This is a genomic window from Lactobacillus taiwanensis (assembly GCF_017894345.1).
In the GTDB taxonomy this organism is placed as follows: domain Bacteria; phylum Bacillota; class Bacilli; order Lactobacillales; family Lactobacillaceae; genus Lactobacillus; species Lactobacillus taiwanensis.
Genome location: NZ_CP059276.1, coordinates 288357 through 519042, shown reverse-complemented (window position 1 = coordinate 519042; position 230686 = coordinate 288357). Strand labels below are relative to the sequence as shown.

The window sequence follows — 230686 nt, the reverse complement described above, 5'->3', positions numbered from 1 at the left end:
GAGATTTGAACTCATGTTACCGCCGTGAAAGGGCGGTGTCTTAACCACTTGACCAACGGGTCAGATCTCATAATTGAGCACATATATTACTATACCAGATATTTTTCAAAAAACAAGTACTTTTTTGAAAAAATTACTCAAAAAATGAAATACATATTATGGCGATAAATATTCACCAACGGAGTGTGAGAGATTCGAACTCTCGATACAGGTAAAGCCCGTATACATGATTTCCAATCATGCTCCTTCAGCCACTCGGACAACACTCCATTATTTTATTAATGCCATAAACTCCGGCTGTCAGACTCGAACTGACGACAACCTGATTAACAGTCAGGTGCTCTACCAACTGAGCTAAGCCGGAATATTAAAAAAGAGCACGGCGACTACCTACCCTCGCAGGCAGTTTCCCACCAACTACTCTCGGCGTTAAGAAGCTTAACTTCTGTGTTCGGCATGGGAACAGGTGTATCCTTCTTGCCATCGCCACCGTACTCTTTCTTGAGCTTTTACACTCAAAACTGAATATAATCTTCTGCTCTAAACCTTTGAGCTTTGGTCAAGTGCTCGACTGATTAGTACTAGTCCGCTCCACATATCACTATGCTTCCACTCCTAGCCTATCTACCTCATCGTCTTTAAGGTGTCTTACTGCTTACGCATCGGAAATCTCATCTTGAGGGGGGCTTCGCACTTAGATGCTTTCAGCGCTTATCCCTTCCATACATAGCTACCCAGCGATGCCTTTGGCAAGACAACTGGTACACCAGCGGTATGTCCATCCCGGTCCTCTCGTACTAAGGACAGCTCCTCTCAAATTTCCTACGCCCACGACGGATAGGGACCGAACTGTCTCACGACGTTCTGAACCCAGCTCGCGTGCCGCTTTAATGGGCGAACAGCCCAACCCTTGGGACCGACTTCAGCCCCAGGATGCGACGAGCCGACATCGAGGTGCCAAACCTCCCCGTCGATGTGAACTCTTGGGGGAGATAAGCCTGTTATCCCCAGGGTAGCTTTTATCCGTTGAGTGATGGCCTTTCCATGCAGTACCACCAGATCACTAAGCCCGACTTTCGTCCCTGCTCGAGGTGTACCTCTCGCAGTCAAGCTCCCTTATACCTTTACACTCTGCGAATGATTTCCAACCATTCTGAGGGAACCTTTGGGCGCCTCCGTTACATTTTAGGAGGCGACCGCCCCAGTCAAACTGCCCACCTGACACTGTCCTCCAGAACGCTCAGCTCTGTGAGTTAGAGGATCCATCAAACAAGGGTAGTATCCCAACATTGCCTCCGGTAAGACTAGCGTCCTACTTTCTCTGGCTCCTACCTATCCTGTACATGTTTAACAAATACTCAATATCAAGCTACAGTAAAGCTCCATGGGGTCTTTCCGTCCTGTCGCGGGTAACCCGCATCTTCACGGGTATTATAATTTCACCGAGTCTCTCGTTGAGACAGTGCCCAAATCATTACACCTTTCGTGCAGGTCGGAACTTACCTGACAAGGAATTTCGCTACCTTAGGACCGTTATAGTTACGGCCGCCGTTTACTGGGGCTTCAATTCAAACCTTCGCTTTCGCTAAGCTCTCCTCTTAACCTTCCAGCACCGGGCAGGTGTCAGCACCTATACGTCATCTTACGATTTTGCAGATACCTGTGTTTTTGATAAACAGTTGTTTGGGCCTATTCACTGCGGCTGATATTTTACTATCAGCACCCCTTCTCCCGAAGTTACGGGGTCATTTTGCCGAGTTCCTTAACGAGAGTTCTCTCGCTCACCTGAGTGTTCTCCACTCGACTACCTGTGTCGGTTTGCGGTACGGGTAAAATTGTTCTGGCTAGAAGCTTTTCTTGGCAGTGTGACATCATGACCTTCGCTACTTTTATTTCGCTCCGCGTCACAGCTTGAAATCTAAAGACAAGCATTTGACTCATCTTTTTTCTTACTGCTTGCACATGTATTTCCAGCAACATGCGTCATTAGCCTCCTGCGTCCCTCCTTTGCTCTTATCGAACAATTTCAGTACAGGAATCTCTACCTGTTGTCCATCGGCTACGCCTCTCGGCCTTACCTTAGGTCCCGACTTACCCTGGGCGGACGAGCCTGCCCCAGGAAACCTTAGTCTTTCGGCGGATAGGATTCTCACCTATCTTTCGCTACTCATACCGGCATTCTCACTTCTAAGCGCTCCATTAGTCCTCTCGATCTAACTTCGCCGCACTTAGAACGCTCTCCTACCACGCATATAATATATGCATCCACAGTTTCGGTACTATGCTTAGCCCCGGTACATTTTCGGCGCAGCGTCACTCGACTAGTGAGCTATTACGCACTCTTTAAATGGTGGCTGCTTCTAAGCCAACATCCTAGTTGTCTACGCAACTCCACATCCTTTTCCACTTAGCATAGATTTGGGGACCTTAACTGGTGATCTGGGCTGTTTCCCTTTCGACTACGGATCTTATCACTCGCAGTCTGACTCCCGTGCATTGATATCTGGCATTCGGAGTTTATCTGGATTCAGTAACCCCTGACGGGCCCCTAGTCCAAACAGCGCTCTACCTCCATTATCATTCACACGAGGCTAGCCCTAAAGCTATTTCGGAGAGAACCAGCTATCTCCAAGTTCGTTTGGAATTTCACCGCTACCCACAACTCATCCCCGCGATTTTTAACTCACGTGGGTTCGGTCCTCCAGCGTGTTTTACCACGCCTTCAACCTGGTCATGGGTAGGTCACTTGGTTTCGGGTCTACGTCATGATACTCTTTCGCCCTCTTCAGACTCGCTTTCGCTCCGGCTCCGTCTTTTCTGACTTAACCTTGCACCATAACGTAACTCGCCGGTTCATTCTACAAAAGGCACGCCATTACACTTTAATGTGCTCTGACTACTTGTAGGCACACGGTTTCAGGTTCTTTTTCACTCCCCTTCCGGGGTTCTTTTCACCTTTCCCTCACGGTACTGGTTCACTATCGGTCACTAGTTAGTATTTAGCCTTGCGAGATGGTCCTCGCGGTTTCAATCGGGATTCCTCGTGTCCCGACCTACTCAGGATCCTGCTAAGTCTCTCTGCAATTTCGCTTACGGGGCTTTCACCCTCTCTGGCTTATCTTTCCAGATAATTCTGCTATCACTTCAAGTACTATATCGCAGTCCTACTACCCCAACTGGCAAGCCAGCTGGTTTGGGCTCTTTCCTGTTCGCTCGCCGCTACTTGGGAAATCGATTTTTCTTTCTCTTCCTGCAGCTACTTAGATGTTTCAGTTCACTGCGTCTTCCTTCATTAGCCTTAACAGCTAATGATAATACCTCTCGGTATTGGGTTCCCCCATTCGGATATCTCCGGATCACTGCTTACTTACTGCTCCCCGAAGCCTTTCGTGGTTCGTCACGTCCTTCATCGGCTTCTAGTGCCTAGGCATTCACCATGCGCCCTTTTCTACTTGACCTATTTCAAGTTGAGTTTCTCTCTCTTCTCGGTCGCTCTTCAATCTGTTTTCTTCGATTGTCTCGGTTTTTTGCTTTAGATTATATTCAGTTTTCAATGTACTAACTCTTGAGGTATTACCCTCAAAACTAAACAAAGTTTCTCAGTGTGCTTCCGCTTGGCTTTCTCGATGACTTCTCTTAGTGCTCTCGCACTCTCCATCATCTTTCGCCTTCCTTAGAAAGGAGGTGATCCAGCCGCAGGTTCTCCTACGGCTACCTTGTTACGACTTCACCCTAATCATCTGTCCTACCTTAGACGGCTGACTCCTATAAAGGTTATCCCACCGGCTTTGGGTGTTACAGACTCTCATGGTGTGACGGGCGGTGTGTACAAGGCCCGGGAACGTATTCACCGCGGCGTGCTGATCCGCGATTACTAGCGATTCCAGCTTCGTGTAGGCGAGTTGCAGCCTACAGTCCGAACTGAGAACGGCTTTAAGAGATCCGCTTGCCTTCGCAGGTTCGCTTCTCGTTGTATCGTCCATTGTAGCACGTGTGTAGCCCAGGTCATAAGGGGCATGATGACTTGACGTCATCCCCACCTTCCTCCGGTTTGTCACCGGCAGTCTCATTAGAGTGCCCAACTTAATGATGGCAACTAATGACAAGGGTTGCGCTCGTTGCGGGACTTAACCCAACATCTCACGACACGAGCTGACGACAGCCATGCACCACCTGTCTCAGCGTCCCCGAAGGGAACACCTAATCTCTTAGGTTTGCACTGGATGTCAAGACCTGGTAAGGTTCTTCGCGTTGCTTCGAATTAAACCACATGCTCCACCGCTTGTGCGGGCCCCCGTCAATTCCTTTGAGTTTCAACCTTGCGGTCGTACTCCCCAGGCGGAGTGCTTAATGCGTTAGCTGCAGCACTGAGAGGCGGAAACCTCCCAACACTTAGCACTCATCGTTTACGGCATGGACTACCAGGGTATCTAATCCTGTTCGCTACCCATGCTTTCGAGCCTCAGCGTCAGTTGCAGACCAGAGAGCCGCCTTCGCCACTGGTGTTCTTCCATATATCTACGCATTCCACCGCTACACATGGAGTTCCACTCTCCTCTTCTGCACTCAAGTTCAACAGTTTCTGATGCAATTCTCCGGTTGAGCCGAAGGCTTTCACATCAGACTTATTGAACCGCCTGCACTCGCTTTACGCCCAATAAATCCGGACAACGCTTGCCACCTACGTATTACCGCGGCTGCTGGCACGTAGTTAGCCGTGACTTTCTAGGTAATTACCGTCAAATAAAGGCCAGTTACTACCTCTATCTTTCTTCACTACCAACAGAGCTTTACGAGCCGAAACCCTTCTTCACTCACGCGGCGTTGCTCCATCAGACTTGCGTCCATTGTGGAAGATTCCCTACTGCTGCCTCCCGTAGGAGTTTGGGCCGTGTCTCAGTCCCAATGTGGCCGATCAGTCTCTCAACTCGGCTATGCATCATTGCCTTGGTAAGCCGTTACCTTACCAACTAGCTAATGCACCGCAGGTCCATCCAAGAGTGATAGCAGAACCATCTTTTAAACTCTAGACATGCGTCTAGTGTTGTTATCCGGTATTAGCATCTGTTTCCAGGTGTTATCCCAGTCTCTTGGGCAGGTTACCCACGTGTTACTCACCCGTCCGCCGCTCGCTTGTATCTAGTTTCATTTAGTGCAAGCACTAAAATCATCTAGGCAAGCTCGCTCGACTTGCATGTATTAGGCACGCCGCCAGCGTTCGTCCTGAGCCAGGATCAAACTCTCATTTTCCTTTTTGAAAATGAGCTTTTTATCGTTTAGCTCTAAAACTTTCTTTGAGTTATCTCAAATTTATTGCTTGCGAATTGACTTCGCTTTTGTTTGGGATTTTTATATCCCGCACACTTTCAGCGAAACTTTGTTCAGTTTTCAAGGTACTACCGTTGTCTCGTGACAACTTTTATATTATATCATGTCTTTTGAGTTTTGACAAGAGCCTTTTTAATTTTCTCATCTCTCTCAAATGACAGCTTTATAATATTATCATCTTTCGCTCGCTTTGGCAAGCTTTTTTTGAACTTTTTTATTCGCTCTTTTCGCTTGCCTCAAACAGCATGTATTACTTTACAGGCTTTTTTACTTTTCGTCAACAAGTTTTTTAAGAAAAAATGCATTCTCGAATATTAATTATTTATTTATCTATTATTATCTGGTTTTATCCTTAATATTTTTTGTTTAAGCCTACTGTCTATAATGAAAATTCGGATATATATAAAACTGCGTTAAGCATATTTACTTAACACAGCCTTCATCTCTTTTTATTTTTTCTAAATTGAATATCTTTCTTTAGCTTCTTTAATCTGATTATTTAATACTTCTTTTAATGGAGAAAATCCATTTTTTACACGTTTAGAGGTCCAAAAATGTACTCTCTTTTTTCTTGCTTCCTTTACTTCTGGCAAAACTGCACGTCTAGATAAACTAATTTGATTAGAATACGGATCGATATCAAGCACTTGCACCTTTATAGTTTCTCCAACTTGATATTCTCTTCCTATATCTTTTACGTAACCTCCATGAATTTCAGAAATGTGTATTAAACCCTCTCTCTTACTATCTAATCTCACAAATATCCCATACTGCCGTATCCCACTAATCTTTCCTTCAACTATGTCACCAATTTTAACTTGCATACTATCTCATCCCTTACTAATATTAATTATAACCGTCTTTTTAATTAACGCTAAAGACATGACTTCTATGATTAATTTTGATGGAGGAGTTTTTAATGGAAAAATATGATCTAGCAATCATCGGAGCTGGTCCCATTGGACTTTTTGCTGCTTCCTTTGCTAATTTACATGGTTTAAAAACAATTTCTTTTGACGCTTTAGACGAAGTCGGTGGACAAATCAATATGCTTTATCCGCAAAAAGAAATTAAAGATGTACCTGCCTTTTCTTCTATTAAAGGGAAAAAACTGGTATCTAATCTACTTAAGCAAAATACTAAAACTAACTTTTTACTTTCTCACAAAGTAAAAAATATCTCATTTTCAGACGATAATAGTATCTTAATTGACAATGCATACCAGGTTAAGAGTTTACTAATTGCTACTGGTCTTGGTGCTTTTAAACCTAAGACTCTCCCTTTAGCTATAAATGCTAATGAAAAATCACATATTCATTATTCAATGCCACATCCCGAAGTTTTTGCTAATAAAAAAGTCGCAATTCTAGGCGGAGGCGATTCAGCACTTGACTGGGCCTTAGAATTATCAACTATGTCAGATGTATTTCTAATACATCGTAGAAATGAATTTCGTGGACTTGAAAGCTCAGTTACCAAACTTAAAAGTTTAAAAAATGTTGAACTTTTAACGCCTTACCTTCCAAAGGATCTTCACTTAATTGATAATAAAATGGAATTGGTTTTGCATAAAGTTGGTAATAGTGATGAATTTATTACTAAAGATATTGATGAAATTTTAGTTGCATATGGATTTAATAGTGATAATCGCCAGTTGCGTAAATGGGGTATTAAACTAGAAAATAATCTAATCTCTGTTTCACAGCAGATGCATACAAATCTTCCAAATGTTTACGCAGTTGGTGATGCAATCACGTATCCTGGAAGAGTACCAATGATTGCTTTAGGTTTTGGTGAAGCACAAATTGCAATTAGCAGCATTATGCAAAACCTATTTCCAGAGAAAACAATGACTTTTCATTCTACTAGTATCTAATTTTTGAAAGGAAAAAATTTATATTTATGGGACTTATTGATTTTATTCTACATATTGATGACCACTTAGTTACCATTGTAAATATGTTTGGCAACTGGACCTATTTAATCTTATTTGCAATTATCTTCATTGAAACAGGTTTAGTTATTTTTCCATTTTTACCGGGAGATTCACTTATCTTTGCTTGCTGTGCCATGGCCGCAACCCCAAAATATAATCTCCATTTCTGGGTCTGCTATCTAGTCTTTATTGCTGCTGCTGTTTTAGGCGACACAATTAACTATGAAATTGGTCATTGGTCACAAGCCGAAGGAGCAAAACACAGCTGGTTTAATAAATTGATTAATCAAGACAAGCGAAAAGCTGCAGAAAACTTCTTTGATCGACACGGCGGTATCACAATTGTAATTGGTAGATTCATTCCATTTATTCGTACATTTGTTCCATTCGTATCCGGTGCAAGTAAGATGCATTATAGAACCTTCATTATCTATAACTTCATCGGTGGTTTTCTCTGGGTAACCTTATTCTCTGCTCTTGGATTTTTCTTTGGAAATATCCCAGTTGTCCAAGAGCATTTTTCATTAATCGTAATCGCAATCATTTTAATTTCAGTACTGCCGGTCTTAATTATCTGGTTAAAGAAAAAGATGGTATTAAAAAAGGAGCTTCGTTAAAGCTCCTTTATTTTTTTGCCAAAATAAAACAAGAAAAATATAATTCATAGATTATTCCACCAATTGCAAAACAACCAGCAAAGAATTCTTCTGTTAAGACATTGATAATCGGATCAGTTGTTGGATTAAATAGCCAGTCACTATTATTAAATAATAAGTGATGAAATGAAATAAAGAATTCATCAAAATTCATTAAAGCAAAAGGTAAAACAATTACTGGTAAAATCATAAAAATCAAAGCAGTTGTTCTTGAAAGGTAAATATAATTAAATCGCTTTCTCATTTTTAAGAAAATAAGAATAACTAACCCAATTATAAAAACAATTATTGCTAATTCAAACAGTAATTTACATTCATAAAAATGACGTGCTGCACTGGCTGAAGTTGGAAAATCAGACATGCGGAGATTTTCTTTAAAAGGCGATAATAAGTAATCTAACAATTGAGTATAGTTTTTCATTACTGTTCCAATTGAAGTTTTTACTAACACATTTGTTTTTTGAACTTTCACAAAAACTGCTAAAAGTGGCCAGCTCAAAACTAATGCGCCTAAAGTAGCCGTAGCTAACGCCATCAAAAAGTTATAAATAATTGCAACGATTGGTTTTCTTTTCATAGTTCCCACTCATCTAGATTCTCAACTACATAAGTTGGTTGTTTATCTTTTTCATCAAGCTGCTCTTTAGTAGTAACTCCAGTCATTGTTAATAATGAATCAATCCCGCAATTAATCCCAGCCATTATATCAGTATCATAGTTATCTCCAACTAAAATAGCATCTTGGCTTTGAGCATTTAACATTTTTAGAGCACTCGATACAATAATTGAAGATGGTTTTCCAATATAAGTTGGTTTAACTCCTGTAGCAACTTCAATCATTGTACAAAGTGCGCCATTTCCAGGTAATAATTCATCCCCAGAAGGTAAATTCTTATCAGCATTTGTCCCAATAAAAGTTGCACCACCTCGAATTGAACGAGTTGCAACACGAATTTTATGATAGGTTAAGTCAGTATCCATTCCAACAATTACATATTTAGGATTACGATCATCATAATAAAAACGCTCATTTTTAAGTAATCCTTGAACTAGTCCAATCTGACCAATAATGTAAACTGGAATTTTAGCAGCACCAGGATTTTGTGCAAGCAAAAACGATTCAGTTGCCAAAACCGGCGTATAAATATGATAAATATCAGTATTAACTCCATGTCCACGAAGTTTATCAACTACCATTTGCGGTGTACGAGTTGAATTATTAGTTAAAAATAAATGTGGGATATTTTTCTCTTGCAAGCGGTGAATAAATCTAACACCACTTTCAATCGTATCGCTTCCGCGATAAATTGTTCCATCTAAATCTATTAAGTAACATTTATAATCTTTATGTTCCACAATTAGCCCTTTCTCTTCTTAATTACAAAGCCTTTATTTTTATGTTGTCCACTTCCACGTTGATATTTTACAGCTGTTTTATGACCACCAATTCTTGTCTTATGCACGCGACTTTCTTTAAAATATGGACGTTTGCTACGATAACGATTATTGGATATATTCTTTCTCTTATTTTGTCTACCAAAAGCGACTTTCTTTATTTTATTTTCTTGAGCCAATCGTAAAACAAAATACGCGCTGCCAGGATTACAATATTCTTCTAAATAATCAACAATTGCATTGGCTTTTTTATCTATTGCAACCCGATCATTTTCATCATAAAATCCTTTTAATCTTAAATGCTCACTTGATACGTCTCCAACCAAATAATCATATTGATCAAGGTACGGATCGTACTTTTCTTTTAGCATATCAATATCTAGCGCATCTTTTATATTAGCTATAATTTCATACTTTCGCCCGTTAATCATTACAAAATCTTCATTAATAATTACATGAGCTAAAGGATGATAAAGCGTTGATTCTTTATTTTCTTCTTTATACTCCATTATTTTTCTCTCTATTGCTTATTGGATATTTCCTTTTCAAATAATTTCCAATTACAGTCCTTAAATAATTAGGAAATAAAAATTTATTCTTCCCCATAATTGAAATTGTAGGGAAAAATGGAATCAAAACATAATGATCAAGTAAAGCTAAGGTATATTCTTTTTCAGGATCAATCTCTTTTCCGTTAATGTAAACAGTCCTACTCTCATGATCTACTTGAATCCCCTTATATACGAGATCACCAAATATTTTTCCTCTAAAACTCATCCCTTTAAGAGCAAATTTACTTAAAAAATGCCGATTCTTTTCCATTTCCATAACCATCCGCCAAACATCTTTTCCAAATAATTTAGTTTGAACTACATGCATTGGATGAGGTAAAGCTGCTTGTAAGTCTGCCTCAGTCAAAATTCCTTGGTAAAATGGTTTTAAAAATAAGCCACTATTTAAAACTGCGACATCAGTTCCAGCAAAATCACTAATTGCATCAAGTGAAACCTGAATGGCTGCCATTTTATCATTATTAAATTTAGCCGGTAAATCAGCAATTTGACGGGCATTTAGCATTTCCTCACCTTTTTGACGCCAAGCTAAGATTTGCTTTTTATCAGAAGCTAAAGTTGGTAAATCCTCTGTAGAAACAGTATTAGGCTTGATTGATACTACTTGATGATCATCATTTAATTCAATGCTAATATCGCCAATATGCTGTCCCCATTTACCTGTTTGTGTAATCCAAGTATGATTTACTTTTTCACCTTTTGGTAAATAATCATGACTATGTCCACCAACAATTAAATCTACTTCTGGATAATTATGTGCTATATATTTATCTACTCTTAACCCAATATGACTAACTACTATTAACATGTCATATTCACCTTTTATTTTAGGAAGCAAATCATCTAAAGTATTAGAAATCAATTTTATATGCCAATGGTTTGGGCCATAAGTCATTGGATAAGCAGCCGTTAGCCCTACAACTGCAATTCTAGTATTCTTTTTAGTTTTAAAAATTTTATATGGAGTACACCATTTAGGTATACTTTCGTCTTCTTCACGTAAATTTGCCAAAATAACTGGAAAATTCGCATTATCAAATAATTTTTCTAATACAGCATGCGAATTAGAAATTCCTTCATTATTTCCAATAGTAATTGCATCATAATTAAATTCATTCATTAATTCGATATTTGCTTCTCCCTCCGTTGCGTCTGACAAGGGATGGGAGCGATCCATAAAATCTCCAGCATCAAAAGTAAAAGTTTGATCGACACTTTTATCATTTTGTGCTTGGTATAAATACCTTTTTATTTTAGGAAATTGTTCGAAATGAGAATGTAGATCATTTGTATGAACAATACGTAGTTTTTCCATACTCTACCTTTTTCTTTCTAACCAATATGATTGGCTTTTAATACAGCTTTAAAAGCATCTAAAACTTTTCCTTTTGGCTTATCCCATTCTACCCATTGTGGATCCTTCCAGTCATCTTCATTAGTTAAGGTTTCTAGTTGATAAGTTTCATTAATATATTCTTCGTATAATTGAAGAGCCTTAGTTCTAGCCAAATTCAGCTGAAGTATCCGCACTTTCTTTATTAATCCTCGGTCTACGGCCAGTTCAGCAATTCCATTTTGATCAATATTTGAAATTTCATAGTATTTAGATCCATCATTTCGAGTAACTTCTTCGATTAAATCTAATTGCTCATAAGCCATCTTTAGCATCTACTTTCTTAAAATCATTATTAACTACTATATTAATTATAGAAAAAAGTACACATCCATGCTATTGTTAAAAAGAATAGAGGTGTACACATGAAAACAAGCAGGCTTTCTTTTTTAGCCCTTTTTTTTAGTTTGATTTTTATTTTTGAATCGGGATTTCTTGTTATTGGACATCGCGGCAATCCTAGCAAATATCCTGAAGAAACCATTCAAAGTGATGACTCAGCTTTTGACGATGGAGCGGACTATGTAGAACTAGACCTGCACGTTTCTAAAGATAATACTTTAGTTGTTTCTCATGATCGCGACTTAAGCCGAGTTGTTGGATCATCGGTTATTGTATCACAAAACAATTTCTCCTATTTAAACACCTTAAAACAAGCTAATGGTGAATCAATTATCTCCTTAGATCAGTTATTTGACTACTATAAAGATAAACCTAAGACTAAGTTTCTTATTGAAACAAAAAAGACCAAACATAACAGCCCTAAAAATATGGAAGAGCTCCTTGCCGCAAGTATCAAAAAATATCATATGCAAGATCGAGTTATGATTCACAGTTTTTCTGCTTCTAGTCTAAAAACTATGAATGAACTTTTACCAGATGTTCCAAGAATTTTTATTGTAGGATCATTAAAAAGAATTAACTTTGAGATATTGAGTTATGTCAACGGTATTAATATCTCCTCTGATCTAATTACTCAAAATCCTAAACTTATTAGTCAACTTCATGCCTTGCATCAAAAAGTTTTTGTCTGGGCAGAAATGAATGAATCACCCAAACTCTGGAATTGGCTAATTAATAATGACATTGATGCTGTTGTAACTAACTTCCCAGCCCTAGGATACAAGTATAAGCTAGCCAAAAGTGGTACTAAGAAATATGACGTCAACAAAGATGGGATGTACTTTGGTCGTCTTCCAATTACTATTAGTGAAAATCCATATCTAAGCGTCAAAACTTCAAAAGAGCTCAAATTCTTAGAACCAGTTCATGTTTCTTCAGCTGTTATTACTTCTGAGCAAACATTCTATCAAATTGGTGATAAAGAATTTGTACCTGCAGACTTAGTTAGTTTAGACTTACAACCTGAGTGGATTTTACCTTATTGGAATTTAAGTATTATTAATCCTACTCAAAATCCAATTTTCACCTATAATAAACCTGATAAGCAATCTGGTAAAAAAGGTCAGCTTTTACCACGAAAACACTATCGAATTTTGGGTGTAAGTGGGGGTGTTAAGGAATTATGGCTTTTGACTGATAATGGCTGGATTAAGTCATCAAAGATTCTGTACTATGGCTTATTTGACAAAAAATCATTTGCCCACAAGAACTATAAGCGACTTGATCCCGCCTATCGTCAAACAAATATCGCCCTGTTTCCTTACTTACCCGTAGAAAAAGTTCCGATTAAAAGTTTTTGGTCGACTTATTCTGATGTAAATGCTGTAATATTTAATCAGAGATAAAAATTAAAGGAGTACATTTATGGAAGAACTAGATTATAAGAAATTAGCTCAAGAAAAAAAGGATGCTATTTTAAACGATTTAAAAGAATTGATCGCAATTGATTCTTCTGAAGATTTAAACAATACTAGCAAAGAATATCCAGTTGGTCCTGGCCCAGTTAAAGCAATGAAGAAGTTTTTATCTTTTGCTAAACGTGATGGTTTCGACACTGAAAATTTTGATAACTATGCAGGTCGAATTAACATGGGTGCCGGTGACAAGCGTGTAGGTATTATTGGACATATGGATGTTGTTCCTGCTGGCGAAGGCTGGAAGACTGATCCATTTAAGATGACTATTAAAGATGGAAAAATTTATGGTCGTGGTAGTGCTGATGATAAAGGTCCATCATTAGCTGCTTATTACGGAATGCTTATCTTAAAGGAGCATGGATTTAAGCCTAAAAAGAAGATTGATTTTGTCCTTGGAACTAATGAAGAAACTAATTGGGTAGGAATTGATTACTACTTGAAGCATCAACCAGCTCCTGACATTGCCTTTTCACCTGATGCAGAATTTCCAATTATCAACGGTGAACAAGGTATTGTTACTTTGAAGCTTGACTTCAAATTTGATCCAAGCCAAGGTAACGTTAAGCTTTGGACATTCCAATCAGGTATTGCTACTAATGTTATCCCTCAAACTGCTCATGCTCAACTTGAAGGCGACATTGACGGTATTAAAGAAAAGTTCGACCTATTCCTTAAAGAACATAAACTTGAAGGAAAGGCAGAAATGCTTAGTGGTCGTCTATCATTAACTTTAACTGGTCATGGTGCTCACGCTTCAGCTCCAGAAACTGGTAGAAATGCTGCTACTTACCTTGCACTCTTCCTTGATAGCCTAAGTTTTGACGGTCAAGCAAAGAATTTCTTACATTTTCTTGCAACTGTTGAACACAAAGACTTTAATGGTAAGAAATTAGGTATCTTCCACCACGATGATTTAATGGGCGATTTAACTAGCTCACCAAGTATGTTTAACTTTGAAGGTCAAAATGCATACCTACTAAACAATGTTCGCTACCCACAAGGTATTGAACCAGAAGAAATGGTCAAAAACATTAACGAAAAATTTGGTGACATCTTAGACGCTAGAGTTGAAGGTTCAGCAGAAGCTCCTCACTACGTTCCTGAAGACGATCCAATCGTTAAGACCCTTCTTTCAGTTTATGAAAAGCAAACTGGGAAGAAAGGTCACGAAGTTATTATTGGCGGTGGTACATACGGCCGGTTATTTAAACATGGTGTAGCTTTTGGTGCTCAACCAGAAGGTGCCCCACTTGTTATGCACCAACCAAATGAATATATGAAAGTTGATGATTTGATCGATTCAATTGCTATTTACGCCGAAGCAATCTATGAATTAACTAAGTAATTAAAAATATTAATGAATTCGTAAAAAGGACAGCATCAAAGCTAGTCCTTTTTTTGCTATAATAGGTGGAAAGTAAAGTAATTAACAAAGGATCCTGATCTGTGAAAAATTTAAAAGAAAAAATCAGAAAATTCCTGACTGCAGGGCCGGAAATAAAAAAACTACAAAGCGAATCAGACGAAAGTCAATGGAAGTTCTATAGTGGGATAATTTATTTGACTTTGCGTCGCGTTTTCCACTATTTGATTTTAATTGCCTTTTTCGGCTTATTTTTACTAATTGGTTTTGGTGGAGGATATGCTCTTGGAATTGTCCGTAACCAATCTATTCCAACAGTTAGCGAATTAAATCATCAAATAAATCACGCTCAAAATTCAGCTACCCTTTATTACGCTGGCGGCAAGAAAATAGCTACAGTACAACCTGATACTGTTACTAAAAAAGCTAGTAAAAACGAAATAACTCCATTAGTTAAGAATGCTGTTACAGCAACTGAAGATGAGAACTTTTACATCCATAAAGGCGTATTACCTAAATCCTTAGTTAGGGCTGTTCTTTCTGAATTAACCGGCGTCGGGGTACAGACTGGTGGGTCAACTTTAACTCAGCAATTAGTTAAAATGCAATTTTTAACTAGTCAGACAACTTGGCACAGAAAAGTTACTGAAATGTTCTATGCACATAAGATCGAAAAATACTTCTCTAAAGAAGACATTTTACGTGCATACTTAAATGCTGCTCCTTATGGTAAAAATAATCGTGGTGAAAACATTGTAGGTATCAAGACTGCAGCTGAAGGTATCTTTGGCAAGTCCATTTCTGAACTTAACTTACCTCAAGCTGCCTTTATCGCCGGTTTACCGCAAAGTCCCTCTGTTTATACTCCCTATCGCTTAAACGGAAAAGTCAAAAAAGATCTCGACTTAGCTATGCGTAGAAAAGATATCGTGCTTTTCCGTATGTACAGAAATGGTGATATTAGTAAAAAAGCCTATCTTGCGGCTAAAAAATATGATCTACGAGCAGACTTCCTTAAACCTGAAAAGGCACCAAAACAAAAGAAACAAAGCGGTTATCTGTACAACCTCGTTATGAATAAGAGTACCAATCTTTTAGTAGAACAATTAATTGAGCAGGATGGTCTAAAAGTTTCTGACGTGAAACAAGACACTAATCGTTATAACCAGTACTTAACTAATGCTAGCGAATTATTGCATCAAAAGGGCTATCATATTAAAACTACAATTAGAAAGCCTCTTTACCAAACTATGCAACGTGTAGTTAAACAAAATAAATATGGTCAAGATAAAACTTCACGTGACTTTGATTCAGATACTAACAAGTGGGTTAATACAACGGAACATGTAGAAAATGGTAGTGTCGTAATTGATAACGCAACAGGCAAAGTTTTAGCCTTCAGCGGTGGCGTTGATTTCAAGAATTCTCAAATTAACCACGCCTTTGATACTTATCGCTCACCTGGTTCGTCCATCAAGCCATACCTAGTTTATGGTCCTGCAGTTGAACATAAACTTATTTCTAGTCAAACTGCACTTGCTGACTTCCCTACTCGCTTTGGAAACTATATTCCAACCGACTATAATTCTACTGTTGAAAATAGATTTATATCTGCTCAAGAAGCATTAAGTAAGTCCTACAACTTACCAGCTGTAAACCTATACAGTAAGCTTGTAAATGATAAGAATATTAATCTACGTCAAGATATGAAGAAGCTTGGCTTAAACCTTAGCAAAAGTGAATTTGAAAACTTAGGCCTAGCTCTTGGTGGTACAGACTATGGCTTCTCTGTAGCTGATAATGCAAGTGCCTTTTCTAACTTCTACAACAATGGCAAACGTGCAGATCCTTACTACATTGATGAAATTCAAGACCCATCTGGTAGAGTAATTTACAAACATAAGCAAAATTCACAAAAAGTATTCTCTACTGGTACTTCCTACATTATGCAGAAAATGCTTCACCAGGTAGTAACCAAGGGTACTGCTTCAAGTTTAACTGGTACTTTAAAGTTCAACTATAAAAACTTAATCGGTAAAACTGGAACTAGTAACGACTACCGCGATATTTGGTTTAATGGCTCTACTCCAGGAATTACGATTTCTAGTTGGATGGGATATGATAACTTCTATGGTCACTCCTACAACCTAGATTCTAATTCTAGTGAAACCAATCTAAACCTCTGGGCAAATATTGCAAATGCCTTATATAAAGAAGACCCTACAATCTTTAAGCTCTATGATGCTCCAAGTTCTCCAAGCTCTGTTTATAAGAATAGAGTTTTGAAACAAACTGGAACATTACCAGGAACAGTTAGTTTTGATGGCGATAACATCGACCTAACCGGTAAAAAGACAACTGCATTAAGTCTTTCTCCAGCTCCAGCTGCAACTGCTAAGTTTGGTATTGGTGGTTCAACTGCCGACTACAATCTCTTCTATGATCACTTAGAAGGAAAAGACAATGACTACGGTAAGGTCTTAATCTACACTGGTAAGACTATTTCTAAGAAGAAAAATATCAATAGTCTCTTTGCTGTAGCGAATGGCTCAACATCTGAAGATACACGTAACTATTATGGTAAGAACCATGAAGTCTACCGTGAATCAAATAACAACTCATCATCTTCAACTAATAGAAACGTTGGAGCAAATGATAGACAAGCTCGTAGTAGTAGCGGACAAGGAGGAAATAATAATTCTTCTTCATCGTCAACCAGACGGAATACAGGGACCGAATCTCCTTCTCAAAATACTAGTTCAGAAAACAGTAATTCAACTAATGAAATTAATTCAAATATTAGTTCCGATGAATCTGTCTCTATTAATGCAAACAGTAGTACTGAACCAACAGCAGGCGATGCTGCTGCCGTGGACAATGGTCCTACTACTCTATAGTTAAAATTATTATTTTAAAGTATCAAAACTGATAATCATTAATTTGATTATCAGTTTTTTATTTGTAAAGATTTTCATTTTATTAAAATTTTTATTGAAAATAGTTAATTAAAGTATTAATATTTAAATAAATTTTAATTGAAGGAGGAGGTATGGAATTACTGAAATATTTTAATCTGAATTTAGACTTTCTATTGCAAAATAAATATATCTTAACAGGAGATTCCGCAGCTGGAAAATCCACAATTTTAAATTTAATTGGTGGTTTACTAAGAGACTATCAAGGAGAAATTAATCTTGGTAATATGCGTTATGATCAAATTTCAGATCATGACCTACATCAGAAGATTTCTTATTTACAGCAAAATCCATATATTTTTTCAGCATCCCTAAAATGGAATTTAACCCTAGGAAAAGAGATATCAACTCAGAAAATTAATAAAGTAATCAAAGAGTGCGGTCTAGAAGATTTAATTGCTACACTACCTAAAGGAATTGATACAGTTTTAGATGATCAAGGAAAACAATTATCTGGAGGACAAAAACAACGTATCGCATTTGCTAGAGAAATATTACGTGACACTCCAATTTACCTATTAGACGAGGCAACGTCTGCATTAGATAAAGCTTCAAGTATACAGCTTGAGCGTTTGATCTTGACTAAACAAGATAAAACTGTGATTATGGTAACCCACCACTTAAGAAACGAAATTGAACAATTAGCTAACGGAGTGATCAACTTAAATAAAATAAAAAACACGACCAGTGAAAATATTTAAACTCACTACTACTAAAAAAGTACTATTAACATCGACGGTTTTTCAACCGAAGAGTAACAGTACTTTTTTATTTTTAATATTAACTTATCTACTTAGTAGAAGCAGACTTCTTCAAAGTATATGGCAAAATGACATGAGCATCATCTAGCTCTTCATCATTCATCAACTTAGTTAACATTCTCATTGCAACAGCACCGATATCATAAAGTGGTTGTTGAACAGTAGTTAATTGAGGACGAACAATTTTAGCAACATTAGTTGATGCAGCAGAAATAATTTCTAAATCTTCTGGAATCTTCACACCTGCATCAGAAGCAGCATTAACCATACCAGCAGCTACCACATCACGTGTTGCAATAATTCCATCTACTTTATCTGTCTTAATTTTATCAAATAGATTATAACCATCTTCATAGGTTCTAGCATCTTCGTAGATATGAACATTCTTTAACTTATGTTCTTCCATAAAGTCTTTATAAGCAACGAAACGGTTATCTTTGTTAACATAAGCTTTTCCGTCACCAACAACTAAAGCAAGGTTCTTCTTACCATTCTTCAATAACAAACCTAAAGCTTCTTTTTCAGCAGCCTTATAATCAATTGTTACACTTGGAAAGTCTTGGTTAGCATCAGCAGTGCCAGCTAAAACAACCGGTGTATTAGTACGCTCGAAGATTTCTTGCGCCTTTTCACCCATTAAGTTTGACATGTAAATTACACCATCAACTTGCTTATTAAGTAAGTTTTGGATTACTTGATCCTCATTTAACAAAGTATTACCAACACTGGAAAGTAAGATATTGTACTTGTACATTGTAGCAATATCGTCAATTCCTTTAGATAATTCTGCAAAGTGCATATTTGTCAAATCTGGCATAATTAAGCCAACTGTTGTAGTTCTCTTTGAAGCCAGTCCTTGAGCAACTGCATTAGGTTGATAATGCAGGCGATCAATGACAGCTAATACCTTTTCACGTGTTTCTTTACGTACATTATTATTTCCATTTACTACTCTTGAAACAGTAGCCATAGAAACTTTTGCTTCACGAGCAACATCATAAATAGTTACTTCTTGCTTTTGCATAAATTTCTCACACTCCTGTAAAAACACTCTTTTATAACTTATCAAGAATATCAACACATTGCAACCGTTTACGACTAAAAACTCATTACTTTACCATATTATATGGTATACTCCCAGTATATATTAAAAAAGGAGTTAAAATTATGAACTTAGACAAATTGCAAAATTGGTTAATTTCAACTAATAATGATGTTGCCTACATCTCTGACCCAATTAGTATTAACTACTTTACTGGCTACAGCATGGATCCTCACGAAAGAATCTTTGCTTTACTAGCTTTTAAAGATAAACCAGCCTTTATTTTTGCACCTGAATTAAATGTTGAAGAGGCTAAAAACTCTGCTTGGAACGGCGATGTTTATGGTTATCTCGACCATGAAGATCCCTGGGCAAAAATTGCTGATTTAGTAAATCAACGGATTAGCAATCTTAAAAATATCGCTATTGAAAAGACACACCTTTCAGTCGATCGCTTAGAAGCACTAAGAATCGCATTTCCTGATTCATCATTTACAAATAATGTTTCTCCTTTTGTTGCCGAAGCACGCTTACGCAAAACTCCTGAAGAAGTTGAACAATTAAAAGCGGCTGGTGCAGAAGCAGATTTTGCCTTTCAAATTGGTTTTGATGCTCTGAGAAATGGCGTAACTGAGCGTTATGTTGCTGGCCAAATTGACTACCAATTAAAGCTTCAAAAAGGCGTCATGCATACTAGTTTTGAAACAATTGTTCAAGCTGGTAAGAATGCTGCTAATCCTCATCTTGGTCCAACTATGAACAAGATTGAGCCAAATGAATTAGTTCTTTTTGACCTTGGAACTATGCACAATGGATACGCTTCTGATTCAAGTAGAACCGTAGCTTACGGCGAACCAACTGCTAAAGAAAAAGAAATCTACGAAGTTGATCGCGAAGCTCAACAAGCAGCTATTGAAGCCGCAAAGCCAGGTATTACTGCTAGCGAATTAGATGCTGTCGCTAGAGATATCATCACTAAAGCCGGCTATGGTGAATACTTTATTCACCGTCTTGGACATGGTATCGGAATGAATGTTCATGAATTTCCACAAATCATGGAGGGAAATGATATTGTTCTTGAAGAAGGTATGTGTTTCTCAATCGAGCCTGGTATTTATATCCCTAATGTAGCCGGCGTTAGAATCGAAGATTGTGGTGTTGTAACCAAGAATGGATTTGAAACCTTTACTAAGACCAGCAAAGACTTGAAATACATTCCGGTCAAAGATTAATCCTAAAAAATAGTATCTCTATTTTCCTGCTGATAATTAAATCAGCAGTTTTTTTTAACAAAAAAAGAACCAAGTATCAAAACTTGATTCCTTAAATAATAAAATTTAACTTTAGTTAGTTTCAGCATTGTTTAAATCACTAACAGTATCCTTATCAGCCTTTTCGTCTTCACCAAGGTCCTTGTTAGTGTCGTCAATTACGATATCATCAAAATCTTTTAATTCTGAATCATCTTCAACTGACTTAGGGAATGATGCTAATTGGTTCTTAATTGCTTCTGTTCCCTTATCATACTTTTCTTTTAAATGTTGCAATTTTTCATTTTCAGCAATTTTTTTCTTTACATCGTCAGTTACATCTTCTGGCAATAACAATGAGCCAGCAATCAAACCAACACCTAAACCAACAACGCTACCTAATAAAAATCCGCCAAGTTTACGCATAATTATTCTCCTTTAATAAATATCTAATAAATATTAGTCTTCACCGCGACGACGTTTACGTCTTGCAAACATTCGACTAACTAGAGATGAAAAGATGCCAATTCCAACTCCTCTAATACCCATATTAGAGAAACGCTCAACCATTCTTCTTGATGAAGAATTAATATCTGACACACTTTCACCTAAATCTGCAGCTGCCTTCACAACTGGTTCTAATTCTGTTACTTTACCGTTTACATCAGCTAAAAGAGCATTACTTTTTTCTAATAAATCTTCACTTTGTTTCATCAATACAGCAGTTTGCTTTGTTAAATCATCAACAGCTGTATTAACGCTATCCAGAGTTGAGTCAACTTTCTTCATTGTCTTAGTAGCTCTAACAATTAAAGGCAAAGTAAATAAGACCAAGATTAAAAAGGCAACCGCTGCAATTAAGCCAGCCAATGCACCATATGAAATTGACATAATCTATCCTCCATTAATTATTCCTCTCATAAGAAAGTCTAGCATTATTCCTCGCCTCAAGCAATAAAATAGTACCTAACTTTTTGATATACTATTAAAGAGAAAGCTAAGAAAGAAAGGAAATCTATGAACTGGTCTACCCTTCTAAAAGGAACTTCTACTACAACTAAAAAAACTAATGTCGATTCCTTAATTGATTGGAACGACGTATTTCATACCTTATTAAGTCGTAGTATTCAAATAATAATCACCACTGTCATTTTCTTTTTAATTTGGCATATTGGTAAAAAAGTACTAACCAAATACTTACTCAAAAATCCTAAATTTCAAGAAAAAATGACAGGTCGAAAAAGGACTTTGGCTCAACTTGGAGTCGCTCTTTTCCACTATACCATTCTTTTGTTCTATCTCTACAGCATTTTAACCCTGCTTGGTATACCTGTTGGCACACTTTTAGCCAGTGTGGGACTTGTTTCACTAGCTTTAGGGATGGGCGCCCAAGGGCTTGTTAGTGACGTCATAACTGGAATGAACATCTTAAGTGAAGGGGAATATAATATTGGCGATACAGTTAGGATTGGCAACTATACTGGAACCGTCCTTTCATTCACGCTACGCAATACTAGACTTAAGACAACCAATGGCGCGGTCATCTACATCCCTAACCGCAACATTACTGTAGTTGAAAATTTAAGTCACGGTTCACATTCAGGGTGGAGTATGAACATCGACTTAAACTTATCAGTTGAAAATGATCTTACTGATATTAATCATGCTGTCGATAAGGCTAATGGTGCTTTAAAAGATAAATTTAAGAAACAAATCAAAAAGGGACCGCAAATTATTGGAATTATTAATCAAACAGGTTCTAGTTTTATTTATCAAATTCATTTCCAAGTAATTGCTAATAGTCAAAGTATGATTAAAAATGCTTATCTAACTGCCTATATTAAGGAATTTAATCAGGCAGGAATTAAATTTAGTTCCCTTCCCACCAAGCAAGATAATAATCAATCTAATTCATAAAAGATTAAATAGCTAGACTTTCGTCTACAACTTAATCTTTTTTATTGCCTTACACGCACTATTTCACGTGCAATCATTAATTCCTCGTTAGTTGGTACAATTAATGCCTTTACTTTTGAATCAGGCTTAGAAATAAATTTTTCACCATCAGTTCGATTAGCTTTAAAATCTGGATCTAAACCTAAACCCTATAACCCCTGCTCGAATGTCAGGATCATGCTTACCTATTCCAGCAGTAAAGATAATTGCCTCTACCCTATTCAATTCAGCTGCATATGCACCAACATAGCAAACAACACGATTTATAAAAATTTTACGCGCTAGTTTTGCACGCTTATCTTTGCTTTCAATTAAATCACGCAGATCAGATGAAATCCCTGAAATTTCCAATAAACCTGATTTATAGTTTAAAATATCAATTGCTTCATCTATATTTATGCATTAATCTTTGCAAGGCAGCTGGATCAAAATCTCCACTTCTAGTCCCCATTGTTACACAAGTTAATGGACTAATTCCCATTGAGGTATCATAGGACTTTCCACATTTTACGGCCGTCACAGAAGCACCAGATCCTAAGTGACACACAATTAGATTAACCAAGTTAGGATTTTTTTTAATATTTTTGCTGTTCGTTGTGCCACATAAGAAACTGATATTCCATGCGCACCATATTTACGAATACCATAATCTTGGTAGTACTTATCAGGAATTGAATACAAATAATGAATTTGATCAAGAGTTTGATGATAAGAAGTATCAAACTCTGCAACTTGCGGTACATTCGGGACAATTCTCATGATGAACTTCCTGAGTTAATTGCTAAAACTCTTTTCATACGCTATAACCTCAAATTATATTTAAACTTACGTTTATTAAGAACTATACAGTTTAAGTATGGCGCTTTCATTAATAAAATTAAAAGTCACAACAAAAAAAGAACTTATTCCTTAATTAGAATAAGTTCTAAATTTCATTATTCATTTTCCATCTTTTTCCACCAACTAGGTAGTTCAGCCAATAACTTTCTTAAAGCTTGACCACGGTGAGAAATTGCATTCTTTTCATCAACTGTCATTTCAGCAAAAGTCTTTCCCTTATCTGGTACAAAGAAAAGTGGATCATAACCAAAATTGCCGTCTCCTCGCGGATAAGTCAAAATTTCTCCGCGAATCTCTCCTTCGGCTACTAAATCATCATCAAACTTACCAGGCCAAGATACAACCATCGTAGTATGAAAAGTAGCCTGTCTTTTTTCTTTCGGTACACCGCCCAATTCTGCCAATAACTTGGCATTATTTAAAGCATCATTATGAGCTTCTCCACCATAGCGTGCTGAATAAACACCAGGTGCTCCGTTTAATTTATCAACAGACAAACCTGAGTCATCGGCTAAAGTTGGTAAATTACTAAATTTAGCCATTTTATGTGCCTTTAATTTTGCATTAGCTAAAAAGGTAGTTCCAGTTTCTAAGACATGTGGTGGATCATTTAAATCATGATTAGTAATCACATGAATTGGAAAATTAATCTTACGTAAGGCTTCTTCTACTTCTTTAGCCTTATTTCTATTGTTAGTCGCAAATAATAAAGTATCCATTTTTATTCCTCAGCATTTACATGATATCCATTAATAGTGTCCTCATTCATCCATTGACGCGTAATCTCAGTAAACTTCTTTGCTTCACCCGTTGTGTAATACTCATGTTTAGTATCATGTCCTTCAGCAGCAAATAAACCATCGCGTCGTAAAACATTATAAGTATATTGTGCCACCTGGTCAGCTGGATCAACAATCTTTTTGTCTTGACCAACAACTTCTACAATCTCATCCCTTAATAAAGGATAATGCGTGCATCCTAAAACTAAAGTGTCGTAATCCGCATCCTTTAGCGCAGCCAAGCTTTCTTTCACTACTACTTTTTTTATGTCTTCACTAGGATCTTCTTCAGCTAAAGGAGCTAATTTTGGTTGTGCAAATTCACTAACTTGAATTTCAGGATCACGATATTGAATTTCTTTTAAATACGAATGACTATCTACAGTTGCATTTGTTCCAATTACGGCTACATTTTTAGTATCTGTAGTTCTAGCAGCCGCTAATGCACCTGATTGCACCACACCGATTATTTGCAAAGGAATTTCTTTTTGAATTGTAGACATAGCTACAGCAGTTGCAGTATTGCAACCAAAAATAATAATTTTTACATCTTTACTTAATAAGAAGTTTACACTATCGCGAGTTAGAGAAATAATTTCTTCTCTTGACCGATCCCCATACGGCATATTAGCCTGGTCGCCAATAAAAATTGTTGACTCATTAGGCATCTTTTCAATTACTTTTTTTAAAACGGTTAAGCCGCCTAATCCTGAATCTAAAACTCCAATTGGTCGATTATCCATTTAAAAAACTCCTTTAAACAAATGATGATTAAATTCTCTTTTCTACTTCACCTATTTTAAGTTAAAATGATATAGAAGACAAAAGGAAATGAAAGCATGGAACATACAAACGAACATCTTTATTTTTTAAATTCATTATATCGTGATTTTATCTTACCTACCATTTTAGGTAGCGAAGATAAAGAAATTCTTTACTGGGCCGGAAAACACGTCAGTAGAAAGTATGATCTATCAGACATTGATGATCTAATTGAGTTTTTTGATATGGCTCAATTTGGAACATTAAAAGTTCTCAAAGATAAAAAGCATACTGCAGTTTTTGAATTATCGGGGCAAGTTGTGACTGATAGACTTGATAGTCAAAGCGATGAATTTTCACTTGAAAGTGGCATTATCGCTGAGTGTCTAGAACGTCAAAATGGTACACCAACTGAAGCTTCAGCTACAATCACTAAAAAGCACGTCGTTCAAATTACTGCACAATCTGATTAGCTTAGCGATGTAAGTATTAACACTAAAAAACGGGTAATTCCTCAATACAGAGGTTTTACCCGTTTTTTATTTCTATAAATTAGTCAGTGTATTGATCTAAAATCTGTTCTAGCTTTTCTTTAGGAGTGTAACCAGTCAAACGGTCAACAATCTTACCATCCTTCTTAATTAATAAGGTTGGGATTGCCATAATTCCTAAATTACGTGCAGTTTCTTGGTTTTGATCAACATCCATCTTAGTGAACTTTACATCGTCCATTTCTTCAGAAAGTTGGTCAATTACCGGTGATTGCATCTTACATGGACCACACCAAGTTGCCCAAAAATCAGTTAAAACAACGCCTTCACTAGTTTCATCTTCAAAAGTTGCATCTGTAATTTCATCAACCATAGTTATTACCTCACAAAATCAATTAAATTCTTTATATTATAAGTATAGTTTAGTTGAATTGCTTACTTTTTGCAAGTATATTGCTTACTGTAAATGAACGATTGTTGCTCCAGTTCCGCCTTGATTAGCAGGTGCATAGCTATAACTTTTTACATGTCGATTTCTCTTTAAGTATTGCTGTACACCATTTCTAATCGCACCAGTTCCGATACCATGAATAATAGTTACGGTATTTAATCCCGCTAACAGCGACGTATCAAGATAACGATCTAAATTAGTTAAAGCTTCTTCATAACGTTGTCCTCTTAAATCAAGCTCACTACTTGCTCTACTTGAACGAAGACCGCGACTAGAACGAACAGTTTTTTCTGGTTTCTTTAGACTAGATTGAGTTGCAACTTTTTCAACATCACGATCAGTAACTTTAACTTTCAAGATACCAATTTGAACTTCAAATTCATGTTCTCCTAACTTCTTAGTAATCACACCTTGTTGCCCATATGACAATACTTTTACATTATCACCTACATTTACATCATGCCGACGCTTTTCACGTTGCAATACTTTATTATGAGCCAAATTTTGATTTTCACGTTCAAGTTTGTTTAACGCACCCTTAGCATCAATTACCTTATTAGTTCTAACCTGTCCACCGGCTCTTCTTTGTTGTTCCAAATCATTGATAATCTTATCAGCTTTTTGTCTCTTTTTAGCAAGCATTTCATCAGCTTTTTCTTGAGCTTTTTCAAGTTGTTTCTCCACTTGCTGATTATACCAGTCAAGACCATTTTGAAGTTGGCGTTTAAGCGTAATACTTTGATCAACATTCTGCTTCAAAGTTTCATGAAGCTGCTCAGCTGCCTTAGTTTGCTCAGTTAAACGCTCAATCATCTTATTGATATCACTATCTTCATCATTCATTAAGCTTTTAGCTTTATCAACAACAGCTTCATCCATCCCCAATTGATGTGCAATAGCAAAAGCATTACTTTGACCAGGGATACCAATTCTTAAACGATAAGTTGGTGCCAATTTTTTTAAGTCAAATTCCATTGAAGCATTTGTTGTTCTTTTGCGATTATAGCCATAGAGCTTTAATTCTGGATAGTGAGTAGTAATTGCAATTTTTGCTTTCGTTTGACGTAAATCATCTAGAATTGCAATTGCCAAGCTAGCACCTTCTTCAGGATCAGTACCAGCACCTAATTCATCAATTAAAACTAAATCGTCTTCAGTTACATCCTTCATAATGCGAATAATTTGATCCATATGGGATGAGAAAGTACTCAATGATTGCTCGATTGACTGCTCATCCCCAATATCGGCATAAATTTCATTAAAGACAGTTAGTTGACTACCATCCTCAGCCGTAATAAATAAACCAGCCTGAGCCATTAATTGCAACAAACCTAAAGTTTTTAGAGTAATTGTCTTTCCACCTGTATTTGGTCCAGTAATTAGCATCGTGTCAAAACTGGTTCCTAGTTCAATATTATTTGGAACCACCTTTTTAGGATCAATTAAAGGATGTCGAGCCTTTCTTAATTTAATTACATGATCTTGATTTAAAACTGGCTCAGTGGCTTTCATCACCTTAGCTAACTTACTTTTTGCACTTAAAAAATCTAGTTGCGTTAAAGCTGTAGCATTATTCTTAATTTCTTTTTGATAAATACCAGCAAGTTCTGATAATTCAACCAAAATGCGGTGAATTTCTTGTCGCTCTTGTGCCATTAAATTTTGCTGACGATTGTTAAGAACTAAAACTGCTTGTGGTTCAATAAATAAAGTTTGTCCACTAGCACTTTGATCATGAACGACTCCACCAAACTTATTTCGATATTCTTGTTTTACTGGCAAAACATAGCGTCCATCTCTAATAGTTACAATATTTTCTGATAGATATTGCGTGTGTTTACCGCTAATATAGTCATTCATATGATTCTTAATGTCAGTTTCATTACTTTCAATATCATGTCTTAACTGCATTAATTTAGATGAAGCTGCATCTTTAACCGTTCCATCATATTCAATTGATTGATATAGTTTCTTAAATAATTCTTCTGGAACTGCTAAGTTTTTAAGATATTTTTCAATTGGACGTGTCTCAATTTCTCGCTCTTCTAAATCTGATGCAAATTGTTCAACATCTTTAGCTAAACTTAAAACTAAAAAGATATTACCTAATTCTTCACCGTTTAGATTAGCTTTAACTTTTAATCTCTTTAAACTAGATCTAACATCCTTAAAATTAGTTATTGGCATTGGCCCTTTAACTCTAAGAATATTAGAAAGTACCCTAGTTTGATCGATTGACTTTTTTACTTCATCAAAATCACTACTTGGCATTAATTTCAACGCCTGCTTTTTTGCAGGGGCAGTAATTGCCAAGTCACTTAGTTGTTTAATTATTCGATTATATTCTAATTTTTCAATAATTTTAGAGTTCATATTTTCCACCTAGCAAAAAGGTCCCATCACTGGGACCTTTTTATATTGTTGTAATGAATAAATTTATAAAAATTTGGGAAATCCCTGGGGAAAAGTGCAAAATTCCGCTTGCCAGAATAGAATGTCCCAACATATTTTGCAAACTATTATTAGGAATCGTAGCCAAAATAAACAAAAGTAGATAGACACTAATTAAAGTCACAATAAAGGAAATTATTAAGCTCCCCCATAGATTTAATCTAGCATCTACAGTAACATATCTTAACTGACTAAAACCTAACATTACCAGGTGCCATAAACAGCATACAATTAATAAAATAAGCGAAAAAGCAAAAGCTGCATAAAATGACTTATCTAATGTTAATCCTGTCGTTTTATCAAAAAATGCGAAACTACTTCGATCATTTGCAGAAGGATATGGTACCCAAAGATTTAGAAAATTGCTAAAAGGTCGATACAAAAGAGTTGCAAAAATTAATCCTATTACATATCCACCAGCCGCTAACCCCTCATATACTATTCCACGCCGATAGCCTACATAACAACAATAGATAAAAATTAATAAAATGAAGAAAGAAATCATTGTTCATCCTTATTAAGCAAAAAAGACCAGCAACGCCAGTCTTTTTTGAAGATTATTCGCCGCTTAAGCGATCGTCTGACAAAAATGTATTTAAAACGCCTTGTACCATATTCCACTCATCATCATCAGTGATTTCATGCAAGTCAGAACTAGTTACATCGCCATCTGCATCTGCGTCATAGCTAAAAGCTTGTACTTCAACATCATCGCCGTCGCTAACAGCTGCAGGATATAGTAAAACATAAGATTTACCATAATCTTCAGACGTAAAAGTAAACAAAATTTCAAAAAGTTCCTCATTACCTTGTTCGTCAACTAAAGTAATTTGACGATCATTATCTTGGTTAGCGTTAATTTTTTCACTCATTTTAATTATCCTTTCTGGTTGCTTCTAAGTAGTTTTGCAAGATTAAAACAGCAGCCATTTGATCAATAACTTTTTTTCTTTCAATACGATCATGAACACCGGCTTCTTGAACCAAAATTCGGTCAGCCTGAACCGTTGTAAGACGCTCATCCATGTAGTAAACAGGAAGATCAAACTTCTCTTTCAAGCGTTCTCCATACTGCTTACTTCTTTCAACTGAATGACCGCTGCTACCGTCCATATTCTTAGGTAAGCCTAAAACAAAGCCTTCAACATCGTATTTTCGCACAATTTTCCTAAGTTGACGCATGCCAAAACTATACTTGCTTTCGTCAATTTTTATAGTTTCAAGCTCTTGAGCAGTAATCCCCAAAGGGTCACTGATTGCAACACCAACGGTTTTAGAGCCAACATCTAGTCCAAGTAATCGCATTATTTATTTTTACCTAAATAACTCTTAACCAATTCCTCAATAATTTCATCACGTTCATGTTTCAAGATTAAATTACGGGCATCATTATGCCGAGGAATATATGCAGGGTCGCCTGAGAGTAAGTAACCAACAATTTGATTAATTGGGCTGTAGCCCTTTTCCTCAAGTGCATTGTATACGTCTTGAAGAGTATCGTACACATTCTTACCCTTATTTTGGTTAAAGTCAAAATGCATTGTTTTATCTAGCGAACTCATAATAAAATTCCTCCTATTCTTCTTAATTTTACTTGAAATATCGAACGAACTCAATTAATTTTGTTTTTCTTCAACTTCTTGTAACACTTTAGCAATAGCGTCCTTTAAACCAGCTGGGTTCTTACCACCAGCTTGAGCCATATTTGGACGACCACCACCGCCACCACCAAAGATTGGAGCAGCAGTCTTAATTAAGTCGCCTGCCTTAAGACCTGCTTTAATTGCTTTATCATTCAAGCTAATTACCATGTTAGCCTTATCATTAACTTGGGCAGCTAAAACTAAGACATCGGACTTATCGCTACTCTTCCAGTTGTCGGCAAGCTCACGTAAATCGTTCATACCTTCAACATCAGCTTGAGCAGCAATTACAGTTAAGTCCTTAACTTGTTTAACATCGTTGAACAAGTCACCTGCTTTTGCCCTGTTAATTTGAGCCTTTAATTGTTCAGCTTCTTTTTGGCTTGTACGTAAATCTTCTTCAATTGAAGCAATCTTATTAGTTACATCTTCAACCTTGGTTGCCTTAACTTCTTCTTGAACTTCCTTCAAGATCTCATCACGGTCTGTTACATACTTGTATGCTTCTGGTCCAGTAACAGCAATAATTCTACGGGTACCAGCACCGACAGCAGATTCAGAAACAATCTTAAGCATACCGATTTGATCAGTATTTTCACAGTGAGTTCCACCACAGAATTCAGTTGAGAAATCATCAATTTGAACAACACGAACTGTATCACCGTATTTTTCACCAAATAAGGCTAAAGCTCCCATCTTCAAACCAGTATCTGGGTCAGTAACAGTCGTTTTTACTGGAATTTCTTCCCAAATCTTTTCATTAACTATCTTTTCAACGTTAGCAATTTCCTTCTTAGTCATTGGCTCTAAACTAGTAAAGTCAAAACGTAAGTAGTCAGGTTCAACTAAAGATCCAGCTTGGTGAGTATGAGTACCTAAAACCTCACGTAGAGCTGCATGCAATAAGTGGGTAGCAGTATGATTGTGCTTTAAGCCGCGACGACGCTTTTGATCAACCTTCAAGATGTATTCTTGTCCCTTTTCAAGTGGCAAAATAACATCTACAAAGTGCAAGTTTTGATCATTTGGTGCGTGTTGTACATCAGTTACACGAGCGACTAATTCACCATTTTGATTCAAAATTTCACCATGATCAGCAACTTGTCCACCACGTTCTGCGTAGAATGGAGTCTTATCAAAAATTAAAGTTGCATGTTCACTGTCAGCCTTGTCAACTAACTTATCATCTACAACAATATCAATCAACTTAGCATGCTTTTCTTCTAAGACACCATATTCGAATTCACTCTTATCTTTAATGTTCATTAAAGTAACATCTTGTGAACCCATTGATTGTAAGTTACCACGAGCTTTTCTCGCACGTTCCTTTTGGGCTTTCATTTCTTCATCAAAGCCCTTCTTATCAACTTTAAGGCCGGCATCTTGAGCAGCTTCAAAAGTTAATTCGTATGGGAAGCCATAAGTATCAAATAACTTGAAAGCATCCTTACCAGAAATAGTTTTATTATCGCTCTTCTTAGCTTCAGCAATAATATTATCAAGCAAGTTCAAACCAGATGAAAGAGTCACTTGGAATCGTTCTTCTTCGTTCTTAATTACCTTTTGAATAAATGCTTGTTGATCAACAACTTCTGGATAGTGACTCTTCATAATTTCGCCAACTACAGGTACCAACTTGTACAAAAATGCACCCTTAATACCTAAACGTTGCCCATTTAAGTCAGCACGTCTAACTAATCGACGCAAAACATATCCACGACCTGAGTTTGAAGGTAAAGCACCATCTGCAATCGCAAAGCTAACAGCACGAACGTGGTCAGCAATGATCTTAAATGAAACATCGTCTTCTTTGTTTACTGCATATTTCTTGCCATCACTTAACTTCTCAGTTTCCTTAATGATTGGCATAAATAAGTCAGTTTCAAAGTTAGTTGGAGCATCTTGAATAATTGAAACAACACGTTCTAATCCCATACCGGTATCAATGTTTTTATGTGGTTGATCAACATATTTACCATTAGGCAAGTGGTTAAATTGTGAAAATACGATGTTCCAAATTTCGAGGTAGCGAGCATTTTCTCCACCTGGGAAGTTTTCTGGATCGTCTTCTGCAACGTCATTATTTTCTTGACCACGGTCGTAGAAAATTTCTGAGTCAGGACCACATGGACCTTCACCAATATCCCAGAAGTTATCTTCTAACTTAACAATGTGGTCTTCTGGCAAACCAACAACATCGTGCCACATGTGGTATGCTTCAGTATCTTTTGGATAAACAGTTACATAAAGCTTGTCTGGATCAAGACCTAACCACTTTGGACTAGTTAAAAATTCCCAAGCCCAAGGAATAACTTCTTTCTTAAAGTAGTCCCCAACTGAGAAATTACCAAGCATTTCAAAGAAAGTTTGGTGACGTGCTGTTTTACCAACATTCTCAATATCGTTAGTTCTGATTGATTTTTGAGAAGAAGTAATTCTGTGATTCTTAGGTACAACAGAACCATCAAAATATTTCTTCATTGTAGCAACCCCAGAGTTAATCCATAACAAGGTTGGGTCGTCTTGTGGAATCAATGATGCACTTTGCATAACCATGTGGCCATGCTCTTTAAAAAAGTCCAAGAACATTTGACGTACTTGTGAACTAGTCAATTGTTTCATAAAAATCTCCTACAACAATATAAAAAACACTATTGCATTTAACAAGGACGCTCCCAGCGCGGTACCACCTTGATTGCAACAGTGTTTGTTACCTCTTAATTATTTATTATTTATCAATTTAAAATTAGGTAGCATTACTAAGTACCTCTAGATCTTCTCACCTAATAGATCCTCTCTTTGAAGAAAATACCTCAGTAATATGTCCTAAACGTGATTTATTTTACTACAAATTTTCTAGTTGTCAAAATTCCCACGTGCTTGTTCGCGTTCACGTTTACGTCTACGCTTAGCTTTTCTAATTTGATGGCGTTCTTCGATCTTCCTCTTTTGCTGACGATCTTTTTGAATAGCCTGTTTAATCTTCTTCTTGTAGCCCGGCTTAACCTTTTTCTTGGTCTTCTTAACCATTCCAATCATTCGGTTATCTAACTTGTGGCTACGAGCTTGACGATTGTCTCTACGATGATAGTGAGTTCTTTCAACTAGTTCGCCATTCTTTAATTCCTTAAAGTCAAAGTGAATACCTAATTTTTCTAGATCTTCAATTTGTGACATTTCATCATCATAAATTAAAGTAATTGCATGTCCTTCTAGTCCATTTCTTCCTGTTCTACCAATTCGGTGAATTACAAATTCAAGATCCTTAGGAATTTCATAGTTAATTACCGAACTTACACCAGGTATATCAATTCCTCTAGCAGCTAAATCACTGGCTACAACGTATTGATATTGACCTTCACGTACTTGACGAATAATTCTCTTTCTTTCGCGTTCAGTAATTCCACCATGGATTTTCGCTACCTTAAGTCCTTGCCCTTCAAGATAGTCGGTCAATTCATCAACTGTCTTTTTGGTATTAGCAAAAACTAAAGCCAAATATGGCTGTCCTATCGTCAAAAGTTTGTACAAGATTTCCTTTTTATCGCGAGAACCAACATCAATTAAGTCATTTTGAATTGTTGGAGCAATAATTGCTGGATTATCAATTACAATAAAGTCTGGCTTTGCCATATATTTTCTTAAAAAGTTTTCAAGTTTAACCGGAATTGTAGCTGAAAATGCACCTAAAACAGCCTTCTTGTCTAGTCTAGACATAATTTCATCCATCTGACCTAAAAAGCCCATGTCTAATGTCATATCTGCTTCATCAATGATAAATGCCTTGACATTCTCTAAATTAATGAACTTTTTAGAAACAAAATCATGTAAACGTCCAGGAGTTGCAATGATTAATTGCGGCGCCTTATTTTCAGCCTTCTCAATTTGTCGATTACGATCATTTCCACCACCTAAATATTCAATAGAAATATTTAAGCCACTAGCATCCCTTAATTGACGTGCAACCTTATATAATTGATTAGCTAATTCACGGCTAGGTGCAGTTACAACAGCTTGTGTTACTGGTGCATTTTCATCAATCATATTCAAAATTGGAATCAAATATGCATGGGTTTTTCCTGAACCAGTTGCAGCTTGTACAACAACATTTTTATTATCTAAAAGTGCTGGAATAACTGAAGATTGCACTTTAGTTGACTTTTTAAAATTAATTTTTTCTAGTCCAGCTTGTAATTCTGGACGAATTTTTTCATTTTGAAATATGCTACTTATTTGTGCCATGTTCCTCATTGTACTTCTTTGTTACTTCTACTACTTCGTCAAAGACTTGTTTAACTTCATCCATATCTTTGGCATTAGCACCAGATGCTAATGCGTGTCCACCACCATCGTGCTTTTCAGCCAAGTGATTAATTACAGGACCCTTTGAACGATAATGTACACGGAAAGAACCATCTGGTTTTTCAACGAATACGTTCCATGCTAAAACATCCTTAATTCGACCAGGGGTTGAAACAGCAACATTTGCTTGATCATCAGTAAGACCCATTTTCTTTAAGTCATCTTGCATTAAAATGGTGTAAGCTGCTCCAACAGGATTAATTTCCATTTTATCCATTGCTAAAGCTTGAAGCTTAGCTTCATCAAAGGTTACATCCGCAATTTCTCTAGCGATATCAGTAATATTAATTCCTGTCTTAGTTAATTCAGCTGCTACATCAAAAGTATGTGCAGAAGTTTCAGGATACATAAATCTTCCCGTATCCCCGACTATACCAGCATATAAAGCTTCAGCCACTTCTTTAGTAATTGGTAAATTTTCTTCCTTTAAAAAGTCAAAGACAATTTCTGAAGCTGCTGGTGCGTCTGGATCAACGTAGCTCATATCTGCATAAGGATCTACATCAGGGTGGTGATCAATCTTAATTAAAAGATCCCCTTTATCATAATTTTTATTAGAAATACGAGGTGTATTTGCAGTATCGGTTGTAATCACTAAAGCACCCTTATAGTCTTCAGGCTTAACTTCATCCATTTTGTTAATCCAGATTAGGTCGCCTTCATCATTTTCACCAGCACAAAGAATCTTCTTATCTGGGAAAGCTAATCTTAATGATCTAGCTAAACCAGCTTGTGATCCAATAGCATCTGGATCGGGACTAGTGTGTCGATGCAAGATAATTGTTGGATATTCTTTTATTTTTTCATAAATTTCATCAAAAGTTGCCATAATTTCTCCTTATTCTTTTTTATTCAACTTTATTATTTACTTATTTTCAAAAATATCTAAAGAAATATTTTCGACTGGGTGCTCTTCAAAATCAGTTACTGTTAATCCTAAAAGCCGGATTCCGGTTGCAAGCATTTCTTTTTCTGTTTCAAATAATGCACGCCCAGTATCGTAAATAACTATTTTATCATTCGTTCCTCTTTTTAGCTTTCTGCGTTTGGTAATTGTTTTAAAGTTAATGTCTCGAACCTTCAAGACAACACAATTAGCAAGAAAATGTCTTTCCCTTAGACTTTTCTCAAGCTCACCACTATAAGCACGCAATTTGGTTAAAGCTTCATTTTCATCAAATAAGCTTTGATTAAAAGTACGCTCAATTCCGATGGATTTCCGGTTTCTTTCTGAATCAGTTACTACAGGCCTTAGATCGATTCCATGAGCATGTTGAGCAATCACATACCCCATTCGGTTAAACTTCTTAATTAAAACGTCAGTGGGAACTTCTTTTAAATCTGCTCCAGTATAAACTCCCATTGCTTCAAGTCTTTCTTGTGTCTTTGGACCAATTCCAGGAAAATTACCAATTTTTTGTTTTGCTAGAAAATCAAGAGCAGTTTCTGATCTAATGATAGTCCTGCCAAAAGGCTTAGCATATTCTGAACCCATTTTAGCTAAAAATTTATTGTACGAGACGCCAAACGAACTAGTCAAACCTACTTTTCGATAAATCTGCTCCTGTAAGATTGATCCAAGTCTGATAGGATTCGCAATATGGAGTTTGTTTTTGGTTACGTCTAAGTAAGCTTCATCTAAGGCCACTGATTCAACTTTATCAGTTATAACATGCATCAAACGATGAATTTGAGCAGAAACCGCGCGATACTTTTCAAAATGAGGCTCTACAATTACTAGTTTGTCTGCTGGAATCAAGCGCATTGCTTTAGCTGTTGGCATAGCAGAATGGGCACCATATTGCCGAGCAATATAGTTAGCGGTCGCAACCACGCCGTGACCATTATTTTTCTTAGGATCTCCGCCAATTAAAACTGCCTTGTTTCTAATTGCGGGATTATCTCTCATCTCAACAGAAGCATAAAAGGCATCCATATCAATGTGGATTATTTTCCGACTGGTATTGTTTTTAGGCAGTAAATCCATTAACGGTAAATCCAGTGTTCGCTATCTTTTTCAAAAATGTGGTTGCTTGACTCGGTTCCAAATTGGCCACTTGGATATCGTTCAAGCTGCTTGAGGTCTTTGTTTTCTTCTTGCCAAGCATCTTCAACTGCATCAACAAACTTCCAATATTGCTTTAATTCTGACCAGTGCGTGAAATTAGTTCGATCAGCTACAAAAACATCATGTAGTAATCTTTCATAACCATCTGGAACTTGTGCCATTTCTTCCTTAGAAAACTTGTAAGTGAGGTTCTCTCTTCTTAAGCCTTCACTAGTGATCTTCTTACCATTAATTGTGAAGAAAATCTCACTAGTTGGATCGATAATAATAGAAATATTATTTGAATGCGCATTGCCATACAAATTATTCAGATGATGAAGAACAATATCAATTCTAGAAACCTTGTCCTTCATCTTCTTACCAGTTCTAAAATAAATTGGAACACCCGCAACTGGTCCCTTCTTGAAATTAACCTCACCAGCAACAAAAGTTTCCACCTTAGAATCAGGAGCAACTTGATCAGCCTTTAAGTACTCCACTTCATCATTGCTTGCTAGGTACTGACCACGTGAAAAGTGTTTTTTAACCATTTCTGGTGTTGGAATTACTAAACTATCTAATAATTCTTGCTTTGCTTGGTGAATATGATCAGAATCTAATCCCTCAGGTTCTGGCATTGCTAAAAGAGTGATGATTTGGAAAATATGATTTTGAACCATATCACGCAACGCACCTGACGTTTCATAATAACCCCCACGAGTTCCAACACCCAAACTTTCTGCAAGAGTAACCTGCATATTAGCAATGTAATTCTTGCACCAAATATTCTTAACGATTGGGTTAGTCATACGAAGTGGCATAATATTTTGAATCATTTCTTTGCCAAGATAATGGTCAATTCGATATACTGAATCTTCATCGAAACTTTCGCTAATTTCTTGATTTAATTTTTCAGCTGAAGCTAAATCATGACCAAACGGTTTTTCGATAACTAGACGGTTAAAACCAGTTCCAATTAGCTTTTGATCATTGATGTGGGTTGCAATTGTACCAAAAAATCTTGGAGCCATTGCCATGTAAAAGATACGGTTGCCTTCTGCATGATATTTTTCATCAAGTTTAGTAGCTAGCTCTTTTAAAGCAATATAGTGACCAACATCAGTTACATCATGGGATTGGTAATAAAAGTGAGAAGCAAATTCTCTAGCAGTTTTTTCATCAAAATTATCATTAGATTCTTTAACAGCTTCAATTACTTGTTCTTGTAAGTATTCATGGCTCCAAGGTCTTCTTGCTGTGCCAATTACGGCAAAATGATCATGGATTAGGCCTTTTTGGTATAGGTTATATAAGGCTGGATAAAGCTTACGGTGAGCTAAGTCGCCTGAACCACCAAAAATAATCATAATAACTGGAATATTTTTCATACTAACTACCTACCTAATAAAAAGTAACTTTACCAATTCATATTTTACAATACTAATCTTATCAGTGGAAAAATAAAAACGTCCTTTCGGACGTTTAACAGAATTTTTATTCAATTTATTTATTTTCTTCTGAATTAGAATCAGTTTTTTCTTCAGCTTTTGTACTTTCATCTGCTATTTTTTCTTCTGATTCAACTTTTTCTTCTTTTGCTTCGTTAGCTTCTACATCTTTTGCAGGAGTTGCAGCAGTTAGAAGCACACGACGGATTGCCATTCTTTCAAAGGTTAAGAAGATTCCATCTGCATCAATAACAACAGTCTTATCTGCATCATTGATTGAATCAACCTTTCCGTGAAGACCATCAACCATAATTACTTGATCGCCCTTCTTAAGCTCAGACATCATCTTCATACGTTCTTGTTGTTGCTTCTTTTGTGGCTTAATCATTGAAAAATAGAAAAAGACAAAAATTGCGATAAAAGCAATGATCATAAAAATATTATTCATACCAGCAGCACTTTGTGCTAAGAAAAATGTATTCAAAGTATTACACCTCATTATTTTTATTAATTAACTTTCAAGTAATAATTATACCGTATTTTTAGCTTAACTAAAAACTTACTTTTCATTTTTTGGTGGATAACCTAATTGCAGATATGCTTTTTGCGTAACACTTCTGCCCCTCGGAGTTCGAGTAATAAAACCTTTTTGCAGTAAGTACGGTTCATATACTTCTTCAATTGTATCTGTATCTTCCCCTACATTAGCTGCAATTGTCTTAATCCCAACTGGACCTCCGCCATAATTTTCAATCACCATTCTTAAAAGCTTCCGGTCCGTCTGGTCTAGTCCTTCATCGTCAACTTCTAATAAATGAAGTGAGTGCTTAGTTGTTACTAACGAAATAGCTTCTTCACCCTTTACTTCTGCAAAGTCACGTACTCGTTTAAGCAGACGGTTAGCCACACGCGGCGTACCACGGGAACGACGAGCCAATTCAATTGCAGCTTCAGGATCAATCTTAGTATTAAAGACCATACTTGATCGTTGAATAATCTTTTCTAAGTCTTCAACTGAATAATACTGCATATGTTCAATAATCCCAAACCGATCTCTTAAAGGCGCTGACAATTGCCCGGCTCTAGTCGTTGCTCCAATCAAGGTAAATGGTGGCAGCGGCACGTGAACTGCGTGCGTTGTTTGACCTTCTCCAACAACAATATCGATATAGAAATCTTCCATTGCTGAATAGAGAACTTCTTCCACAGGTTTAGCTAAACGGTGGATCTCATCAATGAATAAGACATCCCCCGGATTCAATTCTGAAAGTAGCGCTACTAAGTCTCCAGCCTTTTCAATTGCTGGACCTGACGTACTCTTTAAGTGGACGCCCATTTCATTTGCAATTACAAAAGCTAAAGTCGTTTTACCCAAGCCAGGAGGTCCATAAAGTAAAACATGATCTAAGGCTTCATCACGTTGTTTAGCTGCCTTAATATAGATCTTCATTTCACTTTTAACCTTGTCTTGACCAATGTATTGTGCCAGGTATTGCGGACGAAGGGATAACTCTACAGCTTCATCCTCGTCACTACTTTCAGCTCCTATAACTCGTTCTTCATCATTCACATTTTTCACTTCCCTATCTATAATTTAATTACTTATTTTTTCAATAATAAGGCAAGTGCCTCTTTCACATAACCATCAGCAGTATTTTCAGGTAACTTTGCTAGTTTTGGCGTAATCTTATCGACTTCTTTTTGGGTATAACCAAGGGCAACTAAGGCAAGCAGAGCATCTTGCAAACTTGGCGAAATATCAACAGTAGGAGTCGCCTTTTTAACGTAATTACCTAATTTTCCTTTTAGGTCCAAAACAATCTGTGATGCAGTCTTCTTTCCTACCCCTGGGAAGCGAGTTAAGTATTTTACTTCACCATTTTGAATTGCGCTGGCTAAAGAATCGGTATCTTCAGCTGCCATAATCGCTACAGCAGATTTAGGTCCAATTCCTGAAACACTCAAAAGTTTCAAGAATAGTTCCTTATCTTCTAATGATAGGAAGCCATACAAAGTAATTCCAGTATCACGCACAACTTGTTCTACATAAATAGTTGCAGGTTGATTCTCTTGGTAACTATAAGGAGTTGGGCAGAGAATCTTATATCCTACGCCATTTACATCTAGGACCACATACGCTGGATCAATTTTTGCTACTATTCCTTTGAGATATTCAAACATTTTACCTACTCATCTTTTTTAAACATTTTATTTAAGTCATTTTCGCCTAATTGAACAATAATAATTTTACCTTCAAAGTCTTGGTAAGGATCACTACTTGTACTCAACTTTTTCAATAAGTCCTGTGCTTCAGCTGGATTAAGTGTTCTACGCCTTATTTTTTGGTGTCTGGATATTTCACCAGCAACTTGCGCTTTAAGCTTAACCAAGTCATTAGCGCCTTGATTTAAGTAGAGATCTAAGATCATCCGAACATTTTTTTCCATATTAGGTTGAAGCCAAATCGGATAAGTTCTTAAAATCAAACTATTTTGTCCAAAATCTTCTAAAAATAGACCAAACTCTTTTAAATTTTCTAAACTTTCTTTCAATTTTAGATAGTCTACATTGCTAAAATCTAAAATTAAGGGACTAAGCAGGCCTTGTTGAGAAATATTTTCGCTAGTTAAATCCTGCAAAATCTTGTCATACGCCAGTCGCTTTTCAGCGGTAACTTGATCAACCAGATATAGATCTTCATCATGACGAGCAATTAGATATGATTTAGTTGCTCCTAAATAAGTTAATTGCGGCAAACTATTTGCTAGAATCTCATCTCCTGATGAAATTACGCTCTCGTCCTTCTGCTCTTCTTTTTCCTCATCAAATGGATCAAGTTGAACTTGTTTAGCTACATTTTCGTCCCAACTCGCAGTAATAACATACTTATCGTCATTTCTTACCTTATCAAGACTAACAAATTCAGCTGCTGTTTCATGAACTTCATTACTTTCATCAGCTTCAACCTGCGGTGTAAATTCAATCGGTCGAGCGGTGTTTACGACATCTTGATTTAGATTAAACTTCAATTGATCAATGTTAGTTGCCTTCTTTGGTGTCAATAAGTTATCAAGACCAGATTCAATTTGTGGAGTCTTTTCTAACGCTTCTGAAATACTCGTTGTTAACAAGCGTTCTAGTTCTTGTTCTTTTGATAAGCGCACTTCTTGCTTAGTTGGGTGCACATTTACATCAACTAACAAGGGATCAAGTTCAATCTTAACTACCGCAATCGGATAACGACGCGGTCTTAACTTGCTACCATAACCCGCAATAATTGCTTGGGTTAAACGATAATTTTTAATATAGCGTCCATTTAATAGCAATGATATAAAATTACGATTTGATCGAGTAGTATTTGGGTCCGAAATTAAACCCGTAATTTTAAAGTCTGGACTACTGTTCTTTAAGATGTCCATCTTTTCAGCAAGCTGACGACCATAGATATTAGCAATATCTTGTCTAAGATCGTTACGTCCGTTAGTTTTAAGCAAAATTTTTCCGTTATTCGTCAGGGTAAAAGCAACATCAGGATGACCTAATGCAAGGCGGTTAACAATATCGACAATTTTTAAAATTTCAGTTCGCTCAGACCTCAAATATTTAAGCCGAGCTGGAGTATTAAAGAAAAGGTCCGAAACCGAAATTTTTGTTCCTTTAGGAGAAGCAGCATCTTCTTGTAGTTTTTTTTCACTACCTGAAAAAACTGCACGGACTCCTCCTAAGTTATCGCTACTTGTTACTACTTCAACATGGGAAACAGCTGCAATTGAAGCTAAGGCTTCCCCGCGAAATCCAAGAGTTGAAATATTGAATAAATCGCGTTCAGTCGCAATCTTACTAGTTGCATGACGAGTAAAAGCTAGATCAATTTGATCTTTAGCAATTCCGCTTCCATTATCTTGGACTGTAACTTGCTTTAAGCCAGCGTCTATAAAATCAATTCGAATTCTAGTGCTACCAGCGTCAAGCGAATTTTCACATAGTTCTTTTACAACACTTGCCGGTCTTTCAATAACTTCACCAGCTGCAATCTGATTAGTTAATTCAGGCGAAAGTTCATGAATTTTACTCATGATTCTCAGTCCTTATCTTTCAATTCCTGCTGCCATTGCGCTACCAGTTCCATTACTTGAAGTGGAGTCTTATCAGCAAGATATACATTTTGAATATCATCTAAAACATCTTTTTCATCATCTGAAATTGCTGGAGCACCTTCACTTTCTTCAGGTACAAATAAATCAAGTTGTTCACTAGCTGGTTGAAGTTCTCCTGCACCTTGTTTTTCTAATCGTTTAAGCATTGTAGTTGCTTCACGCAAAACCTTGTGTGGCAATCCTGCTAATTGAGCAACATGAATACCATACGATTGATCAGCAGGTCCTGGAAGAATCTTGTGTAAGAAAATTAACTTTCCATTTTCTTCAGTAGCGCCAACATGAATGTTCTTTAGATGTTTTAAAGTCTGATCAAGATCAGTCAATTCATGGTAGTGAGTCGCAAAGAGAGTTTTAGCACCAACTTTATCATGCAGATACTTCACAATTGCGCCAGCTAACGCCATTCCATCATAAGTAGCTGTACCTCGTCCAATTTCATCAAATAATACTAAAGAACGCTTAGTTGCATGCTGCAAAGCATCGTTTGCTTCACTCATTTCTACCATAAAAGTACTCTGACCTGAAATTAAATCATCAGCCGCACCAATACGAGTGAAAATTTGATCAAAAATCGGCAAAGTCGCACTATCTGCTGGTACAAAACAACCAATCTGCGCCATAATTGCGATCAATGCCATTTGACGCATATAAGTAGACTTACCGGACATGTTTGGACCAGTAATCAAGAAAATATCAGTATCTTGATCCATCTTAATATCATTTGGAATATAACTACCAGCAGCCATGACTTGTTCAACTACAGGGTGGCGACCGTTAACCACATTAATTTCTTGTTTATCTGTCGCAAAGCTAGGACGCACGTAGTTATTTTGTTCACTTACAGTCGCAAAGTTAGTTAAAACGTCTAAACTTGCAATTTGCTTGGCTAACTTCTGCAAGGCTGGAATATACTTTTTAACATCTTCCCTTAGTTTTACAAATAAGTCGTACTCTAAACCAGTGGACTTAGCTTCAGCTTCTAAAATCAATGATTCATGTTCTTTTAAGTCAGGCGTGATATAACGTTCTGCATTAGTTAATGTTTGCTTTCTAGTATAGCGATCAGTTGGCACCTTATCTTTATTTGAATTTGTAACTTCAATATAGTAACCAAAGACCTTGTTATAGCCAACCTTTAAGTTATTAATTCCCGTCACTTCACGTTCATGGCTTTCCATTTCGGAAAGCCATTTTTTACCATTATTCATGGCATCACGATAGCGATCTAATTGATCCGAAACACCCTCTCTAATCAGACCACCTTCTGTAGTTGAAAGTGGTGGATTATCCACAATCGTGTTAACAATTAAATCATGGATTCCCTTTAGTGGATCAATTTGCTGAGCAAAATTTTGTAGATGTGGATTATCTGTTTCAAGTAAAGAATCCAAAATATTAGGAATCGCAGCTAAAGAATGTGCTAATTGCAGCATTTCACGTGCATTAACCGATCCAAAGGCAATTCGGCCTGTTAATCTTTCTAAGTCATACACACCTTTTAAGTTGTCGATAACTTTTTCACGGGTAAAATAGTCATCAAGTAGCGCTTGAACCATTTCCTGCCGGCGTGTAATTTCAGAAACTGATAAAAGTGGACGTTCAATCCAAGCCTTAAGAAGTCTACCTCCCATAGCTGTGCTAGTCTTATCTAAGAGCCAGAATAAAGACCCCATCTTCTTAGCGGTCTTAGCTGATTTGATTAATTCTAAGTTTGTTTGCACAGTATGAGACATTTGCAAATATTGCGTCGGCTCATAGCTTTGAGCTACCTGTAAGTGGGCTAAGCTGCGCTTTTGCGTTGAGAGCAAGTAGGCTACTAATTGCTTAGTTGCCTTAATTTCTGCGTCATCAGTTAAGTTTTGCGCTACATAAGAGATTTCTGCATGCTCACCTTCTACTTCAACTGGTTCAGAAACAGTAATGTTAGCCTTTTTTAAAAAGTCCTTGTTTGCCTCTGTTAAATGTCCGTTATATACAACTTCTCTTGTCTGAAGCGACAATAACTCGTTTGCTACTCCTTCAAAGTCAGTTAGATGAGTGGAAAAAGTTCCCCCAGTGGATAAGTCACTGTAGGCTAAACCAAAGCCAGAATTTGTAGAAATAACAGAAGTTAAATAGTTACTATCTTTTGCTTGGTCAGGCCGTTCCTGCATCATAGTACCTGGCGTAATTAACTGAATAATTCCCCGCTTGACCATTCCTTTAGCTTTTCTTGGATCTTCAAGTTGTTCGCAAAGTGCAACTTTATAACCCTTTTCTACCAAAGTATTTACATAAGTATCCACAGCTAAATGAGGCACGCCTGCCATTGGAATTGGATTTTTAGTTTTATTTGAACGATGAGTTAGGGTTAATTCCAGAATTTGTGCACCTTTGATTGCATCATCTTCAAATAATTCATAGAAATCACCCACACGATAAAACAAAAACGCATCGGGATATTGTTCCTTAATTTCGTAATATTGCTTCATCATTGGTGTCGTATCTTTTTTTGCCATTCGTTACCAAATATCCTTTCTTCCAAAAACCTATGTTCTATTATAACGTAAAAACTGATAAAAAATCTTAACTGCTAAAATGCAAAAAATTCTCCATGCTGCTTGCATGAAGAATTTAATTACTTATTTCAAAATTTAATCTTACAGATATGCATCTTTCTGTAAGTCGTACATTTCTTTATATTTTGGATTAGTATGCAACAAATTAGTATGCGTATCAAACCCGCTAATTTTTTCACTATCTAAAAATAATACTTTATCAGCAAATCTAACTGCTGACAAGCGGTGAGTAACAAAGAAAATTGTCTTTTTATCATTTTCTTTCAAAAAGCGTTGATAAATTTCTGATTCACTTTTTGCATCTAAGGCTGCCGTTGGTTCATCTAAAAATTCAATCTTACCATCAGCATATAAGTCTCGTGCCAAAGCTACTTTTTGCCATTGACCACCTGACAAATCAGTTCCATTTTCGAAATCCTTAGCCAGCATCGTATTCAGATTAAGATGATCATTAACTAATAAATCACCCAATCCAGCTGCTTTAAGAACATTATTTACCCTATCTTTATTGAATGAATATCCAGTAATCACGTTTTCTTTAAGAGTTAATTTAAAGCGAGAAAAGTCTTGAAAAGTAGCTGATAAATTTTTGTGTAAGTCAAAGATATTAATGTCTTTTAAATCATAGTTATCAACAGAAATTTTTCCATTAGTCGGATCATAAAAACGCATTAATAATTTTACCAAAGTAGACTTTCCCGACCCATTTTCTCCAACAACTGCAATCTTTTCTCCACTTTTAACTGAGAAACTAACATTGTGCAAAACCTCAGTATCAGAGAATGGATAAGTGAAGGATAAATTCTTAACGTTAAGATTCTCGAAATCATCGGGGAAATCTTGCGTGCCATTTTCAAAATTATCTTGATACTCAAGAAAATTAAAGTATTTTTCAATCCATAATAATGAATCGTATAACAAACTACTGTCTTCTACTACTCGAGCCATACTGGTAGAAATATAGCCAATTACTGAAACAAACATCAATAAGACGCCAACTTCTAATGCACCTGTTCTTACTGAATTAGTAAACCAATAAAAACCATAGCCAAACACTCCGACAGTTAATACAACAAACAGTGAACTAGTCGCAAGTTGCTTTCTACGAATTTGATTAACATCTTTTTTAGTTTGTTCAAATAAGCTTATATATTTTTCGATGATCTTTGGAAACATATTAAAAAGTCTAACTTCTTTAGCATCCCTGCGATCAAGCAATAGTCCACTGTAGTAGTGTAAATATCTAGCATTCTTGCTTCTTTCAACCATTGTTTCAAATGATTGCTGCTGAATACGGTAATAAGAAATACTCTGTGGCACCATTACAATTAACAAGAGCAATGCCAGCCACCAATTGTATCGTGCTAGATAGATTAGCATAAAAGCTAGCGTTAGAAACGATTGCAAAACTGATACACCAAAAACAATTAAATTAACTGGACGCCAGCTTGCATCATCTCTGAGCATTTGTAAATCGTCAAAATATTTGCTGTCATCAAAAATACTTATTGATTGCAAATCTTCAGATTTTTTCATCAAGCTAATATTGATGAAGCCTGTTAACTTATCTGTTAGAACTCCTTGAACCATCGTCGAAAGGGATGGTAAAAATTGTTGAAACGCAGTAGCTACAATCCATACAATGATCATTTCCATAAAAGGTGAATGATTAGTAACTTGATCAATTACCTTTTGCCCTGCTGCCACAGCAAGTAGAGGAATTACAGCTTGAAGTGGCGCAAGTAATAAGACACACGTGGCAACTAAAGGGGCCGATTTGAAGAACAGACGATAAGTTCTAGTTAATTCGTTGAAGTATTGGTTTAATTTTTTAATGTGTTTCATTTTGTCCTCCTTGATGAACGGATTCAACAAAATGAATTGTAACTATTCTCCGCTCATCTATTATTTATTGTCTTGTAAATTTTGATGAGCATTTAATACTACTGTCGGCATAATTCGATCCTCCTTATTTAAATATTTTGTTAAATTATACTATATAAAATGGGTATTTCATTAAAAATAGTTAATCAATCCAAAATTTCTTATTTGAAGAATTAGTTACTTTTTTTAGTATAATATTTTTTCCAATAGTAAATAGACAATACAGTAAAAATAACTACACCGATTAATAAGATGTATTCTCCTTGTATTACCAAATACAGACAAAATAGAGTTATATAAGTACATACTAACGCTTCGTATAAAATTGGAATTCTTGGTCGAATAATATAATAGAGAATAAAACTCACGGTTATTGATAGTATTATAAGATAAAATTGAAATTGGTTATTCATACGTAACTCATTCCATTATTGTAAAATATGAAAACTATATGTCATGTTCCAATTCAAATCCATATAAATCTGATTATGAAAATGATTATATTTACAGGCAATTATTTTTTATATTTATCATTTTACTCACATTTTTAGTGCAAAATAAAAAGTGTCTAAATTGACACCCTTAAAATTTCAGAAATTTTATTCACGCAAATTGCAATAATAAATTGAACACTTTTAGTTAAGCTGCTTGATAGATTAGATCTAATTCTCTTTCAAAGATTTCATCTGGTGTATGATAGGCCAGTATCTTTCTTGGCAAAGAATTGCACCAGGTTTCAATATTAATGATGTCTTGTAAAGAATAGTTAGCTATTGCTTCTCCCTTAGGAATGAATCTGCGAATAAGACCATTGTGTCTTTCAACTGTTCCCTTATCACAAGAAGTGTAAGGATGGGCATAGTAAACCAGTGTATTGGATACTTTTTCTAGGTTGGAAAGATCTGCAAACTCTGAGCCATTATCAGTGGTAATGGTTTTAAAAATATCATTCCAATGTTCGCTGTATTGCCTTTGGAGTTCTTTAAAGGCCTGCATGACACTGACAGAAGTCTTGTCAGGAATACGAAGAATTAAAAACTCACGACTCATACGCTCAGATAAGGTTAGCAGTACCTCATCATCTTTGCTCTTATGTCCGAGAACTAAATCGCATTCCCAATGACCGAATTCATTACGTTTATTGATCTCTTTAGGACGTTCTTCAATGCTTCTGCCAAGTTTTTTCTTATTTTTGCGAATACGATGAAGCTTAGTATTGCGTTTAAGCTTCTCTGGCAAGTCGTAATTATGTATATCTAATAGACCTTGGTCGACATAATTGTAAAGAGTCTTAGTACAGACAACATCTCTGCTGCTAAATGCGCCAACAGCAGTAGCACGATTACTGCACACATCAAGCGACCAGCCATCTTTAAAAAAATGCTTGTGGACATAGCGCATGAATTGAGTTTTCCTGAGAAAGTCTGATTTGCGCCCACAATTTTTACGATGAGCTTGATATGCATCATGCCCTTGAGTAGCCTTATATCTTTTGACTTTGCCATGATACAGTTCTACAGTACCACGCTTAACCTCATAGCTGATAGTAGAAGGAGAACAGTTTAATTCACGGGCGATGGCACGCAAAGAATAGCCATCTTTCAAACGCAATTGAATAATAACTCTTTCCTCGAATGATAAATGCTTGCCTTTAATGTGCTGATTCATGGTAGAATGTAAAGAGTCCATTTTGACCTCCAATAGAAAGTTTTTGTGGTTATTAACATTCTATCAAACAGGTCCGAATGGACTTTTTATTTTTTATCAAGTGTTCAATTTAATTTTACAATCAGCGGAAATTTTATTCATATTATTGTTAGTAAAAAAGTCTAGGATATCCTGTATTTTTTTCTCATCGCCTTGAAAATATGCTCGATAAAAATTTTTCATTATTTTTCCAAAGCAATTTAATGGTTTTACTGGTAAATTGTCTAATAAAATGAATATATCTTCTACTAAGTCTAAATTTTGTGATGATGATCGAATCAATAGGGACAGATAATTAACCATTATTGAAGAAACTAAAATTTGCATCTCTCGTGGAAAGTTTTCAATATTAATATATTTTTTCAAAAGAGATGTTACTATTGGTTTCATTTCTTGATCTGACCATAAAGGAAGACTGATTGAGAATAAACTAAGATTTTCTTTATTCCAATTTTCTGCTTTGAAAATTAGAGATTTAACATGTTTTTTTATTTCATTAGGTAAGGTATCTATACTTCCCTTTAAATTTGCCTTATTCAGAATAATCATCGATTTTAAAAGATCTTTAGTATAGTTATCTGTTTTAATATTTGGTATTTCTAATTCTAATTCTTTAACCTTATTCAAGTCTTGATCATAATATGCCTGGCTTAACTGCTCTCCCCAATATTCTTTGTCAATCCTATTTTCTTTAACCCCGCATTTTGTCAGAAATTCACTAATATCGATGTCATGCATCTCTAAAATCTTAATTAAATCACTGGCATTAATCTCATGAATTCCTCGTTCAATTTTAGAATAATATGATTTTGTCAGAATAGGATACGCCATCTCAGTTTGAGATAATTCTAGATTTTTTCTAGTTTCTTTTAAAGCTTCGCCAATGGTCATCCCTGTCATCTTCTTTCTTAATGAAAAATTACAGTTTAATTTTTTATTAAGATATTATACTCTACTATATAAAAACACTCCATGATCATTAAAAATCATGGAGTGTTTTATCAATCTATTAAATTAGTAAACGTAATTAGTTTCTAAATTACATTCCCATACCCATACCTGGGTTTGGAGCTACAGGAGCTTGGTTCTTGTCATCTTCTGGAGTGTCAGCAACAACAGCTTCAGTAGTTAATAACAAGGCAGCAATTGAAGCAGCATTTTGAAGTGCTGAACGAGTTACCTTAGTTGGGTCGATGATACCAGCCTTAACCATGTTTTCCCATTTGTTAGTTGCAGCATTGTAGCCAACTTCTGGGTCTTCATGTTCTAAGTGATCTAAGATAACAGCACCATCTTTACCAGCGTTTTCAGCAATTTGACGTACAGGAGCGCCTAAAGCTTTCATAACAATCTTAACACCAGTTTCTGCGTCTTCGCTGTCCCCCTTAACAGTGCCTTGGATGGACTTCATAACATCAACTAATGCAGTACCACCACCAGCAACGTAACCTTCTTCAACAGCGGCACGGGTTGCGTTCAAAGCGTCTTCGATTCTGTACTTTCTTTCCTTTAATTCAGTTTCAGTAGCAGCACCAACCTTGATGACAGCAACACCACCAGCAAGTTTAGCAAGACGTTCTTGTAACTTTTCACGGTCAAAGTCTGAAGTAGTGTCAGCAATTTGCTTCTTGATTTGATCTACACGTTCTGCAATAGCTTCCTTAGAACCAGCACCTTCAACAATAGTAGTTGAATCCTTGGTTACAGTAACCTTGCCAGCCTTACCTAATTGATCAATCTTAGTGTCCTTTAATTCAAGACCTAAGTCTGAAGAAATTACAGTACCACCAGTTAAGATAGCGATATCTTCAAGCATTGCCTTACGACGGTCACCAAAGCCAGGAGCCTTAACAGCAACAACGTTGAAAGTACCACGGATCTTGTTCAAAACAAGAGTTGGAAGAGCTTCACCATCAACATCATCAGCAATGATTAATAAGCTCTTACCTTGTTGAACGATTTCTTGTAATAATGGCAAGATATCTTGAATGTTAGAAATCTTCTTGTCAGTAATCAAAATGTAAGGGTTGTCTAAGTCTGCTTCCATCTTGTCGTTGTCAGTTACCATGTATTGTGATAAGTAACCACGATCGAATTGCATACCTTCAACTACTGAAAGTTCAGTATCAATACCCTTTGATTCTTCGATAGTAATAACACCATCGTGACCAACTTTTTCCATTGCATCAGCGATTAAGTTACCAACTTCAGTTGAAGCTGAAGAAACAGAAGCAACTTGAGCAATTTCGTCCTTAGTACTTACCTTGTGGCTAATCTTGTGTAATTCGTCAACAGCTGCCTTAGTAGCAGTTTCAATACCGCGACGAATACCAACAGGGTTTGCACCAGCAGTAACATTCTTCATACCTTCACGAACGATTGCTTGAGTTAAAACAGTAGCAGTAGTAGTACCGTCACCAGCAATGTCGTTAGTCTTTTGTGCAGCTTCAGAAACAAGCTTTGCACCCATGTTTTCAAAATGGTTTTCTAATTCAATACTCTTAGCGATAGTAACACCATCGTTAGTAATGTCAGGAGCACCATAGCTCTTTTCCAAAACAACATTTCTACCTTTAGGTCCTAAAGTTGTCTTAACAGTGTCTGCTAATTTATCAACACCTTTTAATAATGAGTGTCTTGCATTTTCAGAAAATTTAATCTCTTTAGCCATATTATATGCCACCTTTTATTTCAAATTTTATTACTTAACGACAGCTAATAAGTCGCTTTCACGAAGAACTAAGTACTTTTCGCCTTCGTACTTCAAGTTAGTGCCAGAGTATTTATCAAAAAATACAGTTTCACCTTTTGCAACTGACATAGGAATTAAGTCGCCATTTGCGTTGCGCTTACCATTTCCTACGGCAATAATTTCGCCCATTTGAGGCTTTTCTTTAGCGTTAGAAGCCAGGACAATGCCTCCAACTTTTTCTTCTTCTTCGTCTTTTACTTTAACGATCACGCGATCACCGATTGGTTGTAACACGTTAGTCCCTCCTGTACATAATTTAAATCTATAATTATATTACTTAGCACTCATATATCATAAGTGCTAACTTACAATTACGATAGTACATTGTTTATAAAAGAAAAGCAAGTATTTAGACACAAAAATTAGCACCTTTTTACCTAGAGTGCTAAAAAGTGCTAATTTACTTGGATATTTATTTAAAATTTCAATATGGATTGTCTTGTTCTAGTTCTAAACTCTCTTAATAGTAAGATCTCCCATGTTAGCACGACCTTGAAGTACTAATGTTGGCCCTTCTGCTGGTTGATCACCCTCAATAGTAAAATCACCAAATTTATGTTCAAGTTGATTATCAACTCGCCAAGAAGTTGGAATATAAATATTTATATCTCCCATCGACATATTGATATTAGCAACTACTTCATCCCCAGCAGGCTTAGCTGAATCAAGATATACATTAACATCTCCCATTGAAACATTCACAGTCACCGTTTCTAAGTGTTGCGAATGAACGTAACGCGAAGTAGAAGACATCTTTTCACTAATTACGATATTGTCACCATTGTCTGAACTAGATGTATCAGAGAATACGTGCTCAGCCTTAAATTTATGTGGAGCCTTCAAGTCTGACCAATTAGCATTAACTTTTTCACCATTAATAATCACAGTCGGTCTCCAGCTTTTCTTGAAAATTAATCTCAAACCTCCCCAGATTAAAAATGCTGCTAAAAGTACTGTCCAAGGAACTATACGCTCAATGTGAAGAGGTTTTGCATAAATAATTAATAGGAATGCAATTGAAAAAATACTGCCTCCTAAACTTTTATTAACTAATGATGTAATCAAAGTTGCTCCAAATACAATTGTCCAAAAAATTGCCCAAAAACCTAATTCTAGTGGCATCAAGTGGAGCTGATCTAAAACTAAAAATGCAGCTGCCGCAAGTAAACCTAGCCCCCAAAGAACTCTTCCAAAACTGGCCTTTCTCATGATAATGCCCTTCTCTCTTTTAATCTCTCATTTAAATCTCGGTAATATCTTCTTGAAACATAGACAGTTTTATATGAATCATGAAACTTAATCTGACAATTAGAGATCGATTTAGTAACAGCATAAATCTGATCTAAATTTAATATCGTCGATTTCGATACTCGCATGAACTGCCCATTTAATAAGTTTTCTAGTTCGTATAATTTATACTTAACAAAATATGCATTCCTAGTCGTATGCGCCATTACCTGCCTAGCGTCTGTTTCAAAAAAGAGAATATCGTTAATACTTAAATAATAGGAAGTATTGTCCATCATCCCTTCAATTTGATCAGGATGTTCTGAATCAGTTTGAAGTTGATGATAAATTCTTTCTACCTCAGGCGTTAAACTTTTAGCATGGATCGTTATTTCTGTCTCTTGCTGATCTGGATCAAGCTCAAGCTTAACTTTCACAATTCTCACTTCCTTGTTTCGTTCTTGATATTTATATTAAACATGGATATAAGATTAAAATCTAGTGAAATTGACTAAGCGGTTAATTTAAAGTTCCAAGCGGTCAAAAAAAGCATGAAACTAAAGATGTGGGGGAAAAATTAGTTCATACTTCTTTTAATTTTTAGCTTAATAAATTAATATTCTCGATAAGCTGGAGCCTGGTATTCTTTCATAAACTGCAAAATTTTATCAAAATCAGTTTCAAAATAAATTGCATCTAAATAAATATCTTCTAAAAAGTCGTCTTTATTCATCCGCTTGAGTAATTTATCTAAATTATCATAGAAACCATCATAATTATAGAAAGCCACCGGCTTAGCATTATCACCAATTGCTGTCCAAGAAATAGCTTGACTGATCTCTTCCAAAGTACCAATACTGCCCGGAAGAGCCACCATCCCATCAGCTAACTCCATCATGACGTCTTTTCTTTTATTCATATTTTCAACTACGCGAAAATCTTGTACTTTCTCATAAGCTGCTCCGCGGTCTTTTAATTCTTCAGTAATAATGCCATGGACAATGCCGCCATTTTCTAAAACACCGTCTGCAACTGCCCGCATTAAACCATATTTACCTCCGCCATAGACTAATTCGATCTGATGTTCTGCCATTTTCTTACCAAATTCATAAGCTGTCTTAGCATACTCTGATCGGTTGCCTGTTCGCGCTCCACAATAGACTGCAATCTTTTTAATCATTTTATCTACCTTATTTCTAAAAATTCTATGCGCATTTATCTTAAAATTATTTTCTCTCTGATTACAAATAAAAGTGCATAAAAAATGCACAAGCCTACATGAACTTGTGCAAAACTACTATAATATAGTAGATTATTTTTTGTTCTTATCTTTATCAGAGTCTAAAAAATAAATCAAAGTTTGAAGTTCAGTTGCTAAATCCACATTCTGAACTCTTACGCTAGATGGAGCAGATAAACGAAGCGGCGTAAAGTTCATAATTCCTTTAATTCCGGCATCAAACATTTCATTGGCAGTCTTTTGTGCTGCTGTTTGTGGTACACAAAGGATCGCAATCGTAATTTGTTGTTCACGAAGCTGTTTCTTCATTTCACTCATATCATAAACTGGCACACCTGACATAATTGTTCCAGTAATTTCAGGATTAATGTCAAAAGCAGCGCTAATTCTGATATTATTAGTACGCTTGAAGTTATAATTCAAAAGCGCATGTCCCATATTACCAACACCAACTAAGGCAACGTTAGTTAAAGTATCTTGGTTCAAAATCTTTTTAAAGAAATTAAGCAAGTTCTTAACATCATAGCCATAGCCACGCTTACCCAAAGCACCAAAGTAAGAAAAATCACGACGAATCGAAGCACTGTCAACTTGAACTGCTTCAGCAAGTTCAGTTGAAGAAACCTTTTCTTTTCCTTCATCATTTAAAAAGATCAAATAGCGATAATACAGCGGCAAGCGTCTGGCAGTAGCCTTAGGAATCTTAATTTCATCCATTAAGAGGCCTCTTTCTTTTATAAAATACGAATGTGAAATATTTACTAATCAAACTAATAATAGGCATTCTTTAAGGATAAATCAAGAAACAATTTTCACAAAGGTCATATTTTCATAAAATTTAAAAGATTCACTATGTTAAAATAAGCACTAGGAGAAAAATAATTATGATTATTGCACAAGCTCAAGGCCTCGAACAACGTTTTGGAGGCAATACTATCTTCAGTAACATTTCTTTCTCAGTTCCTGACAATGCCAGAATCGGTCTTGTCGGACCTAATGGAGCTGGGAAAACTACCTTATTAAAGATCATGACTGGTCAACAAGAACCAACTAGTGGTCAATTTACTATTAATAAGGGATTGAAAGTCGGCTACATCGCCCAGGAAAATGGTCTCGATGAAGAAAAAACAATCTGGGATGAAATGCTTACTGTTTTTAATGATTTAATTGAAAAAAATAAAAAGATCACCAAAATGCAGGAGCAAATTGCCGACCATCCCGAAGATGAAGAATTGCTCAAGCGTTATGATCAATTAGCCTACGACTTTGAACAAGAAGGCGGCTTTACCTACCAAGCTGAAATTAAAAGTATTCTTAACGGATTCAATTTCAAAGAAAATACTTGGAATAAAGTAATTGGCACCCTTTCTGGCGGTGAAAAGACGAGACTTGCTTTTGTTAAATTGCTTTTGCAAAAGCCACCAGTATTATTACTTGACGAGCCTACTAACTACCTTGACTTAGACACTTTAGATTGGTTAGAAGCATTCTTGAAAAACTATCAAGGCGCAATTATTACTGTTTCTCACGACCAGTACTTCTTAGATCACTTAGCTAATCAAATTTTTGAATTAAACTTTGGCAAGCTGACTACTTTCAAGGGTAATTACAGCCAATACGTTAAAGAACGCGAATTGATGGATAGCCAGCAAGAAGCTGCTTATGAAAAGCAACAAGAAAAGATCAAAAAAGAAGAAGAATTCATCCAAAAGAACTTAGTTCGTGCTTCAACTACTAAACGTGCTCAAAGTAGACGTAAGGTTTTAGACAAGATGGAGCGAATTAAGCCACCTAAGCATAAACAAAAAGTTCGTATTAACTTCACTAGCGAACGTCCTTCTGGAAAAGAAGTACTGATCGCTAAGGATCTGACTATCGGCTATCCTGATAAAGTAATGGTTTCTGATATCGACTTCCAAGTCAACAAAAATGACCGCGTTGCTATTATCGGCCCTAACGGAATTGGTAAGTCTACCTTGCTCAAGACCATTATGAAAAAACTTGAACCAAAAGATGGCTCAATTAAATATGGCGCAAGCTTAGATATTGGTTATTATGATCAGGAGCTCCAAAGCTTAGATCCTTCAAAGACTGTTCTTGATACGATTTGGGACCGTCACAAGACAATGCCTGAAAAAGATGTCCGCTCTATTTTGGCTTCTTTCTTATTCACTGCCGAAGACATTGATAAGACAGTTGGTCAATTATCTGGTGGTCAAAAGGCTCGACTTACTCTAACTGTTTTGTCTCTTGAAAAAGACAATTTCTTATTAATGGACGAACCTACCAACCACTTAGATATTGAAGCTAAAGAAGTGCTTGAAGAAGCTTTAGATAATTACGACGGTACCCTGCTCTTTGTTTCTCACGATCGTTACTTCATTAATGAATTAGCTAACAAGATTATTTCTGTTCGCAACGGTCATGCTAAGATCTATAATGGTAATTATTCTTACTATTTAGATGAAAAGGCTAAGCAAGCTGCAGCTGCTCAAGAAGCGGAAGCACAAAAAGCAGAAACTGAAACTACTTCATCGGCTAGTCAAAATAAAGGTAAACTATCTTACCAAGAACAAAAGGCACGCGATTCTCAAAAACGTAAGTTAGAACGCGCTGTTAGTGATGCAGAAGCTAGAATTGAAAAGCTGGAAACAGAAGAGCAAGAAATTCAAACTGAGATGGCCAACCCTGATATTGCGGCTTCATTTGAAAAACTCGGTCCGCTTCAAGAAAAATTATCTGCTGTTCAGGAACAACTAGAGCAAGCAAATAATGACTGGGAAAATGCCTTAGAAGCATTAGATGAATTTGAATAATTTTTGACCATCCGATGAGGGATGGTTTTTTATTATTTTAAAAATTTTCGGCTAATTTTAAATTCATGTTAAAATAGTACCTGTCAAAATGAATTGACGGGAGAAGAAAAATGAAATTTAGAAAAAAGATGTTAACTCTTGCCGCAATTGGAACGGCACTTTTAGCAGTTGGATGCTCTAAGACTCAAACTAAGGAGTCTAGTAGCAAAATTCCGACTAAGATTACCAAGAATACTACGGTAACTTTTTGGTATTCATTAACCGGTTCTTCTGAAAAAGCCCTCAAGAAGATGACTGCGGACTTTGAAAAAGGAAATCCAAAAATCAAGATCAAGCTTGAAAGCCAAGGCGGTAATTATGCGGATCTTCAGTCTAAGCTTTCCTCAACAATGCAATCACCTGATAATTTGCCGACTATCACCCAGGCTTATCCAGGATGGTTGTATAATGCCGCTAAGCAAAAAATGCTAGTTGACCTCACTCCTTATGTTAAAAATGATGACCTTGGCTGGGGTCCCTATGCTAAAAGTAATATTAAGCAAGCACTTTGGAACGGCGCAAAAATTAACAATACTCAATACGGAGTCCCATTCAATAAGTCAGTTGAAGTACTTTTCTATAATAAGACTTTACTAGATCAATATAATCTCAAAGTTCCGCAAACAATGGGCGAGCTTAAGTCTGCTTCTGAAAAGATCTATCAAAAGAGTGACCATCAAGTAACTGGGGCTGGTTTTGATGCTTTAAACAATTACTATATGTTGGGGATGAAGGAAAAAGGCATCAACTTTACTAAGAAGATTAACTTTTCTGGTAAAGATTCAAAAGAAGTAATTGACTACTACGCTGATGGGGTTCGTAAGGGCTACTTCATGCAAGCTGGTACTGAAAAATATATGTCTACCCCATTTAATTCTGGTAAGGTAGCAATGTTTATCGGTTCAACTGCTAATGAAGCATATCTAAAACAAGGCTTGAAGAAAGAATATCAATTTGGCATTGCCCCTCGTCCAAGCAAGGTTAATGCGCAACAAGGAACTGATATTTATATGTTTAACCAGGCTAGCGCTAGACAAAAGTCAGCTGCCTTCAAGTATCTAAAATTCTTGACCAGTAAGAAAGAACAATTCTACTGGACTAAAACTACCGGCTATATGCCAGTTAATACGCAAGTCCTAAACTCACAAGCTTACAAGTCACTTAATACAAGTAAAGTACCAGCAATCTTGGCTGAGACTACTAAAGACTTGTACTTCTTACCAGTAACTAAGAATGCCACACCTGCTTATGACCAAGTTCAAGCAAGTATGCAAGCAATCTTAGCTGATGCTAAAAAGAAGAAAAATATTAATCCAGCTATTCAGACTGCCAAGCAAAAATTTGATGCTAGCTGGAAACAATAATTAAACATAAAAAATATGCCTAATTAGATCTATCTTGGTCTAATCAGGCATATTTTTGTATACGGTTAATATTAATATCGCTAATGTCCATTTTTATTGTTTATTTTCCACCCCTTTAGGAACTAATTGCCAGTAAGTACCATCTTGACTTTGGTATGCTCCATTAGAAGCCTTTTTTAAATCAAAGGTTACTTTCCTTGTTTTAATTTTATAGCCATCTTTCAATCGCTCAGTTTTAACCCGTCCTAATTTCACTCATTCACCAGCTTGTGGTCGAGTATTTCCATTCTTCGAAAAGGCATTTAAAATATCTTTACTTAATTTTGATGGCTTGCTCTCTTCATTGCCACCTAAGCGTGTGGCAATATAAGCAGTATTTTTATCAAACATTAAATAAAAAGAATTACTTAACCGGTTATCTTCTTTTTCTAAAGTCATTAGACTTTGACCAACCCATTCCTCAGGAACCGTGGTCTGATTATGATAAAACCATGCTCCTCCACCAACGAAAAGCAATAATGCTACAAAAGTAGCCACAAATAGTTTTTTATTTTTCATAGCTCACTTTTCCTATCTAGAAATATTTACACAAATAATAAATTTATATTTATCATTTGTTGTTTATAATTATCACAGCTTTTTCAGTTTTTATTCATTATGTTGTGCTATACACAACTAAATTTGCCAATATTCCATACAATCTTTATATCCACATTTCATCAGCAATTTTTTTATTTGAGTTGCTTTTTCTGTATTCCCACTAAATAAATTAAAATATAACTCATGACAAATTCGATAAAGCAAAAAATGAGTAGTCGTTTCTAAGCTCGCTAAATAATCTAATGCAGCTTCAATATTATCTCCGTTTAATTTCTGCTTATAGCAATAACAAAGATAATTATTACAAATAATTGCTACTCTTTCCCTCATACTCTCAGAACAAGAATTCTTTTGATAATGTTTTAATAATTGACCAAGAAAATAGTCTACTTGCTCTAAAGAAAATATCTTCATACAATCAGAAAATAATTGTAATGCACCGATATTTTCCACCCAATTTTCATGTTCTGAAAATCTAGTAACTATTTTATTTTTAAAGGCTAGACTTAAGTCAGATAAGCTATTTTCTAAAGAAGCAATAGCAATTATTGTTCGATATTTAAAAAGTTGATGCTCTTTTAAATCTAGGATTTCATTTAAATAAATTCCTATTTTTTCCCTTTGATTGTTATTAAAAGCATGCAACATCTTTTGCTTCAATTCTTCAGCTTTTTTATCTTCAGACGTATAGTAATCATACTTAACTTTATTAAAAAAATCACTGATATCAATATGGTGTTTCAAAATAATTCTAAATAAAGTATCAATTGAAATACTTTCTAATCCACGCTCTATTTTTGAATAATGACCCTTGTTAATAATGCCCTTTATCATCTGTTTCTGAGTTAAGCCTAATTTTTGACGTTCTTCTTTTAACGCCTGTCCAATTTTCATAATCTCATCTCCTTATTTGCTTTTATTTATTTTTTATTAATTTTATAACAAAAAAAGAATTCAGAAAACTGAATTCTTTATCTAGATGATTAATTTGACTCGTGTTAATTAGTTACTTTTGGTTGTTAATTCCTCTATATCTCTGGTTTAAAACTAATCCTAAGTTTCTGTCTAATTTTTTCAAAAGTATGTTTCCTTCTATCCCTCACGACTCACCAAATAATCATTAGCCTTATACAAAATTGCTGACAAGTCTTCAGATCTAAACTCCTTTTCTAATTCTTTCTTGAGCAGCGTGATAATTTAACCATTCAGAAGAAGCACTAGATAATTACGATGGAACCTTGCTTTTTGTTTCTCATGACCGTTACTTTATTAATGAGTTAGCTAATAAGATTATTTCAGTTCGTGATGGTCACGCTAAGATTTACAATGGTAATTATTCCTACTACTTAGATGAAAAAGCTAAACAAGCTGCGGCTGTTCAAGAAGCAAAAGCTGAACAAACTGAAAGTGCTACTAGTGCTAATCAAAATAAAGGTAAACTTTCCTATCAAGAACAAAAGGCACGCGATTCTCAAAAGAGAAAACTAGAACGTGCAGTTAGCGATGCCGAGGCTAAGATTGAAAAATTAGAAGCAGAAGAACAAGAAATCCAAACTGAAATGGCAAATCCAGATATTGCCGCTTCATTTGAAAAGCTTGGACCATTGCAAGAAAAATTATCTGCTGTTCAAGAGCAATTAGATCAAGCAAACACTGACTGGGAAAATGCCTTAGAAGCCCTTGATGAATTTGAATAAAGTAAAAGATCGAGATTAACTATACTCACTTTCTCCAATACTTATAAATAAAAATATGCCTAATTAGATTTTGTTAATCTAACTAGGCATATTTTTTATATTGATTAATATTAATATCACTTATATCCATTTTGATTATTTGCTTTCTGTCACTCCTTCCGGAACAAATTGCCAATAAGTACCATCTTGACTTTGATAGGCACCTTTAGAAGTCTTTTTCAAAATAAAACTTATTTTACGCGTTTTAAACTTGTAACCATTTTTTAACTTTTCGGTTTTAACTCGGCCTAATTTTACCCACTGACCTGCTTGTGGACGTTCATTTTCTTTCAATGAAAAAGCATTCAAAATATCTTTACTTAATTTTGAAGGTTTACTTTCTTCATTACCCCCTAAGCGTGTAGCTAAATAAGCCGTATTTTTGTCAAACATCAAATAAAAAGAATTACTTAGTTTATTATCTGATTTTTCCAAAGTCATTAAGCTTTGATTAACCCAGCCTTTAGGGACAGTTGTCTGATTATGATAAAACCATACTCCACCGCCTACTAAAAATAATAAAGCTACTAAAGCAGTCAAAACTAATTTCTTATTTTTCATCTTTGTCCTCCTTTCTAGGTAAACATAACCTACTTATAATTTGTTACTCACAATTATCACACTATTTTTCATATTTACTTAATTAGTTGCGTCAGACACAACTAAATTTGCCATCGTTCAATACAGTCTTGATATCCACAATTAATCAGCAATTTCTTTATTTGATCTGCTTTTTCTATATTGCCTTCAAATAAGATCATAACATATTTTATAGAGCAGAAAATGACCAGTAGATTCCAGTTTTTTCAAATAACTCAATGCATTTTGTATATTACTTCCACCTATTTTTTGCTTATAACAATAGCAGAGATAATTATTGCAAATAATAGCTATTCTTTCTTGCATATTTTCAGAATAAGTATGTTTTTGATAATGCTTTAACAGTTGCTCAAGAAAATAATCTAACTGTTCCAAAGTAAATATTTTCATACAGTCAGAAAATAACTGTAATGCTCCAATATTTTCAAACCAATTTTCGCGTTCGTAAAATTTAGTAATTATCTTATTTTTAAGAGATGGACTTAAGTCAGACAAATTATTTTCTAAAGATGCAATAGCAATTACTGTTCGATATTTAAAAATCTGATGCTCTTTTAAATCCAAAATTTCATTTAAGTATATTCTTAATTCTTCCCTTTGATTATTATTAAAAGCGTACATTATCTTTTGCTTTAATTCTTCAGCCTTTTTATCTTCAAAAGTATAATAATTGTCTTTCACTTTATTGAAAAAGTCACTAATATCAATATGATGTTTCAAAATAATTCTAAACAATGTATCAATTGAAATATTCTCTAATCCTCGTTCAATCTTAGAATAATGTCCTTTATTAATAACTCCCCTCACCATATTTTCTTGCGTTAATCCTAATTTTTTTCGCTCTTCATATAGTGCCTCTCCAATGGTCATAGTTTCATCTCCTAGCATTTTTATTATTTGTTAATTTTTTATTAATTATATAACAATAGTAAAGTTTAGAATATAGTAGAATACACTAGAAATAAAGATTTAATGTTAAAAAAATCTTCACACCACACGAAAAAAGATCAAGATTCTCAAAAAATAGAAAATCTTGATCTTTTTCATGTTTATTTTTATTCTACTTCATTGTCAGAAACATTTTTTTGTTTTTTGTCCTTTAAAATTAAGAAGTAGTAAGCCGCACTTAATAATAATGCTGCTCCATAAATATATTGAGTCATTAATGAACCACTAACTTTAATAATCCATCCACCAACTAATGTACCAATCGGAATCATGGCTGACAGAATACTATCGTTTATAGTTTCGACTCTGCCTAAAATTGATGAGGAAAAGCTAGTTTGAACTAAGGCCTCAAAATTGGTATTCATCATGGTAATCCACATTGAAGAAATTGCGGATGCAACTAATAATACCCAAATGTTAAGATAAATAGAAATGGGAACTAATACTCTAAAAATTCCTGCTCCTAAGAAACAAATTGCAATAAAAATTTGCATATCTTTTTTTCCGATTTTAAAACGTTGAACTAATAACGTACCCCCAATACTTCCTAAAGAGGAAGTAAATAACAGCGTTCCATATCCTAAAGCTGAATTACGAATATAGCTTTGAGCAAAATAAGGTAATCCCACCGAAAAGATACCATAAAAGAAATTAGTAAAGGCAATTGGCAAAATTAATTCCAATATATTTTTCTCTTTACGTAAAGTTTTCCAGCCTAATGCCATATCTTTACGATAAGAACCAGTAAAGTATTCGTCCTCTTCTAAAAATTCTTTTGCAGCTAAATTTATTTTCAGACTTCCATAGAACTTAAGTGCAATTGCGAATACTATAGCAGATAAAACTACAGTAATCGGAATAGACGTTAAAGTTATAATTACTGTTACTCCAGCATCTAATAGCAAATCTAAAACCCTATATGTTAATTGAAAAATGCCGTTGAAACGAAGTAACTCTTTTTCTGACACAAATAAAGGCAACAATTTATATTCTGCTGGATAAATTATGGCTGAAAGAATAGTTGAGGCAATATATAAAGTTATTAAAATGATACTGATGATTAAATTATCAATACGTAAGTATAGAATTAAAAATGTAATAACACTAATAGCAGCTTGAAGAAAAGTTGAACTTTCTAGAAGTTTTTTGATGGAAATTCGATCGATTAGTGGTCCAAATCCAAATGAAATCATATCAATTCCTGATGCTACTGCAAAAATTATTGATACGATAAAAGGCGAACGCGATACTTCTTTAAAGTGCCATAGTATAGCCATATAAAATAAACTATCAGCAATATTGGTAGATATTCTACCAAATAATAAATTATAAACATCTTTCTTTTTTGTTTGTTTTGTCATAGCTTTATCCTAAGGATCTTCTATTTCAAGTTCGTGTTGAAAGCTTTCTTTCCAGTTTTCTTCCCTTGGTAAAAATGGAAATCTACCACTAATTTATAATAATGGGTACTTCCCAGATCATGTTTTTCTCCTTTCTTAATTATTTGATATTAGTATTACACATATTTTTCAATTTCGTATTTAAGTTTTGCTATGCGAAACTTAAATTACACTTTCCAACTTTTAACTCTGTCTTCATATCCCCATTTACATAGTGATTCCTTTATATCTATTGCCTCTTTTTTATTTCCGTTAAATAAGTTAGTATAAAAATTACAGCTAATATGATAAAAAAGAAAATGGATATTCTTAGGTAAATTCTTTAAATAATCTAAACACTTTTTTATATTATCTCCATTAACATCAGAATAATAACAATAATATAAATAGTTATTGCAAATAATTGCTACTCTTTCTATTTTTATTTCTGGATGATCATCTTTTTTTCTATAATAATTTAATAAATAATCTATATTATTATCTAATTGCGCTTGAGTAAATACAGACATACAATTAGCTAACAAACGTAATGAATCGATATTCTCCACCCAGTTGTTAAAATCGTTGAATTTTTTAACTATATTTTTTCTTGTATTTTCGCTTAATTGATCCAAATTCCCGTCAAAGGTAGCAACAGCGATGAGCGCACGATATTTAAAAATAAGATTTTCATCCAATTCAAGAATTTCTGCTAAACATTTCTTGACTGCTTCAGTATTTGAAGTATTAAAAGCATTCATCATCCTTTTTTCTAATAAGCCGGCTGTAACATCTTCTTTAGAAGTATATGTATCTTTTATACTTTCTAAAAATTCATCAACATCAATATGATGTGCAAACAGAATTTTAAACAAACTATCTGCTGAAATTCCTTCAATATTGCGCTCTATTTTAGAATAATGACTCTTTTGAATAACATTCTTCGTCATTTCTTCTTGAGTCAATCCTAAACTTTCTCTTTCTCTTTTTAATGCTTCTCCAATAGTCATTTTGATCCTCATCTCTAAAAATTTAATCAATTTTATCGCAAAAAAATTTTAAATCATTATATATAAATATTTTCCCACAAAGTAAAAGATCAAGATTCTCAAAAAATAGAAAATCTTGATCTTTTTTCATGTTTATTTTTATTTAAATTCCTTACGAATCTGCTCACCTTGTTCGTCCAACTTCGGTGCATCTTTTTGCAATCCATAAGAATTCCAAGTTCCATACTTGAGTGGTGAGCCTAGAACTTCATTGCCATCGGGTAGCGTTTTAACCATCCCGCGCTCAATAATTTGATCAAGGCGTCTAGTCTTATCCACATTCAAAACTAAGCCAGCTGGCACACCTGCTTCATGTAAGATCTTATCCCACTCAGCAGCAGTCTTAGTTTTAAGTACATCTTGCATTGCATTTTTAACTTTTTGCCAGTTTTTCTCACGCAAATCATTTGTCTTAAAATCTGCTTGATTAGTCCATTCTTCATGGCCTAATGCATTAGATAATAATCCCCATAAATGATCATTTCCACAACAAATGGCAATTGGCTGATCTTGGCAATCAAAAGTATCGAATGGATACATGTCAGGATGACGATTGCCAATCCTGTGTGGCACTTCATGCGGCCCAAGAGCTAGCATTAAGTCCTGCACCATTAATGAAAAAGTAGAATCAAGCATTGAAACATCTATTGTAGTTCCTTTTCCAGTGCGTTCTCTTGCCACTAAGGCAGTGGTAATCGCGCTATAACCCATGATTCCTGCAACAACATCAGAAACTGAAGTTCCAACACGTGTTGGCTTGCTGTTTGGTTCACCTGTAGCATCCATTAATCCAGATACTGCCTGAACAATGGTATCGTAAGCCGCCTGTTTAGACCATGGTCCGTATTGACCAAAACCAGAAATAGAAGCAAATATTAGCTTTGGATACTTTTTAACCATTTCTTCTGGATCAAATCCTAGGCGTGTCATTACACCTGGACGGAAGTTTTCTACAACTATATCAGCCTTAGCAATCATGTTTTCGACTAAAGCATGATCTTTTGGATCTTTCAAATCTAAAGCAATTGATTCTTTACCTGCATTACAGATTCTAAAGTATTCACTTGAACCATCTGCAATGTATGGTCCCATGTGGCGGGTATCATCCCCTGTTTTTCTTTCAATATGAATTACTCGTGCACCTGCGTCGGCAAGCATTCTTGTACAAGTTGGACCTGACAAGACATGGGTGAAGTCCACAACTAAGATTCCTGCTAGTGGATATGGCTTATCTTTATCTAAATGAGGATTATTTGCTTCTAACTTGGCATAATTTGGTTCTGACATTTTTATATACGCTTTCTTATTTTAATTGTATTCAAGTCTTATTTTAGATAAAAATGAGCAAAATAAAAAGCCGTTTGATATCGACGACTTTAATTTTAATTATCGTAAATCAGAATGAAATAATTCATTATGAGACCCTAGTCTAACCAATCGAAAGACTTTTTTATTTTTGTTTTTTGTATGAATAACAAGCAAATCAAGTTTCCCCTCCAAATAAATGAAATTCAAAATATCCTACATAATTCAATTCCTCATTAGTTAAAAGATGTGGATCCTATTCTTCCGGTATTTCTCCAGTTTCTTGCATATATGAAGTTATTGCTTGAATTTCATCCCATAACTCAGGAACTTTCTTACTCCAACGATTTACATCCTGAATAAAAGTATCTTCGGCCTTTATTTCATACATTACTCTAATTCCTTTGCACGTTTTTTCATATAACTAATCAATTTATTAGTATCTTTAAAGGCTGGAGTATCGTCTTCAATTAAGCCCATATCTTTAGCTTCTGCCAGTAAAAGAGCTTTCTTAGTATCGTCTGTAGGCGTATTAGAATTGGTTACTGAAAAGGGAATCCCATTATGTCTAATAATTTGTTTAAAATACATTTTAATACTAGTAGACATGTCTAAACCGAGATTATCTAAAATTCTTTTAACTTCATCATGATCTTTAGAATCTGCACGATAACTATATGTATGTGCCATATTAATCACTCCCTTTTTCTAAAATTATACTACAATTTATATACATTGTATTTAATTTTAACTAGATATAATCTTGCTTAAATTATAGAGAATCTCATCACACTGATTATTCTCAGAATCAATATCCATTCAAATAATCATTAGCCTTCTCCAGACTAAAGGATAAATCTTCAAAACTAAATTCCTTAAAGTTTTGCTCTCTAATTCTTTTCTACGCATCTTCATAGTTTAGCCAAGCAGTCTGCCTAATTTCACTTTCTTGCCGTTTTATTTTCTGATCATGATTGTATTTTGCTAAAAATAAAGTTACGGTCTTTTCAATTTCTGAAGTAACTTGATATGAATAACTTTCATTAAAATCAAAATTAAATTCAGGCTTTAATCCTACTTCTTCAAAAATTTCTCGTTTTGCAGCTTCTTGTGCTGTTTCTCCTGCTTCAAGATGTCCTTTTGAAAAAGCCCATGCACTCTTAAATTACTTATAAGGCTGACTTTGAATTAATAAATATTGGATTTCATTATTTTTCTTGCGCCAGATAATCGCGCCTGCTGAATGTTCATGTTTCATGATGTTCTCTCTTTAATATTACAATTCTTCTTTAAACCCATTCCTTGCCCATAACCAAAGGGCAGATTGAAAATCAATAGGTATATAATTGGTACCCTTTATCGCTTCAATCCAAGCTTTTATTACATAATCCTGTACTTTTGTACTTTCTACTTCTTCATCTGTAATCAGCCCAAGTTTATGCGTAGCTCTAATAATATGATGATCTGTAGCAATATAAATTTGATCAGTATTAATCAAAGGTAGATTCGTATACTGATACATCACATATAGCCAGTAATTACACAATTTTTTACCAGACAGGTATGGAAAATCCTTTTTCTTCTCTACCTGCATATAATGACGAACTTTTTGAATATCATTGTCAAAATAAGCAAAAAAATCAGTTACTTTTCCATTGAAATTATTATCTAAAGTCTGACAAAGTTTAATCCAAATTTGTGTCTGCTTATTTTTCTGCAAAGCCAAACTATATTTAGTTAAGGCTGCCTGTACTTCAGTAAAATCTTTATTCATCACTTCTTGTGGATTAAATACAAAGCTAGTTTCATTATCTTCAAAAGTAGTCGTAGCACTTTTCCACAAGGTATTAGAATTTCGTTGATAATCTAAAGCAGTTGGCAATGTATAAAAAATAGCATTTTCTTCAGAATTAGGATCTAAATTTTGAGGACGTGTATCTTCTGGCATATCACTTCCCCAGTGACCTGATTTATATATTTCATTTAAATGCTCAAGTTTATTTAATAGTTCTTGATTCATTATTTTTTATCCTTTAAATACTAATACTTATCTTTATTTTATCTATATAACAAAAAATAACTTGATTCGTTTCAAATAAGAAACAATCAAGCCTTTTTATACAGGCCAATTTGTAACGCCTGCAATACATCCCATATCTAACAAATCTATTTTCATCTTTTTTGCTAAGTCAATTTGATTATTAAAAAGATACTGATAATATTTTTTAGATAATTTATAAACCATTAAGTGTGGACTAGAATCTAAATCATTAAGAAATTGTAATGCAGAATCGATATTCTTTTTATCAAACACTTTTTTCCTGTAATCAAATCTCCAATGTAAATAATTATCACAAAGCATTGCATATCGTTCCTTTACACTTTCCGAATAATTATTTCTTCTCCTAAGTTTTAAAAAAAATAGTTCCATTTCATTTTCTACTTGTTCCGGATCTAAGACCACTAGTGCTGTCGAAAGTAAACGCAATGCACCTGGATTTTTTATCCAGTTGGAATTTGAATTTATTGCAACTAAAACCTCTTTTTTAAAATTTTCACTTAAAAATGATACTTTATTTTCTAAATAAGCCGTTGCAATAATCGCCCGGTATTTTAAATATTTATGGTTTTCTAAGAGCAAAATTTTTTCTAAAATGTCTTCAGCTAATACACAATCGTGATTATTAACTGCTAAACCCATTTTTTGTGAGAGTTCTATTGCCAACTGTTTTTCTTTTGAAGTATATGTATTCTTTACTTTGTTAAAGAAATTGCTAATATCGATATCATGTTCTAAAAGTAATGCAATCAAAAGATTACTCCGAATCTCAATTTTTCCATTTATTAATTTTGAATATGTTCCCTTAGCAATAATTCCTGCCGCCATTTCTTCATGAGTCAAGCCAAGCTGATTTTGCTCTTCTTTTAATGCCTCACCTATTGTCATATATTTATATTTTCCTCTCCCCAAAATAAAAAACGTTCTGTCAGACATAATTATATCCAACAAAACGTTTTAGTTTCTATCCTAATCTAAACCACATTTTTCAAAAATCTCATCTACATGCTTCAAGTGATAATGATAATCAAATGCATCATCTAAATCGTCTTCAGACAAGTAATTCATAACTTCACTATCTTCAATTAGCTTTCTAAATGAAGTTTGCTCTTGCCATGACTTATTAGCTAATTTTTGAACCATGTCATAAGCTTTTTCGCGTGATAAGCCTGCCTCATCAATTAACTTCAATAGCACACGTTGTGAATAAATCAAACCATAAGTACGATCCATATTCTTGAGCATTGTTTCTGGGAAAACATCAAGGTTGGTTAAAATGCGGTTAAAACGATTCAACATGTAATCAATTCCAATTGTTGCATCAGGTAAAATTACACGCTCTGCACTTGAATGAGAAATATCTCTCTCATGCCATAAAGCCACATCTTCATAAGCTGGCACCATAAAGCCACGCATTACTCGAGCCATACCGCAGAGGTTTTCTGAACCAATTGGATTATGCTTGTGAGGCATTGCAGAGGAGCCTTTTTGACCAGCTCTAAAGTGTTCTTCAACTTCATGAATTTCACTACGTTGCAAACCGCGAATTTCTGTTGCCCAATTTTCAATACTTGTAGCAATTAAAGCAATCGTAGCAATGTAGTAGGCATGTAAGTCTCTTGGCAAAACCTGACTAGTAACTGGTTGCTGAGTTAAACCTAGCTGCTTTAAAACGCTAGTTTCAACTGCTGGTGGGACATTAGCAAAAGTACCAACAGCTCCAGAAATCTTACCAGATTCAACATCTTTAGCGGCTGCTTTAAAGCGTTCAATGTCACGATTAATTTCCGCATACCAGCGAGCAAGCTTCAAACCAAAAGTAGTTGGTTCTGCTTGAACACCGTGAGTGCGTCCCATTTCAACAGTGTATTTATATTTTCTAGCCTTATCTGCAATAGTCTCTTTTAAAGCCTCTAAGTCTTTCAAAATGATCTCATTAGCTTGCTTTAAGATATAGCCTTGTGCAGTATCTACAACGTCGGTTGAAGTTAAGCCGAAGTGAACCCACTTCTTTTCTTCTCCTAAGCTTTCAGAAACTGTTCTAGTAAACGCAACCACATCGTGGTGAGTAATAGCTTCTAATTCACTAACACGCTCTACTGTAAAAGAAGCATTGTCAGCAATCTTCTTAGCGTCTTCAGCAGGAACTTCACCCAGTTCTGCCCATGCATTAGTCGCCGCAATTTCAACTTTTAGCCAAGCATTATATTTATTTTCTAACGACCAAATTTTGCCCATTTCTGGACGAGTATAACGTTCAAGCATAAATTACATTTCCCATGGATTCTTCAAAACAATAGTTTGTTCACGATCTGGACCAACTGAAACAGTAACTAAAGGAACACCAACTAATTCAGAAACGCGGTTCAAGAATTTCTTAGCGTTTTCTGGCAAGTCTTCCCATGTCTTTACATTAGTAATATCTTCATCCCAAGCAGGTAGTTCTTCATAAACAGGTTTACATCTGTATAATTCTTTCAAACTTGCTGGGTAGTAGTCAATCTTCTTACCATCAAGTTCATAAGCGGTAGCAATCTTAATCTTCTCAAAACCAGAAAATACATCTAATAAGTTCAAACTTAAGGCATTGATACCAGCAACACGTTTTGCGTGACGAAGAGCTACTGAGTCAAACCAACCAACACGACGTGGACGACCAGTAACAGTACCATATTCATGAGCAGTTTCACGAATGCGATCGCCAACTTCATCTAATAATTCAGTTGGGAATGGACCTTCACCAACACGAGTAGTGTAAGCCTTGCAGACACCAATTACAGTATTTAAGCGGTTAGCACCCATTCCAATACCAGAAGCAATTCCACCTGAAATAGTGTTTGAAGAAGTTACGTATGGGTAAGTACCTTCATCAATATCAAGCATTACTCCTTGTGCACCTTCAAAAAGAACTTTTTCGTCGTTATCTAAAGCATCGTTTACAACTACTGAAGTGTCAGTAACGTATTTCTTCATCTTTTGACCGTATTCAAGGTACTTTTCAAAGATGTCTTCAAATTTAAGTTCAGGCTTACCATAAACCTTAGTGAATAAAGCATTCTTTTCAGCTAAATTAGTACGTAATTTTTCTTCAAAAGTATCTCTTTCAAGTAAATCGCAAACACGAATACCAATTCTTGAAGCCTTATCCATGTAACAAGGACCGATACCATTCTTGGTAGTTCCGATCTTCTTGTCACCCTTAGCTTCTTCTTGATAAGTATCTTGCAAAATGTGGTAAGGCATAATTACATGTGCTCGATTAGAAATCTTTAAACCACTAATATCGATGCCTTCTTTTTCAAGATTATCTAATTCTCCGAACATTACTTCTGGATTGATAACTACACCATTACCAATTACAGCACCATTCTTAGCAGCAAAAATTCCAGATGGAATTAGGCGCATCTTGAAAGTCTTGTCACCAATTTCAATTGTGTGGCCTGCATTGTTACCACCATTTGAACGTACAGCCATTGCTGCATCCTTACTTAAGAAATCAGTAATTTTACCCTTTCCTTCGTCGCCCCATTGACTACCTACAACTGCTATTGCTGTCATTTGATTTCACCTCATAAAAATCATTTTCTTAAAACCGAAGACTAGTTTAACAATCTAAGCTTCAATAGTCAATTATTTCCGAACGTTTTTAATAACTAATAAAATAAACATTCATTTTTGCTCTTGACTTTACCTAACAACCCCCGTATATTAACTCATGTAGTTTTAAAAAAAGCATGAGGTATATTACATGAGCAATTACTTTAGTATGGAAGCCTTCGATTATGATGATATTCAACTTGTACCGAATAAATGCATCATTAAAAGCCGTAAGGAAGCTGACACTAGTGTTAAATTTGGAAGCCGGATATTTAAAATTCCTGTCGTTCCAGCAAACATGGAAAGCGTTATTGATGAAGATTTAGCTATTTGGCTAGCAGAAAATGGGTATTATTATGTAATGCACCGTTTTTATCCAGAAAAACGAGCTGATTTTATTAAAACGATGCATGATAAAGGTTTATTTGCCTCAATTTCAGTTGGAATTAAAGATAGCGAATATGACTTTATTGACTACTTAGCTAAAGAAAAGATTATTCCTGAATATATTACAATCGACGTAGCTCACGGCCATTCAGATTATGTAATTAAGATGATTAAATACATTAAAGCTAAGTTGCCTGATACATTTTTAACAGCTGGCAACATTGCAACTCCTGAAGCAGTTCGTGAATTAGAAAACGCTGGAGCTGATGCAACTAAAGTCGGCGTAGGCCCTGGTAGAGCATGTATTACTAAGTTAAAAACTGGTTTTGGTACCGGAGGCTGGCAATTAGCAGCACTTAGAATGTGTTCTAAAGCAGCCAGAAAGCCATTGATCGCTGACGGTGGTATTCGCCACAACGGTGACATTGCCAAGTCTGTTCGCTTTGGCGCTTCAATGGTAATGATTGGATCTCTATTTGCAGGACATGAAGAATCTCCTGGCAACTTAATTACAATTGATGGTAAGAGATATAAGCAATACTGGGGGTCAGCCTCCGAGGTTCAAAAAGGAGCTTACCGTAATGTTGAAGGAAAGCAAATGCTAGTTCCTTACCGTGGTTATATTAAGGATACCTTGCGTGAAATGCAGGAAGATTTACAATCTTCAATCTCCTATGCTGGTGGTAAAGATCTAAGTGCAATCCGTGTAGTAGATTATGTTATTGTAAAATCTTCTATTTTTGATGGCGATAAGTAAATCAATAACGATGTCAAACAGCTATCGTTATTTTTATTGGCTTAAATATTAATTGATGTAAACTAAACTTAATAAGTAATTTTTAGAAAGCTGGTGAAGAAATGATTAAAACTGCCAAGCAGGTCTTAGCTAAGCCGTTTACATCAAACTTTTTCTTTATTTTCTTACAAGGGATTATGATTGGAATGATAACGGGCCTAATTGTTGGTACATTTCGATGGATTATTGACCACACAATGAAATTTCTCTTTTTCATTTATCCTTTAATGCGTCAAAAGCCAATCTACTTAATTCCGTATGTTATTGCTACTTTATTAATTGTTTTTATCCTTGGTCAAGTCATTAAACCCGTGTTGAATAACATTACTGGTTCTGGTGTACCTCAAGTTGAAGCTGTAATGCTTAATGAAAACAAGATGAATTGGTGGAGCATTTTATGGCGAAAATATGTAGGTGGACTCCTTGCAATTTGTCCCGGTCTATTTTTAGGACGTGAAGGTCCTTGTATTCAAATGGGTGCAATGGTGGGGCAAGCTTTTGGTGAAAATCTTTTCCATGCCGATCCGGATGATCTTAAGCGCCTGCAAGGCTGCGGTATAGCGGCTGGCCTTAGTGCAGCTTTTTCGGCTCCTTTAGCTGGGGTTTTCTTTCTAGTAGAAGAAATAACCTTTAACTTTACACCCAAAGAAGTTTTGACGGCCCTAGCTGCCGCTATGTCTTCCGACTTAATGACACTATTCTTTTTTGGTACTCAGCCTTGCCTTTATCTTCCTTTAGAAAAATCCTTGCCACTTACCTCCTATTGGTTTGTTACTATTATGGGCGTGGCATTAGGCTTACTGGCTCATCTCTATCAATATTGTCTCTTAAGTCTGAAGCCAGTTTATTCAAAACTTACTAAGATACCTAAGATTTATCACAGTATCATCCCCTTACTCCTAGTAATTCCAATTGGTTTATGGAATGCAACTTTACTTGGCGGTTCTCATGATTTCATTTCTAGTCTTTTTGAACCGATTTTCATGAAAAATATCCAAACGGGGACTTTGAGTTTAATGTTACTTCCATTAATTTGGTTTATTGTTCGCTTTATCTTTTCTATGATCTCTTATGGTGCCTCTGTACCTGGTGGTATTTTTATGCCAATCTTAGTTCTAGGAGCACTTCTGGGCGTTGTATTTGCAGTAATTATGATTCACTTTAATATTGCCCCTAAGCGTTGTTACGGCATTATTATTGTCACTTCTATGTGTGCTTACTTTGGTGCAATCGAAAAGGCTCCTTTTACAGCTTTAACGCTTTTAACAGAAATGGTTGGGTCAGTTGAGCAGATCTTCCCAATGCTGATTACTACTTTTATCGCTTACTTTGTGTTAGATCTCTTAGGTGGAAAACCAATTTACGCAGCTTTAAGAATTCAGATGAATTATCACAAGTTATCTAACTTACCTAAAGTCAAACATGCAGAAGAATAATTCATAAATATTTTCAAAACAAAAGGTGTTAATCATTCATCGCAATAAGCGAAGATGATCAACACCTTTTTATATAGGAAATAATGATTCTCCTACAAGTTAATTAAAATACTTAATGCTATGCCCCAAATGATGGCATAAACTACAGCTACCATTACTAAGTAAATAACTGCTCCCCAGAATGGGTCGTGAATCATCTTTTCCGTTCCCGGATCTGGACAAACAACTAAAAGAAATGATCCCAATGCAAATAATGCATAGAAAATCCAAACTAAAACTTCTCCAAATCCAAGCAAGCCTGAGCTTAAACTCAAAATTAAGAAAAAGAATGCACAAATTGCAATCCAGAAGTTCCAGTTAGTTACTTGAGCAACCTTATTAACATACTGCCAGAAGCCACCTGTGTTACCAAACACGAATAAGTGACCAACCATGGAACAAAGAATTGTAATAAGCTGAACAACAAATAAAATTACTATTGCCCAGAAAGTTGCACCAGATCCATGGTGTACTAATGGCATGTCAAACAGGTTAGCAATATAATTACCTGCAACTGCTAAACCAATGAATAATACAATATCTTCACCTAATAAGGTAACAACTCCGTACCACTTCTCTGCAGGATTGTGACCTAAAGGATAGCGCCATGATTCTACTAACCAACGCCAATAAGTGTTAGGAGTTTCTTCCTGTGGAGATTGAGCTTCATCTTTCATACTAATTCCCTCCTCAAGACTATTTATCTTCCATATTTATTATAACAATAATTACTATAAAACGACAAAATAAGGGCTTGTGGGCATTTGCTTGAAATAAGAAAACCCAAGCAACGAAGAAATTGCTTGGGTTTGATGAAATATTAATGTGTTAGTTATTTAAAACTAGAAAACAAAAACATTCTACAAAAAAGAGCCAAACATCCCTGTTCGACTCTCTTCATAACTACTATTTCAACATGCTTTCTGCATATGGCAATTCAAGTGATGGATCTGCATTCAAATTCTCATCGCTAAACTTACCAGCTTTGTACAAGTTATATGCTGCAGCACCAATCATTGCCGCATTGTCTCCGCAAAGCTTCAAGTCCGGTAAAATCACCTTTGGCTTAATATCAGCAGGCAACTTTTCAATTTCTTCTGCTAACCTATCGCGTAAGCCGTGATTTGCGGCGACACCGCCGCCCAAGATGAATGTCTTGGGCTTATATTCTTTGATCGCTCTAATTGTCTTGTGACTCAACACATCGACAACCGAAGCCTGAAAACTTGCAGCTAAATCGTACTTATCAAGCTTTTCATGAATTTGATCTGCATGATGGCAAGTGTTGATAAAGGCACTCTTTAATCCTGAGAATGAGAAATCATAATCATCATCTTCCATCATTGCTCGTGGGAAGTGGAAAGTATCCTTACCTTTATGTGCCCATTCATCAATGGTTTTACCAGCTGGATAATTAACTCCTAGCACACGACCGATCTTATCGTATGCTTCACCAGCCGCATCGTCTCTCGTATCGCCCACAATTTCAAAGTGGATAGGATCTTTCATCAAGACAATCTCAGTATGTCCACCAGAAACTTGCAAAGCTAGAGCTGGATATTCAATTTCATCCTTTAATTGAGCAGCCATAATATGGCCCATAATATGATCAACGCCAATCAACGGAATCCCAGTTGCCATTGAAGCAGCTTTTGCAGCACTAACCCCAATCAACAAGGCTCCAACTAGTCCTGGTCCATAGGTAACTGCAATTGCATCAATATCATCCCAAGTAGTGTTTGCCTCAGCTAAAGCTTCCTTAGTAATTTGAGTAATTACTTCAATATGGTGACGACTTGCAACTTCAGGTACTACTCCACCAAAACGTTGGTGACTTTTAATTTGCGTAGCTACAATCAAGCTTTCTATTTCACGGCCATTTTTAATGACTGCGGTAGAAGTTTCATCACATGAACTTTCAAATGCTAAAATTCGAATATCTTTTTTTGTCAATTTACTTCTTCCTGTTCTTTATCTGTTAATTTTTTAAGCATATTTACTGCATCAGCTTGTTCTGTAATATAGTAGTTTTTTCGAATAAAATTATCCTTAAACCCAAGTTTTCGATATAAGCTTTGAGCATTATAATTATCGCTTCGCACTTCTAAAGTCATCTGAACTGCATGATTTTTTCGCGCCATTTCAATCATTGTCCTGAGCAAAAATTCACCAATTCCTCTTCTTTGAAAGCTTGGCTTTACCGCAATATTAGTTATATGTCCCTCTTGCGCTTGCATTCTCATTCCAACAAAGCCAACTAGAGTTGACCCCTGATAAACTACTAAATATAAAGAATTGGCATGCTTTTTTAATTCACTCTTAAAAGAAAACCGACCCCAAGGAGTTCTGCCAAAATATACCTCTTGCTCTAATTTCAATAAGTCTGCAATATTTTCATCGCTAGCCTTCATAATCTGATAAGTTTCATTTTCTAACCTCAAAGCAAAAGGTGAAAAACTTAAGTCAATTTCTACTGGATGAAAAAATAAACTAAACTTCCTCAACATAGTCGCTATCTGAACCAAAAGCCTTTCCAGTCTTATTATGCCAATCAATTTCAGCTTGCGTACGTCTTAAATATTTTGGCACCATCTTATCAGGATCAACCGCTTCTTTATTAAGTGCTAACTTACCAATTTCACCAGCGTGAAGTTGATTATCGCTTTCTGCTTGAACAAAATTATCTGAACCTAGTAATTCTGCAATCTCATCATGATACTTATCAATAGGGCTTCCTACAAAGACAACTTGATCAGGTAAATTTAACTCTTTAACCTTGTTAATTAAATCATCTATATGATAATGACCATCTGGAACTAAGTTTTCTAGCTTATCATCTACTTTTCGATAAACTCCTGCAAAGAAATTCTTATTGCGAGCATCAAGTTCACTTACAATCACACCATCACTTACACCATTAGCTAAAGCAGCTAAAGTTGACACGCCTACTAAATCCTTATCCAAGATAGAAGCAAACATCTTAGCAGTTGTAATGCCAATTCTCAATCCCGTATAAGAACCTGGACCTTCTGCGACAGCAAAGCGATCGATATCTTTTAGGGTAAGGTTATTTTCTCTCAATAATTCATTAATTAAAGGATCTAAATGTTCACTATGATTACGATGATCCTCTTCATTTTTTTCAAAAATTTTATCTCCATCATTTAGTGCTACGCTCAAATGATTGGTTGCAGTCGTGATACTTAATATTTTCATTTAAACTCTATCCTTAATACTTATCAAAAATTACCTTTTTATTTTAACACGTTGTAGAGCATTTAAAATTACGTAAAGGATGACAATTTGAATCCAAGGTACAATTAATTCCTTCAATATTCTTTGTAAAAATGCAGCTCTTAAATCTAACCCATATAATAGATGAATCCAATATGTATTCATTAATACATTAACAACTATTGTCACTAATAAAGTTGCAGCAATAATGCGCCACCATTTAATTGGTTTTTGATATAAAAAGATCGCATAAATCACAACCCCTACTATTGCTGAGAGAATAAATCCTGGGAAAAATCCACCCTCAACGCCAAAAACAGCTGATTTTAATAAATCACTTAGTACTGCACCAACTCCGCCCCAGAAAGGACCAAAATAATAAGCCAATAATGCACTTCCAATAAATCCCAATCCTACTTTTACTGTAGCTGGACCAAACGATATTTTTTGTAGCACAACATTCATTGCTACCAGTAATGCCAGAGTAACTAAGCCCTGCAAATCTATTTTCTTTATCCCTGTCTTCATCGGCATCCCTACCTTCCAAAAAAAGCACGACTTTACTAACAAGTCATGCCTCTAATTTTTTCTCCAAATAATCTCAGCTAAAGCAGAAGTTTCACCTTGATTAGAAATCAAATGATACGAAGTAAGTCTTTCTGAATCAAGTTTTACTTCTGATAAAGCTTGAGCGCCATATTGTACTTCCTTCTTGAATGAAATATCAATACTCTTAATAGTATGAGAATTTAAAAACTCTCTAGGTAAGGTATCAATCATCCAATCAAAGTAAACACTATTAGTTAAATGATGGTTCGTATCTAAATCATAATATCTAACTGTATATGTCTTACTTGATTCATAGTCCTTTTCTTTTAAAGGACGCAATCTCTTAAAGCGTGGCATATGCTTCAAATATGGATTTCCAAACTTTTCCATCATTTGACTATCTGCTTCAGTAATTTTTCGATTTTCCAAATCTAAAATTACCCACTGACTTTTAGTATCTACTATCTTTTTGTTAGTAGAATCAATTATACCAAAACCTCTGTATTCAAAAAAGCGATTATAACCACTACCATTAGTTGTTACCGTAATTTTTTCGCCAGCTTTAGGTAAACGCTCAACATCAAGGTGATATTCAACCACTACCCAGCCTAAGTTTTGCTTTAACAAATCCTTGATACCTGCTCCTCCTTGAGTTAATTGATCATTTGAAACTTGCATAAAATGTTCAATTAACTTAGGAAGCTGTATTCTTCCTGTTTCATCACAGTCACCATAAGTAACCTGATGTTCTTCTTTAAAAATCTTTTCCATTAACGCTCACCACGCAATTAATTTTGATGATATTTATCATAGAGTTCATTTTTTGATACTTTATTAGCTTTAGCAACTAACTTAATAGCATCTTTTTTACTTTCGCCAGCTTTAACTCGATCAGCCACCTGCTTAATCAATTCATCCCAGGAGAGTTGCTTTTCCTCTTCTTCATTTGGCGAAACTAAAACCACAAATTCACCACGTGGATCATTCTTAGTAAAATACTCATTAATCTCACTAATTGATCCTCTGATATATTCTTCATGAATTTTAGTTAACTCACGAGCTAAAGCAATCTTTCTATCTGGCTTGATTACTTCCGCTAAAGTTTTCAAAGTTTTCTTTAAACGGTGCGGTGCTTCATAAAAAATAGATGTAGCACGTGCTTGATCCATCATTTCAAAATATTTCTTTTGTTCGCTGCTCTTTCTAGGTAAAAAACCATAATAAGTAAATGGTTGTGCATCAAAACCAGACGCAATTAGAGCCGTCGCAAAAGCAGAAGGTCCTGGAAGAGATACTACTGGAATATCATTTTTAATACACTCTTGTACCAAAATATAACCAGGATCAGAAATAACTGGCATTCCAGCATCAGAAATTTCTGCAATTGTATTTCCCTCTTTAAGCAACTTAATCAACTCTGGTGCACGTTCTTTTGAATTATACTTATGAAAAGAGATCATCTTATTATGAACGCCAATTTTTTCAAGCAAAATACCACTGGTTCTTGTATCTTCAGCAGCAATATAGTCAGCCTCAGTCAGAATTCTCTTAGCTCTTAAAGTAATATCTTCTAAATTTCCAATTGGAGTAGGGACAAGATACAGACGTCCCTTATCTTTTTCATTAAAACTACTCTGCACTTGCATTATTTCATCCCCTACTCTTTTGCCCATGATTTACAAAGTTATCTAAAATATCTAAGCAAAACATGCAGTCTTCACCAGATTCACGATGAGAACCATAATACATATTGCAAATATGATAACCTGAGTCATAGATATTGCGTAATGATTTTAAACCAGCTTGAGACTTATTTTCAGCTGGTTCTTTATTTGCATCTAGCTTACTAATTTTTTCTCTTAATAGTTGGTTTTCAACCTTTAATTCTGTATTTTCTTTTAATACTTCAAGCATGTCATTTTCCAGACCGGCAACAGTTTTTGTCATTGCCTGAAGATTTTGCTGTAATTGTGACAATTGTGAAAATGGATCCACTCAAAAACACCTACCGTTCAAAACTCAATACTAAATAATCTAACGTATTGTGGAAACTAACATTACTAGCTCGCATCTTATCAGCTATCATTAACAATTCTAACAAGTATGCGATTTCCCTTAACTTTTTATTTGCTTCTAAATTCTTTAGAGCCAAAGTCTTAAGCTGGTAAAAAACAAACTTTTGACTTGCAGGCTTAGTAGCAAGGCTACTTATTCGACTAACACGTACTAAGGCTAAATCATTATGCTCTAATAATTCTTGAAATAAATATTTGCTCTCTTCTTCAAGCTTATTCGTATCACCGAGATCATCTATTTCTTCATCAGTTAAACCATATTCAAGTAGCTCTGCTCTTTTACTATCAATTTTTTCATCAGAAAAATTAAGAATCTGCGTTCTAGATTTAACTGTTGGCAAAATTTGATTTTCATTATTTGTAATCAGAATTGTAACTACTGGTGCAACAGGTTCTTCTAACAAATTAAGAAGAGCATTACTAGCAGCTAAAGTTAATTTTTCTGCATTTTCAATTATAAAAAATCGGCGATTTCCTTCAACAGGGCTCTTTGCCAGTTCTTCTTTTAAGGGACGAATCTGATCAATAGAGAGAGTTTGTTTTCCCTCTAATTTCACCAAAAAGACATCTGGATGATTTCCATCCAAAATTCTTTGGCAATTGTTGCAAGTCCCATCTGGCTTGTTTTCCCCCGTACAATTAAAAAGACATGCAAGCCAATAAGCTGTATTAAGTCCCTTTTTTTGCATAGGATCAACAAACAAGTAACTATGAGCAACTTTTTTATTTAGATAAGCATCCCTTAAAAGATCAACCTGCTTACTACCTATATTCTTTAAATCAATCATTAAAAGTGCTTAAATTCCTCAACTGGTAATACAAAGACCGTCGCCCCACCAACAGTAACTTGTACAGGTTTGCCTAACATCGACGTACCAGCCGCATCCATGTTCATATTAGAAACATATTGTTCTCTAGTATGTGAACTCTTCTTAATGATTTCTAATACCTCATTTACTCGTGAATCTTCAATACCAACAATAAAAGTTGTATTTCCTGCCTTTAAAAATCCACCACTAGTAGCTAATTTAGTTGCCCGAACATCATTTTGAATAAATTCTTTCGCTAATGCATCTGCATCTTTATCCTGCACAATTGCTAAAACAAGTTTCATTCTTACCAAATCCTTACATAAAAATATCAGGTAATTGCTTTCTTATTATTTTAACACTATTGGCTGCAACATCCTTGATCGGCAAATTTGCATCTACTCTTTTAATTCTATCAGGATATAGCTTTAAAAGCTCAGAATAGCCTGCATAAACCTTATTATGAAATTCTAATTTTTCTTGCTCAAGCCGATCTTCTTGACCTGCACGTTCTTTTTCAATTCTAGCCAAGCCAACCGCTGGATCTAAATCTAAAAAGATCGTTAAATCTGGTTCAAGTCCGCCAGTTCCAAAATCATTAATTTGTTTTACTTCTTCAACGCCTAAATCTCTACCCACACCTTGATATGCTAAAGAACTATCGATAAATCTATCAGATAAAACAATTTTACCAGCTGCTAAAGCAGGACGAATCACTTCACTAACATGCTGGCTTCTTTGAGCTGCATAAAGAAGAGCTTCAGTTCGATCATCCATTTCTTTATTTCCTGGATCTAAAATAATTGTCCTAATGTTTTCGGAAATTTTAGATCCACCAGGTTCGCGTGTAACAATTGTTCTTTCTTGCAAAGTTTTAGGTAATTGCTTGATAAGCTCGTTGATAACTGTGGTTTTTCCTGCCCCATCTGGGCCTTCAAATGTAATTAAATATCCTCTCATGTTTACCCCCACTTGGCATTGTACTGTAAAAGAAAAAAGAAAGACAGACTTGTTTTTTTAAGATTATTTATTTTTCCATAAAAAAAGCCCACCTTTGGTGGACTACATTATCTAGTAATAACGCTTGATGAGCTACTAGATTTAGTGTTTCTTCTCCTTGCTTCTTCATATAAAAAAATAAATTTTGCATGAAGAATTTTATTTAAAACACGATTATCAAATGAATAATCAACCGTTGTTTGGTCGAAAACTTTCTGTTCTGCAAGTTGTCTTTGCAGTTGAGCCACAATCCTTAATAATCGTTCGTCTCCTGCTTTTTTAACTTTATGCCTTTTTCCAATCATAGATCTGTTCTCCCTTGAACAGCACGCTTTAAAGTAATTGAATTTGCATATTCGATATCGCTACCTACGGCTAGTCCTGCAGCAAGACGCGTTACCTTCAAACCAGCTGGCTTAATGAGTTTAGACAAATACATGGCAGTTACTTCTCCTTCTGGGCTAGAGTTTAAAGCCAGAATAACTTCTTTCACATCATCTTGTTTTTGAAGCCTAGTAATTAAACTTTTAATATTAATTTCTTCTGGTCCAACTCCATCCATTGGCGATAAAACTCCATGTAAGACATGGTACAAACCATTATATTCGCCCATCTCTTCAAAGGCCATTACGTCTTTAGGCTGTTCAACTACCATAATGGTGGAATGGTCACGATTTGCATCACGACAAATTTCACATGGATCGCTTTCAGTGATATTGCCGCAAATCGAACAAGAATGAAGATTTTCTTTTACCTGTATTAATGCTTTAGAAAAATCTTCTACATCATCTTCAGGCATATCCATTGTATAAAAAGCTAATCGCGTTGCTGTTTTTTCACCAATACCAGGCAATTTCATGTAATTATCAATTAAACGTGCAATTGGTAATGGATATTGCATCTTACATCAAACCCTTAGTATATTTACCCATTGATGCTTGAGTCGCATCATCAACAGCTTTAATTCCTTTATTAACAGCATCAATAACTAAATCTTGAAGCATATCTGGGTCATCTGGATCAATTGCTTCTTTATTAATCTTTAAATCTTTTAACTTACGGTCCCCACTAAATGTAGCAACAACCATATCATCAGCTGATTTACCTACAAATTCTTGAGTAGCCAAACTTGCTTGTTCAGCTTCCATTTGTTGTTGCATCTTCTTAGCCTGTTTAATTATTCCTTGCATGTTGCCCATGCCCATACCGCCAAAATTAGGTCTTCTACTCATCTTTTTTCTCTCCTTAATCTTTAACTTGTGCTAGATCACCAAAAAGTTCTTTTGCCTTATCAATGACTTGCTTTTTGGCTTCTGGATCTATTTGATTACCATTTGCTTCTTGTTCAGATTTTTCTAGTCTTTGAAATTTTTTAGCAAGTAGCTCTTCTTTATGACTTGCTACAAAATCATGACGTACTTTCAACCATGAAGAATCTGCAACTAAAACAATACTATAATTATGCTTTGTTAACTTAGCAATTTCAGCTTCAAGTTGAGAAATTAGATCCCCATCTTGATTTGCTCGTTCAAACCATAATTCATATTTACATTTTAAAACAACTTGCTCATGACTTGCAGCTACAGGATCCAAAACTTCCATTACGGCTCGTTGAGAAACCTTTAGAGTAGACAGTAAGTCTGGCCAAATATCTTTTACTGTATTTAAGTCTTCCTTAGTGGCATTTTCAAGCACATGATATACTTGCCGGCGGTTATTTTCTTGAGCCGCTTGGTTATTAGAACTAGCCTTTCTTCTTCTCGGCTTTTGTTCTGGTTGATTTTCTTTATCGGTAAGGGTTTTAATTTGTGACTTAGTTTCAGTTTCAATTGTGCCAGAAAAGTCTGAAGTAGTATTTCTAGCAGGCGCTGGCCGATTTTTCAATTCAGCAACTTGCTTGCTTAAAGTGTCAATTTGATTTTTTAGAGTTTGAACAATATCTGATGAAATTGCTTCCGCTGCTTGGCCCGCAGATTCATTTTTTATTGGAGCCTGAGTTACTTGAACTACAAATACATCAAGCGGAATTTGTTGTTGATTAGTATAGCGTAAATCATTTAAAGCAGTATTAGCTGCTTGAACTAAATTATAAAACTTTTCTTCTGGAATTTTAGCTAATTCAGAGGCATAATTCTCAGTTAAAAAAGTTTCTTCCTTATTACTCTTAATTGCCAGCATCCCTTTAACAGTTAAACTAATCAACTCGTCTAAAATATTTTTAGTTGATGCGCCGTCTTTTAGGAGACCATGAACTATTTCAAGAGCTGTCGAGGTTTCACCATTAAGTAAATTTAATAATACTTGTTCAACTTTTTCTTGAGCAGCGTATCCGGTGATTCTTAAAGCATCTTCATATTTAACCTTATCTTGATCATAAGACAAGATCTGGTCCAAGATACTTAAACTATCACGCATTCCACCATCAGCTACTTGAGCAATTACTTCAAGGGCCTTTTCTTCAAAGTCAATTTTTTCTTGGCCAAGAATATAGGTCATACGAGCAATTAAATCATGTTGATCAATCCGCTTAAAGTTGTAGCGCTGAGTTCTTGAAATAATAGTTGCAGGAACCTTTTGAAGTTCAGTCGTAGCTAAGATAAATACCACATGCTCTGGTGGCTCTTCTAGTGTCTTAAGTAAGGCATTAAAGGCTCCCATCGAAAGCATATGAACCTCATCGATAATGTAGACTTTATATTTACCCTGTGTTGGGGCGTATTTTACTTTATCTCTGATATCTCGAATTTCATCAACACCATTGTTGGAGGCGGCATCGATTTCGATGATATCATTCATTGTTCCTTGATCTGCTGCAAGACAGTTTTCACACTCATTACATGGTTCTCCGTCTTGCAGATTAGTACAATTTAAGGCCTTGGCAAAAATTTTAGCACATGATGTTTTACCAGTACCACGTGGTCCTGCGAATAGAAAAGCATGTGATATCTTGCCACGCTTGATTGCATTTTTTAATGTATCAGTAATCGCTGTCTGCCCTACAACTCCATCAAAAGTTCTAGGACGCCACTTACGATATAGCGCTTGATAAGCCATTTTGCACTTCCTTTATCAAAAAAACTCCTAGCTCAAACGAGCTAAGAGCTGTTTATTTTCTCAAAAAAAGGCACATGCCCAAGCAACCTTAGTGCTGCTACCTTCCGGTCCTGACACAATTTGGAGGTCGGACATTGCCCACAAACTATAATACAGTATTTTGATTTATTTTTCCACTATTTATCTTGCTTTTGTTTACGTCTAATTTCACGGAAAAAATCTTTTAGCATTTGAGCAGCTTGATCCCTAAATAAACCACCATAAATTTGAGGATGATGATTAAATTTTTCCACTTTAAATAAATCAATTACACTACCTGCTGCTCCAGCTTTTGGATCAAAAGCACCATAGTAAACTTCAGCCAATCTTGAATTAATGATTGCCCCGCTGCACATAGGACATGGTTCAAGCGTAATAAATAAACTACAGTCGACTAAGCGCCAGGAATTTAATTTTTTACAAGCTTGTCTAATCGCAATCATTTCGGCATGCTGGGTGGCATCTTCATCAAGCTCACGCCTATTATATCCTTCGCCAATCACATTGCCATCTTTATCTACAACAATTGCACCAATTGGTACCTCACCTTGTTCTTCAGCCTTTTTTGCCTGTGCAAAGGCCAGGTGCATGTATTTTTCTTTTTGCTCTTTAGTTAACATGGATCTTCCTCTTTAATTTCTGCTTATATTTTAACAAAAAGAAAAAAGCTAGCGACCTGCTAGCTAAAAATTTTTATTGTTGGTTATAAAATTGATTTTTTGTAATGTATGAAATTGATTTTACATATTGACCCTTATGATGGATTTTAATATATTCCTGATTTGGATCATAACCACCTACTTGTTTTATTTTATAAGCTCTAGTTTTACTATCCTTTGGGTTAATGATCGTTACTTGTTTGTAATTCTGAGTGTTTTTTGGAACCTTAGCATAACTAACTGTTTCACTAACCAATGGATTTAAACGATCGGTAGCAGACGTATGAACAGTCAAAACTCCAATAATTGCTATTACCAGTACAGTTAGAAGTGAAATAACTCCTATTTTAAATTTCTTCATATTTTTCCCCCTGCATTAAAGCTTAATTTTTAACAAATTGAATAGTCTGATTGTTTAATTTAACTACGTAATCACAGGCATTCCATACTTTCGGATCATGGGTTGCTATTAAAATTATTGCCTGTTTACTAAAATCTGCCAATAAATGTTTTAAAATAAGTGAAGCATTATCTGGATCTAAGGATCCTGTTGGCTCATCTGCAAAAATTATTTGAGGTTGTTTCAAGATTATGCGCGCCAAGGCTATTCTCTGCTGCTCTCCTCCACTTAAAGTATAAACTTTTCGTTCTAAATCTAAATATTTCAAATCTAATTGCTCAAGAACCTCATGCATTAATTTTATTTTTTGGGATTCCGGTATCTTTTTATGCTTTATCCCAACCGATAAGTTACTCTTAACAGAATCATTATCAATTAATCCAAAATTTTGAAAAATATATCCTAATGTATCTCTTCGTAATTTGTCTATATTTTTTTCATTTACTTCTTTTCCAGAGATACAGATCTTCCCAGAGTCGGGTTGTTCTAGTCCTCCAAGAATATTTAAAAAAGTAGTTTTTCCTGCACCACTCCGACCAATAATTGCATAGCTCTTTCCTTTTTCAAATTCACATGAAGTCTCGTTTAAAATAATTCTATCTTTAAACTTTTTACTAATCTGAATAGCCGATAACATACTGATCCCCCCTTAATTTCCTTTATTTAACGTCAAAAGTAGTTTCTTTTCAGATCGATTTGAAAGAAAGAAAATAATTAAACCCTCTGCAATTAAATAGATAATTAAGTACCAAAGAGAACTAAAGGATGCTTTTTGGATTATAAACACACATAAAAATAAAATTGTATCTATACTTAAATTAAATAAAACAAATCTAGAGACCAAATTTATATTTGATTGACCAAATAATTTATTAATTGTTAATTTCGAGCGATTTTTTTGTATAAAGGATAAACTGATAAATGCAATAACTAAAATTAATTGAATTAAAGAAATTATAACTATTAAGGATAAAATTGTAATACGCTGGACTAACTCAATTCTAAAGTTAGCCAATCTTGTTTTAGCATCTGTAATTCCACCAATATACTTAGAAAGTCCAGTTTTATTTAAAGTTCGCTGCAACTTGTCTAAATCAAAAAACTGAATCATCCCTTGAGTTGCTGCAGAATAGTAGAAATTATCCGATAAGGCATTCAAATCATTTATTACTACAATAATTGGATCTCTTGAAATTGAATCAGCAATTTCTTTTCCAATTGTATAATTAAAAATAGATTGATTGTTCGCATAAGTAACTATCTTTAAACTTCCCTTCATCTTTTTTGTACCTGATAAAGTTTCCTGGAAATTTATAAATTCATTAAATTTTTTGATAAAACTCTGTCTCTGATTTTTTCTATTTATAGGAAATAAGATTGTAAAATTTTTATTTTTAATATCTTTAAAACTGATTTTTTTATTATTAGTACTCTTGATTTCATTGTATTTAAAGTAGTTTTTATTAACAAAAAGTACATTTCCATTTTCTGGAGTATCATCTTGTAAATTAGGATGAAATTCTTGTGAATTTCTTGAAACAATATTATTCGGCATTAAATCCATTGTTTCTCTAGTTAAACTCCCTAATTTATCTGTTTCGGTTACATTTTTATCATCTACATTAGTAAATTGAAGAACATAACCACTATTGTGCTTAATCCATTCATGCATTATAGTCTGATCATTTCTAAAAGTCTCAACCGTATGGTGTAAGCTTAAGACGTTGATAGTAGTTAAAATTATCAAAGATATTTTAAAGATATATCCTGTAGCAACGAAAGGTCTAGTATAAGTTTGTCCCTTCAAAGCTGGATAAAGATTAATATATGCTAATACAGTATAGGAAATAAGATCCAAAACGATGAAAAACGCAAATATAAATATCAACACTAAGGAACTATATTTGAGCCAAAATATAATCCCCTCTTTATTCATCACTAAAAGTGTATAACCTATACTCAATCCTAGAAATATGGCAATTAAAGTACTAAATGATACAAGCATTCGTTTTAGATCGTTAACTATTATCTGTAGATACGACCATCCATTTAACCTTAAAACTGCATATTTTTTAAATGAATAAATTTTTTCAATCAACATAATGATAAGTAAAATAGCTAAAAGACTTATAAATATAGGTAAATAGCTAATTACGTTACTTTCATTTTTTAAAAGGCTGAGTAAAGAAATATGATAAATTGTAAAACTCAATCCTAAGCTTGATAATTTTTTACTCAATTCTTTAAGTGATTGAGAATCAGCGTTGGTATAGTAACATCCTTTAACTTCTTCCAAATTAAGTTTCTGGTTGTTTATTTTTGAAATATCTGAATTTTTGAAATAGGTAATATTTTGATTTAATTTATCATTAAAATTATAAAATGACTTTGATGTATTCCCAGTTACGGTATTTAATCTTACTAAACTAATTTGATAGTTATTTTGAGTAGCACTTTTCTTTAATTCATCAAATACTCTTTTTTTAGAATACTTTCCATTTTGATTGGTTACTTCAATAACAGTAGGACTTCCAGGAACATTTCCCTTATCCAACTGCTGAGTAAGCATACCAAGTAAAATCAAACTAAGAGCAGTTATAATTCCAAAGATTCCTAATTTAACAATCCTAAACATTTTCTCATATACAAAAATAATAGCGCATCTAATGCGTTATTATTTTTCCCTTTATAAATTATTTCACATTGTAATATGATTGGTTTCCCATCCATGCCTTCGTAGCAGAAGCTCTTGCAGTTACTCCTGGTCGTGTCCATCCACTAGAAGTCGAGTAGTTTCCCTTCACGGAAGCACTGTGAGTTCTACCATTATGTGAATAATATGACCAGACATAGGTATTACCTACTCCATAATTCCAAGTTCCTCCTTGAGCATAAACTGTTGCTGCCAACGCTGGCGTGATAGTTAATGCTCAGGCTACTCCAATCGTTGCAAGAGCAGTTATAATTCTACTTTTCTTTTTCATGACAATTCTCTTACTTTCTTAATATTTTTTATTAATATTATTTTGTTTTTATTAATAATAATATAATATTTCATAAATTACAATAAAAAGTTTAATTTTTTATTACGGCATAACCTTATATAATTTTTAAGACGTAAGTCGCTCCCGATATCTTTAAGGATCAAGTTATAACTAAAAAAAGCTGGCTAAATTAGCCAGCTCACTTAAATAAATTCATTATAAAACATATTCATGTATAGGATAATAAGTAAAAATAAAAAAGATCCTTTGACCCTTTCTATTTAAATACGACCACGTTTTTTAATCGTATAACAGTTAACAAAATAGCCGATTGATCCAACAAAGTAAAGCGTAGCCAAACCAGCTGCTCCCAAAAAACGATTACCATTGACTGATAAATAAATCATTCCACCAAGACCAGCTAAAACAATCAAAACTAAAATAATATTAATAAACAGTTTCATAATGAATTCACTTCTTTCAAAGTATTTCTTTTCTTACTTTGTATTCGCTTTCATTATAAATCATTTTAGTTATATATTTAATTATTTTTACTCATTAAAATATAGTATCCCTTATCACGAGCTAAAATCTCACAGTTTCCGTATACTTTTGTCATTAATTTCTTTGCACTTGGTGCACCTTGTTTTTTCTGAATTACTACTAATAAAACACCATTTTCAACTAAATGATCCTTGGCTTCAGTTAAAATCTGGTCCACTACTTTCTTTCCGGCACGAATTGGGGGGTTAGTAATAATTAGCCCATATTTTTTATCCACTTGTTCATAAATATCTGATTGATAAATATTCACATTATCTACCTGATTAAATTGTGCATTTCTTTTAGCTAAGTCTAAGGCACGCTCGTTTACATCTACCATATCAACTTCTTGATCAGGCCAAAACTTAGCCGCAAATAAGCCCATCGGGCCATACCCAGTTCCAACGTCAAGAATTCCATTTTTTGGAAAATCGATATCTTTCATGGTCTTGATTAGCACACCTGATCCATAGTCAATTCTTAATTTTGAAAATACACCTGCATCAGTTGTAAATTTTAAGTCAATATTGTCCATATGATAATCAACTAAATGCTCATCATGCTTAGCATCTGGATTAGCCGCAAAATACATTTGATTCTTTTTTGCCATAATTATTCTCGCTTCTTTTATTTATCATTTATAGTTTATCAATTCTGCTTTGCTTTTTTCTACAAAGTTTTATAATTAGAATGTTACAGAACAGAAAGGAAGAGATGGAATGACGATTTCTATTCCTATATTTATTTTAGCAATTATTATCGGAATTATCTGTTTATGGACAGGATTTAGAATAAAAGGCAAACAACCTGTATTTGGACGCGTTCTTTCAACAAATAGCCAAACTTGGGCAAGATTCTGGTTAACAACTGGCTGGGTAATCATTATCATCGCAGTTTGCTACATTCTATTTATGATCATCTTACATTTTTATTTATCTATCTAAAAAAAGCGTAAATTCAACAGTAATAGGGTCTATCGAATTTACGCTTTAATTTTTATCTTTTTTCTTTTCAATCCAGTCCCTAAACTTATTCCACTCGCTAGGAGTATGGGTAGGCTTTAATTCCTGGATTTGCTTTTGTAAATTTTGATTTTGTTCAGCTAAAAGTTTATTTTGTTCCTCTAGGCGGTCTAATTTATCTAAAATCAAAGTCAATTCCGCATCTTTATCTTTAATGCTAATGTTGCCCTCATTTCTTCTCATTAAATATGTAGTAAGAGAACTAGTAACAATTCCCATTACCCCTACTCCAATTAGAATCATCGCTAGAATTACTAATTTTCCAAGTAAGGACTGCGGAGAAATTGTATGACGGGAAATATCACCATAGCCAACTGTACTAGCAGTAGTAATAGCCCACCAAAAAGCTTGATCAAGTGAAACATGCTCTGTAATCGAAATAGCAACTGAACCTAGCATCAAAAAGGCAATACTAAAATATATTACATATAAAATTCCGTGAGTATGCAAGATATCCTTTAGCATTCCCACAAGACCTGCCAGCCGAATTAAACGTAACAAGCGAAAGTAAAGACCGATGTCACCTAATTGAGCAAATTTCATCCAATTAAAAGCAATTCCTACCGGAATAATTGCCAATAATTCAAAAATATTATTTCTAAAAAATACTTGCTTATCTTTTGCTAAATATAAGCGATAAAAATAATCAATCCCTAAAATAATTAAAATAATATTATTAAGCCAAAACCATCTACTATTAGCACCATTAATATCAATTATTGCCGCAAAATCTAATACAATTAAAATAATTGAAATAATGGCCAAAGTAGCTTTAAACCATTTATAAAAATTCTTCTTAATCATAATTTTATTGTAAACAAAAATGAGGACTCCGTAAAATAGAATCCTCATTTTTAACAGTGTATTCAGTTAAGACTTTATTACTTAACAGTAACAGTTGCGCCAACTTCTTCAAGTTTAGCTTTGATGTCGTTAGCTTCGTCTTCAGAAACGCCTTCCTTAACGTTCTTAGGAGCACCATCAACAAGGTCCTTAGAATCCTTAAGGCCAAGACCAGTGATGTCACGAACAACCTTGATAACCTTAACTTTTTCTTGACCAACATCAGTCAATTCAACGTCAAATTCAGTCTTTTCTGCACCTGCGCCTGCAGCACCTGCAGCAGCAACTGGAGCAGCAGCTGAAACACCAAATTCGTCTTCAATAGCCTTTACTAAGTCGTTTAATTCAAGGATTGAAGCACCTTTTAAATCTTCAATAATCTTTTCAGTATCTAAAGCCATTATAAGTTTCCTCCGAAATTAGATATGTGTAAATTTACTATATTATTCGTCTTTTGAATCAGCGACAGCCTTAACAGCGTATGCAAAGTTGCGAACTGGAGCTTGTAATACAGATACAAGCATTGAAAGTAAACCTTCGCGACCTGGAATAGCTGCAAGTTTCTTGATTTCTTCTTGGCTGGCAACCTTACCTTCGAGCATACCACCTTTAATTGATAATGCATCGATATCATCTTCGTATTTAGAAACAATACGAGCTGGTTCAGTAATGTCTTCTGCATCAGCAGTGTAAACAACAGCAGTAGGACCAACAAAAGTATCGTCTAAACCTTCGATACCAGCCTTTTCAGCAGCACGCTTTAAGTAAGTGTTCTTGATAACTTTCATCTTAACGTTAGAATCACGTAAATCCTTACGTAAGTTAGTTACTTCTTCAACAGTTAAACCTAAGTAGTCAATTACTAAGATAGCTTTAGCTTCCTTAAGTTCTGCTGCAAAGTCATCAACAAGCTTTTCTTTTTTAGCAATGATTGCTTTACTCAACGAATTCACCTCCAAATTTACTTTAAGATAAATTCTATCAGCCGAAATAAAAACCCCATGCCAAAAAGACATGGAGTTGTAAAACTCTTTGTTTTTCTGGCCTCGGCGGGATATTAAGGCACGTTAGCCACCCGAGTCTTAGGTAGAATTTACTGTACAATATATTACCGTAAATTAGGTAAGTCGTCAATAGCTTTTTTTAATTAAACCATTTTTCGCGAATCTTTTTTAGCTCTCCTGTCTTCTCTAGGTGGTTAAGAGCTTGATTGATTTTGTTTTTAAGAGTTTTATCTTTTTTATTGATTCCTACTGAAAATTTTTCACTTGGATATGGTAATTTTTCTTTTTTAAATTCTTTTTGATACTTGCTATGAGCTAAATAATAATTCGCATATACCCCATCGATTAATAAACCATCAATTCTACCAGCTTTTAAATCAATGAAGGCATTGTTATAAGTATCATACAAAACTGTACTTTTAACGCGTTTTTTTAAGACTTTAGGATAATTATCCAAATCATCGGCTCCTGAAGATCCTGTCTGAACTCCAAGAATTTTTCCCTTCATTTGTCGATAATTATCTATTCCTTTATTTTTCCGTGTAACCAGGATCTGATCATTTTCAAGGTAAGGTTTTGAAAATGCTACTTTCTTTGCCCTAGCCTTCGTCTTAGTGTATCCATTCCAGATAACATCTATTGTTCCATTGCGAAGCTCAGTCTCTTTCATTGACCAATCTATTGTTTGAAAATCAGGTTTTAACCCAATTTCCTTGCAAACCGCTTTAGCTAAGTCAACATCAAAGCCAACAAGCTTACCATTTTTTTGGCGAAAATCCATTGGTACGAAGCTGTCGTCAACACCAATTACTAAAGTACCGCGCGACTTAATCGTCTGCCATGAATTTTCCTGTCTTTGACATCCAGCCACGCCGACAGAAGCTAGCACAATGATCAATAGGCACAAAAATCGTATTATTTTTTTCATCATTTTTCTATTGGCTCAACTTTTAAGATTTTATCAGCAACAGCTTTTCCAAACTGGTGATCATGAGTAATAATTACCTGCGTCATTCCTGTTTGTTTAAGCTTTAAGAAGATATCTTTTACTTTTCCCACTAACTCAGGATCTAAGGCAGACGTAGGCTCATCATAACACAAGATTTCAGGTTTCATTTGCAGGGCTCTAGCAATGGCTACACGTTGCTTTTGTCCTCCCGATAATTGATATGGATATAAAGTTTTAAACTTGTTTAAGTCTAGTTGATCTAAAACAGGCGCAGCAGCTTTTTCAGCTTCTGGTTTACTCATCTTATTTACCATAATTGGGGCAAGCGTAATATTACCCATTACGGAAAGGTTTGGAAAAAGATTGTAATCTTGAAAAACCATCCCTACCAAGTGATTATTACGGTCTGTAGGATCAAATTCTTTCCCATTATGGATGAATTTCCCACTATCGGCACTCTCAAGACCAGCAATTAAACGAAGTAGGGTCGTTTTCCCTGCACCTGAGGGGCCAATAATACTTAAGATATCTCCTTGATCTAGTGACAAATTTAACTTATCAATAATTTTTCTCGTGCCAAAACTCTTGCTTATATTCTTAAGCTCTAAAACTTTATTTCCAGACATTGCTTCTCTTCTCTACTACTCTCAATAAAGCTGTTAAAACTGCTGTCATTGCCAAATATACACACCCTACTAATACGAGTGGAACTAGAGATACATCTCTTGCAGTCGCAACATTTCCCGCACGTAAAAGGTCTCCTAAACCAATTACATAGACTAAACTGGAGTCCTTAACTAAGTTTATTAATTCATTACCAATTGAAGGCAGAACAATCTTAACAACTTGTGGCCGCACAATACGATTAATTGTTTGCCATCTACTTAAGCCTAGGACTTGGGCTGCTTCAAATTGTCCAACTGGAACTGCTTGAAGTCCACCACGGAAAATTTCCGCAAAGTAAGCTGCATAATTGATAATAAAAGCAACCAAAGCAGCTTCATATCTTGGAAAGACAATTCCCACAGTTGGTAAGCCATAAAAAATAAAAATTAATTGTAGTAAAAGCGGTGTACCACGAATAATCCATACATAAAATTTCAAAATTGCTTTAACTAACTTCAAGTTTGAATGTAAGCCAAAGGCAACTAATAAACCTAATGGAATAGAAACTACTGTCGTCCAAAAAAAGATCTCAATAGTTAACCAAGCACCGGAAAATAATGAAGGCAAAATACTAAAAATATAATTTAGCATTTCCTTCACCTCCTGTTCTAAAATAGCGTATTGTTTAATTCTAACTAAAATCTCATTACACTTTCAACCTTAGTACAAAAAAAGACTTCACAATTGTGAAGTCTTTTTGCTTAATTAAACAACTATTAATTAGTCTAAGTTTAATGGATCCAAGTGGATACCAGGGCCAAAGGTTGCAGAAACGGCAACACTCTTAACGTATTGACCCTTAGCTGATGCAGGACGTGCACGAAGAATAACGTCATGTAAAGCATCAAAGTTTTGTGCTAATTTTTCAGCGTCAAATGAAGCCTTACCGATTGGTGCGTGGATCAAACCTTGCTTATCAACACGGTATTCAACTTGACCTGCTTTTTGGTTTTCAACAGCCTTAGCAACGTCCATAGTAACAGTACCAGTCTTAGGGTTTGGCATTAAGCCCTTAGGTCCTAAGATACGACCTAAACGACCAACCTTAGCCATCATCATTGGAGTAGCAATAACTACGTCAAAGTCTAAGTAACCGTTTTGAACTTTTTCTACTAAATCATCAGAACCAACTTCGTCAGCACCTGCTTCTTTAGCTTGGTCAGCTTGTGGACCTTCAGCAAAAACAACAACTTTCTTAGATTTACCAGTACCGTTTGGAAGTACCAATGCACCTCTAATTTGTTGATCTGCTTGCTTAGGGTCAACGTTTAAGTTATATGCAACTTCGATAGTTGCATCAAAGTTTGCGTATGAAGTTTCTTTTGCTAACTTCATAGCTTCATCTACTGAATAAAATTTAGTTGAATCAACTTTTTTAGCTGCTTCTAAATATCTCTTTCCATGCTTTGCCATGTAAAAATCCTCCTGAAAATGTGGTCAAACGAGTCTTCTCACACTCTCCCACCTTGATTCGTTAATTTTGATTAACGATCCGACGTTCCTAAAAACACTAGTCTTCTACAGTGAAGCCCATGCTTCTAGCAGTACCTTCAATCATGCGCATAGCAGCTTCAATATCTGCAGCGTTTAGATCTTTCATCTTGGTTTCGGCAATTTCCTTAACTTGGTCCTTAGTTACCTTAGCAACCTTCTTAGTGTTAGGTTCACCAGAACCCTTATCCACTTTAGCAGCCTTCTTCAAAAGAACAGCAGCTGGTGGAGTCTTAGTAATGAATTCGAATGAACGATCTTCATATACAGTAATAACTACAGGGATAATCATACCCTTTTGATCAGCAGTACGTGCGTTGAAGTCCTTAGTGAAACCAACGATGTTGATTCCAGCTTGACCCAATGCAGGACCAACTGGAGGTGCAGGAGTTGCTGCACCAGCAGGAATTTGCAGTTTAACTACGTTAATAACTTTCTTTGCCACGGTCAATACCTCCTTGATTCCGTGATGCGGTTATAGTGGAGAATTTTCCTTCTTCTCCTCCCACAATAATAAAGATACTCTAATATACTACCAGCAATTTATTAAATTGACAATAGCTAATTAATTTTTTATTATTGGTCAAATTCTTTTACTTGGTTATAGTCAAGTTCAGCATTTGTTTCTCTGCCGAACATATCAATAGAAACATAAAGTTTATCTTTTTCTGGATTAATTTCAGTAATCTTACCACTCATGCCACTAAATGCACCGTCAATAATAGTTACTGTTTCACCAACTTCATAGTCAGCTTTAATTTTTTTAGCTGGTTGGCCTTGAGAAGCAAGAATTCTTTCAATTTCGTCATCATATAAAGGAGATGGCTTTGATCCACCACCGTGACTGCCAACAAATCCAGTAACGTTTGGCGTATTTCTGACAACATACCAACTTTCATCAGTCATTACCATTTCTACTAAAACGTAACCTGGAAATACCTTTTCATCTACTTCTTGTTTCTTACCACGAACAGTTTCAGTTTTTTGTTCTTCAGGAACAATTACTCGAAAGATATAATTTTGCATACCCATTGATTGGGCTCTAGAAAGTAAATCCTTCTTAACTTTTTCTTCGTAGCCAGAATAAGTGTGTAAAACGTACCATTTCTTTTCGCTGGTTTCAACCATATTTCTAAACTCCTTAAAAATACCTTTATGCAAATAAAAAAACCTCCGAGGGAGGTTTTTTAACCGATTTAATTATAACACATATACTGTTTTTATAAGAACATTTGCGTTAAGTAGCTAAATAATAAATCTAGCAAACCAAGGTAGGCACCAAACAAAATTGAGCTGATGATTACAACACCTGTATCACGTCTATTTTGTTTCCATGTGGGCCATGATACTTTTGCCATAGTTTGGTTAACACTCTTAATAAACTTAAACATTGCTTACCTACCTCGTTTCCTTGTGCAAAGTTTGCTTTCCGCAATGCTTACAAAACTTCTTAAGTTCAAGTCTTTGCGTTCTATTCTTGCTTGCTGCAATCGAATAATTGCGAGAACCACATACAGTACATGCAAGAGCTGCTTTCTTTACTGCCATAAAACCACTCCTAAACTGCATTTATCTTAGCAAAAAAATGTTATTTTAGCAATTCCTATCAATAAAGTAAAGAAGAATCTAATTTACTCATCAAAAAATTATATCTCATTTTAAATAATATTAATAGATAGTGTAGAATTATACTTATTAAGATCATTTTTAATTAAAAATAAAGCTATCTTCAAAATTGAAAATAAACTAAAAAATAACAATTTTACCTCATTAACTTTATTTCCGTTTAATTTTAACTGCTCTTATGCTGATATTCAACTGATTGGAAGGATTTATTAATTAAAAGGAGCAACTTTTCCTTTTAATTAAATATTTATCATGGCAGAAAATTCAACTCATCCACTACAAAATTCACTTTCCGAAAAAAGAACCAATAACAAGAGTAATTTCACTTTTTGGGACAATTTTCCAGAAACTCAAAAAGATATGATTGCCATCAATCGTATTATTTTAAAACATGTAAATACTGTTCCGGGTCTACTAGGAAAGGCTCTAAAAGACACTTTTGTAGCTCCTGGGAAAATGCTGCGTCCTGCTTGCGTAATGCTCTTTGGGTCTTTTGGGTCAAATGCTAACCAAAAACGCGAAGAACTACAAAAAATAGCAACCTCAATTGAGACTCTCCATAATGCTACCTTAATTCACGATGATATTATCGATGAATCGAGCATGCGCCATGGTAGGCCCTCAATTCAGACCAAATATGGCAAGCATATCGCAGTTTATGCTGGCGACTATTTATTTGCTTTATCGCTCACTCTTTTAAGTGAAAATGCTCAAAGCTTACACAGCGTTATTGCAGATGGAAAAACTATGCAAAATATCCTAGTCGGCGAAACTGAACAATATAACAATGCGTATAACATTAATATTTCTGAAAAAGAATACTTAGATCAGATTAAAGGTAAAACTGGGGTCTTATTTGGTCTAGCCTGTTTTATTGGTGCTTATGAGAGTGGCCTTAAAGTAACTAAGGCCCTAAAAGCTAAAAAGTTTGGTGAATACTTGGGCCAAGCTTTTCAGCTACGAGATGATATTTTAGACTACACAACTACTAGTTCTACTTTCAAAAAGCCAGTCTTATTAGATGTTAAAGATGGTATCTACTCTGGTCCCTTAATTTTCGCCTTACAAAACGACTCTACAGGCCGCTTACATGAGTTAGTTAAATTAGGACAAGATTTGACTAAAGAACAATTGCAAGAGATAGAAAAAATGGTTAATGACCTTGGCGGGGTAAAACGAGCACAAAAGTTAGCTGATAAATTCACTGATAAAGCTTTACACAACTTGCAAAAGCATTGGCCAGACAACAAAACTCGCCAGCAACTTGAAGAGCTAACAAATATTTTACTAAAAAGAAATTATTAATTAAGAGAATGTTAAGACATTCTCTTTTCTTTCCCTATTCTTTACTAATTCGCTATAATCTTTTTTTGTATTACATTCTAGAAAGTAGGAAAAGAAGTGACTAAGACAAAAGAAAATTCGCATTTTTTTGCCTGGTGGGTTTTTATTGCCTCCTGTTTGATTTCATTAGTAGGATTTGGATTAATTGTTAATACTATTGGTTTATTCTTTGAGCCAATTAGTAAAAGTTTCCATGTTGGTCGGGCAAGCGTTGCCTTAATGACAACCTTGCAAAATGCTGCTGCCGCAATTACCTTGCTGTTTGCAGGTAAAATTATGACCAAGCTTAACTTGCGTTGGCTTTTAACTTTCTGTTTTGCTGTAATTGGATTTTCCATGCTTAGCTTATCAGTAGCACAAAGTTTAATTCATTTTTACATTGCTTGGATCATCATTGGAATTTGCCAACCAATTGCTATTACTTTATCCATCCCTGTTCTATTAGGAAACTGGTTCAATGAAAAGTTAGGAACTGTGATGGGAATTGCCCTTGGAGTTTCAGCCTTTGGTGGTACCATCTTTAATCCAATTATTGGTAACATCATTACCAACTTTGGATGGAGAGGTGGCTTCATCTGCGAAGGATTACTAATTCTCGGAATTTTAGTTCCTTCAGCATTCTTCTTAAGAGAAAAACCTAACCAAAAACATCAAGCATACGGCAAAGTGAAAAATATACCAGAAAAAGTTCTTGAAACTAGTGGTATTACCCTTAAGGCAGCCCTTAAGACTCCTGTCTTTTATGCTTTAGCATTTGCAATGCTTGCACTGCAATTTGTTTCCGGATCTGTGCAACATATTTCAGGTCATATTACCAGCCAAGGCCTCCCATTAACAATTGGTGCATCAGTAGTTTCTGGGGTAATGCTTGGAGCAGCAGCTGGTAAGATTTCTATCGGTTTTATGCTTGATCGTTTTAATACACGAGCTACTTTATTTATTTATTCTTTATTTGGCTTGTTAGGCTGGAGCGGCGAAATTTTCTTTAAGACTAGTCTTCCACTTATTGCCTCTGCCTTTATTTTAGGTTTGGGTCAAGGTGTGTGTTTAGTTGCTCTTCCTTACCTTATTCGAGAAGAATTCGGAGCTAAGGACTACAGTACAATTCTTTCAGTAATTAATATGACTGGTGCATTTGCAATGTCTGCATCTGTTTACTTAAACGGTCTTTTATTTGATACTACTGGTTCTTATAACTTCGGTTGGGCAATCAACGCAACTGCTTTTGCGCTAAGTTTTGTTGCTTTGTTCCTTACCCTCAAAAAGCAAAATGCACCTCAACCATTCGAAGAAAGTATAGATTAATCTCATACTTCTCTATGCTAACTTAATATTAGTAAAAGCTTACTCATTGACTTACAATAAATGAGTAAGCTTTTTTTATTAATGTTGGGGTGAAAAATATGAATAAACATCCAGAATTTTTATTGAACAAAATTGAAAGTCCAAAAGATTTAAAAAAATTAAACTTAAAAGAGCTAGAACAATTAGCTAGTGAAATTAGAACTTTAATTCTAGAAAAAGACTCCGTAGAAGGTGGACACCTTGGGCCAGACCTCGGAATTGTAGAGGCTACAATTGCTTATCATTATGTTTTTGATGCACCTAAGGATAAGATCATATGGGACGTTTCTCACCAAACCTATCCACATAAGATGTTAACTGGCCGTGCTTATGCGTGGCTTGATCCAGATAAGTACGAAGATGTAACTCCTTATTCTAATCCTGAGGAAAGTCTCTATGACTACTTTGCTGTTGGTCATACTTCAACTTCAGTTGCCTTAGCAACTGGAATGGCTAGAGCACGTGATATGCTAGGAGAACATGAAAATATTACAGCTCTTATTGGGGATGGTTCTTTAACTGGTGGCTTAGCCTTTGAAGGCTTTAATAATGCGACTGATGAAAAGCATAATCTAATTATTGTAGTAAATGACAATCAAATGTCGATTGACGATAATGTCGGTGGGGTTGTAACTGCTTTGAAGAAACTACGTGAATCGAATGGTCAAACAGCTGATAATCCTTTTACTGCAATGGGACTGGATTATAAATATGTTGGTCATGGAAATGATATTAAAACAATGATTGATGCCTTTAAATCAATTAAAGATATTGATCATCCAATTGTTTTGCATATCAATACCCTTAAGGGTAAGGGATACGAACCAGCTATTGAAAATGAAGCTAGTCATCACTGGGTATTGCCTTTTGATCTTAAGACGGACAAGACAACTGTACCAGCTCCAAAGACTCCTAATCCAACTACTGTAATTCTTGATTTCTTAAAGAAACATATTGAAAATCAAGAAAACATCTTAGCCATCAATGCTGCTATCCCAGGCGTCTTTGGCTTAGGCGAGATTAAGAATAAATATCCTAAGAATTATAAGGATGTAGGAATTGCTGAGCAAGAGTCTGTTGCCTTTGCTGCAGGGGCTGTTAAAGAAGGAATTATCCCAGTCTTATTTGAAAACTCTACTTTCTTACAACGTGCTTATGATCAACTTTCTCACGATGTAGCAGCTAACGACTTACCAGTCGTAATGGTGGTAGCTGGTGGCGGAATTACTGGTACTTCTAAGACTCACTTAGGTATTTTTGACAACGCCATGGTCGCAAATTGGCCAAACTGGGAATACTTATCTCCTACTACCTTGAATGAATTAAAATCAATGCTTGAATGGGCAGTTAAGCAAAGAAAGCATCCCGTAGCTATTAAGTCTCCAGTGAATCCAGTCCCTGAAGGTGAAGCGGTTGATGAAGATTACTCAATTATTAAATATGATATAAAGCCCGGTTCTAAAGTCGCAATCATTGGTTTAGGTGACTTTTATCAATTAGGTGAAAAGGTAGTTGATTTATTAAAGACAGAAAATATTAATGCCACTTTGATCAATCCAAAATCTGCTGCTCATCTTGATCATGACGCATTAGATAAACTTCAAAACGACCATGAATTAGTTGTTACTCTCGAAGATAACAGTATTGATGGTGGTTTTGGTCAAAAGATTGCGAGCTACTATGGTCCAACTAAGATGATGGTTAAGAATTATGGTGCTAAAAAAGAATACACTGATAATGAACCAAAAAAATCTATCTACAAGCGTGATCATTTAATGCCTGATCAAATTGTTAGTGACATTTTAGAAATTCTAAAATAAGTTAAATTCATATTTATATTAGAAAAAGGGTAAATTGTACTAATTTGATACAATTTACCCTTTTTGATTATTCAAATAATTTAGGATATTTTTTCTGAAACTGAGCTATTTTGTCATAGCTTTGATCTAAATCGTGTTCTACTTCTCGATAGATTGGAATTATATCCTGGTAGACCCGCACATTTTTTGGATTTGGAAAGTAGACTTTACTGTTATCTATTTCTTTCACTATTTTGTCTAAGCTATTCTCTTCATTTAAGCCCAATTGTGCTAAAAACATGGCTGCTAAAGTTCCACTTTGATCATTTTTAATTACCACTACTGGTAAATTAAAAATATCAGCAATTAACTGCCTTACAAAATCACTTCTTACAAAGCCGCCAGTGACTCTTAATGCTTCTGGTTCCCCTAATTTTTCGCGCAAGCCTCTAGCTGCACCTAAAAGATTAAGGACAATACCTTCTAAAACACTCCGCGCCATTTGCGGTTTAGTGTGGTTTCGACTTAATCCAATAAAAGATCCACGAGCTTGAGCATTCCAAATTGGTGCCCGCTCTCCCCCTAAGTAGGGATGAAAAATCAAGCCATTACTACCAGCAGGAACAGTTTCAGCAACATTAATAAAATCTTCTGCAGTCTGATCGGGCCCAAAAATCGTTTTCCTAGCCCACTCAAAGACTATTCCACCATTGTTCACCGGACCGCCAAGAAGATAATGACTTTTATCGACTGGATAACAAAAGGAGCGATTTTTTGAGTCAACTATTGCTTTAGGGGCAATTGCTCTTACAGCCCCTGAGGTACCAACATTTAGTGCAAAATACTTTTTATCTAAAACACCAACACCAATTGTTGATAAATATCCATCACTAGCTCCTAAAATAATTTTTGTTTCAGGATTTAAACTCAATTTTTGTATATATTCTGCCTCTACTTTTCCAACCACATCTTCTGGTTTAGCTAAGCTTGGCAATTTTTCTGGATCTAGTTCAATTTTATCAAGTAATTTCCTATCCCACGTTAAAGTGTGGAGGTTAAGCAAACCAGTTCCAGCTGCCATAGTTGTATCGGTAACTATTTTGCCAGTTAAGCGCCAAATGATATATTCTTTAATTCCAATCCACTTTTGCACTTGTGCAAAAAGTTTAGGATTTTCTTCTTTAATCCACAATAATTTATACACAGGAGCCATTGGATGAGGCGGCACCCCTGTCTGTTGGTAAATATCTTGCGCAAGTCCACTTTCTTTTGCTTGAGCCACACTCTTGCTACTCCGATTATCTGCCCAAGTAATACTGTTAGTTAGTGCTTGAGCATCTTTTCCAAGACCGATCAAACTATGCATTTGACTAGACCAAGAAATTGCTTTAATTTTTCCTGACACTCTTTTACTTAAGCCGAAAATAATCTTTTGAACAGCATCAAATATTACTTGTGGATCTTCTTCTGCTTGATCCACTTGTTCTTGAATTAAAGGGTAAGGAATTGATAATTCTTCAATCTGTTTACCATTTTCTTGATACAATACACCCTTACTTGCTGTTGTTCCGATATCCATCCCAATTATATAGTCCATAAGCCGCCCCTTTCTTTTAAAATATATTTTCTCACAAAAAAAGAACAATCCCTAGAGATTGTTCTTTGGTGGTCAAACAGTGCGTGACCACGGTGCGTAGAATTATTGTTTTTAGGTGATGTTACTTCTTAAGATTTTCGTTGACGAAGGCTTCGATCTTATCGTCAGAGTCTTTCAAGAACGGAAGCATGTCACTTTCCGTCTTCATGGTATCTCTACCATTCTTTTCCATAAAGTAGTCCCATAGTGCATCTCTAACAGGCATGTCAGAGTCGCTCCAATCAAAAACTTCCTTCATGTGACGGTCTAACAATTCTGTCTTAATAACTTCATCTGCCATCTTAAAATTACCTCCTAAATAAATTCTACAAATATTATTATAGTCTTTTTATCACCTCTATGCGAATTTAAAACAATTCCTTCCGTAATTTTGTTTTACAACGAGCTTTGGCCTGCAATAATTGATAGCGACTATACTTTGTTTTAGCTTGAGCCTCTTCAATTGTTATCTCTCCCAAAAAAATTTTTAAGGCTATTAGTTCTTTCTCAGAGAGTTTTTTAATAAATTTTTGATACATTTCCTTTCGAGGCGTAATATGCATCTCTTCCACTTCTTCTTTAATTAGATTTTTCTGCACCACATTATCATAGGAAATAGATTTAGAAAATGCGGTTCTTTTATGAGCTAACTCATATCTTAAAAGTGAGCGTAAATGGTTATAAAACTTGGTTCGATAATACGCACCAAAATTTTCTGTCCTTTCTTCGTCATACGTACAACAGCTTTGATAACACATAATCAAGGCTTCTTGTTCCCAATCATCTTGATCAAAATTTCGCAGATAAAAATTTAATTTTGCTCCATTAATTAATGGGCGATATCGATTAACTAGCTCACGCAGTGCAATTGTATCTTGTTCCTCTTTCACGCGTCTAATTAAATAAACTTCATCCATTCTTTCCATCGGGAAAATCCTCCTTTTTCTATTTGATCATCAGAATAAAAAAAGGAAGATTTTTTTCTAAGAGAACGAACGTTTATGGGATACAAGTATAAAAAGGTTGTGCTTAGTTTCGGAACGATAATTTATTATCTGTTAAAAAATTATTATTGCAAAGTCTTACTTAAGACTTTAAACCACAAAGCACTTCTTTTTAAATGCCTATCTTGACTAGCGAAATCCACATAAATTAACTCGTAACGTTTATTATATCCATTTGGCCACGAAAATTTATCTTGTAAAGACTACAGGAAATAGCCTGCACATTAACAAAAATTTTAAAGATTCAAACATTAAGAATTGATGCAAAAATAAAAGGTATAAAGAAAATCGGATTTAAGATTAATGGAGCACCAAATAAAATAGATTCATTTATACCAAAAATAACTGGAATAGTTGATGCACGTCCAACTGCTTTTAATTGTTTAGACTTGGATAAAAGGCAAACATAAATGTTACTACTAAAGTTGCTTCAGTTCCTCCCAAAGTAGCAACAAACATCTGAATTCCTTGCGACAAAATATGATTAGTGTCTTGAATATTTCCTGAATTAAATGCTTTTGAATTGGCTTCAACATTGGTTAGATATATTGCCGTAACTGCTGGTTCAACGATTGAGGGCTCTTGAATTCCGATAAACCAGAAAAACGCTATTGCAACATAAATAATTGTCAATCCGACATACCCATCTGCTGCTGTAAAAAGTGGAGTTAGGCTTTTAATTATCCAAGCTGCCAAATTCATATTAGTTAAAGCTCTAAAAATTAGCTTAAATGACCAAAAGAAAGTAGTTGCTAAAGCAAAAGGAATAATATTCTTGAATGCTTGAGCTATATTTTGAGATATTGCGTCAGGTAGCGTGATCGTGACATTATGTTTAAAACAAAAATAATAAATATTAGGTACGATAAATGCTACTAAGAAGATACAAATCAAGCCTTTAGTTCCAATCATATCAGTAGCTAAATATAAATTTCCTTTATTTAATAAAGTATCTATTGCCACAAATGAAAAAGAAATTTGAGCTGTATATTGAACCCCAGCAACTGGAATTTGGTTAGTTTTAGGCAACTTTAGATTTAAACTTCCATTTAAAGCTTTAGCCATAGTAGAAGCAGCCATTAAGGACAAAAAGCCCATTAATTCATAGTGATATTTTCTATGTGCGTGATCAACGACATGCATAGTAGTTACAGCAATATCTACTGGTGTATTCTTTAATAATGAGGAAATAGTCCGTTTTGTCGCACTATTTTCAAGATAAAAAATATTTTCAACTTTACTCGTATCTATCTCCTTTCCTTCAGTTTTTTAAAAGCAATTCGGTTTCCTACTACAACTGCTTCAAGATTATTGCCTAGCTCAACCAAAGCTGAATTATTATTAAACACGCGCTTGATCAACAACAACCCTCCCCACCTCCTTAAAAAAGGATAAAAAAAGACTACTGAATAAGCTCCACTAACGTACTGTTAGTTAGAGTTATTCAGTAGTCTCGCCCAATCCAATAGTAACAAACTACTTTCTCAATCTCTTACTGCTTGTTGTCATATCAGGTTCAGTTAATATATGCAAACGTTTTTCTTGAATTTTTATTTTTCTGGATGGCGACTATTGAACATCCCATAAAGTAAAACACCAGTTGCTACACTAGCATTTAAGGATTGTACATGTCCTACCATTGGAATGGTTAAAGTTTGATCCATTTGTTTTAATAACAATGGCGAAATCCCCTTACCTTCGTTACCAATAACAAGCACTGTTTTGCCTTTGGCATTCCACTTACGATAATCTTCGCCTTCCATCGCAGTTCCAAAGATCCAGTAACCGCGCTTTTTAAGGATCTTAGTAGTCTGTACTAAATTATTAACGCGAGCCACTGGAACATAGTCAATTGCTCCAGTCGAAGTCTTGGCAACAACGGAAGTTAAGCCAGCCGCTCTTCTTTTTGGAATAATTACTGCATCAACGCCAGTAGCATCGCACGTTCTCAAAATTGAACCTAAGTTATGTGGATCTTCAATAGAATCTAGCATTAAAATAAATGGATCTTTTCCTTCTTGATCAAATTTATCAAGAAGTTGATCTAAATCTGCATATTCAAATGGCGCTACTGTCAAAACCAAACCTTGGTGGTTTTCATGATTAACCATCTGATCCAATTTATTTTTCGGAGCATTTTGTACGACTAAATTTTTTTTACGTGCTAATTGATAGACTTGATTAGCAAATTCTTCCTGCACTCCATTTTGTAAAAATACTTTATTAATTAAATTGGCATCTTGTGTCTTTAAAAAATCAATCCCAGCATGACGTCCATACACAAATTCATCATTATTTGAACTCATAGTTATCTAATCCTCCTTGCTCCACTTGCTCAATGCACCATTCTGCCAACTCATCAATCCGTTCTTTTTTACCTAGCAAGTCTAAGTATCCAAGCATTGCTTCAAAACCTGTTGATAGTTTATAAGTATTGATTGAAGTATTTTTAGCATGTGTATGACTTTTAGCATTTCTTCCACGTTTAAATGCTGCTAGTTCATTTTCATCAAGCATATTTAAGTCTTGCATCTTCATAATTAAAGCAGCTTGCGCTTTGGCAGAAACATAATGAGTCGCATATCTTTGAAGCATTTGTGGTTTTACAATACCACCCTTAACTAAGTGACGTCTGATATAAACTTCATATACACCATCTCCAAGATAAGCTAAGGTTAATGGACCTAAAGCATCTGGATTAGTCGTTCTTTCTGTTAAAACTTTTGGCTTAAGCACGATGCCACCTCGTTCCTTGTGGGGTATCTTCAATTACAATGCCCCTAGCTTGTAATCGATCTCGCAGACGATCACTTTCAGCCCAATCTTTGTTTTTACGAGCTGCATCACGTTCAGTAATCATCTTTTCAATATCTGTATCATCTTCAGCTTGATTTTCATTAAAGCTAACGCCAAAAATTTTAAGCCAATCAATTAATATCTTTTTAGCACGTTTTAATGCTGGTTTATCCACTTTATCCTCTTGAAGATGAGTATTAAGGGTAGAAGTCAAATCATACATCACACTCAAAGCGTTTTGAACATTAAAATCATCATCCATTGCTTCAATAAATTCAGCCTTTGCTTGCGTAAGATTATCTCTTAATATGCTATCCTCAAGTGAATCTGTTTTATCCTGCAGTCTAGCCTCAAGATTGCGTAAAGTATTTTGATAGCGTTTAAGAACAGTTTCTGCTTGTTTTAAACCATCCTCAGAATAATTAATTGGTCGGCGGTATTGAACACTTGACATATAGAAACGTAAAACTTGTGGATCGATTTGCTTCAAAATATCATGCACTGTAACAAAGTTATGGAGTGACTTTGACATTTTTTCTTGTTTTTTACCAACAGTTACAAAACCATTATGCATCCAGTAATTAACAAACTTTTTACCAGTTTTAGCTTCACTTTGAGCAATTTCATTTTCATGGTGTGGAAATTCCAAGTCTTGACCACCACCATGAATATCAATCGTATCCCCTAAATATGTGGTGGACATAACTGAACACTCAATGTGCCAGCCGGGACGGCCTTTACCCCATGGCGAATTCCAAGCAATTTCATCGTCCTCTTTTTGAGCCTTCCACAAAGCAAAATCAATTGGATCTTCTTTTTTGTTTTGTTCTTCCTCATTAATATGCTCAGAAGCTCCCTCTTCAAGCTCAGCGATATTTTGATCGCTTAATTGTCCATAATTAGGAAATTTTCTAGCCCGGTAATATACATCACCATCAACTTCATAAGCATATCCTTTATCAATTAAATCTTGAACAAAACCAATAATTTCTTTAATTTCATGAGTAGCTCGAGGATGAAGCGTGGCTGGCTGAATATTCAAGGCTTCTGTATCTTCCATAAAAGCCTTAATATAGCGTTCAGCAAGTTCAGCAACTGTTGTATGTTCCTTACGTGCTTCATTAATCATCTTATCGTCAACATCAGTAAAGTTAGAAACATACTTTACATCATAACCACGATATTCAAAATATCTACGAATTGTATCAAATGCAATAACGCTCCGGGCATTTCCTATATGAATGTAATTATAAACAGTTGGACCACACACATACATGCTTACTTTTCCAGCCACTAATGGCTTAAACTCTTCTTTTTTTCGAGTTAAAGTGTTAAAGACTTTCATGATCATCCTTCTTTCACTTAAGACATTCTTTCATAACTATTATTCTAACAAAAAAAGCCACGCTTTCACGTAGCTTTAACTGTATTAGAAATAATTAAAGACCTAAATCGCTTAATTGCTTCAAAGTTAAGTCAATGTGTTTATTAACTTTTTCTTTACCCATTAATTCAATCGCTTCACCAATACCAGGTCCAACCATTGAACGAGTAGCAGCAATTCTAATTGGCATAAATAATTTTCTACCCTTTACACCAGTTTCACGACGAGTAGCTTGGATTGCATTCATAACTTGAACTGCAGTAAAGCGAGGAACAGCATTTAGTTGCTTCTTAAATTCTTCAATTACTGGACGTGCATCGTCTTTTTTAATTTCTTCAATTTCTGCATCAGATAATTCTGGAGCTTCTTCAAAGAAGATCTTAGTAATATCCACAATTTGCTTAGTGTAAGACATTTGCACAGCGTAGATATTTACTAATTGACGAACCCATTCCATCTTTTCAGGTGAAATTTCTTTATCAACTAAACCAGCTTCTTGCAAATTATTTAAAGCAAGATCTAATAAAACATCACGATCTGCTTTCTTTACGTATTGGTTGTTGATCCATTCAAGCTTCTTTTGATCAAAAGCAGCTGGTGATTTAGATAAACGCTTAGGATCAAATGATTTAATTAATTCTCTTTGTGAGAAAATTTCACTTTCACCAACAGGTGACCAACCAAGTAAAGTAATAAAGTTAAACATTGCTTCTGGTAAGTAACCAAGATCACGATATTGTTCAATAAATTGAAGAACTGATTCATCACGCTTAGAAAGCTTCTTACCAGTCTCAGAGTTAATGATCAAAGTCATGTGACCAAACTTAGGTGGTTCCCAACCAAGTGCTTCATAAACTACTAATTGCTTAGGAGTATTAGCTACGTGGTCGTCTCCTCTAAGAACGTGAGTAATTTCCATTAAATGGTCATCAATTACAACGGCAAAGTTATAAGTTGGCATACCATCACGTTTTTGGATAACAAAGTCGCCACCAATAGTATCAGATTCAAATGACACCTTGCCTTTAACCATATCATCCCAAGCATAAGTTCTATTTTCTGGAATATGAATACGAACAACTGGCTTTAAGCCCTTTGCCTCTGCATCTGCTTGAGCTTGTTTAATCTCATCAGCAGTCATGCCTTCATATTCGTAAGTATAGTGAGGAGCAATACCCATTGCACGTTGTTCTTCACGTTGTGCTTCAAGTTCTTCTTCAGTCTTGTATGAGTAGTAAGCCTTACCTTCGTCAATTAATTGCTTAATGTACTTATTGTAAATATCTTTACGCTCTGATTGGCGGTAAGGGCCAAAGTCGCCACCCTTATCAGGACCCTCGTCCCAGTCAATACCTAACCAGTGCAAGTTTTCCATTTGGGACTTAGAACCACCTTCAACATTACGTTTTTGGTCGGTATCTTCAATTCTTAAGACCATTGTCCCTTTGTTATGACGTGCAAATAAATAGTTAAATAATGCAGTACGCGCGTTACCAATGTGCAAGTGGCCTGTTGGACTTGGTGCGTAACGAACACGAATTTTTTGTTTTGCCAAAATTAAAGCGCCTCTTTCAAAATTTATTAAAATTCATCCATTTAAGTGTAACTTTTAACGAGCAAAAGTTCAATCCATCTTCTAGTTAAAAACAAGTTTTAAAACTTGTGGTAAACTTGATACTCCGATTACTTCAATATTAGAATTATTTTTTAATTCAGAAGTCAGATTATGTTTAGGAATAAAAATTCTCTTAAACCCAACCTTAGCAGCTTCTTTTACTCTTGAATCAATTTGATTTACTCTTCTAATTTCTCCAGTTAAACCAACCTCGCCTACAAAGCAATCTGTAGAAGAAATTTCTTTATTTTTATAACTGGATGCCACCGCCATACAAATTGCTAAATCAATTGCTGGCTCATTTAATTTTATCCCACCAGTTGCAGTTAAAAACGCATCTTGATTTTGAAGCATTAAATTGCCACGCTTTTCTAAAACTGCTAATAAAAGAGCTACACGATTGAAATCTAAACCCGAAGTTGTTCTTTTTGCATAACCAAAAGCTGTAGGGGTCACTAAAGCCTGAATATCTGCAAGGAGTGGTCTAGTTCCTTCAAGAGAAACTACAACTGCTGAACCAGTTGAATTAGGTAATCTTTCATCTAAAAAGATTGCAGAAGGATTATTTATCTCAGTTAACCCTTCATTTTTCATTTCAAACATACCAATCTCGTTAGCTGCTCCGAAACGATTTTTAACTGATCTTAAAATTCGGTAAGAATGGTGTCCGTCGCCTTCAAAATAAAGAACAGTATCAACCATATGCTCCATAATCTTTGGACCAGCGATTGCTCCTTCTTTAGTCACGTGTCCAATAACAAAGGTAGTAATTTGATCATTTTTAGCAATCTTCATTAATTCACTAGTTACTTCACGAACTTGAGAAGCTGAACCCACCATTGAATCAAGGGATGGTTCATTCATTGTTTGAATAGAATCAATTACTAAAAAGTCTGGTTTAATTTCATCGATTTGCTCACGTATATTCTGCATATTTGTTTCAGGATAAAGCAAGATCCCACTATTGCTTACCCCTAACCGGTCTGCTCGTATCTTTATTTGACTAGACGACTCTTCACCTGAAACATATAAAACACTGTGTTCTTTGGCCAAAGCTCCGGTAATTTGAAGCATTAAGGTAGATTTCCCAATTCCAGGATCTCCACCGATCAAAACCAAGGATCCTGAGACAATTCCCCCTCCTAAAACACGATTTAATTCTTCAAAAGGAGTTACAATTCTTTTCTCCTTTTCAGCCCTTACTTCATTTAATTTTACTGGATCATTATTTCCAATTTTTGTTATTAAACGGCTAGCGGTAGCCTTAGTTGAAACTTTTCTAATTTCTTGTGTTTCTTCTTCAAATTGATTCCAGGCACCACAATTTGGACATCTACCTAAATAAGAAGCTGAAATATAACCACAATTACGACATTTATAACGTGTTTTTACTTTTGCCATTATTCTTTATTCCTTGTTCCAGAAGAACCAAAACCACCAAGACGTTGTCTTTGAACTGGTTCATCATTATCAGCTTTTAAGTAGGGCATAAAAATTCCTTGACCAATTCGTTCACCCTTTTTGATCTTTAAGGGACGAACTCCATAATTAACCAATTGGAAATAAATTTCCCCCTCATTTTTTTCATTATTGTAATAATCACTGTCAATTACACCAATTCCATTAGGCAAGGTGACATTACGTTTATAAGTATTAGATGAACGATTAGCTAAAATTAAGACTTCATCTTCTGGCATGTAAGCTTTAATACCAGTAGGCACCAAAAAAGGTTTCAATACTTTTTCTGCTAATTCTAAATCTCGCTCATTTAATTCATGACTATTTCTAATTAATCTAAAAATTCTTACGAAGTTCATACACCAAATAGATGGCAAAACTATGTCTTGGGCACACTCAAAGTCATAACCTGCACTAGCAATCGTTTGACGTTGAGGCAAGCTAAGACCAGCATTACGATACTTAGATACTATTTCAAAACCACGTTTTTTCATTATTTTTCCCCTCTTTTTCCTAGACCTATATTTTACGTTAATTATTGTAAGATGTCCCTAATTATATATACGAAAAAAAGCACCTATTTTTTTAGGTCAGATATTCTTTTTTCAAGTACTAGACGACTATCTTTAATTTAAGCTAAAATAGAATTAAGCTTTTTTTAATTAAGGAGGATCTTATGAGTAAAAAAATCACAAACGATCTTATTAATAATTTCAAAAATGACTTTAACTCAAGTAAAGCTAACAAAATTGCGGCTCGTGCAGCTCAAGAAAATGGTATTTTTAAAGCTAGTCAAAATCTACAAACTAAGATTGACTTAGACCCAACTTTTTCAATTGAAATTGATACTGGTAAAGTTGCTAACCAAAAACAATCTGGTCGCTGCTGGATGTTTAGTGCCTTAAACACTATGCGTCATTCAATTCAAGAGAACTTCAAAATTAAGGACTTTGAATTATCTCAAAATCACACTAACTTCTGGGACAAATTTGAAAAATCAAACTGGTTCTTTGAAAATGTAATTGCTACTGCTGACAAAGATTTAGGCGATCGTAAAGTTGCTTTCCTATTTGCAACTCCACAACAAGACGGTGGTCAATGGGATATGCTTTGCGGAATCATTGAAAAATATGGTATTGTTCCAAAGAAAGTTTACCCAGAAACAGCTAATGCAACTAATTCAAGTGCTTTAAATGACACTCTAAATACGCTTCTTAGAAAAGATGGACTTGAATTACGCAAGATGGTTCAAGATGGAAAGAGTGAAGAAAAAGTTCAAGCACGCAAAAACGAAATGCTTAAGGAAGTTTACCGTATTTTAGCTATTTCTCTCGGTGTTCCACCTAAAACTTTTGATTTTGAATACAAAGATGACGATGGTAACTACCATAGAGATGCTGCCCTAAGTCCACAAGACTTCTTTAAAAAGTACGTTGGCTGGGATTTAAACGAGTACATTTCCACAATTAATGCACCAACTAAAGACAAACCTTTCCACAAGGTATTTTCGGTTGAATACTTAGGAAATGTTGAAGGTGGACGTCAAGTACGTCACTTGAACTTACCAATTGACGAAATGAAAGATTTGATTATCACTCAACTTAAAAATGATGAAGTTGTTTGGTTTGGATCAAACGTTGTTAAAGACTCTGAACGTCAAGCTGGTTTACTTGATACTGAACTATACAAACGTGATGACTTATTTGATGTTGACTTTGAAATGTCTAAAGCTGACATGCTTGACTCAGGCGAAAGTATGATGGACCATGCAATGGTTATTACAGGTGTTGATTTAGTAGATGGCAAGCCAACTAAGTGGAAGATTGAAAATTCTTGGGGTGAAAAGCCTGGATTTAAGGGTTACTTTGTAATGAGTGACAGCTGGTTCGATAAATTTGTTTACCAAGCAGTTATCAATAAGAAGTATCTTAGCGATGACTTGAAGAAAACATTTGAGGACGGCAGTAAAGATCCAATTCAATTACTTCCTTGGGATCCAATGGGTGCTTTAGCTAATAATTATTAGAAATAAAAATCATTCAGATTGCTTTTATTGCTTTCTGAATGATTTTTTATTTTGTCTAGTTTTAGTATCTAAGAATATAAAATTAATTTCTTCCACTATATTTTTCTCTCTTACTTTATAATAGTAGCAGTTACTCAGTAAGAAAGGATTTCATACAATACCTAATATATTAACAAAACGTGTCTCAATGATTGAGTTGTTTTATAATCTTGTGTTTACTTATATGATCTCGCAAGCAACGAGTTTGATTCATCATTTACATCACGGCACCATTTTACCTATCTCATTTTTAATTTTTGCAGTTATCGTTATTGTCTTCATTAATTCTTGGATATTCTAGTCAGTTTTTACTAACCGGTATGGCTCATCTAGTTGGACAGATATTACTTTTTATTTCATTGATATGATGATTTTGCTATATATGTCCAATTCCTTTACCAATACTAGTTCAAAAGATTTAACTACCTTTTTCCTTGCTGCTAGTCTGCTTTCTTTTACACTCTTTCTGCAATATCTAATTGTTTTCTTTAAATCATCTAATTCAAATGATAAAAATATTGCTAAGTTTTTTTGCAGCATTTTAATATTTAGAACTCTTACCTTATTAGTAGGTGGTCTTTTTAACACAAGTTTAGGTCGATTAGTCGCATTTTTAGGAATCATTATTAGCTGTGTTTTACCAAGTTTTACTGTTAAATATACTAAAAAACATCCTATTATTTTCTCTCACTTGCTTGGTTATGCTATTTTTCTAAGCAATCCTTATTTATTCGGAATTGTCTCATGTAGTGCAGTCATTGGAGTATTTAATGCAGGGATGAAAGTTAGACTGCTTTATCAAAATTAAATACAAAAACCCTAGTCCAAACTAAGCTTTTATTTCAATCATATTCTTAAAAGTTATTTCAAGTTCTCCTTAAAGAAACTTTCAAATTCATAATTAACTATACTTTGATTTTAATTATATGCGAAATATTCGATATCTATCTTTATTTATAGATGAAAACTATAGATAATGTTTTATCTGGCCTTTAAGTCTGTTTTTTTAACACTATCTCATTAATTACATAAGGAGTGTATTGTAAAAAATTTTTTTCTTTCTTATACTTATAACTAAGGAAAGAAGAAGTTCTAAGGAGACATATAATGACGGTTCATATTACAAATATAAATGGAATGGCTATGAATAGCGTAGCTCAGAATGCCCAAAATATGGTCGTAGATTTTGCAAAACAATTAGGCATGAATGAATTTGGAATTTATGTTTATCATTGGAAAGAAGAGCCACTGCAAGCAAGAAGCACCCGCTTTGATGGAATTATTGCTTCTCTTAACGGAGGCGACACCATTATCTTTCAATCTCCTAGTTGGATCGCGATTGAATGGGATCAAGCACTGATTGACCATATCAATCTTTATCCTAATATTAAAAAAATTATCTTTATTCATGATGTAATTCCCCTAATGTTTGAAGTTAATCGCTATCTCATGCCTCAATATATCGATTACTATAACAAGGCTGACGTTTTAATTGTCCCATCGAAAAAAATGTATGATCTTTTAAGAGAAAACGGCTTAAAAGAAAAGCCATATGTGGTTCAACATTTTTGGGATCATCCAGCAACCGTTAACTACTTCATTACCCCTGAAAATAATAAAGTAATTAATTTCGCTGGCAATGCGGACAAATTTGATTTTGTTAAAACTTGGAACTGTCAAAATATTAAATTAAAAGTTTATTCAGACCCTGCAAATAATGATTCTGAACACAATGTTGAACTTACTGGCTGGAAACATGATCCTGTTTTATTAGAAGAACTACGACAAACTGGTGGATTCGGCTTAGTTTGGTCTGAAGAGCCATATTGGTCTGAATATATGAAAGTAAATGCTTCTTATAAACTTAGCACCTACTTAGCAGCAGGTTTGCCAATTATCGTAAATAGCACTACTCCAGAAGCCGAAACTATAAAAAACAAACATCTAGGCATTATTGCTGACAGTTTAGACGAAGCTCAAGCCAAAGTTCTTCAAACTAGTGATGAAGATTATAGACAAATGATTGATAGTGTTAATAATTTTGGTAGTTTAATTCGTAATGGTTACTTTACTAAAAAAGCATTAGTTGACGCTGTGGTAAAAGCTCAATACAATAATTAACTAAAAACTCCCTGAGAATTTTATCTATCTCAGAGAGTTTTATTTTTATTCAATTATATTTTCTTGTACTTCTTCAAGATCGCCATCTTTTGCTTGGCATTACGATATTTCAAGTAATCTCCATCCTTTAACGCTGTATCGATACAAATCTGTAACCGATAGCGATATGCACCTATTTCCCTAGTAATGTCAAAACCAAGCTGGCTTAGCAAGCCTATTCTCTCTTCTACAGCTTCTAAAGGAAAAACTGCAGTCTTATTAGCCTGTGCAGACACACTATTTTCAAAAATTCGGTGCGTATAAATAGCCTTATTCATATACGCAATTTTATCTGCTAATAGGTATATTTTCCATGTAGTTAGATCATCTTCTACACGAGCATTAATAGGATAAACTATATTTTCAAAAAGAGATTTTTTATATAATTTTGCCCATGGCACAGCAAAAATGATCGACATATTATAAGGTACCGTCTCGTATTCTACAGTAAACCATTCTTCTGGAGTGTAGGTCTTTTCAAAGTAATCATCTTCTTTAAGCCAAATCCCATATGCTCTTTTTTCTTCAATGAAATGATTAAAATTTCCTACAGCAATATCTGCATCATTCTTTTTCAACAGCTTATAAAGTTCTTCAATATGAGTTTCACTCAGCAGATCATCATGATCTACAAATAAAACATATTCACCAGTTGCCATTTCAAGACCAGCATTACGGCTTGAGCCTACTCCACCATTTTTCTTGTGCAAAATTCTTATATTGACATATTTTTCTCGATATTTTTCACATAATTCGGGTGTACTATCTGTAGATCCATCGTCTACTAAAATAATTTCAAGATTAGAATAAGTCTGTCTTAAGACACTGTCCAAACATTGAGCTAAATATTCTTCATCATTATATACCGGGATAATTACTGAGATTTTTTCCATGCGCTGTCCTCTCATTGCTTTCTTGCTACATTGGTTACAACATATTTAAATCTATTATAGCTTAGTATTTACGTTTCTTTTCATATTAATAACAACAAAGCCTCGAGTTTCCAAAAAAGGAAGTCGAGGCTTTATTTATTATCTTTAAGATTTATTAATCTTTATCTTCATCTTTACGTTTCTTACGTCTGAAGCCAAGCAATCCACCTAAAGCAGTAATCATTAATCCTAATAAGTTAGAACTTGACTCTGCTCCTGTTTGAGGCAATTTACCTCTACGGTGATGTCTCTTAACCGTCTTATCTACAGATTCAGCATTTTCATGTTGAGACTTAAGTGTATTAGTAGAAATTGTAGATTTAGCACCACTATTGTTTGGCGTTACTTTAGAACCATTATTGTTAGTACTATTTGTTGAAGTTATCGTACTTGTTGAGCTAGATTGACTCTCACTCATCGATGATGAGTTGCTTAAGCTTTCGCTCATGCTTACTGAATTACTAAAGCTTTCACTCATACTTACTGAGTTACTCAAGCTTTCACTCATTGATACTGAGTTGCTCAAGCTCTCACTCATACTTACTGAGTTGCTCAAACTATCACTCATTGACACTGAGTTGCTTAAGCTTTCGCTCATACTTACTGAGTTAGATAAGCTGTCGCTCATGCTTACTGAGTTGCTCAAACTCTCACTCATCGATACTGAGTTACTCAAGCTGTCGCTCATACTTACTGAGTTACTTAGGCTTTCACTCATGCTTACTGAGTTGCTCAAACTATCACTCATTGACACTGAGTTGCTTAAGCTTTCACTCATCGATACTGAGTTACTTAAGCTGTCACTCATTGATACGGAGTTACTAAAGCTTTCACTCATACTTACTGAGTTGCTTAGGCTGTCGCTCATACTTACTGAGTTAGATAAGCTTTCGCTCATGCTTACTGAGTTGCTTAGGCTGTCGCTCATACTTACTGAGTTAGAGAAGCTTTCGCTCATGCTTACTGAGTTACTCAAGCTCTCACTCATTGATACTGAGTTACTTAAACTTTCACTCATGCTTACTGAGTTGCTTAGGCTATCACTCATTGACACTGAGTTACTCAAGCTTTCACTCATGCTTACTGAGTTGCTTAAGCTCTCACTCATTGACACTGAGTTGCTCAAACTATCACTCATTGATACTGAGTTACTCAAGCTTTCGCTCATTGACACTGAGTTGCTTAAGCTTTCGCTCATGCTTACTGAGTTGCTCAAGCTGTCACTCATTGATACTGAGTTACTCAAACTTTCACTCATTGATACTGAGTTACTTAAGCTGTCACTCATACTTACTGAGTTAGATAAGCTTTCACTCATTGATACTGAGTTACTTAAACTTTCACTCATACTTACTGAGTTGCTCAAGCTCTCACTCATGCTTACTGAGTTGCTCAAACTCTCGCTCATGCTTACTGAGTTGCTTAAGCTTTCGCTCATACTTACTGAGTTACTTAAACTTTCACTCATTGATACCGAGTTACTCAAGTTTTCACTCATTGACACTGAGTTGCTTAGGCTTTCACTCATGCTTACTGAGTTGCTCAAGCTGTCACTCATTGATACTGAGTTACTCAAACTTTCACTCATTGATACTGAGTTACTTAAGCTTTCACTCATACTTACTGAGTTACTTAGGCTTTCACTCATACTTACTGAGTTGCTCAAGCTATCACTCATGCTTACTGAGTTACTTAAACTTTCGCTCATGCTTACTGAGTTACTCAATCTTTCACTCATTGATACTGAGTTACTTAAACTTTCACTCATTGATACTGAGTTGCTTAAGCTCTCGCTCATGCTTACTGAGTTACTCAATCTTTCACTCATCGATACCGAGTTACTTAAACTTTCACTCATGCTTACTGAGTTGCTCAAGCTCTCACTCATACTTACTGAGTTACTTAGGCTGTCGCTCATGCTTACTGAGTTACTTAAACTTTCACTCATTGATACTGAGTTACTTAAGCTTTCACTCATACTTACTGAGTTACTCAAGCTTTCACTCATACTTACTGAGTTGCTTAGGCTTTCACTCATTGACACTGAGTTACTTAAGCTCTCACTCATTGATACCGAGTTACTTAAGCTGTCGCTCATGCTTACTGAGTTGCTCAAACTATCACTCATGCTTACGGAGTTACTTAAGCTTTCACTCATACTTACTGAGTTACTCAAGCTCTCGCTCATGCTTACTGAGTTACTCAAGCTCTCACTCATGCTTACGGAGTTACTCAAGCTCTCACTCATTGATACTGAGTTACTTAAACTTTCGCTCATGCTTACTGAGTTGCTTAGACTTTCACTCATTGACACTGAGTTACTCAAGCTGTCACTCATACTTACTGAGTTGCTTAGACTTTCACTCATTGACACTGAGTTACTCAAGCTGTCACTCATACTTACTGAGTTGCTCAAGCTGTCACTCATTGATACTGAGTTACTCAAACTTTCACTCATACTTACTGAGTTACTTAAGCTTTCACTCATGCTTACTGAGTTGCTTAAGCTTTCACTCATGCTTACTGAATTGCTCAAGCTGTCACTCATGCTTACTGAGTTGCTTAGGCTTTCACTCATTGACACTGAGTTGCTTAAGCTATCACTCATACTTACTGAGTTGCTCAAGCTTTCGCTCATACTTACTGAGTTACTTAGGCTGTCGCTCATGCTTACTGAGTTGCTCAAGCTTTCACTCATACTTACTGAGTTACTCAAGCTTTCACTCATTGATACTGAGTTAGATAAGCTTTCGCTCATGCTTACTGAGTTGCTCAAGCTTTCACTCATACTTACTGAGTTACTTAAGCTTTCACTCATGCTTACTGAGTTACTTAGGCTGTCGCTCATGCTTACTGAGTTGCTCAAGCTCTCACTCATGCTTACTGAGTTACTCAAGCTCTCACTCATGCTTACTGAGTTACTTAAACTTTCACTCATTGACACTGAGTTACTCAAGCTCTCACTCATACTTACTGAGTTGCTTAAACTTTCGCTCATGCTTACTGAGTTACTCAAACTTTCACTCATTGATACTGAGTTACTTAAGCTCTCACTCATGCTTACTGAGTTACTTAAACTTTCACTCATTGACACTGAGTTACTTAAACTTTCGCTCATGCTTACTGAGTTGCTTAAGCTCTCACTCATGCTTACTGAGTTGCTTAGGCTTTCACTCATGCTTACTGAGTTACTTAAACTTTCGCTCATGCTTACTGAGTTACTTAAACTTTCACTCATTGACACTGAGTTGCTTAAGCTCTCACTCATACTTACTGAGTTGCTCAAACTCTCACTCATGCTTACTGAGTTACTCAAGCTGTCACTCATTGACACTGAGTTGCTTAAGCTTTCGCTCATGCTTACTGAGTTACTTAAACTTTCACTCATACTTACTGAGTTACTTAAACTTTCGCTCATGCTTACTGAGTTACTCAAACTTTCACTCATACTTACTGAGTTGCTTAAGCTTTCGCTCATACTTACTGAGTTACTCAAACTCTCACTCATGCTTACTGAGTTACTTAAACTTTCGCTCATGCTTACTGAGTTACTCAAACTTTCACTCATACTTACTGAGTTGCTTAAGCTTTCGCTCATACTTACTGAGTTACTCAAACTCTCACTCATGCTTACTGAGTTACTTAAACTTTCGCTCATGCTTACTGAGTTACTTAAACTTTCACTCATACTTACTGAGTTGCTTAGGCTCTCGCTCATGCTTACTGAGTTGCTCAAGCTTTCACTCATACTTACTGAGTTACTTAGGCTTTCACTCATACTTACTGAGTTGCTCAAGCTATCACTCATGCTTACTGAGTTACTTAAACTTTCACTCATACTTACTGAGTTACTTAAACTTTCACTCATACTTACTGAGTTGCTTAAGCTTTCACTCATACTTACTGAGTTGTTTAAGCTCTCGCTCATACTTACTGAGTTAGATAAGCTTTCACTCATGCTTACTGAGTTACTTAGGCTTTCACTCATCGATACTGAGTTACTCAAACTTTCACTCATGCTTACTGAGTTAGATAAGCTTTCACTCATCGATACCGAGTTACTTAAGCTTTCACTCATTGATACTGAGTTACTTAGGCTTTCACTCATGCTTACTGAGTTGCTCAAACTCTCACTCATTGACACTGAGTTGCTTAAGCTTTCACTCATGCTTACTGAGTTGCTCAAGCTTTCACTCATGCTTACTGAGTTACTTAGGCTGTCGCTCATGCTTACTGAGTTACTCAAACTTTCACTCATGCTTACTGAGTTACTTAAACTTTCGCTCATCGATACCGAGTTACTTAAGCTTTCACTCATTGACACTGAGTTGCTTAAGCTTTCACTCATGCTTACTGAATTGCTCAAGCTGTCACTCATGCTTACTGAGTTGCTTAGGCTTTCACTCATTGACACTGAGTTGCTCAAGCTATCACTCATGCTTACTGAGTTACTCAAGCTTTCACTCATTGATACGGAGTTAGATAAGCTTTCACTCATGCTTACTGAGTTACTTAGGCTGTCGCTCATGCTTACTGAGTTGCTCAAGCTGTCACTCATTGATACGGAGTTACTCAAACTCTCACTCATACTTACTGAGTTACTCAAGCTCTCGCTCATGCTTACTGAGTTGCTCAAGCTATCACTCATACTTACTGAGTTGCTCAAGCTTTCACTCATACTTACTGAGTTGCTTAGGCTTTCGCTCATGCTTACTGAGTTACTCAAGCTCTCACTCATTGATACTGAGTTACTTAAACTTTCGCTCATGCTTACTGAGTTGCTTAAGCTTTCGCTCATACTTACTGAGTTACTTAGGCTGTCGCTCATGCTTACTGAGTTACTTAGGCTGTCGCTCATGCTTACTGAGTTACTTAGGCTTTCACTCATACTTACTGAGTTGCTCAAGCTATCACTCATGCTTACTGAGTTGCTTAAGCTCTCGCTCATACTTACTGAGTTACTTAAACTTTCACTCATGCTTACTGAGTTGCTTAAGCTCTCGCTCATGCTTACTGAGTTACTCAAGCTTTCACTCATTGATACGGAGTTAGATAAGCTTTCGCTCATGCTTACTGAATTACTAAAGCTTTCACTCATACTTACTGAGTTGCTTAAGCTCTCGCTCATGCTTACTGAGTTACTTAGGCTTTCACTCATGCTTACTGAGTTACTTAAGCTTTCACTCATTGATACTGAGTTACTCAAGCTTTCACTCATGCTTACTGAGTTAGATAAGCTTTCGCTCATACTTACTGAGTTACTTAGGCTTTCACTCATACTTACTGAGTTGCTCAAGCTATCACTCATGCTTACTGAGTTACTCAAGCTATCACTCATGCTTACTGAGTTACTTAAACTTTCACTCATACTTACTGAGTTGCTTAGGCTCTCGCTCATGCTTACTGAGTTGCTCAAGCTGTCACTCATTGATACTGAGTTACTCAAACTTTCACTCATTGATACTGAGTTACTTAAGCTTTCACTCATACTTACTGAGTTACTTAGGCTTTCACTCATGCTTACTGAGTTGCTTAAGCTCTCGCTCATGCTTACTGAGTTACTCAAGCTTTCACTCATTGATACGGAGTTAGATAAGCTTTCGCTCATGCTTACTGAATTACTAAAGCTTTCACTCATACTTACTGAGTTGCTTAAGCTCTCGCTCATGCTTACTGAGTTGCTCAAGCTGTCACTCATTGATACTGAGTTACTCAAACTTTCACTCATGCTTACTGAGTTACTCAAACTTTCACTCATGCTTACTGAGTTAGATAAGCTTTCACTCATTGATACTGAGTTACTTAAACTTTCACTCATACTTACTGAGTTGCTCAAGCTCTCACTCATGCTTACTGAGTTGCTCAAACTCTCGCTCATGCTTACTGAGTTGCTTAAGCTTTCGCTCATACTTACTGAGTTACTTAAACTTTCACTCATTGATACCGAGTTACTCAAGTTTTCACTCATTGACACTGAGTTGCTTAGGCTTTCACTCATGCTTACTGAGTTGCTCAAGCTGTCACTCATTGATACTGAGTTACTCAAACTTTCACTCATTGATACTGAGTTACTTAAGCTTTCACTCATACTTACTGAGTTACTTAGGCTTTCACTCATACTTACTGAGTTGCTCAAGCTATCACTCATGCTTACTGAGTTACTTAAACTTTCGCTCATGCTTACTGAGTTACTCAATCTTTCACTCATTGATACTGAGTTACTTAAACTTTCACTCATTGATACTGAGTTGCTTAAGCTCTCGCTCATGCTTACTGAGTTACTCAATCTTTCACTCATTGATACTGAGTTACTTAAGCTTTCACTCATACTTACTGAGTTACTCAAGCTTTCACTCATCGATACCGAGTTACTTAAACTTTCACTCATGCTTACTGAGTTGCTCAAGCTCTCACTCATACTTACTGAGTTACTTAGGCTGTCGCTCATGCTTACTGAGTTGCTCAAACTATCACTCATGCTTACGGAGTTACTTAAGCTTTCACTCATACTTACTGAGTTACTCAAGCTCTCGCTCATGCTTACTGAGTTACTCAAGCTCTCACTCATGCTTACGGAGTTACTCAAGCTCTCACTCATTGATACTGAGTTACTTAAACTTTCGCTCATGCTTACTGAGTTGCTTAGACTTTCACTCATTGACACTGAGTTACTCAAGCTGTCACTCATACTTACTGAGTTGCTTAGACTTTCACTCATTGACACTGAGTTACTCAAGCTGTCACTCATACTTACTGAGTTGCTCAAGCTGTCACTCATTGATACTGAGTTACTCAAACTTTCACTCATACTTACTGAGTTACTTAAGCTTTCACTCATGCTTACTGAGTTGCTTAAGCTTTCACTCATGCTTACTGAATTGCTCAAGCTGTCACTCATGCTTACTGAGTTGCTTAGGCTTTCACTCATTGACACTGAGTTGCTTAAGCTATCACTCATACTTACTGAGTTGCTCAAGCTTTCGCTCATACTTACTGAGTTACTTAGGCTGTCGCTCATGCTTACTGAGTTGCTCAAGCTTTCACTCATACTTACTGAGTTACTCAAGCTTTCACTCATTGATACTGAGTTAGATAAGCTTTCGCTCATGCTTACTGAGTTGCTCAAGCTTTCACTCATACTTACTGAGTTACTTAAGCTTTCACTCATGCTTACTGAGTTACTTAGGCTGTCGCTCATGCTTACTGAGTTGCTCAAGCTCTCACTCATGCTTACTGAGTTACTCAAGCTCTCACTCATGCTTACTGAGTTACTTAAACTTTCACTCATTGACACTGAGTTACTCAAGCTCTCACTCATACTTACTGAGTTGCTTAAACTTTCGCTCATGCTTACTGAGTTACTCAAACTTTCACTCATTGATACTGAGTTACTTAAGCTCTCACTCATGCTTACTGAGTTACTTAAACTTTCACTCATTGACACTGAGTTACTTAAACTTTCGCTCATGCTTACTGAGTTGCTTAAGCTCTCACTCATGCTTACTGAGTTGCTTAGGCTTTCACTCATGCTTACTGAGTTACTTAAACTTTCGCTCATGCTTACTGAGTTACTTAAACTTTCACTCATTGACACTGAGTTGCTTAAGCTCTCACTCATACTTACTGAGTTGCTCAAACTCTCACTCATGCTTACTGAGTTACTCAAGCTGTCACTCATTGACACTGAGTTGCTTAAGCTTTCGCTCATGCTTACTGAGTTACTTAAACTTTCACTCATACTTACTGAGTTACTTAAACTTTCGCTCATGCTTACTGAGTTACTCAAACTTTCACTCATACTTACTGAGTTGCTTAAGCTTTCGCTCATACTTACTGAGTTACTCAAACTCTCACTCATGCTTACTGAGTTACTTAAACTTTCGCTCATGCTTACTGAGTTACTCAAACTTTCACTCATACTTACTGAGTTGCTTAAGCTTTCGCTCATACTTACTGAGTTACTCAAACTCTCACTCATGCTTACTGAGTTACTTAAACTTTCGCTCATGCTTACTGAGTTACTTAAACTTTCACTCATACTTACTGAGTTGCTTAGGCTCTCGCTCATGCTTACTGAGTTGCTCAAGCTTTCACTCATACTTACTGAGTTACTTAGGCTTTCACTCATACTTACTGAGTTGCTCAAGCTATCACTCATGCTTACTGAGTTACTTAAACTTTCACTCATACTTACTGAGTTACTTAAACTTTCACTCATACTTACTGAGTTGCTTAAGCTTTCACTCATACTTACTGAGTTGCTTAAGCTCTCGCTCATACTTACTGAGTTAGATAAGCTTTCACTCATGCTTACTGAGTTACTTAGGCTTTCACTCATCGATACTGAGTTACTCAAACTTTCACTCATGCTTACTGAGTTAGATAAGCTTTCACTCATCGATACCGAGTTACTTAAGCTTTCACTCATTGATACTGAGTTACTTAGGCTTTCACTCATGCTTACTGAGTTGCTCAAACTCTCACTCATTGACACTGAGTTGCTTAAGCTTTCACCCATGCTTACTGAGTTGCTCAAGCTTTCACTCATGCTTACTGAGTTACTTAGGCTGTCGCTCATGCTTACTGAGTTACTCAAACTTTCACTCATGCTTACTGAGTTACTTAAACTTTCGCTCATCGATACCGAGTTACTTAAGCTTTCACTCATTGACACTGAGTTGCTTAAGCTTTCACTCATGCTTACTGAATTGCTCAAGCTGTCACTCATGCTTACTGAGTTGCTTAGGCTTTCACTCATTGACACTGAGTTGCTCAAGCTATCACTCATGCTTACTGAGTTACTCAAGCTTTCACTCATTGATACGGAGTTAGATAAGCTTTCACTCATGCTTACTGAGTTACTTAGGCTGTCGCTCATGCTTACTGAGTTGCTCAAGCTGTCACTCATTGATACGGAGTTACTCAAACTCTCACTCATACTTACTGAGTTACTCAAGCTCTCGCTCATGCTTACTGAGTTGCTCAAGCTATCACTCATACTTACTGAGTTACTTAGGCTGTCGCTCATGCTTACTGAGTTACTTAGGCTGTCGCTCATGCTTACTGAGTTACTTAGGCTTTCACTCATACTTACTGAGTTGCTCAAGCTTTCACTCATACTTACTGAGTTGCTTAGGCTTTCGCTCATGCTTACTGAGTTACTCAAGCTCTCACTCATTGATACTGAGTTACTTAAACTTTCGCTCATGCTTACTGAGTTGCTTAAGCTTTCGCTCATACTTACTGAGTTACTTAGGCTTTCACTCATTGATACGGAGTTAGATAAGCTTTCGCTCATACTTACTGAGTTACTTAGGCTTTCACTCATACTTACTGAGTTGCTCAAGCTATCACTCATGCTTACTGAGTTGCTTAAGCTCTCGCTCATACTTACTGAGTTACTTAAACTTTCACTCATGCTTACTGAGTTGCTTAAGCTCTCGCTCATGCTTACTGAGTTACTCAAGCTTTCACTCATTGATACGGAGTTAGATAAGCTTTCGCTCATGCTTACTGAATTACTAAAGCTTTCACTCATACTTACTGAGTTGCTTAAGCTCTCGCTCATGCTTACTGAGTTACTTAGGCTTTCACTCATGCTTACTGAGTTACTTAAGCTTTCACTCATTGATACTGAGTTACTCAAGCTTTCACTCATGCTTACTGAGTTAGATAAGCTTTCGCTCATACTTACTGAGTTACTTAGGCTTTCACTCATACTTACTGAGTTGCTCAAGCTATCACTCATGCTTACTGAGTTACTCAAGCTATCACTCATGCTTACTGAGTTACTTAAACTTTCACTCATACTTACTGAGTTGCTTAGGCTCTCGCTCATGCTTACTGAGTTGCTCAAGCTGTCACTCATTGATACTGAGTTACTCAAACTTTCACTCATTGATACTGAGTTACTTAAGCTTTCACTCATACTTACTGAGTTACTTAGGCTTTCACTCATGCTTACTGAGTTGCTTAAGCTCTCGCTCATGCTTACTGAGTTACTCAAGCTTTCACTCATTGATACGGAGTTAGATAAGCTTTCGCTCATGCTTACTGAATTACTAAAGCTTTCACTCATACTTACTGAGTTGCTTAAGCTCTCGCTCATGCTTACTGAGTTAGATAAGCTTTCACTCATGCTTACTGAGTTACTTAGGCTTTCACTCATGCTTACTGAGTTACTCAAACTTTCACTCATGCTTACTGAGTTAGATAAGCTTTCACTCATTGATACTGAGTTACTTAAACTTTCACTCATACTTACTGAGTTGCTCAAGCTCTCACTCATGCTTACTGAGTTGCTCAAACTCTCGCTCATGCTTACTGAGTTGCTTAAGCTTTCGCTCATACTTACTGAGTTACTTAAACTTTCACTCATTGATACCGAGTTACTCAAGTTTTCACTCATTGACACTGAGTTGCTTAGGCTTTCACTCATGCTTACTGAGTTACTCAAGCTCTCGCTCATGCTTACTGAGTTACTTAAGCTTTCGCTCATGCTTACTGAGTTACTCAAACTTTCACTCATTGACACTGAGTTGCTTAGGCTTTCGCTCATGCTTACTGAGTTGCTCAAGCTCTCACTCATTGATACTGAGTTACTCAAACTCTCGCTCATGCTTACTGAGTTACTTAGGCTTTCACTCATCGATACTGAGTTACTCAAACTTTCACTCATTGACACTGAGTTGCTTAAGCTTTCACTCATACTTACTGAGTTACTCAAGCTTTCACTCATTGATACTGAGTTGCTCAAGCTCTCACTCATGCTTACTGAGTTGCTCAAACTCTCACTCATTGACACTGAGTTGCTTAGGCTTTCGCTCATTGATACTGAGTTGCTCAAGCTCTCACTCATACTTACTGAGTTACTCAAACTTTCACTCATACTTACTGAGTTACTTAAGCTTTCACTCATGCTTACTGAGTTGCTCAAGCTCTCACTCATACTTACTGAGTTACTTAGGCTGTCGCTCATGCTTACTGAGTTACTTAGGCTGTCGCTCATGCTTACTGAGTTACTTAGGCTGTCGCTCATGCTTACTGAGTTACTTAGGCTTTCACTCATACTTACTGAGTTGCTCAAGCTTTCACTCATACTTACTGAGTTACTTAAGCTTTCGCTCATGCTTACTGAGTTACTTAGGCTTTCACTCATACTTACTGAGTTGCTTAGGCTTTCGCTCATGCTTACTGAGTTACTTAAGCTGTCGCTCATTGATACTGAGTTACTCAAACTTTCACTCATGCTTACTGAGTTACTTAGGCTTTCACTCATACTTACTGAGTTGCTCAAACTCTCACTCATACTTACTGAGTTACTTAGGCTTTCACTCATCGATACTGAGTTACTTAGGCTTTCACTCATTGATACTGAGTTACTCAAGCTTTCACTCATTGACACTGAGTTACTTAAACTTTCACTCATGCTTACTGAGTTGCTTAAGCTTTCGCTCATGCTTACTGAGTTACTCAAGCTTTCGCTCATTGACACTGAGTTACTTAGGCTTTCACTCATACTTACTGAGTTGCTCAAGCTTTCACTCATGCTTACTGAGTTACTTAAACTTTCACTCATACTTACTGAGTTACTTAAACTTTCACTCATGCTTACTGAGTTGCTTAAGCTTTCACTCATACTTACTGAGTTGCTTAAGCTCTCGCTCATACTTACTGAGTTACTTAAACTTTCACTCATGCTTACTGAGTTACTTAAACTTTCACTCATACTTACTGAGTTGCTCAAGCTCTCACTCATTGACACTGAGTTGCTTAAGCTTTCACTCATACTTACTGAGTTACTTAAGCTTTCACTCATGCTTACTGAGTTACTCAAACTTTCGCTCATGCTTACTGAGTTACTTAAGCTTTCGCTCATGCTTACTGAGTTACTCAAGCTCTCACTCATGCTTACTGAGTTACTTAAACTTTCGCTCATGCTTACTGAGTTACTTAAACTTTCGCTCATGCTTACTGAGTTACTCAAGCTTTCACTCATTGACACTGAGTTACTTAAACTGTCACTCATTGATACTGAGTTACTCAAGCTTTCACTCATGCTTACTGAGTTGCTTAGGCTTTCACTCATACTTACTGAGTTACTTAAGCTTTCGCTCATGCTTACTGAGTTGCTCAAACTCTCACTCATGCTTACTGAGTTACTCAAGCTGTCACTCATTGACACTGAGTTGCTTAAGCTTTCGCTCATGCTTACTGAGTTACTTAAACTTTCACTCATACTTACTGAGTTACTTAAACTTTCGCTCATGCTTACTGAGTTACTCAAACTTTCACTCATACTTACTGAGTTGCTTAAGCTTTCGCTCATACTTACTGAGTTACTCAAACTCTCACTCATGCTTACTGAGTTACTTAAACTTTCGCTCATGCTTACTGAGTTACTCAAACTTTCACTCATACTTACTGAGTTGCTTAAGCTTTCGCTCATACTTACTGAGTTACTCAAACTCTCACTCATGCTTACTGAGTTACTTAAACTTTCGCTCATGCTTACTGAGTTACTTAAACTTTCACTCATACTTACTGAGTTGCTTAGGCTCTCGCTCATGCTTACTGAGTTGCTCAAGCTTTCACTCATACTTACTGAGTTACTTAGGCTTTCACTCATACTTACTGAGTTGCTCAAGCTATCACTCATGCTTACTGAGTTACTTAAACTTTCACTCATACTTACTGAGTTACTTAAACTTTCACTCATACTTACTGAGTTGCTTAAGCTTTCACTCATACTTACTGAGTTGCTTAAGCTCTCGCTCATACTTACTGAGTTAGATAAGCTTTCACTCATGCTTACTGAGTTACTTAGGCTTTCACTCATCGATACTGAGTTACTCAAACTTTCACTCATGCTTACTGAGTTAGATAAGCTTTCACTCATCGATACCGAGTTACTTAAGCTTTCACTCATTGATACTGAGTTACTTAGGCTTTCACTCATGCTTACTGAGTTGCTCAAACTCTCACTCATTGACACTGAGTTGCTTAAGCTTTCACTCATGCTTACTGAGTTGCTCAAGCTTTCACTCATGCTTACTGAGTTACTTAGGCTGTCGCTCATGCTTACTGAGTTACTCAAACTTTCACTCATGCTTACTGAGTTACTTAAACTTTCGCTCATCGATACCGAGTTACTTAAGCTTTCACTCATTGACACTGAGTTGCTTAAGCTTTCACTCATGCTTACTGAATTGCTCAAGCTGTCACTCATGCTTACTGAGTTGCTTAGGCTTTCACTCATTGACACTGAGTTGCTCAAGCTATCACTCATGCTTACTGAGTTACTCAAGCTTTCACTCATTGATACGGAGTTAGATAAGCTTTCACTCATGCTTACTGAGTTACTTAGGCTGTCGCTCATGCTTACTGAGTTGCTCAAGCTGTCACTCATTGATACGGAGTTACTCAAACTCTCACTCATACTTACTGAGTTACTCAAGCTCTCGCTCATGCTTACTGAGTTGCTCAAGCTATCACTCATACTTACTGAGTTACTCAAGCTTTCACTCATTGACACTGAGTTAGATAAGCTTTCACTCATTGATACCGAGTTGCTTAAACTTTCACTCATACTTACTGAATTGCTCAAGCTCTCGCTCATGCTTACTGAGTTAGATAAGCTATCGCTCATACTTACTGAGTTGCTTAAGCTTTCACTTATACTTACTGAGTTACTTAAACTTTCGCTCATTGATACTGAGTTGCTTAAGCTTTCACTCATTGATACCGAGTTGCTTAAACTTTCGCTCATTGATACCGAGTTGCTTAAGCTTTCACTCATTGATACTGAGTTACTTAAACTTTCGCTCATTGATACCGAGTTGCTTAAGCTTTCACTCATTGATACCGAGTTGCTTAAACTTTCGCTCATTGATACTGAGTTGCTTAAGCTTTCACTCATTGATACCGAGTTGCTTAAACTTTCGCTCATTGATACTGAGTTAGATAAGCTGTCGCTCATGCTTACTGAGTTACTTAAGCTATCGCTCATTGACACTGAGTTACTTAAACTTTCACTCATACTTACTGAGTTACTCAAGCTTTCACTCATTGACACTGAGTTGCTTAGGCTTTCGCTCAGGCTTACTGAGTTACTTAAGCTGTCGCTCATGCTTACTGAGTTACTCAAGCTGTCACTCATCGATACTGAGTTACTTAGGCTTTCACTCATTGATACTGAGTTACTTAAACTTTCGCTCATTGATACCGAGTTGCTTAAGCTTTCACTCATTGATACCGAGTTGCTTAAACTTTCGCTCATCGATACTGAGTTACTCAAGCTCTCACTCATACTTACTGAGTTGCTTAAACTTTCCCTCATTGATACCGAGTTGCTTAAACTCTCACTCATTGATACTGAGTTACTTAAGCTGTCGCTCATTGATACCGAGTTGCTTAAGCTATCGCTCATCGATACTGAATTACTTAAACTTTCGCTCAGGCTTACTGAGTTACTCATGCTTTCACTCATTGATCTTTCTGAGGCTGATTTACTTTCAGCATAACTAGTACTAGTACTCTGGCTTTCCACTATCTCTTTACTCGTGCTTGCACTTTGACTAGTTGAAACTGATTCACTATGAGCTGTATAGCCTTGATATGCTGTTATTTCAAAGCGTCGTTTAACAATATTACTATTTATTTCTGCTACTTGTTCTGCAGTTCCTTCTTCATTAGGTAAGAAAACTGTATTACTACTTTGAACATTTGAACCATTAATAATAGCAGTATTTGATTTCAATACTGGAGTTGCAGCAATTATATCGCCATCAACAGTTTGAATACTTGTATTCTGTGCATTAATTGTATAAGTTGCATTTCCAGCATATGCATTTCCTCCGCTATTCTCAAGAAAAACAAGTGAAGGATCATCAATATTAATTGTTACAGTATTATTTGAATTGAAATTAGATGGACCATTTAATGAAACAAAAGCACCTGGATTAATGGTAACTGTACTATTTACTGAAGCATCGTTGTAATTTAAATCAATATTATCTGTTGCACTGTCTGGAACAGTCATATCAACATGAGCATTATTACCAATATTAATTACATTATCTCCATTATTATAGCTGGGCATGTAAACATTAGACCAGGTTGCACCCTTCATTTCAACATGTGCATTATCACCAATTGAAATAGTATGCGTACCCCTATTACCCTGCAATTGAATATTATATAAGGCATTTCCACCAGCATCTAAAACAACGTTTGCCCCGTTATCAATAACTACGTTAAATGCTGGTGAAATTAAAGCTGCACCGTGCCCTGCAACATTGTTATATGATGGGGTATATGTTGTTCCATTATAAGTATAGGAACTAACTCCAGTAATACTCGTGTTACCTTTTATTTCAAACGTTTTTAGTGGTTGACCTGTATAAGAATTAAAAGGACCATTATTAGCTATTGTATCTGCAAAGACTGACGTTCCACCAATTGCTTCTACATTATTATAAACTAATCTGATTTTAGGATTAGTAAAGAGTCTGGGAGTATTCATAAATACTGCCCCATATTCATTAGCTGTATAAAGTTTAGTGTCATTAAATGTAATATTTAGCTCATCACTAGGAGAAGTCCAATTTGGATAAATACTAAAATTCCCAAAATTAATACTGTGTCCGTTACCATTGATAGTCACACTATGAGGAGTACTCATTGTAGCATAACTACTATAATTTGCTCCCAAATCAATGTCATTCGTTATATTAACGACATTAGCAGTACCATTAACAACTTGATTATAAAATTCTTGCGCATTACTTACATCGACACCAGTGTTTGTTTGAACTAAATTAGTAAAAATACCATTTAAACTTAATTCATTTAATTGTTGCTTTTTATTAAGTTGCTCTTTGTTATCAGTACTAATTTTATTTATGGAAGTTTGAAGCGCAACTGGGATTTTAAGACTTCTATCTATAAGTTGTGTATTGCTCAATCTTAAACTAGTTGTATCACTAAGATTACTTTGATCAGTACTTTGTCTTTCAGTAATAGATGCGTTCTCGCTAGAGTAGAAATTCCCTACATTAGTGCTATTACTTCCATTGGCACTATTATTCGAATTTGAAGTATTAGATTCTTCTTTAATCTTTGAAGAAGTGCTGCTCTTATCTCTATGAGATGTAGAAGTTCTTTTTTCAGCTGCACTTAAAGAAGTGAGTTTACTTTTAGAATAACTTAAAGATTCTGATAGACTCTTTGAATTACTTAGAGATACAGACCGTGAGGTCGATTGTGAGTGACTTATTGATTGACTTAAAGATGTGGAAGTACTTTTAGAGATTAGCAAACTCTTTGAACGAGAAGTAGACACGCTTTTAGCTTCTGAGTTACTAGCCCTGACTCCATTTTCATCAGATTTACTATTTCCTTGTTTTGATAAGTCAGTCTGTGTACTTTCAGACACTGATCCAACGATTTGTGATTTAGCATCTACAGAAGTTTGTGCTGCATATACACGATCATTTGGTAAAATTGCTACTCCCGTAGCTCCAGTTCCCAAAATTGCTGCTAAAGCTGCTAGTTCTTTAAGATATGGGTTAGAACTGTCTCCCGATTCCTTTAAACTATTGGGATCGACATACTTATTCTTTGCTTCTTGATTCTTTTTAAATTTTCTGTCTTTCATAACCTTTTCTACTCGTTACTACAAATATACTATTACGATTAATTTTATTTATCAAAAAATTTCATTTGTTATTGTTACATATTCTATGATAACTCTTAAGTTATTAAATGGAAGAAAAAGTTGATAAATCAAAGAAAATTAAGCTAAAAATTTAATATATTGTTATCTATATAACTTTATTATTCAATAAGCAAAGACAAGGGTAGACTAAAAAGAGCAAACAAAAATCAGTTTACAAATACTGCGAACTGATTCTTTAATTTATATTTTAACTATTCGTTTGAAATAGTATGAATCAAAATAAAACTAGACCTTTTTCTTACTTAACTATCATTTGAATTAACATCAAGAGCAAAATTACTCCAAATAGCAATCCCATAATTATTTGTTTCCAAGGAAAATCATCTTTTTTCTTTTCGTATGCTTTTCTCTGATTTTCTTCTACCTTTTCTAATCGTTTCAACGCATGTTGTTCCACTAACGTCGATTTTTTCTTTTCTTTACTCATCTCATCTTTACTCATCTCAAATTATTGATAACCTCTTTATATTGTTCAACACTTACATCCCCAGCAAGTAAACGTTGCTCATCAATGAATTCTCTCATCTTATTTGTATCAGATAAAGCCTCTGAAATCTTATTCGCCATCTTATCCACTTCAGTCGGCTTAAATATATTTTCTGAACTAATAAATTTAGGATTATGCAAAGTACCTTCAAATCCCACAATTAACATATTTTGTTCAAAAGCACCACGAACCGCATCAAGAATTTCATTACCATGATTTATATCTAAATAGATATCACTTGTTTGATACAATTTCTGAATTTGTTTAGTTGTGGCATTAGGGTACAAATGCACATTGTTATACTTTTTAAAAGCTAATAATTTAGATGACATTTCAGTAATTGCCGCAATATGAAAATGAATATTCGGCATTGCTTGAACCACTTCATCTAAATGTTCAATTTGATCGGAATTAGTTAAAATAACAGCCTCTGGACGCATCTTGTTTCCTCTTGGATGAGGATAAATCATCCCCAAGAACTTGAAATCTATATTCCCATTCTTAGGTAACTTATTCTTCCAGATTTGCCAGTCTACATAATTTTGGAAAACGATATATTTCGTTCTCGTAGAATTGTTAATTAAGTATTGCATATTGCCAGGCAGTTCATTAGCAGTATTTTCATGCCAAAACAGCGTATCACTACCATTATTTTGCAGGCTTAAACTTATCATCATTGATTGATTCAAAGTATTATAGAAAACATGATCAAGTTGATACTTCTTTTTTCTTAAATAATACGTCACAAATTGTGACAAATTAGCAAAATATTGCTCATTATTTTCTTCATGGAGAAAGATATCACCAGAAACTAAATATTGTGTGATAACTTCTTTTCCATTTTTGTTAAAGTATCGCTTTAAAACCTGCTGTCCATTGTTAACATAAGTTTTAGCAAATAGATTCCCTTGCCGATTATAGTGATCAATCCAGCTCAAGTTACCATTCTTATCGAGCCAATGAACTTCTTTAATTAATCTAGTATTATCAGTAGCAACAAAGAAAATATCAGCTCTTTTTTGATGTAGATCATAAACTTCACCTTTACTTGCAGTTGCTACAATTCGATGAAATTTCGGCACCTTCAAGCGGTTAAAATATAGGGGAGTATTTTCAGCACCAAATCCGCAATAAAACTTAAATGGGGAGTCCACCTCAATTGGCAAAAAGCCATCATCATTAATTACTACAGAAGGAATTTTAATATTAGCAAAAAGCTGTGATCTTAAAAAGTCAGTTGATTCTACGTCTAAATTTTCAAATAAATTAATCATTGACTAATTCCTCCACTAATTTTTTCCATTGTTTAGCAACATTTTTAGTTAAATATGGTTCAGCAATCTGATATGACTTTTCATTGCAGCTTTCCAAATTACTATCTGTAAATAGCTTGATAATTGCTTTCGTCAAAACTTCTTCTTTTTTGAAATCGGTCCATTCTTCATCATATGGTAAAAGCAATCCATTTTTTCCATTTTCAATAAAAGTTGGATTTCCATACGGAACATCAAAGCCAATCATTGCTAATCCTGAACCAACTGCCTCAAGCAATGAGAGCCCAAAACCTTCACTTGTTGAAGCGGCAATATAAGCAGGATAGTTTCGATAGACTTTTGTTAAATCTCTTTGTCCCATAATATGAATATAATCTTGTGCTTGATTTTGATTGATTAAATTAGTAAGCATCCCTGCTTCACCGCCAGTTCCATAGATATCCAAAGAAAGATCAGGAACACTATTTTTAGCAGCTATTACCGCATTTACAATCCAATCAATGTGTTTTTCTTTTGCTAAGCGAGAAGCTGTAATTAAGGCATGCTTCATCCTGCCTTGTGTTGGATGCTCTAACTCATTTAAACTTCCCACCGGAATACAATCAATGCGTGGTTCAATATTATAGTATTTTTTAAATTGATTTTTTAAAATCTTCTTTTGTTCATTTGTAGCTACAACAAAGCTATCGACATATTTCGCATGTTGGAATTGATATTCATAAAAATTATTCCATAAAATATTTTGATCATTAGTATAATGCTTATCAAAATGATCGGCATGAACTACCACTACTAATTTAGCTGGACCGTGATTTTCAAAAACTAATTGTCCATTAATTAAGTTCTTGTCTTCATCTTCTCTGTCTAGAATGATTACATCTTTTTCAGTAAAGTTCAGTCCCTTAAGCATTTTCAAATAAAGGTCATCTTTACTATAAACAACTTCACCATTTGCAAATTCAAAAGTTTCTTGATCACCGTTTAAGTGTTGAGTATAAGCAACTGTGCCATCTTCATTATAAAATTCCCTAAAAGTAACGCGATTATCTTTATCTGCCCCTAAATAATACTCACAGGCATACTTAGTGTAAGAATAAAAGTCTCTCTTAAGTAAAGTATTATTTTTAACATAGCTAACCTGATCAATAGTGCGTTTTTCAGCATCGCTTAGTCGAGCTACTAGTTGTAAGCCATCATTTAATTGATAAAATACTTCTTTTCCAACAGTCTTTATATTACTACTTAGTTTTTTTAAATTAAGTTCGTTTTCTAGAGTATCTAAAGAATAATTAGATGTTGAAATCTTTACATCAGTAAAGAAGTTATATAACCAGATAATATTGTCATTATCAAAACCCAAATTGACAGTTAAATCTCCGATATTATTCCCTAAAATTAAATCTGAAAAAATAAATTTTCGTTTAATTCCAGCCTCATTAAAACTCTGATCACGATATTTTTGAGCGTATTCTACTCCAGAGCTAGCCCAACCTATTCCTAAATTTATGTTATATACTGTCATAATCTTCCTCTATTAATTATATTAATTAAATACTACGACTAATTGCCCTTTTTCATTCGTAAAAATCTTACTTAATAAAAGATTGTCAAATGTAGATAAGGTAATTTTATCTAAAAATTCTTTATAGGCTTCAAAAGCCTTTTCGTGATGAAGAAGATCTTGCAGTCTCCCACTTCTCCCCCATTGCTGAGCATTAATCTTTATTTTTTCCAGCCTATCTACTTGATCAATCCAACTTCCATCCATCGATGAAATAATTACTTGCTGATAAAACTCATTTACTTGTTTTTTATTAATTAACACTTGCTTTTTCTTATCAATAATCTCATAAGCTAATTTTTTCAAGTAGTCTTTAATAGCCTTCTTCGTTTTCAAATTATCTGGTACATTAACTTGTTGATAAGTAAGATGCTGATTAATAAAGTATTTTAAATCACTCTTATTGGATAAGTCTTCTTGCTTCAAATAAATATTTAGTGCCTTATCAATAATGTGATCAACAATTTTCTGTAAATCATCAGTTTTCATAACCTTATCTCTTCGAGTATAAAAGTTCTTCCGTTGGAGAGATAAAATTACTTCCATCTTATTAGTTTGACTTCTCATCAATTCATTAAGATCTTCTTTACGAGTTCTCAACATCTGTAAACTAAATCGAATTCTTGGTCCTGAGAGAAGCGTAATGTCTTTTCCTTTTGACTTTTTCTTCATTAATTTGCGGTAATATTTTTTTTGTCGAGCTGTGTTATTAGAAGAAATAAAAGAATCTTCTAGGGAAATTAAAAATTGACTACTTCCAGGATCTCCCTGTCTGCCAGCACGACCAGCTAACTGCAGCTCCACTCTTTTAGGCAACATTTCAGTTCCGATTACTGCTAAGCCACCCAGTTCCTTAACTCCTGGACCTAGCTTAATATCAGTTCCTCTACCAGCCATATTTGTTGCAATAGTTACAGCTTTCTTTTGACCTGCATTTTTAATAATTTGCGCTTCATAGGCTGCATTATAAGCATTTAACACATTATGCGGAATACCAATATTGAGGAGTAATTCTGAAATAATCTCTGAGTTTTCTACAGAACCAGCAACAAGTAACACAGGTCGACCAGTTTTATGCATTTCTACTACGTCATCTACAGCTGTCATTAATTTATCTCTTGTAGTTAAGAAAATAAGTGGACGATAATCCTTTCTAATTACCGGCACCCTTGTAGGGATAGTTACCACTTTTAAGTTATAGGTCTGTAAAAACTCTTCCTCATTAACTTTAGCGGTTCCACTCATTCCACTTACTTTATTAAACAATGCAAATAAAGCTGGAAATGTTATTGAAGCTGCTGTTTTCTGAATTTTAGTCAAATCAACCTTTTCTTTAGCTTCAACAGCTTGGTGAATCCCTGTACTTACCTGCACTCCACGTTTCAATCTACCGCTATCTTCATCAAGCAAGACCACTTCGCCCTTTACCACTAAGTAGTCATGCCCCCGCCTCATAGTTAAGTGTGCGCCCATCGCTAAAATAATATGGCGATAAACACTCCTGCTCTCATTAGAAAATAGGTCATCTAGTTTGAAAAATTGCTCTGCTTTTTCAATACCGTGGGCTGTTAACCAAAATAATTGATCATCCTTTTTAAATACATAGTCCACTTCGGGATCTAACAATCTTACAAACTGATCTGCCAAATGATATAGATTGGATTGAACATTAGGACTAGAAGAGACCACGAATGGAGTCTGTGCTTCATCTAATAAAACTTCATCCACTTCATCGACAATAACATAATTAAATGGACGTAAATATTGATTTTCTTTGGAGCTGGCAAGATTATTAAACAAATAATCAAAGGCTAAAGAAGAAGCAGTAGTATATACAATATCCGAGTTATAACATTTTCTTTTAATTTTAGCAGTTATTTTCTTTTTACTATCTTTATCTTCTGCGAAAGCTAAACTCACACTTAAGCCTAGCCATTCATAAACCGGAGCTAACTCTTTTTTATCACGAGATGCAAGATAACCATTGGGAGTCACTAACATGGCGCCTTTACCTTCTAAAGCATTTAGATATAGTGCCATTGTTGCAACTAGAGTTTTACCTTCCCCAGTTTTCATTTCAGCAATAGAACCATTATGTAATACAATTGCCCCTAAAACCTGCACATCGTAAGGAAACATTCCCAAAATTCTTTTATCTGCTTCTCTTACAGTGGCATAAGCTTCCGGTAAAATATCGTCTAAACTTTTGCCTTCTTTAAGTTGCTTTTTAAAAATAGCAGTTTGTCCTTGCAGTTCTTCATCACTCATTGCCTGCATTTTAGGACCTAATTTATTAATTTTATTTAATAATTTCCTAGCTTTTTTTAGTCTTAACCTATCTGTTAGCATTGCATCATTCCTTAAAATAATTAATAGCTTCTTTTACCATTCGAACTTGATCAGGTTCTCTATAAATTTTTGAAAGATATGTCTCCTGTAAATTATGATATCCTTCATCTACAAAAGCCTTCGAATACACTACCGTACAGTTTAAGGATTTAGAATTTTCTAAAGATTTATCTATCTCAGCACTACTGCTAAAGATGACTAATTCTTTATCTTTATGTTCATTAATATAATCTTTCATCAGTTCAAGGCCATGTTGCTTATTTTGCCAACTCAAATATCCCATAGTTAAATTTGCTTCTACATGACTCGCAATTTTAAATGGCGCAATAATTCTGGCTCGTTTAGAGTCATCAAGTAGAATAAGCCCTTCTTTTTGGAAATTTTTATTTAAATAAATAGAATGCAGATAAAAGTCATTAAAAACTTCTTCTAAATCCAAATGAGAAATTTGAATTTTTTTAAAATTAATCTCTTCTACTCCACCATTAATTATTTCAATAGTGTATTTCACTGCTCGAATTGGATATTTAAACTTTTGTTCTAAATTAGTGAAAATAACTTTATCAATTTCATTCCCCTGAATATCAAAAAAATGTATTCCAAAAATTGCACTATTTTCTGGCTTAATCTTTGCACTAATTTTTAACAAATATTCTTGTCCATTCAGCAGGAGTGGTAAACTAGGGACTTCTTTTGTCGCCTGATAATTTGCTATTGATGACCAGCTAATAAGAGTTTTTCCTGAGGGTATCAATTTATTCTTAAAAGTGACTTCATTTTTAGCGTTTTTCTTAAATGCCGTTCCATATAAATATGTCTCTGACATTCTATCCCAATAAACTTGATTAATTACGTTTTTCATTATCTCGACCAAAATCTTCTCTTAATAGTTCATTTAAACGATCAATAAACCAGTAGTTAACTTGTGGATCATCATTATGTCGTCCAGGAAATCCTTTAGCAGAAAACTGAGCTGCTTGCTTTACAGCAGGAGACTTTTTTAACTCTTTTACTGCTTTATCGTCATAGTCATCATTAATCATATAACCAGCAAAAAGGCGTGTTTTTGAAAGATCTTGCTTATCAAATTCTTTCCAAAAATTCTCATCAATTTTTTTCAAGTCATCTCTATCCGTAGCTGGACCGATACCTTTATCAATATCGAACATAGTTTCAAATTCGTCGGGACGATCTAAGGCAGTTCTTGAAGCAATATAGCCCAAATTTACTAAGGGTTTTGCGACATTAATTGCATGGGCACTCATTTTCGCCCCATATTTTATTGCAGGATACGTTCCCATTGAAATTCCATTTACTAGCAGTTGCGATTCATCAAAACCCAATTCATTCAACTTTGACTTAATTGTTTTAATGATTTCTTGCTCAAAAAAATTATCCTTATCGTCATAAAATTGGCCAATATTTAATCGCATATCAGTAAACAAAAGCATCGGTGCTTTTAACCCTTTAAACAAGAAATATGCCTCAAAACCTTCTGCTTCACGCGCACCTGAAAAATATACATTTAATGGGGGCTTCAGATCTCCAGGATTAAAGTAATAGGCTATATCATCCCTATTTTGAGGATTAACTATTCTTTGCCCACCGGCAATGAAATTTCCGGCCCCATCTCGGCCCCAACGTGAATGAAGCACGCCAATGATTAAGTCGCCGCTACCCTTAACTTCTAAATTTAGAGTTGTAGTCCGATAGTGGTCAGATGCTTCAATTTGAGAAAAATATTCATCTTTATCAAAAGAGCTTAAGTCGATCACCCTTTGTTCTTTGACATCTCCATCTGTACCAGGTTGCTGAATAAAAATTCTCAGTCTAACTTGAAAATTAAAATTCTTCAATGAAAGCCAAAAATTGATCTGCTTATCAGGATCGATAAAGACCCCACTTTTATAGGTACCTAAATTTACCCATTCATTGTGGGTATCTAGATTTACTTTGAGATGACCCTGTTCTTCAAACTCATAACTATTAACTATATGCTCATTTAATTTCAGTTGACTTGGAAAAATTCTTAATCCGGATTGTCCAGAAAAGTACCGAATTGGAAGTCTATCAATCAAATACTGTGGTTCTTCTTTTATTTTTTGAGCAGCAATACTTTTCAAAAAATATTTTTCATGATCATCCAATTCTGTATTTAAATTAGAACTGTATAAAACATGATATGGGGATATCAATTGCTTTAATTTCTTCAACTGGTCATTAGTTAAGTTAGTTTTACCAGTAACTAAAATTACATCATAACTTTTTATCCCCTTTTTCTTCGTAGCCTTTTTTTCTTCAAAAGAAAAGTCGTTAAAATGCCATTCCATATCTTCTGGGATTGTATATTTTTTCTCCCAGTTATCATTTCCTAGTTGCAAAACTCGCATTCTACTCCGCTTTCCTCTCTTTAAATACTTCTTTCCATTTCTCAATGATGTTTTCTTCGGAATACTGGTTCATTAATTGTACGTTATATACTACTGTCTGATTCCAACTATTTAAATTAGTTAAATACTCATCAATTACAGGTAAAAGCTCACTTATTTTCTTTATAATTCGTCCATTTTTATTATCCACAACAGTGGCCGAAGAAAAGTTTTGTACTTGTGGAATTCCAATACTTACACCCGATATTTGCATTAATTCATCCGCTTTTCCCCAATTTATTAAAAGTCTCATTTTATCTAAATTACTTAATACATCTGAAATATTGGTTAAACGGGTATGCACAACATCAAGTTCTGGTAAACTAACTTCATCATCAAGTCCATCAATTGCAGCATTTTCTGCTTGTTCTGACTTTCCGAGAATAAAACTGTTTTTGTTTTCTTCTTTTATTTGCTCAAGAATTTTATTCACACGATCAGCTTTCCAAAAATTATATGTAAATATTTTCAAGCTGTAATTATCTGGATTTTTTAAGATATAGTTACACAGCTTTTGAATAATTTGATGAATATCTTCGTCATTTGCGTTTTCCGCAAAGAAGCCAATCTCCTGTATATTTTGTCTTTGACTATGACCAAGACGAAATTCCGAATTAAAGACAGGAATAACTGAAATATCGAACTGTTCTCCATAGTCTTTTTCTAAATTTTGTTTAATTTCATTGCTACTTACAATTACTCTTGCCTTAGCTAGACTACCTATTTTTTTACTATAAGGATGGTGTCGATTGATTATATATAAAGGTTTATATGGCTCAACAATTTCATTATTAAAACTACTCTCATCATCTACTGTTACAATTATTTCATCATTATTCTTAACATTGACCTTTAAGTATCGACTTAAAATCTCATCAACCAAATCTGTAATATTTTCATATTCTCTTCTTTCACAAAAGTGCGTTTCTGGATTAACCGTAATTTTGCCAGTGTTTCTATCCCTTTTAAAACGCCAATTACCGTATGGATCAAAGTAGATAGTTTTCTCATCATCATCTTGATTAGAGATAAAACCACGACTATCTATCCCCAAAGTAAATGCTTTATGTTCGTCATTTTCAGGATAAGAGATCCTTAAAATATGACCATCAATATCATAGAAAACTGTCGCATATAGTTGATTCTCTAGAACAATTAAGGTTCTAAAAGGGCCATAATCAAAAATGGCATTTTTGGGCCAGTTAAAGTCTTCTAATTCTAAAACCTTATTTTCAAATCCATGAACTCCTTGTAAAAAATCATATACAGAAAATAGGTTATTAGGGAAAAAGGCAATTTGATTTAATTTACTCAACAATTGAGGCTGATAGTCTGTAATTATTAGACCAATTTTTTCGTCAAACTTTTTTAAAACAGTCATGTATTCTGCTGCATCATAGTTTTCAATACTGGGAATATTAATTGACCAGTCATCATATTGTTTATGCCATGCAGGAATAAAATATTTCATTATTGGTTATCATCCTTTAATAAACGATCGTAACGATATGGGAACAAAATAGTATCAATTTGATCTTTAATTCCTCCCATAAACATTGTAATCATAACAACATTCATTGGAATAATAGCAAAGCCAGCATAATTACCTAAAAAATTACCTCCATATAAACCAAAAACAAGCTGGAATGCGTTTAAAATGGCTCCTGGAAAGGCAATAATCCATATTAGACGGTTTAAATATTGTTGTGTAGGACGTCCTGGAGCAATATTGGGAATGTAGTAATGATTATTTCGAAAACTCTTGGCTTGTTCTTTAGGATCGAAATTTACAAAAGTGAAGAAATAAAAAATCAATATTCCCATTACTGCAGAAAAAGAAGCTTGAAATACCCAATTATTGATCAAAGATGTAGGACTAAAGTATCTTCCCACCATTAAAGGAAGGGTCAAAATAGCCATTCCTACCATATACATCATCATGGCAGCCATGTTTAATCCTAACGGCACTGTCATCAAATTACTAGAAGCAGGGAGACTAGGATTAACTACTTTTAAAGGATAGTAGGCTTTAGTAAACGCGAGCCAAAATTTTATTAGTAATAAAATAAAAATAGCTAAAGCTGCTAACCAAACCCATGCATATTTCATGGTTAAGAGAAGCTTTACATTACTAATTATATTAGGAATAGCACCATTAAGAATGCTTGTTAAAATAACTGGTGCACTTGCTCCAACCCCATATTTCATATTTCGATAGCAAAGCCAAACTACTAAACAAGATCCCGCACTTAATATCAGAATCATTTCAAAATCTTCTAATCCATCTCGCCGATTAGTAAAAGCAAAAACTAATAGTGCTGCTTGAATAATAGTGATAATCATAGTTAAAAATTGCATCAAGTACTGAACTTGTTTTGGTGATAAGGCATCAAAACCAAAGGAATGAGTAAAACTTAGAAGCTGAATAATTAACATCGAAAACATTAATGGATTCAGACCGATTGAAAAAATAGATATCCGTGTAAAATTGGCCCCACTAAATGCTCCTAAAATTGAAATAGGAGTATTTCTGATCGTTTCTACATATTGCCTAGTCACTTCTGCAAAAGGAAGAGGAATGTATAATCCCATTACATAAATTATTACTATGAATAGACTAAAGCTTACTTTCTTTATTACATTTAAAAGATTTTTCTTTTCCAAATGAACTTCTCCTCGATAAGTGAATTGAGCAATACTACTCTTTCAAAGATATATTTCTTATACATATCCTTTTATATTTAATGTTATATTTTTCAAGTCTATACCCTATATATTACATTATAATCAAAAGCACTTAAGTGGAAATATATAAAAAATGAAATAATATAATTCGTTATTTTTAAAAACGCATTTTTTCTAATTAATATTTTTTTGTTACTTAATTAAGAAAGTTATCTATCTGCTTGCTATTACGAGTTATATTACTATAACTTCGTCTTTATATTTTGTGCTTATATTCACAATATATAAAACATTTACTGTACTATCTCGATCTATGTTATTGCCATACCTTGCTCCTTTTTGAAGTCCTTTTATTTGTACTTTGTGAAATATGAGACTATTATACGCATGAACAGATTAATAAATAACATATTGATTTTGTTTATTGTAGATATCTATCTATATGTATATATTTAAAGGAGAAGAGAAAGAAAATGGAGAATTCTCATAAAGCAGGATCTGCTAAAAAACAAGCCTTTATCTCCATATGGACTCTAACTCTAATGAACGTGGCAATCATCGCTGGTTTAGGTAATGATGTCCAAGAAGCCTTTTATGGTTTATCGTCAGTTACCTATTTTGCAATCGGTGCTATTTGCTTCTTCATTCCTACAGCTTTAGTAGCTGCAGAGCTAGCCTCTGGCTGGAGCAACCGTGGTGGTATTTTCCGCTGGGTTGGCGAAGGTTTAGGAAGAGGATGGGCATTAACTTGTCTGTTGATTTTATGGTTTCAGGTAATGATTAACTTCGGGATGGGGATGCCGAGTTCCGCTGCAACTATTTTGTTCTACACGCCAATGTATAACAAAGCAGTTGCCTTTGCTCAAAATCCTACCCACGTTGTTTTAATCATGACTGGATGGATTATTTTATATTGGATTATGGCCATTATTGCTAATAGAGGTGTTAAAACTTTTACCACTATTACAAAGTATGGTGTTTTAATTGGGACACTTATCCCATTAGCTATCATGATTATCTTAACTATCGTTTGGTTATGTCAGGGACATACACCTGCTATTTCCATGGCACCAAAACAATTAATTCCAAAATGGAACGGGATGAGCACTTTAGCCCTAGCAGCTGGCGTATTCTTTTCTTATACTGGAATCGATGAAAATGCAGCTTTCATTAAACGATTAAAGCATCCAGAAAAGGACTTTGTAGCCTCAGTCTTTATTACTTTGATCTTAGTATTCTTAATCTTCGTAGTAGGTACGGTAATCATCGCAATGATTGTTCCCGAGAAACAAATTAATGTTCTATATTCATTAGTTACGGTATTTAAAGTTCTTGGTGAAACATTTGCATTTCCTTGGTTGTATCTAGTTCTAATGTGGGTCGGACTTTTCAATTTAGTTGCTTCTACTGTAACTGAGCTAGCAGCTCCATCAGTTATGCTTGCACAAGCTGGTGGTAGCGGATTTTTACCAAAATGGTTACAAAAGAAAAATAAGCATGGGATGCCTGCTCGACTAGTTTATGTTCAAATGGCTGGAATGACTATTATTGCATATTTATTCAAGTTAATTCCAAACGTAGAAGGATTTGTAATTTTACTAACACAGTGTGTAACTGTTCTATATCTTTTCTACTACATTCTAATGTTTGTGACATTCTTACGCTTACGCTATCAACAACCTAACCGTCCTCGTTCATTTAAAGTACCCGGTGGTAAAGTAGGAGCTTGGATTATTGCCGGTGTTGGTCTTATTTCATCAGTTTTCGGTATAGTTCTTGCCTTTTATCCACCAGCACAAGTTAAGGCAGAAGTTGGATCTCCAGTAACTTATGTAATTGTTATTGCAGTTTTAGTTGCTGTTGTATTACTTACTTGTTTAGGACTTTATCTTCTTTCTAAAAAGCACCCAAATTGGGTAAATCCAAAAAACGAATTTGCTCCATTTACGTGGGAAATTGAAGGATTGAAGAAGCCTGAAAAAGTTACATCAAATATTCCTACTGTATTAATGTCTAAAGGACAGAATCCAATGGGGATGCCTATTAAGCGCCCATATAAACCTGATCAACAAGTAGCTAAATCAGTAGATGATGCAGACGAACGGAATGAGTCAGTTGAAGAGAATCAAAGCTAATTTATAGTAGACTCAAAATATATTTCTATCCTGTTGATGAATATTTTTTATATTTCACCAACAGGATTTTTTGTTTAAAAAGGCCTTATCTAACTTTAAATAGCAATATGAAAAAAGGAATCAAACAGCTATTTTCAGCTGCCTAATTCCTTTTTAAATATCTATAAAGAGTTTTAATTAGGTCGTTCTCTTTTAGAATATTTCTTATACTTCACTTTTATTTTTTCTTTTTTCGATCAAAACCTAATCCTAATAATCCAATTCCTGCTGCAAGTGCTCCAGATATAATTGCAAGCATATCCTTGTGGGTACCTGTTTGAGGCAATATTTGATCATTCTTCTTATTAATATGAGTTCTTTGTACTTGCTTTCCTACATTCCTTTGTACAGTATTTGCTTCACTTGTCTTATTAGTTGAAACTTGTAGCTTCACTGCTGATACTTCACCAGGTTTCTTATTATCTTCATGCTTAGATGGAGTAGTAGGAGTTCCTGGCTTTTGTTGTTTGCTGTAAGCAATTCTTATAGTTCTATCTTCTGTATCTGGAGTTACAACCTCTTCTAATACCTTAGGTGAAATGTAGCCTGGAATGTCTGGAGCATCGTATTTATCCCAGTTACCAGCAGGTTTATCCCATTCACCGTATGTTACTTCTCCATTTACTGGATCAGTGTACTTAGGCCGAGTAAATGTTACCTTTTGAACAACTTGAGTTTCACTACCATCTGGATCTTCAACAATAATCGTTCTAGTTATGGTCTTACTCTCAGTTGTTTCAATTGGTGGATTCTTCGTGTACTTCACAGTTACTGTCTTGTCTGCAGTATTTGGAGTTACCTCTTCTACTGGTACTTCATTTGAAGTGTAGCCTGGAATGTCTGGAGCATCGTATTTATCCCAGTTACCAGCAGGTTTATCCCATTCACCGTATGTTACTTCTCCATTTACTGGATCAGTGTACTTAGGCCGAGTAAACGTTACTCTTTGAACAACTTGAGTTTCACTACCATCTGGATCTTCAACAATAATCGTTCTAGTTACGGTCTTAGTCTCAGTTGTTGTTACAATATTAGGTTCAATAACAAATTTCGTCACACCATTTTCAATAGTGATTTGTGTTGGAACGTTAGAATCGACCAGCTTGTAATCTTTTGGAACATTCTGCTTTACATCAAAGTCAACTTTGTCACCATAGTTAGATGAGTCTGTACCAATATTGTCGATAGCCTTAATAATCTTACCATTGCCATCAACGTATTCAATCTTTTGACTAGCAGGAGTGATACTATACTTAAATTCACCAGTTATGTTAACAGTGTAATTTGAATTATTATCTTGAAGTTTCTTCAAACCATTTTCGCTTAAAGTAATCGTGTAATTACCTACTTCAGTTGGAGCATTACCATCTGGAGTATTCCAGCTAAAGTTATCCAATGTTAAACCATCTTTATTAAGATTGTTACCAGTTAAGTTGTCTAACAAAGTTGAAAGATCAACGCTTGCTGGTTGACCATCAGAAACCTTAGAACCATTCCCTGATAAAGTTACATCCATTTTTGCTGGAGTAACAGTCAAAGTACCAACTTCTTGTTCAGTCGTTGGCCAATCATAGTTTGGATTGAGCTCCTTAAGTTTTTCAACACCTTCTGAAGTTAAGTAAACCGTGTAATCACCAACATTAGTTGGATCTACAGGATTTCCATCTTTATCCTTAACTACAAAGTCATCGCTTGTTAACGTACCATCCGGAATTGTTGGAACTGGACCATCACCATCAGGTATCAGCGTAATTGGGAAGTTACCTGGATCTACTACTTGTGGATTTCCTGTGTATGTCCCGATCTGACTACCGTTTCCTGAAATAATGATTGGAGCTGGAGTAATTGTGAACCTAGCGTTTCCAGTTACTGCTGTATTCTCAAGAGTTACGTTTCCAGCACCATATTTTTCAGTAAGCACTTCTTGCAAATGACTAATTCCGGTACTGTTCAAAGTTAAAGTATAAGTACCAACATTAGTTGGATCAGTAACACTCCAATCGTAATCCCCCTCTCTCAATGTATAAGTAATCTTGGCACCATTAATTCCAGAAATCGTAACATCAATGTCTCCGCCGTTGTAGAGATCTACCGTACTGATTACTTGTCCATTGTAGATACGGCTATTTTCACCACTTACAATTGCATTTACTTGAGCTGTCTCAATTACTAATTTTCCAACTTCTTGTTCAGTTGTTGGCCAGTTATAGTTTGGATTGAGCTCCTTAAGTTTCTCAACTCCTTCTGGAGTTAAGTAAACTGTGTAGTCACCAACATTAGTTGGATCTACAGGATTTCCATCTTTATCCTTAACTACAAAGTCATCGCTTGTTAACGTACCATCTGGAATTGTTGGAACTGGACCATCACCATCAGGTACCAACGTAATTGGGAAGTTACCCGGATCTACTACTTGTGGATTTCCTGTATATGTCCTTGTTTGAGTATGGTTTCCTGAAATAGCGATATTATCCTTGGTAATCGTAAAGGTAGCTTCTCCCTTAAGATCGCTATCTGTGATCTTAACGTTACCTTCACCCCACTTGTTATCAATTGTACTTTGGAAGTTAGCAAGACCGGTCTTGCTCAAACTTAATGTATAACTACCTGCATCAGTTGGAGCATCTTCGTTAGGTGTATTCCAAGTATAGTCGCCAGCTTGCAACTTATAAGTTACAGTTTCATTGCTGTTTGAAATGCTAATAGTTACTTCAACTGTACCATCTTTGGCATTAATCTCAGTCGTAGTTACTGGCTTGCCATCATATGTCTTAGATGAACTCCCGGAAAGATTTGCACTAGCAGTAGTCTCAGTAATTACATATGAACCTTCACCGCTAATTTTGGCGTTAGACCAATCAAGGTTTTCTGAATTATTACTGTTTTGCAGTATTTTATTCTTACCTGATTCAGATAACTCGACAGTATACACACCAACATTGCTTGGAGCAGTTGTATAAGTAATCCCATCTTTTACCCAAACATAATCGCCATCTTCCAGAGTAACAGTTGGATTTCCTGGTGCAGTTACCGTGACTGCAGGCTTAGTAGCATAATTATCAAGAGCAATTGGCGTACCATCAAATACCTTTTCAGCACTGGCATTAAATTTAACACTTGGTATAGCTTTTTGGATTTCGAAATTACGAGTACCGGTATTATCAAAGTTGTAGCTGTAATGAGTTGCACCTATCTTAGCAATATTTTCCTTACCTTGTGCAGATAGTTGAACCTTATAAGAGCCAACATTAGTTGGATTTTGACTTGAAACAAATTCCAAATCCCCAGCAACTAACTTGTAAGTTTGACCATTACCAAGAACTACTTGGTAATCATCAACATTAATATCACTATTTGTAAATGTATTACCTGTATAAGTTACTTCTTGATGCCCATCTAAGATTACAGATATATTGGTTGCCTTATTTACTGTGTAGGTACCAATTGCAGCATTTATCCAATTATAATTATTAGTCTGTGATTGAAGCTTCTTAAAACCATTTTCACTTAGAGTAACAGTATAAGTGCCTAACTCAGTTGGTACAGTAGTTGTTTTATCACCATTTGCAGCAGTGAATTCAAAGTCACCAGCATCTGCAGAAAGAGTCACACCTTCTGGAATGTTAACAGTTACCTGATTATTTGTTGAAATAATTGGTTTGAAGTTATTTGCATCAAATGTATTCTTACCATATTCAACAGTTTGACTAGCAGGATTATCAAAGTTAACTGTTGCTTGTGCCTTATTGATCGTGTAACTTGCATTTTCATTAATCGTTACATTTGACCAATCAAGATTTGCTGCATTTGCTGCTTTGATCTTACCAATTCCCTTCGATGTTAAGGAAACAGTATACTCCCCTGCATCAGTTGGAGCTGTAGTAAATGTTTGACCATCCTTAGTCCAAACATAATCAGTGCCAGCACCTAAAGCTACATCATGTGGACCAGGAGCAGTAATCGTCAAAGTTGGCACATAACCAGCAATTGGTGTACCATCATAAGTCTTTTGGTCTTGACCAGTAAATGATGCACTTGGGATTGCCTTAATAATTTCGAAGTTAGCAGTTCCTGCATTATTAGCAGCTGTAATTAAATTGACATTACCTACACCATTCTTATCATTGATTACCTTTTGCAAGTTCGTCAAGCCGACACTAGTCAATTTGATAGTATAAGTGCCAACGTCAGTTGGCGCATTTCCATCAGAAGTTGACCAAGTATAGTCACCAGTCTGTAAGGTATAATTTTCTGTCTTCCCTAAATAATCTAATGCTACCTTTATTTGACCATTACTATTAACTTCTGCTGTAGTAGTTGCTTGCCCATTATAAATCTTACGATTGTTCCCAGTTAACTTAGCTGTAGCGTCAGCTGCCTTAATGGTATAAGTAAAGACATTAGTGCCCAGAGTTAAGCCATAATTTGGATTGGCAGTAGTAATCTTATTAATACCAGTTTCACTTAACTTAATAGTATACTCACCAGCATTAGTTGGTGCATTACCACTCGACCAAGTAAAGTCATTAGCATCAAAATTGGGAATTACTAGATTTTGTCCACTAACTGTATTAGATGAAGAAATTGCTGCTTTAAGTTGATTCATTGGCAACTCTACTGGAGAACCAGTATAAGTAGTTTCGCCACTACCTGACATTTGGTAATCAGCTTTAGCTTTGACAATTTCTAACAAACCATTACCAGCTTTACTCCAAACATAGTTTCCACTAGTTGGAATAGCTCTTTTAATCTTTTCAATACCTTCTGGAGTCAATGAAACTTTATAAGTATCTGGTACAACTGGTGAAGGAGTAACTGTGTAATCTCCAACACCTAAAGTACCAACTGGAACAGTCAAAGTTTGACCATTATCAGTGATAATAGTTGGTACAAAATCAGCTGGATTTACAGGAATTACATCACCTGTCCAAGTGCTGGTTTGTTTGTTTTCTTCAGTTAATGAAATAGTAGCAGCTGCCTTAGTAATCTCGTAAGTCGCACTACCTGTAATTGCATCATCAGTCCAATTAACATTATTGCTGTTACCATAATGCGCTTTAATGTTTGCAATTCCAGTACTGTTCAACTTAATTGTGTAATTTCCAACATTTGTTGGTGCACCATTTAATTTTGTTGAACCATCTTCGCTGTACCAATCATAGTCGCCTGCTTGAAGTTGATATGCACCTTGAGTAGTGCCAGGAACATTTGCGGTAATCTTGATATTACCATCTTTAGTAACTTCAACATTACTTACTGCCTTAGCATCGTATGTTTTAGAATTATTTCCTTTTAATTCGGCTGTTGCTTGTGCCTTTTCAATCGTGTAGTTAACGTATGACTTACTTGGATCATAATTAATTGTTAAACCGCCAGCGACTTGCTTTAATTTATCTAAACCATTTTGGTTCAAAATAATGCGGTAATTACCAGCGTTAGTTGGTGCGCCAGCTAAAATATTACCTTGGTCATCTGTGTATGAATAATCATCTGACGTCAAGTTAGCATCTTGAATAGCTTGAGCAATATTTTGAACAGATACATCAGTATTTGATGAAACAACAGTATGAGTAATTTCACTAATTATATCGGTAGAAACTGGTTGTTCACTGCCATTGTAGGTATTAGTAATAGTATCATGATTAATCGTTAAATCAAGATTGACCTTGTTGTAGACCACATTAACTGTTATCGAACTCATCTCTGGAGTCACTGTAATACTATTTAAACCAGTAATAATGCCATTTGCATTAGTTGTTACTGCAGGATAGTCAGTATTACCGACTCTTGCACTTTCAATATAGTAGCCTTCTGGAACAGTTGAGCTAGCCCAGCTACTCCAAGTTGCATTGGTGCTCGTCCATGCAGCATCACCATCTGTAATTGTCTTAGTACTATCACTTGGATCTATATAACCTATTACTTTACCTGTGACTTCATCAACAATTGCAGTTCTAGTAAAGTTAACATTTTGTTCAACAGATGGAACATTTGTAGGAAGTCCAGCCACAGTAATAGTGCGAGTAATCGTTTCAGAAAGTGGAACTTTGTCTGTCTCAGTACTACTACTTGGCCAAGTGTCATTAGGTCCAACAATCTTATGTTTATGAACAAGTGGAATAGTAATTGGAGTGTTAGTTGCTTCAAAGGTATAACTTGTTGGTAAGCTTGCTCCATTAGCCAGTTCATAGCCTTCTGGAACAGTTAAATTAAGATTGCTATCGGTTTCTCCAACACGACCGCTAATGGTAATAGTTTCTCCAACTTGTTTATTGTTATCATCAGTATCAATAAAAGTAATTGTATTGCTTACTTGATTACCTTGATAAGTGATAGTTACTGTAACATCACTTTCGTTAGCTGAAACAGTAGTTTGCGCTACACCTGTTAGTTTACCATCTGCGCTAGTAACATCAGAATAATTACCGTTTGCATCAGTAATTGATTCAATTGAATAGCCCGCTGGAACGTTTGATGGAACAAATGAATCCCATTGATTATTGGTGCTCGTCCATGCAGCATCACCATCTGTAATTGTCTTAGTACTATCACTTGGATCTACATAACCTATTACTTTACCTGTGACTTCATCAACAATCGCGGTTCTGTTAAACGTTACGCTTTGAGTAGTTCCTTCAACTGGTGTTGGTAAGCCTTCAACTTTGATAGTTCTAGTAAGTGTTTTCGAAAGTGCAACTTTATCTGTATCGGTACTACTACTTGGCCATTGATCTGGTGTACTTACCTTTACACGCTTATGAGTTACATAAATCGTTAATGCAGTATTATCTGGACCAAAAGTTGTTGGTACAGTACTACTCTTTGAACTAATAACATAGCCTTTAGCTTCTAAAGCACTCTTAACTGCATCATATGCAGTTGTTGCATCAGCTGGAACATTACTTCCTTGATTCCCAGTAATTGCTTGACCATTACTTAATAAATCAGTTAATGATTGAATAGTTACCGGATTTGATGGATCGTTTTCATCAATGACCTGATACTTAATCGTACGTTGAATTGGCACAGCCTCTAATATTACAGTTGCATTATTATAGAAGTATTGAACATTTCCACCAAAGACAGGAGTACCTTCTGGTGCATTAGTTTGCCAAGTCTTACCACCAGATTGCAAAATCGCTGACTTAATTTCGTAGTTAGCAGGGATAGAAGATGCTGCATTCCTATTTGCAAGATTGATAGCTTCCTGTTCAGTCAACATTGTATTGTTTTGGGCTAAATTGTAACCAGTACTTAATTCAGGAAGATCAACAGTCTGAACTTGACCATTTTCATCAGTATATCGAAGCTTGAAGTTAATCTTAGCTTCACCAGTTACGGTAATATTAGCTGGCTTTACTTTGTTAGGATCGGTACTTGCATTATATATTGCCTCACTGCTTATAAATGGCTTCGTAGTATCTGAATAAAATCCAGTACTAATATATCCCGTCTTACCAGCATCATTTACCAAGTTAGGATCTATTCCTGTAAAAATCAAACGATCTGAACTTCCATTATTATTTAAGGATGAAGTTTTAATAATAATTGACTTAATCTTAGACCAATCAGTTACTTGATCTGCTGTAACATACCCGGTTTCATCGGGTTTAGTACCATCAGGATCGCTATTACTCTTAAGATCACCCAATTCCGTAGAATATAAGAACGTGTAATTCGTCTTATCACCATCGTAAACAGGACGACCACTTAGTTGAAAAGTAAAGCTAGTGTCGGAAGCTTGTGGTAAGTTCACCAAAGCAACAACATTAGTTAAATTAGCACCTGAGCTATTAATTAGACGAACTGCATATTCCATCTCATTGGAGTCATAGAGATTAGAAATCCCAGAATCAACCAAGATATCATCTTGATTACCCTGAGCAACACTAGCCGTGTTAGCACCACCGACTTGATTAATGGTAAAGCCTGCACTTCCGACATAATAAAGATTAGAAGTGTTTCCCTGTACCCAATCCGGATTAAAAGTAATACCACTTGGAGCAAAATTGCTTGTGTTATTAGGATTATAGGCAGCATTGGTTAGTTTTGTTGTTGGACTAACAATATAGATCATCCCTTGATAAGTTCCATTAGCTCCATCAGGCAAGGTATTGAAGTGAATATAGTTATTGGCTCCGCCACCGGAGAGATAATTATAGCCAGTACCTGAATAGTCAATCTTGACAACTTGACGTGACAAACCTGGAATATTTGTTGGTACAGTAAACAGTGATAACTTAGGCACACCTACTACACCATTATTACTATTTGGCCAAAACTGCGGTAACTTAGTATAGTCAGTTGAAAAATCATAAACTGAGAACCATTCCGGTAAAACATAGTAAAAAATCGGTTCATAGATATTATTTGTCTGTCCACCACCATAAGCTAGAGACATACCGGCTACATTTGATTTACCAGTTGCAGTTGAAGTTTGGTTACTCCAAATCCCTATAGAAGATGTTAAATCCTTGGGTGAAACAACATTCTGACCAAATTGAACTTTATTAGTCAAATATCTTGTTACATTTCCTTGTTGAATTGTTCCAGTAAAAGTCATATTGGCGACTAATTGTGTACCCGGCTTAACTGTATCTGGAACAGCACCATATGCTTCAAACGCGTTCACTGACTGAGTAGTTTGATTTACAAAATTATTAAGTGGCAAGTTAATAGCTGTACTTTGATCTCTTTCAAGGTCATCAGGGCTAACTACAATGTTAGTAATTACCCCAGTTCCAGTAATAGTTTCACCAGCATTTACTTGTCCTTCACTCGTTGTACCATCTGCGTAAGTAATGGTGTACTTATAGTTACTTGTACCAGGGATAGTCGGTGTTTTTAGTTCAGTTACACCAAGACCCTCATCAAAATTAAAAGCAAGTTTACTACTGTAATCATTGTATGAAGCAATTGATTCATTGGTAATACCAAAGTAAGCAACGATGTGTTTATGGCCGTTATTTAACAGCTGATTCCCATAATAGGCAGCTTGGGCATAAAGCGGCATTTGGCCTAACGGAATCTCATCATTTGTGCCATAAAAATCTTGACTTACTATTGGACCATTCCAAACTTTTGTTTGACTACCATCATCATTAAGCTTTTGCACAATCGTAATAGGAGCATCAGCCGTATAGGTGGTAGCGATAGCTGGCATGGCAATATCATATGACCCAACAAGTTGGTATGCCGGTCCGCTATTCCAGTTTTGCGTACCGGAACCTTTTGGTACAGTGATAATAACGTTATTACCTTCTTGAGTAATGGTAGTTTTATCCCCAAAATTATTAAGTTGCATTGTGGCAGATTGATCTAACACATAACCTTTAGGCATTGGGATTGTAATTATAGTGCCATAATTAACGGCACTATTAATTTTTTGAGAAGGAAGAGGCGTGTTGCTGTAGTCTTGGCCCGGAGCAACCCCGTTAGTTTCATTAATTGCTAGTTGATAGATTGATTCATAATTAGGAATCATCTTCTTTAACGCATTTTGATCAGTAGACTCTGGATTAGGTTTACTTAAAGCAAATTTCGGATTCCATACAGGGTTAATATCAATATGAAATTTAGCTGATGTTTGCTCTACACCATTAATTGTCCACGTAATATCCTTAACCGTAGGTTGCGTAATCTGCATCGGTTGTGGTTTAGCGCCATATCCATTATCAGCGGGAATCGTAATAATCGGATTAATAACTCCAGAAGTAGTGAAGTTATAAGTAACTACTTTCTCATTACCAACATCCTTTATAGATGCACTACCATAGTTAGCGTCTATAGTTGGTTGAGTTACGCCGACAATGCCATAGCTTGGAATTGAAATAGTTACAGTATCACCAGTGAGAACATTTCCTGAAAGTAAAACCTTAGCTGGTTGAGTACCATCTGTAGTATTTCCCCAAGTATTTCTTGAAATGTATAAAGTATAGCGTCCATCATTACTTGGAATGGTTACTGCTGCACTTGCTTTAATTTCATCAGCTCCAGCTATATCGTTTGATGATGATAATGTACGTAATTTAGAAACCGTAGCACTTTTAAGCAAAGAGATCTCAACTGTATCTTTTAAATTATTGATCCTACCATTATCTTTGACTTTATTTAAATCTAGACTAGCTGTATCTTCGGCTACAGTATTGGCATTAGCAGTATTTTCTACAGTATTTTCCTTATTAGAGTCTCCTGTATTCTTGTTTTCCTCATTATTATTTAAAGCTTCTGTCTTTGCTGAATCTTCTGTATTTGATTCAGTCTTATTACTAACCGTATTTAATTTATTATTTTCAGTAACAGACGCTGAAGGGATTACTGTTTTATCATCATTTTCTTTTGATAAATTTTGACCAGCATTATCAACAGCTGACTTTTCTTTCTTACTTACCGAGGTAGCTTCAGTTGTTGTTTCTTTTACTTCACTAGAAGTTAAATAAGTATTTTTAGAATTCTTCGCTGGTTCCGTCGTACTATAATTGTTGGAAGTATCTGTAGTGGCAGCTTGAACCTTTGAGGTTGGTTCCTGCATTTCTACTCCCAAGATTAATGTGGATAACAATACAGAGCAAGCTCCTACAGTTAATTTTCTAATACCAAACCGTTGCTTGCTGTCATTATCTTTTTTATTAAAAAACACGCGTATACTCCTCCTTATTCTTTTCTCTTATTACTTAAATTATACCCAACTTTTCACATAATAATTCACATAATGTTTTTTTATTGTTATTTTTAATATTTTAGTTATATAAAATCTGTAATATTCTTACTAAAATAATCTTTTATATAAAAAAATGAGCAGGTAGAAACTGATACAATCCCAATTTTATCAGGATGGTCTTCAACCTTCTCATTTTTATTACCAAATATGTAGTAAACGAGTAGAATCAATCTTACTTAAATTAAATTGATGAACATGTTGATGTTCATTTTCTGGAAATTCTTTCACAAAATCAGCTACATTATATAATCCAGTTGAGTAAGACCAAACTCCTTTTACTTTTCGAATAGGATCTAGCATTTCATTTCGAATCGGATAAGCAGAAATTAAGAAATGCTTGTGGTGGAATTTAAATACAAAGTATGGGAGTCTAAATTGTTCAATGATTTCATCCCTAGTCTTACCTAGAGTAATTACGTTTCGATAAGTTCCATACTTTTTAGTAAATTCATCATTAAAAGAAAAATAGAAATTAGAAATATGAACATGTGGAAAATCTTCTGGCTTAACCTTATCTGGCACACAAACCACATGTGAATAATGATCTAAATTCTTTTCTCTTTGGCTTAAAGCTCGCTCCATTCCATTAGGTAAAATAGAATATGCCCAAGATGGTACTTCCGGGTTAGCTTCATATTGTTCATACATCATCTTTATTACGTCAGGCTTAACCCAATCATAATGCATTCTAGTTTGATTTCTGCGTAGTAAGCTTTCCAAGCTATTATTTTGCATTAAATCAACTACAAATAGTTCATAGCGATACTTTTCTACCCAAGGACGGAAGTGTTCAATTTTATCAGGTGTGATATGAGTACCATCGACAATAATCGTTTCACCATAGGCCATTTTATGCTGTACTAAATTATCAACCATCTGTTCTGTACGTACAGTTACGTGGCGAGGAATAACTTGGTGCAACTGATCTGTACTTTCCTCATAATAAACTGTCAAATCCGCTAGTAGCAGCCTAATTTCATCACGAGAAATAGCGTAAGGCTGCAAGTGGTGACGAGCAATGAAGGAAGATTTGCCTGATCCGGGTGCTCCTCTTAATAAAAATATTTTACGCATTATTTTCTCCTACTCTACAAGAATTTGTTCAATATACTCGTAAAAAATTTTACCATAAAAATACCTATACAAACTATTAAAAAAGAGTAGACCACTGTCTACTCAATTAGTGTAAAATTTCTTTTTTAATAATATGCAAGTCAGAATCAAAAGTATAAACGATTGGTTCCGCATTTGGAACTTCAACTTTTACAATATCTTTATTACTAATATTTTCGATTTTCTTGATAAGAGCACGCAAACTTGAGCCATGGGCTACAACTAATTGATCGTGACCAGCCATTAATTCAGGTGCAATATGGTCCCAAAAATATGGCATTAATCGCTCCTGAGTTTGATGTAAACTTTCTCCTTGAGGCATTAGACGCATATCATATTTTTGATATCTTCGATCTTGAACAGGTTGCGTTAAAAGTGGTGGCACACTGTCAAAACCACGTCTCCACTTTAATACCTGTTCTTTACCAAAGATCTTTTTTGAAACATCCTTATTAATACCGCGAAGTGCCCCATAGTGACGCTCATTTAAACGCCAAGTCTTAGTAATAGGTAAATATAAAAAGCTGCAAACATCCGCAATAATATCAGCTGTCATAATTGCACGTGATAAGACAGAAGTATGGATATGTGTTGGCGCAAATTCAGCTATTTTTTCTACCTTAAGACCTGCATTTTTTGCTTGTTCAATCCCCTTTTTACTTAAAGGCACATCATTCCAGCCCGTATAAACATTATCACGATTAGCTATACTTTCGCCATGCCTAACTAAAACTAATTTGGCCAACTTTCTTCTCACCTACCTCATTTAAATCATAAAAAACAAAATAATTCCAGTAATGGTAAAAACGACACCTAAGATTGTAAAGGAAATGACACCAACTTTTCCACTCGATGGAAGAGTTGTTAAAGCTCCTATAGTTCCCTTTGTCAGATTATCTTTAACATCTTTTTTAGTCATTTTCTTTTTTTGATAACGGTTATAGGCTATGTATAAATCCCATAATCCAATTAATAGCACTATAACTGCAACCCAAATATTTACCTTCATTTTATTTATCATCCTTGTGTATGCTTGTGCCATTTACTTTTTGGTCTAAGTTTCGAACTGCTTTCTTAAAAGCCTTTACGGAATTCTGATAAGCTTTTCCACCGTTTTGTTTCAAAAAATTTCCAGCTTGTTGTCCTTTTTCAGTTAGGTGGTCTTTGATATCGGGCCAATCATTTTCAGCAAAGTCCTTAAATTGGTCTGTAGCTTTCTTTTGATAATTTTTTAGATTTTCTTTTAGATCATTAGTATCAAACTTCATTTTTCTCTGCTCCTTAAAATAAAAGGCTTTGCCCCTATTTTACCAAATAGCAGCAAAACCAGATTAACTAATCTTCTTTATCGTCAAAAATCATTTTATCACTAATTCCATGTGTGCATTCTGCTTGAAGTGTCACATGGTTAATTCCAAGCGGCTTCAATTTTTTAGCAATTTCTGTGTATATCTTTTCTAATTGCACAGCATCTAAATTTTTATCCACATTAATATGTGCGTCTAACATCGTCACATTGTCTGAATATTGCCAAACATGCACATGGTGAATGTTATTCACATGTGGACAAGATAAGACTAATTCATTTATCTTATTTAAATCGATGCTAGGGTTCGTCTCCATTAAAATATTAGCAGCTTTAATAGTAACTTCATAGGCTTCTTTAAGTAAAAATACCGAAGCTGCTATCGTCAAAACAGGATCAACCCAGTAAATTTTCCAAATTGAAATTACAACTGCTCCAATCACAACTGCAACACTAGTTATGGCATCCGAAAGCATATTTAAAAATGTAGCTTTTGCATTAAGACTAGTTTTTGCTTCCTTCATAACTACTAGCATTGAAATGAGATTTGCAGCTAAACCAATTAAAGAAACAATTAACATAATTTTTCCCTTAATTGGTTCCGGATGGCTAAAACGTTGAATTCCTTCGATAAACAAATAAATACTAATTACTATTAAAATAATCCCGTTAGTAAAAGCTGCTAAGATCTCTGCTCGATCATATCCAAAAGTTTTACTATTATTTCGTTTTCTCTTAGCAATCAAGTTAGCCACAAAAGCTAAAATTATCGAACCTACGTCACTTAAATTATGCACAGCATCCGAGAGCAAAGCTAAGGATCCAGAAATAGCTCCCCCAATAAACTCAGCAATTGTAATAATAATATTTAATAGTGTTACCCAAAAATAACGTAATGATGATTTATCTTTCATGTTTATTCTCCATAAATATATCGAATTTGATATACTTATATGCAGAAAGTATAATATTCCATTTTTGATATATTGTCAATGAGGTTTAGATAATGAAACAATTAGATATATCCCTAGTCAATGAAGCAGCTAAAATATATAAAGTTTTAAGCAATAGTCGCCGAATTTCTATTTTATTTTTTTTACGCAACTCTTCTGGAGAAGTTGCCGTCTCTACAATCGCAACTAATCTTGAGCTGGCCCAACCTATCGTCTCAAAACAATTAGGCATTTTAGAAAAGTATAATTTAGTTAAGCATCATAAACATGGAACACATGTATTTTACTTTTTAAATGATCCTGATGTTTTATTTATGATTGATGCCATGATTGAACATGTAGAACATTCTGCAAAAGAGCATCCTTCAAATTTATATTAAAAAAGATGCAACTTGATAGCTGCATCTTATAAATTCGGGATATCAGTATTTTTAACACCGTAATTAATTATTCTAAATTTTCCATTATCATCAATAATTCCTCGCGTAACACTTCCGTTATCTGGAAATGGAATATCATGATCATGACTAGTTTGATCCCAATACTTAATTCCTAAAGTTTTAATAAAGTCACCATGAGAAACTATTAAGACTCTTCCGACCCCCTTAGTTTCTTCAGCTAATTGACTAATTGCCTGATTCATTCGATTATCTAAAGCTTCTGCATCTTCTGCTAAATGACGTGGGTCAGCTTTTTTAGTAGCTTCACGAAAATCATGAATTCCTAAAGTCTGAATAATTTTTACCACATCACTTGTAGGCTCCATTCCGCCGGCCTTGGCAACCTTTTTCCAAGTTTCATCAATATCGTCACCCTCAAAAGTACCGAAAAATACTTCACGAAATGCTGGGAACTTCTTAATCTTTCCTATTTCTGAAACCTCATTTGCATCCGCAATTAAGTGAACTGTATCAATGGCTCTCTTCAAATCAGAACTATACATTTTATCAAAGTGAACCTGAGATAAATTCGATGCAGTTACTTTTAAATCATTAATTCCTTTTACAGTTAATGGTGAATCTGCCCAACCTTGAACTTTATTCAACTGATTAAACATCGTTTCCCCATGTCTTACTAAATAAACTTCAGTAGCCATCTTTTTACCCTCTTTTCTTAAATTGTTTCACAAATTCTGTCTCAATTATCTCAATGTTAACAGAATACTGCGTTAATTCAAGTATTTTAAAAAACACTACTACATTTAGTGTTTCACAATTTTTTCTAATACAATATCTTTCGCTAATTTTTCCTCTATATTTATATACGCATTTTCTTGATTCTTTTTTAATCTTCAAATTAAAAAATATTATTTTAATGCGTTAAAATAAAAAATGTATAGTACTTAATAAAAAAGGAGGACTTTTAAATGACAAAAATAGCTGTTGTCTTCGCAGATGGCTGTGAAGAAGTTGAAGGCCTTAGCGTTGTTGACGTATTACGTCGATTAAATATTGATTGCGATATGGTCGGTTTAGATAAAAAAGAAATTAATGGTGACCACCATATTTTACTTACTTGTGATAAAGTTGTGGATGATTCACTTCTTGATTATGACTTAGTTGCCTTCCCTGGCGGAAGAACTGGCGCTTTGAACTTGAGAAATAACAAAAAGCTCGCTGACTTAATGATTCAAAGAAATAAAAATGGTAAATGGGATGCTGCAATGTGTGCTGCTCCAATTGCTTTAGGACACTATGGCTTACTTGAAGGAGCTAACTACACTTGTTATCCAGGTTTTGAAAAACAAATCGAAGAAGAATGTCCAAATGGCCACTTCAGCACTGATATTACTGTTGTGGATAAAGAACACAAAATCATTACTAGCCGCGGACCTGCTACTGCTTGGGCATACGCCTACACTATTGCTCGTACCTTAGGCTATGATACTAAAGAATTAGAAAAAGCTATGCTTTACGATTACTTAGCTAAGAATATTGATCAAAGTCTCTAATTATTTTTATCGAAAAAGAGATCAGATTTTAATGTCTGATCTCTTTTTTCGTATATAACAGTTAAAATAATAAGATAACTTTTAATTCATACCTAAATTAAAAGTACGTGTAGCTAATAGCAAACTTACGGTCTTTTCTCAGCATTGCGTCTACACTTATAATTACAATTAATTTTTCTCTAAGCACTTACTATATTTAGTATAACATATTTTATTTTAAATTAAACCATTAGGAACTATAATCGCGCAATTTGATAACCATTTCTTAAAAAGTGTTCCATCTCTTCTGGTTCTCTTCCAGTTAACCTATGAAAATCATCAGACGTCGCACTCAGCAAGCCTTTAGCACCACCTGCATACATTGAAGCAAGTTCTACTCCATCACCTTCATCAGCATAAATTTTAGCAAATTCATCGGTTGTCACTGGTGCATAACCGATTTGATGATCTGTAATTCGAGACATAATATAAGATAGCTCAACCATATTATAATTTTTATCCATACTTAAAAGATACGTTTGTCCCTGATCTCTCATCACTGGTTGCATAGCTAAACAAGCAATTGCATGTGCACTATCATTACGAGTTATAAATGATAATGGCTTAGCTCCAACCGGATAAATAATATTCTTACGTTGAATCAACTCATCTAAGTCCGGAACTAATGGATCGGCATAAAGACTATTTTTTACAATGCTATATTCAATTCCTGAGCTAGCAAGTCTTCTTGGTACATATGCATAAAATGGAGACATCACAAATGGATTATTTTCTTGATCTGCGAAAAAACTTACAAAAATCAATTTAGATTTAGCTTCTTTTACAACTTGTAAAACATTTTCAAATTCTGTAATTCTTTTCTGCAAGTTATAAGTAATGCTTGGAATATAAATGACAAGATCAATTCCGTCAACGGCTTTTTTTAACGTATCCAAATCAAAATAGTCTAGTTTAACTTTTTCCACAGCTAAGTCACTAAACTTGTCAGCCTTTTTTAAATTATGGATTCCAACTCGGATATTAGTTTCCGGAGTCATTGTTCTCAGCCAACGAGTAACTTTTTCTCCTAAATTGCCTGTTGCTCCTGTAATTAAATATTTCATATAAATAATATAGAACCTTTCTTAAGATTAACTTTCTATATTATTATAGTTCAAAACCTTTATGAATTCTTAATCTTAGTTTAAATATATGGTTTTAGTTATTAAGCTATTATGTCTAACCTTTTTTCTGTTACTTGACTAATTTAATTTCATTAAAGATAAAGATATTACTTTATTTATAAACTATATTATAAATTATTCACCTTTCACTAAAGAAGCTCTTTTAAGCTTATAAAATCTCCACTGATACTTAATTGATTCAAATATCAAATAAATAAATCCAAATTCAAATGTAAGTCTTAGCCAAGACCATGAAATAAGATTACGAAAAACAACCCCCAGTAGAAGCAGGAAACTTGCTATATAAAGTCCATAAAGATTATTTTTTATATCTTGCATTTTCTTGTCGTTTGCTTTCACTTTAATCTTTCCTTATAAATAATGCTTTTAATTTTAATAAAATTATAAGTAAAAATATATCATAAACTAAAAATCTGAACAATATTTTTCCAACAAAAAAGACATCCCTTTCGAGATGTCTTTTGCATAAAACGTAATATAAATATTAACGCTTTGAGAATTGTGAAGCTTTGCGGGCTTTCTTCAAACCTGGCTTCTTTCTTTCCTTCATTCTTGGGTCACGAGTTAACATGCCAGCCTTCTTAAGTGGACCACGGAAATCTGGGTCAACTTCAAGAAGTGCACGTGCAATACCTAAACGAATTGCACCAGCTTGTCCTGAGAAACCACCACCGTTAACATTAACTTCAACGTTGTATTGACCTTCAGTTTCAGTTAATGCTAATGGTTGCTTCATATCTTGAACCAAGTTAGGGTATGGAATGTACTTAGTTACGTCTTCTTTGTTAATGGTAATTTGACCATTGCCTGGTACTAAACGTACGCGGGCAACAGAATCTTTACGACGACCAGTTCCAGCGTAAGCTGCTTGTTGTGCCATTATTTAAAACCTCCTAGATTAATTCGTTGATGTCTAACTTTTCAGGCTTTTGTGCTGCGTGTTCGTGGTCTTCACCAGCGTAAACATGCATCTTCATGAATTCTTGGTGACCAAGAGTATTCTTTGGCAACATGCCTTTTACAGATAATTCAACTAATCTTACTGGGTTCTTAGCTAATAATTCACCGGCAGGAGTAGCTCTTAAACCGCCACGGTAATCTGAGTGGTGGTAGTAGATCTTATCAGTTGCTTTTTTACCAGTCAACTTCAATTTACCTGCGTTAACAACAATAACATAATCACCAGTATCAACATTTGGTGTATATTGAGGCTTATTCTTACCTCTTAAAATTGATGCTACAGCAGTTGATAAACGACCAAGTGAAACATCAGTCGCATCGATAACATACCACTTACGTTTAATATCACTAGTTTTAGCTAATGGGGTAGTACGCACTTTAAATTCCTCCGTTTTTCTTCTGTTTGACAAACAATAAGTTTCCGGGGCCTATCGTGGACAAACATACGTATACTAATTTACGTCGTTTTGTCCAAAAAGTCAATCTTTTTTAAGGTCTAATCGATATTTTTTAGGAACATCTTCATAAAAAACATGTTGTAAATATAAACCACTTGCAGGTGCCGTTGTTCTAACTTCTTGACGATCTTTGGCAGCCAAAACTCGTGGTATATCATCTACTGGACGCTTCTTATTGCCAATTTCCAATAAAGTCCCAACTAGGATTCTCACCATGTTATATAAAAAACCATTTCCAATAAAGTCAAAAATAATTTTTTTATTATCTGGATCAGAAGTGATATTTACGTAATAAATTGTTCGAACTTTATCAACAATTTGTCCACCACTTGCTGCAAAACTAGTAAAATCATGTTCCCCAATCAAGTCTTTAGCAGCTTTTTGCATTAGTTGAATGTTTAAAGGATATGGATAATGTCCCGTATAAAAACGATTAAAAGGATCAGTAAAACGATGTTGATCTACAATATAGCGATACCATTTTCCTTTAGTTGAATATTGCACATGAAAATTAGAATCTACAATTTCACTATCAAAAAACACTGTATCAATCGGCATGAGTGCATTTAAAGCTAGCATCATATTCTTAGCAGGGATCTTTTTCCCAGGATAGTCAAAATGTATTACTTGTCCTTTTGCATGAACTCCAGCGTCTGTTCGTCCAGAACCATGTACAACCACTCTTTTTCCCTTAGTCATCTTTTTCAGTGCTTCTTCTATTACTCCCTGCACTGTTCGTTCATTTGGCTGAATTTGAAAACCATGAAAAAGATGCCCATCGTACGCCATTGTTAATCTATATCTTGTCGTCATTGTTTAATATGTCCTTGTAAGCAATAAAATTAGTGTTAAGAGCGTGAAATAGCCCAAGTTAATCCAATCATACTTTGACCACTTTAAAACGCGATAACGTGTCCTTTTTGCCCCTTCTCGGTAGCCTCTTGCTTCCATTGCGGTTGCCAAATCAATTGCGATTGTTAAAGAACCAATGAATAATGGAATTAAAATTGGAATAATTGAATGAATTCTTTTAATTAATCCTCCACTGTTAAAATCAGCTCCTCGCGCTCTCTGCGCATTCATAATTCTAATAGCTTGATCTAATAATATGGGTACAAATCTAAGGGCAATGGACATTACAAGAGCAATCTGAGCAACTGGCACTTTTAAGTAACCTAATGGCTTTAAAATCCATTCCATTCCATCGGCAATCTCCAAAGACGTTGTAGTTAAAGTAAGAACAGTAGAAATTAAAATAATCATTACAAAACGAATGAAAATAAAAATAGAATTTTGAATACCATATTCACTAATATTCAAAATTCCCCAGTGCCAATATATTTTTCCACCAGTAGTAAAAAACAATTGTAAAACTGATGTAAAAAGAATCAACCAAATTAAAGGTTTGACACCATCCCAAAAAACTTTTGGTTTTAACTTCGTAGCCCAAACTGCAAGTAGAGTAAAAACAGATAAGAACAAGTAAGACAACCAATTATTAGCCAAGAAAATAATGACAATGAATAAAAATGTAGCAATTATCTTTCCCCTTGGATCCATTTTATAAATAATTGAATCACCCGGAATATAACGTCCAATAATTATTTTGCTCATTAATTTCCTCCCTTCGCTCTTAACTCTTTTGAAATCTCTTCTACTAACGATTCAACAGTAAGCGGCATCGATGAAAAATGAAAACCAACTTTTTGCAAACTACGAGCTAGCTTACTCGGGGCGGGTTCATCTAAATAATGTTTTTTTACCCAATCGGCATCTGAAAAAACTTCTTTTGGACTAGCATGTTTAATCATTTGCCCTTGTTCTAGGACCAACATATCATCCGCATATTTACTTATATCCTCCATATTATGAGAAATTAGAACCACTGTATGTCCCAGTTGTTGATAATTTTTAAAGATGTCAAACATCTGCTTTTGGCCTTCTGGATCTAATCCAGCAGCTGGTTCGTCTAGACATAAGATATCTGGTTCATAAGCCATTACTCCAGCAATCGCTACTCGTCGCATTTGTCCTCCAGAAAGTTCAAACGGAGATTTACTCATAGTTTCCTCTGGGAGACCTACTTTTTCAATCCAGCGCATAGCTTGCTCTTTAGCTTTTTCTTCTGAAAAGCCAAAATTAAGCGGTCCAAACATTACATCTTTAAGAACAGTTTCTTCAAAAAGCTGATTTTCTGGAAACTGAAAAACCAAACCAACTTTTTTTCTTATTTCTTTTAATACTTTATTTGGTGTATCAACAGTAATAGTTTGATTAGCAATAGTAATACTCCCCTTACTCGGCAGTAATAATCCATCAAAATGCTGCATCAATGTCGATTTGCCACTACCAGTATGACCCGCAATTGCTACAAAAGATCCATCTTTTATTTCAAAAGATATGTTACTTAATCCCTGAGTCTGAAAAGGGGTTCCGGGAGCATAGACGTAATCTACATTTTTAAATTTAATTGACACAAATAGTTCACCAACTTTTTTTCATTATCAATTTCTTGAGGAACAGATATTCCCCGCTTTATAAGTTTGTTTTTAACCTTATAAAATAATGGTAGTTCTAAACCAGCACTTTTAATTAAAGATTCATCTTTAAAAATCTCTATTGGTGAGCCACTAGCAAGAAGGGTTCCCTGGTTTAAAACAAGTATTTGATCTGCTTGAGACGCCTCATTAATATCATGCGTAATCGAAAATATAGTCAACCCATTTTCTTTTTGTACTTTTTTAATGAGGGCTAGAATCTTATCTTTCCCTGCTGGATCCAGCATACTAGTGGACTCATCTAAAATAATTAATTTCGGACCAATTGCTAAAATTCCTGCAATAGCTACTCTTTGTTTTTGACCACCAGATAAATATTGTGGCTCACTTTTTTGAAATTTTAACATTCCTACCTGATTAATTACATCATGAACAATGGTTTGCATTTTTAATCTTGGAACTTGTCTATTTTCTAAGCCAAATGCTACATCATCTTCAACAGTTGCTCCCACGAATTGATTATCAGGATTTTGAAATACAATACCTACCTTATCTCTAATATCCCACATCGTCTTTTCATTAAGAGTAATTCCATCAATTTGGATTAAAGTTTCAGAGTTTTCATCAGGTAAAAGGATTCCGTCTAACAGACGTGCAATTGTCGACTTCCCACTACCATTATGACCAACTAAGGTTGTCCATGAACCTTTTGGAATATTAAAGCTAACGTCGTTTACAGCTGGATGTTTTGTGTCCCTATAAGTAAAGGAAAGATGCTGAACCGTTACTATATTATCTTTCATAAATATCACTACTCTTTTTCTGTATATGCCATTGTATCAATTATAAAAAAAGAGCAAAAAAAAATCATCCACAAAGAGGGATGATTTAACATCTAAGCTAGACTAGGCAAAAGCCACCATCATCACGCTTATTCTCGCTTTTGTGAAAGATTTATAAAATAATATTAAATTAACGTTATTAAACTAATTCAATGATTACCATTGGAGCAGCATCACCCTTACGTGGGTTAGCTAACTTATACATTCTAGTGTATCCACCATTACGGTCTTTGTAACGAGGTGCAATATCACTGAAAAGTTTTTGAAGTGCTGATTTTACAACAACTGCATCTTTTTCTTCGTGAATATCAGCGATTTCATTACGAACAAAAGCAGCAGCCTTTCTTCTAGCACTTAAATCACCGCGTTTACCTAAAGTAATCATTTTTTCGGTAGTTTTACGGATTTCTTTAGCACGGGTTTCAGTAGTAACAATGCGTTCGTTCATGATCAATTGGGTAGTCATTTCTCTAAGCATTGCTTTTCTGTGTGCACTATCGCGACCTAATTTACGGTATGCCATGAGTTTTCCCTCCTTATTATTCCAACTTAGTCATCTTGACGAAGTGATAGACCAAGGTCGGCAAGTTTATTCTTTACTTCTTCTAATGACTTACGTCCTAAGTTACGTACACGCATCATATCTGCTTCAGATTTATCAGTTAATTCTTGAACAGTATTAATTCCTGCACGTTTCAAGCAGTTATAGGAACGAACAGATAGATCAAGCTCTTCGATCGTCATTTCAAGCTTCTTCTCGTTCTTATCGTCCTCTTTTTCTACCATTACATCATCAAACTGCGCATCCATATCAGTAGACATAAATACCTTGAAGTGTTCTACAAGAATCTTCGCAGCGAAACTAAGGGCATCATTAGGTGTGATTGAACCATCAGTCCAAATTTCTAAAGTTAATTTGTCATAATCGTCTCTTTTACCAACACGAGCACTTTCAACTTGGTAGTTAACTTTTTTGATTGGTGAAAAGAGTGAATCAACGGGGATGACACCAATAGGCATGTCATCTGTCTTGTTTTCACTTGCGGGAACATAACCACGACCAGATTTGATCGCAACGTTCATATGCAAATGGCCACCATCAGCAATACTACAAATATATTGATCTGGATTTAAGACCTCAATATCAGAGTCGACCTTTAAATCAGCAGCAGTTACGATTGCTGGACCAGTTACATCGATTTCAGCAATTTTTTCTTCATCTGAGAGTGACTTTAACTCTAGTTTCTTCAAATTAAGAATAATTTTCGTGACGTCTTCTCTTACGCCAGGAATTGTTGAAAATTCATGCAATACTCCATCAATCTGAATGTAAGAAAGTGCCGTACCTGGAATAGAAGTAAGTAAAACTCGACGGAGTGAGTTACCTAAAGTAGTCCCGAAACCGCGTTCCAGTGGTTCGACAACAAACTTACCGTATGCCTCCTCTTGGTCTACTACGGTAATATTTGGTTTTTCAAATTCAATCATTACTGGGCCCCTTTCAAAACGTAATGTCCTGCACGCAGGAATAAACTAGACACGACGACGTTTTGGTGGTCTGGAACCGTTGTGCGGCACTGGAGTAACGTCGCGAATTGCAGTAATTTCAAGACCTGCAGCTTGAAGTGCTCTAATAGCAGCTTCACGACCTGCACCAGGTCCCTTAACTGAAACTTCAACATGCTTCATGCCTTGATCCATTGCAGATTTTGCAGCTGCTTCTGCGGCCATTTGAGCAGCAAATGGTGTAGACTTACGACTACCCTTGAAACCTAAAGCACCAGCGGAAGACCATGCGACTGCGTTACCTTGTACATCAGTAATCATGACCAAGGTATTGTTAAACGTAGAATGAATATGAGCAACGCCGCTTTCAACATGCTTCTTTACACGGCGTTTACGTGCTGTTTTCTTTGCAGCCATTAACTTAACCTCCTATTTAATAAATTATTTTCTCTTTGAACCCTTACGAGTACGAGCATTGTTCTTGGTATTTTGACCACGAACAGGCAAGCCACGACGGTGACGAATACCACGGTATGAACCGATTTCAACTAAACGCTTAATGTTAAGACTAACTTCACGACGAAGATCACCTTCAACACGGTATTTATCTACTTCGCTACGTAATTTTTCTTGATCTTCTGGAGTCAAGTCATTAGTACGAACATCTTCAGAAATACCAGCATCTTTACAAATCTTTTTTGCAGTTGGTTCACCAATACCATAGATATAAGTTAATGCGACTACAACTCTTTTATTTCTGGGTAAGTCAACACCAGCAATACGTGCCATTAAATTGCACCTCCTAATAAAAATATATAACTATTAACCTTGACGTTGTTTGTGCTTAGGGTTTGCAGAGCAAATCACCATAACACGACCATGTCTTTTGATAATCTTGCAATGTTCACACATTGGTTTAACAGATGGTCTAACTTTCATGTTTGCCTCCGTAATTACTTAATAAAACGATACGTAATCCTACCCTTAGTTAAATCATATGGTGATAATTCAACTGTTACTCTATCACCAGGTAAAATTCTAATGTAGTGCATTCTAATTTTACCAGATACATGAGCTAAAATAGTTGCACCATTTTCTAATTCAACTTTAAACATAGCATTAGGCAAGGTATCAACTACCTTACCTTCAACTTCGATGACATCTTCTTTTGCCAAAATTGTTCCTCCACATGAACAAATAAGTTACACTTAGGCATTATAACACGGAACGTAAAAAAAACAATAACTGACTAATCTTTACTTAAAATTTTGTCAATGTCTTCAAATACTTTTTCCGGAGTTTGTTCACCGTTAACAGTTGAAAGAATTCCCTTTTCTTCATAAAAATTACGAAGTGGAGTATTCATCTTCTTGTTAACTTCTAAGCGATTTTTAACAACTTCTGGCTTGTCATCCTCGCGTTGGAAAAATTCATGTCCACCGCAACGATCACAAGTACCTTCTACCTTAGTTGGATTTGAAATTTTGTTATAAGTTGCACCACAATTTTTACAAATGTAGCGTGCTGATAAACGTTTTATTAAAACATCTTCATCAACATCAATTGCAATTACATTAGTTAACGGTTTATCTAACCGCTTAGTTATATCTTCAAGAAGTTCAGCTTGAACAGTGGTTCTTGGAAATCCATCTAAAATAAAACCGTTCTTAGTATCAGGTTGCTTAAGACGTTCTTCAACTAACTTAGCTGTAACTTCATCTGGAACTAAATTACCTTTGTCAATATAACTTTTAGCTTCTAAACCAACTGGAGTTTCATTAGCCATAGCCTCTCTAAACATATCGCCAGTAGAAATATGAGCTAAATGATACTTATCCACAATACTTTCAGAAGCTGTTCCTTTGCCCGCACCAGGCAAACCTAAAAGAATTAAATTAATCATTTTTATCCTTACTTATCTAATAAATCCAACGTATTCGCGCTTCATTAGTAACCCATCAACCTGACGAGCTAATTCTAAAACCACACCAATGACGATTAAAAGACTTGTTCCACCTAGTCCGATTGAACTTGGAAGACCAAAAATATTCGTAGCAAGTTGTGGCAATAGGGCTACAAGTCCTAAAAATACCGCACCTACTGTAGATAATCTAATCAAAATTTTAGATACATATTTCTGTGTATCTTTTCCTGGCCAAACGCTAGGAATATAGGCTCCTTGCTTTTGCAAGTTCTCAGCCAACTTTTCTGGATTTACTTGAACAAAGGCATAGAAGAAAGTGAACAAAACAATTAATAGTGTATAAATTAATGCACCTGGTGTGGTTTGTAAACTAAAAATTTGATTACAAATCTTAAACCATTGTTCATTTCCATGAGATCTTTGGAAAGCCATCAAAATTGTAGCTGGTGTAATAATAAAGGAACTGGCAAAAATAACTGGAATAACTCCAGAAACGTTAACCTTTAATGGTAGGAAACTTTCGGAGCCACTTGTTGCTGCTCTACGAGTATATTGTATAGGTACTCGTAAATCAGCCTGTTGAAACCATGTAACAAATTGAGTTACTAGTAAAATGGCAATAATGATCGCGATGAAGAACAATATCCCTTGCCAACGATCGCTAGCACTATTATTTATAATGAAATCTTTAAACAATTGATAAATTCCATTCGGAAGGCGAGAAATAATTCCTGCAAAAATAATTACAGATACTCCATTTCCCAATCCCTTATCAGTGATTTCATCACCTAGCCAGGTCAAAAGCATTGTCCCAGCCGTCATAATAATGGCAATCTCAATATAAGTTTGAGGAGTTTGTGTTTTAACCAAACCCATTTCAGTTAAAACATTAAAACCAAGAGTAATACCAAGACTTTGAACGAAGGCAACTACTAAAGTAAGATAGCGTGTTACCTGATTTGTTTTTCGTCTTCCGACTTCTCCTTGCTTTCCCCATTCAACTAATTTAGGAACAATATCCATTTGGAGTAATTGGATAACAATCTGAGCAGTAATGTAAGGTGAAACACCAAGTGAAAAAATAGAATATGTATCTAGTCCACCACCACTTACTGTATCCAACATTGGGACCAAACCAGTTTGTGCAACCTGTGTAATAGCTTTTGCATTAACACCCGGAACTGTAATATTAGCCCCGATACGATAAAGCAATAGGATAAAGAGAGTGAAAAAGATTTTTGATCTAATATCTTTATCCTTAAAGGCGTTCTTCAAGGTCGAGAACATTAGATCACCTCAACAGTTCCGCCAGCGGCTTCAACAGCTTTTTTAGCAGCTTCTGAGGCTTTGTTAACTTTTACAGTTAACTTAACCTTTAATTCACCGTTAGCTAACAACTTAACTCCTGCAAGTTCTTTTTTAACTAAACCTGATGATTTTAATGTATCGATAGTTACTTCACTACCATCATCAAATCTATTTAAATCATTTAAATTAATAATAGCGTATTCTTTGCGGTTAACATTCTTAAAACCACGCTTAGGCATTCTTCTGAATAATGGCATTTGACCACCTTCGAAACCTAAACGAGTCTTACCACCAGTACGAGCTAATTGACCTTTTTGTCCGCGACCAGCAGTTTTTCCGTAACCACTAGAAGTACCACGACCAACACGCTTTCTGTTGCGACGTGAACCTTCATTTGGTTTTAATTCATTAAGCTTCATTAATTGGCACCTCCTTGGATTCTAATTACTTATTAACCTCTTCAACTGAGATCAGGTGAGCAATCTTCAATAAAGCGCCACGAGTTGCAGCGTTGTCTGGAAGAACAACAGTGCTATTTACCTTACCAAGACCAAGAGCTTTAACAATTTTTCTTTGTTTTGGAAGACGGTGTGCGACGCTTTTAATTAAGGTAACTTTTAAATCCATTATTTAATCTCCTTAATCTTCTAAGCTTTTTGCTGACTCACGAAGCTTCAAAACATCTTCACGAGTTTTTAATTTACTCAAACCGTCCATAGTAGCACGGATAACGTTGATTGGTGTATTTGAACCAAGTGATTTAGAAGTAACGTCTGAAATACCAGCTAAATCCATGATAATACGAACAGCCCCACCAGCAGCAACACCAGAACCAGCTTCAGCAGGCTTCAACATAATGTTACCAGAACCGTAATGGCCCATAACTTCATGTGGAATAGTAGTACCAACAGTAGGTACCTTAATCATTCTCTTCTTACCAGCTTCAACAGCCTTGCGGATAGCTTCTGGGACTTCTTGAGCCTTACCAGTACCAAAACCTACATGACCTTTTCTATCGCCGACGATTACAACAGCAGCAAATCTCATGCGACGACCACCCTTAACAACCTTGGTGATCCGGTTAATTGCTACTAATTGATCTTCAATATCGTCTTTTTTACGATCTTTACGAGAATCTCTACGAGAATCGTTGCGGTTTGCCATTAGTTAATTCTCCTTTCCTAGAATTCTAATCCGTTTTCACGTGCTGCATTAGCAAGAGCTTGTATACGACCGTGGTATAAGTAACCACTTCTATCAAATACAACACTCTTGATATTTTTCTTAGCAGCAGTTTCAGCCAAAGCTTTACCTACTTCAGCAGCTTGTTCCATCTTAGAACCTTCAGCTGAAATATTTTTATCATTTGTTGAGGCACTTGCAAGCGTTACACCCTCTACATCATCAATTAATTGAGCGTAGATGTTTTTGTTTGAACGGAAAACACTTAAGCGTGGGCGCTCAGCAGTACCAGAAATCTTTCCACGAATACGTTTATGACGCTTTAAGCGTAATTTGTTTTTATCTGGTTTAGAAATCACAATTTCACCTCAAAAATTTTCTATTTATTATTTACCAGTCTTACCTTCCTTGCGACGTACATATTCATCTTCGTAACGAATACCTTTACCCTTATAAGGTTCTGGTGGACGAACATCACGAATTTCTGCCGCAAATTGACCAACAACTTGTTTTGAAATACCTTCAACTTCAATTGAAGTTGCTGATGGAGTCTTAACAGTAATACCTTCTGGTGCTTCAAATACAACTGGGTGAGAGTAACCAACATTTAATGTTAATTTCTTACCTTGTGCAACTGCACGGTATCCAACACCAACCAAAGTTAACTTCTTAACATATCCATCAGTTACCCCTTCAATCATGGAAGCAAGATTTGCTCTTTCAGTACCATGAAGAGCTTTGTCAGCTTCACTTGAACGGCTAAAATGAATTTCTCCATCTTTTTGTTCAAAGGTAATGCGTGGATCAAAGTATCTAGTAAGTTCACCTTTTGGTCCCTTAACAGTGATATCGTCACCATTCTTGGTAACTGTGACCTTTTCAGGAACCTCGATGACCTTTAAACCAATTCGGCTCATTAATAGTTCTCCTTTCTGTCAAAATTACCAAACGTAAGCAATAACTTCGCCGCCGACGTTCTTTTCTCTAGCTTCTTTATCAGTAATCACACCTGCAGAAGTAGAAATGATAGCAATACCAAGACCATTAAGAACTTTTGGTAAGTTTTCTGCACTTACATAGTTTCTTAAACCAGGCTTAGAAATACGCTTTAAACCTGAAATAACACGTTCATTATTAGGACCATATTTCAAGAAAATCTTGATCATACCTTGTTTGTTGTCATCTTCAACTTGGTAATCGCGAATAAAGCCTTCGTTCTTTAAGATTTCACTAAGTGATTTCTTCATTGATGATGCAGGAATCTCAACAGAACTGTGTTTTGCCATATTAGCATTTCTAATTCTAGTCAAGTAATCTGCAATAGGATCTGTCATGACCATTTAATTTGCCTCCTTTACCGTTAATTACCAACTTGCCTTTTTAACACCAGGAATTTGACCCTTGTGTGCTAAGTCTTTTAAGCAAATACGGCATAATTTGAACTTGCGGTAAACAGAGTGTGGACGGCCACATCTCTCGCAACGAGTGTATTCACGAGATGAAAACTTAGCAGGACGATGATTTCTGACGATTTGTGATGTTTTAGCCATTAATGTCCTCCAAATTATTTAGCAAAAGGCATACCAAACTCAGCAAGAAGTTCACGAGCTTCTTCATCTGTGTTGGCAGTAGTTACAATAACAACGTCCAAACCTCTAACACGGTTTACCTTGTCGTAGTCAATTTCTGGGAAAATTAATTGTTCTCTGATACCTAAAGTGTAGTTACCACGACCATCGAATGATCTTGAACTAATTCCACGGAAATCACGAACTCGAGGAAGAGAAACGTTGATCAACTTGTACAAGAAATCGTACATTCTATCTCCTCTAAGAGTAACCTTAGCACCGATAGACATACCTTCACGTAAACGGAAGTTTGCGATTGATTTCTTAGCTTTAGTAATCAAAGGCTTTTGGCCTGAGATTAAAGTTAATTCTTCTACAGCTTCATCAAGATTTTTCGCATTAGAAACTGCATCACCGACACCCATGTTTAACACAATTTTTTCAATTTTAGGAATTTCCATAACTGAATTGTAGTTAAACTTTTTGTTCATAGCTGGTGCGATTTCATTTGAATATTTTTCTACTAAACTGTTTGCCATATTCGTCCTCCCTCCTATTTATCGTTATTTTCTTTTTTAGCAATAACTTTTACATTAGATGCATGGATAGAACCTTCTTTTTCTACCACACCACCATTAGCGTTGGCTTGTGAAGGTTTCTCATGCTTTTTGATCTTATTAACACCTTTGACAACGATACGGTTAGTCTTGGCGTTGACTGAAAGTACAGTGCCTTCTTTGCCTTTATCTTTCCCGGCAATAACTTTTACTTTGTCACCTGTTTTAACAAACATCAGTGCACCTCCCTAAAAAATTATAAGACTTCAGGAGCAAGAGATACGATCTTCATGAAATCGTGCTCACGCAGTTCACGGGCAACTGGCCCAAAAATACGAGTTCCACGAGGACTCTTATCAGCATTAATTACAACTGCTGCATTTTCGTCGAACTTGATGTATGAACCATCTTCACGGCGTGCACCTGATTTTGTTCTAACAATAACTGCTTTTACAACATCACCTTTTTTGACAACGCCACCTGGTGTTGCTTGTTTAACAGCAGCAACTACGATATCACCAATATTACCGGTCTTACGCTTAGAACCACCTAAAATCTTGATAACTAGGAGTTCTCTTGCACCGGAGTTGTCAGCAACCTTTAAACGGCTTTCGTGTTGGATCACTAGTTTATCCTCCCCTCAATAAAATCCGCGTAATTAAATTGACTTCTTAACAATCTTAGTTAGACGGTAACGCTTCGCATGTGATAATGGACGGGTTTCCATGATACGAACAGTATCGCCAATCTTAGCTTCGTTGTTTTCATCATGAGCGTAATACTTCTTTGAGTACTTAATACGCTTCTTATAAACAGGGTGGTTCTTGTAAGTATCTACAACAACTGTAATAGTCTTATCCATCTTGTCAGAAACAACTCGACCTTGGTATACGTGACGATTATTTCTTTCGTTAGTTTCGCTCAAGTTAATAACTCCCTTCCGTTAACTAATTCTTGCTCAATTCTTTTTCGCTAAGAATTGTCTTAATTCTAGCAATATTCTTGCGGACTTGTCTCAAGCGAGCGGTGTTCTCTAATTGACCCGTTGCTTGTTGGAAACGCAAATTAAAAAGTTCTTCTTTATATTGCTTTTCCTTTTCTAACATTTGATCAGTGGTTAATGCTCTGATATCTTTAGCCTTCATTAGATTCGCCACCTACTTCCGAACTCTTCTTAACAAACTTAGTCTTAATTGGAAGCTTGTTTGAAGCAAGTCTTAAAGCTTCACGAGCAACGTCTTCTGAAACGCCACCGATTTCAAACATAATCTTGCCTCTTTTGACAACAGCTACCCAACCAGCTGGTGCACCTTTACCGGAACCCATACGAACACCAACACCTTTTGCAGTGTAGGACTTTTGTGGGAAGATTCTAATCCAAACACGGCCACCACGCTTCATGAAACGAGTCATAGCAACACGAGCGGCTTCGATTTGTCTATTAGTAATCCAGTGAGATTCAACAGCTTCTAAACCATATTCACCAAATGCAATGGTCTTTCCACCTTTGGCTTCACCACGCATTTTACCGCGAAATTCACGACGGTGCTTTACACGCTTAGGTACTAACACTATTAGTTTCCTCCCTTCGCTTTCTTAGAAGGTTTGTTTTTACGTTGTGGCAAAATTTCACCACGGTTAATCCAAACCTTAACACCAATTTGACCATAAGTAGTTGCAGCTTCTACCCAAGCATAATCAATATCTGCTCTTAAAGTATGAAGTGGGACACTACCTTCAGTATGCCATTCTCTTCTTGCCATATCAGCACCATTCAAACGACCAGCAGTTTGAACTTTGATACCTTTAGCACCAGAACGCATAGATCTTTGAGTTGCTTGACGAGTTGCACGTCTAAATGCAATTCTTGCTTCAAGTTGACGAGCAATACCTTCACCAACTAATTTAGCATCTAAATCAGGCTTCTTAATTTCAACAATATTAATGTGAACGTTTTTCTTAGTTAAAGCGCTAAGTTGTTTTCTCAATGCTTCAACTTCTTTACCACCTTTACCAATAACCATACCTGGCTTAGCAGTGTGGATAGAAATGTTAATTCTGTTTGCAGCACGTTCAATTTCCACAGTGGAAACAGATGCATCAGCTAACTTTTCAGAGATGAACTTTCTAATACGTAAATCTTCATTTAAAGTGTCAGCGTAGTTTTTGTCTGCATACCACTTTGCTTCCCAATCACGGTTAACACCGAGACGGAAACCATTTGGGTTAATCTTTTGACCCATTAAATTTACCTCCCTTAATCGTTCTTCTCAGATACTACAACTACTACGTGGCTAGTTCTCTTGTTAATTGGAGAAGCCATACCTTTAGCACGTGGACGGAATCTCTTTAAAGTTGCACCTTCGTTAACGTATGCTTCAGATACGTAAAGATTTGCACTTTCAACATCGTAGTTGTGTTCAGCATTTGCAATAGCTGACTTCAAAACTTTTTCAACGATTGGGGAAGCAGCTCTTGGCGTAAATTGTAAAATTGCGAGAGCTTCTGCAACACTCTTTCCACGAATAAGGTCTACTACCAAACGGGCTTTTCTAGGAGCGATGCGAACTGTTCTTGCTTCAGCTTTAGCTGAACTAATTTGTTCTGCCATTTAGATGTCTCTCCTTCCTATTATTTACCTACTGTAGTAGTGGCCTTATCAGCGACCTTGTGACCGCGGAAAGTTCTAGTAGGTACAAATTCACCTAACTTATGACCAACCATATCTTCAGTAATGTATACTGGCACATGTTTTCTTCCATCGTAAACAGCTATTGTGAAACCAACAAAGGAAGGGAAAATAGTTGAACGACGAGACCATGTTTTAATTACTTGCTTCTTTTCGGAACCTTCTTGGGCTTCGATCTTCTTTAAAAGGCTTGCATCAGCAAAAGGACCTTTTTTAATACTACGGCTCATTAATTAACCTCCTTCGTTTAATTACTTGTTACCTTTACGGTGACGAATAATAAGTTTTTCACTTCTAGCCTTAGAGTTTCTAGTCTTAATACCACGAGACTTCTTACCCCATGGAGTCATAGGTTGTGGACGACCAACTGGAGCCTTACCTTCACCACCACCATGTGGGTGATCGTTAGGGTTCATTACGGAACCACGAGATTGTGGACGCTTGCCCAACCAACGCTTACGACCAGCTTTACCTAATTGAATTAATGAGTGTTGTTCATTACCAACAGAACCAATAGTAGCACGGCAAGTTGATAAAATTTTACGAACTTCACCACTTTGAAGTCTAACTAAAGTGTATTTACCATCATTACCAAGAACTTGGGCAACAGTACCTGCACTTCTTACTAATTGACCACCTTTACCAGGTTTTAATTCAATATTGTGAATTTCAGTACCAGCTGGAATAGCAGATAATGGTAATGCATTACCTGGTTTAATATCAGCATTTGGACCAGATTCAACAACAGTACCAACTTCCAAACCTTTAGGTGCTAAAATGTAAGCCTTAACACCATCAGTGTAATGAAGAAGAGCAATGTTAGCAGTTCTGTTTGGATCGTATTCGATAGCTTTAACAACTGCTTTTACATCGTCCTTGTTACGCTTGAAGTCAATGATACGGTATTTTTGTTTGTGACCACCACCACGGTGTCTAACAGTAATATGACCGTATGAATTACGACCAGCAGTATGACTTTGAGATTCAAGTAAAGTCTTTTCAGGCTTTTTCTTGGTAATTTCAGCAAAGTCGGAAGAAGTCATATTACGTCTGCCGTTTGTAGTTGGCTTATATTTGATAATTGCCAATTGACTGACCTCCTATTTACTAATTTTCTTTATTATCATTGAAGATCTTAATATCATTAGAATCTTCAGTTAAAGTAACGATTGCTTTTCTACGGCGAGCAGTCTTACCAGTGTAACGACCAACTCTCTTTTCTTTACCGCGAACATTCATAATGTTGACATTTTTAACTTTTACATCAAAAATTTCTTCAATAGCATTACGAACTTGAGTCTTGGTAGCTGATACAAGCACATCAAAAGTATACTTCTTATCATCCATTAAATTCATGGATTTTTCGGTAACTACAGGCCGTAAGATGATATCACGTGCATCCATTATGCCAAAACCTCCTCAATTCTCTTAATAGCGTCTTGAGTTAATACAAGTTTTTGGTAGTCAACCGCATCAACAACATTTAAGCCATTAACAGGTACAACTTTCACTTTTGGAAGGTTCTTACCTGATAATTGAACATTCTTATCATCAGACACAACTAAAACCTTGCCAGAAACATTAGCATTATTTAAGATAGCCTTTAATTCTTTAGTCTTAGGTGCTTCTAAAGTTAATTGATCAAGAATGATTAAATCTTTGTCAGCAACTTTTTGGGAAAGAACTGACTTCATAGCTAAACGACGTGCTTTACGAGGCATATCCATCTTGTATGAACGAGGAGTTGGGCCAAATACAGTACCACCACCACGCCATTGTGGAGCTCTAATAGAACCTTGACGAGCACGACCAGTACCTTTCTGTCTCCAAGGCTTCTTACCACCGCCACGAACAGCTGATCTATTCTTTACAGCAGAAGTACCTTGACGCTTACCAGCTCTTTGTCTAATGATAGCATCAAAAACAACACTTTCATTAGGTTCAATACCGAAGATTTCTTCATTTAAATCTACATTACCTGCAGACTTACCTTTTTGATCGATAATTTCTAAATTAGCCATTATAGTCCTCCTTCCTATTTAGCAGCTTTAGCAGCAGATTTTACAAAAATTAATGAGTTCTTTGCACCTGGAACATTACCCTTAATTAAAAGTACGTTCTTTTCAGGTACAACTTTTTCAATTACTAAGTTTTGTACGGTAACTTTCTTGCCACCCATGTGACCAGGTAACTTCTTACCCTTAGGTACACGATTAATGATTGAACCCATTGAACCTGGGATTCTGTGGTATCTAGAACCGTGGGTTTCTGGACCTCTTGATTGGCCCCAACGCTTGATGTTACCTTGAGTACCATGACCTCTTGTAGTTCCAGTAACGTCCACTACGTCACCTTCACTAAATGAGTCCACCGTGATTTCTGAGCCGACTTCGTAATCCTTAAGCTCGACATCGCGGATTTCCCGAATGAAGCGCTTAGGTGAAGTCTTTGCTTTTGCAGCATGACCTTTGGCAGGTTTGTTGCTCAATACTTCACGCATATCTTGGTAACCTACTTGAACTGCTTCGTAACCGTCTGATTCGTTAGTTTTAACTTGTAAAACAACGTTAGGGGTTGCTTCAATAACAGTTACAGGAACCAAGATACCGTTTTTAGTGAAGATTTGAGTCATACCGACCTTTCTTCCTAAGATTCCTTTGGTCATGATTACACCTCCATATATGTTTTAAATTATAATTTAATCTCGATATCAACGCCGCTTGGTAAATCAAGCTTCATTAATGAATCAACAGTCTTAGGTGTTGGATTCAAAATATCAATTAAACGCTTGTGTGTACGGATTTCAAATTGTTCACGTGAATCTTTGTTCTTGTGTGGTGAACGTAAAACAGTGAATAAAGTTCTTTCCGTAGGTAGTGGAACAGGACCAGAAATTTCTGCTCCTGTTCTTTCAGCAGTAGCTACGATCTTAGCAGCTGATTCATCGAGAATACCATGTTCGTATGACTTTAATCTAATACGAATTTGTTGACTTGCCATCTAATAACCTCCTTCGTCTTCTTTAAAAGATGACTAGCTCGGCAAAAATTACCGACTCACCTCTGTGGCAATGCAGCCTGGTGTGCCGCAACCTTTTGCGTCAAAGCATTGCTTCTGTGCATGGAGTATACCCCTCCAATATTTTCGCACGTTTACTATTGTACTGTGTCTTTCCTTAAATATCAAGCTTTCTCGACATTTTATTTTATTTTTTTGCAAAAAAAGAGATATCTTTTGATATCTCTTTTTATTACTATCTATTTAAATATTATTCAGCGTCTTCTCCACCACGTTTTTTGATGATTTCTGCTTGAATAGATTTAGGGGTTGGTGAGTAGTGATCAAATACCATTGTAAATGTACCACGGCCTTGAGTTGATGAACGTAAAGTAGTTGCATAACCAAACATTTCTGAAAGTGGAACAAATGAATTGATTACCTTAGCACCAGCTCTGTCTTCCATACCTTCCATAGAACCACGACGTGCTGTAATTGATCCCATTACATCACCTAAGTATTCTTCTGGAGTAGTTACTTGAACTTTCATAATAGGTTCAAGAATAACGGCACCAGCCTTAGAAGCAGCGTTTCTCAAAGCAAGAGAAGCTGCAACCTTGAAGGCAGCTTCTGATGAGTCAACTTCGTGGTAGCTACCATCGTATAACTTAGCCTTGACATCAATTAATGGGTAACCTGCAAGAACACCATTCTTCATAGCTTCTTGTAAACCTTGGTCAACTGAAGGGATAAATTCACGAGGAACGACACCACCAACGATAGCGTCTTCGAATTCGTAACCTTTACCTTCTTCGTTTGGAGTAAATTCAATCCAAACGTCACCATATTGACCTTTACCACCAGATTGACGAACGAATTTACCTTGTGCTTTAGCTTCTTTAGTGAAGGTTTCACGGTAAGCAACTTGAGGTTCACCAATAGTTGCTTCAACGTTAAATTCACGTTTCATACGTTCAACCATGATATCCAAGTGTAATTCACCCATACCAGAAATCAAAGTTTGACCAGTTTCTGGGTTAGTTTCTGCACGGAAAGTTGGATCTTCTTCAGTAAGTTTTTGTAAAGCAACATCCATCTTATCACGGTCAGCTTTTGACTTAGGTTCAACAGATACTTGAATAACTGGATCTGGAACTTGTAAGCTTTCCAAAATAAGTGGGTGATCTGGATCAGTTAAAGAATCACCAGTAGTAGTGTTCTTCAAACCAATGGCACCAGCAATATCACCTGAGAATACTTCTGGAATTTCAGTTCTTGAGTTAGCGTGCATTTGAAGTAAACGACCAACACGTTCACGAGCATTCTTTGATGCGTTTAATACGTAAGAACCAGATTGAAGTGAACCAGTGTAAACACGGATGAAAGTTAAACGTCCAACGAATGGATCAGTCGCAATCTTAAATGCTAAAGCTGCAAATGGCTTCTTATCGTCAGCCATAAGTTCAACCTCATCACCAGTCTTAGGATCATGAGCAACATAAGGTTTTACGTCAAGTGGAGATGGTAAGTAATCAATAACACCATCAAGCATCATTTGAACACCCTTGTTCTTAAATGCTGAACCAGCATAAACTGGGAAGAATTCTAAGTTTAAAGTAGCCTTACGGATAGCTGCTTTTAATTCATCATTAGAGATTTCTTCTCCACCAAGGTACTTATCCATAATACCGTCATCAACATCAGCAACAGCTTCAATTAATTCGTTACGACGCTTTAAAGCTTCTTCCTTGTATTCATCAGGAACAGGAATAGTATCCCATTTTGAACCAAGCTTATCTTCATCGTAAACATCAGCTACCATGTTAATTAAGTCAATAACACCTTCAAAAGTATCTGCTGAACCAATAGGCATTTGAACAGCTTGTGCATTTGCGTTCAAGCGTTCATGTAATGACTTAACTGACTTATCAAAGTCGGCACCGATCTTGTCCATCTTGTTAACGAAAACAATACGAGGAACACCGTAAGTTTCAGCTTGACGCCAAACATTTTCAGTTTGTGGCTCAACACCAGCTTGAGCATCAAGAACAGTTACGGCACCATCAAGAACACGGAGTGAACGTTCTACTTCGATAGTGAAGTCAACGTGTCCTGGGGTATCAATAATGTTAATTCTGTAATCCTTCCATTGAGCAGTAGTAGCTGCGGAAGTAATAGTGATACCACGTTCTTTTTCTTCGTCCATCCAGTCCATTTGTGAGTCACCTTCGTGAGTTTCACCAATTTTGTGGATCTTACCAGTATAGTACAAAATACGTTCAGTAGTAGTAGTTTTACCGGCATCGATGTGGGCCATGATACCAATGTTACGTGTCTTATCCAAAGGGAATTCACGTTTGTTAGCCATAAGATTAATCTCCTTTTACAAACTAACGATTAGAAGCGGTAGTGAGCAAATGCACGGTTTGCTTCTGCCATTCTGTGGACGTCTTCACGTTTCTTAACTGCTGAACCAGTGTTGTTAGCAGCATCCATAATTTCGTTTGCAAGACGTTCATCCATAGTATGTTCATTACGTAAACGTGCGTATGAAACAAGCCATCTTAAGCCAAGAGTAGTTCTTCTTTCTGGACGAACTTCAACTGGGATTTGGTAGTTAGAACCACCGATACGACGAGCTTTAACTTCCAAAACTGGCATAACATTGTTCATTGCTTCTTCAAAAACTTCAACTGGTTCCTTACCAGTCTTATCTTGAATAATATCAAAAGCATCGTAAAGAATTGAAGATGCCTTTGCTTTCTTACCATCAATCATTAAGTGGTTAATTAACTTAGTAACCAATTTAGAGTTGTAAACTGGATCTGCTAAAACATCTCTCTTAGCAATATTACCTTTTCTAGGCATTAGTAGTCCCTCCTATTAACTGTTTAACCCTTCTTAGCACCGTACTTAGAACGGCCTTGTTTTCTACCATCAACACCTGCAGTATCCAAAGCACCACGGATGATGTGGTAACGAACACCAGGAAGGTCCTTTACACGACCACCACGAATTAAAACAACGGAGTGTTCTTGTAAGTTGTGACCAATACCAGGGATGTAAGCAGTAACTTCAATTAAGTTTGAAAGACGAACACGAGCGTACTTACGTAAAGCTGAGTTAGGCTTCTTAGGTGTCATAGTACCTACACGAGTTGCAACTCCACGCATTTGAGGTGCTGGGTTGTAGTTCATCTTTTTCTTCATGCTGTTGTAAGCATAGTTTAAAGCTGGTGAATCAGATTTGGTCGTCTTTGAGTGACGGCCTTTTCTAACCAATTGGTTAATTGTTGGCATTAAAATTTCCTCCTAAAATTGTTCACACATCCGGGAGTTTCTTTTCTGACCTCACGGACATCATGTTTTTAATAGCACAATGGCTAGTTTAACACGATTTTTTGATTACGTAAACAATTAAAAAAATTTTTTTGATTTTGCGTATATAAATATTGGAGGTTAAATCATGTCAAAGTTTTATATTTATTTGTTTAATTTCATTATTGGCAGTATTATCGGATCTCATCTATTAGTAGTCGTACAGCGTTTTGAAACAGAAAACTTTATATCTTCAACATCTCACTGCGATAGTTGCAAAATTCCACTTACCCTTCTTAATCAAATCCCTATCTTTTCTTTTATAAAGTATAAGGGACACTGTTTTTTCTGTAAAACTACAATTCCTATCGAAACGTTTTATTGCGAACTTCTAGGGGGAATCGCATTTTTACCATTAAATCCCTATACTGATCAATTCCCCTATTTATTAGTTACTTTCATTTTTTTAATCAGCATTTTTGATTATTTTGATCAATCTTTTCCCTTATCAACAATTCTGCCATTAATTTGGATTATAACTTTTTCTTCTCCAAAGTTAAGCTATGATTTTATAGAATGGATGTTAATTATAATAGTAATTTCAGTTTTTTTATTAATGAATTTAAAAAATAAGCTTGGACTCGGAGATACACTTATTTTTATTATTCTTATTTTTTACTACAACTTTTATATTGCACAATATATTTTCCTTATAGCTTCTATTTTCTTATTTCTTCTCTATGTAATAAATCATGAAAAACGGCCTCTGCCTTTTATTCCCTTTATATTTTTAAGTATCACTTTTTATAATTTTGTTTAAACACACAAAAAAAGCCTATTCGCAAGAGCGAATAGGCTTTTTTAACACAAATGTTTAAGTTATGAAAGGATTATTAATCAGCTGAACCGTTATCCTTTTCTGCATCAGCAGCTGCTAATTTCTTTTCAATATCAGCTATAGAATATACTGATTTTTTCTTTTCATCTTCAGGAACATCAACTTTAGGTTCCATTTCACGGTAAACTGGCATACCAGTACCTGCAGGAATAATCTTACCAATAATAACATTTTCCTTAAGACCAAGTAATGGATCGTTCTTGCCGCGAATAGAAGCATCAGTAAGAACACGAGTAGTTTCCTGGAATGAAGCTGCAGATAAGAAACTGTTAGTTTCAAGGGCAGCCTTGGTAATACCAAGAATTACACTTTGTGCAGTTGCAGGAATACCACCAGAAATAATTACTTCACGGTTTCTTGCCTTAAATTCACCAATATCCATTAATTCACCTGGTAAGATATCAGTTTCACCTGGGTCAAGAATACGAACCTTTTGAAGCATTTGACGTGCCATAACTTCAACGTGTTTGTCGGCAATTTCTACACCCTGCATTCTATAAGCCTTTTGAATTTCACTTAGAATGTATTTTTCGGTAGTCAATGCATCACGTACACGAATCAATTCCTTAGGATCGATAGAACCAAGGGTTAACTTATCTCCACGTACAACATGATCTCCTTCAGCAACTGCTACTGAAGCAGTATATGGTACGTCATAAGTACGAGTATCAGTTTGTCCCTTAACGGTAATTTGACGAGTGTGTTCGGCTGGATCTTCTTCAATTGAAGTTATTTCACCAGTTACTTCAGAAATTGTAGCACGTCCCTTAGGATTACGTGCTTCGAACAATTCTTGAACACGTGGAAGACCTTGAGTGATATCTGCAGCACCAGCAACACCACCGTTGTGGAAGTTACGCATAGTTAACTGAGTACCAGGTTCACCGATAGATTGTGCGGCAACAGTACCAACAGCTTCACCAACTTCAACGTCGTCACCAGTAGCAAGGTTCATACCATAGCACTTCTTACATACACCATGTTGAGTGTTGCAAGTAAATACGGAACGAATTGTTACCTCAGTAACACCAGCATCTACGATCTTGTGAGCCATATCTTCGTCCATCAAGACATCTGCTGGGCAAATAACTTCATGAGTTTCTGGATCATAGACACTCTTAGAAGTGTAACGACCAACCAAACGGTCAAATAATGGTTCAATCATTTCATCGCCTTCAGTAATTGCATGAACCGTTAAACCACGATCAGTGCCACAATCTTCTTCACGAATAATGACATCCTGAGCTACGTCTACCAAACGACGAGTTAAGTACCCAGAGTTGGCAGTCTTCAAGGCGGTATCCGTCATACCCTTACGAGCACCGTGAGTGGACATGAACATTTCCAAAACAGACAAACCTTCACGGAAGTTTGAAGTAACAGGAATTTCCATCATTCCTCCGTTAGGAGCGGCCATCAAACCACGCATACCAGCAAGCTGGGTAAAGTTAGAAATGTTACCACGAGCACCAGAATCGGCCATAATTGTAATTGGGTTTCTTGGTGCATGAATTTGAGCAATTTCATTTTGAACAATGTCTTTACAATTATTCCAAATACTAATTACTCGATCATGTCTTTCTTCATCAGTGATTAAACCACGACGATATTGTTTAGACACAACATCAACTTTCTTACGAGCTTCAGCAACGATGTCATCCTTATCAGTGATTGTCGGAATATCTTCAACACCAATAGTTAAACCAGAAGTTGTACATACGGTGTAACCTAATTCCTTTAAATCATCCAAGAAGTCTGAAGTTCTTTGAACCTTGTAATCCTTATAGATCTGTGCAATAGAATCTGACAAGAAGCCCTTCTTAAAGGCTTGTCCAAGCTTCATATTATCAAGCTTCTCATGAATATCTTCACCTGGTTGCAAGAAGTATCTCTCATCAAGCGGATGAGTAAGATTTTCTTGAGTAGGATCGTTAATGTAGAAAAAGTCCTTAGGAAAAATTTGATTGAAGACTAACTTACCATAAGTAGTCACAAAAATTCCATGTTCATAACCTTTTGGCCATGGCTTTTCAGGCATTGAATCAGCTGCCAAACCGATACGAGTATGGTAGTGAATATCACCATTTGCATAAGCAATAGCTGCTTCTGCTGGTGAATCAAAAATCATCCCTTCACCTTCACGACCACGTTCAGCTTGAGTTAACCAATAGTTACCTAAAACGATATCCTGTGAAGGAGTAACGATTGGTTTACCATCTTTAGGAGCAAGGATATGGTGAGCAGCTAACATAAGTAAGCGAGATTCTGCTACAGCTTCATCAGACAATGGAACGTGAATAGCCATCTGGTCTCCATCAAAGTCGGCATTGTAAGCTTCACAAGCAAGTGGGTGAAGACGAATTGACTTACCATTTACCAAAACTGGTTCAAATGCTTGAATACCTAGACGGTGAAGAGTAGGGGCACGGTTCAAAAGAACTGGTCTTTCCTTAATAACATCTTCTAAGATGTCCCAGATATCATCATCTTCGCGATCAATCTTACGCTTAGCATTCTTAATATTAGATGCTAAACCGCGTTTTACTAATTCATGCATTACAAATGGCTTAAATAATTCTAGAGCCATTGGACGTGGTACACCACATTGATAAAATTTCAATTTAGGTGAAACATCAATAACTGAACGACCTGAGTAGTCAACACGTTTACCAAGTAAGTTTTGGCGGAAACGTCCCTGCTTACCTTTCAACATGTGAGAAAGAGACTTAAGCGGACGGTTACCTGGTCCGACCACTGGACGGCCACGTCTACCGTTATCGATTAATGCATCAACAGCTTCTTGAAGCATACGCTTTTCATTTTGAACAATAATTCTTGGTGCATTTAAGTCTAACAATCTCTTCAAACGGTTGTTACGGTTAATTACACGTCTATATAAATCGTTCAAATCAGAAGTAGCAAAACGTCCACCGTCAAGTTGAACCATTGGTCTTAAGTCTGGTGGAATAACTGGAATACAATCCATAACCATCCATGATGGCTTATTACCAGAGTTCTTAAATGCATCTAAGATATCTAATCTTCTGATAGCACGAGTTCTCTTTTGACCAGTAGCAGTCTTTAATTCTTCTTTTAAGTCATGAACTTCCTTATCAATATCTACTTGTTCAAGAAGTTCTTTTACAGCTTCGGCACCCATTTTAGCTTCAAAACGGTTACCAAATTTTGCTTTCTTTTCACGATATTCAGCTTCTGTAAGAAGTTGCTTATCTTCAAGATCGGTATCACCTGCGTCAATTACAATATATGCAGCAAAATAAATTACTTCTTCAAGAGCACGAGGTGAAATATCTAAAACTAATCCCATACGAGATGGAATACCTTTGAAATACCAGATATGTGAAACTGGTGCAGCCAATTCAATGTGGCCCATGCGTTCTCTTCTAACTTTAGCAGAAGTTACTTCTACACCACATCGATCACAAACAATACCGCGATAGCGAATACCCTTGTACTTACCACAAGCACAAGACCAGTCTTTAGTTGGTCCGAAAATTCTCTCATCGAACAAACCATCTTTTTCTGGTTTCAAAGTACGATAGTTGATAGTTTCTGGCTTTTTAACTTCGCCATAAGACCAACTTCTGATCTTGTTTGGAGAAGCCAAACCAATTTGCATACTTTCAAACTTATTTACGTCGATCAAAAGTTTAACCTCCTAGATTACTTAGAAACCTTATCATCAGATGAAGTTGAAGAATCACTCTGATCTACAGGTTCAGCTGATTTATCATCTTTCTTTGCAGCTTCTTCGGCCAACTTCTTCTTCTCCTGCTGCTCAGCAAGTTTAGATAAAGTATCGATATTAAAGTGATCGTTAGAATCGTCATCCATATCACGTAACTCGATTTCCTTATGGTCCATATCTAAGACTTTGATATCCAAACCTAAGGATTGAAGTTCCTTAACAAGAACTCTAAATGATTCTGGAACACCTGGTTTTGGAATTCTTTCGCCCTTGACAATAGCTTCATATGCCTTAACACGACCAACAACATCATCTGACTTGTAAGTCAAAATTTCTTGTAATGTGTATGCAGCACCGTAAGCTTCAAGAGCCCAAACTTCCATTTCACCGAAACGCTGACCACCGAATTGTGCTTTACCACCAAGTGGTTGTTGAGTAACAAGTGAGTAAGGCCCAATTGAACGTGCGTGGATCTTATCGTCAACCATGTGAGTCAACTTCAAGTAGTACATGATACCTACTGAAACACGGTTGTGGAATGGTTCACCAGTACGTCCATCGTAAAGAACAGTCTTTCCGTCTTTACCAATACCAGCTTCACGAACCATCTCCCACATATCTTCTTCAGAAGCACCATCAAATACTGGAGTAGCAACGTGAATACCTAATTGCTTAGCAGCAATACCTAAGTGTAATTCAAGAACCTGTCCAATGTTCATACGTGAAGGCACACCCATTGGGTTCAAACAAATGTCTACTGGACGACCATCTGGTAAGTATGGCATATCTTCTTCAGGACAAACTAAGGCAATAGTACCTTTGTTTCCGTGACGACCAGACATCTTGTCACCAACCTGAATTTTACGCTTTTGAACGATGTAGACACGAACCATCTTGTTTACACCAGGTGGTAATTCGTCTCCTGCTTCACGAGTGAAGACTTGTACGTTTTGAACAATACCGCCACCACCATGTGGTACACGTAAGGAAGTATCACGAACTTCACGAGCCTTTTCACCAAAGATTGCGTGAAGCAAACGTTCTTCAGCAGATAATTCAGTAACACCCTTAGGAGTTACCTTACCAACTAAGATATCACCATCTTGAACTTCGGCACCAATACGTACGATACCTTCTTCGTCAAGATCTTTAAGTGCATCTTCACCAACGTTTGGAATTTCACGTGTGATTTCTTCAGGTCCAAGTTTAGTATCACGAGCTTCTGATTCATAATCTTCAATATGGATAGAAGTGTAGACATCATCTTTAACCATACGTTCAGAAATCATTACGGCATCTTCATAGTTATACATGTTCCAAGTTAAAAAGGCGATAATTGGATTCTGACCTAAAGCCAGTTCACCATTTTCCATTGCTGGACCGTCAGCAATAACTTCATCAGCTACTACTCGCTCGCCTTGCTTAACAGCTGGAGTTTGGTTGTAGTTCTTAGTTGCATTTGACCGACGGAATTTTTCAAGAACATACTTATCTAAAGTATCGTCATCTCTTCTAATTCTAATTTCGTTTGCATCAACATATTCAACTACACCAGGAGCCTTAGCTACTAATGCATCTCCAGAGTCGTGAGCAGCACGATATTCCATACCAGTACCAACGATTGGTGCATGTGGATTAATCAATGGAACAGCTTGACGTTGGTGGTTAGCACCCATCAAAGCACGGTTAGAGTCATCGTTTTCAAGGAAAGGAATGCATGCAGAAGTTACTGAAACTACCTGTTTAGGAATAACGTCCATGTAGTCAATCTTATCGGGTGTAACTTCAAGGTTATCTTCCTTATGACGGGCTAAAACAATTTTATCTTTGAATGAGCCGTCTTCGTTTAATGGAGCGTTGGCACCAGCAATGATGTAATTATCCTCAACATCAGCAGTTAAGTAATCAATCTTGTCAGTAACCTTATGAGTATCCCAAGAAACACGACGATATGGAGTTTCAATAAAACCGTACTTATTAACAATAGCATAAGTTGCTAATGAGTTAATCAAACCAATGTTAGGTCCTTCGGGTGTTTCAATAGGACATAAGCGACCATAGTGAGTATAGTGCACATCACGAACTTCATAACCAGCACGGTCACGAGACAAACCACCAGGTCCTAAAGCAGACATACGACGCTTGTGAGTTAACTCACCAAGTGGGTTGTTTTGGTCCATGAACTGTGACAACTGTGAGGAACCAAAGAATTCCTTAACTGAAGCAACAACAGGACGAATGTTAATTAATTGTTGTGGTGTAACAGTAGAAATATCTTGAATAGACATTCTTTCACGTACAACACGTTCCATTCTTGCTAAACCAATTCTAAATTGATTTTGAAGTAATTCACCAACACGACGAATACGACGGTTACCCAAGTGATCGATATCATCAGTAGTTCCAATGTTGTCTTGAAGATCAAAGAAGTAGTTAATTGATGCCAATACGTCAGCTGGGGTTAAGTGCTTAACATCATCAGCAATATGACCATTAGACATTAATTTAACGACACGTTCAGGATCCACTTTAGAATATACTTTAATTTCCTGAACTGTTACTGGATCAGACAATACCCCTTCTTTTGAGGGTTCATAAGTTACCATCTTAAAGTCATCACGATCTAAGTAAGGAGATAACTTATCAAGTACTTCATGAGTTACTACATCGCCCTTCTTAGCAATGATTTCACCAGTATCAGGATCAGCTAAAGTTTCAGCCAAAGTTTGTCTTAATAAACGATTCTTTAAAGAAAGCTTCTTATTGATCTTATAACGACCAACTGGAGCTAAATCATATCTTTTTGGATCGAAGAATCTAGCATATAAAAGTGAACGAGATGAATCAGTTGTCTTAGGTTCACCTGGACGTAATCTTTCGTAAATATCTTTTAATGCTTCTGCAACACGAGAATCAGCAGGGTTCTTGTGGATATCTTTTTCTAAAGTGAAACGAAGAGAATCACTTTCGCCAAACATATCAGCAACTTCACTGTCAGATCCAAATCCTAAAGCACGGATTAAAACAGTTAAAGGAAGTTTACGAGTACGATCGATACGAACATAAGCTAAATCTTTAGCATCAGTTTCATATTCAAGCCATGCACCACGGTTAGGAATAACTGTAGCACCAAAAATTTGACGGCCATTTTTATCAAAATCTGAATGATAGTAAACACCAGGAGATCTAACCAACTGAGAAACAATAACTCTCTCAGCACCATTAATAACGAAAGTACCTGAATCTGTCATTAATGGAAATTCTCCAAAGAAGACATCTTGAGTCTTAATTTCTCCAGTTTCATGGTTAGTTAACTTCAAAGTTACATGAAGTGGAGCAGAATAATTAGCATCATGATCACGTGCTTCTTCAAGAGTGTATTTTGGTTTCAAAAGTTTGTAGTCAACAAACTCTAAAGAAAGTTTTCCTGAAAAGTCTGAAATTGGCATAATGTCGTCAAACATTTCACGAATACCTTCATTAAGAAACCACTTGTAAGATTGCGTTTGTACATCAGTCAAGTTAGGTAACTTCAATACTTCTTTAATTCGAGAGAAGCTACGTCTTGTCCGGTGACTACCGTAGTTCACAGCGTGTCCTAACAAAGAAAACATCCTTTCTTGCATAAGAATCTAAATATTACATTTGTGTTACAAATTGCAAAAAGACAAAATTTGGGTACAAAAAAACAAAAACAACATAAAAGTCGTTTTTGTTTTATCATCTCGCTGGACAATAGATCAGCGAAATCCTGAATTTCAGCCTTTTAAACGTTTAGTATTCTACACTTATATTACTAATTTGTCAAAAAACTAATTTTTAACTAGAGACTTACTATCACCAACAATTGTAAACTTCAATTTTCCTTGACGTGCACCAATCTTTACGGTTTGACCTGCCTTAACTTTCTCGCTAATCAAATCTTCAGCAATTACATCTTCAAGTTCATGTTGGATTGCACGACGTAAAGGACGTGCTCCCATTTCGGGATCAAAACCGTCTTTAGCTAAAACATCTAAGGCTGCTGGTGATATTTTCAACGTGATATCTTTTCTAGCTAATCTATCAACTAAATGGCTTGTCATTAAACTAACAATTTCACGCAATTGTTCCTTAGTTAAACTATCAAAGACAACAGTTTCGTCAATTCTATTTAAAAACTCTGGTCTAAAGAATTGCTTAACAGCTGCTGAAACTTTTTCTTGTTGAATCTTATTCTTATCTTCATTATCAGCCGCAAATCCAACCGTCTTATCTTCTTGCAAGCTGCGTGATCCTAGGTTAGAAGTCATAATAATAATTGTATTTCTAAAATCAACTTTTCTTCCCTTAGAATCAGTTAAAAATCCTTCGTCTAAAACTTGCAAAAGTAAATTAAAGACATCCGGGTGAGCTTTTTCAACTTCATCTAGTAAAATTACTGAATAAGGATTACGTCTTACCCTTTCTGAAAGTTGACCACCTTCTTCATAGCCAACATAACCAGGTGCAGAGCCGATTAATTTGCTAGTCGCAACTTGATCCATGTATTCAGACATATCTACACGAATAATGTTGCGTTCTGAACCAAATACTGCTGCCGCTAAAGCTTTAGCCAATTCAGTCTTACCCACTCCAGTAGGGCCTAAGAATAAGAAAGATCCAATTGGCCGATTTTCATCTTTAATACCGCTTCTACTACGTCTGATTGCACGACTTACTGCACTAATTGCTTTATCTTGTCCAATTACTCGTTCATGTAAAATACTTTCTAAGTGGGCTAAACGTTTAGTTTCGCTCTTCTTCATTCGAGTTACTGGCACGCCAGTCCATTCAGATACAATTTGGGCAATTTTATTTGAATCAACAATTGCTTTCTTAGAGTTCCTATTTTCAACCTTTTCAACTAATTTATCTCGACTTTTTGTAAGTTTGCTTTCTTCATCACGTAACTTAGCAGCTTTAACAAAGTTTTGATTCTCAGCAGCTTGTTCTTTTTGATGAATCACATCATTAATTTGAGTATCTAGCTTAGTTAATCGAGGATCCACCTTACCAATGGCTTGAATTTTTTCAGCTGCACTAGCTTCATCAATCAAATCAATTGCCTTATCTGGCAAGAACCGATTTGCAATATATCTAGTTGAAAACTCTACGGCATCCTTAATTGCTTCATCTTCAATTTTTACATTGTGGAACTTTTCATATTTTGGTCTTAGGCCTTTTAAAATATCCACAGTTTCTTCTTTTGAAGGTTCACCAATTTTTACCTGTTGAAAACGTCTTGCCAAAGCTTGATCTTTTTCAATGTACTTTTGATATTCGTCAAAAGTAGTTGCACCAATCATCTGAATGTCACCACGAGCTAAAGATGGTTTCAAAATATTTGAAGCATCAATTGCACCTTCTGCTCCGCCAGCACCAATCAACGTATGCATTTCATCTACAAACAAAATAACTGAACCATCACGTTGAATTTCTTTTAAAATTTTCTTCATTCTATCTTCAAATTCACCGCGATATTTCGTTCCAGCAATTAAGCTTCCCATATCTAAAGCCATTACACGTTTCTTAGCTAAATTGTCAGGAACTTCTCGATTCACAATAGCCGAAGCAATTCCTTGGGCTACCGCTGTTTTACCAACTCCGGGTTCCCCTACTAAAACTGGATTATTTTTAGTTCTTCGAGATAAAATTTGAATTACTCGTTTTATCTCCTTATCTCTCCCAATTACCGGATCAATTGCACCTTCACGTGCTCGTTTATTCAAATTGACACTTACTTTATCTAAATTAGGCGTTAGAGACTTACCCTTTTTAGTTCCAGTTGAAGATGACATCCCCAAAGTATTATTTTCTTGTCCAGCGTCATCCATAAAACTGTCATTTATATCTTGACTTAAATCACGTGGGTCTACACCAATGTTTTTTAAAATCAAGCTTGCTAAAATTTGATCGCTGGCTAGTAAACCTAACAAAATATGTTTTGTTTCAATTTGAGGTGTCCCTAGTTCGTCAGATTTTTGTTTAGCAAAGTTTAAAACTAAGCTTAGACGTGGGGACATTTCCATATATGTAGCCTTGGGACTTGACCCATAGCCTGTATATCTCTCAATTTCTTCTCGCACTAAGGTTGGTGTTACATTTCTTTCACGCAAAAGCTTACCAGCATCTCCGTTAGCTTCAATTACTAAAGCAAGCAAAACATGCTCCGTTCCAATAATTCGATGGTGAAAGTTTTGTGCTTGCTCTTTAGCAATTTCAAGAACATTCTTTGCACTATCACTATATGATTTTTCCATTTTGCACCGCCTTGTTTCTTTTAAGATCATACTACAATCTTTAGACAAATATCTTACACTTACAATTAGTAAATGTAAACTATTTGATATTTCATGAACATTATATACAAAAAAGTTCGTCTTTCTAAACTTAAGACGAACTTTTAATAAAATAATATTCAATCGGGATGACAGGATTTGAACCTGCGACTTCTACGTCCCGAACGTAGCGCTCTACCAAGCTGAGCCACATCCCGAATAACAAAAAAGACTCACACTTCGGTGAGTCTTTTATACTGGAGCGGAAGACGGGATTCGAACCCGCGACCCCCACCATGGCAAGGTGATGTTCTACCACTGAACTACTTCCGCAGTACATTTATTAGTATAGCAAAACATCATCTTATTGCAAGTGTTTTTTTGAAAAATTTCAAAAAAATAGATCATCATTAATGATGATCTATTTTTCAACTTTATTTATTCTTCTTTTCCATATCAGCCTTAACTTCAGCATCAACACTTTCAACCTTTTCAGGACGCATTGTTGGGAAGAGTAAAACATCACGAATAGCTGGAGCATCAGTTAATAGCATTACCAAACGGTCAATACCAATACCTAAACCACCTGTAGGAGGCATACCGAATTCCATAGCACGAAGATAATCTTCGTCAATCATATCGGCTTCGTCGTTACCAGCTTCTCTTTCAGCCATTTGTTCTTCGAAACGGTGGCGTTGATCATCTGGATCATTTAATTCTGAGAATGCATTACCGTATTCTGCACCCATGATGAAGATTTCAAAACGATCAGTAAATCTTGGGTCATCAGCATTCTTCTTAGCAAGTGGTGATACTTCTACAGGATGTCCATAAACAAAAGTTGGTTGAACGATTGAACCTTCACCGAATTCCTCAAAGAATGCGTTGATGATATGACCAACTTTCCAGTAGCTTTCATAGTGAACATGATGTTCGTCAGCAACTTTTCTAGCTTCTTCAATAGTCATTGGCTTCCAGAAGTCAACACCAGTCTTTTCTTTGATTAAATCAACCATATGAACACGACGGAATGGCTTACCTAAGTCAATATCAGTACCTTGATAGTTGATCTTACCATCTGGTGAAACAACCTTAGCGGCTGCTCTAATAATTCCTTCTGCTTCATCCATTACATCATGGAAGTCCCAGTATGCAGCATAAGTTTCAAGTTCAGTAAATTCTGGATTGTGCTTAGTATCAAGTCCTTCATTTCTGAATACTCGACCAATTTCATAAACTCTTTCCATACCACCGACAATCAAACGCTTCAAAGGAAGTTCCAAAGCAATTCTCATGTAAAGATCAATATCCAAAGCATTGTGGTGGGTAATAAATGGACGTGCTTCGGCACCACCTGGAATATTGTGAAGAACTGGAGTTTCAACTTCTAAGAAGTCCTTATTATTCAAATAGTCACGAATAGCTTGAATAATTTGAGTACGATGAACGAAACGCATGTAACTATCACGATTTGTAATTAAATCAAGGTAGCGTTGACGATAAATTTGTTCAACATCTTTTAAGCCATCCCACTTATTAGGTAATGGGCGAAGAGCCTTTGATAGGAAAGTAATATGAGTTGCACGAATAGTTAACTCACCAGTGTCAGTCTTCATTACTTCACCATCGATACCTAAGAAGTCACCGATATCAGACTTTTTGAAGATCTTGTAGTTATCTTCACCAACAATATCTTTACGTACATAAATTTGGATCTTACCAGTACGGTCATAAAGATCGGCAAATCCTACCTTACCCTTACCGCGTTTTGCAAGCATACGCCCTGCAATTTTAGTTACAGGCATATCAGCATTCAATTCATCTTTATCTTCGTTACTATACTTTTCATTTAAAGTACGAGCTAAGTCTTGACGATCAAACTTTCTCACACCAAAAGGTTCAATACCATTTTCACGCATTTCGTCCATCTTTTCACGACGAGCGATTAGTTGGTCGTTCATTTCATTCTTTGCCACTCTAAAAACTCCTTTTATTGGTTAATTTGCTTTTGTCTCGCTTCATATTTTTTCACAAAATCATCTAGCAAGTCAAAAACTTCTTGTTTCGTCCAAACATCATTTATTTTAGCACGGGTTCGAGCTGAACGGGGAATTCCTTTTAAATAATACGCTGCTTGGCGTCTAAATTCAGGAACTGCAACCTTTTCACCTTTAAGTTCAATCAGTCCATTTAATTGATTTTTAGCTGTTGCAACCTTTTCTTCAACTGTTTGCGGACGTAATTTTTCACCAGTATCTAAATAATGAACCATGTCTTTAATAATCCATGGGTTACCTAAAGCAGCTCTTCCTACCATTACAGCATCTGCACCAACGTCTTCAAGCATAGCCTTAGCTTTTTCAGGAGTGGTAACATCCCCATTACCAACAAAAGGAATAGTTAATGCATCTGCTACATCCTTTAAAGTCTCCCAATCAGCTTCACCCATATACATTTGTTTTCTTGTACGTCCATGCATTGCCACTGCACTAGCGCCTGCTTCTTGAGCAGCAAGGGCATTTTCGACAGCAAAGATATGCTTTTGATCCCAACCAGTTCTCATCTTTACAGTTACTGGCTTCTTCACGTTTCTAACTACGGCATGAACCATTTGATAGATCTTATTTGGATCTAACAGCCATCTAGCTCCTGCGTCTGTTTTAGTTACTTTGGGAACAGGGCATCCCATATTGATGTTAATAATATCAGCTGCAGTATGTGTATCAACATAGTGCGCAGCTTCAACTAATGTCTCTTCACTACCACCAAAAATTTGGATACTCATTGGATGTTCACGTGGATCAACTGTTAACATCTCAAGAGTTTTTTTGTTGCGATAAATAATTCCATGATCAGAAATCATTTCACAAACAACTAATCCTGCCCCAAATTCCTTACATACTACTCGGAAAGCAGCATTTGAAATTCCAGCCATAGGTGCAACTACTACACGATTAGGAATTTGAACATCCCTAATTTTCCAACTATCGTTTTTCACACTTGCTCATCCTTTCAAATACCTAATATCATAGCAAAACTATTCATTGCACACCACTTTAATTTGCTTTCTTAAGTACATCTTTTAATTCATCTTCAGTAAAGTGATACTTTTCTTTACAAAAACGACAAATAAGTTCAGCACCATGATCTTTTTCAATCATTTTCTTTAATTGCTCTGGTTTTAAAGTAGCTAAAATTTTACTGTACTTTTCTTTTGAACAATCACATGCAAAGGATACATTTTCCTTATCCAAAATTTTACAATCAGTACCTAAAATTCTTTCTGCCAGATTTTCAGGAGTCATACCATCTAAAAACAAAGTTGAAAGATTAGGCAAAGCCTTGATTCTCTTTTCAACTTGAGCTAATTGTTCATCACTAGCACCTGGTAAAGCCTGTAATACAAAACCTCCAGCAGCTCCAATGCTATTATTAGGCTCAACAAAAACAGAAAGACCAACAGCTGACGGAATTTGTTCTGATTTTGCTAAATAATATGTAAAATCTTCTGCAATCTCTCCACTTACAATTGGTACTTGACCTGTATAAGGTTGTTTTAATCCTTGATCTTTAGTTACTTCAAGCCATCCTTCGCCAACAGCCTTAGCTACATCAATATGACCATCTTTTTTAGGAGGAAGTGCAATATGCGGATTTTGAACATAACCCTTGATCGTTAAATCAGCCTTTGCAGTTACTACCGTAGCTCCTACAGGTCCATTTCCAAGTAATCTTACTGTCAATTCATCTTTATCCTTCAGCAATGCAGCTGATAAAAGAAGACCACCAATTAAAGTTCGTCCTAATACAGCTGATGATGCACTCCAAGTGTCATGTCTTTTTTGTGCTTCACTTACTAAGTCTTTAGCATTTACAGTAATTAATCTTAAATTTTTAGTTTTATCAATCGCCTTAACTAAATAATCGCTCATTTTCTCCTCCTAAAAAATAAAGCCTATAAAATATAGACTTTATTCTTTGACTAATACCTTTTCTTTTTTAAATACAAATTAAATATAACTAGTAGGATTATACCTATAATACTTGTTAAAGCTCCAATAAGCAATCCAGGGGTTTGATATCTCAAAACTACTGAATGCTTGCCTGGTTTCATCTTCAAGCCAATAAATACACCTAAAGTTCGATTAATTTTAACGTCTTTTCCATCAACTTCTGCTCTCCAGCCGTTGCTATAAGGAATTGTAGTTACCAAATTCTCATCCTTTGATATTTTTACTCTTCCAGCTAAATAGTCGTTATTAAATTTGGATAATTTTAAGGCCTGAGATTTATTAACTTTTGAAAGCTTTGCTTCTAATAAATTCGAATTAATATTAACTAAGCGTGGTAAATTCATTCTTAATGAACGTTTATCGCCATCTAGAACTAACTTAATTTGCACTTGTCCGTCCTGATCAGCTTGAACACCAACTAATTGTTTAACTTGAGGCTGGAGACGCACATCCTTTTTATCAACAACTAAGCTTAAGTCGTTTTTAACTTTTCCGACTTGTCTTGCATGATAAGTAGTCAGTGGATCCGCAAAGCCCATCAAATCTTTATCTAGCATTACATATGCAACTTCTCGCGGTTTTAAACCAGTATAAGTAAAAATGACGCTTCCAGCTTTATCAGACGTTCTAGTAATTTCAATTTTATTATTCTTTTGCTCTACGCTAGCATTTTCTAATTTAGTTTTAGTCTTCTTTTTACTATAAGTTAAAACGTCTCCCCGAGTTTCAGTTAAAGAATTTAAAACCAAATTTTGATTATAAATTGGATTATCTTGTTTAAATTTTAAATTATTTGATAAGTTACCGGCAAAAGCAATTGGCAGACTTTGAGTTTGATAAACCGTGTACTGCTTCATTCTTAGTAAAACACGATTATTTTTCAAATCATCTCTTAAACCATAACTAATATATTCAGGAGAAATACTTTGACTAGCTAAAGAACTATTGATAAAAGTACCAACATTTAAGATCGCATCAGTGACAACTGTGCCAGTTTTATAAAAATAATAATAACCATATGCAGATAAACCTAAGTTAGCATATAATGCACTGATTCTAGGATCATTGTTAGAAGAAAAAATTTCTACACCTTTATAATCAAATGCATAACTTTCACCGCGATCATTATTTAAAAAATAATTTTTAGCAATTCTTTGCTTTTTAATACTTGCTGGTAAAGAATTAAATAATTGTTGATTTTCTGTGATATAGCTAGAGTAAACATTACTTTTCATTCCCATTCGACTCAAAGCCAAATATCCACTACCAGCTATTTCAATTACGCCAATCATTACCAAAATAAAGCGGATTGCCTTATTACCAGCAAAGTATAAGAGAATACTAAAAATAACTATTAAACTCAATGAAATTAATAGATAACTATCGAAATTTCCATAGTGTTTTCTCAGGATAACAACTATTAATCCAAGTGCTAAATAAATTCCAGCAGCCCAAATCAACTGTCTTTTACTTAGATCTAAATTTGTTAATTCCTTAGCTGCTAAAAGCAAAATCCAAAAAATAATAATAAAGCTAAAGCGATATGGAAAACCAACTGGTTTTTGACCCCCATGCCAGAAAAGATAGATCTTTGTTTGTATTAAGCTAAGTACAAAAACAAGGCCAATTACTAAATTAATAATTCTTTCTCTACGCGAATTTTTATTATCAATAAAATATAAAATAAAAACAATAATTGCTAGCGTTCCAACAAATAAAAGCGGCGACCCATTGAAAGAATTCTTCATAAACAAAGCAGAGATACTTTTAGCTGCTGAAGAAATAGGACTTAATCTAAAGCCTTCGTTAATAGTATGTTCTGTTAACTTATTATTAGCTAAATTCATCCATGTTGGTAATGTAATAACTGCACTCATCAAGCCACTGATCAATGAACTAAGTGCAAATTCCACTACTTGCCTAATAAAAATCTTTTTTTCTCTAAAATAATTGATTATATAAGCTAGAAAGGCAAGTACCATGAAAATACATATCATGTAGCCAATATAGTAATCAAAAATAATTGCACAGGCTAGCAAGATAGTATAAAGAATCCATTTTCTCTTTGTTATACCCCTAAGTAAGGAATAAACAAGTAATGGAAGTAAAATTACACCATCAAGCCACATTAAGTTTGCTGCATAACCAATAGAATACGCACTTAACCCATAAATAATACCAAGTAGAATTGAGTAGATTTGATTTTTGAATTTAAAAAGTTTCAAAATCAAAAAAGTAAATGCAGCACTGGCTAACCCTAACTTAATAACAATTATTACGTAGAGAGCTATATTGATTTGACTTGCTGGAAATAGCAAAATAATTAAATTAAATGGACTTGCAAGATAATAACCAATATTACCTGCCATATCCGCACCTAATCCATTAGAAAAACTAAATTGTAAACTACCCCAGTTTCCTAAAAGCAAGTGGCGAAGATATTGAAAAAATGACAAATATTCATCAGGTAAATCTCCGCCCCATAACACACCACCAAAAAATGGATTAGCGTGTGCCAAGGTTGATATAATTCCAAAAATTATGATGGTAACTACAAAACTAATACTGCTTAGCTTTATAACCTTCTTATTTTCTTTACTCAAATGTTTCATTCTTAGCCTTATTCCCAAATACACCCCTCTAAAAACAAACATTAGAGGGGTGTATTACTTATTTATTCTCATTACTTGATTTATCAGCTTGTTTGTTTTTCTTTAAATACCAAGTATAAATTACTAAAGAAATTATTCCTACAATGCTTATTAAAGCACCGATCAGTAAACCTGGTGTCTTATATCTTAACGTCACTTGATGTACACCTGGCTTCATCTTTAAGCCAATAAACACCTTTAAAGTACGATTAATTTTAGCAGGTTTCCCATCAACTTCTGCTTTCCAACCTTTACTGTAAGGAATCGTAGTTACCAAGCTTTCATTTTTACCAATTTTTATATTTCCAGCCACATAACTATCTCTAAAGGCAGAAAACTCCATTCGTCTGCTATTAGCCTTATTTACCTTATTAGTTAAAGCTGATTGATTAATACTTACAAAACGTGGATACTTGAAGTCAACTCGGTTTGCTCTTCCATCCAAAGTCATTTTAATTGTAAGTTTTCCATCTTTATCTGCCTGAACACCAATAAGTTGATCCGTATATTGTTGTAGATGAATATTTTTACCATTAATAGCTACTGTGAATGGAAGTCTATAATCTGGATTCTGCTTCAATTGATAACTATCTAAAACAATAATTTGATCCATTAAGTTTTTACTGAACCTAATATATCCAACCTGTTTTGGTTTCAAATTATCGTATGTAAAAGTCATTGTACCTGGTTTATCTTGAGTGATCCTCTCTGATTTAAACTTTCCCTTAGCAAATTTAAGTTTAATATTATTAGACTCTATTTTTGCTTGTTTTGAACTATAGCTTAAAACATCTTCCTTAGTTTGAGTCAAAGAATTAAGAACCAGATTTTGATTATAAACTGGATTTTCTTCCTTAAACTTCAACTTATTAGATAAGCCTCCAGCAAATGCAAATGGCAAAGTCTCATTTCGATATACAGTTTTATTTCCTTGCTTTAAGATAACTGGATGGTTTTTTAAATCGTTTCTTAAACCATAGCTAACATATTCTGGAGAAATACTTTGATTAGTTAAAGAACTATCAATAAATGCCTTTACATTAAAAATAGCATCTGTAACTACACTACCAGTTTGATAATAATAAAAGTAACGAAAAGTTGAAAAACCAAGATCAGTCATCAAAGAACTAATTCTAGAATCGTTATTTGAAGAAAACTCTTCCATACCGCGATAGCCGAAAGTATATCCTTCACCGCGGTCATTGTTCAACTCATAATTCTTAGCAAGGCGTCCCGCCTTATCAGAAGCAGGTATTCTTGAAATGATTTCTTGATTTTCAGAAACATAAGCTGGATAAGCATTACTCTTCATTCCCAAGTGATTCAAGCCAATATAAGCATTGCCCGCGATTTCAATTAATCCTACTAAAAGTAAAGTTACGCGAACAAATCTTTTATCTGAAAAATAAACTAAGATTCCAAAAATAATTACTATTAAAACAGCAACCCAAGCATAAATATTCCACGGTCCAATTCGGCGTCGAATATAAACAGCAGCTAAACTTACTAATAAATATATTCCAGCTGCAACAAGCCTTTCCTTTTTATTCTCGTTTTTATATTCACTTAAATTCGATAATTCTTTAGCTGCTAAAAGTAAGATCCAAAATACAATAATAAAGCCAAAGCGATATGGATAAGCAATAGTCTGTTGACCACCATGCCAGAGCAAGTACACCTTAGGCACAGTAATGCTTAATACAAAGATAAATCCAATAACTAAATTAGTAATTCTTTCTTTAATTGAATTATGTGAATCAATAAAGTAAAGAACAAACACAATTAAAGCTAAAGTTCCTACAAAAATTGGCGCCCAATCATTATAAGTATCACCAATAAACAGCCTTGATATAGCTTTCCCACCACTTATTAAAGTCTTAATTTCAAAATTAGAATTGAAGTCAGCCTGAGATAGTTTATTGCTAGAAAGGTTAAGAAAAGTCGGCAAAATAACTACTGCACTAATTAACCCACTGATAATAGAACTAATTGCGAATCCAATAAATTGATGAATAAATAACTTACGATTTGTAAAATTATTAACCGTATATGCAAAAAATAGAATTACTAAAAAGATACATATCATGTATCCAATGTAGTAATTAAAAATAATTCCACAAGCAAGTAAAATGCTGTAGGCAAGCCATTTATTAGTCTTAATTCCTCTCACTAAGGCATAAGCTATCAATGGAAGTAGGACTAAACCATCAAGCCACATTACATTTCCAGCATAAGCTACAGAATAACCACTTAAACCATACGCAATTCCTAAAAAGATAGGATAAGCTTGATAATTAAACTTAAACCACTTTAAAGTCAACCAAGTAAAAGTGCCACTCATTAATCCTAATTTAATTAGAATTATGACGTATACTGCTACATTCATTTTGCTTGCAGGGAAAAGAAAAACAACAAAATTCAATGGACTAAGTAGATAATAACCAATATTTCCAGCCATATCTCCACCTAAACCATTTAAGAAAGTAAATCCTGCACTACTCCAATTGCCAACCATTAAATGGCGATAATACTGAAAAAAGGATAAGTATTGATTTGGTAAATCTCCACTATATAGAACTCCACCCAAGATTGGATTACAATCCGTTAAAGTAGATAAAAGGAAAAAGAGCACTACTGTTGTTAAACAACTTATTACGCTTAACTTTAAAATCTTTTTGTCTTTTTTACTTAAATATTTCATTCTTACTTAATACCAAAAAACTCCTTTCTAAAATCTGTAATTTCAGTATTAGAAAGGAGTATATAAACATTACTCTTGCAATAAATCCTTACTTATCCTTGTCTCCATCTGAATTATCTTTATCAGAATCTTTATGTTCAGATGGTGGATTAAGTGGAATATCGTCAATATTCTTATGATCATCAGGAAGTGGATGAATATCTTCTTTATCATCCTTGTTTTCAGTTTCTTCTCTTTGTTGATCCTTCTTTTCCATTGCAGCCTTAGCTTCTTCATAAGTTGAAGCCTTAGATTCACTTGGAAATTCATTTTCATCATTTTCAGGCATCTTACCAGTCTTGAATAATGAAAGAATTTGTTTTTCGTTCAAAGTTTCATACTTAAGAAGTGCTTCTGCAATAATCTTATGCGTCTCCCGGTGACTCTTAATGATATCAATAGCTTGTTTGTGACCTTCATCAAGAATTTCCTTAACTGCTTCGTCAATCTTAGCAGCTGTGGCTTCACTATATGGTTTAGTGCCGTATGGTGATTGCATACTTGGAGATTCAAGTTCAGTCATACCAACATCAGTCATACCATATTGAGTAACCATCCCACGAGCAATGTTAGTAGCTTGTTCAAAGTCATTTGAAGCACCAGTTGATTTATCACCAACAACTACTTCTTCACCTGCACGACCACCCATTAAACCGGCAACTTGTTCCATTAATTGCTTCTTAGTGATGATATTTTCATCTTCCTTTGGAAGCATAATGTTGTATCCGCCAGCACGACCTCTAGGTACAATAGTAACTTTACGAACAGTTCTAGAATCACTAAGGACTAATCCAACAATTGCGTGCCCTGCTTCATGGTAGGCAACACGTTTTCTTTCTTCTGGAGAAATAACAGTGTCTTTCTTAGCAGGTCCGGCAATAACTCTGTCTTCAGCTTCATCAATATCAGATGCAGTAATTTCAGTCTTATTACGACGAGCAGCAACTAAAGCAGCTTCGTTTAAAACATTTTCAAGATCAGCACCAACAAAGCCCGGAGTTTGACGTGCCACTTCCTTTAAGTCAACGTCTGAGGCTAAAGGCTTATTCTTAGCATGAACCTTTAAAATAGCCTCACGACCCTTAACATCTGGACGACCAACTAAAACTTTACGGTCAAAACGTCCAGGACGAAGAAGTGCAGGATCAAGAACATCAGAACGGTTAGTAGCTGCCATAACAATGACACCTTCATCACCTTCGAAACCGTCCATTTCAACCAACAATTGGTTCAAAGTTTGTTCTCTTTCATCGTGGCCACCGCTAACACCGTTGCCACGCTTACGTCCAACAGCATCAATTTCATCGATGAAAATGATACTTGGAGCATTCTTCTTAGCTGTTTCAAATAAGTCACGTACACGAGAAGCACCGACACCAACAAACATTTCTACAAAGTCTGAACCAGAGATTGAATAGAATGGTACGCCAGCTTCTCCAGCAACTGCACGTGCAAGCAATGTCTTACCAGTACCAGGAGGGCCCTCAAGGAGCACACCAGCCGGAATTCTAGCACCTAGTTTAGTATATTTTGATGGATTCTTTAAAAATTCAACAATTTCAACTAGTTCTTGCTTTTCTTCTTCTTCACCAGCTACATCTGAAAATCTAACTTTGTTCTTGCTTGGATCTTGTGGTTTAACATGAGACTTACCAAAGTTCATCATGCCGCCGCCACGACCTTGTCCACCCTGATTCATCATCATCCAAAGCATGACAATGAAAATCAAAGTTGGAACAAGCATTACAATCGTAGAGATCCAAGTTCCAGATTGAGATTCACCTTGTCCAGAAATAGATGCCCCACTCTTTTGGGCAAGATCTGAAACTGTCTTAACCATTGAGTCATTTTGAAGCATCGTAGTACTGAATCGGGTTACTTCATTACTACTTTGTGAACTTGGAATTAGTCCAAATCCAGTATTATTTTGATTATTTGACTTTTGAGCTTTCTTATAAGATCCAGTAACCGTATATACACCATTAGATGGTTGTATATTGATACTCTTGACTTTACCCGCCTTTAAATCCTTTACTAATTGAGAATAACGGATATTTTCTGTGGAACCATTACTACCTGAGCCACCCATGGCCCAATTGATTCCAGCCAAGAGGATCACGAATACTATGATATAGAAAAGACCGTTAGAAAGCAGTCTATTTCTTCTATTTTTCATCTATAAACCTCCGCGACACTTCTTGGAATTACTCCAACGATTTTACCACAAAATCCACTTTTACCATAGGACTTTGCATAAACTTAAGAATAAATATATACATTATAGCGGGCAAAATCTGAATTATATTCTTGATTTCGATAAACATTTTCAATATAAACTGGCTCTTTATCTTGCCAAATAGTTAAGCAATATGGACGCAATATCAGAGGAATACCATTTTCCGCAAACTTTTTCTTAGCTTTTGTTTGCTTTCCATTAGCTAATTTTAACTTACTACCTTGTAATAAATTTCCAGCTTCTAAGATCCCCATCTTTTTTCCATAAAAATAGCCAACTTGCTTTTGTGATTTTTTATAGAGTGAAATTAAATATTTTTTTCCGTTTATACAGAATTCTTCGTCTAACTTTATTAATTTTCGATTATGATTAATCGCTGGTAATTTACTCTTATTGATTACATAATAATAATTTTGATAAAAAATCAGCTGAAAACCATCTTTATTATAAGTTGCACTCTGATTTAAAGAAATTTCAGTAAAGTGAACATGCCGATGCCACTTTTTATAAATTAGATAATCAAAGAAAGCTGGCAATTGATTGTCACTTAGTTTTTTCAAGTCTTTTATTTGACCTCGTAACCAATTTTTAAAATCAACCGGCATCATAATACTTTCAAACAAACTATTTTGACAGTCGGACAACAAATCCATTTCCTTGCTGAAACGATATGCATTATCAACTAAATGGTCTGTTTCTTGCTTTAACAAAGGAACAACATGATGTCTAAGCCTATTTCTTAAAGTATCATCTTCAAAATTAGTTTCATCCTCGATAAAACTTAAATTGTTTTGCTTATCATAATTTAAAAGTTCAGCTTTTGAATATTTAATCAAAGGTCTTAGCAACTGCATTGAGCCGAGTCTTCCAACAATTTGAAGACTATTCATTTCAGCTGCATCTCCCGAGCGAATAAACTTTAATAAAATATTTTCAATTAAATCATCACCATGGTGAGCCGTCATCAAATAATCAATTTGATATTTTTTACCAACATCCTTCAAAAATGTATATCGATATTCTCGAGCTTTCGCTTCAATACCTGTTTGAGGATGTAACTCATTTGGCCATTTTTTCTCTACCAATTTTATATCAAAAGTCACTGCTAATTTATTTAGCAATTCACTTTCTAAATAACTGTCACTTCTTAAACAATGATCTAAATGAGCAACAATTAATTGTTCCGAAGGATCAGGCAAAAAATTAACCAACATATGAAGTAAAGCAACCGAATCTGGGCCGCCACTTGCTGCCAATAAAACTTTTTTATTTTTTATTTCAATCTTATTTTCAGTAAAAAAATTTGTAAATTTTGTCATTCTTAAATAAAAAAGTGACCACTATTGGTCACTCAACTCAATTGAATTCTTTAAATTTGCTATTTTCTTATTTGCGTCTTCTACTAAACTTACTAATGGAGCAAAATCTTTACTCTCTTTAAATTCATTAGTTGGATCAATTAAATCTGGATTATTTACCTGGCTTAGTGACAATGAAATTTTTCCTTGGTGATTATTAATAATAACCACCCGTACTTCATCTCCAATATTGTATTTATTTTTGGCACTCTCCCATTTATCACCAAAGTCTTTATAAAAAATCAGACCGTGATGATGGTGGGGAAGTGTAACAAAAAAGCCAAGTTTAGTAATATTGTTAATTTTAGCGTTTAATCTTAATCCAATTGGAAATTTCACTAATAATCCTCCTCTTTTTCAGGAAGAGTATAAATTGATTCACCAGATTTAGAATAATAAAACTTATAACGAATTACTTTAGCCACATAGTCAGGATCTTTTAAGTCAGCAACCTGCGCTTTTAATTTCTTATTAGTTTTGTTAACTTGATTTAACTCCGTCTTATTTGCTTGAATCTGGTTATTAATTCGACCAGTCTGGACATGAACCATAATTAATTGTAGCCCAAAAATTAAAAATGCAATTGCAAAACAAGCAATAATTCGATTTTTCCTTACACGATGAACTTCTTTTTCTTTCCTAGCGGCTTTGCGTCGCAGGCGCGCTAAACGTTCTTCATCGCTTAAGGCATTATAAAGTCGTGGCCCTCTTTGCATACACGTGTCCCTGCCTTTTCGTCATTATTCTAAATCTTAATTATATCACCACTTGTTATTAATATAACACCTTACTCTTCCATTGTCATTAATCAATTAGCTCATACAAATCGCTTGCTTCCGCCTTCTTGGTTGTTTCTCTTAAGTCAAGTACTCGTGCTTTGATTTGTTTAGTACCAAATCCGATTTCAATAACATCGCCTAATTTTACATCATAGCTAGACTTTACCACGCGATCATTAACTTTTACTCTTCCTTGATCGGCCATTTCTTTAGCGACAGTACGTCTTTTAACTAATCTGGATACTTTTAAAAATTTATCGATTCTCATTATGTTCTCCTATCTTTGAACAATATCACTAGCTGCTTCTAAAAATGTATGCAACTCATTAAATAATTGTCTTGTACTCATATTCTTCTCAAGCTCAAGCATTACATTTAGTCTCTTTTCCGGATCCATATTAATCCTTGCTCGAAGTGACACATGTTCTAAAGCCTTAAAAATATTTGGCCCTTCTAATTCTTCGCTTGCTCGATTATTAAAAATAACCTGCAATTTATCATCCGCTTTTTGAGTAATAGATATTACTTGGGCTAAATCGGCATCTGCCTTAACTGTAGATACATTTAACAAATTCTCTACTGGCAGTGGATAATCTCCAAAACGATCAATTAATTCATCCGCAATATTATCTGCTTCTTTTTGATCATTAATGCCTTTAATCTTTTTATAGAACTCAATTTTCTGTTCTTGATCAGAAATATACTCGTCTGGAATATAGGCTTCTAAATTAAATTGAACTTCTGCGTTAGACTTAACAGCAACTTTTTTACCTTTTCGTTTCTTGATTGCATCATCAAGCATCTGAGCATACAAATCATATCCAACACTGTCAATAAAGCCATGTTGCTGTTTCCCAAGCATATTACCGGCTCCTCGAATTGATAAATCTCTCATTGCAATCTTAAAGCCAGAACCCAATTCTGTGAAATCACGGATTGCACTAAGTCTTTTTTCACCAATCTCCGTTAAAACCTTATTAGGCTGATATAAGAAGTATGCATATGCTAATCGCGCACTTCGTCCAATTCGCCCACGTAGTTGATAAAGCTGACTCAATCCATAGTGGTCAGCATCTTCAACAATCATCGTGTTGACATTCGGCATATCAACCCCAGTTTCAATAATAGTAGTTGTAACTAAGATATCAAACTCGTTCTTTGAAAAGCGATACATAATATCTTCCATCTGATTTTCACTCATTCGACCATGAATGTATTCGATTTTAGCTTCTGGAATTAGTTCCTCTAAACGACTAACTACTTTATCAATATCATCAATTCGATTATGCAAGAAAAATACCTGGCCATTACGTTTCATTTCTCTTAAAACTGCTTCGCGTACTATACTTGGCATCTCTTCCATGACGTAAGTTTGAATTGGATATCTATTAGTTGGCGGGGTTTCCATAACTGAAAGATCTCTTACCCCAACCATTGACATATGAAGAGTACGTGGAATTGGTGTGGCTGTCAAAGTTAAAACATCAATATTAGCTTTTAATTCCTTTAGTCGCTCCTTGTGTTTAACACCAAAGCGCTGTTCCTCATCTACTATTAGCAAACCAAGATCTTTAAATTTCACATCTTTTGATAGTAAGCGGTGCGTACCAACTACCATATCAATTTTTCCACTTTTCACGCCTTCAATTATTTCTTTAACTTCTGCTGGAGTTTGGAAACGTGATAAAAGCGCGCAGTTTACTGGAAAATCTTTAAATCGATCCTGCATATTTTCAAAGTGCTGCTGGGCCAAAATAGTGGTTGGAGCTAAGAAAGCTACCTGCTTTCCATCGCGCATTGCTTTAAAAGCAGCCCGAAGAGCAACCTCTGTTTTACCAAAACCAACATCTCCTACTAATAAACGATCCATTGGTTTTGGTCGTTCCATATCAGCCTTAATTTCTCGAATAGAACGGAGTTGGTCGGGTGTTTCTGGATATGGGAAAGCATCTTCAAATTCTTTTTGTAAATCATCATCAGGGCTAAAGGCAAATCCTTTTTCTGACTCACGTTTTGCGTATAATTCAATTAAATCATCAGCAATATCTTCAACTTTTGATTGAACACGTTTTTTTGTTTTCGCCCATTCTGAACTTCCAAGTTTATTGATATGTGGAACTCTTCCTTCAGAAGCTACATATTTTTGAACTAGGCCTAATTGATCAGCTGGAACAAATAACTGGTCATGATGTTGATAAGTAATAGTAATATAATCGCGCTTTTTACCATCTGACTCTAAAGTTTTTATTCCTTCAAACCGTCCAATACCATGATTAACATGAACAACGTAATCTCCGGGCTTTAGTTCATTATAGTTTCGCAAACGCTGAGCATTTTCCAGAGTTTTAATTCTCTTTCGATGATGTGGTCTTTGATTAAAGAGTTCACGTTCAGTTAAATAAACCAAATCTAAACTAGGAATAGCAAATCCATGTGCAAAATCGCCTACAGTTATCTGCGACTTATTTTCTATAATTTGATCTGATTTAACAATTGGAATATCTACACCGTAATCAACTAAATTTTGAGCAATCTGTTTCGCACGCGTTTCTGAATCAGCCTGCAAGATAACCGTGCTTTTCTCATTAGCAAAACGTGTTAACTCACTTTTAATCAACGGCATTTGACTAAAAAATTGCTGAACTTCACGTGTAGTAAAGTTAAGAATTTGTTCAAATTTTAAACGACCCATTCCCTTTTGAAAAAGCGAGAATAATACTTGTGCCTGTTTCGCTCTTTGAATTACTCGTTCAAAATTATGACGCAATTTTTGACTGTTCAGCATTGCACCTGATTTTATTTCTTCAGATATAAATGCTTCATTTTGAGCATCAACATCAGCAACATTCTTCTTAATTGTCTGCCAATCATCAAATAAAAGAAGTCCATCTTTATTCAGATAGTCGATTAAATTAAATGATTTAGGAAGTAAGTAGTCAATTAAAAATGCATAGTTTTCGGGAAGACTGTTGGCTTGTAATAAATCAATCGCCTTTACAAAATGATTTTTTATATTTTCTTCATCAGCAATTGACTCTTTCATGTCTAGCTTGATCTTTTCCGCGGCTTCATGGAGGTTATGGTCTGAAAATACTCTATCTAATGCCGGTCCAATTGAAATACTTTCTCTTTCTTCTAAACTCCTTTGAGTGGCTGCATCAAATTCTTTTACTGTGTCAACTTCATCACCGAAAAATTCAACACGAACAGGATTCTCTTGATCCAAAGGATAAATATCAAGAATATCTCCTCGACGTGCAAATTCTCCAGGCCGGGCTACAATGCTTTCTCTTCGATATCCAGCATGTGTTAGCCAAGTTGTCAATTTATCTAGATCAAATTCAGCTTCTGGCTTAAATACCTGTTTTGTCTTAATGAAGTCTCGTGGATCACTTAACTTGTATTGTAAAGCTTGAGCAGTTACAACAACAATTCCAGCTCTTTTTTCAGTTAAAAACTGTAATGCTTGTAGCCTTTGACTAACTTCATCAGGAGAAGCAGTCGCCGTTTGCGTTGCGATTGTCGCATCAACTGGAAAACTAAACACCATATCATCAGGTAATAAATTTCCTAGTTCATCTAACAACGTTTGTGCTTTTTCTTCACTATCTTCTACTAAAATCATAGGCTGCTGCAATTTCTTTAACATCTGCATTAAAACAGCAGCAAATGCTCCTGAATTTACGCCCGTTAAAAGCGAACGTTTTTCCTTCGGAGCTTGTTCAATAAATGTATTTAATTCTTTATCTTTACTAAGTAATTCTGTAATATTCATTCTAATTATACTGATTCATTAAATATTGGGCATTCTTCCCCTTAATGAAATCATTAATGACATTTTCACTCACTTCAAAAGCTGCATTCATTAGCTTCTGTTGTTCATCATTAAAAGGACTTAATACCCAAGAAACAACACTTTCTTTTTGAGGATGACGAATTCCAATCTTCAAGCGATTAAAATTATTAGTTCCTAAACAAGCCATAATACTTTTAATTCCATTATGACCTCCTGATTTTCCATTTGCACGAATTCTAATCTTTCCAATTGGCATATCCATATCATCATGAATAACCAAAATATCTTCTGGAGCAATTTTAAAGAAATTGGCTACTTGTGCAATTGACTTTCCTGAATCATTCATAAAAGTCTGTGGTTCAAGAAAAATTACATCTTCACCATTGATCTTTTGCTTTGTCCATAAGCCATCAAACTTATCCTTATCTAAATTCAGATTATTCTTATTTAAATAATGGTCCAATGCCATAAAACCTGTATTATGCTTGGTTTTATCATATTTTTTACCGGGATTACCTAAACCTGCAATTAACTTCATTGATTTTACCCTCTTTACCTATTTACTTTTCAAATATATATCTTTTCGCTCTTGAGATTATAGCACAGGCTTTACTTACAATTAATTAATTGTTTCTTTAATTTCATTTTGTAGAAATTATATTTTTAAAATTTAATTTCGAATATGCTATAATCTTTATTGTTAAATAAATCACTAATATGGAAGGAAGTATTAGCAAATGTCAGAAGAAAAAATTCATAAGATTATTCTTGTTGGTGACGGTGCTGTAGGTTCTACTTACGCATTCTCATTAGTTCAACAAGGTATTGCACAAGAATTAGGTATCGTTGATATCGTTAAAGAAAGAACCCAAGGTGATGCTATTGACTTAGCAGACGCAACTCCTTGGATCGCACCAAAGACTATTTACTCTGCAGAATACTCTGATGCAAAAGATGCTGACTTAGTTGTTATTTCTGCTGGTGCTCCACAAAAGCCAGGCGAAACTCGTCTTGACCTTGTTAACAAGAACTTAAAGATTTTATCTTCAATCGTTGAACCAATTGTTGAATCAGGTTTCAATGGTATTTTCTTAGTAGCTGCTAACCCAGTTGACATTTTAACTCACGCAACTTGGAGAATGTCAGGATTCCCTAAGGATCGTGTTATCGGTTCAGGTACTTCACTCGATACTGGTCGTCTTCAAAAAGTTATCGGTGAAATGGAACATGTTGACCCACGTTCAGTTAACGCATACATGCTTGGTGAACACGGTGACACTGAATTCCCAGTATGGAGCTACAACAATGTTGGTGGCGTAAAAGTTAGCGACTGGGTAAAGGCTCACCCAGAAGTTGGTGAAAACAAGCTTGAAGCTATCCACAAGGAAGTTGCTGATATGGCTTACGATATCATTAACAAGAAAGGTGCTACTTTCTACGGTATCGGTACTGCTTTAGCATTTATTACTAAGGCCATCTTGAACAACGAACACAGAGTTCTTCCACTTTCAGTACCTATGGATGGTGAATACGGCTTACACGATATCCACATTGGTACTCCAGCAGTTGTTGGTCGTCACGGTTTGGAACAAGTTATTGAAATGCCATTAAACGCTGACGAACAAGCTAAGATGGAAGCTTCTGCAAAGCAATTAAAGGAAGTTATGGACAAAGCCTTCAAAGAAACTGGCGTAAAAGTTCGTCAATAATTCTTCAACATTTTATTGAAAAAGCATTCACTTTGTGTGAGTGCTTTTTCTTTCTCAAAATTAAAGTTGTTTAATCAGCCTTTAATTTTTATATAAAACTATGGTATAATGGCTTGTAAAATTCAGATGTGTGGAGGAAAATCATGCTAATCAAATCTCTTGTTTATAAAAAAGATTACTTAACTACAGTCAATGAAAAAGCCACTCTTGCCGAAGCATTAAAAGTTCTAGAAGATTCTGGCTTTCGTTGTGTTCCTATTTTAGATGATACAGGAACTATTTTCCGTGGTAACATTTATAAAATGCATATCTACCGTCATAAGTCTCAAGGCGGCGATATGAATTTGCCAGTAACTTACTTATTAAAAAATGCTACTAAGACAATCAAAGTAAATTCACCATTTTTCCGTGTATTCTTTAATATTAAAGACCTTCCATACATCGCTGTATTGGATGAAGAAAATCATTTTTACGGAATTTTAACTCACTCTCGTTTGCTAGACATGCTTTCTGATGCGTGGAACATTAAGAATGGATCATATGTTTTGACTATTCTTTCCGACAATGATCGTGGTAATTTAGTTAAAATGACAAAAATTATTTCTAAGTACAGTAACATTGCTGGTTGTTTAACCTTAGATGTTAAAACTGGCGAATTAGTTCGCCGTAACTTATTCACGCTTCCTATTGGCGTATCTCGCGAAACCATGACAGCAATTGTAAACCGTCTTGAAAAGAAGGGATTTGTAGTTGCTGAAATTGAAGACCTTCAATCTGGTCTCACAATTCGAAGTGCAGAACAACCTGGGGAATTAAAAGCCTAGATACATTTTTTAATTAAAAAGCTCGTTAACCTAATTGGCTAGCGAGCTTTTGTTTTATTCTTCATAATATGCACGTGGCAAACGATCATTTAACAAACATGCAACTTCATAATGAATCGTATCAACATAATCAGCTGCAGCTTTAATGTTATTTGGATCATTAGGATTATCAGAAATAATAACTACTTTAGTTCCAAGTGGCATTTCTTTTGGCATTTTAACCATGAATTGATCCATACAAATTCGACCAACAATTGGACAGTAAGTATCTCCTACCTTTACTTTAAAGCCTTGGAATTTTCTAATAAATCCATCCGCATAACCAACAGGTACAGTTCCAATAATTGTATCTTCGTCCGCAACAAATGTAGATCCATATCCGACTCCATCACCTTGATGAATAGTTTTAACGTGAGTTAATTCACTTTCAAAAGATAAAGCTGGATCCAAATCAATATTTGACTTCAAATCAGGTGAATCAGGATTCGAAGATGGATTTAAGCCGTAAATACCAATTCCAAAGCGGACTAAATCACTCTTGATTCCATTATGAAAAATACTTGCCGCAGTATTATCCATATGAATCCATTTGGGCTTGACAGTAAGTAAGCTCTTCATATGATTAAACTTTTTACATTGATGTTTAAAGTAAGTCTCGTCACTACTATCAGCTGAAGCAAAATGAGCAAACATTCCTTCAACAAAGAAATTATTATTGTCTTTTAAAAATTCATTAGCTGCAATAAAATCTGCATCTTCGTTAAATCCAATGCGGCCCATACCTGAGTCAACGCCTATATGGATTTTCAATCGTAAATTTGCATCTTTTAAATATTTTTCAGCCTCTTTAAGCCACTCCAAATTTGGAACAGTTAATGATACATCATTTACTGCAGCAATTGGAACATATTCTGGAGAAACAACACCCAAAACCAAAATAGTTTTAGTAATATCAGCTCGTCTTAACTCTAACGCTTCATCTAGAATTGCAACACAAAATCCCGCTACACCTACTTCATTTGCAACCTTAGCTACTTCTACAGCTCCATGGCCATAGCCATTGGCTTTTACTACTGCAAGCATCTTTTGATTGGGTTCTAGATGCTCCATTTCATTTTCAAGATTTCTCTTAATTGCGCCCAAATTTACCTTTACTACGGCTGGACGATGAATTCCTGGAACCATTAATTTAATTCCTCCAAAACTACAAATGTTATAACCTCATGATCATCATGTGTGATACTAGGAAAAATATTTCCAGAAAACTTAGTTGACGTCATTACTGGATGACCTAAATCATCCCATAAAGTTTCAATATCTTGAAAACCAACATATTTACCTAAGCCAGTTCCCATTGCTTTAGAAAAAGATTCCTTCAAAGAAAAACGTCCGCCAAGATATTCAACCTTTCGTTTTCCATTTAATTGTTGATACTGTGCAAATTCTTTAGGAGTTAATACTCTTTTGGCGAATTTGTCACCTTTTTCAACTATCTTCTTCATGCGCTCAACTTCAACTGAGTCAATGCCTACGCCTCTAATCATTATTTTTACCTCACACATTGATACATTATATTACAAAAAAGAGCTGTAGCAACTACAGCTCTTTTTAACAAAATCAGTCTTTCTTCTTTATAACGAAGTCATGTTTTCTACCACCACGACGAGCATTTGGCTTACGGTGATATCTTTCATTTCTATCTCCGCCACGCTTAAAATTACGTTTAAAGTGATGATTATTATTACCATGTTTTGATTTAAATGGTAATGGTTTTTCAGGTGTAATCTTCACTTTTACGCTTTCAGCATCTTTAGATAGATCCTTTAATAAAGCTGCAACCAAATCTACCGCGGAGTAATCATCAAGAAGCTGGGCTGCTCCTTCAGTATATTTAGAAAGATCACTATCTAATAATTCTGCTACCTTTTTATTCGCTGCACTTAATTGTCCCTTAAAGGCCTCTTCATCAGTTGGTGGTTTAAGTGGCATCATCTTTTTGTGCGTTAATTGTTCAATTGTACGCATGTAGCCAATTTCATTTGGTGTAACAAAAGTTACTGACATACCATTTTGACCAGCACGTCCAGTTCTACCAATCCGGTGAACATAAGAGTCTGGATCTTGAGGAATGTCATAGTTATAAACATGACTAACGCCAGAAATATCCAAACCACGAGCAGCTACATCAGTTGCCACTAATATATCCAATTTACCCTTACGAAATCTTTTCAAAACGCTCATTCTCTTAGCTTGAGAAAGATCGCCATGAATTCCAGCTGCATTGTATCCACGCGCCTGTAATCCACGCGTTAATTCATCAACACGTCTCTTAGTTCTGCCAAAAATAACGGCAAGATCAGGATTTTGAACATCAATTAATCGACATAAAATATCAAATTTTTCGTTTTCTTTTGCTCTTACAAAATATTGATCAATTAAGTTAGCCGTTAATTCTTTTCCTTTAATTTTTACAATTTCAGGATCATTCATAAACTTTTCGCCAATTCGTAAAATTGGTTTTGGCATAGTTGCTGAAAATAACAACGTTTGATGTCTGCTAGAAGCATAATTTAAAATACTCTCAATATCTTGGATAAAGCCCATATCAAGCATTTCATCTGCTTCATCTAAAACAATTGTCTTTACCTTAGAGATGTCAATTGTTCCTCGTTTTAAGTGATCAAGTAAACGTCCCGGCGTTCCCACTAAAATTGCAGGTGTTTGTTTTAAAGCACGAATTTGACGACGAATATCTGCACCGCCATAAACTACTTGAACACGTGCCTTTTCATCACGACCTAGACGAAAAAGTTCTTCTTGCGTTTGAATAGCCAATTCACGAGTAGGTTCAATAATAATTGCTTGAATTGAATCATGTTGCTTATCCAACTTTTGCAAAATTGGTAAACCAAAAGCTGCAGTTTTACCAGTACCAGTTTGTGCTTGACCAATTACATCTTTTCCCTCTAAAACTAAAGGAATGGTCTTTTCTTGGATTGGCGTAGCTTCTTCAAAACCTGAGCGTTTAATTGCTTTCAAAATCTCAGGCTTTAAGTTCATTTCAGAAAATTTCAAATATCTAATTCCTTCCTACATTAGGCGGTCTAAAACCTTTTCTAAATGCATTCCATGTGATCCCTTTAACATAACAATATCATTAGGTTTGATATCATTCTTTAAGTCATCAATCATACGATTCATTTCTTCTTGTGAATAGTAATGTAAATTAGCTACTTCATACTTATCTACAAGTGCATCGTATAAATGCTTCATCTCAGGACCATATAAATATAATTCGTTAATAATTGCTGGATCTAGTGCGTCAGCAAGTGAAGCATGAAGTTCTGAGGATTCATCTCCAAGCTCTAACATGTCGCCCAACACTGCGATTCTGCGGCCACCATTTTCAACCATTACTTGTCCAAATGATGTCGTAACAGCCTTAACAGCAGTTGGATTTGAGTTGTAGACATCATCCATAATTGCTTCGCCTACATCACCTTTTTTCCACTGCATTCTATTTGCCGTTGGAGTAAAGTTAGCCAATGCTTGAGCAATTTGCTCATCGTTTTCACCAAAATGACGGCCAACACTAATAGCTGCAAGAGCGTTTGAAACATTATGCTTGCCAATCATTGGAATCTTAAATTGTTGCTTTGAATCATTTACTTCAAACGTAGCATGATGCATATAAGATCTAAATGTAGTCGCAAAAATAGTATCTTCTTCTCTAAAGCCAAAAGTACTCTTATCTTGCTTAATCTTAGCTGCACGTTCTTGTAATAAAGGTTCATCGCCATTGTAGATAAACTTACCGTCTTCTTTTAAGAAATCAGTAATTTCCATCTTTGCATCTGCAATCTTATCTCTAGTGCCAAAGAATTCAATATGGGCTTCACCAATCATAGTGATCACACAAACATCAGGTCTTACTAATTCACTTAAGTGATGTAATTGGCCAGGACGATCCATTCCCATTTCAAGTACTAAAATTTCAGTAGATGGTTTCATCTCTAAAATTGTTACGGGAACACCAATTTCATTATTAAAATTAGCTTGTGTCTTATGCACGTTAAATCTCTTAGATAAAACGGCCGCAATCATATCCTTAGTTGTGGTCTTACCATTTGATCCGGTAATTCCAACCACAGTTGGATTAACTTTGCCTAAATAATATTTAGCTAAAGCTTGAAGTGCAGTTAATGGATCATCAACTTCAACAACCGGCACATCTGTAGGCATACCTTCATGTCCTTTTTTCCATAAAGTTGCTTCTGCACCATTTGCCATTGCATTAGATACAAAATCATGTCCATCTCTTGCACCTGCTAACGGTACAAACAAAGAATTGGGAGTCGCTTTTCTTGAGTCAAAAACAACGGATGTAATGACTTTATCTTCTCCCATATTAACTGAACTATTTAATGCTTTAGCGATCTCAGCAAGTTGCATTTTCATAATAAATAAATTACTCCTACCTAAAATTGCATGTATCCCTATTATACTGACTTCTATCTCTAAGAAAAAGGTCACATGCATATCAATAAGAATTATACCACGTTAAGCATAAAAAAAGAGCAGTCCAAAGTGGGCTGCTCTTTTCGGTAAAAATACCAAGAATTCTTAGTTCTTTGAAGACATACCGTACTTCTTGTTGAATTTTTCGATACGACCATCTGCTTGAGCAAACTTTTGCTTGCCAGTGTAGAATGGGTGAGAATCTGAAGAAATTTCAACACGAACTAATGGATAAGTCTTACCTTCGAATTCAACTGTTTCTTCTGGCTTTAAAGTAGAGCCAGCTACGAACTTAGCACCAGTTGCTGAGTCCATGAAAACAACTTCTTGGTAATCTGGATGAATCCCTTTTCTCATTGTTTAATACTCCTTTGCCATGACCAATATTTCAGGTCATAGATTATTTTACGACTAGTTAAGAATAGCACCTTTCTAACGAGAATTCAAGCTGATTTATAGTTTACCCTTTATTCTTCGCTTTCTTTAAGCCTAATCTTTTCATTAACTTTGATTGCAGCCGGATCAATTTTCTCTAAACTAGTATCAATAGCTAGTTTATAGAAAATTAACGATACAGCCGCAATTACTAAAAAGTCCCAAGGATAGGTAATCCAGTTTTGTCCTCCAAAACCATCACTACCACAATAAGACATAATTGAAATGAATATCAAATAACCTAATAACCAAGCTGCATGTTTAAATTGAGTTTTAAAATTCTTCTTTTGGTATTTGACTTCATAATAAAAGTAAATTGGGATTCCTAAAACAATTACTAAAATAACTTGAATAGTTGTTGGCCACATTGCCCAATAAATCGCTAAGCTCGTTAAAACAAAAGTCAAAGGAGCAAACCATTTCATATATGAAGGTTTATATGGTCGATCCAAATCTGGGGCAATCTTTCTTAAAGTAATTGTAGTTACCGGACCAGTTAAATAAGCAATTAAAGTTGCACATGTAATAACTGTAGCTAATAAATTCCAGTTTCTAAAAACACTAACTAAAATGATTGCCAAAACTAAATCAGTAACCATTGCAAAACGAGGTACTAAATAGCGTCTGTTGAGTCTGCTAAGCCAAGCTGGTAAGTGCTTTGTATGCGTCATCGCTGCTAAAGCTCTAGAAGCTGTTGCTACAAAAGCTACACCTGTTCCAAAGGGAGAAACAAATGCATCCATATAAAGTAAGATTACTAACCAATTAATCCCTAATAAAATTGCAATGTCTGCAAACGGAGATGCAAAATTAATTCCATGCCATGAATCTTTAGCAATCATTGCAGGATCTAATGCTCCAATAAAAGCTACCTGAAGCAAAATATAAATTGCTGCCGTTATAAACATTGATATTAAAACGCCACGAATAATATTTTTACGCGGATTTTCTAGTTCTCCTCCAATATTAATAACCGTTTGAAAAGCATCATACGACATAATAATACCGGCACCAGATGCTGCTTCAAAAATTGCACGACTACCATATGGCATAAATGTTTGCACATCATGACCAAAATTAGCAGGATGAAAACTAGATGCAAACAGCATGATAATTGTTAACGTAGGCAATAATACCTTAAAGATAGAGATCAAATTAGTGAAATGCGTCATGATCTTAATTGACCAAAAATTAATCAAAGTAAAGATAATCATAAATGCAAATACTATTAATAATCCAGGTGTAGTAATATTTCCATCTTGCATAAAATGATGAGTCCAGTTAGCCCATTTCCATGGCCACGAACTCATATATTGAACTGCAGCTACAGCTTCCATTGGTACCAAAGTTACTAATGAAATCCAATTAGCCCAAGCCGCAATAAAGCCCAGCATTGGTCCATGACTGTATTGAGCATACTTACTCATTCCACCGCTTTCAGGAAACATTGTTCCTAATTCAACATAGGTTAAAGCAATTGCGATAATAATAATTGCACCAATTATCCAAGACAAAACCGCTGCGGGTCCAGCAATTCTAGCTGCTGAACCAGAGCCAAAAAGCCACCCTGATCCAATTAATGAATTAAGGGCTAACATGATTGCTGAAAATAAACTTATTTTATGTCTTTTATTATTCAAATTTTTTCTTACTCCCCCTTTATTAGACATTTAAAATATACCTAAACACAGTTAGAAATCATTTTAACCAAAAAAACTAGAACCGACAAGCAGCGCTAGTTTTCTATTAATCATCAAAATAAGCATAAAGATCACTTACTTTTAATTTCTTTTTTTCTGGCTCATTAATATCAACCTTAACTCTCCCATCCTTTAAAACTAAAAGACGATTTCCATATTTTAAAGCATCTTCCATATGGTGCGTAATCATTAAGGCAGTCAGTTTATTTTCCTTAATCTGCTTATCAGTTACAGCTAATAAATTTTCACTAGTATGTGGATCTAGAGCTGCCGTATGTTCATCTAAGAGCAAAATATCAGGCCTTTCAATAGTTGCCATCAGAAAGCTCAATGCTTGTCTTTGTCCTCCAGATAAGCCTTCGACAAAGCTATTCAACCGATTTTCTAAACCGTTATTCATCACCCTAGCCATTTCTTTAAAATGAGGAATGTTTTCTTTCAATTTTCTAATCTTTAAAAATCTTTTTTTCCCTCTATTGGTGGCTAATAGTAAATTTTCAGCCACTGTCATTCTTGGAGCAGTTCCCATTTTAGGATCTTGAAAAACTCGTCCAATAAACTGAGTTCTTTTTTCTTCACTCATCTTAGTAATATCTTGACCATCATGAAGAATCTGACCGCTATCTGGTTTTAAACTACCTGCAATTGTGTTAAATAATGTAGATTTTCCCGCACCATTAGTTCCAATAATTGTAATAAAATCACCAGATTTAATTTTTAAATTAATCCCTTTTAAAATAGGAATAATTTCGCCATCCGCTGTTTTAACAGTAGTTTTTACATCTTTTAATTCTAGAGTTGATTTAGTCATGCTTGTTTACACCTCTCTTTATCGGCTTTTTTAAATGCGTAACTTTTTCAAGTTGTGGCAGCATCATGCAAAGTGCCAAGACAATTGAAGAAATTAAATTCAAATCATTAGCAGAAAATCCTAACTGTAATACTGCTAATAAAATCAAACGATAAATAATACTGCCTAAAGTTACAGCCACTAATCGCTGATTTAAAGTTAATTCACCAAATGCTACTTCACCGATGATAATTGAAGCTAGAGCAATAACAATAGTTCCAATTCCCATATTAATATCAGCATAACCATTATTTTGCGCAATTAATGCTCCACATAAGGCAACTATTCCGTTTGAAAGCATTAAACCAATAATTACCATAAAATCTGTATGGATACCTAATGATTTCGCCATCTTAGGGTTATCACCTGTTGCAATAAACGCTTGACCAAAATCTGTATTTAAAAAGAAAATCAATATCCCAGTAATTACAACTACGATTCCAATTCCTAGAAAAACACTATTAAAATATTGAGGTAAATTTTCTAAAAATTCATTGTTGAGTAATGTCTTCTTACCAATCAGTGAAATATTAGAACCGCCCATAATTCTTAAATTAATAGAATAAATTGCCGTCATTGTTAAAATACCAGCAAGTAGAATTGGAATTTTTCCTTTTGTATACAAAAGCCCCGTCACTAATCCAGCTATCATTCCTGCAACAAACGCTAATAATGTTGCTAAATAAGGCGACATACCATGTGAAATATTAGCAACAGCAACAGCCGCTCCTAGGGGAAAAGTACCTTCTACTGTCATATCAGCAAAATTTAAAATTCTAAAGGTTAAATACAGTCCTAATCCTAAAAGTGCCCATAGTAATCCTTGGCCAATTGCAGATACAATTAAATTCATTTATATACAACTCCTTTTCTCTGACAATCTTTAAGAAATCTTGCAGGAATTTGCAAATTTAATTTTCTAGCTTCTTTTAAATTAACAATTGGTTCTCCCTTTTTTACTCTCTCAACTGGTAAAGAACTAACTTTTTTACCCTTTAAAATTTCAATAGTCATCTTTCCAGTCATTTTTCCTAACTCATATTGATTAACACTATAAGTTGCAAGGCCACCTTGTTTTACCATAGTTGCTGCAGCAGGGAAAATTGGCTTTTTAGCAGCATTACCATTTTTAACTAATGTTTCCATCGCTCCAGCAATTGTATTATCAGTTGGTACAATGACGGCATCTACCTGACTAAACATTTGCTCTGAAACTTGATTAAGGTCATTACTATTTGCAATTGAAAAAGACTTTAAATTTATTTCTCTCTTTTTACATTCACGCTCAATCTCATGAAAGCCGCTAACTGCAGAAGAATCACTAGAAGTATAAATTACTCCTAAAGTTTTTAAATTAGGTAAAAATTCCCTAATTAAATCCAATTGTTGCCTAATTGGAGCAGCATCTGATACACCAGTAATATTTTTTTCGGGATGTCTTTCATTTTTTACTAGCCCACTAGTTTTTGGACTTGTTACAGCACCTAAAACTATTGGAATCTTATTGGTTGTATTCGCCAATGCTTGGGCAGCTGGAGTAGTAATTCCAACTAATACTCTTGACTCCTCATCAGTTAGCTTTGTTGCCATCGTACGTAAATTACTCTGATCATTATTTGCATTTTGATAGTCAATTTTGATATTTTTTCCATTTACGTAGTCCTCTTCTTTCAGCTCATCTCGAAAGCCGCGATATATCTCATCAAGAGCCGGGTGACGCATAAGAGTTAAGACACCAACTCGGGGAATTTTATTATTTTCTTCTTTTTGTTTATTTTCTCCAAAAAAAGCTATGGTTAGAAAAGCTACTAAAATTACAATTAATCCATACATTCTTTTCATAATTTTTCTCCAAAAAAACAGGAATCTATTTTCACATGCAGATTCCTGTTACTTTTTTATCACAAAAAGAAAAAGGTCTGCATGTTACTCCATGCAGACCACAATAAATACACAGCCAGCACAGATACAATCTGAATCTTTCAGGTTGCATCTTGCTTAACAACCTGATTTACTGGCCTTGCCAACGATTAATTTTCATAAACTTAGCTTGTGTATTCATAATTAACTACTCCTTAAAAAATTTAATTATATTGTAATTGGCTTATATTTTTCTGTCAATAGCTTTTATTTGATAGGATATTTCTGAACTAAATCCTTAACTCTTTCTTTTGCCTGAGCCAATACTTCTGTATCTTCAGGATTATCCAAAACTTCAATAATTATTTTAGCCACTTCTTTAGCATCAGATTCCTTAAAGCCTCGGCTAGTTATTGCGGGTGTTCCAATTCTTAATCCACTAGTAATAAATGGGGTTCGCTTATCACCAGGAATAGACTCTTTGTTAGTTGTAATATTTACTGAGTCCAGTAAATTTTGGGCATCTTTTCCCGTTACACCAGTATTGGTAATATCAATAATCATCAAGTGGTTATCAGTTCCACCTGAAATCACGCGAATCTTTTTGCTATTTTTAAATTCTTCAACCATGGCTTTCGAATTTTTAATTACTTGATTAATGTATTGGGTAAATTCCGGCTGCAAATCTTCATAAAAAGCCTGAGCTTTAGCAGCAATAACATGTTCCAAGGGTCCACCTTGTGTACCTGGAAAGAGAGCAGAATCAATTTTTTTACCTAATTCTTTATTATTAGATAAAATCATCCCTCCACGTGGACCACGCAAAGTCTTATGGGTAGTGGTAGTTACAACATCAGCAACTGGAAGTGGACTTGGATGAGCACCCACTGCAACTAAACCTGCAATATGGGCCATATCAACCATTAAATAAGCACCAACTTCATCAGCAATATCGCGAAATTTTTGCCAGTCAATAATTCTGCTATATGCGGAAGCACCAGCAATAATTAATTTAGGCTTATTTTCTAAAGCAATCTGATGAATTTTATCAAAATCTAACTCTTCAGTTTCTGGATTTAGGTCATAACTAACAGAATTAAAAATTTTTCCTGAAAAATTAACTTTTGAGCCATGGGTAAGGTGGCCCCCTGCATCCATTCCCATCCCCAAAATTGTATCTCCTGGTTTTAATAGAGCATTGTAAACAGTCATATTAGCTTGTGACCCAGAGTGTGGTTGAACATTCACATATTCTGCATTAAATAATTTTTTAGCATAGTCAATCGCCAATTGTTCTACTTGATCAATATATTGACAGCCACCGTAATATCTTTTACCGGGATATCCTTCTGCATATTTATTAGTTAAAACTGAACCTTGTGCTTCTCTGACAGCATCGGAAACAATATTTTCTGATGCAATTAACTCTATGGTATCTTCTTGCCTTTTTTCTTCATTCTTAATTGCATCCCAAAGTGCTGGTGCTTTCTCTCCATAATTCATCGATTAATTCCTCCCATGCTTTCAGAAACTTTATGCTTTACCAAAATTATACCTTATATTTGTTGTAAATTTAGCTTCAAGGTTTGCTTTATATTAGAAAGATCTTTTAAAATATAAATAAATACGTTAATAGAAAAGGAGCTTTTTTAATGAAACAAACCGAATGTACTACTATCTTAGTCGGAAAAGACGCAACTATTGATGGTTCAACAATGATCGCTCGTAGTGAAGATGGCGGTCGTACCATTATCCCTGAAAGATTCGACGTGGTAATGCCAAAAGATCAACCTAAGCACTACGAAAGCGTAATTAGCCATCAAAAGATTGACGACGAAGATCTTCTTCCTAATCCACTTCGCTACACCAGCGCTCCTGATGCATCTGGAGAAAATGGAATCTGGGCAGCTGCTGGCATCAATTCAGATAATATCGCTATGACTGCAACTGAAACAATTACTACTAACTCACGTATTCAAGGAATCGATCCCTTGCTTAAAGAAGGCGGCTTAGGTGAAGAAGATTTTGTTACCTTGACCCTTCCTTACATTCACTCTGCATATGAAGGTGTTGAACGTGTAGGTTATCTACTTGAAAAGTATGGTACTTACGAAATGAACGGTATGGCCTTTTCTGATAAGAATGAAATTTGGTATCTTGAAACTATTGGTGGACACCACTGGGCTGCTAGACGTATTCCAGATAATGCTTATGTTATTGCACCTAACCGTTTAAACATTGATGAATTTTATTTTGATGACGATGATTTTGCTTCATCAAAAGATCTTAAAGATTTAATTGAAGAATATCACTTAAATCCAGATCTCGAAGGCTACAATTTACGTCATATTTTTGGCTCATCAACAATCAAAGATGCTCACTACAATAATCCTCGAGCTTGGTACATTCACAATTACTTTGACCCTGATTTTGGCGGCGAACCAAGTGACCAAGATCAACCATTTATTTGCCATGCAAACCGTAAAATCAGTATTGAAGATATTAAGTGGGCTGAAAGTTCTCACTACCAAGACACTCCTTTTGACGCATACGGTGATCAAGGTAGTGCTGAACAAAAGAAAACTTTCCGTCCAATTGGTATTAACAGAAACTTTGAAACTCATATTTTACAAATTAGAAATGATGTTCCAGAAAAAATTGCTGGTGTTCAATGGTTAGCATTTGGACCAAATACTTTTAATAGCATGGTTCCTTTCTACACTAATATCACTACTACTCCAGCAAGTTTCCAAACTGGTCCTAAGTTTGATTTAAACAAGATCTTTTGGTTAAACAAATTAACTGCCCAATTAGGTGACACTAATTTCCGCGTTTACGGTGAATTAGAAGCTGACTTTGAACAAAAGAGTCTTGCACAGTGCCATAAGATTCAACACGAAACTGATAAAGAAGTCGAGAAATATTCTGGTGATGAACTTCAAGATAAGCTTAATGAAGCAAATCAAAAGATGGCTGATACAGTCTACAATAATACTGTCGAATTACTAGGTAACATGGTTAACGAAGGTCACGGATTAATGACTTTGAAATACGATTTACTTGATTAATTTGTAAAAATTCATGATATAAAAAGAACGTTGAGTGTAAAATTTAACGTTCTTTTTTATGGTCTAGGATATTATCTTCACTCCATTTTTATTATCAAAAAATTAATAAAAAATTTTGGGTATTCTTTGCGTATATATAATATGAAAAATATATCTAAAAGATAAAGAGGAAAACATAATATGCAAGGAATTTATGAAAATGTTAAAATTATTGGAATATTTTGTCGCTACGGTATTCAACAAAGTGTTGATAACAATGGAACATTTTATTATCGCCCTATAGTATACATGCGCAATTGTAAGAATCTGAACAATATAGATTTAAAATTACCAGAATATTTATTATTCAATTTAACTAAAGGATTTAAAGGACTAGGAGTATTAAATCCTGGAACAAAACTTGAAATACACTGTCGTCGTTATTTAAAAGAAAAACGTAATGATGGTTATGGTTATCCCACCAATATTGTAATTGCTAATAATCGACCAGCCTTTCCAGATGATCCTAATGTTTTAGCAGGAATGATTATGGTTAAAAATCAAGGTAATCCTGAAGCTGAAAACGACCCTATTAATACAGATCTAGTTGAAATATATAAGAATTGGCTAAAAAGTAAAGCGTAGAATAGTAACATTAAAAATTAAATCTTAGCTACTTTTTCACTTTCGGTGGACGAAGAGAGCCACGCTTAATTGTAATTGGTAACTGCTTTAAGTCTGCATAAACTCTTTCAAGTTCAGCCATAACTTTTTCTTCGTCTAATCCCTTTTCTTCAATTACATCTGCAGCTGCCTTAACGTAACTTCGCTTGTATTTTTTATTTATCTCATTCCAATTAACATTTGCAAAATTATTAGCTAACTTTTGATCATATGGCAATTTTTCTTGAAGCATCAAGACGGCAATCACTGGATATCCAGCATAGCCTTGCCAATAGCTGGCATTATCATTTGAATGGTACACATCATCATCCCAATTTACTGTGTAAGTTTTGGCTCCATTAGATGAAGTTACTTCTGCCTGATCTTTTGTTAAATTCACATGCTTATCCACAATTGCAGTATAAGCTTCTAGGATTTTTTGAATTGGTGGTAATTTTTTCATAAAATCTCTCCATTATTCATTTAGTTTACTTCGTTTAATAAATATAAGATAATTAATTCTAACTATATCTTAGGAGTTTATTATGAAAAATAATAATAAAAAGTTTATCTTAATACCTGTATTATCTTCATTAGTAATCCTGCTTTCAGCTTGCAATATTATTGTTTCAAACCATGATGACAGTAAATCAGAAATCAAAACCACTATTAGCAATCAAGGTTTTAATAAACTTGCAGTTTCAGTGGCTATTTCCGATATTTCTGTTAAATACGGAGATAAATATAAAGTCGAATATGCTGGTACTAAAAATTTAAAACCAACTGTTAACAGAAAAAATGGTGCATTAACTATTAAACAATCGGCTCCTGGTATCCACCATATTAATGGAGATCCTACAATTACCATTACAGTGCCTAAGCAGCTGTTGAAAGATGTAACTTTGTCCACTAATGACGGCGATATTGAAATTGAAAATATTGCAACTACTAATTCAATATCTGTTGATACAAATGATGGCGATATTGACATCACTAACTTAAAAGCTCCACATGGCAAAATAGATACCAATGATGGCGACATTAACATTAGTAAATTAATCAGCAAAAATGGTTTTAAAGTTAATACAGATGACGGCGATATCAAGGTAAGTGATTCCACTTTCACCGGTTATAAACTTGACACAAGCGATGGAGATATTAAGGTTAAAGATAGCTCATCAAGCAGCACTTTTATAGAAAATAAAAATAGCTCCAATGTATTAACTGCTTCTACACAAGACGGCGATATTAAAATCAAATAGTGAGTAAAAAGACAGATCAATATGATCTGTCTTTTTTATGTTTGAAGTATTATTTTCTGATTACTATTTTTTATCTATTTTTAGTCCATATCTATATTATTTGGAAAATGTGCCAAGCGCTCGTTTTCTACACCTATTTCTTGTTCAATTTCCAATAAGCGATTGTATTTTTCAACACATTCATTACGTGCTGGTGCACCTGATTTTAATTCAGCTGCATTAGTAGCAACTGTAAAGTCAGCGATAATGTATCTCCAGTTTCACCTGAGCAGTGAGATACCATAGTGGTCATATTATTCTTTCTAGCTAACCTGATCGCTTCTAAAGTTTCAGTTATCGTACCAATTTAGTTAACCTTAATCAATACCGCGTTACATAGCTTATCTTTAATAGCTTTTCTAACCAGCTTAGGATTAGTACATACATTATCATCTGCCACTACTTGTATCCTGTTACCAAATTTGGCAGTAAACTTTTCAAAATTATTCCAGTCACAGTCTCCTAAATATCGGTATAGAGGCTCGTTTTTAGATTTAGCTGCAGCTCTAGCAACTACCATTGAAACACCGAAAATTACCTTAGCGCCAAGCCGCGCCTTATTTGGCGTACCATCTAAACCAATCATTAAATTATCAATTGCAGTTTGATTGTATGAACTCTTTTCCCCTAAGACGTTATTAATTTCAATATTAACATTTGTTTCTTTAATCTTTTACCAAGTACAATT

Annotated in this window: 209 protein-coding genes, 5 tRNA genes, 3 rRNA genes, 1 other RNA gene, 6 pseudogenes and 1 other annotated feature (2 of these 225 only partly in view); of the genes and pseudogenes, 32 read left to right on the top strand and 192 right to left on the bottom strand. The window is 35.3% G+C overall.

The window, feature by feature from the left end; all coding sequences use genetic code 11:
* The 7 genes from H1A07_RS02475 to H1A07_RS02445 form a co-directional block, all read right to left on the bottom strand.
* Positions 1 to 62: transfer RNA gene (locus H1A07_RS02475), tRNA-Glu, on the bottom strand; it reaches 10 nt to the left of the window's first position.
* 117 nt (positions 63 to 179) lie between these two features.
* Positions 180 to 269 (bottom strand) — tRNA-Ser (locus tag H1A07_RS02470).
* 22 nt (positions 270 to 291) lie between these two features.
* Positions 292 to 364: transfer RNA gene (locus H1A07_RS02465), tRNA-Asn, on the bottom strand.
* 13 nt (positions 365 to 377) lie between these two features.
* Positions 378 to 494 (bottom strand): 5S ribosomal RNA (rrf, locus tag H1A07_RS02460).
* 61 nt (positions 495 to 555) lie between these two features.
* A 23S ribosomal RNA gene (locus H1A07_RS02455) occupies positions 556 to 3458 on the bottom strand.
* Between the two features lie 219 nt (positions 3459 to 3677).
* A 16S ribosomal RNA gene (locus H1A07_RS02450) occupies positions 3678 to 5250 on the bottom strand.
* Together the 16S, 23S and 5S rRNA genes with 3 tRNA genes alongside form the textbook arrangement of a ribosomal RNA operon.
* A 536-nt stretch (positions 5251 to 5786) precedes the next feature.
* Positions 5787 to 6152, bottom strand: coding sequence for a CvfD/Ygs/GSP13 family RNA-binding post-transcriptional regulator (locus H1A07_RS02445; protein WP_057718370.1), 366 nt, complete (start codon positions 6150 to 6152; stop codon positions 5787 to 5789).
* A gap of 95 nt (positions 6153 to 6247) precedes the next feature.
* Here H1A07_RS02445 and H1A07_RS02440 point away from each other — a divergent pair, with 95 nt between their 5' ends.
* Positions 6248 to 7204, top strand: a complete 957-nt coding sequence (locus tag H1A07_RS02440; RefSeq protein WP_210145254.1) for an NAD(P)/FAD-dependent oxidoreductase — start codon at positions 6248 to 6250, stop codon at positions 7202 to 7204.
* Between the two features lie 26 nt (positions 7205 to 7230).
* Positions 7231 to 7881, top strand: coding sequence for a VTT domain-containing protein (locus tag H1A07_RS02435; RefSeq protein ID WP_057718368.1), 651 nt, complete (start codon positions 7231 to 7233; stop codon positions 7879 to 7881).
* Positions 7882 to 7888: 7 nt separating this feature from the next.
* Here the strand turns inward: H1A07_RS02435 and H1A07_RS02430 are convergent, their stop codons facing one another.
* The 5 genes from H1A07_RS02430 to H1A07_RS02410 are packed head-to-tail and all read right to left on the bottom strand — an operon-like array spanning position 7889 to position 11546.
* A complete protein-coding gene (locus H1A07_RS02430; protein WP_210145253.1) occupies positions 7889 to 8497 on the bottom strand; it encodes a TIGR01906 family membrane protein in 609 nt (202 codons plus the stop codon).
* Complete coding sequence (locus H1A07_RS02425; protein WP_210145252.1) at positions 8494 to 9276, bottom strand: TIGR01457 family HAD-type hydrolase; 783 nt, start codon at positions 9274 to 9276, stop codon at positions 8494 to 8496. The genes H1A07_RS02430 and H1A07_RS02425 overlap by 4 nt, the downstream gene beginning before the upstream one ends.
* A gap of 2 nt (positions 9277 to 9278) precedes the next feature.
* Positions 9279 to 9824: a YutD family protein gene (locus H1A07_RS02420; RefSeq protein ID WP_153939569.1), complete on the bottom strand. Its 546-nt coding sequence runs from the start codon at positions 9822 to 9824 to the stop codon at positions 9279 to 9281.
* Complete coding sequence (locus H1A07_RS02415) at positions 9814 to 11202, bottom strand: bifunctional metallophosphatase/5'-nucleotidase (protein ID WP_210145251.1); 1389 nt, start codon at positions 11200 to 11202, stop codon at positions 9814 to 9816. Before H1A07_RS02415 ends, H1A07_RS02420 begins: the two co-directional genes overlap by 11 nt.
* Before the next feature lie 17 nt (positions 11203 to 11219).
* Positions 11220 to 11546 (bottom strand): hypothetical protein, encoded by a 327-nt coding sequence (locus H1A07_RS02410; protein WP_057718363.1) that lies wholly within the window; start codon positions 11544 to 11546, stop codon positions 11220 to 11222.
* Between the two features lie 99 nt (positions 11547 to 11645).
* Between H1A07_RS02410 and H1A07_RS02405 the strand changes: the two genes are divergently transcribed.
* The 4 genes from H1A07_RS02405 to H1A07_RS02390 all read left to right on the top strand — a co-directional run bounded on the left by H1A07_RS02405 (position 11646) and on the right by H1A07_RS02390 (position 18139).
* Positions 11646 to 13028 (top strand): glycerophosphodiester phosphodiesterase, encoded by a 1383-nt coding sequence (locus H1A07_RS02405; RefSeq protein WP_210145250.1) that lies wholly within the window; start codon positions 11646 to 11648, stop codon positions 13026 to 13028.
* A 19-nt stretch (positions 13029 to 13047) separates the two neighbouring features.
* Positions 13048 to 14445 carry a dipeptidase PepV gene (gene pepV, locus H1A07_RS02400; RefSeq protein ID WP_210145249.1) on the top strand — a complete coding sequence of 466 codons (1398 nt, stop codon included), beginning with the start codon at positions 13048 to 13050 and terminating at the stop codon, positions 14443 to 14445.
* 101 nt (positions 14446 to 14546) lie between these two features.
* Positions 14547 to 17360 carry a transglycosylase domain-containing protein gene (locus H1A07_RS02395; protein WP_210145248.1) on the top strand — a complete coding sequence of 938 codons (2814 nt, stop codon included), beginning with the start codon at positions 14547 to 14549 and terminating at the stop codon, positions 17358 to 17360.
* Positions 17361 to 17512: 152 nt separating this feature from the next.
* Positions 17513 to 18139: an ATP-binding cassette domain-containing protein gene (locus H1A07_RS02390; protein WP_210145247.1), complete on the top strand. Its 627-nt coding sequence runs from the start codon at positions 17513 to 17515 to the stop codon at positions 18137 to 18139.
* Between the two features lie 88 nt (positions 18140 to 18227).
* On the opposite strand, the gene H1A07_RS02385 is transcribed toward H1A07_RS02390, so the two are convergent.
* Positions 18228 to 19223, bottom strand: coding sequence for a substrate-binding domain-containing protein (locus tag H1A07_RS02385; protein WP_210145246.1), 996 nt, complete (start codon positions 19221 to 19223; stop codon positions 18228 to 18230).
* 143 nt (positions 19224 to 19366) lie between these two features.
* On the opposite strand from H1A07_RS02385, the gene H1A07_RS02380 reads away from it, so the two are divergent.
* Positions 19367 to 20473, top strand: coding sequence for an aminopeptidase P family protein (locus tag H1A07_RS02380; RefSeq protein ID WP_210145245.1), 1107 nt, complete (start codon positions 19367 to 19369; stop codon positions 20471 to 20473).
* A gap of 111 nt (positions 20474 to 20584) precedes the next feature.
* Here H1A07_RS02380 and H1A07_RS02375 read toward each other — a convergent pair whose 3' ends face one another.
* Positions 20585 to 20917 carry a hypothetical protein gene (locus H1A07_RS02375; RefSeq protein WP_057718357.1) on the bottom strand — a complete coding sequence of 111 codons (333 nt, stop codon included), beginning with the start codon at positions 20915 to 20917 and terminating at the stop codon, positions 20585 to 20587.
* A 33-nt stretch (positions 20918 to 20950) separates the two neighbouring features.
* Positions 20951 to 21382: a DUF948 domain-containing protein gene (locus H1A07_RS02370; protein WP_057718356.1), complete on the bottom strand. Its 432-nt coding sequence runs from the start codon at positions 21380 to 21382 to the stop codon at positions 20951 to 20953.
* A gap of 126 nt (positions 21383 to 21508) precedes the next feature.
* On the opposite strand from H1A07_RS02370, the gene H1A07_RS02365 reads away from it, so the two are divergent.
* Positions 21509 to 22408 (top strand): mechanosensitive ion channel family protein, encoded by a 900-nt coding sequence (locus H1A07_RS02365; protein WP_210145244.1) that lies wholly within the window; start codon positions 21509 to 21511, stop codon positions 22406 to 22408.
* A gap of 41 nt (positions 22409 to 22449) precedes the next feature.
* Here the strand turns inward: H1A07_RS02365 and H1A07_RS02360 are convergent.
* From H1A07_RS02360 to murI, 3 genes and pseudogenes are all read right to left on the bottom strand, one after another.
* A pseudogene (locus H1A07_RS02360) lies at positions 22450 to 23215 on the bottom strand (acetate/propionate family kinase); the annotation flags it as partial.
* Between the two features lie 167 nt (positions 23216 to 23382).
* Positions 23383 to 24006: an XTP/dITP diphosphatase gene (locus H1A07_RS02355; protein WP_153939580.1), complete on the bottom strand. Its 624-nt coding sequence runs from the start codon at positions 24004 to 24006 to the stop codon at positions 23383 to 23385.
* 2 nt (positions 24007 to 24008) lie between these two features.
* On the bottom strand, positions 24009 to 24809 hold the full coding sequence (murI, locus tag H1A07_RS02350; protein WP_210145243.1) for a glutamate racemase: 801 nt from the start codon (positions 24807 to 24809) through the stop codon (positions 24009 to 24011).
* A 96-nt stretch (positions 24810 to 24905) separates the two neighbouring features.
* On the opposite strand from murI, the gene H1A07_RS02345 reads away from it, so the two are divergent.
* Positions 24906 to 25301, top strand: coding sequence for a YslB family protein (locus H1A07_RS02345; protein WP_057718352.1), 396 nt, complete (start codon positions 24906 to 24908; stop codon positions 25299 to 25301).
* Between the two features lie 79 nt (positions 25302 to 25380).
* On the opposite strand, the gene trxA is transcribed toward H1A07_RS02345, so the two are convergent.
* The 25 genes from trxA to H1A07_RS02220 all read right to left on the bottom strand — a co-directional run bounded on the left by trxA (position 25381) and on the right by H1A07_RS02220 (position 53966).
* Entirely contained in the window at positions 25381 to 25692 is a 312-nt protein-coding gene (trxA, locus tag H1A07_RS02340) for a thioredoxin (protein WP_020807775.1), read from the bottom strand.
* Between the two features lie 84 nt (positions 25693 to 25776).
* On the bottom strand, positions 25777 to 28143 hold the full coding sequence (locus tag H1A07_RS02335) for an endonuclease MutS2 (protein WP_210145242.1): 2367 nt from the start codon (positions 28141 to 28143) through the stop codon (positions 25777 to 25779).
* A gap of 40 nt (positions 28144 to 28183) precedes the next feature.
* Complete coding sequence (locus tag H1A07_RS02330) at positions 28184 to 28726, bottom strand: CvpA family protein (RefSeq protein WP_210145241.1); 543 nt, start codon at positions 28724 to 28726, stop codon at positions 28184 to 28186.
* Between the two features lie 52 nt (positions 28727 to 28778).
* Positions 28779 to 29093, bottom strand: a complete 315-nt coding sequence (locus H1A07_RS02325) for a DUF1292 domain-containing protein (RefSeq protein WP_094498159.1) — start codon at positions 29091 to 29093, stop codon at positions 28779 to 28781.
* 1 nt (position 29094) lies between these two features.
* Entirely contained in the window at positions 29095 to 29526 is a 432-nt protein-coding gene (gene ruvX / locus H1A07_RS02320; RefSeq protein ID WP_057718349.1) for a Holliday junction resolvase RuvX, read from the bottom strand.
* Positions 29526 to 29783 carry an IreB family regulatory phosphoprotein gene (locus tag H1A07_RS02315; RefSeq protein WP_003647717.1) on the bottom strand — a complete coding sequence of 86 codons (258 nt, stop codon included), beginning with the start codon at positions 29781 to 29783 and terminating at the stop codon, positions 29526 to 29528. Before H1A07_RS02315 ends, ruvX begins: the two co-directional genes overlap by 1 nt.
* A 54-nt stretch (positions 29784 to 29837) precedes the next feature.
* Complete coding sequence (alaS, locus tag H1A07_RS02310; RefSeq protein ID WP_210145240.1) at positions 29838 to 32486, bottom strand: alanine--tRNA ligase; 2649 nt, start codon at positions 32484 to 32486, stop codon at positions 29838 to 29840.
* A 234-nt stretch (positions 32487 to 32720) separates the two neighbouring features.
* Positions 32721 to 34106, bottom strand: a complete 1386-nt coding sequence (locus H1A07_RS02305; protein ID WP_210145239.1) for a DEAD/DEAH box helicase — start codon at positions 34104 to 34106, stop codon at positions 32721 to 32723.
* Entirely contained in the window at positions 34090 to 35055 is a 966-nt protein-coding gene (locus H1A07_RS02300; protein WP_094498164.1) for a DHH family phosphoesterase, read from the bottom strand. Before H1A07_RS02300 ends, H1A07_RS02305 begins: the two co-directional genes overlap by 17 nt.
* A 36-nt stretch (positions 35056 to 35091) precedes the next feature.
* Entirely contained in the window at positions 35092 to 36213 is a 1122-nt protein-coding gene (dinB, locus tag H1A07_RS02295; RefSeq protein WP_153939586.1) for a DNA polymerase IV, read from the bottom strand.
* Positions 36213 to 37661 (bottom strand): glucose-6-phosphate dehydrogenase, encoded by a 1449-nt coding sequence (gene zwf / locus H1A07_RS02290; RefSeq protein ID WP_094498165.1) that lies wholly within the window; start codon positions 37659 to 37661, stop codon positions 36213 to 36215. The genes dinB and zwf overlap by 1 nt, the downstream gene beginning before the upstream one ends.
* Positions 37662 to 37776: 115 nt before the next feature.
* Positions 37777 to 38220 (bottom strand): preprotein translocase subunit YajC, encoded by a 444-nt coding sequence (yajC, locus tag H1A07_RS02285; RefSeq protein WP_210145238.1) that lies wholly within the window; start codon positions 38218 to 38220, stop codon positions 37777 to 37779.
* Between the two features lie 60 nt (positions 38221 to 38280).
* Positions 38281 to 39300, bottom strand: coding sequence for a Holliday junction branch migration DNA helicase RuvB (gene ruvB, locus H1A07_RS02280; RefSeq protein ID WP_210145237.1), 1020 nt, complete (start codon positions 39298 to 39300; stop codon positions 38281 to 38283).
* 23 nt (positions 39301 to 39323) lie between these two features.
* Positions 39324 to 39902: a Holliday junction branch migration protein RuvA gene (ruvA, locus tag H1A07_RS02275; RefSeq protein WP_094495961.1), complete on the bottom strand. Its 579-nt coding sequence runs from the start codon at positions 39900 to 39902 to the stop codon at positions 39324 to 39326.
* A 5-nt stretch (positions 39903 to 39907) separates the two neighbouring features.
* The gene (gene mutL, locus H1A07_RS02270; RefSeq protein ID WP_210145236.1) at positions 39908 to 41797 is read right to left on the bottom strand and encodes a DNA mismatch repair endonuclease MutL; all 1890 of its coding nucleotides are present in this window, start codon (positions 41795 to 41797) and stop codon (positions 39908 to 39910) included.
* A 5-nt stretch (positions 41798 to 41802) separates the two neighbouring features.
* Positions 41803 to 44379, bottom strand: coding sequence for a DNA mismatch repair protein MutS (mutS, locus tag H1A07_RS02265; RefSeq protein WP_210145235.1), 2577 nt, complete (start codon positions 44377 to 44379; stop codon positions 41803 to 41805).
* 141 nt (positions 44380 to 44520) lie between these two features.
* On the bottom strand, positions 44521 to 46284 hold the full coding sequence (locus tag H1A07_RS02260; protein ID WP_210145234.1) for an ABC transporter ATP-binding protein: 1764 nt from the start codon (positions 46282 to 46284) through the stop codon (positions 44521 to 44523).
* Between the two features lie 678 nt (positions 46285 to 46962).
* Positions 46963 to 48012 carry an IS30 family transposase gene (locus H1A07_RS02255; protein ID WP_023599436.1) on the bottom strand — a complete coding sequence of 350 codons (1050 nt, stop codon included), beginning with the start codon at positions 48010 to 48012 and terminating at the stop codon, positions 46963 to 46965.
* Between the two features lie 75 nt (positions 48013 to 48087).
* Positions 48088 to 48921, bottom strand: coding sequence for a helix-turn-helix domain-containing protein (locus tag H1A07_RS02250; protein ID WP_210145233.1), 834 nt, complete (start codon positions 48919 to 48921; stop codon positions 48088 to 48090).
* Between the two features lie 148 nt (positions 48922 to 49069).
* Positions 49070 to 50701, bottom strand: coding sequence for a chaperonin GroEL (groL, locus tag H1A07_RS02245; protein WP_057718332.1), 1632 nt, complete (start codon positions 50699 to 50701; stop codon positions 49070 to 49072).
* Positions 50702 to 50731: 30 nt separating this feature from the next.
* Positions 50732 to 51016, bottom strand: coding sequence for a co-chaperone GroES (groES, locus tag H1A07_RS02240; RefSeq protein ID WP_003647727.1), 285 nt, complete (start codon positions 51014 to 51016; stop codon positions 50732 to 50734).
* A gap of 216 nt (positions 51017 to 51232) precedes the next feature.
* Positions 51233 to 51991 (bottom strand): LiaF transmembrane domain-containing protein, encoded by a 759-nt coding sequence (locus tag H1A07_RS02235; protein WP_210145232.1) that lies wholly within the window; start codon positions 51989 to 51991, stop codon positions 51233 to 51235.
* On the bottom strand, positions 51988 to 52446 hold the full coding sequence (locus tag H1A07_RS02230; RefSeq protein WP_094517482.1) for a LytTR family DNA-binding domain-containing protein: 459 nt from the start codon (positions 52444 to 52446) through the stop codon (positions 51988 to 51990). The genes H1A07_RS02235 and H1A07_RS02230 overlap by 4 nt, the downstream gene beginning before the upstream one ends.
* 176 nt (positions 52447 to 52622) lie before the next feature.
* The gene (locus H1A07_RS02225; protein WP_094503759.1) at positions 52623 to 53189 is read right to left on the bottom strand and encodes an LOG family protein; all 567 of its coding nucleotides are present in this window, start codon (positions 53187 to 53189) and stop codon (positions 52623 to 52625) included.
* A 132-nt stretch (positions 53190 to 53321) separates the two neighbouring features.
* Complete coding sequence (locus H1A07_RS02220; RefSeq protein WP_003647732.1) at positions 53322 to 53966, bottom strand: redox-sensing transcriptional repressor Rex; 645 nt, start codon at positions 53964 to 53966, stop codon at positions 53322 to 53324.
* Between the two features lie 167 nt (positions 53967 to 54133).
* On the opposite strand from H1A07_RS02220, the gene H1A07_RS02215 reads away from it, so the two are divergent.
* On the top strand, positions 54134 to 56065 hold the full coding sequence (locus H1A07_RS02215; RefSeq protein ID WP_210145231.1) for an ABC-F family ATP-binding cassette domain-containing protein: 1932 nt from the start codon (positions 54134 to 54136) through the stop codon (positions 56063 to 56065).
* 110 nt (positions 56066 to 56175) lie between these two features.
* Positions 56176 to 57468, top strand: a complete 1293-nt coding sequence (locus H1A07_RS02210; protein ID WP_210145230.1) for an extracellular solute-binding protein — start codon at positions 56176 to 56178, stop codon at positions 57466 to 57468.
* Between the two features lie 93 nt (positions 57469 to 57561).
* Here the strand turns inward: H1A07_RS02210 and H1A07_RS02205 are convergent.
* Positions 57562 to 58026: pseudogene (locus tag H1A07_RS02205) on the bottom strand (hypothetical protein).
* A gap of 117 nt (positions 58027 to 58143) precedes the next feature.
* Positions 58144 to 58962 carry a helix-turn-helix domain-containing protein gene (locus H1A07_RS02200; RefSeq protein ID WP_210145229.1) on the bottom strand — a complete coding sequence of 273 codons (819 nt, stop codon included), beginning with the start codon at positions 58960 to 58962 and terminating at the stop codon, positions 58144 to 58146.
* A gap of 314 nt (positions 58963 to 59276) precedes the next feature.
* Between H1A07_RS02200 and H1A07_RS02195 the strand changes: the two are divergent.
* Positions 59277 to 59765: pseudogene (locus H1A07_RS02195) on the top strand (ABC transporter C-terminal domain-containing protein); the annotation flags it as partial.
* 135 nt (positions 59766 to 59900) lie between these two features.
* Here H1A07_RS02195 and H1A07_RS02190 read toward each other — a convergent pair.
* The 12 genes and pseudogenes from H1A07_RS02190 to H1A07_RS02135 all read right to left on the bottom strand — a co-directional run bounded on the left by H1A07_RS02190 (position 59901) and on the right by H1A07_RS02135 (position 70702).
* Complete coding sequence (locus H1A07_RS02190; protein ID WP_210145228.1) at positions 59901 to 60365, bottom strand: hypothetical protein; 465 nt, start codon at positions 60363 to 60365, stop codon at positions 59901 to 59903.
* Positions 60366 to 60551: 186 nt separating this feature from the next.
* Positions 60552 to 61274 (bottom strand): helix-turn-helix domain-containing protein, encoded by a 723-nt coding sequence (locus tag H1A07_RS02185; RefSeq protein WP_244974154.1) that lies wholly within the window; start codon positions 61272 to 61274, stop codon positions 60552 to 60554.
* Between the two features lie 185 nt (positions 61275 to 61459).
* Complete coding sequence (locus tag H1A07_RS02180; protein ID WP_210145227.1) at positions 61460 to 62713, bottom strand: MFS transporter; 1254 nt, start codon at positions 62711 to 62713, stop codon at positions 61460 to 61462.
* A gap of 206 nt (positions 62714 to 62919) precedes the next feature.
* Positions 62920 to 63741, bottom strand: a complete 822-nt coding sequence (locus tag H1A07_RS02175) for a helix-turn-helix domain-containing protein (protein ID WP_210145226.1) — start codon at positions 63739 to 63741, stop codon at positions 62920 to 62922.
* A 138-nt stretch (positions 63742 to 63879) separates the two neighbouring features.
* Positions 63880 to 65067, bottom strand: coding sequence for a CoA transferase (locus H1A07_RS02170; protein WP_210145225.1), 1188 nt, complete (start codon positions 65065 to 65067; stop codon positions 63880 to 63882).
* Positions 65068 to 65341: 274 nt separating this feature from the next.
* Positions 65342 to 65476: a hypothetical protein gene (locus H1A07_RS10375; protein ID WP_014567150.1), complete on the bottom strand. Its 135-nt coding sequence runs from the start codon at positions 65474 to 65476 to the stop codon at positions 65342 to 65344.
* Positions 65476 to 65775, bottom strand: coding sequence for a type II toxin-antitoxin system RelB/DinJ family antitoxin (locus H1A07_RS02160; RefSeq protein ID WP_210145224.1), 300 nt, complete (start codon positions 65773 to 65775; stop codon positions 65476 to 65478). The genes H1A07_RS10375 and H1A07_RS02160 overlap by 1 nt, the downstream gene beginning before the upstream one ends.
* A gap of 118 nt (positions 65776 to 65893) precedes the next feature.
* Positions 65894 to 66343, bottom strand: a pseudogene (locus tag H1A07_RS02155) (bis(5'-nucleosyl)-tetraphosphatase).
* 18 nt (positions 66344 to 66361) lie between these two features.
* The gene (locus tag H1A07_RS02150) at positions 66362 to 67105 is read right to left on the bottom strand and encodes a hypothetical protein (RefSeq protein ID WP_210145223.1); all 744 of its coding nucleotides are present in this window, start codon (positions 67103 to 67105) and stop codon (positions 66362 to 66364) included.
* 96 nt (positions 67106 to 67201) lie between these two features.
* Positions 67202 to 68080, bottom strand: a complete 879-nt coding sequence (locus H1A07_RS02145; protein ID WP_244974153.1) for a helix-turn-helix domain-containing protein — start codon at positions 68078 to 68080, stop codon at positions 67202 to 67204.
* 33 nt (positions 68081 to 68113) lie between these two features.
* Complete coding sequence (purB, locus tag H1A07_RS02140) at positions 68114 to 69409, bottom strand: adenylosuccinate lyase (protein WP_210145222.1); 1296 nt, start codon at positions 69407 to 69409, stop codon at positions 68114 to 68116.
* A gap of 3 nt (positions 69410 to 69412) precedes the next feature.
* The gene (locus H1A07_RS02135; protein ID WP_210145221.1) at positions 69413 to 70702 is read right to left on the bottom strand and encodes an adenylosuccinate synthase; all 1290 of its coding nucleotides are present in this window, start codon (positions 70700 to 70702) and stop codon (positions 69413 to 69415) included.
* 190 nt (positions 70703 to 70892) lie between these two features.
* Between H1A07_RS02135 and H1A07_RS02130 the strand changes: the two genes are divergently transcribed.
* Together H1A07_RS02130 and H1A07_RS02125 are read left to right on the top strand one after the other, a co-directional pair.
* Positions 70893 to 71885: a GMP reductase gene (locus H1A07_RS02130; RefSeq protein ID WP_210145220.1), complete on the top strand. Its 993-nt coding sequence runs from the start codon at positions 70893 to 70895 to the stop codon at positions 71883 to 71885.
* Between the two features lie 101 nt (positions 71886 to 71986).
* Positions 71987 to 73360 (top strand): ClC family H(+)/Cl(-) exchange transporter, encoded by a 1374-nt coding sequence (locus H1A07_RS02125; RefSeq protein WP_210145219.1) that lies wholly within the window; start codon positions 71987 to 71989, stop codon positions 73358 to 73360.
* A 92-nt stretch (positions 73361 to 73452) separates the two neighbouring features.
* On the opposite strand, the gene H1A07_RS02120 is transcribed toward H1A07_RS02125, so the two are convergent.
* The 23 genes from H1A07_RS02120 to H1A07_RS02010 all read right to left on the bottom strand — a co-directional run bounded on the left by H1A07_RS02120 (position 73453) and on the right by H1A07_RS02010 (position 89354).
* Positions 73453 to 74076, bottom strand: a complete 624-nt coding sequence (locus tag H1A07_RS02120; RefSeq protein ID WP_057718314.1) for a hypothetical protein — start codon at positions 74074 to 74076, stop codon at positions 73453 to 73455.
* A gap of 229 nt (positions 74077 to 74305) precedes the next feature.
* Positions 74306 to 75352: a tRNA (adenosine(37)-N6)-threonylcarbamoyltransferase complex transferase subunit TsaD gene (tsaD, locus tag H1A07_RS02115; protein WP_210145218.1), complete on the bottom strand. Its 1047-nt coding sequence runs from the start codon at positions 75350 to 75352 to the stop codon at positions 74306 to 74308.
* The gene (gene rimI, locus H1A07_RS02110) at positions 75349 to 75906 is read right to left on the bottom strand and encodes a ribosomal protein S18-alanine N-acetyltransferase (RefSeq protein WP_094495912.1); all 558 of its coding nucleotides are present in this window, start codon (positions 75904 to 75906) and stop codon (positions 75349 to 75351) included. The genes tsaD and rimI overlap by 4 nt, the downstream gene beginning before the upstream one ends.
* Positions 75890 to 76615, bottom strand: coding sequence for a tRNA (adenosine(37)-N6)-threonylcarbamoyltransferase complex dimerization subunit type 1 TsaB (tsaB, locus tag H1A07_RS02105; RefSeq protein WP_210145217.1), 726 nt, complete (start codon positions 76613 to 76615; stop codon positions 75890 to 75892). Before tsaB ends, rimI begins: the two co-directional genes overlap by 17 nt.
* Positions 76616 to 76645: 30 nt before the next feature.
* Complete coding sequence (locus tag H1A07_RS02100; RefSeq protein WP_210145216.1) at positions 76646 to 77161, bottom strand: folate family ECF transporter S component; 516 nt, start codon at positions 77159 to 77161, stop codon at positions 76646 to 76648.
* Positions 77162 to 77212: 51 nt separating this feature from the next.
* Positions 77213 to 77953, bottom strand: a complete 741-nt coding sequence (locus H1A07_RS02095) for an acyl-[acyl-carrier-protein] thioesterase (RefSeq protein ID WP_210145215.1) — start codon at positions 77951 to 77953, stop codon at positions 77213 to 77215.
* Between the two features lie 17 nt (positions 77954 to 77970).
* Positions 77971 to 78828, bottom strand: coding sequence for a 16S rRNA (cytidine(1402)-2'-O)-methyltransferase (rsmI, locus tag H1A07_RS02090; protein ID WP_057718308.1), 858 nt, complete (start codon positions 78826 to 78828; stop codon positions 77971 to 77973).
* Positions 78829 to 78832: 4 nt separating this feature from the next.
* On the bottom strand, positions 78833 to 79177 hold the full coding sequence (gene yabA, locus H1A07_RS02085; RefSeq protein WP_094495908.1) for a DNA replication initiation control protein YabA: 345 nt from the start codon (positions 79175 to 79177) through the stop codon (positions 78833 to 78835).
* A gap of 10 nt (positions 79178 to 79187) precedes the next feature.
* On the bottom strand, positions 79188 to 80045 hold the full coding sequence (locus H1A07_RS02080; RefSeq protein ID WP_094498224.1) for a DNA polymerase III subunit delta: 858 nt from the start codon (positions 80043 to 80045) through the stop codon (positions 79188 to 79190).
* The gene (locus H1A07_RS02075; protein WP_094498223.1) at positions 80045 to 80371 is read right to left on the bottom strand and encodes a cyclic-di-AMP receptor; all 327 of its coding nucleotides are present in this window, start codon (positions 80369 to 80371) and stop codon (positions 80045 to 80047) included. The genes H1A07_RS02080 and H1A07_RS02075 overlap by 1 nt, the downstream gene beginning before the upstream one ends.
* A 13-nt stretch (positions 80372 to 80384) precedes the next feature.
* Positions 80385 to 81026 (bottom strand): dTMP kinase, encoded by a 642-nt coding sequence (gene tmk, locus H1A07_RS02070; RefSeq protein WP_094522729.1) that lies wholly within the window; start codon positions 81024 to 81026, stop codon positions 80385 to 80387.
* A 107-nt stretch (positions 81027 to 81133) separates the two neighbouring features.
* Complete coding sequence (locus H1A07_RS02065) at positions 81134 to 81370, bottom strand: YaaL family protein (protein ID WP_057718303.1); 237 nt, start codon at positions 81368 to 81370, stop codon at positions 81134 to 81136.
* Positions 81367 to 81966, bottom strand: a complete 600-nt coding sequence (gene recR / locus H1A07_RS02060; protein ID WP_210145214.1) for a recombination mediator RecR — start codon at positions 81964 to 81966, stop codon at positions 81367 to 81369. Before recR ends, H1A07_RS02065 begins: the two co-directional genes overlap by 4 nt.
* Before the next feature lies 1 nt (position 81967).
* On the bottom strand, positions 81968 to 82297 hold the full coding sequence (locus tag H1A07_RS02055) for a YbaB/EbfC family nucleoid-associated protein (protein WP_094495903.1): 330 nt from the start codon (positions 82295 to 82297) through the stop codon (positions 81968 to 81970).
* Positions 82298 to 82310: 13 nt separating this feature from the next.
* Positions 82311 to 84119 (bottom strand): DNA polymerase III subunit gamma/tau, encoded by a 1809-nt coding sequence (dnaX, locus tag H1A07_RS02050; protein ID WP_210145213.1) that lies wholly within the window; start codon positions 84117 to 84119, stop codon positions 82311 to 82313.
* 62 nt (positions 84120 to 84181) lie between these two features.
* Positions 84182 to 84262: signal recognition particle sRNA small type (ffs, locus tag H1A07_RS02045), an RNA gene on the bottom strand.
* 33 nt (positions 84263 to 84295) lie between these two features.
* Positions 84296 to 84778: a tRNA adenosine(34) deaminase TadA gene (gene tadA, locus H1A07_RS02040; RefSeq protein WP_210145212.1), complete on the bottom strand. Its 483-nt coding sequence runs from the start codon at positions 84776 to 84778 to the stop codon at positions 84296 to 84298.
* Between the two features lie 73 nt (positions 84779 to 84851).
* Positions 84852 to 85178, bottom strand: a complete 327-nt coding sequence (locus H1A07_RS02035) for a YxeA family protein (RefSeq protein WP_094495900.1) — start codon at positions 85176 to 85178, stop codon at positions 84852 to 84854.
* A 22-nt stretch (positions 85179 to 85200) separates the two neighbouring features.
* A complete protein-coding gene (locus H1A07_RS02030) occupies positions 85201 to 85854 on the bottom strand; it encodes a putative bacteriocin export ABC transporter (RefSeq protein ID WP_210145211.1) in 654 nt (217 codons plus the stop codon).
* Positions 85855 to 85866: 12 nt separating this feature from the next.
* The gene (locus H1A07_RS02025) at positions 85867 to 87801 is read right to left on the bottom strand and encodes a bacteriocin (RefSeq protein ID WP_210145210.1); all 1935 of its coding nucleotides are present in this window, start codon (positions 87799 to 87801) and stop codon (positions 85867 to 85869) included.
* A 109-nt stretch (positions 87802 to 87910) separates the two neighbouring features.
* Positions 87911 to 88126 (bottom strand): lactococcin 972 family bacteriocin, encoded by a 216-nt coding sequence (locus H1A07_RS02020; RefSeq protein WP_235499852.1) that lies wholly within the window; start codon positions 88124 to 88126, stop codon positions 87911 to 87913.
* A gap of 356 nt (positions 88127 to 88482) precedes the next feature.
* The gene (locus tag H1A07_RS02015) at positions 88483 to 88665 is read right to left on the bottom strand and encodes a hypothetical protein (protein ID WP_094498216.1); all 183 of its coding nucleotides are present in this window, start codon (positions 88663 to 88665) and stop codon (positions 88483 to 88485) included.
* A gap of 77 nt (positions 88666 to 88742) precedes the next feature.
* Positions 88743 to 89354 (bottom strand): class I SAM-dependent methyltransferase, encoded by a 612-nt coding sequence (locus tag H1A07_RS02010; RefSeq protein WP_210145209.1) that lies wholly within the window; start codon positions 89352 to 89354, stop codon positions 88743 to 88745.
* Between the two features lie 109 nt (positions 89355 to 89463).
* Between H1A07_RS02010 and H1A07_RS02005 the strand changes: the two genes are divergently transcribed.
* Positions 89464 to 89688, top strand: coding sequence for a hypothetical protein (locus H1A07_RS02005; protein WP_057718292.1), 225 nt, complete (start codon positions 89464 to 89466; stop codon positions 89686 to 89688).
* Positions 89689 to 89733: 45 nt separating this feature from the next.
* On the opposite strand, the gene H1A07_RS02000 is transcribed toward H1A07_RS02005, so the two are convergent.
* The 11 genes from H1A07_RS02000 to rpmG form a co-directional block, all read right to left on the bottom strand.
* Positions 89734 to 90570, bottom strand: coding sequence for an ion channel (locus tag H1A07_RS02000; RefSeq protein WP_244974152.1), 837 nt, complete (start codon positions 90568 to 90570; stop codon positions 89734 to 89736).
* Between the two features lie 77 nt (positions 90571 to 90647).
* On the bottom strand, positions 90648 to 91010 hold the full coding sequence (gene rplL, locus H1A07_RS01995) for a 50S ribosomal protein L7/L12 (protein WP_003647769.1): 363 nt from the start codon (positions 91008 to 91010) through the stop codon (positions 90648 to 90650).
* Positions 91011 to 91052: 42 nt separating this feature from the next.
* Positions 91053 to 91553: a 50S ribosomal protein L10 gene (gene rplJ / locus H1A07_RS01990; protein WP_057718290.1), complete on the bottom strand. Its 501-nt coding sequence runs from the start codon at positions 91551 to 91553 to the stop codon at positions 91053 to 91055.
* A gap of 37 nt (positions 91554 to 91590) precedes the next feature.
* Positions 91591 to 91714 (bottom strand) — a sequence feature (ribosomal protein L10 leader region).
* Between the two features lie 38 nt (positions 91715 to 91752).
* Complete coding sequence (locus H1A07_RS01985; RefSeq protein ID WP_057718371.1) at positions 91753 to 92541, bottom strand: amino acid ABC transporter substrate-binding protein; 789 nt, start codon at positions 92539 to 92541, stop codon at positions 91753 to 91755.
* Positions 92541 to 93188 carry an amino acid ABC transporter ATP-binding protein gene (locus tag H1A07_RS01980; protein WP_210145207.1) on the bottom strand — a complete coding sequence of 216 codons (648 nt, stop codon included), beginning with the start codon at positions 93186 to 93188 and terminating at the stop codon, positions 92541 to 92543. Before H1A07_RS01980 ends, H1A07_RS01985 begins: the two co-directional genes overlap by 1 nt.
* Positions 93175 to 93819, bottom strand: coding sequence for an amino acid ABC transporter permease (locus H1A07_RS01975; RefSeq protein WP_035426626.1), 645 nt, complete (start codon positions 93817 to 93819; stop codon positions 93175 to 93177). The genes H1A07_RS01980 and H1A07_RS01975 overlap by 14 nt, the downstream gene beginning before the upstream one ends.
* 129 nt (positions 93820 to 93948) lie before the next feature.
* The gene (rplA, locus tag H1A07_RS01970) at positions 93949 to 94641 is read right to left on the bottom strand and encodes a 50S ribosomal protein L1 (protein ID WP_210145206.1); all 693 of its coding nucleotides are present in this window, start codon (positions 94639 to 94641) and stop codon (positions 93949 to 93951) included.
* Positions 94642 to 94738: 97 nt separating this feature from the next.
* Positions 94739 to 95164 carry a 50S ribosomal protein L11 gene (gene rplK / locus H1A07_RS01965; protein ID WP_004895752.1) on the bottom strand — a complete coding sequence of 142 codons (426 nt, stop codon included), beginning with the start codon at positions 95162 to 95164 and terminating at the stop codon, positions 94739 to 94741.
* A 131-nt stretch (positions 95165 to 95295) separates the two neighbouring features.
* Entirely contained in the window at positions 95296 to 95847 is a 552-nt protein-coding gene (gene nusG / locus H1A07_RS01960; RefSeq protein WP_210145205.1) for a transcription termination/antitermination protein NusG, read from the bottom strand.
* A 92-nt stretch (positions 95848 to 95939) separates the two neighbouring features.
* Positions 95940 to 96110, bottom strand: coding sequence for a preprotein translocase subunit SecE (gene secE / locus H1A07_RS01955; RefSeq protein ID WP_004895754.1), 171 nt, complete (start codon positions 96108 to 96110; stop codon positions 95940 to 95942).
* Between the two features lie 7 nt (positions 96111 to 96117).
* Positions 96118 to 96267 carry a 50S ribosomal protein L33 gene (gene rpmG / locus H1A07_RS01950; RefSeq protein WP_003647778.1) on the bottom strand — a complete coding sequence of 50 codons (150 nt, stop codon included), beginning with the start codon at positions 96265 to 96267 and terminating at the stop codon, positions 96118 to 96120.
* A 330-nt stretch (positions 96268 to 96597) separates the two neighbouring features.
* Here rpmG and H1A07_RS01945 point away from each other — a divergent pair, with 330 nt between their 5' ends.
* From H1A07_RS01945 to H1A07_RS01935, 3 genes are all read left to right on the top strand, one after another.
* Complete coding sequence (locus H1A07_RS01945) at positions 96598 to 97650, top strand: polyprenyl synthetase family protein (RefSeq protein ID WP_210145204.1); 1053 nt, start codon at positions 96598 to 96600, stop codon at positions 97648 to 97650.
* Between the two features lie 96 nt (positions 97651 to 97746).
* Positions 97747 to 98994 (top strand): MFS transporter, encoded by a 1248-nt coding sequence (locus H1A07_RS01940; RefSeq protein WP_210145203.1) that lies wholly within the window; start codon positions 97747 to 97749, stop codon positions 98992 to 98994.
* A gap of 98 nt (positions 98995 to 99092) precedes the next feature.
* A complete protein-coding gene (locus tag H1A07_RS01935) occupies positions 99093 to 100853 on the top strand; it encodes a 1-deoxy-D-xylulose-5-phosphate synthase (RefSeq protein WP_210145202.1) in 1761 nt (586 codons plus the stop codon).
* 67 nt (positions 100854 to 100920) lie between these two features.
* Here the strand turns inward: H1A07_RS01935 and H1A07_RS01930 are convergent, their stop codons facing one another.
* The 13 genes from H1A07_RS01930 to H1A07_RS01875 form a co-directional block, all read right to left on the bottom strand.
* Positions 100921 to 102429: a gluconokinase gene (locus tag H1A07_RS01930; RefSeq protein ID WP_210145201.1), complete on the bottom strand. Its 1509-nt coding sequence runs from the start codon at positions 102427 to 102429 to the stop codon at positions 100921 to 100923.
* A gap of 121 nt (positions 102430 to 102550) precedes the next feature.
* A complete protein-coding gene (locus H1A07_RS01925) occupies positions 102551 to 102769 on the bottom strand; it encodes a P8 family protein (RefSeq protein ID WP_003649422.1) in 219 nt (72 codons plus the stop codon).
* Positions 102770 to 102836: 67 nt separating this feature from the next.
* On the bottom strand, positions 102837 to 103394 hold the full coding sequence (locus tag H1A07_RS01920; protein ID WP_094498290.1) for a sigma-70 family RNA polymerase sigma factor: 558 nt from the start codon (positions 103392 to 103394) through the stop codon (positions 102837 to 102839).
* 143 nt (positions 103395 to 103537) lie between these two features.
* Positions 103538 to 103615, bottom strand: a complete 78-nt coding sequence (locus H1A07_RS10510) for a hypothetical protein (protein ID WP_420889511.1) — start codon at positions 103613 to 103615, stop codon at positions 103538 to 103540.
* Between the two features lie 101 nt (positions 103616 to 103716).
* A complete protein-coding gene (locus tag H1A07_RS10445; protein ID WP_338034712.1) occupies positions 103717 to 103815 on the bottom strand; it encodes a hypothetical protein in 99 nt (32 codons plus the stop codon).
* Positions 103816 to 103847: 32 nt separating this feature from the next.
* Entirely contained in the window at positions 103848 to 104615 is a 768-nt protein-coding gene (locus H1A07_RS01910) for a PTS transporter subunit EIIC (RefSeq protein ID WP_338034700.1), read from the bottom strand.
* Between the two features lie 104 nt (positions 104616 to 104719).
* Positions 104720 to 104833, bottom strand: coding sequence for a CAT RNA binding domain-containing protein (locus tag H1A07_RS10085; protein WP_244974151.1), 114 nt, complete (start codon positions 104831 to 104833; stop codon positions 104720 to 104722).
* Between the two features lie 189 nt (positions 104834 to 105022).
* Positions 105023 to 105778 carry a 23S rRNA (guanosine(2251)-2'-O)-methyltransferase RlmB gene (gene rlmB / locus H1A07_RS01900; protein ID WP_094495890.1) on the bottom strand — a complete coding sequence of 252 codons (756 nt, stop codon included), beginning with the start codon at positions 105776 to 105778 and terminating at the stop codon, positions 105023 to 105025.
* Positions 105765 to 106208, bottom strand: coding sequence for a Mini-ribonuclease 3 (locus tag H1A07_RS01895; RefSeq protein WP_210145200.1), 444 nt, complete (start codon positions 106206 to 106208; stop codon positions 105765 to 105767). The genes rlmB and H1A07_RS01895 overlap by 14 nt, the downstream gene beginning before the upstream one ends.
* Complete coding sequence (gene cysS / locus H1A07_RS01890) at positions 106201 to 107613, bottom strand: cysteine--tRNA ligase (RefSeq protein ID WP_210145199.1); 1413 nt, start codon at positions 107611 to 107613, stop codon at positions 106201 to 106203. Before cysS ends, H1A07_RS01895 begins: the two co-directional genes overlap by 8 nt.
* 94 nt (positions 107614 to 107707) lie before the next feature.
* Entirely contained in the window at positions 107708 to 109207 is a 1500-nt protein-coding gene (gene gltX, locus H1A07_RS01885) for a glutamate--tRNA ligase (RefSeq protein ID WP_057718278.1), read from the bottom strand.
* Positions 109208 to 109288: 81 nt separating this feature from the next.
* Positions 109289 to 110668, bottom strand: a complete 1380-nt coding sequence (gene radA, locus H1A07_RS01880; protein ID WP_210145198.1) for a DNA repair protein RadA — start codon at positions 110666 to 110668, stop codon at positions 109289 to 109291.
* Positions 110668 to 111219: a dCTP deaminase/dUTPase family protein gene (locus H1A07_RS01875; protein ID WP_094523104.1), complete on the bottom strand. Its 552-nt coding sequence runs from the start codon at positions 111217 to 111219 to the stop codon at positions 110668 to 110670. The genes radA and H1A07_RS01875 overlap by 1 nt, the downstream gene beginning before the upstream one ends.
* A gap of 182 nt (positions 111220 to 111401) precedes the next feature.
* Between H1A07_RS01875 and pepC the strand changes: the two genes are divergently transcribed.
* The 3 genes from pepC (at position 111402) to H1A07_RS01860 (ending at position 114911) form a co-directional block, all read left to right on the top strand.
* On the top strand, positions 111402 to 112751 hold the full coding sequence (gene pepC / locus H1A07_RS01870) for an aminopeptidase C (RefSeq protein WP_210145197.1): 1350 nt from the start codon (positions 111402 to 111404) through the stop codon (positions 112749 to 112751).
* 403 nt (positions 112752 to 113154) lie between these two features.
* Positions 113155 to 113598 (top strand): hypothetical protein, encoded by a 444-nt coding sequence (locus H1A07_RS01865; RefSeq protein ID WP_420889507.1) that lies wholly within the window; start codon positions 113155 to 113157, stop codon positions 113596 to 113598.
* Between the two features lie 299 nt (positions 113599 to 113897).
* Positions 113898 to 114911 (top strand): sugar transferase, encoded by a 1014-nt coding sequence (locus tag H1A07_RS01860; RefSeq protein ID WP_210145196.1) that lies wholly within the window; start codon positions 113898 to 113900, stop codon positions 114909 to 114911.
* Positions 114912 to 114964: 53 nt separating this feature from the next.
* Here the strand turns inward: H1A07_RS01860 and H1A07_RS01855 are convergent, their stop codons facing one another.
* A complete protein-coding gene (locus H1A07_RS01855; RefSeq protein WP_210145195.1) occupies positions 114965 to 115843 on the bottom strand; it encodes a glycosyltransferase family 2 protein in 879 nt (292 codons plus the stop codon).
* A 154-nt stretch (positions 115844 to 115997) separates the two neighbouring features.
* Entirely contained in the window at positions 115998 to 116300 is a 303-nt protein-coding gene (locus tag H1A07_RS01850; RefSeq protein WP_210145194.1) for an LPXTG cell wall anchor domain-containing protein, read from the bottom strand.
* Between the two features lie 10 nt (positions 116301 to 116310).
* Here H1A07_RS01850 and H1A07_RS01845 point away from each other — a divergent pair, with 10 nt between their 5' ends.
* Positions 116311 to 130404, top strand: a complete 14094-nt coding sequence (locus tag H1A07_RS01845) for an NEL-type E3 ubiquitin ligase domain-containing protein (protein ID WP_210145193.1) — start codon at positions 116311 to 116313, stop codon at positions 130402 to 130404.
* A 1770-nt stretch (positions 130405 to 132174) separates the two neighbouring features.
* Positions 132175 to 132513, top strand: a complete 339-nt coding sequence (locus H1A07_RS01840) for a hypothetical protein (RefSeq protein ID WP_210145192.1) — start codon at positions 132175 to 132177, stop codon at positions 132511 to 132513.
* Between the two features lie 345 nt (positions 132514 to 132858).
* Here H1A07_RS01840 and H1A07_RS01835 read toward each other — a convergent pair whose 3' ends face one another.
* From H1A07_RS01835 to secY2, 8 genes are read right to left on the bottom strand one after another with little or no spacing between them, the layout of a single operon-like run.
* Positions 132859 to 133062: a hypothetical protein gene (locus H1A07_RS01835; protein ID WP_244974150.1), complete on the bottom strand. Its 204-nt coding sequence runs from the start codon at positions 133060 to 133062 to the stop codon at positions 132859 to 132861.
* Entirely contained in the window at positions 133059 to 134381 is a 1323-nt protein-coding gene (gtfB, locus tag H1A07_RS01830) for an accessory Sec system glycosylation chaperone GtfB (protein ID WP_210145191.1), read from the bottom strand. The genes H1A07_RS01835 and gtfB overlap by 4 nt, the downstream gene beginning before the upstream one ends.
* Positions 134374 to 135903, bottom strand: coding sequence for an accessory Sec system glycosyltransferase GtfA (gtfA, locus tag H1A07_RS01825; RefSeq protein WP_210145190.1), 1530 nt, complete (start codon positions 135901 to 135903; stop codon positions 134374 to 134376). Before gtfA ends, gtfB begins: the two co-directional genes overlap by 8 nt.
* A 21-nt stretch (positions 135904 to 135924) precedes the next feature.
* The gene (secA2, locus tag H1A07_RS01820) at positions 135925 to 138291 is read right to left on the bottom strand and encodes an accessory Sec system translocase SecA2 (RefSeq protein WP_210145189.1); all 2367 of its coding nucleotides are present in this window, start codon (positions 138289 to 138291) and stop codon (positions 135925 to 135927) included.
* A 4-nt stretch (positions 138292 to 138295) separates the two neighbouring features.
* Positions 138296 to 139153, bottom strand: coding sequence for an accessory Sec system protein Asp3 (gene asp3 / locus H1A07_RS01815; RefSeq protein ID WP_210145188.1), 858 nt, complete (start codon positions 139151 to 139153; stop codon positions 138296 to 138298).
* A complete protein-coding gene (asp2, locus tag H1A07_RS01810) occupies positions 139137 to 140681 on the bottom strand; it encodes an accessory Sec system protein Asp2 (RefSeq protein ID WP_210145187.1) in 1545 nt (514 codons plus the stop codon). The genes asp3 and asp2 overlap by 17 nt, the downstream gene beginning before the upstream one ends.
* Position 140682: 1 nt before the next feature.
* On the bottom strand, positions 140683 to 142191 hold the full coding sequence (gene asp1 / locus H1A07_RS01805; RefSeq protein ID WP_210145186.1) for an accessory Sec system protein Asp1: 1509 nt from the start codon (positions 142189 to 142191) through the stop codon (positions 140683 to 140685).
* Positions 142191 to 143384 (bottom strand): accessory Sec system protein translocase subunit SecY2, encoded by a 1194-nt coding sequence (secY2, locus tag H1A07_RS01800; RefSeq protein WP_057718792.1) that lies wholly within the window; start codon positions 143382 to 143384, stop codon positions 142191 to 142193. The genes asp1 and secY2 overlap by 1 nt, the downstream gene beginning before the upstream one ends.
* Positions 143385 to 143878: 494 nt before the next feature.
* Here secY2 and H1A07_RS01795 point away from each other — a divergent pair, with 494 nt between their 5' ends.
* Entirely contained in the window at positions 143879 to 145540 is a 1662-nt protein-coding gene (locus H1A07_RS01795; RefSeq protein ID WP_057718791.1) for an APC family permease, read from the top strand.
* A 217-nt stretch (positions 145541 to 145757) separates the two neighbouring features.
* Here the strand turns inward: H1A07_RS01795 and H1A07_RS01790 are convergent, their stop codons facing one another.
* The 6 genes from H1A07_RS01790 to H1A07_RS01765 form a co-directional block, all read right to left on the bottom strand.
* A complete protein-coding gene (locus H1A07_RS01790) occupies positions 145758 to 156218 on the bottom strand; it encodes an MBG domain-containing protein (RefSeq protein WP_210145185.1) in 10461 nt (3486 codons plus the stop codon).
* A gap of 219 nt (positions 156219 to 156437) precedes the next feature.
* Positions 156438 to 157373, bottom strand: coding sequence for an AAA family ATPase (locus H1A07_RS01785; protein ID WP_094495747.1), 936 nt, complete (start codon positions 157371 to 157373; stop codon positions 156438 to 156440).
* 106 nt (positions 157374 to 157479) lie between these two features.
* Entirely contained in the window at positions 157480 to 158157 is a 678-nt protein-coding gene (locus tag H1A07_RS01780) for a 2,3-bisphosphoglycerate-dependent phosphoglycerate mutase (RefSeq protein ID WP_057719074.1), read from the bottom strand.
* Positions 158158 to 158178: 21 nt separating this feature from the next.
* Complete coding sequence (locus H1A07_RS01775; RefSeq protein ID WP_057719075.1) at positions 158179 to 158421, bottom strand: hypothetical protein; 243 nt, start codon at positions 158419 to 158421, stop codon at positions 158179 to 158181.
* Between the two features lies 1 nt (position 158422).
* A complete protein-coding gene (locus H1A07_RS01770) occupies positions 158423 to 158680 on the bottom strand; it encodes a hypothetical protein (RefSeq protein ID WP_057719076.1) in 258 nt (85 codons plus the stop codon).
* Positions 158681 to 158747: 67 nt separating this feature from the next.
* Positions 158748 to 159632 carry a cation diffusion facilitator family transporter gene (locus H1A07_RS01765; RefSeq protein WP_057719077.1) on the bottom strand — a complete coding sequence of 295 codons (885 nt, stop codon included), beginning with the start codon at positions 159630 to 159632 and terminating at the stop codon, positions 158748 to 158750.
* Positions 159633 to 159724: 92 nt separating this feature from the next.
* Between H1A07_RS01765 and H1A07_RS01760 the strand changes: the two genes are divergently transcribed.
* Complete coding sequence (locus H1A07_RS01760) at positions 159725 to 160051, top strand: ArsR/SmtB family transcription factor (RefSeq protein WP_094498973.1); 327 nt, start codon at positions 159725 to 159727, stop codon at positions 160049 to 160051.
* A 26-nt stretch (positions 160052 to 160077) separates the two neighbouring features.
* Here H1A07_RS01760 and H1A07_RS01755 read toward each other — a convergent pair whose 3' ends face one another.
* Positions 160078 to 160767, bottom strand: coding sequence for a histidine phosphatase family protein (locus tag H1A07_RS01755; RefSeq protein ID WP_094498972.1), 690 nt, complete (start codon positions 160765 to 160767; stop codon positions 160078 to 160080).
* A 270-nt stretch (positions 160768 to 161037) separates the two neighbouring features.
* On the opposite strand from H1A07_RS01755, the gene H1A07_RS01750 reads away from it, so the two are divergent.
* Positions 161038 to 161622, top strand: a complete 585-nt coding sequence (locus H1A07_RS01750) for a DJ-1 family glyoxalase III (RefSeq protein WP_094503293.1) — start codon at positions 161038 to 161040, stop codon at positions 161620 to 161622.
* Positions 161623 to 161858: 236 nt separating this feature from the next.
* On the opposite strand, the gene H1A07_RS01745 is transcribed toward H1A07_RS01750, so the two are convergent.
* From H1A07_RS01745 to rpsL, 40 genes are all read right to left on the bottom strand, one after another.
* A complete protein-coding gene (locus H1A07_RS01745) occupies positions 161859 to 162725 on the bottom strand; it encodes an NmrA family NAD(P)-binding protein (RefSeq protein ID WP_210145184.1) in 867 nt (288 codons plus the stop codon).
* Positions 162726 to 162920: 195 nt separating this feature from the next.
* Positions 162921 to 163145, bottom strand: a complete 225-nt coding sequence (locus H1A07_RS01740) for a hypothetical protein (RefSeq protein ID WP_210145183.1) — start codon at positions 163143 to 163145, stop codon at positions 162921 to 162923.
* Positions 163146 to 163290: 145 nt separating this feature from the next.
* Positions 163291 to 163686, bottom strand: a complete 396-nt coding sequence (rpsI, locus tag H1A07_RS01735; protein WP_003647805.1) for a 30S ribosomal protein S9 — start codon at positions 163684 to 163686, stop codon at positions 163291 to 163293.
* 13 nt (positions 163687 to 163699) lie between these two features.
* Positions 163700 to 164143: a 50S ribosomal protein L13 gene (gene rplM, locus H1A07_RS01730; protein ID WP_003647806.1), complete on the bottom strand. Its 444-nt coding sequence runs from the start codon at positions 164141 to 164143 to the stop codon at positions 163700 to 163702.
* Positions 164144 to 164245: 102 nt separating this feature from the next.
* Entirely contained in the window at positions 164246 to 165037 is a 792-nt protein-coding gene (truA, locus tag H1A07_RS01725) for a tRNA pseudouridine(38-40) synthase TruA (RefSeq protein ID WP_094503297.1), read from the bottom strand.
* Positions 165038 to 165040: 3 nt separating this feature from the next.
* The gene (locus tag H1A07_RS01720; RefSeq protein WP_094503298.1) at positions 165041 to 165838 is read right to left on the bottom strand and encodes an energy-coupling factor transporter transmembrane component T family protein; all 798 of its coding nucleotides are present in this window, start codon (positions 165836 to 165838) and stop codon (positions 165041 to 165043) included.
* Complete coding sequence (locus H1A07_RS01715; protein ID WP_210145182.1) at positions 165838 to 166701, bottom strand: energy-coupling factor transporter ATPase; 864 nt, start codon at positions 166699 to 166701, stop codon at positions 165838 to 165840. Before H1A07_RS01715 ends, H1A07_RS01720 begins: the two co-directional genes overlap by 1 nt.
* The gene (locus tag H1A07_RS01710) at positions 166677 to 167525 is read right to left on the bottom strand and encodes an energy-coupling factor transporter ATPase (protein WP_210145181.1); all 849 of its coding nucleotides are present in this window, start codon (positions 167523 to 167525) and stop codon (positions 166677 to 166679) included. The genes H1A07_RS01715 and H1A07_RS01710 overlap by 25 nt, the downstream gene beginning before the upstream one ends.
* Positions 167526 to 167703: 178 nt before the next feature.
* Entirely contained in the window at positions 167704 to 168087 is a 384-nt protein-coding gene (gene rplQ / locus H1A07_RS01705) for a 50S ribosomal protein L17 (RefSeq protein ID WP_003649454.1), read from the bottom strand.
* Positions 168088 to 168113: 26 nt separating this feature from the next.
* Positions 168114 to 169052 (bottom strand): DNA-directed RNA polymerase subunit alpha, encoded by a 939-nt coding sequence (locus H1A07_RS01700; RefSeq protein ID WP_057717979.1) that lies wholly within the window; start codon positions 169050 to 169052, stop codon positions 168114 to 168116.
* Positions 169053 to 169097: 45 nt separating this feature from the next.
* Positions 169098 to 169487: a 30S ribosomal protein S11 gene (gene rpsK / locus H1A07_RS01695; protein WP_003647813.1), complete on the bottom strand. Its 390-nt coding sequence runs from the start codon at positions 169485 to 169487 to the stop codon at positions 169098 to 169100.
* Between the two features lie 24 nt (positions 169488 to 169511).
* A complete protein-coding gene (gene rpsM, locus H1A07_RS01690; RefSeq protein ID WP_057717980.1) occupies positions 169512 to 169859 on the bottom strand; it encodes a 30S ribosomal protein S13 in 348 nt (115 codons plus the stop codon).
* Between the two features lie 33 nt (positions 169860 to 169892).
* Positions 169893 to 170009: a 50S ribosomal protein L36 gene (gene rpmJ, locus H1A07_RS01685; RefSeq protein ID WP_003647815.1), complete on the bottom strand. Its 117-nt coding sequence runs from the start codon at positions 170007 to 170009 to the stop codon at positions 169893 to 169895.
* Positions 170010 to 170023: 14 nt separating this feature from the next.
* Positions 170024 to 170245 carry a translation initiation factor IF-1 gene (infA, locus tag H1A07_RS01680; protein WP_003647816.1) on the bottom strand — a complete coding sequence of 74 codons (222 nt, stop codon included), beginning with the start codon at positions 170243 to 170245 and terminating at the stop codon, positions 170024 to 170026.
* A gap of 74 nt (positions 170246 to 170319) precedes the next feature.
* Positions 170320 to 170973 (bottom strand): adenylate kinase, encoded by a 654-nt coding sequence (locus H1A07_RS01675; protein ID WP_210145180.1) that lies wholly within the window; start codon positions 170971 to 170973, stop codon positions 170320 to 170322.
* 12 nt (positions 170974 to 170985) lie between these two features.
* Complete coding sequence (secY, locus tag H1A07_RS01670; protein WP_210145179.1) at positions 170986 to 172281, bottom strand: preprotein translocase subunit SecY; 1296 nt, start codon at positions 172279 to 172281, stop codon at positions 170986 to 170988.
* Positions 172281 to 172721 carry a 50S ribosomal protein L15 gene (gene rplO / locus H1A07_RS01665; RefSeq protein ID WP_003649460.1) on the bottom strand — a complete coding sequence of 147 codons (441 nt, stop codon included), beginning with the start codon at positions 172719 to 172721 and terminating at the stop codon, positions 172281 to 172283. Before rplO ends, secY begins: the two co-directional genes overlap by 1 nt.
* 25 nt (positions 172722 to 172746) lie before the next feature.
* Positions 172747 to 172932 carry a 50S ribosomal protein L30 gene (gene rpmD / locus H1A07_RS01660; protein WP_024273012.1) on the bottom strand — a complete coding sequence of 62 codons (186 nt, stop codon included), beginning with the start codon at positions 172930 to 172932 and terminating at the stop codon, positions 172747 to 172749.
* Positions 172933 to 172941: 9 nt separating this feature from the next.
* Positions 172942 to 173466, bottom strand: a complete 525-nt coding sequence (gene rpsE / locus H1A07_RS01655) for a 30S ribosomal protein S5 (protein ID WP_003647820.1) — start codon at positions 173464 to 173466, stop codon at positions 172942 to 172944.
* 17 nt (positions 173467 to 173483) lie between these two features.
* Positions 173484 to 173843 (bottom strand): 50S ribosomal protein L18, encoded by a 360-nt coding sequence (gene rplR, locus H1A07_RS01650; RefSeq protein ID WP_210145178.1) that lies wholly within the window; start codon positions 173841 to 173843, stop codon positions 173484 to 173486.
* Between the two features lie 27 nt (positions 173844 to 173870).
* Positions 173871 to 174401, bottom strand: coding sequence for a 50S ribosomal protein L6 (gene rplF, locus H1A07_RS01645; RefSeq protein ID WP_057717983.1), 531 nt, complete (start codon positions 174399 to 174401; stop codon positions 173871 to 173873).
* A 24-nt stretch (positions 174402 to 174425) separates the two neighbouring features.
* Complete coding sequence (rpsH, locus tag H1A07_RS01640) at positions 174426 to 174824, bottom strand: 30S ribosomal protein S8 (protein WP_003647823.1); 399 nt, start codon at positions 174822 to 174824, stop codon at positions 174426 to 174428.
* 24 nt (positions 174825 to 174848) lie between these two features.
* A complete protein-coding gene (locus H1A07_RS01635; protein ID WP_003647824.1) occupies positions 174849 to 175034 on the bottom strand; it encodes a type Z 30S ribosomal protein S14 in 186 nt (61 codons plus the stop codon).
* 14 nt (positions 175035 to 175048) lie between these two features.
* The gene (gene rplE, locus H1A07_RS01630; protein ID WP_210145177.1) at positions 175049 to 175591 is read right to left on the bottom strand and encodes a 50S ribosomal protein L5; all 543 of its coding nucleotides are present in this window, start codon (positions 175589 to 175591) and stop codon (positions 175049 to 175051) included.
* Between the two features lie 14 nt (positions 175592 to 175605).
* Complete coding sequence (gene rplX / locus H1A07_RS01625) at positions 175606 to 175845, bottom strand: 50S ribosomal protein L24 (protein ID WP_057717985.1); 240 nt, start codon at positions 175843 to 175845, stop codon at positions 175606 to 175608.
* Positions 175846 to 175865: 20 nt separating this feature from the next.
* The gene (gene rplN / locus H1A07_RS01620; RefSeq protein ID WP_003647826.1) at positions 175866 to 176234 is read right to left on the bottom strand and encodes a 50S ribosomal protein L14; all 369 of its coding nucleotides are present in this window, start codon (positions 176232 to 176234) and stop codon (positions 175866 to 175868) included.
* A 33-nt stretch (positions 176235 to 176267) separates the two neighbouring features.
* Positions 176268 to 176534 carry a 30S ribosomal protein S17 gene (rpsQ, locus tag H1A07_RS01615; protein WP_003647827.1) on the bottom strand — a complete coding sequence of 89 codons (267 nt, stop codon included), beginning with the start codon at positions 176532 to 176534 and terminating at the stop codon, positions 176268 to 176270.
* A gap of 22 nt (positions 176535 to 176556) precedes the next feature.
* A complete protein-coding gene (gene rpmC, locus H1A07_RS01610) occupies positions 176557 to 176754 on the bottom strand; it encodes a 50S ribosomal protein L29 (protein ID WP_003647828.1) in 198 nt (65 codons plus the stop codon).
* Positions 176744 to 177181, bottom strand: coding sequence for a 50S ribosomal protein L16 (gene rplP / locus H1A07_RS01605; protein ID WP_057717986.1), 438 nt, complete (start codon positions 177179 to 177181; stop codon positions 176744 to 176746). The genes rpmC and rplP overlap by 11 nt, the downstream gene beginning before the upstream one ends.
* A gap of 2 nt (positions 177182 to 177183) precedes the next feature.
* Positions 177184 to 177852 carry a 30S ribosomal protein S3 gene (gene rpsC, locus H1A07_RS01600; protein ID WP_003649464.1) on the bottom strand — a complete coding sequence of 223 codons (669 nt, stop codon included), beginning with the start codon at positions 177850 to 177852 and terminating at the stop codon, positions 177184 to 177186.
* 14 nt (positions 177853 to 177866) lie between these two features.
* Complete coding sequence (gene rplV / locus H1A07_RS01595) at positions 177867 to 178220, bottom strand: 50S ribosomal protein L22 (RefSeq protein WP_210145176.1); 354 nt, start codon at positions 178218 to 178220, stop codon at positions 177867 to 177869.
* Between the two features lie 20 nt (positions 178221 to 178240).
* On the bottom strand, positions 178241 to 178528 hold the full coding sequence (rpsS, locus tag H1A07_RS01590) for a 30S ribosomal protein S19 (protein ID WP_003647831.1): 288 nt from the start codon (positions 178526 to 178528) through the stop codon (positions 178241 to 178243).
* 21 nt (positions 178529 to 178549) lie between these two features.
* A complete protein-coding gene (gene rplB / locus H1A07_RS01585) occupies positions 178550 to 179386 on the bottom strand; it encodes a 50S ribosomal protein L2 (RefSeq protein ID WP_057717987.1) in 837 nt (278 codons plus the stop codon).
* A 19-nt stretch (positions 179387 to 179405) separates the two neighbouring features.
* Positions 179406 to 179702, bottom strand: a complete 297-nt coding sequence (rplW, locus tag H1A07_RS01580) for a 50S ribosomal protein L23 (RefSeq protein ID WP_004895873.1) — start codon at positions 179700 to 179702, stop codon at positions 179406 to 179408.
* Positions 179702 to 180319 (bottom strand): 50S ribosomal protein L4, encoded by a 618-nt coding sequence (gene rplD / locus H1A07_RS01575; RefSeq protein WP_057717988.1) that lies wholly within the window; start codon positions 180317 to 180319, stop codon positions 179702 to 179704. The genes rplW and rplD overlap by 1 nt, the downstream gene beginning before the upstream one ends.
* A 14-nt stretch (positions 180320 to 180333) precedes the next feature.
* Complete coding sequence (gene rplC, locus H1A07_RS01570; RefSeq protein WP_003649467.1) at positions 180334 to 180963, bottom strand: 50S ribosomal protein L3; 630 nt, start codon at positions 180961 to 180963, stop codon at positions 180334 to 180336.
* 26 nt (positions 180964 to 180989) lie between these two features.
* Positions 180990 to 181298: a 30S ribosomal protein S10 gene (gene rpsJ, locus H1A07_RS01565; RefSeq protein ID WP_210145175.1), complete on the bottom strand. Its 309-nt coding sequence runs from the start codon at positions 181296 to 181298 to the stop codon at positions 180990 to 180992.
* Between the two features lie 268 nt (positions 181299 to 181566).
* The gene (fusA, locus tag H1A07_RS01560) at positions 181567 to 183663 is read right to left on the bottom strand and encodes an elongation factor G (protein WP_057717990.1); all 2097 of its coding nucleotides are present in this window, start codon (positions 183661 to 183663) and stop codon (positions 181567 to 181569) included.
* A 29-nt stretch (positions 183664 to 183692) separates the two neighbouring features.
* Positions 183693 to 184163: a 30S ribosomal protein S7 gene (gene rpsG / locus H1A07_RS01555; protein ID WP_094522489.1), complete on the bottom strand. Its 471-nt coding sequence runs from the start codon at positions 184161 to 184163 to the stop codon at positions 183693 to 183695.
* A 23-nt stretch (positions 184164 to 184186) separates the two neighbouring features.
* Entirely contained in the window at positions 184187 to 184594 is a 408-nt protein-coding gene (gene rpsL / locus H1A07_RS01550) for a 30S ribosomal protein S12 (RefSeq protein WP_003647838.1), read from the bottom strand.
* A 166-nt stretch (positions 184595 to 184760) separates the two neighbouring features.
* Between rpsL and H1A07_RS01545 the strand changes: the two genes are divergently transcribed.
* Positions 184761 to 185432, top strand: a complete 672-nt coding sequence (locus H1A07_RS01545; protein WP_210145174.1) for a prepilin peptidase — start codon at positions 184761 to 184763, stop codon at positions 185430 to 185432.
* Positions 185433 to 185505: 73 nt separating this feature from the next.
* Here H1A07_RS01545 and rpoC read toward each other — a convergent pair whose 3' ends face one another.
* From rpoC to pth, 17 genes are all read right to left on the bottom strand, one after another.
* Entirely contained in the window at positions 185506 to 189177 is a 3672-nt protein-coding gene (gene rpoC / locus H1A07_RS01540) for a DNA-directed RNA polymerase subunit beta' (RefSeq protein ID WP_057717992.1), read from the bottom strand.
* Positions 189178 to 189194: 17 nt separating this feature from the next.
* The gene (rpoB, locus tag H1A07_RS01535) at positions 189195 to 192833 is read right to left on the bottom strand and encodes a DNA-directed RNA polymerase subunit beta (protein WP_210145173.1); all 3639 of its coding nucleotides are present in this window, start codon (positions 192831 to 192833) and stop codon (positions 189195 to 189197) included.
* A 198-nt stretch (positions 192834 to 193031) separates the two neighbouring features.
* Positions 193032 to 195500, bottom strand: coding sequence for an ATP-dependent Clp protease ATP-binding subunit (locus H1A07_RS01530; RefSeq protein WP_210145172.1), 2469 nt, complete (start codon positions 195498 to 195500; stop codon positions 193032 to 193034).
* Between the two features lie 162 nt (positions 195501 to 195662).
* Positions 195663 to 195736 (bottom strand) — tRNA-Pro (locus H1A07_RS01525).
* Between the two features lie 40 nt (positions 195737 to 195776).
* A tRNA-Gly gene (locus H1A07_RS01520) sits at positions 195777 to 195851 on the bottom strand.
* Between the two features lie 101 nt (positions 195852 to 195952).
* A complete protein-coding gene (lysS, locus tag H1A07_RS01515) occupies positions 195953 to 197494 on the bottom strand; it encodes a lysine--tRNA ligase (RefSeq protein WP_057717995.1) in 1542 nt (513 codons plus the stop codon).
* Between the two features lie 14 nt (positions 197495 to 197508).
* On the bottom strand, positions 197509 to 198516 hold the full coding sequence (gene dusB / locus H1A07_RS01510) for a tRNA dihydrouridine synthase DusB (protein WP_210145171.1): 1008 nt from the start codon (positions 198514 to 198516) through the stop codon (positions 197509 to 197511).
* A gap of 58 nt (positions 198517 to 198574) precedes the next feature.
* Positions 198575 to 199450 carry an Hsp33 family molecular chaperone HslO gene (gene hslO, locus H1A07_RS01505; protein WP_094495735.1) on the bottom strand — a complete coding sequence of 292 codons (876 nt, stop codon included), beginning with the start codon at positions 199448 to 199450 and terminating at the stop codon, positions 198575 to 198577.
* Between the two features lie 50 nt (positions 199451 to 199500).
* On the bottom strand, positions 199501 to 202143 hold the full coding sequence (locus tag H1A07_RS01500; protein WP_210145170.1) for a YfhO family protein: 2643 nt from the start codon (positions 202141 to 202143) through the stop codon (positions 199501 to 199503).
* A gap of 58 nt (positions 202144 to 202201) precedes the next feature.
* Positions 202202 to 204883: a YfhO family protein gene (locus H1A07_RS01495; RefSeq protein ID WP_210145169.1), complete on the bottom strand. Its 2682-nt coding sequence runs from the start codon at positions 204881 to 204883 to the stop codon at positions 202202 to 202204.
* 88 nt (positions 204884 to 204971) lie between these two features.
* Positions 204972 to 207098 carry an ATP-dependent zinc metalloprotease FtsH gene (ftsH, locus tag H1A07_RS01490; protein ID WP_210145168.1) on the bottom strand — a complete coding sequence of 709 codons (2127 nt, stop codon included), beginning with the start codon at positions 207096 to 207098 and terminating at the stop codon, positions 204972 to 204974.
* Positions 207099 to 207181: 83 nt separating this feature from the next.
* Positions 207182 to 208477 carry a tRNA lysidine(34) synthetase TilS gene (tilS, locus tag H1A07_RS01485; RefSeq protein WP_094498955.1) on the bottom strand — a complete coding sequence of 432 codons (1296 nt, stop codon included), beginning with the start codon at positions 208475 to 208477 and terminating at the stop codon, positions 207182 to 207184.
* 21 nt (positions 208478 to 208498) lie between these two features.
* On the bottom strand, positions 208499 to 208855 hold the full coding sequence (locus H1A07_RS01480) for a S1 RNA-binding domain-containing protein (protein ID WP_094496101.1): 357 nt from the start codon (positions 208853 to 208855) through the stop codon (positions 208499 to 208501).
* Positions 208855 to 209232 (bottom strand): FtsB family cell division protein, encoded by a 378-nt coding sequence (locus tag H1A07_RS01475; protein ID WP_057718003.1) that lies wholly within the window; start codon positions 209230 to 209232, stop codon positions 208855 to 208857. The genes H1A07_RS01480 and H1A07_RS01475 overlap by 1 nt, the downstream gene beginning before the upstream one ends.
* Before the next feature lie 88 nt (positions 209233 to 209320).
* Complete coding sequence (locus H1A07_RS01470; protein WP_057718004.1) at positions 209321 to 209563, bottom strand: RNA-binding S4 domain-containing protein; 243 nt, start codon at positions 209561 to 209563, stop codon at positions 209321 to 209323.
* A gap of 9 nt (positions 209564 to 209572) precedes the next feature.
* Positions 209573 to 213070: a transcription-repair coupling factor gene (gene mfd, locus H1A07_RS01465; protein WP_210145167.1), complete on the bottom strand. Its 3498-nt coding sequence runs from the start codon at positions 213068 to 213070 to the stop codon at positions 209573 to 209575.
* Between the two features lies 1 nt (position 213071).
* Positions 213072 to 213629, bottom strand: coding sequence for an aminoacyl-tRNA hydrolase (gene pth, locus H1A07_RS01460; protein WP_057718006.1), 558 nt, complete (start codon positions 213627 to 213629; stop codon positions 213072 to 213074).
* A gap of 199 nt (positions 213630 to 213828) precedes the next feature.
* Between pth and H1A07_RS01455 the strand changes: the two genes are divergently transcribed.
* Positions 213829 to 214800 (top strand): L-lactate dehydrogenase, encoded by a 972-nt coding sequence (locus H1A07_RS01455; protein ID WP_004898900.1) that lies wholly within the window; start codon positions 213829 to 213831, stop codon positions 214798 to 214800.
* A 143-nt stretch (positions 214801 to 214943) separates the two neighbouring features.
* Positions 214944 to 215624 (top strand): cyclic di-AMP binding protein CbpA, encoded by a 681-nt coding sequence (gene cbpA, locus H1A07_RS01450; protein WP_057718007.1) that lies wholly within the window; start codon positions 214944 to 214946, stop codon positions 215622 to 215624.
* A 54-nt stretch (positions 215625 to 215678) separates the two neighbouring features.
* On the opposite strand, the gene alr is transcribed toward cbpA, so the two are convergent.
* From alr to glyA, 10 genes are all read right to left on the bottom strand, one after another.
* Positions 215679 to 216809, bottom strand: a complete 1131-nt coding sequence (gene alr / locus H1A07_RS01445; protein ID WP_210145166.1) for an alanine racemase — start codon at positions 216807 to 216809, stop codon at positions 215679 to 215681.
* A complete protein-coding gene (acpS, locus tag H1A07_RS01440) occupies positions 216809 to 217168 on the bottom strand; it encodes a holo-ACP synthase (RefSeq protein WP_057718009.1) in 360 nt (119 codons plus the stop codon). Before acpS ends, alr begins: the two co-directional genes overlap by 1 nt.
* A gap of 73 nt (positions 217169 to 217241) precedes the next feature.
* The gene (cshA, locus tag H1A07_RS01435; protein WP_057718010.1) at positions 217242 to 218699 is read right to left on the bottom strand and encodes a degradosome RNA helicase CshA; all 1458 of its coding nucleotides are present in this window, start codon (positions 218697 to 218699) and stop codon (positions 217242 to 217244) included.
* Between the two features lie 15 nt (positions 218700 to 218714).
* The gene (locus H1A07_RS01430) at positions 218715 to 220082 is read right to left on the bottom strand and encodes a UDP-N-acetylmuramoyl-tripeptide--D-alanyl-D-alanine ligase (protein WP_094503309.1); all 1368 of its coding nucleotides are present in this window, start codon (positions 220080 to 220082) and stop codon (positions 218715 to 218717) included.
* A 165-nt stretch (positions 220083 to 220247) separates the two neighbouring features.
* Positions 220248 to 220499: a type B 50S ribosomal protein L31 gene (locus tag H1A07_RS01425; protein ID WP_004895935.1), complete on the bottom strand. Its 252-nt coding sequence runs from the start codon at positions 220497 to 220499 to the stop codon at positions 220248 to 220250.
* 110 nt (positions 220500 to 220609) lie between these two features.
* A complete protein-coding gene (locus H1A07_RS01420; protein ID WP_420889510.1) occupies positions 220610 to 222175 on the bottom strand; it encodes an APC family permease in 1566 nt (521 codons plus the stop codon).
* Positions 222176 to 222323: 148 nt separating this feature from the next.
* The gene (locus H1A07_RS01415) at positions 222324 to 223088 is read right to left on the bottom strand and encodes an ABC transporter ATP-binding protein (protein WP_057718013.1); all 765 of its coding nucleotides are present in this window, start codon (positions 223086 to 223088) and stop codon (positions 222324 to 222326) included.
* On the bottom strand, positions 223081 to 223980 hold the full coding sequence (locus H1A07_RS01410) for an ABC transporter permease (protein WP_057718014.1): 900 nt from the start codon (positions 223978 to 223980) through the stop codon (positions 223081 to 223083). Before H1A07_RS01410 ends, H1A07_RS01415 begins: the two co-directional genes overlap by 8 nt.
* On the bottom strand, positions 223977 to 224969 hold the full coding sequence (trpX, locus tag H1A07_RS01405) for a tryptophan ABC transporter substrate-binding protein (RefSeq protein WP_210145164.1): 993 nt from the start codon (positions 224967 to 224969) through the stop codon (positions 223977 to 223979). Before trpX ends, H1A07_RS01410 begins: the two co-directional genes overlap by 4 nt.
* A gap of 285 nt (positions 224970 to 225254) precedes the next feature.
* Entirely contained in the window at positions 225255 to 226490 is a 1236-nt protein-coding gene (gene glyA, locus H1A07_RS01400; RefSeq protein WP_210145163.1) for a serine hydroxymethyltransferase, read from the bottom strand.
* A gap of 149 nt (positions 226491 to 226639) precedes the next feature.
* Here glyA and H1A07_RS01395 point away from each other — a divergent pair, with 149 nt between their 5' ends.
* Positions 226640 to 228055, top strand: coding sequence for a C69 family dipeptidase (locus H1A07_RS01395; RefSeq protein ID WP_094503313.1), 1416 nt, complete (start codon positions 226640 to 226642; stop codon positions 228053 to 228055).
* 180 nt (positions 228056 to 228235) lie between these two features.
* Complete coding sequence (locus H1A07_RS01390; RefSeq protein ID WP_057718018.1) at positions 228236 to 228679, top strand: hypothetical protein; 444 nt, start codon at positions 228236 to 228238, stop codon at positions 228677 to 228679.
* 28 nt (positions 228680 to 228707) lie between these two features.
* Here the strand turns inward: H1A07_RS01390 and H1A07_RS01385 are convergent, their stop codons facing one another.
* On the bottom strand, positions 228708 to 229160 hold the full coding sequence (locus H1A07_RS01385) for a hypothetical protein (protein WP_210145162.1): 453 nt from the start codon (positions 229158 to 229160) through the stop codon (positions 228708 to 228710).
* Between the two features lie 82 nt (positions 229161 to 229242).
* Between H1A07_RS01385 and H1A07_RS01380 the strand changes: the two genes are divergently transcribed.
* Complete coding sequence (locus H1A07_RS01380; RefSeq protein ID WP_210145161.1) at positions 229243 to 229959, top strand: DUF4097 family beta strand repeat-containing protein; 717 nt, start codon at positions 229243 to 229245, stop codon at positions 229957 to 229959.
* An 80-nt stretch (positions 229960 to 230039) separates the two neighbouring features.
* On the opposite strand, the pseudogene H1A07_RS01375 reads toward H1A07_RS01380, so the two are convergent.
* The 3 genes and pseudogenes from H1A07_RS01375 to H1A07_RS01370 all read right to left on the bottom strand — a co-directional run.
* Positions 230040 to 230461: pseudogene (locus H1A07_RS01375) on the bottom strand (phosphopyruvate hydratase); the annotation flags it as partial.
* A 60-nt stretch (positions 230462 to 230521) separates the two neighbouring features.
* Positions 230522 to 230641: pseudogene (locus H1A07_RS10590) on the bottom strand (hypothetical protein); the annotation flags it as partial.
* 22 nt (positions 230642 to 230663) lie between these two features.
* A protein-coding gene (locus tag H1A07_RS01370; protein WP_210145160.1) for a hypothetical protein crosses the window boundary here: on the bottom strand, positions 230664 to 230686 show its 3' end. It continues 241 nt past the right edge of the window; the window shows 23 of its 264 coding nt (coding positions 242–264); its start codon lies off the right edge, out of view; its stop codon occupies positions 230664 to 230666.

Excerpts from the sequence above, each read along its gene's own strand:
- rplC (WP_003649467.1), bottom strand. The coding sequence starts at position 180,963 with ATGACCAAAGGAATCTTAGGAAGAAAGGTCGGTATGACTCAAATCTTC.
- H1A07_RS02440 (WP_210145254.1), top strand. The coding sequence starts at position 6,248 with ATGGAAAAATATGATCTAGCAATCATCGGAGCTGGTCCCATTGGACTT.
- H1A07_RS01975 (WP_035426626.1), bottom strand. The coding sequence starts at position 93,819 with ATGCTAAATTATATTTTTAGTATTTTGCCTTCATTATTTTCCGGTGCT.
- H1A07_RS02095 (WP_210145215.1), bottom strand. The coding sequence starts at position 77,953 with ATGGAAAAGATTTTTAAAGAAGAACATCAGGTTACTTATGGTGACTGT.
- rplX (WP_057717985.1), bottom strand. The coding sequence starts at position 175,845 with ATGTTTGTTAAAACAGGTGACAAAGTAAAAGTTATTGCCGGGAAAGAT.
- H1A07_RS01745 (WP_210145184.1), bottom strand. The coding sequence starts at position 162,725 with ATGAAATATTTAATTACAGGAGCAACAGGCAATTTAGGAGAAAAAGTT.
- alr (WP_210145166.1), bottom strand. The coding sequence starts at position 216,809 with ATGGTTCCAGGAATTCATCGTCCAGCCGTAGTAAAGGTAAATTTGGGC.
- pepC (WP_210145197.1), top strand. The coding sequence starts at position 111,402 with ATGAGTAAAAAAATCACAAACGATCTTATTAATAATTTCAAAAATGAC.
- rplL (WP_003647769.1), bottom strand. The coding sequence starts at position 91,010 with ATGGCTTTAGATACTGAAAAGATTATTGAAGATTTAAAAGGTGCTTCA.
- H1A07_RS02250 (WP_210145233.1), bottom strand. The coding sequence starts at position 48,921 with ATGACCATTGGCGAAGCTTTAAAAGAAACTAGAAAAAATCTAGAATTA.
- H1A07_RS01930 (WP_210145201.1), bottom strand. The coding sequence starts at position 102,429 with ATGGACTATATAATTGGGATGGATATCGGAACAACAGCAAGTAAGGGT.
- trxA (WP_020807775.1), bottom strand. The coding sequence starts at position 25,692 with ATGGTTGATGAAATTACAGATGCAACTTTTGAAGATGAAACTAGTGAA.
- rpmJ (WP_003647815.1), bottom strand. The coding sequence starts at position 170,009 with ATGAAAGTTAGACCATCTGTTAAACCAATGTGTGAACATTGCAAGATT.
- H1A07_RS02075 (WP_094498223.1), bottom strand. The coding sequence starts at position 80,371 with ATGAAACTTGTTTTAGCAATTGTGCAGGATAAAGATGCAGATGCATTA.
- zwf (WP_094498165.1), bottom strand. The coding sequence starts at position 37,661 with ATGAAAAATATTCCAGTTATTATGATTATTTTTGGTGGTTCAGGCGAC.
- H1A07_RS01500 (WP_210145170.1), bottom strand. The coding sequence starts at position 202,143 with ATGAAACATTTGAGTAAAGAAAATAAGAAGGTTATAAAGCTAAGCAGT.
- ruvA (WP_094495961.1), bottom strand. The coding sequence starts at position 39,902 with ATGTTTGAATATCTCAAAGGAATAGTAGCAAAAATTGATCCAGCGTAT.
- hslO (WP_094495735.1), bottom strand. The coding sequence starts at position 199,450 with ATGAGCGATTATTTAGTTAAGGCGATTGATAAAACTAAAAATTTAAGA.
- rpsG (WP_094522489.1), bottom strand. The coding sequence starts at position 184,163 with ATGCCTAGAAAAGGTAATATTGCTAAGAGAGATGTTTTAGCAGATCCA.
- recR (WP_210145214.1), bottom strand. The coding sequence starts at position 81,966 with ATGCAATATCCATTACCAATTGCACGTTTAATTGATAATTACATGAAA.
- H1A07_RS02365 (WP_210145244.1), top strand. The coding sequence starts at position 21,509 with ATGAACTGGTCTACCCTTCTAAAAGGAACTTCTACTACAACTAAAAAA.
- H1A07_RS02000 (WP_244974152.1), bottom strand. The coding sequence starts at position 90,570 with ATGATTAAGAAGAATTTTTATAAATGGTTTAAAGCTACTTTGGCCATT.
- secE (WP_004895754.1), bottom strand. The coding sequence starts at position 96,110 with ATGTTTAAGTTTATTAAGAGTGTTAACCAAACTATGGCAAAAGTATCA.
- H1A07_RS01795 (WP_057718791.1), top strand. The coding sequence starts at position 143,879 with ATGGAGAATTCTCATAAAGCAGGATCTGCTAAAAAACAAGCCTTTATC.
- H1A07_RS02120 (WP_057718314.1), bottom strand. The coding sequence starts at position 74,076 with ATGAAAGATGAAGCTCAATCTCCACAGGAAGAAACTCCTAACACTTAT.
- rplA (WP_210145206.1), bottom strand. The coding sequence starts at position 94,641 with ATGGCAAAGCATGGAAAGAGATATTTAGAAGCAGCTAAAAAAGTTGAT.
- rpsE (WP_003647820.1), bottom strand. The coding sequence starts at position 173,466 with ATGGCAAACCGCAACGATTCTCGTAGAGATTCTCGTAAAGATCGTAAA.
- gtfA (WP_210145190.1), bottom strand. The coding sequence starts at position 135,903 with ATGACAGTATATAACATAAATTTAGGAATAGGTTGGGCTAGCTCTGGA.
- groL (WP_057718332.1), bottom strand. The coding sequence starts at position 50,701 with ATGGCTAAAGAGATTAAATTTTCTGAAAATGCAAGACACTCATTATTA.
- H1A07_RS01760 (WP_094498973.1), top strand. The coding sequence starts at position 159,725 with ATGAAACAATTAGATATATCCCTAGTCAATGAAGCAGCTAAAATATAT.
- H1A07_RS02305 (WP_210145239.1), bottom strand. The coding sequence starts at position 34,106 with ATGGCACAAATAAGTAGCATATTTCAAAATGAAAAAATTCGTCCAGAA.
- H1A07_RS02325 (WP_094498159.1), bottom strand. The coding sequence starts at position 29,093 with ATGAGTGAAAAAATTAACGCTAACCAAGATAATGATCGTCAAATTACT.
- H1A07_RS02160 (WP_210145224.1), bottom strand. The coding sequence starts at position 65,775 with ATGGCACATACATATAGTTATCGTGCAGATTCTAAAGATCATGATGAA.
- yajC (WP_210145238.1), bottom strand. The coding sequence starts at position 38,220 with ATGAGGTGTAATACTTTGAATACATTTTTCTTAGCACAAAGTGCTGCT.
- H1A07_RS01750 (WP_094503293.1), top strand. The coding sequence starts at position 161,038 with ATGACAAAAATAGCTGTTGTCTTCGCAGATGGCTGTGAAGAAGTTGAA.
- rpsJ (WP_210145175.1), bottom strand. The coding sequence starts at position 181,298 with ATGGCAAGTCAACAAATTCGTATTAGATTAAAGTCATACGAACATGGT.
- H1A07_RS02180 (WP_210145227.1), bottom strand. The coding sequence starts at position 62,713 with ATGACAAAACAAACAAAAAAGAAAGATGTTTATAATTTATTATTTGGT.
- rplE (WP_210145177.1), bottom strand. The coding sequence starts at position 175,591 with ATGGCAAACAGTTTAGTAGAAAAATATTCAAATGAAATCGCACCAGCT.
- H1A07_RS01455 (WP_004898900.1), top strand. The coding sequence starts at position 213,829 with ATGTCAGAAGAAAAAATTCATAAGATTATTCTTGTTGGTGACGGTGCT.
- H1A07_RS02175 (WP_210145226.1), bottom strand. The coding sequence starts at position 63,741 with ATGACTATTGGAGAAGCATTAAAAAGAGAAAGAGAAAGTTTAGGATTG.
- H1A07_RS01765 (WP_057719077.1), bottom strand. The coding sequence starts at position 159,632 with ATGAAAGATAAATCATCATTACGTTATTTTTGGGTAACACTATTAAAT.
- gtfB (WP_210145191.1), bottom strand. The coding sequence starts at position 134,381 with ATGATTAATTTATTTGAAAATTTAGACGTAGAATCAACTGACTTTTTA.
- tmk (WP_094522729.1), bottom strand. The coding sequence starts at position 81,026 with ATGAGAGGATATTTAATTACATTTGAAGGCCCAGATGGGGCAGGAAAA.
- H1A07_RS02200 (WP_210145229.1), bottom strand. The coding sequence starts at position 58,962 with ATGAAAATTGGACAGGCGTTAAAAGAAGAACGTCAAAAATTAGGCTTA.
- H1A07_RS02145 (WP_244974153.1), bottom strand. The coding sequence starts at position 68,080 with ATGTCTGACAGAACGTTTTTTATTTTGGGGAGAGGAAAATATAAATAT.
- rpsS (WP_003647831.1), bottom strand. The coding sequence starts at position 178,528 with ATGAGCCGTAGTATTAAAAAAGGTCCTTTTGCTGATGCAAGCCTTTTA.
- H1A07_RS01545 (WP_210145174.1), top strand. The coding sequence starts at position 184,761 with ATGTCAAAGTTTTATATTTATTTGTTTAATTTCATTATTGGCAGTATT.
- rpsI (WP_003647805.1), bottom strand. The coding sequence starts at position 163,686 with ATGGCACAACAAGCAGCTTACGCTGGAACTGGTCGTCGTAAAGATTCT.
- H1A07_RS02255 (WP_023599436.1), bottom strand. The coding sequence starts at position 48,012 with ATGGACTCTTTACATTCTACCATGAATCAGCACATTAAAGGCAAGCAT.
- pth (WP_057718006.1), bottom strand. The coding sequence starts at position 213,629 with ATGAAGTTAATTGCAGGTTTAGGTAATCCCGGTAAAAAATATGATAAA.
- mfd (WP_210145167.1), bottom strand. The coding sequence starts at position 213,070 with ATGAATATTACAGAATTACTTAGTAAAGATAAAGAATTAAATACATTT.
- H1A07_RS02415 (WP_210145251.1), bottom strand. The coding sequence starts at position 11,202 with ATGGAAAAACTACGTATTGTTCATACAAATGATCTACATTCTCATTTC.
- H1A07_RS02420 (WP_153939569.1), bottom strand. The coding sequence starts at position 9,824 with ATGGAGTATAAAGAAGAAAATAAAGAATCAACGCTTTATCATCCTTTA.
- acpS (WP_057718009.1), bottom strand. The coding sequence starts at position 217,168 with ATGATTAGAGGCGTAGGCATTGACTCAGTTGAAGTTGAGCGCATGAAG.
- truA (WP_094503297.1), bottom strand. The coding sequence starts at position 165,037 with ATGACGACAAGATATAGATTAACAATGGCGTACGATGGGCATCTTTTT.
- H1A07_RS01410 (WP_057718014.1), bottom strand. The coding sequence starts at position 223,980 with ATGAATTTAATTGTATCTGCAATTGGCCAAGGATTACTATGGGCACTT.
- H1A07_RS02370 (WP_057718356.1), bottom strand. The coding sequence starts at position 21,382 with ATGTCAATTTCATATGGTGCATTGGCTGGCTTAATTGCAGCGGTTGCC.
- H1A07_RS01430 (WP_094503309.1), bottom strand. The coding sequence starts at position 220,082 with ATGAAAATGCAACTTGCTGAGATCGCTAAAGCATTAAATAGTTCAGTT.
- H1A07_RS02445 (WP_057718370.1), bottom strand. The coding sequence starts at position 6,152 with ATGCAAGTTAAAATTGGTGACATAGTTGAAGGAAAGATTAGTGGGATA.
- rplV (WP_210145176.1), bottom strand. The coding sequence starts at position 178,220 with ATGGCAGAACAAATTAGTTCAGCTAAAGCTGAAGCAAGAACAGTTCGC.
- H1A07_RS01420 (WP_420889510.1), bottom strand. The coding sequence starts at position 222,175 with ATGTTAGCCCTTAATTCATTAATTGGATCAGGGTGGCTTTTTGGCTCT.
- H1A07_RS02390 (WP_210145247.1), top strand. The coding sequence starts at position 17,513 with ATGGAATTACTGAAATATTTTAATCTGAATTTAGACTTTCTATTGCAA.
- pepV (WP_210145249.1), top strand. The coding sequence starts at position 13,048 with ATGGAAGAACTAGATTATAAGAAATTAGCTCAAGAAAAAAAGGATGCT.
- H1A07_RS02335 (WP_210145242.1), bottom strand. The coding sequence starts at position 28,143 with ATGAACTCTAAAATTATTGAAAAATTAGAATATAATCGAATAATTAAA.
- radA (WP_210145198.1), bottom strand. The coding sequence starts at position 110,668 with ATGGCAAAAGTAAAAACACGTTATAAATGTCGTAATTGTGGTTATATT.
- H1A07_RS01390 (WP_057718018.1), top strand. The coding sequence starts at position 228,236 with ATGCAAGGAATTTATGAAAATGTTAAAATTATTGGAATATTTTGTCGC.
- H1A07_RS02035 (WP_094495900.1), bottom strand. The coding sequence starts at position 85,178 with ATGAAGAAATTTAAAATAGGAGTTATTTCACTTCTAACTGTACTGGTA.
- H1A07_RS02405 (WP_210145250.1), top strand. The coding sequence starts at position 11,646 with ATGAAAACAAGCAGGCTTTCTTTTTTAGCCCTTTTTTTTAGTTTGATT.
- H1A07_RS02375 (WP_057718357.1), bottom strand. The coding sequence starts at position 20,917 with ATGCGTAAACTTGGCGGATTTTTATTAGGTAGCGTTGTTGGTTTAGGT.
- asp3 (WP_210145188.1), bottom strand. The coding sequence starts at position 139,153 with ATGAAAAACGTAATTAATCAAGTTTATTGGGATAGAATGTCAGAGACA.
- H1A07_RS02065 (WP_057718303.1), bottom strand. The coding sequence starts at position 81,370 with ATGATTGGAAAAAGGCATAAAGTTAAAAAAGCAGGAGACGAACGATTA.
- H1A07_RS01945 (WP_210145204.1), top strand. The coding sequence starts at position 96,598 with ATGGCAGAAAATTCAACTCATCCACTACAAAATTCACTTTCCGAAAAA.
- H1A07_RS01775 (WP_057719075.1), bottom strand. The coding sequence starts at position 158,421 with ATGAAGGTAAATATTTGGGTTGCAGTTATAGTGCTATTAATTGGATTA.
- nusG (WP_210145205.1), bottom strand. The coding sequence starts at position 95,847 with ATGGTTGAAACCAGCGAAAAGAAATGGTACGTTTTACACACTTATTCT.
- H1A07_RS01755 (WP_094498972.1), bottom strand. The coding sequence starts at position 160,767 with ATGGCTACTGAAGTTTATTTAGTAAGACATGGGGAAACGATGTTTAAT.
- H1A07_RS02100 (WP_210145216.1), bottom strand. The coding sequence starts at position 77,161 with ATGAAGACAGGGATAAAGAAAATAGATTTGCAGGGCTTAGTTACTCTG.
- H1A07_RS02030 (WP_210145211.1), bottom strand. The coding sequence starts at position 85,854 with ATGTTATCGGCTATTCAGATTAGTAAAAAGTTTAAAGATAGAATTATT.
- H1A07_RS02345 (WP_057718352.1), top strand. The coding sequence starts at position 24,906 with ATGGAACATACAAACGAACATCTTTATTTTTTAAATTCATTATATCGT.
- H1A07_RS02410 (WP_057718363.1), bottom strand. The coding sequence starts at position 11,546 with ATGGCTTATGAGCAATTAGATTTAATCGAAGAAGTTACTCGAAATGAT.
- H1A07_RS10375 (WP_014567150.1), bottom strand. The coding sequence starts at position 65,476 with ATGTATGAAATAAAGGCCGAAGATACTTTTATTCAGGATGTAAATCGT.
- H1A07_RS02055 (WP_094495903.1), bottom strand. The coding sequence starts at position 82,297 with ATGAGTAGAAGACCTAATTTTGGCGGTATGGGCATGGGCAACATGCAA.
- H1A07_RS02435 (WP_057718368.1), top strand. The coding sequence starts at position 7,231 with ATGGGACTTATTGATTTTATTCTACATATTGATGACCACTTAGTTACC.
- mutL (WP_210145236.1), bottom strand. The coding sequence starts at position 41,797 with ATGAGTAAAATTCATGAACTTTCGCCTGAATTAACTAATCAGATTGCA.
- H1A07_RS01710 (WP_210145181.1), bottom strand. The coding sequence starts at position 167,525 with ATGAAAGATAATATAGTAACGGTTCAGCATCTTTCCTTTACTTATAGG.
- H1A07_RS01875 (WP_094523104.1), bottom strand. The coding sequence starts at position 111,219 with ATGAAAAAACGTGGTTTTGAAATAGTATCTAAGTATCGTAATGCTGGT.
- rimI (WP_094495912.1), bottom strand. The coding sequence starts at position 75,906 with ATGTTGAGGAAGTTTAGTTTATTTTTTCATCCAGTAGAAATTGACTTA.
- rplF (WP_057717983.1), bottom strand. The coding sequence starts at position 174,401 with ATGAGCCGAATTGGTTTAAAGGTCATCGAGGTTCCTGAAAAGGTCACA.
- rlmB (WP_094495890.1), bottom strand. The coding sequence starts at position 105,778 with ATGAGTTCAAATAATGATGAATTTGTGTATGGACGTCATGCTGGGATT.
- H1A07_RS01700 (WP_057717979.1), bottom strand. The coding sequence starts at position 169,052 with ATGATTGAATTTGAAAAACCAAATATTACCGTAGTAGACCAAGAGGAG.
- H1A07_RS01855 (WP_210145195.1), bottom strand. The coding sequence starts at position 115,843 with ATGGAAAAAATCTCAGTAATTATCCCGGTATATAATGATGAAGAATAT.
- cysS (WP_210145199.1), bottom strand. The coding sequence starts at position 107,613 with ATGAAAGTCTTTAACACTTTAACTCGAAAAAAAGAAGAGTTTAAGCCA.
- H1A07_RS01675 (WP_210145180.1), bottom strand. The coding sequence starts at position 170,973 with ATGATTAATTTAATTCTTTTAGGTTTGCCTGGTGCGGGCAAAGGAACA.
- rpsM (WP_057717980.1), bottom strand. The coding sequence starts at position 169,859 with ATGGCACGTATTGCTGGTGTTGACTTACCCAGAAATAAAAGAGTTGTA.
- rpoB (WP_210145173.1), bottom strand. The coding sequence starts at position 192,833 with ATGTTTTCTTTGTTAGGACACGCTGTGAACTACGGTAGTCACCGGACA.
- H1A07_RS02315 (WP_003647717.1), bottom strand. The coding sequence starts at position 29,783 with ATGAGTTCGCTAGATAAAACAATGCATTTTGACTTTAACCAAAATAAG.
- rpmC (WP_003647828.1), bottom strand. The coding sequence starts at position 176,754 with ATGAAGGCTAAAGATATCAGAGCATTAACCACTGATCAAATGTTAGAA.
- H1A07_RS02385 (WP_210145246.1), bottom strand. The coding sequence starts at position 19,223 with ATGCAAAAGCAAGAAGTAACTATTTATGATGTTGCTCGTGAAGCAAAA.
- H1A07_RS01770 (WP_057719076.1), bottom strand. The coding sequence starts at position 158,680 with ATGAAGTTTGATACTAATGATCTAAAAGAAAATCTAAAAAATTATCAA.
- H1A07_RS01495 (WP_210145169.1), bottom strand. The coding sequence starts at position 204,883 with ATGAAATATTTAAGTAAAAAAGACAAAAAGATTTTAAAGTTAAGCGTA.
- asp1 (WP_210145186.1), bottom strand. The coding sequence starts at position 142,191 with ATGAAATATTTTATTCCTGCATGGCATAAACAATATGATGACTGGTCA.
- H1A07_RS01475 (WP_057718003.1), bottom strand. The coding sequence starts at position 209,232 with ATGCAAAGAGGGCCACGACTTTATAATGCCTTAAGCGATGAAGAACGT.
- rpmG (WP_003647778.1), bottom strand. The coding sequence starts at position 96,267 with ATGGCAGTAAAGAAAGCAGCTCTTGCATGTACTGTATGTGGTTCTCGC.
- H1A07_RS02300 (WP_094498164.1), bottom strand. The coding sequence starts at position 35,055 with ATGGCAACTTTTGATGAAATTTATGAAAAAATAAAAGAATATCCAACA.
- H1A07_RS01530 (WP_210145172.1), bottom strand. The coding sequence starts at position 195,500 with ATGGAAAAATCATATAGTGATAGTGCAAAGAATGTTCTTGAAATTGCT.
- H1A07_RS02190 (WP_210145228.1), bottom strand. The coding sequence starts at position 60,365 with ATGAAAAATAAGAAATTAGTTTTGACTGCTTTAGTAGCTTTATTATTT.
- H1A07_RS01920 (WP_094498290.1), bottom strand. The coding sequence starts at position 103,394 with ATGGAAAGAATGGATGAAGTTTATTTAATTAGACGCGTGAAAGAGGAA.
- H1A07_RS01925 (WP_003649422.1), bottom strand. The coding sequence starts at position 102,769 with ATGGCAGATGAAGTTATTAAGACAGAATTGTTAGACCGTCACATGAAG.
- mutS (WP_210145235.1), bottom strand. The coding sequence starts at position 44,379 with ATGGCAAAAAAAGATACGACACCAATGATGAAGCAATATTACGAAATT.
- H1A07_RS02330 (WP_210145241.1), bottom strand. The coding sequence starts at position 28,726 with ATGATTTCTTTCTTCATTTTATTAATTTTTATCTATTGTTGTTATGTA.
- H1A07_RS02235 (WP_210145232.1), bottom strand. The coding sequence starts at position 51,991 with ATGAGAAAGGCCAGTTTTGGAAGAGTTCTTTGGGGGCTAGGTTTACTT.
- dinB (WP_153939586.1), bottom strand. The coding sequence starts at position 36,213 with ATGGATTTACTGCCTAAAAACAATACCAGTCGGAAAATAATCCACATT.
- H1A07_RS01720 (WP_094503298.1), bottom strand. The coding sequence starts at position 165,838 with ATGAGCAAAATAATTATTGGACGTTATATTCCGGGTGATTCAATTATT.
- H1A07_RS01470 (WP_057718004.1), bottom strand. The coding sequence starts at position 209,563 with ATGAGAATCGATAAATTTTTAAAAGTATCCAGATTAGTTAAAAGACGT.
- secA2 (WP_210145189.1), bottom strand. The coding sequence starts at position 138,291 with ATGCTAACAGATAGGTTAAGACTAAAAAAAGCTAGGAAATTATTAAAT.
- rpsC (WP_003649464.1), bottom strand. The coding sequence starts at position 177,852 with ATGGGTCAAAAGATTAACCCAAATGGTTTCCGTCTCGGTGTTAACCGT.
- H1A07_RS02125 (WP_210145219.1), top strand. The coding sequence starts at position 71,987 with ATGATTAAAACTGCCAAGCAGGTCTTAGCTAAGCCGTTTACATCAAAC.
- H1A07_RS02210 (WP_210145230.1), top strand. The coding sequence starts at position 56,176 with ATGAAATTTAGAAAAAAGATGTTAACTCTTGCCGCAATTGGAACGGCA.
- tilS (WP_094498955.1), bottom strand. The coding sequence starts at position 208,477 with ATGACAAAATTTACAAATTTTTTTACTGAAAATAAGATTGAAATAAAA.
- H1A07_RS01835 (WP_244974150.1), bottom strand. The coding sequence starts at position 133,062 with ATGAGTAAAGATGAGATGAGTAAAGAAAAGAAAAAATCGACGTTAGTG.
- H1A07_RS02010 (WP_210145209.1), bottom strand. The coding sequence starts at position 89,354 with ATGGCAAAAAAGAATCAAATGTATTTTGCGGCTAATCCAGATGCTAAG.
- tadA (WP_210145212.1), bottom strand. The coding sequence starts at position 84,778 with ATGTTAACTAAAGAGCAAAAAGAAAAATACATGCACCTGGCCTTTGCA.
- ruvX (WP_057718349.1), bottom strand. The coding sequence starts at position 29,526 with ATGCGATTACTTGGACTAGATGTTGGCTCTAAAACCGTTGGTGTTGCA.
- H1A07_RS01935 (WP_210145202.1), top strand. The coding sequence starts at position 99,093 with ATGAATAAACATCCAGAATTTTTATTGAACAAAATTGAAAGTCCAAAA.
- rplO (WP_003649460.1), bottom strand. The coding sequence starts at position 172,721 with ATGAAGCTTAATGAATTAAAACCAAATGAAGGTTCACGTCGCAACAGA.
- H1A07_RS02380 (WP_210145245.1), top strand. The coding sequence starts at position 19,367 with ATGAACTTAGACAAATTGCAAAATTGGTTAATTTCAACTAATAATGAT.
- rpsK (WP_003647813.1), bottom strand. The coding sequence starts at position 169,487 with ATGGCTGCAAAGAAAACAGCACGTAAACGCCGTGTAAAGAAGCATGTT.
- H1A07_RS02225 (WP_094503759.1), bottom strand. The coding sequence starts at position 53,189 with ATGATTAAAAAGATTGCAGTCTATTGTGGAGCGCGAACAGGCAACCGA.
- rpsH (WP_003647823.1), bottom strand. The coding sequence starts at position 174,824 with ATGGTCATGACAGATCCTATTGCAGATTACTTGACTAGAATTAGAAAT.
- H1A07_RS02260 (WP_210145234.1), bottom strand. The coding sequence starts at position 46,284 with ATGAAACACATTAAAAAATTAAACCAATACTTCAACGAATTAACTAGA.
- asp2 (WP_210145187.1), bottom strand. The coding sequence starts at position 140,681 with ATGCGAGTTTTGCAACTAGGAAATGATAACTGGGAGAAAAAATATACA.
- H1A07_RS02005 (WP_057718292.1), top strand. The coding sequence starts at position 89,464 with ATGACGATTTCTATTCCTATATTTATTTTAGCAATTATTATCGGAATT.
- H1A07_RS02430 (WP_210145253.1), bottom strand. The coding sequence starts at position 8,497 with ATGAAAAGAAAACCAATCGTTGCAATTATTTATAACTTTTTGATGGCG.
- H1A07_RS01985 (WP_057718371.1), bottom strand. The coding sequence starts at position 92,541 with ATGAAAAAAATAATACGATTTTTGTGCCTATTGATCATTGTGCTAGCT.
- H1A07_RS01425 (WP_004895935.1), bottom strand. The coding sequence starts at position 220,499 with ATGAGAAAAGGGATTCATCCAGATTACCAAGAAGTTGTTTTCATGGAC.
- dnaX (WP_210145213.1), bottom strand. The coding sequence starts at position 84,119 with ATGGCTTATCAAGCGCTATATCGTAAGTGGCGTCCTAGAACTTTTGAT.
- H1A07_RS01865 (WP_420889507.1), top strand. The coding sequence starts at position 113,155 with ATGATGATTTTGCTATATATGTCCAATTCCTTTACCAATACTAGTTCA.
- H1A07_RS02185 (WP_244974154.1), bottom strand. The coding sequence starts at position 61,274 with ATGACCATTGGAGAGGCACTATATGAAGAGCGAAAAAAATTAGGATTA.
- H1A07_RS02130 (WP_210145220.1), top strand. The coding sequence starts at position 70,893 with ATGAGCAATTACTTTAGTATGGAAGCCTTCGATTATGATGATATTCAA.
- rplW (WP_004895873.1), bottom strand. The coding sequence starts at position 179,702 with ATGGATGCACGTGATATCATCTTACGGCCTGTAGTTACCGAAAAATCC.
- murI (WP_210145243.1), bottom strand. The coding sequence starts at position 24,809 with ATGGATAATCGACCAATTGGAGTTTTAGATTCAGGATTAGGCGGCTTA.
- H1A07_RS01395 (WP_094503313.1), top strand. The coding sequence starts at position 226,640 with ATGAAACAAACCGAATGTACTACTATCTTAGTCGGAAAAGACGCAACT.
- H1A07_RS01635 (WP_003647824.1), bottom strand. The coding sequence starts at position 175,034 with ATGGCTAAAACATCACAAATCGTCAGAAATCATCGTCCTGCTAAGTTT.
- H1A07_RS02220 (WP_003647732.1), bottom strand. The coding sequence starts at position 53,966 with ATGGATGAAATTAAGATTCCTAAGGCTACTGCCAGACGCTTGCCGCTG.
- rplQ (WP_003649454.1), bottom strand. The coding sequence starts at position 168,087 with ATGGCATACCGTAAATTAGGTCGCGATAGTGCACACAGAAAAGCAATG.
- purB (WP_210145222.1), bottom strand. The coding sequence starts at position 69,409 with ATGCTTGAACGTTATACTCGTCCAGAAATGGGCAAAATTTGGTCGTTA.
- H1A07_RS01850 (WP_210145194.1), bottom strand. The coding sequence starts at position 116,300 with ATGAGTGAGAGTCAATCTAGCTCAACAAGTACGATAACTTCAACAAAT.
- H1A07_RS01980 (WP_210145207.1), bottom strand. The coding sequence starts at position 93,188 with ATGTCTGGAAATAAAGTTTTAGAGCTTAAGAATATAAGCAAGAGTTTT.
- H1A07_RS02170 (WP_210145225.1), bottom strand. The coding sequence starts at position 65,067 with ATGTCAGAACCAAATTATGCCAAGTTAGAAGCAAATAATCCTCATTTA.
- tsaB (WP_210145217.1), bottom strand. The coding sequence starts at position 76,615 with ATGAAAATATTAAGTATCACGACTGCAACCAATCATTTGAGCGTAGCA.
- H1A07_RS02215 (WP_210145231.1), top strand. The coding sequence starts at position 54,134 with ATGATTATTGCACAAGCTCAAGGCCTCGAACAACGTTTTGGAGGCAAT.
- H1A07_RS02135 (WP_210145221.1), bottom strand. The coding sequence starts at position 70,702 with ATGACAGCAATAGCAGTTGTAGGTAGTCAATGGGGCGACGAAGGAAAG.
- H1A07_RS01415 (WP_057718013.1), bottom strand. The coding sequence starts at position 223,088 with ATGACTAAATCAACTCTAGAATTAAAAGATGTAAAAACTACTGTTAAA.
- glyA (WP_210145163.1), bottom strand. The coding sequence starts at position 226,490 with ATGAATTATGGAGAGAAAGCACCAGCACTTTGGGATGCAATTAAGAAT.
- H1A07_RS01380 (WP_210145161.1), top strand. The coding sequence starts at position 229,243 with ATGAAAAATAATAATAAAAAGTTTATCTTAATACCTGTATTATCTTCA.
- ftsH (WP_210145168.1), bottom strand. The coding sequence starts at position 207,098 with ATGAAAAATAGAAGAAATAGACTGCTTTCTAACGGTCTTTTCTATATC.
- H1A07_RS02015 (WP_094498216.1), bottom strand. The coding sequence starts at position 88,665 with ATGAAACTGTTTATTAATATTATTTTAGTTTTGATTGTTTTAGCTGGT.
- rplD (WP_057717988.1), bottom strand. The coding sequence starts at position 180,319 with ATGGCTAATTTAGAAATTATCGATCAAAAAGGTAAGTCTGCAGGTAAT.
- H1A07_RS02355 (WP_153939580.1), bottom strand. The coding sequence starts at position 24,006 with ATGGATACTTTATTATTTGCGACTAACAATAGAAATAAGGCTAAAGAA.
- alaS (WP_210145240.1), bottom strand. The coding sequence starts at position 32,486 with ATGAAACAATTGACTAGTTCACAAGTACGTCAAATGTTCTTGGACTTT.
- fusA (WP_057717990.1), bottom strand. The coding sequence starts at position 183,663 with ATGGCTAACAAACGTGAATTCCCTTTGGATAAGACACGTAACATTGGT.
- H1A07_RS02150 (WP_210145223.1), bottom strand. The coding sequence starts at position 67,105 with ATGAATCAAGAACTATTAAATAAACTTGAGCATTTAAATGAAATATAT.
- H1A07_RS01785 (WP_094495747.1), bottom strand. The coding sequence starts at position 157,373 with ATGCGTAAAATATTTTTATTAAGAGGAGCACCCGGATCAGGCAAATCT.
- cbpA (WP_057718007.1), top strand. The coding sequence starts at position 214,944 with ATGCTAATCAAATCTCTTGTTTATAAAAAAGATTACTTAACTACAGTC.
- trpX (WP_210145164.1), bottom strand. The coding sequence starts at position 224,969 with ATGAAAAGAATGTATGGATTAATTGTAATTTTAGTAGCTTTTCTAACC.
- H1A07_RS01860 (WP_210145196.1), top strand. The coding sequence starts at position 113,898 with ATGACGGTTCATATTACAAATATAAATGGAATGGCTATGAATAGCGTA.
- secY (WP_210145179.1), bottom strand. The coding sequence starts at position 172,281 with ATGTTCTCGACCTTGAAGAACGCCTTTAAGGATAAAGATATTAGATCA.
- rpsL (WP_003647838.1), bottom strand. The coding sequence starts at position 184,594 with ATGCCAACAATTAACCAATTGGTTAGAAAAGGCCGTCACTCAAAGACG.
- H1A07_RS01385 (WP_210145162.1), bottom strand. The coding sequence starts at position 229,160 with ATGAAAAAATTACCACCAATTCAAAAAATCCTAGAAGCTTATACTGCA.
- H1A07_RS01910 (WP_338034700.1), bottom strand. The coding sequence starts at position 104,615 with ATGCATGTCGTTGATCACGCACATAGAAAATATCACTATGAATTAATG.
- rsmI (WP_057718308.1), bottom strand. The coding sequence starts at position 78,828 with ATGCAAGTGCAGAGTAGTTTTAATGAAAAAGATAAGGGACGTCTGTAT.
- H1A07_RS02080 (WP_094498224.1), bottom strand. The coding sequence starts at position 80,045 with ATGATTGATTTAAAGAATATAGGTAGTAAGCAGGTTGATCTTTTAAGG.